The following is a 227,098-nucleotide window of genomic DNA, read 5'->3' as shown; positions in this document are numbered from 1 at the left end:
GCGCACGGCAGGATCTGCACCGGGCAATCCAGGCGCATTGGTCGAAGACATGATCGGCGTGAGCGACAAAACCCTGTCGTCATGATCCGCCGCGACCAGCTGTCCGATCATGCCGCCCATTGACGCTCCGACAATATGCGCTCGATCAATATCAAGCGCATCCAGCACGCCAACCGCATCACGGGCCATGTCGCTGAGATTATAGGGCGCCAGATTTTGGCTGGGAAAAAACCGTTTGGTGAAAATTTGCCGAAGCGGGCCCGGCGCGGATACGCCATCACATTTATAGGACAGCCCAACATCGCGATTATCGAATGCAACGACGCGGAATCCCGAATCAACCAATCCGTTCACGAAATCCATGGGCCAGGCAATGAGTTGCGTGCCATATCCCATGATCAGCAGGATAGCCGGATCGCTGGCTTTGCCATGATCTTCGACTTCAATATTGATACCATTGGCAGTGACTTGCATTTTTTGATCCCGATTCATTAGGAGATGGTCAAACAGCCGGAAAGCTTAGCAGAACCGCCAATACGCACAAGACAGGATCAGGGGTCCGGCAGTCCGCTTGGCGCACCGGTCGGAACACCCCCCAATTTTGCCATCACCGCGTCAGACTGCGCCACAACCGCGCCCAGCTTGGCAACCTGATTATCGTCATCCACCACTGCGCGAATGTTCAGGATTGGTGAAACACCGATGGCTTGCGCCGATAACGCCTGAATTCGAACCTGGTAAGCTCCGTAAGGCACGCCTTCAAACAGGAAGAATCCGTCAAATTCGCTTTTTGTTTCATGCGTAATACGGCCTTCCACATCGAGCAGTTCCAGGCCAACACCAGCAAGAGTACCACCCCCTTTGCGTACCAGCGTACCCTCCACCTCTCCGGCGCTCACCAGCGGCAATTCTACGGTTGCAGCAATGCCAGGACGCGGCGTTACCACCACACCGGGCAGAGCAGGTTGGACATAGGGATCAGACAAGCTGCTCGCATCAATACCAATGAGTATCGGACGGAACGGTTCGAGATTATCAATGACCGACCGACCCTGTGCGTCCGTCGCCATCAATGCGGTCGTCTGCCCAGCGGTCAACTCGACATTTTCGACCAGCTCTTCGTCCGCCTGCCGTTTGCCGTCGCGGTTTTTATCGCGATAGACAATGGCGAGCGCCTGGCCGCTATTGGCCAGCTTGTTGCTGGAAAAGCGGAAACCATCGTTGCGTGGATCGGGGCCAAAGCTGAACGCAAGGTTCAAACCGGCCGCGACAGAGCCATCGGTCGCTGCTTCCGCACTGGCAGTCAGGGCAAATTTGTCAAAACGGCGGATGATTCCAACGGCTGCACGGCCGCGATCAAGACCTACATCATAGCCGAGCTCCGCCCGCCAGTCCGCGCGATCACCAGCACGCCATTCGCCGGTAAAATTAACCCTTTCGAAACGTTTCTCGGGCGCAATCCGGTATGTTGCCTCGCCGCGCAGCCTAACCCCGGCAACACGGCCATTGGCCAGCAGTCGCGCTTCGGCAATATCCGGCGGATTGGGACCGGAATCGTTATATTGCTGCTCCCAGCTCAGCTCACCGGTCAATGAAAAGCGACGCAGGTTCAGAGACGCCCGGCCGGTCAGGTCAAGCGACGACCGCCCGTCGGTGCGCGTTCGATATTGGGCATCGATATGAAACGGAACAATCTTGCTTCCAAGCTTGAAATTATGGTCGAGAGAGAGGCTATGCCTGCCGTTCATGTTTTGTTCGACCTGATCTGACCGGAAATCACCGCGTGCCCATATAGTCTCTGCAGTTATCAAGGTCTTTCCCAGTTCTCCAAGCAGTTGGCCACGAAAAGCTGTGCCCTTTGCAAAGTCTGAGGAGGCTGACAGCTCGACCAATGTCGGTCCAACGGCGCGGCGAACCGATCCTTCTATATAATTGCGCCGCACGTCATCTATTTGCAGACTGAACAACGAAGCAGCGACGGAAGTTTTGGCGTTCAGGCCGCGCTCGACTCCAATGCCGCCGCGCCAGCCCGCTTGTTCGGTTGGCAGAAATGAATTGAAGTTGATCAAATCCTTGCCTGCCTCTTGGGCACCGGCCCAATAATAGGTTTTCCGGGGCGGAATGGAATCCAGCCCGACCGGAACCGACTTGCTGTCCCTGCGGATTTGTCCTTGCGGGCCATAGAGCACCACTTCGAAGCGATTTTGCCCATAGAGAAGGGGTACATCAATAAATTCATACCGGCCATCCAGGCGATTTTCGGCAAAAGCCAACAGCTGCCCATTGCGATAGAGTTCGGCATCCCAGCCTGCCGGCAATTCGCCGCGAAAGCTTGTCCGGTCGAAATTATCCGGCCGATCTACCGGACGGTTTGTTATTACCGCGCCGCGGCCTACTGTGCTCTGGGACACTAACGAGCTCGAGAAGGTCGAAACATCTCCCAAAGCGACGTGCGTCGCCTTTAGCGGGCCCAAAAGACCCGATTTGGGATCGGTCCGATAGGCACGCACCCGTAAACTTTCCGGCACGCCCTTATCATCCGATGACAGCCGGGCGTCAAAAGATGCCTTGCCAACTTCACCCGACGCAAAAAGCTCGTAACGCACGTCAAGCTTCTGCCCGGAACGCTTGTCGCGCAGCCCACCGGCGGAAACAACAGCATCTACCGATGGCGTCCGCCAGAATTTATAAGGCTCACTGGATTGCGGAAGACTGGATAGGTCAAAACTGCGTCTTGGCCGGATTTTCGCCGCCCGCTCCTTCCGCTCCAGGGCCAACTGAAATGGAAGTTTCTTGTCGGATTCAATGGTCAGTAGGGCGTTGGACAAATCTGGAACCAGCGGGAGGTCAAGCCAATTGGACAGGGTTTTAACGTTTACGCACCAGCCCTCTGGCGTATCGTACACATCTCCGGGCGACAGTTTTTTCCTGTCGTTCACCTTTTGTACTGTATTGCTGTCTCGTTCAACAATCAGTGTTTCTCGCTCCGCAAATACCCAGCCAGTTGCGCGGCGCGACTTTTTGTCCAACCTAATAGGTACATCCAATGCCATGATGACATCGCCAAAATCTACACAAACACCATTGTCGGTTTGGTAACCGCGCACGCCATCACCCAGGCGGTATTTACCGGAGCGAAGATCGAAAAGCAGCGCATCATCGTCATTTGCCGTCCATGATGACTGGCTGTTAGACGATCCCACTGGTGCGGCCTGTCCCATAACCGGCGAAGCCGCCAGGATCATGCTGATCCCGGCGGCCATTGCCAGCGATTTGAAACGCTGGCCGATTATGGAAAGGTGGCTTTTCATCATCGATATTCTGGCTGCTTAACGTTTTGAAGTCAGCCTAATATACTGATATAAATCGCTATCTTAGAACCATCTGGCTTTTGGTAATCAAACCACCGCCAGCATTATCAGGTTCATAATATTCGACCGAAATAGCCCCTTTGAGCTTGGCAGCAATGTCTGCCGGTACCGGCAAAGTGACCTTACGCCGCTCGACTTCAGGGTAGATGGCAATACCGCGCGCCACCAGAATCGGTTCGCTCTCGCCTTGTTTGAGTACCCGTATCTCGCCGTAGGTAGAGCGATCACCAGTTCGACTAAGATCAAAGGCAAAGGCCTGTCCATTGTCGCTGGTTTCTACACGCGCGTTGGCAATACCCGCTGTTGCCTGCAAATTTCCCTGACGGATGATAACCGGAATGGTTACGCCATAAATGGGAGTCAGCGCAATAGTGAAGCCACCGCTCGGACTTTCCTGTTCCGTAACTGCTTTCGCTTTGGGGATGGCGCGAAACAGAAGATGGGCACGATACTCGCCATCGGGAAGGTCTTGCGGCGGTCTTATCCCGAGGCGTATGGCCTGGGGCTGGTTGGGCGGTAATGTCACCCGGCGCGGGGCATAACGGATCATCTCTTTGGCCGCCAGTTCAACCTGATTGGCTTCCTCGGCGCTGACATCCTTTAGCTTGCCCTCAGCCGTCATTCGGCGCAGCTCAAGCGAAATGCGATAAGTTGCTGTTTCTGAACCAATATTGTTCAGAATAACCTCAGTACCGCGCTGCCCGTCAAGGACAATACGCGTCGGCGCCACCAGGAGATCCCCTGCTGCGTGCGCTGGCATGTTGGAAAGGAAAAGCGCCGAGCCAATTATGGCAAGGCCGGCATAGAATTTGTTGAATCGTCTGAGACCGCTGGTCTTCATCTCTGTCTCCGGTTTGTAAATATTCCGGACTTGACGGTAAACCGCCAATATCCCCACATCGCTCACTATGGAGAAAGAGGGTTACCAAAGCGCTAACCACAGCAAATATCGCTCTGCTATCACTAATGGGGGAATATGAAAAACCCGCCTGCAACTTGAGTTACAGACGGGTTTTCAATATCATAAACCAGCCGCCTTACGGTCGGCTTTGATTAAGCCTTACTGGTAGTTGACGGTTACGTCAAAGTTACCAAGATAAGCGCCATCAGCTTGGTTTGCACCAACAGCCAGGCTACCGCCAACCGTGAATACGTCGTTTGCAGCAGTACCGGAGATGGTCAGTGTGGTTGCGCTTTCAACCAGCGTTGCAACCATAGCGTTTCCGCCCCCGTTGGTGAGCGTAACAGTGGCATCGGCATCGATGTCAACGGTCTGACCGGTTGTACCTGCAACACTGAAACCAGCAGCCGTGGTTGTGCCTGAGCAAACCAGAGCAGCGGCACAGGTGACTGCGCCAGCAGCGTCTACAACAACGGTACCGGCTGTGGCGCCCGTAACGATGGTTGCGAAATCAAGATCTGAAGTATTGGTTACAGTAACCTGCTCCAGAATGGTGGCGCGTGCGTCTGCAGAAGCCGTCGCAGCATGAGCAGCATTTGCACCCATGACAGAAGCGGCAAGCACGGAAGAAGCCAAAGCGGCTTTGATAAATTTAGACATATTTTCTGGTCCCTATATTTCACTACTAAACGAAAGGGCGCCTACGGTGCGTCTGACCAAACCCACTGGTCAAACGTCGCTATACGCCAACATTCGAGATTGGTTATCGACGACAAAGGATAAATCTTTGCTGCCAGCCATGGTTAAGAGATAGTAAACCAGTTATCGTGTTGTTATATAACGATAATATGCGTATATGTTACAGGATTTTAGAATTTGAATCCGATCAAATATCTATAGAATCACACTGAAATCACACAAAATCAGATATGTTCACCTGTTAAACGCTGGCAAATCAAATCGAGTTGATCGAGATTGCTATATTCAATGGTCATAGCACCGGCGCCCGTCACGCCTTTCGACTGAATTGTCACTTTAAGGCCCAATAGATCACCGAGATGGCTCTCTACCGCACGGATATCCGCATCACTTTCACTAGTGCCAGACACGGAACTCTTGATTTTTCGCCGTGCCCCACCCATCGCCTTGCGGACGAGCTTCTCGGTATCCCGCACCGATAATCCCTGTTTGACAACCTGTACTGCCAGTTCTGCCGAATCCGGTGCATTAATAAGGGCGCGCGCGTGGCCCATAGTCAGCTTTTCTTCCGCCACCAATGCCCGCACCGACTCCGGTAGATCCAGCAAACGCATGAGATTCGCGATATGACTACGGGATTTGCCAACTAGCTCCGCCAGCTTTGCCTGGCTGTGGCCGAAATCGTCTTTCAGCTTCACATAGGCTTCTGCTTCCTCAACAGCGTTTAAGTCGCGGCGCTGAACATTTTCAACAATTGCGATTTCCAGCGTTTCCGCATCATTCAGGCTGCGAACAATGGCGGGCACCCTGTGTAGTCGCGCCCGCTGCGCCGCACGCCAACGGCGTTCACCGGCTACTATTTGAAAATTCTTGCCATGAGGGCGAACAACAATCGGTTGAATCACGCCACGCAGCTTCATGCTGTCGGCCAACTCATCCAAGGCTTCATTGTCAAAAGTCTGGCGTGGCTGATCCGGATTGGGCCGAATGTCGGAAATCGCAATAGACCGCAACCCGTCGGTACGGGCCCCAGGGCTATCACTATCAATTTCCGCTTCTGGTGCCTGGACGAGTGGTTCTTCCCGCTGAATCTCGCCGAATAGCGAATTCAGCCCTCTGCCCAGTCCCGTTGCCTTCTTTATTGCCGCTTTTTTTGGCAATGGGGCTTCCTCTTCTTTAGCCATCACGCCGCCACCTTCCGTTCTGGCAAACGGGAAATCAGTTCCCGCGCCAAGTTGATATAGGCCTCCGATCCACTGCACCGATGATCGTAAATCAGTGCCGGTAAACCATGGCTCGGCGCCTCTGAAAGCCTTACATTTCTGGGGATAACGGTATCAAAGACGACATTGCCGAGACAGGCGCGAACATCATCGGATACTTGCTCCGTCAATTTATTGCGGCGATCATACATGGTGAGCACCACACCCATGACGGACAAGGCCCGATTGAAACGCGCGCGGATTCGCTCGACGGTCTGCAGCAACTGGCTCAAACCTTCGAGCGCAAAAAACTCGCATTGCAGTGGAACCAGGAGTGATTCAACAGCAACCATGGCATTAAGCGTCAACAGACCCAAAGATGGCGGGCAGTCGATCAGACAGATATCCCATTGGCCATCATCGCCCGCGTCCAAGGCCTTTTTCAAACGATGGGTGCGCTCCTCGAATTCAACCAATTCGACTTCGGCGCCGGACAGGTCGACAACCGCGGGCACTATATCGAGACCAGGAACGCGCGTCTTAATCACGCATTCGCTCAGGGAAACGTCGGAAATCAGCAGATCATAGCTGCTATGCGTACGCTCTGCCTGGTTAAGTCCTAAGCCGGTCGATGCGTTGCCCTGCGGATCCAGATCGATCAGCAAAACCTTCCACCCGCTCGCAGCAAGAGCCGTCGCCATATTAATGGCTGTGGTCGTTTTACCGACGCCACCTTTTTGATTTGCTATCGCTATCCGGACCATATTACGCAGAACCCTTCGCTAAGCTGATATAAATAAACGTTTTCAGCCTATTCCCACCAATATTCCCGCTTCCGGGTCGGTCAAACTTTGTTCCACGTGGAACATTTTTTGCCGTTTTGGCGATAGGCCTTTTAACTCCCTTACCGCATTTTTGCCTTTAGGTAAGAGCCAAACCGTTTTTTCTGTGGAAAACCGGTGTGAAAGTGACAACAGTTTTTGCAACGGCGCAAAAGCTCTTGCACTAATGACGTCCACAGGATGGCTTTCAACATTCTCCAAACGGTCGCCCAATACCAAGGCTTTTTCGGTCAGATCCAGCTTTGTTACGACAGATTCCAGAAAGGCTATCCGGCGAGATCGAGACTCCACCATCTGCACTTCATAGTCACTCAATATTGCGATAATGATCCCGGGGAAGCCGGCGCCGGTCCCCAGATCCATCCAGATTTTGCGGCCCTGCCCTTTCGGCGCATGTAGCAATAATTGCGCGCTATCGACAACATGTCGGGCCCAGACATGGTCGGCGCTTGATTTGGAGATCAGATTCTGATGCTGCATTTCTTCAGAAAGAAGGGCGAGAAATTGCTCCAGCCGCTCCCATGTTTCACGTGGAACATCGAATTTTTCGCGCAGCCAGTCCTGCGCCTCTTGTTCTGTCATACCCGAATCATGCCGCCAGAGTCTTGGCTTCGCGGCGACGCGCATGGACTAGAATCGCTGCCAACGCAGCCGGAGTTATACCCCGGACCCGGGAAGCAGCCGCGAGTGTTTCCGGCCGGGCCCCTTTTAGACGCTCGACCATTTCATTCGACAGTCCGGCGATTGCGGCATAGTCAAGATCATCGCCCAAGCGGATCTGCTCATTCGCTCTCAAGTCTTTAAGCTCCGATTCCTGCCGCTGGAGATAAGGCGCGTAGCGTGCGTCCTCCTCGACTTCAGCCAGCAATGCAGAGTCTGTGTCAGCAACAGAAATCCCCAGCCCTTCCAGCGCCGCTATCGAGATATTGGGGAAACGCAGCCAGTCAAACAGAGATTGTTTGGTACCATCGCGGCGAACCTCAATGTCCTGATCGGCAATTGCCTCACAGCTGTGGACGGCCTCCAACTCCTCCATAAGCGCATGGCGCTGGATTTCCCGTGCTTCAAACCAGCGCTGTCGCTCTTCACCCAGGCAACCCAATGAAGCTGCCACCGGACTAAGCCTTGAGGTTGCATTGTCAGCCCTTAGACGCAGGCGATATTCGGCACGCGCGGTGAGCATCCGATAGGGTTCGGTCACGCCCTGCAGCACCAGATCGTCAATCATCACAGCCATATAGCTGGTACCGCGATCAAGCTCCGGTGCAGCCTTGCCCTGTATCGCGCAAGCTGCGCCGATACCGGCGATCAAGCCCTGTGCCGCCGCTTCCTCATATCCCGTGGTGCCATTGATCTGGCCAGCGCAATAAAGCCCGTCCAGATCGCGGACTTTTAGCAACCGGTCCAAAGCCCGCGGATCGATATGGTCATATTCCACCGCATAGCCGGGCACGATGATTTCGGCTTTGGACAGACCATCCATGGTCCGGACAAATGCCTCCTGTACATCGGCGGGCAGAGACGTGCTGATACCATTGGGATAGACCAGATTGGTATCAAGCCCCTCTGGCTCCAGAAACACCTGATGGGAGTCCCGGTCTGCAAAGCGGTGAATCTTGTCTTCTATCGATGGGCAATAGCGCGGGCCCTGCGCATCGATCGCACCGCTGAACAAGGGCGACCGATCGAGATTGTCACGAATAATATCATGGGTCGCTACGCTGGTCCGGCTGACGGCACAGAAAATTTGGGGCACGTCCCGCCGCGTCGAAAGCGGTGACATGGTCCAGTTGTCATCGTCGGAAGGCTGCTCGGGAAGTGCGGCCCAGTCTATTGTACGTCCATCGATGCGCGGCGGCGTTCCGGTTTTCAGGCGCGCGATCGGAAGGTCGGCATCGCGAATCTGCTGGCCAAGCGACACTGCACTGGCCTCTCCGGTCCGTCCGCCATCGACAGTTTCTTCGCCGCGGAACAGCTTCCCGTTTAGAAATGTTCCCGTCGCCAATATAACGGCCGAAGCGTTGATCTGACTTTCGTCGGCCAGGTTAATGCCGCTCACCGTCTGTCCATCAAATATCAGCGATGCGACTTCGCCTTCGATAATGGTCAGATTATCCTGCGCGTCCAGTATGCGATGGATGGCGGCTTTATAAAGCTTACGATCTGCCTGGACTCTCGGGCCTTGCACTGCGGCGCCCTTGGACAGATTGAGCATACGGTAATGGATGGCAGCTGAATCGGCCGCCCGCCCGATCAGTCCATCAAAGGCATCGACCTCGCGCACCAGATGCCCTTTTCCCAGACCGCCAATGGCAGGATTGCAGGACATCGCGCCGATACTGTCTTTGGTAAAACTCACCAGCGCTGTGCGCACGCCCATGCGTGCAGCGACCGCCGCCGCTTCACAGCCCGCATGCCCGCCACCGACGACAATAAGATCAAAATCACGATTCATGCTGCGCCCATAGCGGAAGCTGGGTTTCAGGTCAAAATGATCTCGCCTTGCAAATCCGGAGATGTTGCAACTGTTCCACGTGGAACAGTCTATTTCCCGATACAGAACTTTCCGAACAAGCTGTCCAGCATATCTTCAGTACTCGCCCTGCCCGTCAACGCATCAAGCGCGGCACGGGCCAGCCGCAATTGCTCGGCGATAATCAGATAGTCTTGCACGTCGGCTATCTGATGGAGACTCGTTTGCGCTTCGGTCAGATGATCTGCCTGGCGCTTGTTTACGCTGATCTCGTCTCCGCGCGGAACAATGTTTTTCGCACGATCCACGAGCAGCGCCACCAGCGCATCCATTCCAGCGCCGACCACCGGAGATACGGAAAGAACGCCCGGCGATTTGGGCATATATTCCGGATGATCCTGGCGTGATGCTATTTCAACCAGATTGGCGTTTCGCGGGCCCTCCCCCTCTGGACCGAGCCACAGGATCAGGTCTGCCAGATTAAATTGCTGGCGCGCGCGATCAATTCCGATGCGCTCGATTTCTTCCGCGCCTTCCTCCCGGACTCCCGCCGTGTCTATAAACAGAAATGGGATGCCTTTGATCGCGATGGGCACTTCAATCACATCCCGTGTCGTTCCGGCGATAGCGGATACAATCGCCGCCTCTCGCTCAACCAGCGCATTGAGCAAAGTTGATTTGCCGCTGTTGGGCGGACCACCCAAAACAACCCGAACCCCTTCGCGCAACTTTTCTGCGCGCGGGCGATCCAGCATGTTTTTCATTTCAGTCGCCAGTTTATCGGCCGCCGATTGGACAACCGACAATTGCGCGGGCGTGACATCGTCCTCATCGGAAAAATCGAGCTCTGCCTCGACCATCGCGGACAGGCGCAAGATGGTATTTTGCCAATCTTCCACTTTTCGCGAAAGCGCTCCACCCGCTGCCTTAATCGCCGAACGGCGTTGCAGCTCGGTCTCCGCAAAAAGCAGATCGGATAGGCCTTCTGCTTCCGCCAAATCCATGCGGCCATGGGTGAAAGCCCGGCGGGTGAATTCCCCGGGTTCCGCTCGGCGCAGTCCGTCCATATTTTCAAGTGCGGTTTCCAGCGCACGAACGACAGCCCGGCCGCCGTGGCAATGAATCTCGGCGAGATCTTCACCACTCGCGCTATTTGGTCCCGGGAACCATAATATGAGAGCCGTATCGAGCAGTTCGCCACTGGCCGGGTCGGTCAGTTTCGCCAGACTGGCACGTCTCTCATCCGGCACAGCGCCGCTCAGAACACGCAAAGCATCCGATGCTTTCGGACCGCTGACCCTGATGATACCGATGGCCGCCGGTGGTTGCCCACTGGACAATGCAAAGATAGTGTCAGCCGCGGACATCAATTAACTATTTGATATCTAGTCTTTTTTCTTGGTCGAGGAAGATTTTCCGTTACCGGCACCCATTGCCCCGCTCACGAAGGAAGAGAACATCTTGATACCGGCCTCACCCATGGGGGCGATAATTTTGGTGAAATTCTGCAACTGCTCTACCGAACTGGCGCCCTGAAGGAATTTGGACAATTCTTTCACATAAGTTTCGTTGAGTTTTGCGACATCCGGCAGGCCCATCATGCGGCGCGCTTCTTCCGGTGTGCAATCCAGCTCTACGGTTACTTTCATATTGGCTTCCTCTTATAATGTTGTTGAAGCGAAGTTCCCCCCTCACCGCAACAGATGATGTTCCACCTTGCCACAACAGGATATGGGGATAATGTGCACCAATAATCAAGTCATGATCAAAGGAGCGCAAGAAAATGGGCGAAATGAAACCGATTAAAACGCTGAGCGGAGACGCAGAATTTCCATGCTATGTCGCCAAGCCAGACGGTGAAGCCAAAGCGGCAATCATCGTGATTCAGGAAATTTTTGGCGTGAACAAAGGAATCCAGGCGAAATGCGATCATTGGGCCAAGGCCGGATATCTCGCTGTTGCGCCAGATCTGTTCTGGCGGATCAACGAAGGCACTGATCTTGATGCTGATGTTGAGGAAGAATTTCAGGTCGCGCTCGATCTCATGGGCAAATTTGATCAGGATCAGGGTATCAGGGACATTGAAGCAGCGATTCATTTTGCGCGTGATGCTGTAAACGGCGGCAAAGTCGGCTGCGTCGGTTATTGTCTCGGCGGAAGGCTGGCTTTCATGACAGCGGCCAGAACCGATATTAATGCCTCTGTTGGCTATTATGGTGTGGGTATCGATGGCCTTCTGGGCGAGAAAAATGCGATCGCGCATGAGGTCATGCTGCATATCCCCACGGCCGATGGTTTCGTACCCGCCGATGCCCAGGCCGCGATGCATGAAGGGCTGGACGACCATCCGAAGGTGACGCTGCATGACTATGAGGGTCTGGATCACGGATTTGCCGCTGAATTTGGGGCTCGCCGGGACGAGGCAGCAGCAACATTGGCCGACAGCCGGACAGCTGAATTTTTCAAGGCGCATTTGGGATGAGCGCACGCGATAATCTGAAAGCCTGGCACGCCCGCATGGCTGACAAGAGCGAAGCAGCGCTCAGCGAGCAACTTGCCGATGATGCGGTGTTCCACTCCCCTGTCGTGCACACGCCGCAGGCGGGCAAACCCATTGTCATGGCCTATCTATTGGCGGCGGATAATGTCCTTGGAAATGACAGCTTCAAATATGTCCGTGAACTTGTCGATGATGATGCCAATATGGCGATGCTGGAATTTGAACTGCAACTGGATGATATTCAGGTCAATGGTGTCGATATCATCAGCTGGAATGACGAAGGCAAGATTCAGGATTTCAAGGTCATGGTCCGCCCGTTAAAGGCGATCAACAAAGTCTGGGACGAAATGGGCAAGATGTTGGAGAAGATGAAGAAGTCTGCCTGACTTCCTATCAAAACAGCGTCATCATCCCCAGTTTTGGATCGACAATACCGTCATAGATCATCCGGCCAGCGACCCAGACGATCACCGCGAGACCGATATAGGCAATCCACTTGTAGCGCTCGATATATTTGGCGATGACATTGGCTGCGAGGCCCATCAGGGCGACTGACAACAGCAATCCGACGACCAATATGCCGGGATGTTCACGCGCGGCTCCGGCGACGCCGAGAACATTGTCGAGGCTCATCGAGATATCTGCTGCTGTAACCGCCCAGACGGCTCCCCAGAACGTCTTGGTAGATTTTACACCGCTATGTTCGTCGCCAGCAATTTCTGGCGAACCGGGAGATTCACCTTCGTGAAAAATTTCACGCCAGAAATTCCACGCCACCCATAGAAGCAGCAGGCCGCCTGCGAAAATCAGTCCCACGATCGAGAGCAGCATGCTTACCGCCAGCGCAAAAATGATCCGCATGATCAAGGCAGCACTGATACCGATAATAATCACCTTGCGGCGTTGTTCTGGCGGTAGTCCGCCCGCCAGCGCGCCAACAACAATGGCATTATCAGCTGCAAAAACCAGATCGATCAAAACCACTTGGCCAAAGGCCGCCAGCGCTTCCGGCGAACCGATATTCGAAAAATCATGGACGATCGCGGCCCAAATATCGGCGGGGGAACCCAATCCGTTAGGCAATGCGGCGGTCAGGATGAAGAGAAGGTCAATCATGAAAAAATCGAAGGTCCAAAATAGGTTACGGTTGGCATAGGGTCATAGAATTCATGAAGCAAGGCGCGCCATCGGGGATAATCCGGAGATTTGCGAAACCCGTCGCGATGGGATTCAACGCAATCCCATCCAACGAGCAAAAGATACTGGTCGGAAGCGTCTACAGCAGGGCGAACTTCGATCGACTGAAAACCGGGCTGGGCCGTGATAAGCGGCCGCGCCCTTTGCATCGCTTCGACGAACTGGCCGGACTGACCCGGTTTTACCTGCAACAAGGCCTGTTCAATAATCATCACCGGCCTCTGCTCCCAGACTCGCTCAGCATGAGCGGATCTTTCAACCCTCTTACTGGTTCATGCTGTCAAAGAAATCGTCGTTGGTTTTGCTGTCCTTCATCTTGTCGAGCAGGAATTCCATCGCATCGATCGTGCCCATCTGCATGAGGATACGGCGCAGCACCCACATTTTCTTGAGCTTGTCATCTTCGACCAGCAATTCTTCCTTACGGGTCCCGGATTTGCCAACATCCAGTGCCGGGAAGATCCGCTTGTCGGCGACTTTGCGATCCAGCACGATTTCGGAGTTACCAGTACCTTTAAATTCTTCAAAGATAACCTCGTCCATCCGGCTGCCAGTATCGATCAGCGCGGTTGCGATGATGGAAAGCGAGCCGCCTTCCTCAATATTACGCGCAGCACCGAAAAAGCGTTTTGGACGTTGCAGGGCATTGGCATCCACACCGCCGGTCAGCACCTTGCCGGAGCTTGGCACGACCGTATTATAGGCACGACCCAGACGCGTGATAGAGTCGAGAAGAATGACAACATCATGCTTGTGCTCGACCAGGCGTTTGGCTTTTTCAATAACCATTTCAGCAACTTGCACGTGGCGTGTGGCCGGTTCGTCAAAGGTGGAGCTGATCACTTCGCCCTTTACGGAGCGCTGCATGTCGGTCACCTCTTCCGGCCGTTCATCGATAAGCAGAACGAGCAGATAGACTTCCGGATGGTTGTCGGTAATCGCTTTGGCAATATTTTGCAGCAGCACGGTTTTACCGGTTCGCGGCGGCGCCACGATCAGGGCACGCTGGCCTTTGCCTTGCGGCGAAATAATATCGATGACTCGGGCTGACTTGTCTTTGACCGTCGGGTCGAGACTGTCGAGCGTCAGCTTCTCATCCGGATAAAGCGGGGTGAGATTGTCAAAATTAACCCGGTGACGCACCGCATCGGGTTCGTCAAAGTTAATCGCGGTCAGCTTGGTCAGCGCAAAATAACGCTCGCCATCCCGCGGCGCCCGAATTTCGCCTTCGACCGTATCACCGGTACGCAGGCCGAATTTCCGAACCTGGTTTGGCGAAACATAAATATCATCAGGCCCGGCGAGATAATTGGCTTCGGGCGAGCGCAAAAAGCCGAAACCGTCGGGCAGCACTTCAATCGTGCCGAGGCCCATGATCAGTTCATCCTGATCCGCGAGTTCTTTCAGAATCGCGAACATCAGGTCCTGTTTGCGCAGGGTAGATGCGCTTTCGACGCCCAGTTCTTCCGCCATGGAGACGAGACCAGCGGGCGATTTTTCTTTTAGTTCTTTTAAATGCATGGAGGTTTATCCAAAAATATCAGGAAGTTATATATTGTTTTTGCATGTGTGCAGCGTGTGCGCCGTCAAATTTTCACATGTAAAGATCGCCCGGACGGGCTTTAAGCTTCAATTACGCTTGCTGGGGGATCATGTCAAATGTAGTTTCCTAAGCATCAGCATTTCGGAAAAGATTATGTCAGCAGCTAAAACGGCCCCAGAGAACCAATTTGGATTCGACCATCCTCCAGAACCAGATTTAATAATTTGGTTTGTCTTCGTCACTCTGATGGTTATCTTTATCTCAATGTTGCTGATTTTCGCCAAGAACATGGCGACCAACAACAAGAACATTGAGTTGAAACCCGAACGATACTTTCTTTGGACGAGTTATTTAAAGACTGCGTCAACATGCTCTATCTTGATGGGATTAATTGGCACTTTGATTGGAGTTTACCGTACTCTCATCAACATGGCGCTTTTTGAAGTTTACGACCTTGAAGAATCAGTAGGACCGATTGGCCAAGCGTTGATTTTCCTTATGATTGGAATTGTTATTGCTTTCTTTGGGTATGGTCTTGAATTTATCAGCAGGTGGAAAGGTGTAGCGGCCACCAACAAATAAGTTAAATTCTAAAAGGGCTTTACTATTACCAGAATTACAATGATCGCTGCCGCAATCCCGGGCACTTCATTGACCAACCGCAGCTTTTTATCCGTAATCGTCCGTTCGCCGCGCGCGAGTTTTTTAACATAGCCCATCATCCAGCCATGATAACCTGAGAGCAGCAGCACGACCAATAGCTTGGCGTGAAACCAGCCCTGGCTGAATGCGCCAATATCATACGCAAGTACCAAACCCAAAACCCAGACGATGATCAGCGACGGGTTGAGAATGATCTTGCGCAACTTGGCTTCGCGCTCAATCCATTTGCCATCTTCTTCCGACCCGACAGCCGATTCCTGATGATAGACGAAGAAACGCGGCATCATGAACAGGCCGGCCATCCAGAAGATGACGAAAATGATATGAGCGGATTTTAGCCAGAGATAGAGCATGGAAAGATATTCATTCATTGCCGGACAAGTGTAAGCAGCTTTTCGACATGTTCAATCGGTGTATCGGGCAAAATCCCGTGGCCCAGATTGAAAATATGCGGGCGATCCTCAAAGACTTGCAAAATATGGCGCACCGATTTTTCCAGCGCATCTCCGCCGGCAATCAGGGCCAGCGGATCGAGATTGCCTTGCAACGGGAGGTCCACGGGCAGGTTTTCATGCGCCCAGACCGGATCGACCGTTTCATCCAGACCGATGGCATCCGCGCCCGTTTCTTTGGCATAGGCAATTAATTTCGCGCCAGCGCCTTTGGGAAAACCGATAATCGGCAGATCGGGATGAACCGCCTTTACCCGCGCTATGATTTCCGCATTGGGCGCAATCACCCATTTTTCAAATTGCGCAGGTGACAGGGTTCCTGCCCAGCTGTCAAACAGCTGCACCGCGTCCACGCCAGCATCAATCTGACCGAGAAGATAGGTCACGGTATTGTCGATAATCGCGCTGATCAGCTCTGCAAACGCCGCTTCGTCCCGATAGGCATAGCGCCGCGTCACGGCCTGATCCTTGCTGCCTTGCCCATGGGTCATGTAGGTGGCGATGGTCCAGGGGCTGCCGGCAAAGCCCATGAAGGTCGTTTTGTCATCCAGCTGCGCAGCGACACGGCGCACCGTGGCATAAATAGCCTCAAAATGTTCCGGAGCGGCTTCGAGAGACGATAAATCCGCTTCGACGAGCCTTGGTGACAGGCGGGGTCCTTCTCCCGTCTCAAACCATAGTTTCTGACCCATGGCATGCGGCACGATCAAAATGTCGGAAAACAGGATGGCCCCGTCAAAACCAAAACGTCTAATTGGTTGCAAGGTAACTTCGGCCGCTGCCTCTGCATCATAGCAAAGCTCGAGAAAACCCCCTTTTTGCGCGCGTAACGCGCGATATTCCGGCAAATACCGGCCGGCCTGGCGCATCAGCCAGACGGGAGTCTGTGCCTGTTTCTTGCCAAGCAGCGTGTTGAGTAAAATTTTCGGAGAGGCGGTGCCGTCAGACATGAGATAAGGGTCATCCAATATAATAATATAGTATATTTATAGAATCTTGTTGATGATGATAGAGCGTGGATAGAGGCGGTAACGCGCCTTTGTCGTGATTACAAACAGATTGACAGATGGCTGTTAAGGAAAAATTTACCGATTCCCAAATTTGATCCCCATTATCCACAATCTGTGGATGGAAATATCAAAACTTGATGGCTTGTGGATAGAAATCGGGAAGACGGGCATGAAAATGACCGGTGCAATAATCCCGCATTCATCCCTTGCTTTATCCACAATGAAATCACAGGGTTGCGGGCATGAATCGTTTGCATCTTCATATGTTATCAGACTCCACCGGCGAGACGCTGGAGAATATCGCAAAAGCGGCGCTGGCGCAATTTGACGGGGTCGAAATCATCAAGCATTTCTGGCCGATGGTGCGCTCCGAAACCCATTTGAACCGGATATTGGTTGAAGTTGCCGACAATCCCGGCCTTGTGATTTTCACTCTGGTAAACAGTGACATAAGGGCAAGGTTGGAACGGGAATGCAGGCATTTGGGCTTGCCGGTTGTGCCCGCGCTCGACACCGTGACCGACGCGCTCTCCAACATGTTGGGACAGGAAGCAAAAGCGCGGCCCGGTCGCCAACATATATTGGACGCGGCCTATTTTGAACGGGTAGAGGCGATTCAATTCACCATTGCCCATGATGACGGCATCGGCTGGGAAAACTGGGAGGAAGCGGATATTGTCTTGGCCGGAGTGTCGCGGACATCCAAAACCCCAACCTCCATCTATCTTGCCAATCGCGGTTACAAGACAGCCAATATCCCGATTGTCCCGGAATCTCCGCCGCCCGACGCGCTTTATCATTTAAAAAACCCGCTGGTGGTTGGTCTTGTCGCAGGCGCCAGCCGCTTGGTGCAAGTGCGCCGGAACCGGCTATTATCGCTCAACCAAGCGCCGGAAACCGATTATGTCGATGAAGAAAAGGTCAAGGCCGAAACACAATATGCCCGGCGGATGTTCGCGGATAATGGCTGGCCGATGATCGATGTGACTCGCCGCTCGATCGAGGAATCTGCTGCAGCGATCATCAATTTTTACAATGAACGCCATACCAGTTTGTCTGAAAGTGCCAAGAGTGACCATGGTGGATGACGCTGCACCCGAGCCGATGCTGATCCTTGCCTCAAAGAGCAAGGCGCGGCAGGCGATGCTCGCGGCGGCAGGCGTTGTCATTGAATCGCTCGCCCCCAATGTTGATGAAGAAGCATTGAAAGCCGGTCTGCAGGCCGATGGTGTGACAGCGCGCAATTTGGCTGATGCCTTGGCAGAAGCAAAAGCGGTACGTCTGTCTCGTCGCATTGGCCCAGGGCTGGTGCTGGGCGGCGATCAGGTACTCGCTCTGGAAGACGGTTCGATGCTCGACAAGCCGACTGACCAGGATGATGCAAAAGCACATTTGCGACAATTATCCGGCAAGAAGCACAAGCTATTCAGCGCAGCGGTAATTGCTGATCAGGGTTCACCAGTCTGGCGTCATATTGATATCGCGACTCTAACCATGCGATCCTTGAGCGATGCGTTTATTGATTCCTATGTTGCGGCCGAATGGAACAATATCCGTCACTGTGTCGGTTGCTACGAGATAGAGGGGCGCGGGGCGCAACTATTTTCCGATATCAAGGGGAGTCAGTTCACTATCATGGGTCTGCCGTTGCTGCACTTGCTCGACTATTTACGCGTCAGAGGCGTTATGCCATCATGACCGATATTCTGCCCTATGCCGAGGTTATTGGCGATCCGATTGCCCATAGCAAATCCCCTCTGATCCACAAATTCTGGCTCGAAAAGCTCGGTATCAAGGCAGATTATCGTGTATGTCACGTGAAACCGGACGAATTGAAAGACTATATTGCCAGCCGCCGAAATGATCCCGATTGGCAAGGCTGCAATGTCACAATTCCTCATAAACTGGCGATCATGGATCATGTGTCAGACCCAGGCGAGGTGCGCAGCTCGATTGGTGCCATGAATACGATTGCGCGAACCCGGGATGGCACGCTTTTTGGCACAAATACCGATGCCGGCGGCTTTTTTGCACCGATTGCCGATGTTCCGTTATCCGGACAAGATGTGATAGTTATCGGTGCCGGGGGTGCAGCGCAGGCGGTTTTGTTCGCCTTATCCCGCATCGATGTGGGTTCTGTCACGATCATCAATCGCAATGTCCTCAAGGCGTCCGCCTTGCTTGCTCGCTTTGGCCTTAAAGGACAGGCTTTGGAACATGGATCCTCGCTGCCCTCTGCCCGTTTGCTGGTCAATGCAAGTGCGCTGGGCATGAAAGGCCAGGATCCCCTGCATATAGACCTGTCCGGATTGCCCGATGATGCGATTGTTTATGATCTGGTCTATGTTCCGATCAAGACTCCCCTGCTTGTCGCCGCGCGGAAAAGGGGTCTCGAAACAATTGACGGCCTTGCGATGCTAATCGGACAGGCGGCCGTCGCTTTTGAAATCTTCTTTGGCCAGGCACCGCCAGTAGAACATGATGATGAACTGAGAAAGCTGCTCCTCGCATGACCGCTCGTATCGACAAACCTCTGATGATTGGTTTGACCGGCTCCATCGGAATGGGCAAGTCAACCGTTGCACAGATGTTTGCCGACGAAGGGGTGCCGGTTTTTGATGCCGATGCTGCAGTCCATGTCCTCCAAGGACCTGATGGCGCGCTGGTTGCAGAGATTGAAGCGCTGTTTCCAGGAACTACCGGAGCAAATGGCGTTGATCGCCAGAAATTGGGCGCCGCGGTCCTGGGCAATGCCGAAGCTTTGAAACAGCTGGAAGGCCTGATTCATCCTGCCGTCGGTGCGATGCGAATGGAATTTCTGCATCAGCATGCTGGTGCACCGATGATTCTCTTCGACATACCTCTGTTGTTTGAAAAAACCGGAGCTGGTGGAGTGGATCAGGTAATCGTCGTTTCGGCCAGCGAAGCGGATCAGCGCGATCGGGTTTTGCGCCGCTCGGGAATGACGGCTGAGAAGTTTGAGAAGATCAAGTCTTTGCAAATGCCGGATGACGAAAAGCGCAAACGGGCTGATTTTATCATCAATACATCCCAGCCGTTGGAAAAAACACGGCAGCAGGTTCGAAATACGATAGAAAAATTGAAAGCTTCTCTTGCCTAACGGTAATTTGAGTCCGATATTAGATTCATGCGGGAAATAATTTTCGATACTGAAACCACCGGATTCGACCCCCAAAGCGGCGACCGGATGGTTGAAATAGGCTGTATAGAAATGATCGACCGTGTCGAAACCGGCAACAGCTTCCATTGTTATTATAATCCGCAACGCCCGATGCCCAAGGCAGCCGAAGAAGTGCACGGACTTTCAGATATTTTTCTGTCCGACAAGATGCTTTTTGCCGATGGCGCTGACGAGTTGATCGCTTTTCTGGGTGATGCCAACCTGGTTGCCCATAATGCCCAATTTGACTTTAACTTCCTCAATGCTGAATTGGTTTTATGCGGCAGAGAACCGATTTCACAGTTTCGCATGGTGGACACTTTGGCAATCGCAAAGGTTAAACATCCCGGCGCGAAGCTATCACTTGATGCGCTGTGCAGCCGCTATGGTATCGATCGCAGCCACCGGGTGAAACATGGCGCTTTGCTGGATGCCGAGCTGCTGACACAGCTTTACATTGAACTGACCGGCGGCCGCCAAATTGGCCTGGGTCTGGCCGATGACCGGATTTCCGAATCAGAGGAGCAGCGCCAGCCTTCTGGCAAAGAGGCCGCCTTGCGGCGGCAATTCATTGCGCCCCGCCCTCATAATGCCAGCGCCGAAGAACTGGCCCGTCACGCAGCCTTTATGGAGGGGATAAAGGACCCGCTATGGGCTGACATTTAGCGTTTATAGTTTTACTGCCGCGCAATCATAATGGAGAAATAATATGGAAATTCGTGTTTCAGGACATCAAGTGGATACTGGTGATGCGCTTCAAACCCATGTTGATGATCGAATGAATGCGATTGCGGACAAGTATTTTCCAAAAGCCATTTCAACGCACACCACATTTAGCAAAGCCCCGCATAGCCATTTTCAGTGTGATATCGTGTCGCACATCATGACCGGCCTGATGTTGAAATCGGAAGCACAAGCCGGAGATGCCCATCAGGCATTTGAACAAGCCGCGGACAAGATTGAAAAGCAGCTGCGCCGTTACATGCGGCGACTAAATGATCATCATGTGCAGGCCCAATATGCCGCTAAACAGGAAGAAGCAGCCTATCGGGTTTTTGAATCGAGAGATGAAGATGTTGAAGAGGAAACCCCTTCGCAAGACCCGCCAATTATTGCTGAAACGAGCACCGACATCCCGGAAGCGAGTGTTTCTGATGCCGTGATGATGATGGATTTGCGCAATACCGGCGCGCTATTATTTAAAAATGCTGGAACTGGCTCCCATAATATGGTTTACCGCCGAGCGGATGGCACTATCGGTTGGGTCGAACCCCAAAAATAGCGCCTAGGTTCGCATTTGAATCCCCCCGATTCGTCGAAAACTGCATAGTTTGCGCGAACCTGATTTGTTATCAACAGCATCGCCCGGCGGCAATTATCCCGCCAAGATGCCTTGTGTAGTAAAAGTTCAGGCTTGAGCGCCTGTGAGGAAAAAATGGAATATTTGTCAGTACGGATAGACCCCGCCGCGGTAACCGCCAGCGACACCGCTTTATCCAAGCAAGAAATTTTCGGCGTTTTGGCTAAAAAAGCGTCGCAGTGCTACGGTCTTGACGCCAATGTGGTTATAGATCGCCTGCAAGATCGCGAAACGCTCGGTTCAACCGGTTTTGGTGGCTCGGTTGCCATTCCGCACGCTCGGATTAAAGATTTGGACCAATGTGTTGGCCTGTTTATCCGCCTTGCGGAGCCGATTGACTTTGGCGCCCATGATGGTCAGGCCGTTGATCTGGTCTTTGGCCTTTTATCACCAGATCAAGGCAGCGCTGATCACTTGAAAGCGCTAGCCGAAGTTTCGCGTTTCCTTCGGGATGAATCGACTCTGACCAAGTTGCGTGGTGCGGCGTCCCAGGATGCGCTTTATGTTCTGCTCACGGGACAACAGGACCAGCAAGCGGCTTGAACATGGTTGCGGGGACCGATCCACAGCAGGGCACAGACGGGTCGCACGAACATTTTCGCGCATTGGAACGGCTCTATAAGGCGGCGCCGATCAACTCATTGTTTGAATCAGATCTCGAAATTACCGGACGCGGCCTTGCGCGTATCACTTTCGACGTTGATGAACGGCATTATCATGCAGCCGGTGCGGTGCATGGTACGAGCTATTTCAAAATGCTCGATGATGCTGCCTTTTATGCAGCAAACAGTCTGGTTTCCGACCGGTTTTTGCTCACCACAGCTTTTAATGTGTTGTTCACCCGTCCGCTCAAATCCAGCACGGTAACCGCCGAGGGTCGCTGGGTGAGCGGAAAACGCCGTGTTTTTGTTGCTGATTCGCGTCTTATCGATGAGGAGGGTGAGGAAATAGCGCGCGGTACCGGAACATTCATGCGTTCGCACATTCCGCTGGCATCGTTGCCCGGATATAAGCAGGGAAAATGATAGAACCGCGACTGTCTGCCGAGATGACGGTCCAGTCTCTGCTTCGAAAAGTGAGTCAGGAAGGTGGCTTCGGCGTTGTTCTGCGCAAGGGGGACCGAATCTCTGGTTCCATCCTGATATTATGTCTCGAAAAGGGTAGAGATCCGCGCCTCCTGGAGAGAATGCCGAGTTTGGAAGGGCCATCAACCTGGCATGTAATCTGGCCGCAAGATACTGATAAAAAACAAGATTTAGACAATTATCTGGAACGAAGAACCGGTTTTGATCCTGATATTTGGTTAATTGAACTGGATATCCCGGATGGGGAACGACTCATCGCTGAAATAGCCTGATTTTATTGACTTTGTTGCACTGCACCCTATTTCGCGACCAACTTTTGAGCGAAGGTTGTCCTCAGGGATTGTCAATACTGACAGGGGATAAACACGCAGACGGAGGGAACAGGGATAAGCTGTTGGTTGGTTTTTAGGCTTATTTACGGGCACATTGCTCGGCACTGGACTCACTGCATAATATAACGGTTTTATGAGTAAGGTTTTGAAAACTGCAAGTGCGATGTCGCTTGCATTATTTGCGGTGACCACTTTTGCGGTCACAGACGCGTCTTTCGCTCTCGAGGCGAACGATGATGTTCCGGAAGTTGATATTGTAATCGACCCGGAAATGCTCGAATCTGATGAAAATTCAGCACCAGTAATTTTTGGCGAGCAACAAGAAGTTATCTCTGAAATTCCTGAAGATGTAATCGAAGCCGATCGTCTGGCGAACGAAGAGCAAGCCAACGAGATGTCGGTATCCGCTGATTTTGTTGATAATGGTGCCGGTTCGTTGAAGGAACTTGTCAGCCAGCAATCCGTCGACGGTGCGCTGGATGAACAGATGCAATGCCTTGCCGGAACCGTTTACTTCGAATCCAAGGGTGAATCGCTGGCTGGCCAGCTTGCAGTTGCCCGCGTCGTTATGGCACGCGCCGCTTCACCGCGTTTCCCCAATAGCCTTTGCGGCGTAGTTTATCAGCGCAAGCAGTTCTCTTTCATCCGTAACGGCAAGATGCCGCGGATCGACAAAGGGCATCGTCACTGGCGCAACGCAGTTGCGATTTCAAAAATCGCAGTTAACGATGGATGGAACAGTCCGGTTGAAGGCGCCCTGTTCTTTCATGCGCGTTATGTATCGCCGGGCTGGCGGTTAAAGCGGATGGCGACAATCGATAATCATATTTTCTATCGATAATGCTGATCTCTAATTTACTTTGTAAAGGCTCCCAATCGGGGGCCTTTATTTTTTATGGGCGGGGCGTGATTTGTGTGAACTTTGGTCTGATCCTGGCCGGAAAAGACAAATCTCTTTATTTTGTTCTGTTTATGTTCTAAACTTTTGTAATGATGATTGAAGAAAATGATTCGGCCGTGCCCACAACTCGTTTAACGACCAACACTGGTCAGATGGGAGATGTTGTTGCGCCGTTAATTGGCGCTGCTGCGGTTGCTCGGGGGGTGGCGAGGCTTTTTTCCAGACATGACATCATGCTATTATCGGAAGTCAGCTTGCCGAACCGACGGCGCGCAGACTTGATGGGAGTCGATGCCAAGGGGCAGATTGTTATCGTGGAAATAAAAGTCGCGCGGGGGGATTTACTGGGTGACGACAAATGGACGGAATATCTGGAATTTTGTGATCGTTTTTACTGGGCGGTTCCTGGTGATCTCGACATTGCTCCATTGGGCCGCTCTGATTTTCTGCCGGAGCGAGCGGGTTTGATAATCGCCGATGCGTATGACGCAGAAATGGTCCGACCTGCGGCCACCCATGCCCTGGCACCCGCACGGCGCAAAGCGGAAACCATGCGATTGGCCCGGCGTTCTATGCAGCGATTGTCCGTCCTAAATGGCTGGATTGACCCCGAGGCGCGAGAATTTTACTAAACCACGCGTATCGAGCGACTGTGTCTCTATCCCTCAGGGCCGAAAAACCGGCCTTCGGATTTCGGCTTTTTCTCGGCGTCGGATTTTTCAATTTCATTTAATATATTGGCAGCTCGCCGGTCGCGCGTTGCATAGTCACGCGCAGATAGCCCTGCCAACGTGTCCGGGCGATCGGCGTCCGCCCCATTTTTCAAAAGGAGCCTTGTCATTTCGGAGTCCCGCAGCTGTACAGCACGAATCAAAGCCGTTTCACCTTGGTTATTAGTCTGATTAACATCGGCATTTTGGGCCAATAATATCCTTGCTCCTTCGACAAAGCGCAATTGAGCGGCAAGCATCAGCGGTGACGTTCCCTGTTTATCCCTAAGATTGGGATTAGCCCCTTTTTGCAACAAAAAACCGAGCCAGGTAGCATCCCGCCGCCCAACAACGATGTGCAACGCGGTTTCTCCGGTAGTGATATCGCGCGTATTGACGATTACAGTGCCCGGTTCATTCAAGAATTTGGTAGCTTCAGTACCGTCGCGGTCTTTCACTGCCTTGAGGAAATTATAGCTGCTCGAGAATTGTGCTGTCGCCAGTCCCGGAACCATCAATGACATTATGGCAACCAACCCGACAATAAATTTTTTGGCGCTAGATTTCCGATTGTCCCGGTTTGCCATCCTAGAAATTTTACCACTGCCCCAAGCCATGAATATCACCCTATCTCAATTTGTCGGCCAGATCGTCATCTGCCGATAGAATCCGTCAATTATCGGTTGAATATTGTTTTCTAGCAGACCATGTCTGGCCGCATGATGAACAATTTCCTATCTGCCGTTTCCACGATCCTTGTAATCAGCCTGTTGTCTGCCTGCAACCCGGCTTCTTCGGATAGTGCTACCGAAGAACCACCACTTGCTGGTGCAGCGATTGGTGGGGGTTTTACGCTGACCAATCAGGATGGCGAGAAAATCTCTGATACGGACTTTGCCGGCAAATATCGCATTATATATTTCGGTTTCACCTATTGTCCGGATGTATGCCCGATTGATCTCGCCAATTTGATGAACGGCCTTACCCTTGCGGAGAAAGAAGATCCGGCAATGGCGGAGAAGATCCAGCCCATCTTCATTTCCATTGATCCAGAGCGTGATGGTCCGGAACAGCTGAAGCAATATGTCGATAATTTTCACCCCCGTTTGATAGGTCTGACCGGTAGTGTTGATGAAATTGCCGCGGTTGCGAAGAAATATCTGATCATTTACAACAAACGCGAGGCCGAGGGTTTCAGCGACTATCTGGTCGACCACAGCCGCCAGGGCTATTTATTTGGTCCGGAAGGTGAGCCGATTGCGTTGCTGCCCTATGACGGGACACCCCAGCAAGTCGCGGATGAAATCAAGCGGTGGACGCAATAGCCGATCAGCCGCCTTTCTGGGAGCAACCGCTCGACACGCTGGATCGCGCTCAGTGGGAGGCCTTATGCGATGGTTGTGGCAAATGCTGTTTGCTTAAAGCCGAGGATGAGGATGACGGCAAAATTTACATGACCAACATCGCGTGCAAATTGCTCGATACACAAAGCGCGCAGTGCGGTGACTATCGCCGTCGCCGCTATTATGTTCCGGATTGTGTTCGTTTGACTCGCGGAAAACTTGACCAATTCACCTGGTTGCCGGATAGTTGTGCCTATAAAATGCGCGCTCGTGGTCTACCGCTTCCCGAATGGCATTATCTGATTTCCGGGGACCGCGAGACCATTCACGACACCGGAAATTCGATTCGGGGTAAAGTCATTACGGAGGTAGAAGCTGGACCGATTGAACAGCATATTCTCGACAAGCCGTTCTGATTCCCGATCTGCATCGGTCGATCAGGACGCATTGGAAATTGAGCTTGAAGGGCGCTTTTATCCGCTAAGGGTTCGCAAATTGGCGCAAGCGCGATCAATTGCGGTTTCCGTTGACACGGTAAAATCGGAAGTCCGCCTGACCATGCCGCGCTATGTCAACACGGCTCAGGCGCTTCGCTTCGCTCAGTCGAAATCCGAATGGTTGGCCGAGCGTTTTGCCGAAGCCCTGCCACCAATACCGATTGTCGATGGCGCGCAATTGGCATTTGCCGGTCAGACACATGTCATTTGCTGGTCTGATCAATATAGCCGCAAGCCAGTGAAAATAGACGGTGAAATTCGCGTTGGAGGCCCGCAAGATCGGGTTTCAGCGCGGGTAATCAGCTGGATGAAAGACGAAGCGCGGGATGTTTATGCGGATGATCTGGCGGATTACTGCCTGCGCGCAGGCATGAAAGTACCGACGCTGTCCGTCGGCGATGCGCGCCGGCGATGGGGGAGTTGTTCCGGGCGCAAAGCCATCCGGCTAAGCTGGCGGCTCATCATGGCCCCGCCAATGGTGCGTCGTTCGGTGGTGGCGCATGAAGTGGCCCATTTGCGCCATATGAACCACAGCCCGGCTTTTTATGCCTTACTGGACAGCATATTCGAGGGTGAACGCCGTGTTGCCGACCGCTGGCTCAAACAACATGGTGCGGCCCTGCATCTCATCGGCGCTCCTGCACGCGAGACCTAGCAGGCCGTTGTAACACGCAGCTTATTCGTTTGCTGGCCGTGGCAAGAGGGACACGGGCGCGTTGGGTTGGTCGGGCGATTCAGGTCTGCCCGGCGGTGTCTTCCTGGCCGGCGGTGCGGCTTCTGGTTCATCCGGCTCTCCGCGGCCCAAAACCGAATCAATCCATCCCTGATCCAGTTGCGGTGGTCCATCATCAGCCTCACCGCCTTCCATATCATATTCCAGGCCCTGCCCCGTTTCGATTGGCATGCCATTTTCATCGACATAGATGCCGTCCTCCGGCGCGCCGAACAATTCCTCTTCATCGGGCTCCAGCTGCCAATCAGGCAATAGCAGTTCAGTATCAAATTTTTCGATTTTCCGCTTTGCTACCGCAACTTTCATGAAGGCTGCGAACGCAGCTGCTGGCGCTCGTCCGCCTTGCAGGCCGCGAACCGGTTTTGCGTCATCGCGCCCCATCCAGACGCCGGTTGTTAACCCGCTAGAAAAACCAAGAAACCAGCCATCCTTGTTACTGCTGGTCGTTCCTGTTTTACCGGCTACCGGTCGCCCGATATTCGCTGCTCTACCGGTGCCAACATTTACCGCTGTCTGCATGAGATCGGTAATCCCGGCTGCGACCCAGGGGTCTACCAGAACGCGGCTGCCATCAAATTTGTTCTGATACAGGACGTTACCGTCCATGGTACTGACCTTGGTAATGGCATAGGGCGTGATGGCGATGCCTTTTGCATTGATCGAGGCAAAGGCGCGCGTCATTTCAACCAGTCTGACATCAGAAGTACCAAGCACCATCGACGGATTAACGTCAATCGTGGTGCTGATACCAAATCGCCGGGCCATATTCGCTACCGTGGAAGTGCCGATATCATTGCCGATGGCGGCAGCGACCGTATTTTTGGAATAGGCAAAGGCACTGCGTAACGAGATATCGCCCGCATAGTTTCCGCCGCTGTTGCGCGGCGTCCAATTGCCAATCTTTATGGGCTGGTCGGTGACCATATCATTTGGCGTGTAACCCGCCTCCAAGGCGGCCATATAGACAAATATTTTCCAGGCAGAGCCCGGTTGCCGCACGGCCTGGGTTGCACGGTTATAATTGGACGTCACATAGTCCGTACCGCCCACCATTGCGCGCACCGCGCCGTCCCGGTCAATTGCGACCAATGCCCCTTGTGCACCGGCGGGTACACCGGTCTGGATGGCATTGGTGGCGGCGCGTTGCATGTCCAGATCCAAAGTGGTCCACACTTCAATCGGCTCAATCGTTTCATCGATCAACAGATCGAGTTGCGGGAGCGCCCAATCGGTAAAATAGCGGACGCTGTTCTGCCTGGGTTCTGGTGCCATTTTCACCGCCGTCGGCTCGGTTTCTGCTGCCTGTGCTGCCGTTATTGCACCGGCATCCTGCATAACGCGCAGGACAACGGTTGCGCGGTCAATTGCCGCCTGCGCATCGGCTGTCGGAGAATAGCGCGATGGCGCCTTGACGAGTCCGGCGATAATTGCTGCCTCGGCAAGGCTTAGTTCTTTGGCACCATGGGCAAAAAAGCGGCGGGAAGCGGCATCAATACCATAAGCGCCGCCGCCATAATAAACCTTGTTGAGATAAAGTTCGAGAATTTGCTCTTTGGAGAATTTGCTCTCCATAGCCAGAGCGAGCATGATTTCCCGGCCTTTTCGACCAAAAGTCCGACTGTTATTGAGGAAAATATTACGAGCCAGCTGCTGGGTGATGGTCGAGCCGCCCTGCGCCCAGCGCCCGCGTTCCAACCTGACCTTGATCGATCGTGCGATGCCGATCGGATCGACACCCAGATGACTTTCATACCGGCGGTCTTCCACCGCCACCATGGCGTCAATCATGACTTGCGGAATATCTTCGTAATCCAGCCATTGACCATAGCTGGGGCCCATGGAGAATAGTTCGCGACCATTGACGTCAAGGACGCGGATCATCTGGCCATTGGGAGAGGATTTCAGGTCTTCATAGCCAGGTAACGAGGACCGGATGACGGCAACCGCTACGATGAGTGCAATAAGCCCCATCAATCCGACTACAAATCCCGTCTTCACGATCCGGGAAAACCACTTTCGGACCGGTCCTGACTGTTTACTGCGTTTTTTGCCCCGCGCCATATTGTCCCATTCACGATACGCTTACTCAGCGTGTGTTTAGCGTTTTATCGTCTTACTGCAGGCTGAACGATGTAGGACAGCAAAATCTTCAACTGTCCTTCGGTTCAAATTCAAGCGCGGCGCTGTTCATGCAATAGCGCAGGCCATTGGCGGCTGGACCATCGGGGAAAACATGGCCCAGATGCCCGTCACAGCCGGTGCAGCGCACCTCGATACGGCGCATTCCGTGGCTAAGGTCCTCGATTTCGGTAACGGCATCTGCCTCGGCGGGTTCGGTAAAGCTGGGCCATCCGCAACCGCTGTCGAATTTTTTTGTCGCATCAAATAATTTGGTCCCGCACCCGGCACAAAAAAACTCGCCGTCACGTTTTTCCGCGTTGAGCTTGCCGGTAAAGGCGCGCTCCGTTCCTGCTTCGCGCAGGACATGATATTGTTCCGGGGTGAGTTTGTCGCGCCATTCCTGGGCGCTGAGAGTGATTTTTTCCATGGCGCTAAAATGGGGTGGAAAGACCCTGACGTCAAGCGGAGCATGGCCAAAGTTCACACGGTTCACACCCTGTTCCGGGGCGAACCAGGTGTCGCAATGATTACCACTTCCCGAGGCATAAGGAGGCGACATCTTTTTTTTGATTGTATCGAAGTGTCGCATTGTCCGTTCAAAGTTCACACACATCACAGCCTGTTTGCACTGAATATCTACATTTGACATTTTCGGCCAAGCAGACGGGAATGGCAGATTCCGGCGAATATTGACAAGAGCCAGCCTGTCATCGCCCGGCATGTTACTAACATAAAAATATTTCTGTAGGAAAGCCGGCCAGGCCCTGCTCACAAAATATTAACCATTTTTTCAGGGCTTTGCGGCAAAATACATTGGTTGTGATTTTCTGCTTAAAATATCGGCCGTATTTCCGGGGCCTGCTTGCGTTGCTGATGGCCTGTGCGATCAGCCTGCCGCAAAGCGTCGCAGCGCAATGCCGCCTTTGCGCGACCGATAGCTCCACTTTGTCATCTAACCGTGCGCCGGAGCAAAACGAAATACCGTTAAATATAGAGATCACCGCCAATCTGGATTTTTCGCGCCTGGCGCTGCTCAATCGGGCAGGCGGCGAGGTGGAACTCGATCCGCAATCGGGGCAACGCCGGATTAGCGGCGCTTTGACTGATCTGGGCGGATTATCGCTGCACGGTGAAGGCCGTCTGACTGGCGCGCCGGGCCGGCTGGTGCGTGTGCAATTGCCCGAACGGATCATCCTCAGCGCGCCTAATGGCGCTACTGCCGAGCTGGCCAAGCTGGACACTGATCTTCCGGCGCAGGCGCGGCTGGGCGGCGATGGGCGATTGACCTTTTCCTTTGGCGGCCGATTGCGCGTGACCGGCAATGCCAGCGGTCAGTTTCGCGGCCGGATCGCGATTACCGCAGATTACGAATAGTCAGGGCCAAAGTCAGGGCCATAGTCGGGGTCAGCGCAAACGCGCGGCCTTTCTGGCGATGGTCAGCAATTCCTGTTCGACCAGCACATGTTCCGGCTGACCGCTGCTTTTGAGAGCAATTTCCAGCGCCAATATTCGTTCAATAAGCCGGCCAATATGGGCCGATGACCAGATATTCAGCTGCCGCGCATAATTGTCGCGGTCTTTCCAGAACACGCTGGGATGATTGACCAATTTGCCGATATTCGACCCCTGATCGGCTTTGGTGCGCAGTTCGGCGAGTTTGGTCAGATGGCGCAGCATGAGGCGGATCAGGCCAACTTCGCTAAAGCCGGTGGGGCTCACCGCCGCCAGTTCCTCCGTCAATTTTCGGGTATCACCGCCAATGGCTGCATTGATCAGCAAGCCGAGATCTTCCTCATCATTTTCGGCACCGAGCAGTGCCAGCAATTCCGCCTCGGCGTCCTGCGGACTATCCGGCGTCGCATCGAGGTATAGCGCAATTTTCTCCACTTCCAGTCTGGCCAGGACGAGATCATTGCTGGTCAGCGCGGCGATGGCGGCAGCCATATCGCGCGACATCCTGACCCCTTCGTTGCGCGCCATGCCGGTTATGGCGGCCACGGCGTCGCCCTGCGTGGTTTCATAGCAGGTAGCAATCAGTGCATCGGGCGCAGCGGCAATTTTTTTGGCCAAGGCGGTCTTGTCCGCCATGCCTACGGCGACAATAAAGACGGGATCGCCTTTGGTATCACTTTCCAGCAGCGTTTCTATGGCAGTTGTGGCACGCACCGCTTCACCGCTGTTGAGCCGCACCATGATGAATCTCTTGTCGCCGAACAAAGAGGCTGACGTGGCTTCATCATTCAACCGGGCAGCGCTTTCGGTCAGGTCGGCAATCGTCAGATCAACCCGCTCGGCCGATTGGGCGAACGGGGCAGCCAGTTCATTGGCCAAAGCCTGACACCGGGTGGCATTGGGGCCGCACAACACGGCCAGTCGCACCGCATCGGGGGCGGCGTGAAAGCGTTGTACAATGTCCTTGTCTTTGACTTTCACGAGTTTGCTTTCACCGCTGTGTCTTCATGATGATGTCATCAGTTGTTGCTGGCTTGTTCCCGGGCAAATAGCGAGAGCCGTTTGACAATCTGATCGGCAACGCGCGTAGACAGGTTTTCCAATGCGGTTTCCTCTGCAGCGATCGTCGCATATTCCGACGATACGACATCGATACCGGCATCGGATCCGGCGGTCGCGTCCAATACGACTTTGCTATCAGACAGACGCACCAGTTGATAGCGTGCCCGCAAGGTGCGGCGTTCGCGGGTAATACGGTCGTTGCTGCGCACCCCAAAACCGGCAATTTTATCGTCAAGCTCGACAATCAGGCGATAGCGGGCTTCGCTGCCTTCAAAGGTGGAAAGCTGATCATTCAGCGCATTGCGCATGAGCCAGCCGGCCTTGCCCTTTATCGGTTCAATTTGCACGTCGCCCAGCTGCGTTGCCACCACACCGTTGGAGCCGCCGGAATAGAGCGGCTGTAATCCGCAGGACGCGAGCAACGCGCTTGCGAGGAAAAGCACAGAAATATGGCCTATCCGCATCATATGACGATGTTGACCAGTCGGTCGGGCACCACGATCACCTTCTTTATGTCCGCTCCATCGATGGTACGCTGCACTTTCTCCGAGCCAAGTGCAAGTTCCTCCAGTGCGGATTTGTCGCTACCCTTGGCCACGGTAATCGTGTCGCGCAACTTGCCGCGCACCTGAATCGCGATGGTGACTTCATCTTCCACGAGCAGGTTTTCGTCCACATCCGGCCAAGGTGCATTGGCGACAAGATCGCTTTCGCCGAACAGCGCCCATGCCTCTTCGGCAATATGCGGCACCATAGGCGCAACAATCCGGGCCAGCGTGCGGATGGCGTCATGACGATCGGATGAGGGTTCCGCTTTCTCGATGATATTGATCAGTTCGAAGATTTTTGCGACCGCTTTGTTGAAAGACAGCGCTTCGATATCTTCAGCAACACCGGCGATGGTTTGATGCAATTTTCGTCTCACGGCCTTGTCTTCGCCAGCGGGCATTGGCTGATCCGCTACGGAAACAAAGAGCCGCCAAAGCCGCTGCACGAAGCGCCAACTGCCTTCAATGCCAGCTTCTGACCAGGGTAGGTCGCGTTCCGGCGGACTGTCGGACAGCATGAAGAAACGCACCGCATCCGCGCCATATTGGTCAATAATCGGATCGGGATCGACGACGTTTTTCTTCGACTTCGACATTTTTTCAATGCGGCCGATTTGAATCGGTGCGCCGCCGGATGATTTGAACACGCCGCCTTCGCGGTGATCCACTTCGTCAGGGCTGTAATAGACGATTTGATCGGCCCCGGTTTCGGCGTTCTGCACAGTTTCAAAATAGGTTTCGTGAGTCACCATGCCCTGCGTAAACAGGCTCTCAAATGGTTCGGCAAAATCAAGCTTGCCAATAGAAGCCAGCGCGCGGGTCCAGAAACGGGCGTAGAGCAGGTGCAGAATCGCATGTTCAATGCCGCCAATATATTGCGAGACGGGCATCCATTTTTTGACCGTATCGGCATCAAATGGCTGGTCATCCGGCTGACTGGCAAAGCGCAGGAAATACCAGCTGGAATTGGTGAAAGTATCCAGCGTATCGGTTTCCCGCCGTGCCGCCTTGCCGCATTTGGGGCAGTCGACTTGGCTCCACGTTTCATGGCGTTCCAGCGGATTGCCGGGAATATCAAAGCTGACATCCTCGGGCAGTGTGATCGGCAACTGATCTTTCGGAACCGGCACCGCACCGCAATCATCGCAGTGGATGATCGGGATGGGCGTGCCCCAGTAGCGCTGGCGCGATACGCCCCAGTCGCGCAGGCGCCAGGTCGTCTGGGCCTTGCCCCAGCCTTCGGTTTCAGCCTGATCGATGACAGCTTGCTGGGCGGCCTCTATATCCATGCCGTCCAGCATGCGGCTGTTCACCAGCTTGCCGGGACCCGTATAGGATTCGTCGTGAATCGGCGCGTCTTCTTCGCCTTCCGCAGCGACCACGCGGGTCACCGGCAGGGCATATTTGCGGGCAAAGTCGAGGTCGCGCTGATCATGGGCGGGAACGCCGAAAACAGCGCCGGTGCCATAATCCATCAACACGAAATTGGCGACAAACACCGGCAATTCCCAGGACGGATCCATGGGGTGGACCGCTTTCAGGCCGGTATCAAAGCCCTTTTTCTCCATCGTCTCAAGTTCGGCGGCCGTCGTGCCGGTTTTCTTGCACTCTTCACAGAAAGCGGCGAGCATCTCATCATTTTGCGCCAGTTGCTGGGCGAGCGGATGATCAGCGGACAGGGCAACAAAGCTTGCGCCGAAAATCGTGTCCGGGCGGGTCGAAAAAACCTCAATGGTTTCAATATCGTGCTGCTTTTCGGCCAGTGCGAAATGAAATTGCAGGCCTTGTGATTTGCCGATCCAGTTTTCCTGCATCGTGCGCACTTTTTCCGGCCAGCCCTTCAGATCATCAAGGCCACCGAGCAGTTCTTCCGCAAAATCGGTGATTTTCAGGAACCACTGATTCAATTTGCGCTTTTCGACAGGCGCCCCGGAGCGCCAGCCCTTACCATCAATCACCTGTTCGTTAGCCAGCACCGTCATATCCACCGGATCCCAGTTGACCGCAGACTCCTTACGGTAAACCAGACCACCTTCGAACATATCTATGAACAATGCCTGTTCCTGGCCGTAATAATCGGGCTCGCATGTGGCGAGTTCCCGGCTCCAGTCGAGCGCAAAGCCCAGCCGTTTAATCTGATCCCGCATTCCCGCAATATTGGCGCGGGTCCATTCGCCGGGATGGACTTTCTTTTCTATCGCCGCATTTTCCGCCGGCATGCCAAAAGCATCCCAACCCATCGGATGGAGCACTTCAAAGCCCTGCATGCGCCGGAATCGGGCAAGCACGTCGCCCATGGTATAGTTGCGGACATGGCCCATATGGATGCGGCCAGAGGGATAGGGAAACATTTCCAGCACAAAGCTGCGCGGCTTTGGCGATGCATCGTCGGCTTCAAAAACACCGGATTCAGCCCAACGGGCCTGCCAGCGCTTGTCCGCCGATAAAGGGTTGAAACGCTGATCGGTCATGCAGGTCCTATAAGAATATGGCCTGCTTCAGCAGGCTCGTCATTGGATTGGTTGGTCGCCCGCCCTAATTGGTCAGGGCCCCGCGCCGCAAATCGCGCGCTTTGGTCAGAATAATCTGTTCCAGCTTCTGCGTGGTCGCGGCCTTCACCGGGGCATCAACCCATGTATTACCGCTGCGTACTTGCCGCGAAGCGCCAACGCGCAGGGCATCAGCGCGCAAATCCTGATCAAGGATCGAGATATTCAGTTTCATCCGCTCCGAAGGATTTTGCGGATTCACGTACCAGTCGGTCAGAATCACGCCGCCATTGCTGTCGGTTTGGGTCAGCGGCATGAATGACAGGCTGTCGAGCGTGGCGCGCCACAAATAGCTGTTCACCCCAATGGTGGTGATTTGTGATGCCGCGATATCGGCTTGCGGCCGGTCGCCGCCGGCGCAAGCGGAGAGGCCGGATACCATTGCCACGGCCGAAAGACCCATTGCCAAAGGACGCATTTTAGCGGTGGATAAAGAAAGGCGGGACATGAACAAGCTCCTCATTGGCAATATGGCGCGTTCCTAATATTCGTGGCGCCCTATGCCGGTAAATCTGATTTCAACGCTCTCTATAATTGCTTTGCCGCAAGGGGCAAGCCAAAGCGCAACATTTCGCTCATGCGAAGGACTGGGTGAATGGCAGTTGAATAACCTGCCATCACAAAAGTCGAAACCATGGACCCGGTGATTAGGCCGGGATGAGCGAGTCGATAAGCTTGTGTTCAGCTTGAACTATCTATTTTAACGATGTTCGGACAATAAACCGTAACCGATCTGCAACAGAAAGCGCTTAGATCACAAAAATCGGACAAAATCAGCAAGTTGACTCGTCTAGTGCCAAATTATTTGGTATAGATTTAAGACAGCAAGGGGATCATAACGTCGTCATGAAGAAAAATGGCAATCTTTTGGGTTGGTTAGCCGCGGGACTCGCGGCCTCTGGTCTTGCCATGACTCCTGCTTTGGCGCGTGTCCTTTCTGATCAAGCCAATGCAGTTTCCCTCAGCACGGTGGGTTCCTTTACAACGGCGGGTGCTGATCCTGTGCTGGCAGCAAGTTTCAAACAGAATGCGCTGCGCGGCAATACGAAGTTCAAATTTACACCAGCCGGCGGCAGCACATCAGGCGATCGTGCAGTCACCGTGGTGGTACGCCAGGATGCGTCCAGCAAAGCCATTTCCATCCGCGAAAATGTTTCTGCGGCGACCCCGGGGGCAGGCGTTTTAACACCAACCAAAATCACGCCGACATCCTTTAGCCTTGGCACAGCAAAAGGCCTGAAGAGCTTTGCCCTGCCGGTCAAGAAGCTTGGGGATAATCTTCCCGACCTTTCTGAAATCGGTTCCGGCGTGGGCACCACGCTCGATGCCGATCAAAAGACTTCGGGCAAGAAGAGCCGTTTCAATACGCGTCTGTCAATCGACGCGAAAACACCGCTTGGCGCAGCTCCCGGTGCGTTGGATGCGAGCGAGAAAGATTATTCACTTGATTTAGGCGGCAGCTACTCGGTTACGCGTAATCTGGCTGTGACCGCTGGTGTGCGTCTGAAGAATGAACGCGACCGGATGGCTCCATTGACGGATTCTCGCCAAGATAGCCAAGCCGTTTATGTCGGAACGCAGTTCCGCTTCTAAACGATGATCTGCCGCACGTTTTGGCGGGCTGGCTTTTCCAATATATTCAAACCTAACCACTCAATCCATCAATAGCGGCCCACCCCAGTGCGCCGAGATGTTCTCGTTGCTGAAATCTTTGGGCAGTCATGCCGCCGAGCAGAATGACCGGTAGTGGACATAAGCCAATCAGTTTTTTTGCCTGCATATGGCCAAGCGGTTTTTGGCCGGGATGGGAACGGGTTGCAAAAACTGGTGATAGAAATAGCAGGTCTGCGCCCGCATGCTGGGCGGCCCTGATTTCGCTGATATTGTGGACAGGGGCGCTGTGCAGCAAGCCCGCGGTCTGGTGTCGCTGCCATTGCCGTCCATGAACGCCATCGGCGCCCCATAACCGAGCCAGTCTGGGCGGCCCGGCTAGCATCAGGAGATGATCCTTGCGGCGTGCGCACGCTTGGACCGATTTGAATCTCTGATATCGGGAATCGCCGTCGAGATGATAATGGCGAAAGATTATCCCGCTGCCACGCGGCAGATTTGATATCGATTCTTCCAGCACGGCATCGTTACGGAGATCGGTCATCAGCCAGATTTGCGGATAAACTTGGGAAAAGCAGGGCTGGTGCATGGAGTTCACCTGCCATATAGGCGGCCCAATAGCCATTGAGATTTTATGAAGCAAATGACCAAACCCAACGAATGCCTGAATGCGGTTCAAGACCAAATCGCCAAAGCCGCTAGGCTGGCGAGCCGCAAACCAGAAGCGGTGTGCCTGATCGCGATATCGAAAACCCGTTCAGCGGAAGAGATACAGCCATTGCTGGACAGCGGCCACAGGGTGTTTGGCGAAAACCGTGTGCAAGAGGCGGCGGCCAAATGGCCGGCGCTGCGGGAGGCTTATGACGATGTCGAATTGAATCTAGTCGGCCAATTGCAATCCAACAAGGCGGAAGATGCTGTGCAGCTATTTGATGCGATCCACTCGCTGGATCGCGCTTCTTTGGTCAAGGCGCTCGCCAAGGCGATGGATAAGCTGGATCGCCGGATACCATGCTATGTGCAGGTCAATATCGGTGAAGAATCACAAAAGGGAGGCTGTGCCATAGACGAACTACCGGCCCTTCTTGAGTCAGCGCGGTCTGCCGGGATAGATGTGGCTGGCCTGATGTGTGTTCCCCCTTCTGCGGTAAACCCCGCGCCTTATTTTGCGCTGCTGGCGAAACTGGCCAACGATAACGGGCTTTCGGGTCTCAGTATGGGCATGTCAGGCGATTTTGAAACGGCGATCAAGCTCGGTGCGACGCATATTCGTGTCGGTACCGCCCTATTTGGTCGGCGGGTTTAGCTTTCGCTTTCGTTGTCGACGGTTTTCCCGGCGGCATTTTTTTCCGGCCCGTTTTTCTCTGCCTCTCTGGCAGCACGATCAGCTTTGCGTTCTTCGGGTGTGTCCGGTGCTACAAAGCTGATAACGACATCGCCGTCTTCGATAACCGGCCGCGTATCCGTAGCGAAGAAAAGCAGTCGGCGATCTTCTTTGAGCACGGCCAAAGGCTCCTCACCCGGCTCTAGATTTTTGCGATATTCCTCGGCGGAAAAAATTTCGGTAATGTTGGTTTTGCTGAACCGCCATCCGTCACGTTCCCGGTCCAGCAAGCTGTTAAAGTCGGCGCCCGATTCAAACAGAATCCTGCCATGGCCGACCTTGCTCTTGGATTTGCCGCGGCTGTCGTTGGATAGGCGGCTAATCTGGTCAAAGCCCATTTCTGGGCCGAGATCAGCAGTGATCAGCTGATTGTGACTGTCATTGTCCGTCGCCACAATCATATGTTGAAACTCACCCAGTTCGATATGATCATTATGGGCTTCGTCCAAAATGTCACCTTGATGGACCTTCAGGTCTTCATGTCTGGCACGGCGAAGGGCAAATGGGCTGGTATCCGCCATCAAGACTTCGATATTGAGGGATTTCAGTATTTTTCCAAGCGCAACGGTCCATCGTGTTGCACCGACAATCAGCACACCTTCACCCTTGCCCTCATTGATGCCCAGGCGCTCGGCAACCCAGCCGGCGGAAAATCCATGCGCAAATATGGTTGCAATGACGACCGCAAAGCTGAGCGGAACGAGGGCTTCTGCTCCCGGAAAACCATAGTCGACCAGACGGATGGCAAAAAGACCGGTAATCGCGACCGCAACAATACCGCGCGGTGCAATCCAGGCAATGAACAGACGTTCCCGCCACGGCAGCGAGCTGAACAATAGAGCGACGAGAACCGATATCGGGCGGACGACAAATAGCAACAATATCAGAAAGATCACAAATTGTGGCCGGAATTGCTGAACGGTTTCCCAATCCAGTGTTGCCGAGAGAATGATGAAAACGCCGGAGATCAGCAAAACCGCCAAATCTTCCTTGAACCGGTGCAGCGCTTGGCTGGAATAGATTTGGCGGTTCGCCATCACGACGCCCATGACCGTCACCGTAATCAAGCCGGTTTCGTGCATGATGAGATCCGCAAGGACAAACCCGCCGATAACTGTAATCAGGAGAAATGGTGCCTTGAGATATTCCGGAACATGGCCGCGCGGGAATAGCCACGTAATCGCATATCCCAGCGCTGCTCCGATCAGGCCAGCGAGAAAACTGGCGGCCAGCACGTCCATGCTGATCGAAGCGATATTCGCATTTGGGCCTTCATAGGTGATATAGGCGTAGATCCCGACCGCGAGCAGTGCGCCGATTGGATCGTTGACGATTCCTTCCCATTTCAGCACATTGCGCACGCGCGAAGGTACCCGGAGTGTGCGCAGCATCGGACCGATAACTGTTGGGCCGGTGACGATCATAATGCCGCCGAGCAGCGCGGATATCTCCCACGAAAGGCCCGCGCCATAATGGGCCGCGCCGGTTCCCAGGACCCAGGCTATCGGCCCGGCTATGAACACCATCATGAACACAGCGCCGCCCGCTTGGCGCAGTTCCCGGAAATTGAGGCTTAGCCCGCCTTCAAACAGGATTACGGCAACGGCGAGCTTGATGATCGGTTCCTGCAGCGCACCAAAATCGCGCTCTGGGTCAATAATTCCCAATATTGGTCCCGCGATGATGCCGACAATCAGCATCAGGGCAATTGCCGGCCTGCCGGTGCGCCAGGCAACCCATTGAGCGCCAATGCCCAACAGGCCAATCAACGCAATTTTCACCATCAGCGAATCAACAATAATCATTTGTAATCTATGCCGTTTCTTTTGGGTTTATGCAAAAAGTCATCAGATGCATCGGTTCTACTGGGCGCAATGGTCTATCGGTTCTTTAACGCAGAAGGGCAAGACAAGTTGCTTTGTCGCAATCGAGGTGGCTTCAGAGCAACTGGATTTGAGCGCGAAACCGAGGTCAAAGCGGACCAGTTTTTCCTTAAGGGCGATAATCGCATCCGCCGGACCATGAACGGCTTCTTCAATTGCCGGATGATTTGCCGCCAACCCTCCGGTCAATGCGCCAAAGGCTGGCATGATCAAATGCTTTTCGCCTTTGACGAAACAGCGCCGTGACACATGCCGACCGCGTACCGGCACCCGCAGTTTCGGATGAAAATGGCCGGAAATTTCAGGCAGCTCAGTGTCTGGAGTCGCTTCGTGACGCAATGCAAGGCCGTCGCCGATCCATTCGGCCATGACTTCACCGCCCCAAAGGCCGCTGACATCACGGTCATGATTGCCGCTAATCCATATCCATCGAACGCGCCGGGTCATTTCCGTAAGCAACAATGCAGCATCGCCCTCCAGCCGCGCTTCGCCTTCATCATCGTGATAATTGTCACCGAGACAAAATATTTTCTCCGCCGCTGTTCTTGCGATCAGACCCGCCAGTTCATCGAGGGTTGCACGGCTGTCATAGGGTGGCAGCATCTGCCCTTGCCGTGCGTAAAAGCTGGCTTTTTCGAGATGTAAGTCCGCCACCAGCAAAGCCTTTTGCGCAGGCCAGTAAAGTGCTGCAGGGCCGGCGGCTTCAAACCGGTGATTAGCGAACGAAAGGGGAACCATTTTCCCGCTATGCGACGATCCGGGCGTGTGTGCAAGCGGGAAGGGTTGGAATTTCCTGAGCTGCGCGACTATATGCGCGCCATGACGGAATCAAATTTTTCATACAAGGTAGCGGCGCTCTATCATTTTGCCGTGGTCGATGATCCGGTGGCGCTGAGACTGGAAATCCTCTCGGCCTGTGAAGCCAATGGGCTGAAAGGCACGATCCTGCTCGCACCCGAAGGGATAAATGGAACCATTGCGGGCGACGCGGACGGCATTGATGCTGTCATCGCTTTCCTGAAAAGCCTGCCGCATTTTTCCGGTCTGGAGGTGAAATATTCGGCCGCCACCGCCATGCCGTTCCTGCGCATGAAAGTGCGGCTTAAAAAGGAAATTGTGACCATGGGCGTCGACGGCATCGATGCCGCGCGGGCCAAGGGTGATTATGTTGATCCGCTGGACTGGAATGCCATGATTTCGGATCCAGATACGGTCGTGATCGACACGCGCAACGCCTATGAAGTGGCGATTGGCAGTTTTGAAGGCGCGATCAATCCTGACACAGAGACATTTCGGGATTTTCCGGCCTGGTTTGACGACTTTTCCAAGCAATTGCAGGAAAAATCACAGAAGCAGCCGAAAATCGCGATGTTCTGCACCGGCGGTATACGGTGCGAGAAAGCCACTGCCTATGTGAAAGCCCAGGGCTTTGACGATGTCCATCATCTCAAGGGTGGTATTCTCAAATATCTTGAAAATGTGCCGGAGGAAAGCAGCCAGTGGAACGGCGATTGCTTCCTGTTCGACCAACGCGTGGCGGTTGGCCACGGGCTCAAAGAAAGCGACTATGATCAATGCCATGCGTGCCGGATGCCGCTAAATGCCGAAGAGCGCGCGTCGGAAAAATATGTTCCGGGAGAGGCCTGCCCGCATTGTTATGACAGTCGCACGGAAGAGCAGCGCGAACGCTATCGTGAACGCCAGCGGCAAGTGGAAAAGGCGGCGCAGGAAGGCCGCCGGCATTTGGGAACAATATGACCGGTACGCCAATCCTCTACAGTTTTCGGCGTTGCCCCTATGCCATGCGCGCACGGATGGCGCTGCTGATAAGCGAGACTCCGGTTAGGCTGCGAGAGGTGGTATTGCGCGACAAGCCAGAGGAAATGATTGCATCCTCGCCCAAAGCGACAGTGCCAGTATTGGTGCAGGATGATGCAACCGTCATCGACGAAAGCCTGGCGATCATGCAATGGGCGCTGGATCGGAATGATCCGGCGGAATGGCTTGATGATGCACAAGCCGGCGCGGATTTAATCGCCGAAGCCGACAGCGATTTTAAGGATAATCTCGACCGCTATAAATATCCCACACGTTATGATGACGTCGATCCGATGGCCCATCGTTCCGCCGGGCTTGCGTTTCTCGAGAAGCTCGAAAAACCGTTGGCTGCACAGGGACAGTTGCTGGGAACGCAGCCCCGGCTGGCGGATTTCGCGATTTTTCCGTTCATCCGCCAATTTGCCAATAATGACCGCAACTGGTTTGACGCCCAGCCGTTGCCCGGTCTACAAAAGTGGCTCGCCGCGCATTTGGGCTCGGACCTATTTGCTGCAGCGATGAAGAAATATCCGCAATGGAAAACGGGCGATCCTGAACCCCTATTTGCCGGATAGGTTTACCGTTATTCACATATTGCTGCGACAAAGCGAGAAACAAAGGAGCCGCCATGAAAACCGCTATTGTCATTACTGCCCCCTTATTATGCCTGTTAGCGGCATGTAGCGATGAAGCCCAAGCCCCGGTTCAGGAAGAAGAGCCGGCAATCGAGGCCGAGATGCCGCCGCAGCCTGAAATCAACGAGTCACTGACCGAAGAAGAAGCGGATGCCGCGCTTGAAGAACTGGAAGCGGAACAGCGTGCACTGGAAGGCAGCGCGGAGTCAGAGAATGGCGGCGCGGCGGTAGATACCGATTCTGGCGGCGAATAGCCCTACGACTTGATATGGCTGCTTGTTGGCCGCTCGAAAGTACGTTTCGTATCTTTCGGCAACAGAAAATGGATTTTCCGTTTTTTGAAGTCGATCGCTACCTGGTCAAATTTCCGCAACACGTCCATGCCGAGCAGCAACGCCGGTTTCTTGTCCATGCCCAGCCGTTCGAAAGGCGGGGCATCGGCAAAAGCGACAGGCAAGTTGGCGAATTGGGCGCGGCCAATTCGAAAATCACGGGCTTTGCCGAATTCGACGCCCAATGTCTGGCCGGTTACCGCGATCAGGCTGTTTTCTTCGCCCAGTTCTTTGGCGCGTTTTATCAGGCGCTTTTTCAACACCATGTTGGCAATCGAAACCTGCGCGCCGGTATCAACGATCACATTGACTTTCAGTCCGGCAATTGTTGCTTCGGTGAAGATAAGTTGACCGGATTTGCGCCGCGCAGTGACGACAATTTCCCGGTTCGCGGCCATGGCGCGCGGGGCCGCTGTATCTTCGATAGAGATTTGATTGTTAATGAAGTCGAACAATATCCGTTGGTCTTGCAGGCCATCGAGACCCAATATGCCGTCCGCGCCAATATGGCGCGCCAGCAAGACCGGGGCGATCAGGCTGTCATAGCTTTTCTTGCCCAGTGTCAATTGGGGCACATAGACCATATCGACCATGCTGCTGCCCGCGATGCTGATCAATTCCGCCGGTTCTTCCGCATCCAGCGCCAATCTTGTCGCAATCTTGCGAGACAGTACAGTCCGTTCCGCACCGGTATCAATCACAAAGGAAAACGGTCCGCGGCCTTCGATACTGACGGGAACGGTCATCCGCTGCGCACGGTCTTCATCGATCGCAATGACTTCATTGTCTGGCTTGGTAAGGCTGCCAGGTTCTACCGACTGCCCCATCGGGACAGGATAGGCGAGAGCTAGCGCGGAAGCACCTATGAAGGGGATTAGGCTAGAAGAAAAAAGCGGCATCATGCTCTCCTGCTATTAGATCATTTTGGTCTGCCATGAAGCGGATTTGCAACAAAAACCACTCAAGTTGCGTCTTCCGGCAGCAGAAAATAGATTTTGCGGTTGGCAAAGTCGATCGCCATACGGTCAAATTTGCGCAGCGCATCCATGCCCAGAAACATGGCGGGTTTTTTCTCCAGGTCCAGAGCGGCAAAAGGTGCGATATCGGCAAAGGCAATAGGGATGACCCCAAAGCGGGCGCGGCCGATATGCAGTTCGCTGGCAACGCCATAGTCGGCGGCAACAGAGCGGTCGGTCACATCAAGCAGATTAATCTGTTGCAGCGCCGAGCGCTTCATCCGCAAGCGACGTTGCAAGGCCTTGTTCCCGATCGACAGCTCCCCACCCGTATCAATAATTACGCTGACCTTGATCCCGGAAATTTCGGCATTGGTAAAAATCAGCTGGCCAGACCGCCGCCGTGCGGTAACCACAATTTCGCGGCGAGATTGGGCTTTGCGTTTCTTGGCTGTGTCTTCAACAGAAATCGCGCTGGTAATGAAATCAAAAAGTATGCGCTGACCCTGCAGGCTATCGAGACCCAAGACGCCGTCCGCGCCAATATTACTTGATCGGAAGGTTGGTGCAACAATGCCTCCATAGCTGCGGCTACCCAATGTGAGTTCCGGGACATAGACGGTTTGCACTACCGTGCTGCCTGCCAACGCAATGATATTGACTTCGTCTTCCAGCTCCAGGGTAAGGCTACCCGCCACTTCTTTGGACAATATTGTGCGCTGGGCCGCGGTATCGATGATGAACTTGAATGGGCCGCTTCCTTCGATGCTTACGGGAACAGTCATGCGCGCCATCCGGTCTTTGGCAATTGCGATCTGTTCGGCATCGGGTTTAATGAACTGATCCGGCAACCTGTCGGCCAATATGGCCTCCGGTTCGACAATTTCGGGAATGGCTGCCACTGCCTCCGGCAAGGCTGTGCCGGGTTCGGCGACCTGTAATGAAAACAGCAACGGCAAGGCCGCACTTATGGGGGAAAACATACTCATATTTGTATAGATACCCCATTTTCCCGCTGACGACAAATATCTGTGAGGTAACCGGCTCTATCAATCGCCTCGCATTGCTTCCTCGATTAATCCTTCCGCTTCGATTAACAGCGCGTCGTCTGTTGCACCTTGTGCCACATGTTCGCGGCCGATCATGACCAGCACCGGGACGGCCAGCGGACTGACCCGGTCCAATGCGACATGCACCATCGATCCCGCAGCCCGGTCGAGCAAGTCGCCAAGCCTTGCAACATCCGTCATCCGCGACCGTGCATCGGCCCAGGCGGCCTGCATCAACAGATGATCCGGCTCATATTTGCGCAGCACATCGAAGATCAGGTCGGTGGAGAATGTCACCTGCTTGCCGGTCTTGCGCTTGCCGGGATGCTGGCGGTCGACCAAGCCGCTGATAACGGCCACTTCACGAAAGGCACGTTTGAGCAGATAGGATCCCTCGATCCAGTCGAAAAACTCGTCCTCCAAAATATCGGTACTGAACAGCGGCGCAGGATCGGAGATAGGGTCGACGCTCCAGCAGGCCAATGCATAGTCGTTGGCGACAAAGCCTATCGGTTTCAATCCGCGCGTTTCCATCCGCCGTGTCAGCAGCATGCCGAGCGACTGGTGCGCATTCCAACCCTCGAAACTATAGACCGCCATATAGTGCAGGTCCTTGTGCGGAAAAGTCTCGACAAGCAGTTCGCCGGGTTCCGGCAAACGTGAGCGATGATCCTGCATTTCCAGCCATTCCCGCACATCATCCGGGAAGCGCGCCCACCCCGCCCGGTCGGTTAGAAAACCACGCACCCGGTCGGATAAATGCGTGGTGAGCGGCAGGCGCAGGCCCATATAACTGGGGATCATCGCTGCATTCTTGGTTGCGCGGACGATGACGTCAGACGTGTCGAGTTTGATCAGTTCCAGACTCATACCAGCGAAGAAAAACGTATCGCCCGGGCTCAGGATGGCGGCGAAGCTCTCTTCAACCTTTCCGAGATTACGGCCATTTTTGAACCGTACATTCATCATCGCGGCATCGACGATGATCCCGGCGTTCATCCGGTGCTGGGTTGCGAAACGCGGATGGACAAGATGCCAAACGCCTTTGTCATCGCGCCGCAAGCGTTTGAACTTGTCGTAAGCTTTCAGTGCGTAGCCGCCGTCCCGGGTGAAGCCGAGCACGCGGTCAAACGTTTCCTTGTCGAGCGCACTGTAGGGAAGTGAGGACTGCAGCTCGTCGAGCAAGTCAGCCTCCTGAAAAGGTGCCGCGCACGCACAGGTCATGACATGTTGCGCGAGTACATCAAGACCGCCGGGGCGAAACGGCTCGCCATCGCGCTTGCCTTCATTGACTGCGTCCAGCGCCGCTTGCGCTTCGAGATATTCAAAGCGGTTGCCGGGCACCAATAGGGCCCTGGATGAAACATCCAGCCGGTGATTGGCCCGGCCAATCCTTTGGAGTAATCGCGAGCTGCCTTTCGGTGCGCCCATCTGGATCACACAATCAATATCGCCCCAGTCGACCCCCAGATCAAGCGATGCCGTGCAGACCAAGGCGCGCATCTTGCCTGACGCCATGGCGTTTTCGACTTTGCGGCGGGCCTCTTTTGACAGGCTGCCATGATGCACGCCGATGGGCAGGGTATCTTCGTTGATGTCCCAGAGCTTCTGGAAGATAAACTCGGCGAGGAAGCGCGTGTTGGTGAAAACCAGCGTCATCCTGTTAGCTTTAATCTGTTCCATCACCTGCGGGATCGCATAAACTCCGGCATGGCCTGCCCATGGCACGCGGATCTTGTCCCCTTCCGGTGTTTCCGGAATCATGATCGCGATATCCGCTGGCGCACCTTCGTCCCCCAGCACATGGGTGACGACGTCAATATCGCCATAAGGCGCGAGCCAAGCGCGAAAATCATCGGGCTCCGCGACCGTGGCTGATAAAGCCGACCGCTTCATGTCAGGCGCGATCCGCTGCAGCCTTGCAAGCGAGAGAGACAGCAGATCGCCGCGCTTGCCCGATGCAAAGGCATGCACTTCATCGATGATCACATGCTTCAGTTTCGCAAACAGTGTGAAACTGTCTTCCTGACTGAGCAGCAGGTTCAGTGACTCCGGAGTGGTCAGCAGGATTTGCGGTGGTTTGACACGCTGGCGCGCCTTGCGATTGGCGGGCGTATCACCACTGCGGGTTTCGACCTTGATTGGCAGGCCCATTTCATCAATTGGCGTCAGCAGGTTGCGTTGGACATCGACGGCCAGCGCCTTGAGCGGAGAAATGTAAAGTGTGTGCAGTCCGTCAAATTCAGGCTGGTCGATCAGATCCACCAACGTCGGTAAAAATCCGGCGAGGGTCTTGCCTGCGCCGGTCGGAGCAGTGAGTAAAGCATGGCGCCCTGCCCGCGCCGCTTCCAGCATTTCCAACTGATGCCGCCGCACAGACCAACCGCGTGAAGCGAACCAGTCGGTCAGGATTTTCGGAATGCTATTAATGACAACTGTGCTCCTGCGCAGGCAGGAGCCTATCTCCTACCGCTGCGTTTGTGCGCAAGCTCTGGAGATGGGCACCGGCCTGCGCAGGTACACTAAATGCGCATTGACGGGCAAACTCAAGCTATTGCTTCAATTCCGCCATCAATCCAAATAATTGGGTGACATCGGGCGGTGTGGTATCGCCTGCATATTCCCGATACAGCGTCGATACATTGACCGCTATACGCTCGCTATCGCCCCAGCTGGAAAAGTCTCCCAGATTGATATCATGTGCGGCTTCCCGCACCGACAGGCCGCCATCATAACGTTTCCTCGCCTCACTATCGATAAAGTGCAAATAGTCCTGCACGCGCCGGACTCCGGCTATATCGGTAATGGGCCCGTGTCCCGGAACGATGGTGTCGGGTTGAAGGTCGATAATATGATCGCAAGCGGCGATCCAGTTCGACACCGGCCCTGCCCACATGATTGGCGTGCCTTCGATAAACAGGATATCACCGGTAAAAACCGTTTTGTCACCCGGAACATGGACCAGCACGTCGCCAGCGGTATGTGCAGGACCCACCTCAATCAGATCAACCTGTTTGTCGCCGACCTTCACACTATATTCGCCGCTAAACGTTTTTGTCGGATGTTTCTCCGCGACATCGGTAAAATCAAAGCTGCCAAAAATGTCGATGAGATATTGTCCTGTCGGCCCCATATCCTTTGCCTGCGCCATGATTGCAGCCAGGGCGGGCGCAGGCAACTCGTCCATTTCCCGCGCGCTGGCGTCCGAGGCAATCACTTCGGCATGTTGGCACAGACCATTGCCATGACAATGGTCGCCGTTGGCATGTGTGTTGACGATGGTGCCAATATCATCGGCACCGACACCCGCTGCGTCCGCCATAGTGGCCAGCATGTCTCGGGTCAGGCTGGCATCAAATAACGTGTCGACCAGTAAAGACTCTCCGCCATCGGTTATTAGTCCGGCATTGGACCAGCCCCAGCCGCCATCGGGCTGCAAATAGGCAAATATGCCATTGCCAGTTTCGTACAGGCCTTTCTGAAAGGAGATATGGTCCATGTTGCCTCTCGCTTTACTGCTTTTCTTTCCCTCGTTGTGGCAGCTTTCGAACAATTTGGATAGAGGGCCGAAATGGGTTTGGTTTCCGGTCTTGTTGTGTAAAAACTCAAATTGATCTAGCAAAGTAGACGAAAAATATGGATGAATCAGAGCGCCCCCAATTTGGAATAGAACGGCTGTTCGTACTCGCGCTGCTAGCGATCATCTCACTGGCATTTGCGATGCTGATCGAGCCATTTTTTGGCGCGATTGTCTGGGGCGTTGTGGTCGCGGTATTGTTTCAGCCGGTTTATCAGAAAATATCCGGCTGGCTTTTTCCGAGGATCAATCTGGCGGCTTTCCTGACACTGATTCTGGTCATCCTGCTCGTCATTGTACCGGCGATTCTGCTGGGCATGGCCTTGGTGCAAGAGGCAACCAACGCTTACGCCAGCATACAGGCGGGGGAAATTGATTTTGGCGGCGCTTTTGTTGCTTTTCAGAACAGTCTGCCGGCCTGGTTGCAAAATCAACTTGCCGCTTACGGTTATGGCGATCTGGCAACCGCAAAGCCGCAGATTGAAGAGGCTATTGGCAGCATTCTTGAATTTATGATCGCACAGGCGCTCAGCTTCGGTCAGGGGGCGTTTCGTTTTCTGCTCGCTCTGGGTGTGATGCTCTATCTCACCTTTTTCCTGCTTCGTGACGGTCGCGACCTGGCGGCGCAGATTGAAAATATTGTTCCGCTGTCGGAAAGCAAGAGCGCAATTTTGATCGACAAGTTTTTTGTCGTGATCATCGCAACAATCAAAGGCAGTTTCGTGGTCGCGTTGCTGCAGGGAACAATTGGCGGCCTTATATTCTGGGCACTGGACATACGCGGAGCTTTGCTCTGGGCGGTATCGATGGCAATATTGTCGCTGATTCCGGCGATCGGCACGGGCTTTGTGTGGGTACCGGTTGCAATCTATTTGATTGTGACAGGATCAATCTGGCAAGGCATCGTCCTCATTCTCGCTGGAATTTTCATCATCAGCCTGATCGATAATATTGTCCGACCGATACTGGTTGGCCGCGACACGCGAATGCCGGACTATGTGGTGCTGATCTCGACATTGGGCGGTTTGCAGCTTTTCGGTTTCAATGGCATCGTGATTGGTCCGCTGCTGGCCGCGTTGTTCATCGCAGTCTGGCGGATATTTGCGGAAATGAACAAGTCGGAACGAGAGCGCCTGACCCGTGTCAGGGCCGCAAATGATAAGTCAGCGCCATAGCAATAATATGCTTCACGGCGTCTGTTGGGATTGGTTTGCCGGTTTCAAAAATGACGGCGCGGTTACCTTCGAAATCCAATAGTTCATCATAAAGCTCCCGCCATCGGGATACCAGATCGGTGCCGCAATGGACATATAAGGCACAGTTGCCAGCAGTTTTGGCGCTGGCATCAATGCGAATAGTTGTGCCGGATTTGGTCGTCGACGGAAGATAGGACGGCTGACCCCATTTCAGGGTTTCTTCAATCGGGCCAATCCTGTCATCATCCGCAGCAACTTCGAAAATGAGCGATCTGAGCTGCATCAGCTGATCTTGGGCGGATTCGGAATAAATATCGAATACCGTCTTTACCGGTTCGGCAACTTTCGCCTGCCCCATTTCTCTACCCCGCTTTAATGTCCCACGGTTTCTCCGCGTTCCAACCCCGACAATGCCAGCTGCTCGTCAATTTGAGCCATTAAACGGCCCAGCCCGTCTTCCGACTTTGCCTCGGCACGTGCCACCAGCACGTCCTGCGTATTCGAAGCCCGCAGCAACCACCAGCCATCGTCCGTATTCACACGCGCGCCATCGGTATTGTTCACATCCGCGCCGCTGGCTGCGAGCCGTTCGAGTATTTCCTCGATCACCGCGAATTTACGGCTTTCGTCGACCTGGAAACGCATTTCCGGGGTGTTGATCATCTCGACCATATCGCTGCGCAGCTGGGTCACGCTCTTGCCGATATTGGTTGCAGCCTGAATCAGTCGCACGGCGGCATAAGGGGCATCGTCAAAGCCGTAATAATCATGTTTGAAGAACACATGACCGCTCATTTCGCCGGCCAACGGCGAAGAAACTTCCTTCATTTTGGATTTAATCAGGCTGTGCCCGGTTTTCCACATGAGCGGTTTGCCGCCGAGTGCTGCAATCCGGTCATAAAGGGCCTGAGATGCCTTTACATCCGCAATTATAGTGGCGCCGGGTTCGGATTTGAGAACGTCTTCGGCATAGATTTGCAGCAGCTGATCACCCCAGATTACCCGGCCTTCGCCATCAATCGCGCCAATACGGTCGCCGTCGCCATCAAAAGCTACACCGAAATCGAGATTCTTTTCAGCGACAAGCGCTTTGAGATCGGCCAGATTCTTCTCTTCGGTAGGATCAGGATGATGATTGGGAAAACTGCCATCGACATCTGTGTAGAGGAGATGATGCTCGCCGGGCAGGTTAGCGGTGAGTTTTTCGATCACCGGACCCGCCGCGCCGTTACCGGCATCCCAGCCAATTTTCATTGCATCACCGGTGAAATTCTGGGTCAGGCGTGCAACATATTCGTCGATGATGTCAATGCGTTCGATGCTTCCAACGGCATCGTCGGCTGGCGTATTCCAATCGCCGCTCGCCGCCATTGCACCAAGCTTCTGGATATCCGCTCCGAAAAAGGGACGCCCCTGAAACACCATTTTGAAGCCATTATAATTGGCGGGATTATGGCTGCCGGTTATCTCGATGCCGCCCTGCACCTGTTCTAACACGGTTTCGGCATAGTAAAGCATCGGCGTTGGCCCCATGCCAATCGAAATGGCGTTGACACCGGCATCGTTAAGCCCTTCGATCAGTGCGTCTTCCAGCATCGGAGAACTGGTCCGGCCGTCATAGCCGGTGGCGACGGCTGTACCCCCTGCCCGTGCGATCAGTGTTCCGAAGCCTCGCCCAATCGCATAGGCATCGTCATTGCCCAGCGTTTCACCGATGATCCCGCGAATATCATATTCCCGCAGGCTGGACGGATCAAACTGGTGGGATGTGCGTGCGGTCATGGATGATTTGTCCTTTGGGAAGGTTGATATCTCAGCGGAAACGCTGTGTGATCAATAATATAAAGACCGCGGCAGAAAAGATAGTCCTCCTATAGAATTCGTATCGCACCAGACGGGCGGCTTAGCGGTGATTGTTGGCCTTCAGTTCCTCAAGCAATATGTCCCGGGCCCGGTTGATCTGGCGCGCCATCTGCTCATCACCGCCGCGGTCGGGATGGTGTTCGCTCAGACATGCGCGCCAGGCGCTATTGATTGCTGCATGATCGGCATCGTCAGACACGCCCAACAGGGATCGCGCACGGTCCAGTTCGAAACTGCGGGGTTTTTGTACTTCAGGCTTGCTTTGGCCAAAACCCTTTAACAGCTTTGAACCGCTCCACGCCAATGCCGCGATTACAAGCCCGCTGCCCATCACCCAATTGCCACCGCGGAACAAATTGACGCCCAGCAGGGCAATTGCCACGGCCAGCCAGTCATTGGCCTGCATTGTTTTTGCCCGGCCCGACAAGATCAATGCTGCGATGACAGACGCGCTGAGGACCAGCATGAACGTCATGGCTCAGGCAACCAGTTGGGGTTTGCCAAAGCTGGGTCGCTGACCATCTGGTTGTGGCAGAGCCAGATGCTTGATCAACTCCCGCAATTCCTGGCGCGCGGCGATATGACTGGTGGCAAGTCGTCCAAGATGCTGCTTGTCGAGCATCGTCAAGCCGGCGGGAAAGAGCTCGCGATAGATAACCCGCTCGCTCAGTCCCGGTATAACGCGAAAGCCGACGCGCTGTGACAGCTCGGTCAACGCAGAGATGACCCGCTGCATATTATGCGCCTCGACATGCTGGGTCCGGTTGCGCAGCACCACCCAGTCAATCGAAGTGCCGTCCGCCTTGGCCCGCGCTTTACGGGCTTCCCAGATGAGTTCGGCATAGAAGCTGAGTTTACGGACCTTGAATGTTTCCGGATCCACTTGTCCGATCAGGTCAAAATCGACAAAGCTGTCGTTAATCGGTGTCACCAGCGTATCGGCCCGGGTTGCGACAAAGCGGGCAAATTTGTCATCCCGGCCCGGTGTATCGTAGAGCAGATAATCCGCGCCATGGCTCATCCGCTCGACCAATTGTTCAAGCCGAGCAAGATTGTTATGCTCGAACACTTCAAAATAGGGTTGCGGGATTTCAATATTCAGCCGGTCCATCGTGGCTTTGCGATTTTCGAGATATCGATAGAGTGTGCGCTGGCGCGGATCGAGATCGATGACCGCGACCTTGTGCCCCTGATAGGCGAGGGCCACCGCCACGTGCACGGCCGTGGTAGACTTGCCCGTCCCGCCTTTTTCATTGGCAAAGACTATATGATGCGCTTTGCTATTGGCCACTTGCTCTATTAACCCCTATCTGACGGACGCCCCGGCGCTTGCCATGACTCTTGCAATAACCCTGTTTGCTATTGCGATAGGTGAACCATCGCAGCATAGTTCGCAAGTTGTTAGGCGTAAAATCTATTGATAATTGAGGTCGCATGCAAATTGTAAGACAGCTTGGCCCGCTCCGCACGGCTTTGGACGCCATCCGGCAAACGAAACCGCGATTGGGATTGGTGCCGACAATGGGTGCGCTGCATGCGGGGCATATGCGTTTGGTTGAGACGGCTTTGGCACAATGTGATGCCGTCGTGGTTTCGATCTTCGTCAATCCGACACAATTTGGTGATGGTGAAGATCTGGACGCCTATCCCCGCCAGGAAGCAGCTGATGCGGCGCTCTTGGAGGCAGCAGGCGCTGATCTGATTTGGGTGCCTACGGTCGATCAAGTCTATCCGGACGGTTTTGCCACCAATATTAGTGTTACGGGCGTTAGCGCAGGGCTGTGCGGCGGATCGCGGCCAGGTCATTTTGACGGCGTGGCAACCGTGGTTGCCAAGCTATTCAACCAGACACGGCCGGATGCGGCCTTTTTCGGGGAAAAGGATTATCAGCAGCTGGCAGTCATCAGGCGGATGGCGCGCGATCTTGATTTCTCACATGATATTGTCGGTGTGCCAACGGTTCGTGATGCCGATGGTCTGGCTCTGTCGTCTCGCAACGCCTATTTGACATCAGTGCAGCGCCGCGCCGCGGTTGCCTTGCCGGATAACATGCGCGATGCTGCGGATGCGATCTCCAAAGGCGGCGATGTTATCAATATTTTGGAAGAAGCTAAGGCAAAATTGCTTTCATCGGGTTTTCATCAAGTTGACTATTTTGAGCTGCGAAATGCCGAAACACTTGAAAATATGACCGTTTTTAACAAACCTGCCCGTTTATTGGCCGCTGCGCATATTGGCAGCACAAGATTGATCGACAATATCGCTGTAGCCTAGGATAAGCGCGGGATGCATTAACCTTGCAAAATGATGTAAATTGTCGGTTTTTTGACGTTTTGACACTGTTCCCGGCAAGTTTTTGCCTACCCCGTTAACCATTCTTTTAAGAAATTGCGCTGAAAGTTCACCTGTCGCCAAATGAGGCGCAATAGGAACAGGGACTTGAAGACTATGGGCAACAGCATGAAAAGCGCAGCCTTTTTAATTGAAAGCCGCCTCGCAGAAGCGGCACGAGGCAGCAGCAATGCTTATTTTGATCTCGGTGTGATTTATTCGACCGGTTCGGAAGGTGTGGACGTTGATCTGATCGAAGCACATAAATGGTTTAACCTGGCATCGCTCTCCGGCCATGATGAGAGCAAAGTCTGCCGCGCAGAAATTTCTCTCGAAATGACCGCTCGTGAGATTGCCGAAGCCCAGCGCGAAGCACGTAGCTGGTTGCAGGAAACCTCGCGCCGCGCAGCTTAAAGGTTTAACCGGATTTCTTGAACGGCCCCATTTCGGCCAGAAATTCGATATCGGCGGCAACGGCCCGCCGCTCGCGGTCCAAATAGTCGGCTATCGCCGACCGGAACCCCGGATCGACAATATAATGGGCTGACCAGGTCGGGACAGGTTGATAGCCACGCGCCAATTTGTGGCTGCCTTGCGCACCCGCTTCGACAGATTTCAGGCCACGTGTGATGGCAGCATCAATGGCCTGATAATAGCACAGCTCAAAATGCAGGAACGGGACGTCGCGGGTACAGCCCCAATAGCGGCCGTATAAAGTTTCTTCCCCGATAATGTTCAATGCGCCAGCAACCGGAACCCCGTCCTGCAGCGCCAAAATCAGCAGCAGTTTATCGCCCATTTTCTGATGGAGCAGATCAAAAGCAGCCCGTGTGAGATAAGGAGTCCCCCATTTGCGGGCACCGGTATCCTGATAGAATATCCAAAAATAGTCCCAATATTCGCTCGTAATCTCATCGCCGGAGACGTGGATGATTTCCGCTGCTTCCTGGGCTCTTCGCCGCTCTTTCCTGATAGCTTTGCGCTTGCGGGAAGATAAAGCGGCTAGAAAAGCATCAAAATCTGCATAGCCATCATTGCGCCAATGAAACTGGCTGTCTGAGCGGATCATCCATCCGGCTTCGCGAAAATGGTCAAGCTGGTTTTCAGCAACAAAAGTCGCGTGAACGGAAGATATCCCATTATTGGCCGCAAGCTGTTCTGCGGCCCGCAATAGCGGTACGGCGAGCGCCTCATCGCGCAGCAAAAGGCGTGGTCCCGGAACCGGGGAAAAGGGGGAAGCAATCTGGATTTTCGGATAATATTGCCCGCCAGCATTTTCAAACGCATGTGCCCATTGCTGGTCAAAAATATACTCGCCCTGACTGTGAGATTTCAGATAGCTGGGCAAACACGCAGCAATCTTGCCTGCCGCATCTTCGATCAGGATGGGCAGTGACTTCCAACCGGTGCCTGGACCGACACTCCCCGACTCTTCCATGGCCGATAGAAAAGCATGGGAAACGAAAGGGTTCCCGGTTCCTGCGCAATCATCCCACTCGTCCTTCGGCAAGCTGATAATATCATCCGCTACCCGTGCAACAATCCCGCCGGGTCTGTCAGTTGATGTTGGGGAAGAATCGGACATGAAACGCTATGCTATCAGGTCTGAGGCAACTCATAAACCGGTTCATCCGCATGAATCTTTGCAATTTTTTCCTGACTTGCGGTGCGCACCGTCCAAGTGACGACCGGCAGGCCGCGCGCCCGATTTGATGCGGCGAATGAAGATGGGAAATCCCGGACATCATAGGCGAGAAAATCCGGCTTTGCGGTCCAGAGACTTTGATGCCGCGTGATCCTTCCTTTCAGGTTCTTGCTACCTTCTTCCGTAACAACCAATCCACGCACGATATGCGCCGCATTTTTGCGGAACCATGCGGAAACAAGAGGGTTGAAAGACATGATAGCCGCTTTGCCAGTATAGCCTTCTAACGCCCTGCGCACGGAAAGGCACAGTGGGCCAACCCGCATATCGTTCGACTTGATCTCGATCAGAATCGGCACCTGGCCGGCGACTTGTTCGAGTGTCGCCCGGAGGCGCGGGATTTTCCCCTGGCTGCCATTGAGGTCAATCTGATCGATATCGGACGCGCGCAAATTGGACAGCTTGCCCTTTTGTGCTGTCAGTCGATCGAGTTCAAAATCATGAAAGACAAAGGCGGTGCCATCTTCAGCAGCCTGAACATCACATTCAATACCATGGCCCAATTTTATCGCAGCATCGAAAGCAGCTGGACTATTTTCTAGAACGCCATCTCCGTGCAGTCCGCGATGGGCATAGGGCTGGCCTTTCAGAAATGCTACCCTCGCCGGTTCGGGGGCTGGTGCAAACAGGTCGTCAAGCGGGCTTAATAGCGACAACTGCATCCACCTCGACCGCAACGCCAAGCGGAAGTGCGGCAACACCAACCGCACTGCGGGCATGTTGTCCGGCAGCCCCGAAAATCACTTCCATCATATCGGAGCAACCGTTGGCAACTTTCGGGTGGTCAAAATAGTCGGAGGTGCTGTTGACGAAAACGCCGAGCTTTACGATCCGGTCAACCCGGTCCAGCGAACCTGTCGCTTTCTTAATCTGTGCCGCAATCATCAGAGCACAGGCTTTCGCCGCATCCTGACCCTCTTCAAGGGTCATGTTATCGCCTAGTCGGCCGGTAATCAGTTTGCCCTCGGCCATCGAGACTTGTCCGCTGATATGAAGCATGCCGTTTACTTCGACAGCGGGAACATAGGATGCCACCGGTGCGGCGGCTTCGGGAAGCTCTATGCCTTTGGCGTTCAATGCTTTTTCGATATTGTTTGTCATAGTGCTGAATCAATCATGTCTTGGCAAACTGGTCAAGCACTTCTGGCGGCAAATCAATAGCGGGTGCCGTCTGGCCGGCCTCGAACTTATCGGTGATCCAGCCCAATGCTTCGGACCACAGGTCGATCCGGTCATGAGCAGCGGGATTGGCCTTGATATGTTTGGCGAGGATCGGTTCACCAACCATATGAAGGCGCCAGACGTCCGGGGCATATTTGGCAACGCTGCTATGTTGGTAGCCGAGATCATCGACAAAGACAGTTACACTGGGATTGTGATCAGCCACGATCTGCGCCAGCGGTTCGCCTTTGCCGCCCTGGTTACAATAGACCGGAAAATCGATTCCGACGGCGCGAAGTTGCTCAGCGCGAGCGTCACGGCGATCGTCAAGCAAGTTGGTCAGGATGACGACATCAGCGGTCTCCGCAAGCTTGTTTATCGCCCCTACGGCACCATCAATCGCGCCTTGACGGTGCATTTCTCCATCAAAAAATTCCTTGAGCATCGGCCACACAGCATCCTGTGGGACCAAAGTGCCATCATGTTTATGGCGTAGCGCGTCAACAAAACTACCGGATTCCAGATCGAAATGGATATGCTTGTCTGCATCGAGCCATTCCCTGAACGGCACAACCATATGCAGCAAAACTTCGTCGCAGTCGCTTATCAAAAGCGGCTTCTGGCTCATGTAAAATCTCCGGGATTGTTCAAATAATGTGCAGCTGCCGCCAGTTTTTCAGGTGGAATACCGATTGATTCTGCGCAGGCAATCAAGTCGGGTTCATGATTGGCAAGGAATCCCAGTAGCGACGACAGCATCGCCGGATCTTCCAAACCGGAGCGCAATTCTCGGGGATCAAGACCGGTCAAGGCCAGCAGTCGCTGAGCACGGTCTTCATCTTGCAACACCCAGCCAAGGGCCTGAAGTGCCCAAATTTCAGATTCTGCAGAGATATTGCTGTTTGTTTCCATTTCGGCTTTCGCCTAAAGGGTTAACAGGGCGTTTGGAAGGGGCAAGTCATCTCGTGGCAAAAAGAGTTTTAGTGGTCGAGGATAACGAGCTGAACCTGAAACTGTTCTGCGACCTGCTGCGTGCGCATGGTTTTGTGGTCGAACCGGTCAAGGATGGGCGGGAGGTACTCGAAAAGGCACGCAGTTTTGTACCCAATCTGGTGATCATGGATATTCAATTGCCTCATATCAGCGGGCTGGAACTGATTGAGCAGATCAAGAAAGACGTCCAGCTCAAGATCATCCCGATCATGGCCGTGACGGCCTATGCAGGCAAAGGTGACGAAGACCGGATTCTGAGTGCCGGAGCAGAGGCCTATGTTTCAAAGCCCATATCGGTGGCGAAATTCATCGAATCGGTACAGAGTGTTCTGCAACGCTGAGGCCGATTTCAATTTTCAGTAAAAAGCGGTTTACTTGATCTTCGCTTCTTTGAACTCAACATGCTTGCGCACGACGGGATCATATTTGCGCTGCACCATTTTTTCGGTGAGATTGCGCGGGTTTTTACGGGTTACGTAGAAAAAGCCGGTATCCGCCGTGCTGACGAGTTTGATTTTTACATTGGCTGGTTTCGCCATGGCGCATTCCTTAAAAGCAATTTTCTGAAAAAGCGGCCTGTCCAATGATCCGGCGCAATCCGCTGTAATTGAGCGCGCTAATGCTGAAATTGACGGTGATTGTCAAGAAAAAGCGGAGGCAGCACGTGGCCACAACTGTTCAACCCATATTTACGGCCCTTTAACCATATTTTTGCATGGTGTTCCGGTAACTTGGGACGGAGTCTATGGATCACGATCAAAATATGCTGGTGCAAGCCGAAATGCTGGCTCTTTTGGAAGGCATGCCGCCTTCTCTGGTGGAGAAACACCCGGTGCAGTTTTTAATGCATCTTGATCAGGTGCGGCAGAAGGCTGCGCAACATCATCTTTCGGCGCTTCATGACCTCAGCTGTGCCTGCGAGGCTGCATTGCAACAGGCCTTGCAAAGCGGATCGGGCGTGGTTGTCGCGGAGTCCTATCTTGGCGCGATGCAAGAGGCGCTGACATGCGGACCGATCAGCGGTGCGATGTCCGAAGCCTTAATGGCGAATGTGGCGCTACGGCTTGGCGGACAGCCCTAGCGACCGCTCTTGTGGATGCTTTTTTAACCTCATTATTTGCTCTGTTTTTGGCGGAAATTGGTGATCGGCCGCAAATATTATGCGCGGCTCTCGCCATCCGTTATGGACGGGTCGCGCCGATAATCTGGGGGCTGGGATTGGCGACATCGCTCAATTGCCTGATCTCTTCACTCGGTGGCTCAGCTGTTAATGGCTGGATTAGCGAGGAGCCATTACGGCTCTTTTATGCTCTTTCGCTGCTTTTTGCAGGTATCGGTATGGTAGCATGGCGGCGGCCTGTCGATTTGCTGGACAAATGGACCTTGGGGCCTTTTTGGACATCGTTTCTGGGTCTTTTCATCCTGCAGTTCGGAGACAAGGGTCAATTCATATTGGCGGCAACGGCTGCGCGAACCGACGCCTGGGCATTCGCCGCGACGGGAGGTTGGATAGGGGTGATGCTGGCTTGTGTGCCCGCTTTAATATTGCACGAAAAACTGGCCGAATTGTTGCCGATAACGGTTATTCGGAACACGGGCGGAGTCCTGTTCCTAATGATTGGCGCATTGTTGGCGCTGAGCGCATGGGGCATGTTATAAAGTCGCCCAATCGATTTAATAGCGATACACATATTGATAAAAGCGATTATTCAAACCCGTGTTTTGCGTTGGCTTTGCAGCGGCCGACAGCTTATTTTCTTCTCATAACGCAGAATTAGCGATGGAGATTGATATGACATCAGGTGACAATGCAAGAAAAGCACTGGCGAATTCATTAAATACGGTTTTGGCGGACAGTTTCGCTCTTTATTTCAAAACCAAAAATTTCCACTGGCACGTATCCGGCCCGCATTTTCGCGACTATCATCTCATGTTTGATGAGCAGGCCACGCAGATATTGATGACGACAGACATGATTGCCGAGCGCGTTCGAAAAATTGGTCAACGGACCCTGACATCAATCGGTGATGTATCCAAGCATCAGAATATCGCCGACAACGATGCCGAGAATTTATCCGCCGATCAGATGCTTAGCGAGTTGCGTGAGAATAATCTGATGCTGGTGAACCAATTGCGAGCGGCCAAGGCGCTGGCTGGTGAAGCAGGTGACAATGCGACAGATGGCATGATTGACGATTGGACTGACCAGGCAGAACAACGCGCATGGTTTCTGCTGGAAAGCGCAAAGAACGGCTGATCCAAATTGTGGAATGAACAAAGGGGTCAACGTATATGCTTTCCGTTGGCCCCCTTTTATGCGGTCTGTAGGCAAAAAAATAGCGGACTTTCGCCCGCTAAATTTTATCATGTCAGCTGATATTATTTGGAAACCAAGTTCACTGCTGCGGTTTTTCCACGGCGATCAACTTCCAGTTCAAATTCCAGCTTGTCGCCTTCTTCCAGTCCGCTCATACCAGCGCGTTCCACGGCTGAAATATGAACAAATGCATCAGGCTGACCATCATCACGCTGGATGAAGCCAAAACCTTTCATGCTGTTGAAGAACTTGACCGTACCTGTCGCTTTCTCACCGGTTAGCTCTCGCTGTGGCGGTCCGCCGCGCTCTTCGCGCGCTGCGGGTTCAGCCACTTCGATTAAATCGCCTTCGATCTGAATATCAGAAGCAGAGACTTTGCCGCCACGATCAACCAGAGAGAAACGCAAGCCTTGTCCCTCAGCGAGACCCTTGAGGCCAGCGCGTTCCACCTGGCTGATATGTACGAATACATCTTCGCCGCCTGCATCTTGTACAATGAAGCCAAAGCCCTTCTGGGCGTTGAAAAATTTTACCTTGCCGGTGCTCTCTCCAACAACCTGATCAGGCATTCCGCCGCCGGAGCCACCGCTGCGCTGCCCGCCACCGCTATAGCCTGTATCTGGCCGCGTATATCTTTCTACTGGAGGACCGCTATCACCTTGATATCCGTCAAAATTCTCGTCACCAAAGCTATCACGCTTATCCCGGCCTCTGCCACGCCGGTTTCTATCAAAACCCATTCTTGAATCGTCTTTCACTTCGTCCGATAAATCAAATCCAATGTCGAAGCGGACGATGGCCCGAGCATTGTTTCACGCGAATCCCGATATTGCGCAGTGTAACCATATAGAAAAACCATGGCTTATGCGAATAAAAATCCGCACAAGGTTAATTTCCAATATATTTTGTTTGCCTTCGATAAATCGAACTAGAACAACCAGGTCTTCGGGTCGGCAATAGGTTCCTGTTTTTGCGCTTTCAATAAGGCCATGATCGAACGGACCAGAACCCAAACCGCCAGCGCAATCAACAAAGGTATTCCGATCAGAACAATGGACAGGATAATACCTATTACGCTGCCGATCAGACCGATCACAAAAGTCATGATATGAAACTGCAAATGGCTTTCTTCCCAAGTGCCCGCAACCTCGTCTTTCCAGACAAAGGCCAATATAACGCCGACTATACCGGTTACACCGACAAAAAAGCTGGCGATATATAACAACGATATGATCGTGGCCTTGTTCATGTCGAAACCACTTGATGTCGGCTGCGGTGTTTGATCTGTCATCTTGCTTTTCCCCTCTTTTTCCGATGCAAACTGTCTTTGTACTGCAATCTAATTCTTGCTGTTTAACCCGTGCTGCGGCACATACCATAGTTATGAAAATATTTTTTAGATTATTTGCGAACCCTGTGTCGCGGAGCGAAGCTTAATGGCAGTATTTTTTCACGAAGAAGATCTGCCGGCAGATGCCTTGGCTGATGGCCCGGTTGCGGTCGATACCGAGACAATGGGCCTGCAAACCTTACGAGACAGGTTGTGCTTGCTTCAGATATCGGACGGCAATGGCGATGAGCATCTGGTACGATTTGGTCCAGGAAGCGACTATGCTGCGCCCAATCTCAAGCAGATACTGGCTGATCCGGCGCGGACGAAGCTCTATCATTTCGCGCGGTTCGATCTTGCTGCCATCGAACATTATATGGGCGTGATGGCAGAGCCCGTTTTCTGCACCAAAATCGCTTCCCGACTGATCCGCACTTATACCGACCGCCATGGTTTGAAAGAGCTGGTCAGGGAATTGCTAGGACAGGATATATCCAAACAACAACAATCCAGTGACTGGGGTGGTCCGGAGTTGAGCGAGGCGCAGCGCGACTATGCGGCATCAGATGTACGATTTCTCCACCGGTTGAAAGATGAACTGGAAATCCGGCTGGAAAGGGAAGGGCGCACCGCCATGGCGCAGGCCTGTTTTGACTTTTTACCGCATCGGGCTCGCCTGGATATCGCTGGCTGGCCCGAGACAGATATATTCGCCCACGCCTGAGACGGCATGAGATTAAACCTTCATAGATTCCGGACAATAGCCAAGATATAACCAAACATGACCGCTACAACCGAACATATCAAAACCAAACGCCAGCAATTTGCGTCACCCGGCGGAAGCCATGATCGCAATATCCGGTTTTTGCGCGTTCTGTTGCCTCTAGGTGTCGGTGTCTTGGGCGCCCTATTGGCACTGGCACCCTTTACAATGAGCGGGGAGCTTAGCTTTGTGCTCGACAAGAATAGCGTAGATGTAGCGAAAGAGCGGATGCGCGTGACCGAAGCGCTTTATCGCGGTGAAGACAGTCAGGGCCGCCCTTTTTCAATAAAGGCGGGATCGGCTGTCCAGAAAAGTTCACGTGAACCGGTGGTGCAGCTGAAAGACCTGTCGGCGCGCATCCTGTTAAATGATGGACCTGCGCAGATCCGTGCGGGAGCTGGTCGCTATGATATGGATCGCGAGGACGTCAAAATTCCCGGAACGGTGCAAGTGGAAAGCGCGGGCGGCTATCGTTTGACGACAAATAATGTGACGGTGGATTTGAAAAGCCGCACATTGAAGAGTGATGCCCCGGTGGAAGGGCGAACCAATATCGGAACATTCCGGGCGGACAGCCTGAAGGCCGATATGTCTGAACGCACGGTTACGCTTGATGGTAACGCAAAGTTGCGTATCGTACAAAACGGATTAAGAGGCGGATAGATGATGAAACGATCCCTTTTTGCTGCCTCTGCCGGGGCGCTGATCGCTGTCGCGGCGGCCTTCACGATTGCAGGTCCGGCACCTGCGCAAGTTTTCGGTGGCCATAATAGCAATGCGCCGGTCAATTTCGATGCGGGACGGATTGAAGTGCAGGACCGGGCAGACAGGGTGGTGCTTTCGGGTGCAGTGCGGGTAGAACAAGCGGGACTGGTTCTGAATTCTGCGCGAATGACAGTTGCCTATCGTAACACAGGCGGTATCGAAGTTGACCGGATCGACGCCTCCGGCGGCGTGACTATTCGCAAGGGCGGCGATACTGCGTCGGGGAATGTCGCGATTTACGACTTGAACCGTCGGCTTATCACCCTTGTTGGCAATGTAACGCTGACTCAAGGGACGAACCGGTTGTCGGGCGGCCGAGTGATCATCGATCTCGCATCCGGCAGGTCAACAATAGACGGTCGATCAGCCGGTGGAGCGGTTCCAGGAACGCAAAACTCCAATGGCCGTGTATCGGGCACTTTTACCGTACCACAACGGCCGGACTGAGCTCTCACCATTTTGCAATGATGTTTATTTTGGCATCCATCATGTTGTGGCGTCGCCCGTTGATCGGTGCAGAGCAACCTGGTAATTCCGCGAAAAAGAACCATTTTCGATCAATCATGCATAAAGCTTGCCAATTTCGAGTAAATTGGGCCATGTTGTTAACCATTGCACAATCCTATCGGGTACAAATAGGCCCATAGCAAAAGGATCAAGATGAACGACACGACCACATTTGAGATGGCTTCGGCGGGCGATCAGGGCTCTGCTATGGCCAGTGATGCCATGGAACATGGCCTTGCCGTTGTGTCGATCGCGAAAAGCTATGACAAGCGAGCTGTGCTGTCCGATGTCTCGCTATCGGTGGGGCGAGGGGAAGTGGTTGGACTGCTTGGCCCCAATGGCGCCGGCAAAACGACTTGCTTCTATTCCGTCATGGGTTTGGTCCGCCCGGATGCTGGCCGGATCATGCTGGACGGTGAAGATATCACGCCACTGCCAATGTATCGCCGGGCCATATTGGGTCTGGGCTATTTGCCCCAGGAGACATCGATTTTTCGCGGGATGACAGTGGAACAGAATATCCTAGCGGTACTGGAAATGGTTGAGAATGACAAAGTGGTGCGGGCGGAAACGCTGGACCGGCTGCTCGACGAATTCGGTCTTACAAAATTGCGTAGCTCGCCAGCCATGGCGTTGTCCGGCGGTGAACGGCGCCGCTGCGAAATTGCGCGCGCATTGGCGGCAGACCCTTCGATTATATTGCTGGACGAGCCGTTTGCGGGGATCGACCCCATTTCGATTTCCGATATCCGCGATCTGGTCGTGCAGCTCAAGAACCGCGGTATTGGCGTTTTGATCACCGATCATAATGTTCGCGAAACGCTCGATATTGTTGATCGGGCCTGCATCATTTATGATGGTCAGGTTTTGTTTGCAGGTAGTCCTGAAGCGTTGGTTAAAGATGAGAATGTCCGGCGGCTTTATCTCGGTGAGGGTTTTGCCCTATGACTAGGCGGAATAAAGCATAATGGCATTAGGGCCGCGTCTTGACTTAAGGCAGAGCCAGTCACTGGTGATGACGCCGCAATTGCAGCAGGCGATCAAGTTGCTGGCTTTATCCAATCTGGAGCTTGAAACCTATATTGCCGAAGAGATTGAGAAGAACCCCTTGCTCGAGACCGGTGACCTGAGCGCCGAAGCCAAAAGCAATGATGGCGACAATGGCGCTGATCTTCCGCCTGAACCGGGGTCTCAAGGCAGTGATGAGATTTTGTCCTCAGGTCCAGCGGAAGCGGAATCGAAGCTTGATATGGCGGGCGACGCGGACCAATTTTCGAATAACAGCTTGAGTGAAAGCGATGGCGCCCTGGACGGCGGCCTTGGTCTTAACGGTACCGGCAATTCCGGCAGCGGCGCTCTTGGGGGAGAAGCCCCGGATTTCGAGAATATGCTGGTCGCCGAAACGACGCTGGCGGAACATCTGATGGAGCAGGCGGGCGCGATATTGTCGGGTGCGGATTTGTTTATTGCCCAGCATCTTATCGATCAGATTGATGAATGCGGTTATTTGCAGGCCGATTTGCTCGAATTTGCGCACCGGCTGGGTGTGCAGCTTGATGATGTAAAGCGTATATTGGCCGAGGTGCAGAACCTGGAACCGGTGGGCGTAGGCGCGCGGGATCTGGCCGAATGCTTGGCGCTGCAGGCCAAGGAAGCGGATCGATATGATCCGGCGATGGCGCGGCTGATTGATAATCTCGACCTGCTGGCCAAAGGGGCCTTGCCACAATTGAAGCGCATATGCGGTGTGGATGATGAAGATCTGATGGACATGATATCGGAGATTCGCGCCTATGATCCCAAGCCCGGCTGCAAGATTGGCGGCGGTGATGTGCAGGCCGTTGTGCCGGACATTTTCATTGCCGAGCGCAGCGGAAAATGGCTGATTGAGATCAATAGCGCGACCTTGCCCAAAGTGCTGGTGAACCGCACCTATTTCACCGAGCTGAAAGACGGGGCGCAGGACAAGGCCTCGAAAGAGTGGCTTAATGACTGCATGGCTGACGCAAGCTGGCTGGTTAAAGCACTCGACCAGCGGCAGCGCACCATCATCAAGGTGGCCACCGAAATCGTGAAGCAACAGGAAAATTTCTTCCGCGAAGGGGTGGCGCATTTGCGGCCTTTGACGCTCAAAAATGTCGCAGACAAGATCGAGATGCATGAATCGACGGTTAGCCGGGTGACGTCCAACAAATATCTCTCCTGCTCTCGCGGCACGTTTGAGCTCAAATATTTCTTCACCAGCGGCATCCAGTCTTCAACCGGCGGCGAAGCGGCCTCGGCCGAAGCGGTGAAGAGCCACATCAAGGCGCTGATCGATAACGAGGATCCCAAGAAGATCCTCTCCGACGACAAGCTGGTCGCGCTGCTCAAGGACAAGGGCTTTGACATTGCCCGGCGGACGGTCGCCAAATATCGCGAAGCCCTGGGGCTTGGCAGTTCGGTACAGCGCCGCCGGCAAAAAGCCCTCGAGGGAAAAGCGGCTTAGGCGGTTTCAATCTCCTTCCGTAACACCACAAATTCCAGTTCCTGCGTCTTCGGCAGGCCATAGCGCGGGTCATCGAGCGGGAACGGGCGCCGCTCGCCGGTCAGGCCATATCCCCGCCGTTCATAATAGGCGATCAGATCGGCGCGCTGGCGGATGACGGTCATTTCTATCATCTGCGCCTGCCAGTTTTCGGCAACATAGTGTTCCGACGCATCCAGCAATTTCTTGCCCAGTCCGCCCGCTTGGCGGTCGGGGTCAACCGTCAGCAGGCCGAGATAGGCCACTCCCTCTTTGACGCGCATGAGTTGCACGCAACCGGCCATATCAGCACCGTCCATAGCGAGCAGGATGACCTGATTCTCATCCGCCAATATTTCCCGCAGAGCCGCCAAATCGGTTCTCTGCCCGCCCAGCAAATCGGCTTCGTGCGTCCAGCCGCGCTTGGCGCTGTCTCCGCGATAGGCGCTTTCCACCAGGGCATGCAGCGCCGGGAGGTCTTCAGCGCGCGCGGGCCGCATGGTCTCTTGCAAGCCCATGATCGTCAGCCGCTGTCCGCCAGTCGCACGCCTTCGGCTTCGATCTGGTCATCATGAATGAGCCGTCCGGTGACAATCACGCGTTTTTCCACTTCATCAATCGGCGTGCGGAGCAGCTCGAGCCGATAGCGCCGGCCATCATCGGATTGCAGCACAAACCCGCCATCATCGCGAACGAGCAAGCCGGAATATTCGGCGTCGCCCAGATGCTCATTCATCATGGCCGGGCCTCTCCTTACGCCGCAGCCAGCAATGTTTCGCTGAGCTCCCAGAGCCGTTCAGCATCGTCGTCATCGCACGCATGCGGCGCGACACAGCCAAAGGGCGGCGAATCTTCGTCCATTAACTGGGCAACATCGCAATCCTCGCAATAGAGGCCATGCTTGTCGTTCAGCAGCGGCGATGTTGCGGCCCACAGGCTGGTTGTGCAACCTTGCGTGGTTGATTTGAAACCATTTTTAGCCATTTCCGACGGCTCGCCATTTTCGTCCAGCCAGCCCAACGCGATCTGCTCTTCGACGGGCAAATGGCGTTGCAGCGGCGTGAAAATGCCGCCCGGATGCACGGAAAAGGCGCGTCCACCAAAACCTGCCATCCGCCGGCTGAGCGCATTGGCGAACAGGGCATTGGCACTCTTGGCCTGCGCATAGGAGGTCCATTTATGATATTCACTCTTCTCGAACTGAATATCATCCCACAATATGCCGTTGCGTTTGTGGGCAATCGAGGACAGCGCGACGACGCGCGGGGCTTCGGCTTTTTCGAGCAAGGGCATCAAGCCTTTGGTCAGGGCGAAATGTCCCATATGGTTGACGCCGAACTGGCTTTCCCAACCCGGACCGACGCGCTCCAATGGGCAGGCCATAATCCCCGCATTGTTGATCAGTAGGTCAAGCTGGCTGAGGCTGTTCACCATCGCATCGGCAAATTTCCGCACCGAGGCAATGTCCGACAAATCCATGGTGGCAGAAGAAACATCACCCGCCACGCCGGATAGGTTCTTCGCCGCCTTGGCTTCATCGCGCACCGGTACAATCACTTTCGCACCCTTGGCGGCCAGCGCCCGTGTGGTTTCCAGACCAATGCCGGAATAGCCGCCGGTGACAATTGCGATCTTGCCGGTCAGGTCAATGGCAGCCAGCACGTCTTGCGGTTCACTCTTCGCTGGAAAGCCGGAACCGAGGGGTTTCTGATCTGCTGCTGCCATATGGTGCTCCTTCTCTTGTGCTCCTGCGTAGGCAGGAGCCTATCTCCTGCGCGTCAAGATATTAACGACCTGGAGATGGACCGCGAAGCGAGTCACACGCCTCGCTTCGCCCTTCGCAGGGGAACAGCTCCGTAAAGTCCTTTTATGCCTTCAACCCCACTATCTCTGACACCGGCATATAATCATAGCCCAAATCTTCGGCCACCGCGCGATAGGTGACATGGCCGTTCCATACGTTGAGCCCCTCGGCGAGATGTGCATCATCGCGCAAAGCCGCCTCCCAACCCTTGTTCGCAATGGCAAGTGCATGGGGCAGGGTGACGTTATTGAGCGCATAGGTCGATGTCCGCGATACCGCGCCGGGCATGTTTGCCACGCAATAATGCACGACGTCATCGACCACATAAGTCGGGTCTTCATGGGTCGTCGCCTTGGACGTTTCAAAACAGCCGCCCTGATCAATGGCTACATCGCAGAGCACAGAACCGGGCCGCATGGTCGAGAGCATGTCGCGGGTCACCAGCTTCGGCGCTTCGGCCCCTGGGATCAGCACCGCGCCGATGACCAGATCCGCCTCAGCGACACATTCGGCCAGATTGGCCTTGTTCGAAAAACGCGTTTTGGCCCGCGATTCAAAATGGGTGCCGACCGATTCCAGCACATCCGGGTTGCGGTCCAATATGGTCACGTCCGCACCCAGACCAGCGGCCATTTGCGCGGCGTTAAAGCCAACGACGCCGCCGCCGATAATGGTCACCTTGCCCGGCGATACGCCCGGTACACCGCCCAGCAATATGCCGCGGCCGCCATGGGCTTTTTCCAGTGCGGTCGCGCCAGCCTGTATCGACATGCGTCCCGCGACCTGACTCATCGGTTTCAGCAATGGCAGGCCACCGGTGCCGGTGACGGTTTCATAGGCGATGCAAATGGCTTTGGATTTGACGAGATCGGCGGTCTGCTCCGGATCGGGGGCAAGGTGCAGATAGGTGAACAGAATCTGTCCCTCGCGCAGCATGGCCCGTTCGGCTGGCTGGGGTTCCTTGACCTTCACGACCATGTCGCATTTTTCAAATATCTCGGACGCCTTGGCGGCAATGGTTGCGCCCGCATCGACATATTCGGCATCCTCCGCGCCAATGCCCAGACCGGCGCCGGTTTCGACCAGCACATCATGGCCATGGGCGGATAGTTCCCGCACCGATTCCGGCGTCAACCCGACGCGATATTCATGGTTTTTCACTTCTTTCGGGGTACCGACACGCATGGGGAGGCTCCTGTTTTTTGCCGAGTCTTGCCCTCGTCCAATATCAGCAAAATATGACATGTGCGAGAGGGCTGCGTAATAAAGTTACATCATTCGGCAACTTTTCTTATCGGCACGGGAACGGTGCAGATATTGCCATAGCCGCCATGGGCTTCAATATATTGCAGCAGCGACGGGCTGTAACTGGCGAGATATTCATAGCGCGGCTGCTCGGCCAGAGGCAGTTCGCTCGCCAGACGCACCGAGGTGATCGGAATATGCTGTGACTTGTCGGCATAAAAGCCGCCTGCTGCCGTGCCAAGCGGCAGGTTGGTAACATGCTCCAGGCCATCAATCACTCGCCCGACCATGCCAAAGGTCATATCCAGGCTGCGCGCCGCTTCGCCCGTGATGATCGAGATTTCGGCGCCGGTGCCGGCATCGGGCGGATCATAATGGGCCGGCGATAATGACCCGCGGCAGGTGATCGGAAAGGCCTTGCCATCCTTGGTGCCAATCGGCCAGCCCGCGCCAAAGCCGACTTTCGCGCCATAGCTTTCATAGATCATCTTCATCAGCGGCCGGATTTCCGTGCCCTGATATTCATTGCTATAGGCAACGGCCGCATCCAACGCGGCCTGGTCCGTGGCGCGCTTTGCACCGAGCGCCGCGTTGAAATAGTCGCTCTCCGGCACTGTTTCGAGATTCTTGGGAACCTGCTTATTGTCGGGATTGCCACCAAATTGGGTGACGAAATCCTTGGAAACACGGTATATTTTCGTGCCATCCCACCAGCGCTGGGCGGCAAATTTACGGACATTGCGCACATGCGCGCCCGAAAGCTCGGCCGGGATCAGCTGGATCACCGCCTGCCGTTTGTTACCTTCCGCATCATCGGGCAGGGTGAAGATGATCAGGTCGCGCACCGGAATCGGCAACCAATGGTCGGCGGGCGCAGCGGCCAGCACCTCTTGCGGGGTTGGCGCGGGTTGTTCGATGGCGGGATCATCTTGATCTTGCGCGATGGCTGGGGCGATGGGCAGCAGGAAAGCCAAGAGGGCTGCGATGCTGCTGCGAAAGCAGGCGCCAGGCAATGCAAAATTTTGAAAATTATACATCAGGGTCACACAGGGTCACACCCCCCAAAGCGGAAAAATCTTTGCGCCCGGAAAGGGCTGAAAAAAGCGGGTCAGAGGCGGGCGGAGCAGGAAGGATTGATGAATGCGTCATGGGAGAAAGCTAGCCGATTTGACCCGATGTAGGAAAGGGGAAAATCATTTGGTCTGTGCTCCTGCGCAGGCAGGAGTCCATCTCCCGCCGATGCGGTTAAACGAGAGCGTCCGAGATGGGCCCCTGCCTGCGCAGGGGCACCAGCTTTTAGATTAAATCTTTATTCTCCCGCCTTCACCCGCCGCACCGGCACCGGGATGTTACAGATATCTGCGCCACCTGCCGGTTTGATAAAAAACGGATCGCGGCGATTGGCGCGGGCTTCGGCATATTGCGCAAAGGCTTTGCTGGCGGTGTCGAGATATTCAAACCGGGGTTGGTCCGTGGCGGGCAGGGCGGTGCCCAGCCGGATCGACTGGATCGGCACGCGTTTCTTGGGATCGGCATAGAAGCCCAGCTGCCCCTTGCCGCGCGGCAGGCTGGAGAGATGTTCGATGCCTTCGACTATCCGCCCGACCACAGCAATATTGCGATCCAGATGGCGTGGGGCATGACCGATGACGGTATAGAGTTCGGCGCCGGTGCCTGTATTGGGGGAGAGGTTGCGACCGACGCCAACCGCGCCGTAGCAGTGGACTGGCCAGAATTTTGTATTGCCCGTTTCGTCGTCGCGTTTGCCGGCTACGGGCCAGCCACTTGCGAAGGAGTTAATGTCAGAGTAGCGATCTGCCATTCGAGCCATGACAAAATTATTGACGTCTTGATCCGGGTCTCGGTCTTCTCCGAAGATATCCAAATGGCCGACATGGAGGCGTGCTATAGATATTGCAGTCTTGACAAAAGCGAGTTGTTGCTCGGTTGCATCCTCAAAACTTATTGGGCCTGGGTAATCGGGAAGTGTTGGAGTGGCATACTCACTCTCCGGCACCTCAACCAAACCCTCGGGCAAAGCCTTCTGCTCTACTTCTCCCGATTCCGGATTGTCGTATCCCGCATCGCCCCATTGCACGACATAATTGTCCTGCACCCGGTTGATGCTGGTGCCGTCCCAGAATTTCGCAGCAGCGAGTTTGCGGATATTGCCGATCCAGCCTTGCGAGAAAGGCGGCGGCATCAATTGGATGATCACGCGACGCGCTTCACCCTTCGCATCGGGGGCCAGATCCATGACCAGCAGGTCGCTGGCGGATATGGCTTGCCAGTCGCTCGCCGGGGCTGCGTCCACTATCGCATTGGGGCTGGGATGTTCCTTTTTTTCAGGTTCTTGCGCTGAAACAGATGAAAGCGCGAGCAGCGCGGCGAGGGGTGTGATCAGGATGTTTTTTCTCATCTGGCTACCCTAACCACAAGCAAGCTCTTGCGAAAGAGCGTTTCGCGCACTAGGGGAAGCGTCGCTGTCAGAGTTTCGACCAACCAGATGATTCTGATAAGCATTGCGGAGTCGTGGCAGAGTGGTCGATCGCGCACGCTTGGAAAGCGTGTATAGGGCAACCTATCGAGGGTTCGAATCCCTCCGACTCCGCCATCTATACTATCCCGGAAAGTCCCGTTTTGTCCCGTAAAGCAATGTAATTGCTTGCTTTTTTGGCTTGCGTGAATAGATGGAAGAAGATTGGGGCACTTTCAGATACTAGCCATAAGTAGTTTCTGTTGGAAGGACTTTACTCAGCGGTCCAAAGCCTAATCTTTGGCTTTGGCTAACATTGGCTATGTCGGATACCATTGTCAGACCTCATAGAAGTTTCCAATGTCTGCTTTCTGGATTTGGCTGAAAGCGAAAGAAGGTCTGAAATTGGGGCGCAAAGCGGACATTTGGACTGTTATTCGCAGTCCTTCAGCATCTGAATTTGTTGATTTCGGTGACAACTTATTCCAACGCGCAAGCATGGTAAGCATCTCCCTTATTTTGCTCTCCTTGGGTTTAGCGATGGACGCCTTCGCGGTTGCCGTCGCGCACGGCGCCTCGCATCGCTCAAACCATGTTACCGCTTTGCGGATGAGCTTTGTCTTTGGTGTGGCACAAGCAATAATGCCTTTACTGGGCTGGATTTTAGGAATAGCGTTTGCGGCCTTCGTGCAAGCAGCGGCCCACTGGATCGCGTTTGTCCTCTTGAGCATTCTGGGACTTCGGATGATCAAGGAAGGTTTTGACCGCAACACTGACAAAGCAATGAAAGACCTGTCTCTATGGCCTCTGCTGGTAGCTGGGATTGCAACAAGTATCGACGCTGCGGTTGCTGGCGTTACATTGCCAAGCTTTGGAGTACCGATTGTTATAGCCTGTGTGGTGATCGGTCTAACCACCTTTGTCCTGACCTACCCCGGCGTGTTTTTGGGCGCGCTTATCGGAGCCAGAATTGGCAAATGGGCAGAGGTTCTGGGGGGATTGATTTTGATCGGTCTTGGGATCAAAATATTTATGGCTCATCAAACTTTTGGTGTTTGATCAAATCCAGGCGTTCTTCACTCAATGCCGTGCCGGAAGATAATTATTCTACCCGCTAGTCCGTTACCGCCACAATCACGGTAGCAGAATATCTCGCCGTCACCACAGAGTGTTTGCTGGGAAGCCGTGTCATTTGCCTTCTGTCGTTCCCTGCCAGCGACTGGCGATCAATTTTTGTTCGCTGTCGCCATCAAGGGGTTCGCTCGCCATCATTTGGTCCACGGCTGCGCCAAATATTTCGCCTTCGGATGATGCCGTCGAATAGCCGCCATCATCATTGCCGAATGGTTGGCTTTCCGCAGCGATGCGCATCTGCCATTGATTCTGACCTTCACGGCAAGCAACTGCGCTTGTCGCACTTTTTTCGTTACCTACCAGAAATTCTCGGCAAAATTTGGAATCTGCATCCTGGAATGTAAGCCGGACCTCTGCCTTTTGTTTTTCATCCAAAGCTATCACTTTTCCGCTCGCATTTTTTTCGAGCACGGCAAACAACGGGTTTCCTGGCGTTATCATTGCCATTTCCAGGGGAGCATTGGCGCCGTTGCTGAAAGGCCCCAGCGCAGCGCCGCCGCCAAAACCAATCGCAAGGGCAATCGATGCAGCGAGCGGCAATGCCCACCGATTGGCAGAAGGTGTTCGTTCTTTTGGGGCAAAAGCGACAACATTTTCGTCACCCTCTACCTCTTTCGAGGGCTCCAGCAATTGGGCAATAGCTTCCGGTAACGGCTCATCATCGATCGAAGCCGCAACGGTGTTGATCATCTCGTCGGATCGTCGCAATTGAGCGAAGCGTTTTTTTGCTGCCGTGTCGGTGGTTAGCGCCTGTTCAACGCGCTCAAGATCATCGCCGGATAATTCGCCGTCCAGATAAGCGCTGAGCAGTTCATCTGATATAGTCAATGTACCGTCTCCCTGCCTTGATTTAGACTATCGGCAATTGCTGCCCGTGCGCGCGATAATCTGCTCATAACCGTACCCACCGGAATATTCTCCATCTCCGCCGCTTCCTTGTAGGAAAACCCTTCAACCGCAACGAGTGACAATATGGTGCGCTGTTCATCGGGAAGTTCGGCCATAATCGACTTTACTTCTTCCAGCGCGATATGATCATCGGCAATTTTCTGACCGTCTTGTCTGTTGTCCATTTCACCTATCTTGGATTCGGCCCACTGCCTGCGCACTTTGTTCGCACGCAACTGATCGAGCCAAATATTCTTGCAAACCCGAAAGGCCCATTTTCTTGTGTCGGCATCATCCGGCACATTTTTTTCCAGTAATCGGACAATTGTCTCTTGCAACAGGTCATAGGCGTCCTGCTTCTCCCCGGTGAGGGAAAAGGCAAAGCGGCGCAGGTTGTCCATTATGCCGCTTATTTCCTGTTTCAGTCGTTCTTGGTCCATTTTTACAGATGACGTATAGCCCAGTGTTTTTATTCCACCAGTAATGAGTTTTCATACGGCTTAGTTAATGTCTGGTGTTCACTCAGCCTGTTTTTTCAATGCGATATGCTCGAATATGGCAGAGTGGAGAGGCCTGTTGAAACGGCACCCATATTGATCATCATCTTTCCAGACAAATGTGGCATGAAGCGCTTCAAAGCCTGGAATCTTGAGCATCATTTTTTTCTCGATATTGAACTCAGTGTAACTTTTGAAACTGAAGCCGGTCTTGGATATATCGTGGATCGATACCGTTACGGCTTTGCTGTCGGTTTGCGTAACCTTCGCATTGATTTCTACTGATCGATTCGAGCCTGTTCCAGGGTTCTTTAATGGGAGGTTTTCTAAGCCTTCAGGGTTTTTGTTATTGTTTGTTTTCATTCTACCCTGCTGGAAATTGGGGATATTATCCAAAATTGAAATGGAGTTTATGATCAGATCGCACGATATCATCAACCGCCTTTTCAATCGGTTATGAAACTGACGTTCGGTCGTGCCATTTTATTCCCTCAAGATGGAATTTTTCCATCATTCGAACGTCTATATCAAGAAGAGTTGGCAGAACGGCGAGAAAATGCGAATATTGGGGTCTTACAAAGCGTTGTTCAAGCGAAGGAAGGAAGGCGGATGATCAGGCATAAGCTAATGCGACTGTTTGGTTGTTTGTTGTTGCCCGTAGCGGTGGTCACCGTGTCTTTTGACTATCAGGCTCATGCGCTGTTTCTAAAACCCGGTCCGGAAGATGATGTCGAAGATGATATTGAGGACGACATCGACGACAAGGTGGAAGACAAGATCGAGGACGATATCGAAGATGACATCGAGGATGATATTGAAGACGATATCGAAGACGACATTGAAGATGATATTGAGGATAAGGTTGAAGACGATATCGAGGATGACATTGAGGATAGATCATCTGGTAAGGTTGAAGACCGGATTGATGATCGAATTTCTGACCGCGTAAGCAATAGCGGCAAAGGCGGCAGGTCACGCGATAGCCGCAAAGCGGAAGACAGGGCCGCTAAAAGAGCCGAAGACCAGATTTCAAACAGCGGAAGTGGCAATCGGTTTCGAGACCGTTCAGACAAGAAAGCTGAAGACCGGATTGACGATGATGAACGTCTGGTACGCGTCCCCGGATTAGCCCAGCCGGTTAACGAGGCATTTTTTGATGATGCCGAACGGGCGCTGAAGGATGAGCGTCAGGCAGCGAGGCAGAATGCCAATCTCGAACGCAAGGCCGCACGCGATCTGGCGCGCGCCGAGCGCGACGCCGCCCTCGCTGCTGGCATCAAGGATGAAGATACCATTGAGGCAGAATATCGAGCGGCCATAGAGGCAGCCGATTTGGCGCGTGAAGAAGCCAAGGATCAGGCCGACGAAACATTTGAAATTGCGCGGGAAGAATTGCGCGAACAGGAAGATCAATATGAAGAAATAGCCGAAGGCGGTTCCTATTCAGGGGGGCTGCCGTCCAATTTCGATCCCGATATCGGTGCCAGCGAGGAACTGACCGGTATCGACAAAGATAGTGATGGCTTTGACATCGCTGCGGGAGAATGGCTGGTGCTATCTTCCGGTTCCGAACTCGACGCCATCGAACGGACAGGGTTTTCGGTACGTGCGCGCGAGGAACTGGCGATGCTTGGGCAGGTCATGGCACGGGTGGCTCCACCATCCGGTTGGTCAGTAGCACAGGGTGATGCCGCGCTCCGCCGTCTTGCACCAACGGCAGAAGTTGATTTCAATCATCTTTATGCGCCGCAACTCATTCGGGGCAAAGGACCGCGCGGGGTCAAACCGCTAGCTGCCATGCCGCTCAGCCGGGCACAACGCCGAACAGCAAAAAAAATCGGATTAATCGACACGTCGCTCGCTATGCAAACAACGGGACTGCAAGGCCGGAACATTATCGGCCGTGATTTTGTGCGCAGCCGCAATCGCAGACCAACAGGCCATGGAACGGCGGTCGCTTCGATATTGGCGGGGCAGAGACGCGACTATGCGGGGCTTATTCCCAATAGCAGGCTTTACGCGGCGTCAGCCTTTGAAATTCTACCTAAACGCGGCCAAACGGCAACGACGGCCAGTTTGGTGCGCGCACTCAACTGGATGGCCGCCAATGATGTAGGTATCGTCAATATGAGTCTGACCGGGCCGCGCAACAACATACTGCAAAAAGCAATCCGAAACCTAAGACAACGCGGTGTGGTGATTGTAGCGGCGGTGGGCAATGGTGGACCGTCGGCAAAGCCACTCTACCCAGCAGGCTATAGCGACGTTGTTTCAGTCACCGCCATCGACAAGAACCGACGGATATTTCGTCTTGCCAATCGAGGGCAATATCTCGATTTCGCGGCACCGGGCGTTAATATTTCTCATATCGCAGGCAACGGAAAGCTCGATAGTGCGTCAGGTACTTCAATCGCTGCACCATTTGCCGCAACGGCGCTTTTATTGTCGAGCGATAAAACCGGTCACATCAATGGATCAGCTTTACAAAAATTACGACTCAAAGCAGTTGATTTGGGCGCGCGTGGACACGACCCGATTTATGGCTACGGTTTGATCCGTCCGCTGCCATAAACCCTGCCTGCTGAACGACATTTTTAGAATAATTCAAAAATTTTTGGAATAAACAAGCACGCTGAGCCGTCCCCTTCACATCCAACCATGTGGAGGAAAAAATGCGACCAACATTTCAAACAGATTTATTCAATTCCAAAATTGTGGTGAGCGCTGCCGCTGCGGCATTGGCACTGGGCGTTTCAGCCCAGCCAGCATACGCACAGCCTGATCGTGCGGAAGCCGCTATGCAGGCAGGCAATGGGCCAGAAGCAGAGGCTGCACACAGCATTACGCTGCAAAGCGATCCCAACAATCTCAAAGCCCTTGTGGGACGCGGGACGGCCCGCGCCTGGCAGAAGAATTGGAGCGGCGCGATAAGCGACCTCAATCGGGCGCTCGCCATTGATCCGAGCAATCTCGAGGCTCGTGTAGCTTTGGGCTATGCTAACGCCTGGTCTGGACAATATGCGACTGCGGAAAGCAATTTCCAGCGCGCATTGGCGCTAGCGCCCGATAGTCAGAGCGCAAAAAAAGGTCTCGCCTATAGCGCCTATTGGGCAGGACGAAATGAAGATGCCGCACAGCAGTTTGAGAAGCTGGCTTATGAAATTCCGGATGATCCGGAACCGCTTGTCGGCGTGGGTATGGCCCGTCTTGCCAATGGCAATGCCGGGCGTGCTGCAAAGGCCTACAAATCGGCGCTGGCAATTGATTCTGCACGGGAAGATGCAAAAAAAGGCCTGACAGCCGCCTATGATTATCCAGCACTGGCTGAACTTTCGGTATGGGGCGGTACAACATCAGGCGGCGGCGATGCGGGCCTGCGTCTGGTTGAACTTGCGAGTTGGGTCACGCCCCGTACGCGTATCTGGGCCAAATATGACAATGGCCTCAGTCTCGACAATCCGGTTCTGGCGCGAACCGGAGCAAATGCCGAAACCTTCTATGGCGGTGTCTTGCAGCAGATCGGTGATAATTTTTTGGCTCTTGGCGAAATCGGATTTCGTAATCTGCCTGCCGGGCAAAATCAGGAAATCTACAAGGTCGAAGGTACCTACCTGTCTAAGCTCGGCGCAACCAAGGCGGGCGTACAAATCAGCCCGCACAGCGCCGGATTTACAGATCGACTTCTCTATGCCGGTCAAAATTTACGGCTCAACAAGAATCTCTCATTTGAACCCACAGTTTACCTGGCCCGCACGGGGGCGAGCCGGGATGATGAATGGCGTCTGGTCGGATACGGAGAATATAAGACAGACGACTATTCAATCGGCGTCGGAATTGGTGGAGGCAATGTCTCCAGCATAAATCCGCTCGCCGACGGCGGTGTCTTTGTCGCCTACGCCAATGCCTCCATCAGGGTTGGCGGCTGGCACCGCCTGCATTTCAATGTGACCCGTGAAGAAGCGCCGCTCAACAGCTTCACGCGCTTTCTTGCCGGAGTCACGTTCCGGCTTCCCAGAAATTAATCCCGGTATGCAGGAGAATAACTGATGTTTTTAAGCAAGGTACAGACGCTGGACGACTGTGAAGTGATCGCAGACGACATTGATGACATTCCAGTTGCGACGAATTCCGGAGCGATATGGCCTGCTCATGAACGCAAGCCGTGGATGTTTGCTTTCATCTTTGGTTGCTGGGTAGCCAGCCTTATCTGGTTCGGCCCTCGGCTGGTTGGACTGGTCGGCGCGGCAGAAGGTTTTTGGGCAACAGCGGCGCTCAGCTATTTCGCGGTTTTTACCACAATCGCTTGGCTCTACGGGCTGTATAATATCGGCGTTGTGCTTTTCTCCTGGATATACCGCAATTTCCTTCCCAAGCCGCCAGCACTGATGCTGCACGACACTCCGCCGGTTGCTATCCTGTATACTACCTGCAACGACTTTGTGCGTGAGAGCGTCGAAAGCTGCCTCGACCTGAGCTATCCGAATTACACATTGTACATTTTGGATGACGGAGATGATCCAGCAATTCGCGATAAAATTGACGCTTATGGAGAAGTCAATCCTGACTGGGTGAAGATTATCCGGCGTGAAAACCGCGTTGGCTACAAAGCGGGCAATCTCAACCATGCGCTCGCAAACCACGTATCCGAACCCTATTTCGCGGTCGTTGACGCCGACGAAATCGTACCGGCAAATTTCTTGGACAAACTGGTCCCTTATTTAATCAATGATCCAGATTGCGGCTTCGTACAGGCCAATCATCGCTGCGATGAAAATTCCAGCACGAAATTGCAGGAAGATATGCGCATTGGCATCGACGTGCACTGGAAATGGTATCAGCCTTTGCGCAACAAATTCGGTTTCGTCATGTTTTTGGGTCATGGGGCATTGCTACGCCGATCCTGCTGGGATGAAGTCGGCGGTTTTGACGAAATTGTCAGCGAAGATCTGGCCTATGCAATCTCTATCCGTGAGAAAGGCTATTATGGTATCTTTGCCGAAGATGTGATGTGCATCGAAGCCTTCCCGGAAAGTGTAAAGGCATTCCGTGTGCGTCATGTCAAATGGACGCGCGGGACATGTGAGTTCCTGCATAACTGGGCGGCAAAATTGTGGCGTTCACGTAATATCCCTCTCATTGAAAAACTGGATATTACCTTTCCAACGGCCAATCTTCCGCTGACGTTCTTCTTCTTCCTGTTCATGATCATCGCTGGGCTTGCCTTGCCATTCCTGATGGGTGCGAGCCGTGATTTGACCTGGGTGATCCTGGGCCAGGAAATCACAATGCCGGTGCGGGCAATGCCGGTGGAAATGACGCGCATTTTTACGATAGATTTTTTTGCGATCACCGTCATGACCCTGTTTGCGCCAATCCTGTGTTTTGTGCTCGAACATTGGCGTGAACCGATCCGACTGTTCCGTTTTCTGTCCAAAAGTACGGCGCTTTATGCGGCGCTTAGCCCACTATCTGCGCTCTGCGTTGTAGGCTATGCTCTGACCGGAAAAGCGCGTTTTCTGGTCACTGGTGACAAGTCCGAACAATCTGCCGCGAAAGCGCAAAACGGCAATCGCATCCACCGCTTCCTGTCCGAAACACATCCTGATGCTCGGCCATCATGGGTATTTGAAATGCTTGCAGGCATGATCTTTTTTGGTGCCGCTCTGATCAGTTTCCAGCCCGCCTTTGCAGGCATCGCTCTGGCTTTCTTCTTGCAACCGTTTCTGCACTATTATGGCTGGTCCAGGCCCTGGTTGCGGCGGCTGTCGATGTTGCCCTTCGTCCTGATCATCGGAAGCGTGATGCTGGGCGGGTTCAGCTTCTTTGGGCTGCAACCGGTATTCTTTGGCTTTGGCTTCCATTTTTAAGCTGGTGGAGGAGGCGCAAGAGTGAGGAATAAATACTCTCCTCAAACGTCTTCCAAATATCAGCAACAAGGAAAGAGAAGACAAATGGTACAGCTTATCGAAAGATCAATATTCATTGCCGGAATGGCGCTTGTAGTGGGCGGTGCAATGTATGCAGCGTCGGTCAGCGCAGAAACAAATGGCCTTATGATCGCCAGTCAGTCGTTCGGTTCTAATGATTTTGGTAGCGATGGCCTTAAACGGCGCGGCGACGGTTCGATCGATGACAGTCAACCGGGAACCAGACGCGGCGATGACGATATTGGCTCCGATGGTTTAAAACGCCGCGGAGATGGCAGCATAGATGACAGTCAGCCCGGCATACGCAACGGACGTGAAGATGTCAGGAGCGATGGCCTTAAACGGCGCGGTGATGGATCGATTGACGATAACAGCTTCGACCGTCGTGGTGGGCGTGACTATCGAGATGACATAGCTCGCGAATCCCGCCGTGCGGTGAAAGATGAGCAAAAAGCATCAAGGGAAGCTGCAAAAGAAGCGCGTAAAGCTGCCAAGGAAGCGGTTAAGGATGAACGCAAGGTCGTGCGCGAAGCGGCCAAAGAGGCGAGGAAAGCAGCGAAAGATGCCGCCAAAGACGCCCGCGATGCAGCTAAGGATGCGGCCAAAGACGCCAAAAAAGCTGCGAAAGAGGCGGCACGCGGACGGGGCTAGTCCGCGCACGGTCGCTGCGGGCCTGTCCCTTAGGGGCGGTTGGTGGGAACCTGCCGCCCCGACCAGTTAATGAAATATTTTGCATATTTGTGTATTGATAGTCAGTTACCAATTGGGGGTTTGTAAATGGGAAATTTTTTACCAATGAAGCTCGTTGCACCGGTGGCTATTGCAGCCAGTCTTTCAGTTTGCACCAGCACTGCAATTGCGCAGGATCGTGCGGGCGAAGAAGTCCCTCGTGAAAAACAGGACAAAGATAGTCCTTTTTCAGCCGAATTTTCCGTCGGCCTGGAATATGACAGCAATATCAATGTCGATGAAATCGACAATAATACCGGTTCAAATGATAAAGCCGCTGCTATCAACGCGGACCTGGAATATGACCTCGACCTGAGCAGCGATACGGTGCTCAGCCTGGGCTATAATTTCTCCCAAACCCTGCATGATGACTTCACCAATTTCGATTTGCAAACGCATTTTGTCTCGGCTGATTTGTCTCATGATTTTGGAGATGTGGAACCCGGCATAGCCTATCGCTTCATCCATTCGCGCCTGGGTGGTGACGGCTTTCTCACGATGCATCAAGTTTCGCCCTACGTGAGCGCTTTCCTAAGCGAGAAATTCTTCGCGCGGGCCGACTACACATATAGTGACAAGAATTTTCTGGGCCGTATTGACCGCGATGCCGAAAACCATGCCGGTGGTGTGGATTTCTACTACTTCGTGGATGGTGTCAAAACCTACTTCGTGGCGGGCTACAAATATGCCAACGAAAACGCCGTCGACCCACAATTTGACTATGATGCACATCAATTCAAGCTGCGCTTTTCGCAACGTTTCCCGGTCGGGTCACGCGATGCGGAGCTCAAACTTGGCTGGCGCTATGAAGCCCGTAATTATGACAATATCACGCCAGCAATCGGGGTGGCGCGCGATGATGATCGCCACCGTTTACAAGCGGAACTCGAAGTTCCAATCACCGATGTCTTTTTCGCCCGCGCAGAATATGAATATGGGGATTATTCGTCCAACCTGCCTACAGCAGATTATAGCCAGCACCTGTTGGGTGTACATCTGGGGGCGAAGTTCTAAATCTGCGTGCTTCGAACTCGCAACTTTATCAGCAGATACTGGGTGTGGGAGAAACTGTGGGATAATTTCTCGAACTGGCCGTCAATATCTATATTTACCAGATGGTTAGAAGATCAATCTTGCATCCTCCGACTCCGCCATTTTATTTCCCATCTCTATAAGATCTTTTGCCAATAGTCTTGTCTCCCTGTGCTGTGTAAAACGGGGGAAGGAGATTTCTGTGGAAATTGAGGAAGTCATATCGTTTTTGGGGCGCCATGCGCCGTTTGACCGTCTTTCTGTCAGCGTCATCGCGTCGCTGGCGAGGAAAATCGAGATACGGTATTTTCCCCGTGGCACGATCATCATTGATGCGGGCAAAGAAAATGATCTGCTGAGTATCGTCCGGTCCGGCGCTGTAGAATTGCGCCTGGGCGGAACGGAGCTCAGTCATCGATTGGGCGAAGGCGGTGTCTTTGGCTATCCGTCGCTGCTCCATCACGAACGGACCCGCAATCAGGTCGTCGCGCACGAAGACAGCCTGATCTATCAGCTCCCCAAGGCCGCGTTTCTGAAGCTGTTGGAAAGCCATGACATGCTCAAGGCTTTCTTTGCCAAGGATGAGGCGCAGCGCCTGCGTCTGGCAGTAGCCGGTTTGCGGCAGTCTGAAAAAGGCAATGGCGATGCGGCCATGATCGCGGTCAAACTGGGCAGCCTGCTGCGCCGCAAGGAAGTCATTACGGCCAGCCCGCGCGACAGCATTAGCGATGCCGCGAAACTGATGACCCGTGCCGATGTTTCCACCTTGCCCCTGATCGATCAGGGCAAACTGGTCGGGATAATCACCGACAAGGATTTGCGGCGCCGGGTGCTGGGACAGGATGTCCCGGTGTCCGAGCCCGTATCCCGGGTGATGACCACCGACCTGATTACGATGGCACCTGATGACCACTTGCTTTCCGCCATGCTGCTCATGTCGCAGCACAATATCCATCATATGCCGGTCGTGAACAGCGCGAATGCGATTGTCGGCGTGATCAGCTCCAGCGACCTGCTCAACCGATTCGGCATGAATGCATTGCAAGTGGTCGCGGAGATCAAGGCGGCAACGGACGCAGCGGCAATTGCCAGGGCGGCCCGGCGTGTGGATGCGGTATTGGCGCATCTCACGGAATCGGGCGTTGATGCCGGCAATGTCGCGCGCTTTGTCTCGAATATCGGCGAGACAACCCATAGCCAGCTGCTCAAGCTGGCCGAGGATCAATTGGGACCGCCGCCGGTACCCTATGCGCTGGTGGTATTCGGCTCGCTTGCACGACAGGAACAGGCCGGCGGATCGGATCAGGATAACGGATTCATTCTGGACGACAGCTATGATGCTCGGGCGCATGGCGATTATTTTGAAAAACTTGCAACCCTCTTGTGCGATGGTCTGAACAGCGCCGGTTATGTCTATTGTCCGGGCGATATCATGGCGACCAATGACAAATGGCGGCAGCCCCTTTCTGTCTGGAAAGAGCGTTACCGCAACTGGATTGCCAAGCCCGATCCGGAAAATGTCCTCAACACCACCATTTTCTTCGACATGAGATGCGTCGCGGGCAGGGAAGAGCTGGTTGACAGCTTGCGTGAGCAGATTTTCGCGTGGAGCAGCGCCAACAAAATATTCCTGTCTTTCATTGCAAGGGCCGCAGCCCATACCAGGGTTCCGTTGGGTTTTTTCCGGAATTTCCTGTTGCAGCATGACGAGAGAGAGGGCGATGTGCTTGACCTGAAACATCAGGCGATTGCGCCGGTGGTCGACATTGCCCGGGTCTATGCGCTGGCGCTGGGGTTAAGCGAAGTGAACAGCGAAGAGCGCCTGCGGAAAGCGGCCGAAAAGGGCGCGCTCAGCCAGGACGCGGTTTCGGATATCATCGACTCGTTCGAGTTTATCCGCAGCGTCCGGTTTCGCCATCAATCCGGACAGATCCGGCAAGGCGCGGCACCGACCAATAATCTCTCGCCGGAGCTGTTGTCCCGGTTTGAGCGAGAACATCTCAAGGATGCGTTTCGCGTCATCCGTGATCACATGGATATTGTCAGCCGCAAATATGCCGGCAATATCCAGTGAAACTGGGCTGGCAAAACTGGTTCCAGGAGAAACGCTTTGCCGCGCGCTGGCAGCAGGCGAAAGCAGCGGCGCAGTCGACCCCGATGGCGGGCTATTATGATGCTCTTTTGCCAACTGATAATCTGCTGGAGGATACGCCGCTGATCGCTCTTGATTTTGAAAGCGACGGGTTGGCGGAAGATGCCCAGCTGCTCGAAGCGGGATGGGTTGCCGTTGACGGCGGCGCGGTAAAGCTGGGCAGCGCCCGGAGGCTGCGTATCCGTGCAGGGAACAAGCTTCAGGGCTCGGCAGTGGTTATTCACCGGATTACCGACGATGCCGCTGCGGAAGGACAGTCCGAGCGGGATGTGTTGGAAACGTTGCTTGCTGATCTGAAGGGATCGGCGATCCTCGCCCATGCAGCGATCATCGAACAGGCCTTTCTGAATGCCGCCTGCCTGCGCTGCTTCGGAGCGCCCTTTGTCGGGCGCTTCATCTGCACCATGCAACTGGAAGACAGGTGGTTTCCGAAAGAGCGGACTGCCGATGGTTTGCGGTTAGGCAAATTGCGGGCGCAATATGGTTTGCCCTATTACCGCGCCCATGATGGCCTGACGGATGCCATGGCCTGTGCGGAACTGTTTCTTGCCCAATGCGCGCGCCGCCGGACCGAAAATCTGATGATGGAAGACGTGCTGATGCGGGGCTGAAGTCCTTGCGCGCGCATATTAGACCAAAGTCTCTCTATCAAAATTTTCGATCTCCACTAGCTTTCTCGATAATGGCCAGAAACCGGTCATGATGTGAAACAAGGAAGGGGAGGATGCCATGACTGACAATGATCCATCGGTGCCGGAGCCGAACGACAGCGGACCGGAACCAGACACGGAAACCAATGCAAATGAAAAGGCCTACTGGTCGGAGAATCTCCGTCTGCTCTGGTCGTTAATGGCGATCTGGTTTGTCGTATCCTTTGGCGCGGGCATATTGTTCCGCGATTTTCTCGACCAGTTTTCGCTTGGCGGTTATCCGCTCGGCTTCTGGTTTGCCCAGCAGGGCTCCATCTACGTCTTCGTTCTGCTCATCTTTTACTACACATGGAAGATGAAAAAGATCGAACGCAAATATGATCTTGACGATTGAGGGGGGCTGACATGGATACGCAAACACTCATCTATATTTTCGTCGGCCTGTCCTTCTCGCTCTATATCGGGATTGCGATATGGTCACGGGCAGGATCGACCAAGGAATTTTATGTCGCCGGCGGCGGGGTCAATCCGGTCGTTAACGGCATGGCAACCGCAGCTGACTGGATGTCGGCGGCAAGCTTTATCTCGATGGCGGGTATCATCGCCTTTTCCGGTTATGACGGCTCGGTCTATCTGATGGGCTGGACCGGCGGCTATGTGATGCTGGCCCTTTTGCTTGCGCCCTATCTGCGCAAGTTCGGCCAGTTTACGGTGCCGGACTTTATCGGAACGCGTTACTATTCCAAAACAGCGCGGGTGGTGGCGGTAATCTGTCTGATTTTCATTAGCTTCACCTATATTGCCGGTCAGATGCGCGGGGTGGGTATCGTCTTTTCCCGTTTTCTGGATGTGCCGATTACCATGGGTGTGATTATCGGCATGGGCATTGTTTTCTTCTATGCCGTGCTCGGCGGGATGAAGGGCATTACCTATACGCAGGTCGCACAATATTGCGTGCTGATCTTTGCCTATATGGTTCCCGCCTTCTTCATCAGCTTTCTGGTCACCGGCAACCCGATCCCGCAACTGGGACTGGGATCCACGGTCAATGACGGGTCGGGGCTATATGTGCTGCAGAAACTGGATCTGGTGCTACAGGATATGGGCTTCGGCGCCTATACCGACGGGTCCAAATCGATGATCGACGTGTTCTGCATTACAGCAGCGCTGATGGTTGGGACTGCCGGGTTGCCGCATGTCATCGTGCGCTTCTTCACCGTTCCCAAGGCTTCGGATGCCCGCAAGTCGGCAGGCTGGGCGCTGATCTTCATCGCCTTGCTTTACACCACGGCTCCTGCGGTTGGCGCTTTTGCCCGGATCAACTTTATCGAAACGGTTGACCAGACAGAATATGCCAAGGCGCCGGCCTGGTTCAAAAACTGGGAAAATAATGACCTGATCGCTTTCTATGACAAGAATGGCGACGGCGTTATGCAGCTAAGCAGCGGCGATGCCTTCAAGGGCAGCCCTTCCTATGCCGACACCACCGGTACCGCTGGTCAGCGGATGGTGACCAATCCTCCCAATGAGGACAGCACCAACGAGGTTTATGTGGACCGGGACATCATGGTGCTCGCCAATCCGGAAATTGCCAATCTGCCCGGCTGGGTGATTGCGCTGGTCGCGGCTGGCGGTCTGGCGGCGGCCCTGTCCACGGCGGCGGGCTTGCTGCTGGTGATCTCGTCATCGATCAGCCATGACTTGCTGAAGAGCACCTTCCGGCCGCAAATCACCGAAAAAGGCGAATTGCTGGCGGCGCGTATCGCAGCGACAGCGGCGATTGTGGTGGCGGGCTATCTTGGCATCTATCCGCCGGGATGGGTTGCGCAAGTGGTCGCCTTTGCCTTCGGTCTGGCGGCAGCATCGCTGTTCCCCGCCATCTTCATGGGCATCTTCTCAAAGTCGATGAACAAGGAAGGCGCGATTGCCGGGATGGTCAGCGGACTGGTGTTTACGTTCAGCTATATCGCCTATTTCAAGCTGGTGGCACCGGATGCCAATGTCGCGGCCAACTGGCTGTTCGGCATCTCGCCAGAGGGCATTGGTGTTGTCGGAATGATCCTCAACTTCGCCATCGCCATTGCGGTGTCGAAGATGACAGACTCTCCGCCCGTCGAAGTGCGCAAGCTGATCGACTCGATCCGCGTACCGCGCGGAGCCGGAGATGCCGCAGCGCATTGATACCCTGTCTTCCCGGGGTGAAAGGGCGGCGCTTGGCGTCGCCCTTTATTTTTGCTTTAAGTGGTGGGGGAGAGAAATATGATCTTGTGGATCGCGCTTGCCGTTTCGGTGCTCTATTCCGCCGGCTTGTTCTGGCTGGCGTTAAAGGGCGATGGCGGGCGTCTGGTGCCGGGGCCGCGCGCGCAATCATGGATCTACGGATTGTCGCTGGCGGTCTATTGCACCAGCTGGACATTTTATGGGGCGGTCGGCACGGCGATTTCCAGCGGGTGGCATTTTCTGCCCATCTATCTCGGTCCGATATTATTGTTCACTCTGGGTTATGCTATTGTCGCGCGGACGCTGCAGCTCGGCAAATCGCATCACAGCACGTCCATCGCGGATTTCCTTTCGACGCGCTACGGGAAAAGCGGCGCGGTGGCCGCCCTGATTACGGTCATCGCCACGGTAGGCCTTTTGCCCTATGTCGCGTTGCAGTTAAAATCTGTCGGTCAGACCCTGTTTGCGCTGTCTCCCGATATCGGTGCAGCAGTGAATCCGGATGATGTCGTGCTGGGCGTGGCCGCGATCATGGCGCTATTCTCGATTTTGTTCGGCGCGCGCCAGATAGATCTGACGCAGCATAATCGCGGGATGGTGCTGACCATCGCCGCCGAAGCCATTGTTAAAATGCTGGCCTTGCTGGCGGTCGCCGCCTTCGCGCTTCTTCTCTTCGCCGGGAATGGCGCCATGCAGAGCAATGTGACGGACGGCTTCAATGATATTTTTCACGCGGACCAGTTTGATAGCCGCTTCCTTGTGCTGACGCTGATTTCTGCCTGTGCGGCCCTGTGTTTGCCGCGCCAGTTTCACATGACCATCGTCGAGGCCCAGAAAGACAAGCCCGATCGATTGATGCGCTATGTTTTTCCCGCCTATCTTGTCCTGATCGCTCTGGTGGTGTTCCCGATCACCCTGGCGGGGACGTCGCTGCTGTCCGCCAGCCAGATAAGTCCCGATATGCTGATGCTGGCGCTGCCGCTTAGCATGGGGGCTGACTGGCTTGCCATATTGGTCTTTATCGGCGGTTTTTCAGCGGCTACCGGAATGGTGATCGTTACGACCGTGGCACTATCGGGTATGATTACCAACGACTTGATCGTGCCGCTTTTCTATCGCCGCAAAACCAATCATGCGGCGCTTGGCCAGTCGTTGCTGTGGATAAGGCGGCTGACCATTATCGGGCTGCTGTTTTTCGCCTATCTCTATTATCGCACGATTAGCAGCGCTTCGACACTGGCCGGTTTGGGTACCGTTTCTTTTGCCGCTGTTTCGCAGTTTGCGCCCGGACTGATTGGCGGACTGTTCTGGAAGCAGGGTAACCGGATCGGGATGATCGCCGGGCTCCTGTTGGGCTTTTCGGCATGGCTCGTGCTGCTGATTGTCCCGACCTATATGGATGCCAGCCCGGTCATCCAGATTGCCGAGGACCGTCTGGTCTCGGCGGTCATCATCAGTCTGACCCTCAATATCGCCGCTTACATCCTGTTCTCGCTCAACAGTCAGGCGAATATTATCGACAAGGCCCAGTCAGCAGCGTTTGTTGCGATGGAATATCGGGCCGCAGATGGCAGCCGCGCGCCTGAAAAAATGCGTGTTGCAGATTACCGGTTGCTGCTCCGGCAGTTTGTTGGCGGCGAACGCAGTCGCACGGCGATGCAGCATCTGGGCCAGAAGGTCGGCCGCACCTATTCCGATCTGGATCCCGCCGACGGAGATCTGATTGAAATGGTCGAACGACAGCTTTCCGGCGTGCTCGGCGCCTCTTCCGCCAGGGCAATTATCGGTTCGACAATGGAGGGCGACCCGATTCCGCTGGAACAGGTGGTGGCCATGTTTGACGAAACTTCCCAGCGCCTGCAATTTAGCGGAGAACTGCTGCAGACAGCGATTGAAAATATTGATCAGGGCGTCGCGGTGGTGGACAAGGACATGCAGCTGGTTGCCTGGAACAGCCGCTATGTCGACATGTTCGCGCTGCCAGATGATCTGGTCACCATTGGCCGTCCGATCGCCGATCTGATCAGCTATAATGTGCGCCGCAACGGTGTGGGTGAAGATCATGTGACCGCCGAAGTCGCCAAGCGTCTCGGCCATATGCGTGCGGGCCGCAAACATGGTCAGGAGCGCGAACAGGCCGATGGCCGGATCTTGCGTATATTGGGCAACCCAACATCAACAGGCGGCTATGTTACAAGCTATACCGACATTACCGCAGACAGGCGATCAGAACAGGCGCTGGAGGCCAAGGTCGAGGAGCGCACCAAACAGCTGACCGATGCCAATAGCGCGCTGGAAAAGGCAACCCGTTCCAAAACCCGCTTTCTGGCTGCGGCCAGCCATGACCTTGTGCAGCCTTTAAACGCGGCCAGATTATTCACATCCGCGCTGGATGAAGAGATCGGCACGCAGCAACCCAGAGCCAAGAAACTGGCGCATGATATTGATCGTTCTATCGAAATGGCGGACCGATTGCTGCGCGCCCTGCTCGACATATCAAGGCTGGATAGCGGCGGCCTCCAGCCGAAAATAACCCGTTTCCCATTGGCGCCGCTGTTCGATGATCTGCGGTCGGAATTTAACCGCGCGGCCAGGGAAAAGGGTCTGGAACTGCATGTCGAACAAACCGATCTGTGGGTCGAAACGGATCGCAATTTGCTGCTCAGCATTCTCCAGAATCTTGTATCCAACGCTGTTCGCTATACCGAGAACGGCTCAGTTTCTCTCGCCGCCAAGAGCAAGTCCGATGATGTCGAGATCCGTGTGACCGATACAGGGGTGGGTATCGAAAAAGCGCAACATGAAAAGATTTTTGAAGAATTCCAACAAGTCGGATCGCATATCAAAAAGGAAGGTGCGGGTTTGGGGCTGTCCATATCCCAGCGCATCGCCGGACTGCTAAATAGCGCGATTGCGGTTGAATCGGCACCGGGCAAGGGGAGCATATTTTCTCTGCGCATCAACAAAACCGCAGCGCAGGCCAGCGCCACCAAACCGGTCAGTAGCCGGAAATCAAACGCTTCCGAACTAGCGGGCAAGACCGTGCTCTATGTCGACAATGATCAGGCTGCTCTGGATGCGCTGTCCGCGTTGCTTGAACGCTGGGGCTGCGACATCAAAACCGCCTTGGGACCGGAGCAGGCCTGCGAGGCTTTTGCCGATCCGCCTGACCTGGTGATTTTCGACTATCAACTGGACGACGGCTGGACGGGCGACCGGTTATTCGAAAAGCTGATCGATATATGGCAAAAGCGCCCTCCGGCCATATTGGTAACGGCGGAAGATTCCGATCGCACCAGACAGGTGGCAGAAACACTGGCAGTGGAGCGTTTGATCAAGCCAGCCCCGCCTGCTGCGCTGCGCGCGTTGATCAGCCAATTGCTGCGAAAATCCCGCGGCTAGACCGATTTGACTTCAGGCAATTCCACGTCCAGCTGTTTGGCGACAAGCACGGCCTGCGTTCGATTGACAACGTCCAGCTTGCGGAAAATCGCGGTAATATGCGCTTTCACGGTCGCCTCGCTAATCTCCATTTGATATGCGATTTGCTTGTTCAGCATGCCTTCGCTGACCAGGTTCAAAATGCGTCGTTGCGCCGGGGTCAGGCTGGCCAGCTTCGCGAACAGCATAACATCGTCTTCATTTTCGATGACGTCCGCATCAAACCAGACATCGCCATCGCGAATCTGTGACAGCGCCTCGCGCATGACATCCAGATCGACAGATTTCGGAATAAAACCCGACGCCCCCAGGCTCTGGCAAGCGCGTACGACGCGGCTTTCTTCGCTGGCCGATACAACGACCACGGGAAGCGCCGGAAAATCGTGACGGAAATCCAGCAGAGCGGTCAACCCGTCGCTGTCCTCCATGTGCAAATCAAGCAGCAGCAGGTCCGCCGGTGCGGCATCGGCGGCATCGCGGGCCGCGGCCACGGTTTCCGCCTCCACCAGCTCCGCCTTTGGCCATAGTTTCAGCACCGCCTGACAGAGCGCGCCCCGAAACAGGGGATGGTCATCGGCGATAATGATTCGGGCCATATCCTACCTATTCATTCTTCCTTTGATGAGTGTATCGACGACGTTTGGATCTGCAAGGGTTGAGGTGTCACCGAGTGTTGCATAGTCGTTTTCGGCTATTTTGCGCAGGATGCGCCGCATGATCTTGCCGGAGCGGGTTTTGGGCAGTGCCGGGGTGAAGTGGAGATGGTCGGGCGTGGCAATGGGGCCGATCTCTGTGCGGACATGGTTTCTGAGCTCTGCGGCAAACGCGTCGCTGGCTTCCTCACCGGCATTGAGCGTGACATAGCAGTAAATGCCCTGGCCCTTGATGTCGTGCGGATAGCCCACCACGGCGGCTTCGGCGACCTTGGGGTGGGATACCAGCGCGCTTTCCACCTCGGCGGTGCCCATGCGGTGACCCGAGACATTGATCACATCATCGACCCGGCCGGTAATCCAGTAATAATCGTCCTCGTCTCTTCGGCAGCCATCACCGGTAAAATATTTGCCCTTGTAGGTGGAGAAATAGGTCTGGATGAAGCGTTCATGGTCACCGTAGACTGATCTTGCCTGGCCCGGCCAGCTCGCGGTGATGCACAGGTTGCCATCGGTCGCCCCATCAAGCACCGCGCCGTCATTATCAACCAGCTGCGGCTGGATACCGAAGAAGGGTTTACCGGCACTGCCCGGCTTCATCCCGTGCGCGCCGGGCAAAGTGGTGATCATGATACCGCCGGTCTCTGTCTGCCACCAGGTATCGACTATCGGGGACTGGCCATCGCCGACCACTTCATAATACCAGCGCCAGGCTTCCGGGTTAATCGGTTCACCTACCGTGCCAAGCAGGCGGATGGATGAACGGTCATGCGCTTTGACCGGAGCATCGCCTTCGCGCATCAGCGCGCGGATGGCGGTGGGGGCGGTATAGAAGATGTTGACCTTGTGCCTGGCAACCACTTGCCAGAAGCGGCCATGGTCGGGATAGTTAGGCACGCCCTCGAACATGACCTCGGTCGCGCCGTTGATGAGCGGGCCGTATACAATATAGCTATGGCCTGTGACCCAGCCGATATCGGCTGAACACCAGAAGACCTCGCCCGGCTTATAGTCAAAGACATAGTGGAAGGTGGTTGCCACCCACACGGCATAGCCGCCGGTGGTATGGAGCACGCCCTTGGGCTTGCCGGTCGAGCCGGATGTGTAGAGAATGAACAGAGGGTCTTCCGCATTCATCGGCTCGCACGGGCATGTCGCGGGCACATCGGCCGCCACTTCGTGATACCAGTGGTCGCGGCCCTCGGTCATCGCAATATCGCTGCCCGTGTGATTAATCACCAGCACCGCATCGACATCTGTACCGTCTTTGGCCAGCGCGGCATCGACATTGGCCTTCAGGGGCACGCCCTTGCCGCCGCGCAGGCCGCCATCGGCGCAGACCACAAACCTGCTCTTGCAATCTTCAATCCGCCCGGCCAGCGCTTCGGGAGAAAAGCCGCCAAACACCACCGAGTGGATCGCGCCAATGCGCGCGCAGGCGAGCATCGCCACCGCGCCTTCCACAATCATCGGCATATAGATGGTGACCCGGTCACCCTTGCCCGCGCCCAGCTTCTTCAGCGCGCCGGCCATCTTGACCACTTCGGCCTGCAGCTCGGCATAGGTAAGCGTCCTGCCTTCCCCGTCCGGATCATCCGGCTCGAAGATCAAAGCCGTCACATCCCCCCGGCCGGCTGCCACATGCCGGTCCACCGCATTATGACAGATATTAAGCACACCATCCTCGAACCACTTGATCGATACCGGATCATAAGACCAGTTGGCGATCGTACCCGGCGCCTGCGCCCACTCCAGACGCTCAGCCTGCTTCAACCAAAAACCATCAGGATCAGAAATACTCTCCGCATAAAGAGCTGCATAAGCAGAAGAAGGGCAGTGGGTGTCCGCGCCGGCCTGCGGTGATGGAATGGGTTCAGAGGCATTTGTTTCGGCCACCATTTCCAGACTGTCTGACATTATCTTCCTCCCGCTTTCGATTATCAATGGCATCATATCCGAAATGCCTGCCCGTGTTGAATGCGACATTGGTCGTATAGACCATTGGCTAATTTTCTTCCGGCCTCGTCGCTGACATCATCGCCAAAAATAAAGGTGAGAGAGGATGGTTTCATGACCAAGTCTGGAAGAGGTTTGATCAAAACGCTGCTCATGTCAGCGACGATATTGACTGCCGCGCCTGCATGGGGACAGGATAGCGAGAATAGCGATGTCAACGAGCGACTGGATCGTCTGGAAGCGCTGGTTAACAATCTGATTGAACGATTGGATGCCAAGGAACCGGCCAATCAAGGGACGTCCCTTTCCGGTGATGCCGCCACCGCGCGACAGGCGCAGCAGGCGCTTCAGGCCGCCCGCGCTCTGGCAGAGCGCACTGCCGCTGTGGAACAAAAAGTTGCCGAACAAGCCGTGGCGACACAGCAGGTGGCGGAAAAATCTGACGAAGCCAATGGCTTTAATGTTGGCAAAACGCGGGTCACTTACGGTGGCTATGTCAAACTGGATGTGATCTCCGAACGGACCAGCGGCGGCCAGGTTGCATCCAGCAGTATTGCCCGTGATTTTCTAATCCCCGGGGCCATCCCGGTCGGCGGAGAATCTTCCGGCTTTGATACCGATTTCAGTGCCCGCCAGACCCGCTTCTTCCTGAAGACCGAAACCGATGTTGGCGATGATCACAAGATCGGATCGCATATTGAGCTCGATTTCATGGTGACCGACGGCGGGGATGAACGGATATCCAACAGCTTTGCGCCGCGCGTCCGGCAAGCTTATATAACCTTCGACAACTGGCTCTTCGGTCAGACCTGGTCGACCTTTCAGGATGTCAGTGCCTTGCCCGAAGCCATGGACTTTATCGGTCCGACACCCGGCACTGTTTTCGATCGCCAGCCTATGATCCGTTACACCAGGGGCGGGCTGCAAATTGCGCTTGAGCAGCCCGAAACAACGATCACAACGCCGACGGGTGCCCGGATCATAGCTGGTGATGACAGCCTGCCCGATATAGTTGTTCGCTATAATCACACGGGCGATTTCGGTCATCTGACCGCAGCGGCCATTGGACGGGTGCTGCGCGTGAACGAGGATGATTTCGGGCTGATCGACGACAGTACGATAGGATACGGGCTTAGCCTGTCCGGCAAGCTCAATATCGGTGAGCGCGATGATTTCAAATTCATGGCAACAGCAGGGGAAGGGCTGGGGCGCTATATTGGGCTGAATATCGTCAATGATGCGGCGGTGCGCGATGATGGCAGCCTCACGCCGATCGCCACCTATTCCGGCTTCCTGGCTTATCGGCACTTCTGGTCCGACAAATGGCGCTCAACCATTTCCGGGTCCTATTTCAAGGCTGATAATCCGGTATTACTAACCACTGGGCTCGTCACCGATGAAAGCTGGAACGTGTTCGGCAATATTGTCTATTCGCCCGTCGCGCCGCTCGATATCGGCATTGAATATATGTATGCCAAACGCCAGATCGAAGACGGTGCATCGGGCAATTTACAGAAGGTCCAGATGTCAGCAAAATATAAATTCTAAACCAAGCAGCGGCGGTCCAGCGTAAATATTTGATACAGCAAGCAAGCGATTGAATGCAGACGTCATGAAATCCGTGCTGACTTAAGCCTCTATAGTTGGGCAAGCACTGCGTTAATGACCACTTTCGGGATGAACGGCTCTGTTATGCCGCGTGAACAGGTGACACATTCATGACCGCGCTCCGCTTTTCCTGACGCGTAAATGCAAGCATCCGTCATAGGTTTGCCGATCGGCGCCGGTCTTTCAATTTTGCCAATGCAATTTGACCGGCCCAAGCAATCCCGTTGCAACAAGGCTTTCCGAACGATCTTTGAATTGTGAAAAGCGGATGTCTCCATCGCGCGCCTTGCCGATAAATGCGTTGCGCTGGGCAGGGAACAGCCGGACCGCAATGTCATTTTCACCTTCATTGAGGAATTTCCCGATGTCGACCGAAAAAGGATGATAGGCCAAGCGCGAAACATAGCGATTATTGACGTAAACCTCCGCTGCGCCCTGCACCAAGCCCAAATCAAGCTGCACACATTGTTTGCCGCCCGGGAAATTGAATGTGGTCGTGTAATCTGCCGGTCCATCATGATAGCGCAAAATGTCGACGGTTCGCCAATCCGGTAGGTTGTCGAGCACCAGGTCTTTGGCAATAGTCTCTGATTCTACTGTCCATTGGTTGAGGGCCAGATCTTGCGTTCGATCGGGGCATCTGGCTTGCGCGGCAATATCGGGAGGTTGAAGGTTTTCCACGATGAACCGCGAACCATAAGGCTCCAGCGGCATAACATAGTCACCCTGATCATTCACCGGCACTAACCCTTCCACAGCGCCTGTCATGGGGTTGAAAATCCATCGATCTATCGAGGGATCGCCCTGTAATCGGAGCACAACATCATCAGGAGAGATACTCGCGATAAAATCGATCCGGCCATTGGGACCAACTTGTCGGGTCACGCGTCTTGCGCCGGACGCATCGGAAAAGCGCAGACCCGTTGTCCTTAGCGCGGCAAGACTGGATATATAGCGCCTATCGTCGGGGAAGATCGTCACGTTCTTGTGCGATTTTGCTCGCTGCAAGGCCCGCACAAGCCGGGCGCTTTGCTCCGAAAATTTGTTATATCCCGGCGGCAGGGCAGGCGGTTCGCCCAAAATGTGAATCTGCGCCCCCGCATCGGCCAGACTAAGCAGATGTTCCATATCCGCAGCCGGCATTTTATCGACAAAGGGCACCAGAATCGCCCGATAGGCTGCGCCGGATGCAGGGAGCTTGCCGGATTCCACTAGACCTGACGTCAAGGCGTGACTGTTGAACCAGTTCCAGGTGACACCCTGCGCGTCGATATCATGTGTCAGTTGTCACACCTGATGCAGCCATTGGACATCCGGATTGAGATCGGGGGCCTTTTCTCCGTCAGCGCCATTCTTGCCATCCACCTTTATCGCCTGCATCGATGGTGGGTCGGTATCGGCCAAATGCCCGTGGTACAGATGCTCTTCGGCAAAGCCATTGCCGGACAGCTTGTTGGGAAAACCCAGCAAGGGGTAATAGATCAGCAGGTCATAGTCGGGAACGCCCTGACGCAACAGATAATGGCTGCGTGCGATATATGTGTTCAGCGGCGGAAGATCTTTCCAAAAAATATTGTCCGGCGTAGCATTGAAAGTGAAGGAGAGCGCAGACGACATGTTGCTCAAGCCCGCTGGCATTGACCATGGATACCAGTTCACCTTTCCCATTGCTTCCGTGCCGGTTTGCCAGGGATAGGTGATGCCGTGATAGTGGATCTGATTGATGCCATTGAACAAAACTTTGTCAGCCATCATCTTGAGCCGGCGCGGCGTAAACGAATAGTCCCGGCCTACCGACACAAAAGTCTCGGCCGCCACAATCGGGCGTCCGTATAGTGCGCCCGCTGCAGAAGCCAGCTTCAGGAACAGGTCGGTGCCACCAGCATAGAGTTGCTCCGTCTGCGGAACATCCAAACGTCCCATTGCCCGGATCGTATCGATTTTCAGGCCGAAAACTTCTCCCACAGATTCCATTCCCTGGGCATTCGACCAATCCGTTAATTCGCCGAGATAATTTTCAATATAGAGGTCGGACACCGTCTGATCATAATCATGGCGGATATTGTCATCATGTGCGGTCAATACATAGGATGGCTGGGCATTCAGGCCCAGAACATGGGCGGCAAAATGATGGCGCCCATCTACGGCAATGGCAGGCAGGAAGGGTGTCAGATTATATCCGCGGCGATTTTCAAACTCTGACAAGAAGTCGGATGTCACGTGCGTGTTGACGGCAAATTCGGCGCTATCGACAAATATCCCGCGCACGGCCTTGCCAAAATCTTTCGGTAAACCCGTTTCGGTGCCGAATGAAAATTCCAGATGCCTTCTGACTTCGCCCTTGTCGAAATGATCGAGCACAAAGCCGCCTCGCGGATAGGCCCCTGTGGTGGCGGATCCAAGCGATGCGGACGGACGCTGATAGGCGGCAATGATCAGCCAGTCTCCCTCGGGTGCTTGCCAGCGAACCTTGCCTTGTTCGTCCACTTTATCGGTAATATCGATCACAGATTCGGGATCTAGGTGAAGCTGATCATCCAGATTGAAAAAGAAACGGCTGCGGTCACCGATAATGGGCTTGGCTGCCAAGACGGAAACGATCTTTCCGCCATCATGGGTGAAATTGACGACGTCTTCGTCCGAGAATATTTCCAGCGCCAACAGGAGATAATCCGCATAGGTCGGCTTGGGTTTGGGAAGGGACATATCGATGAGTCTGCCACCTTTTACCGAAATCTCCGCAAAGCTGAGGTCGGCAACCCCGCGTTCCGGCGTGATATGCGGTCCATTGGCGGGCCAGCCGGAGGATTCCCCCAAGTCAATTTGCATCCCGCGTTCTTCCAGCATCTCCAATACGCGGCCCAGCTTTCGGAAATACTCCTGCGTGCCAACCGAAAGCACGCGGCGAGCAAGTTCCGGATCCTCTTTCCAGCCGGTATTGACCGCAAAAGCCTCATGCTCGAACCCGGCAAACCCCATGGCGGCCAGCTCATCAAGTTGCTCTTCTACTTGCACCAGATCAATATCGCCACCGGGCCACCACCATGCCCATGGGCCGAATTTACGCGGCGGGCTGAGCAGCAGAGAGGGATCATACGCAATGGGATCATAGCTCGGAGTAAGGCCTTGCTCTACCGGAGGCCGATCCAATGGTGCGTCTGCAATCGCATTCAGCGCATTGATATCGCGCCAGGACAGCGCCGGATTTGGTCCCGCGTCAGGAACCGCAAAGCCGGAATCGATTGCTGATTTCAGCCACAGCCCGGCGACCATGAAAAAGAGAAAGACCAATAAAACAAGCCAAAGTAACAGGCCTTTGATCGCACCGTTCCGCAACAGGAGAGAATGGAACAGCCGCTGAAAAACACTCTTTTTGACAGCCATCAAGCGGCCATTGCTAAAACGGGCATCCGGCAGTGCTCCACAATTAAATCAATTGATTTACATGCGACACAGATAGACATGATGTCAAGACGCAACAGCGGGCGGGTCGATCAGGCCGCCGCGGGAAGCATTAAGCCATATGGATTTTCGTGAGAAAAACTGGTGCGGTCGAGAAGACTCGAACTTCCACGGGGTATTAACCCCACAGCGACCTCAACGCTGCGCGTCTACCAATTCCGCCACGACCGCACTGTCATCCGAACCGGGCCATGAGCCCCTGGTAGGCGCGTGCCCTTAGCAAAGGGTGGATAGGCCCGCAACAGATATTGTTGCAGCGGGCGACATGCAGTGATGCAATTAACGCGGCGACCAAAAATGTCCCCATCTCATACAGTTTCACTCGGTTCGTCCGTTTTATGGGGTAAGAGAACGGAAAATTGGTCTGTTAACCTTTTATTTACCTTGTCAGGCGGCGGTGTTGCGCGCTTTCTTGTTGCCATGCGCAGCTTAACATTCTTTCTGATGCCCGTGACCATGATGTTGCTATGCACATCTGCAGCTGCGCAAACAGCGCCTTATTCCGGTGCGCGGTCGCAAGCGACAGCGTCCGCCCGCATCATCAGTGCAGAGACGGTCCGTTTTGGCAATCTGCCCCAGCAAAAGGCGGCACGACAGGCATCAGATGGAAAAGGCCGCCATGTCTTTCCGCTGGCCCGTACGCTGGGCGCTGTCTCTCGCGGCGATCAGCCACATGTGATCGTTACCGAATTCCACTGATTTCCGTTCCGGTGTTTCCAGCGCTATTCGCGGCTTACGTCCGCCCAGCCAACTTCAAGCTGGCTCGCCGCACGCGGCACATCCAGCTTGGCTTCGTTGAAATTGATCTTTGCGCCAGGCGCCAGCTCTTTCGCCGGTGCCTTCATTTTCCAACTGTAAACAATCCGGCCGCTGGCATCGCGCAGAATGACGAGCATGGGCGGGATCGACTGGTCGGTGTCGGACGGATTGATGATGGTCCCGCTGGCGGCGAAATATTCCGTGCCATCCTGAAGCGTGCGGCGATCCTGTTTTTTGCTCAGTTCGATTAGCAGCGGGGTATCGTCGACCGATGCCATTTGATATTTTTCGAACCAGTTTGACGGACCAAGGGCATAGAGCAGGCCGCCGCCGATGATGACAAGGCTGGCAAAAGCAACCGCGGCAATCGTCCATAGCTTGGCCGGATTTCGCCGCGGTTTGAACGGAGGTTCATGTGCAAAGCTGCTGGTTTCGGACACAAAAGGCGGCGTGACAGCCGCTGTTGGCGGGGCGATTGGTGCCGCAGGCGCTGCGCTATTGTCGTCGGGCTTTGCGGAAGGCCCCGATGGTGCAGTTCCGGCAGCAGATGCACCGCCCGGCGCAGACGGTGTGGTCGGCGCCGCTGCTTGGGCCGGTTCTGGTGGAGCCGGTTCCTGAAACCAGTTATGACGGCATGACGCGCAGCGCACTGACCGGCCGTTCGGGCCAATCGCGCTGTCGGGCACGAGATAACGTGTTTTACAAGCCGGACAATTCAATATCATGACGTCCCTCTAAACACGCCAATCCAGGAAACTGCAAGTCTGTGGTTGATCCTTTTGAGGCAAGTGCCTTTTTTTCCACGTTTTCATGTCACTATGGCTGCCGGATTGATACGCTGCAGTTGATTTATCAGCCGGTAACGTCCTATTGGAACAACATAATATGATGCGTCTCAACCCGATCAAGCGATATGAAAAATCCCGATGAATGAAATTGTTCAATTTGAAAATGTCGGTCTGCGTTACGGGGCGGGGGTCGAGACGTTATCGGACCTCACTTTTACGCTCTATCCCGGCAGTTTCTATTTCCTGACGGGGGCTTCCGGTGCCGGCAAAACATCGCTTCTGAAACTGCTTTATCTGGCGCAGCGACCGAGCCGCGGCCTGATCCGTCTATTTGGCGAAGATGCCGTGACGATGGCACGGGAGCGCCTGCCCGGATTTCGCCGGCGCATCGGCGTGGTCTTTCAGGATTTTCGGCTGGTGCCGCATCTTTCTGCTTTTGACAATATTGCCCTGCCGCTGCGCGTGGCCGGAGTGAAGGAAAAGGACCTCACAACACCGGTGGCAGAGATGCTCGACTGGGTCGGCCTCGGCGACCGTGCAGAAGCGCGTCCAGCCACATTATCCGGCGGAGAGCAGCAACGCGTTGCAATTGCCCGTGCGGTTATCGGCCGGCCAGAGATATTGGTGGCGGACGAGCCCACCGGCAATGTTGATCCGGAAATGGCGGTGCGCCTGCTGCAATTGTTCGAAGCGCTGAACACATTGGGCACGACCATCGTCGTCGCCACCCATGATATTCACCTGCTCAGCAAAGTTCCGGGGGCACAGATGATGAAGCTCGAAAAAGGCGGGCTTTCGGACCCGACCGGATCCCTGCGCAATCCGCCCTTGCCGCGCGACAGAGCCTAGGTAGCGGCCTGATGCTCAACCTGTTTGTGATTCCCGGCCACGATCGCCGCTTGATACCGGAAGGGCGCTTGTCCGGACCGATGCCCTGGGTCATCGCTATCATGATTTTCCTGATGGTGCTCGCAACCGCAGCGGGCCTTGCCTTTGCCGAAGCCGGGCAAAATGTCTCTGCGCAACTGTCGAGCCGCGCGACGGTCCAGATTATCGAGGCCAATCCCGATCTCAAGGCGCGGCAAACCAGCGATGCGGCGGCACGGCTGCGCGGTATGGAATTGGTCGAGGAAGTGCGCGTCTTGCCGCCGGAAGAGATTGAGGAGCTGATTGCACCCTGGCTGGGCCAGACAAGCGGGGCGCGGAATGGCGGAGATACCGGCGGATTGCTGGAAGACATCCCGATGCCGGCTCTGATCGACCTGAAGCTGGTGCGTCCAGCGCGAGAAAGAGAGCTGGAAGCGTTGCGCGCAGCGATCAGCCCGCTCGCCGAAAGTGCACGGGTTGAACCCAGCAGCGGCCTGATCGCGCCGGTTATGTCTTTGATTCAATCGCTGCAGTGGATTGCATTTGGTCTTGTTATGTTGCTGGCATTGGCCACGGCGGCTGCGGTGATCATCTCCGCACGCGCAGCACTTAACACGCACAAGGAAACCATCGGAGTGATCCATCTGCTCGGCGGTACAGACCGGCAGATCAGCCGGTTGTTTCAGCGGCGCATTGCGCTTGATGCGCTGCTTGGCGGACTATTGGGGCTGGTTTGCGGTGCGGCGATCATCTTGCTGCTCGGCATGCAGCTCTCGGCTCTGGGCTCCGGGCTCATGCAATCGCTGGGACTATCCTGGTATAGCTGGTTGATTATCGGTACCGTTCCGATATTGGGGATGATCCTGGCAATGGTGACTGCGCGGATGACGGTCATGGGCGCGCTGAAAAAGATATTGTAGTCACATCATATGTTAATTCGTTTCTTCTGTTTCTTGCTCCTGATCTGGATGATCGGCTTTGGCTGGTTTGCGGTGGATTTGCCGCGGGCGGCAGATGAAAACGTAGAGACCGATTCTATCGTGGTGCTGACCGGCGGGCCGCAGCGGATCGAGCATGCGCTGCAACTGCTGGAAGCCAATAAAGCCAAAAACCTATTGATTTCAGGGGTAGACCGGGATGTGAAACCGGGTGAACTGGCGGCGGCCTATGATCGCAATCTGACCTTGTTTGACTGTTGCATCGATCTTGGATTTCAAGCGGTAGATACGCGTTCCAACGCGCTGGAAACCGCGCGCTGGGCCGCCCGGCGGAAAGATACATCTATCCGGCTGGTCACATCGGACTGGCATATGCGGCGGGCGCGGCTGGAGCTGGAGCGGGCCGTGCCAGCGGATATCGCCATTATTTCCGATGCGGTGCACAGTGCACCCAGCCTTGGCACCCTGTTCAAGGAATATAATAAATATCTGATGCGCCGTCTGGCGGCATTGGCGGGGGTTTAGCCATGTTGGCAGCAATCCGGTCGATCATCTTCATTCCGCTATTCTATGGCGGATCCACGCCGATTATCATTCTGTCCTTCTTGGTCGCAGTCTTTTCGGTGCGCGGCACCCATTATATGGCGCAGTTATGGAGCCGCTATCATTATCTGTGCGCGCGCCTGATCCTTGGCATAAGGGTCGAGATAAAGGGCGAAATCCGCAACGAGCCACTGCTCTATGTTTTTAAGCATGAAAGCATGTTTGAAACGATCGACCTGCTGCGCATTTTCGACAAACCGGTGGTGATTGCCAAGAAAGAGCTGCTGGTCATCCCGCTCTGGGGCTGGATTGCCAAAAAGCACGGGCTTCTGGGGATCGACCGCAATGGCGGTGGCGCGGCGATGCGGCAGATTATCAAACAGGCCAAGCGCGCTGTGGCCGAGGGGCGCCCGATTGTCATCTTCGCCGAAGGCAGCCGCGCGCATCATGGCGAAAGACCAGAGCTGCAAACCGGTTTTGCCGGTATCTACAAATTAATGGGATTGCCGCTTGTACCAGTGGCGCTGGATAGCGGCATCGTCTCTCCGCGCGATACATTCGTGCAGAAAAGCGGTGTGATCACCTATGCAGTGCAGCCGGAAATCGAACCGGGCCTCGACCGCGACGATATTCGTGACCGCGTGCATGCGGCGATTAATGTTTTGAATGATTGAAGGCTGCGCAGCGGGCGTCCGCTTTGGGCGCAAACACGGACATTGGACTATACGTTCTAAAGCTATATCAACCCATTCAAGTTATGGCACTTAGGGCTGTAGATTTGATTATGAAAAGACGCGTAAACACGGGGAATGGGGGTAACTAAAATGAGACCAAAACCGCTGCGCGGCATATACTGCCGTATGATGGCGGGCAGTTCCACCCTCGCGGCGATAGCCCTCGCCCAAGCAACTCCCGCCCTTGCTACCGAAGCGCCAGACATCTCCATTTGCAACGACCTACCGAGTGATCCGGAAATCACAGTAGACCGCGTAGATCCCATCTCCCTGCCAGCCGACTGGAAGGGAATTGCCACATCTTCGCGCAACTGGATCGCGGTATGGACCGAGCATAGCAGAACCTATTGCGTGGAAACCGCATGGATGTTTGAGGCCACCAATCTCGAGCGATTTGGTGAACGCTTCCTTGGCTTTGACTGGGTCGGTCTTGAGGCCTTCGGCTATGTACTGATCGACCGGGCCCGCCAAGGCCGCGAGATCGATACAGGTTCCAGACCGCTTTTTTCGCCCGACGGTATCAGATTAGCCACGTTGCAAAGGTCCGATGCAAACTATGGCGGTTTTGAAGGTTTCGCGATCTGGCAAACCTATGGAGGCGTGCTTGAGCCCTACATTGTTAATGCCGGGCCGCCACTCTATCCGATGTATGATTGGCGGATAGACCGCTGGGAGGGGAATGACTGCCTTCATATATCAGCGGTCCCTTATGAACGCTTTGAAGGCAACTGGGACATCCTTTCCAGCGTCACACGAGACCGCTACGTGTCCAGCGCTTCCAATGATTGGCAAATCCTTGAAGGAGTGAAATGTGAAATAGGGAATTCACCATGAACGCTTTGCTTACCCGTTGCAGATTATTCACCGCCAGTGTCGCCATGATGCTTTCGGGTTGCGCAGGGACGGCTAGCCAGCCTGTGGCGGTTGACTGGCAAAATGCCATGGCTGCCTTCGCTATCGGAGAGCAACAGTCGCCTATGGTCTTCACCATGAAGGACGCTGCGCGCTGTAGGGGCCGCTGGTTGTTCCACGCCGACGCCTTGAAAGGAGGCGCTTTCCCAGATGCGGCGATGGGCGTCTTCATCGAGGAGTTGCGGTTCACCTCCGCCATGGGTGGGGCTGATTTTTTCCTAATCGAGGACGGCGATCATCCCGCCAATCGGAATGCTACCAAGGATGCCGACCGCCTAATGGCGCTGGCATTGGCAGGTGATGGGGCGGCAGCGCGCACTTATTTCGAGAATCTCGGCCAATGCTACGCCCGGCCCGAAGAGGTGCGAGACGTGCCCGAATTGGCCACAGATGCAGCAGCGACGATCACGCGACAGTCGGAAGCATTGTCGATCGAGCCAGTATCAAGCGATTTCGATGAGCCTGTGAACCAGCAAAGGCTCGCCTTTATCGAACTGTTCGTGCAGCGATTGCGCGCCGGCGCGCCGGTTGCCGATCTGCTTAAGCCACAGATATCCTACGTTTATGCGGTCAAACACGACTGTGCAGCTGCAACGACCGGCTATATTGACCTGCTGCCCGCCAGTGACGTCGACACCGGGTTTCCATTTGTAGCCACTTACACTTGGGAAAGTCCGGATTGCGTAGTGCCACCCGAACTCGATTCAATAGAAGCCTTCAACCTGAAGGCAACCATGTCACAGTGGAACCGGATAGAAGCCGCTGCCGAGGATCACAATTTTGACGTTTTCGTCTTAGCGGACAGAGCGAGAAACGACTACCTGCTCATCAGCATTGAACCTTATCGCAAAGGCTATGCCGTCTCGAAAATCGAGTATCGGCTGGAAAGGCTCTGACAATCACGCGGAGACTGCTTTGCTGATACGAAGCTGCCGTTCCGCTTCCTTCCCGAGATGTGATTAAGATCACATTGACATGACTTCCGGAATCGTAACACGCCCGCGGGGGCTTTGCCAAGCTTCTGTTTAGCGATGATTTATTTGGAAAAACGAAAGAAAATATATGAAAAAATTCTATACCTTTGCGGCGTTGAGCGCTGGTGCCCTTATGATTACTGCGTGTAGCGGCGGAGCGGAAGAATCTGGCACTAGCTCTGAATCGACTGAAGAAGTAGCTTCTGAGCAAACGTCAGACGAATGCACCCAGGAATCTGCAACGGCAAAAGTGCAGGCGCTTTCGGAAAAAATGCAGGGCTTGGCTAATGACCCCGCAGCGATGCAGGAAATGGCCGTCAAGTTGCAAGAGATCCAGGAAAAGGTTCAGGCTGGTGCAGCTGACGGTAGTTTTGACTTGGCAGCAGCATGTGCAGTTTATGACGAGATGCTTGCAGAAGCCGAGTAATCGAAATTAAGAGCCAGCTATGGTGCGGCGCCCCATAGCTGGTTTCTTTTGGATCTCGTTTTTCAATGATATTATATCTTGAACGCAAAATTTTCCAAATGCGAGCTCATGTTCCACTATGCGGCTGCGTGCTCGTGTCGGCTTTCGGAATCAGGCGGGCGTTGCCTTGAGTCGGACAGATAACTTCTATCTTGCCCTTATTCATGACTCCGGCCGAAATCGGGCGCGGCATCGTCCTGGCCTTCCTCGATGATCCGGCGGCGGATGGCGCGGGTTTTGGTGAACAGGTCAAACAGCTCGTCGCCCTTGTCCCAGCGGATCGCGCGTTGCAATGCCGTGAGGTCTTCGGAAAAACGCTGCAGCATTTCCAGCACCGCATCCTTGTTCGACATAAACACATCGCGCCACATGGTCGGGTCGGACGCTGCGATGCGCGTGAAGTCGCGGAAACCGCCGGCGGAATATTTGATCACTTCGCTGCGGGTGACGTCTTCAAGATCGGACGCGGTGCCGACAATCGTATAGGCGATAAGATGCGGCAAATGGCTGGTCACTGCGAGCACCAGATCATGATGTTTCGCATCCATAATCTCGATATTCGCGCCGAGCTTTTCCCAGAAAGCGCGTACGCGTTCAATATCGCCTTCCTGTGCATCTTCGGGCGGGGTCAAAATGCACCAGCGGTCGTGAAACAGGGTCGCGAAGCCCGCGTCCGGACCGCTATGCTCGGTACCGGCGACAGGGTGAGCGGGAATGATCCGCGCATCCGGCAAAGCGGCTTGCAGAGAGGCGATGACATTGCCCTTGGATGATCCAACATCGCTGATAACCGCGTCTTTGGGCAGGTCTTCCGCCATTTCCGAGGCGATTGACGCCATGGCGCCAACCGGCACACAGAGCATTACCAGATCGGCATCGATGACCGCTGCCCCGGCGCTATCGGCCACGTCATCGCAAAAGCCAAGCTCCTGCACGCGTGCACGAACCGCGGGATCGGTATCATATCCGGTAATTCTTACGGTCGGCATGCTGGCTTTCACGCCATGGGCAATGGAGGACCCGATCAGGCCAAGACCAATGATCGTAAGATTGGCAAAGGGCAGCATTAGTCAGCGGTTTCCAATATGGCGCGCAAGGCGTCCATGAAACCGCGATTTTCTTCCTCGGTGCCGATCGTGATGCGCAGCGCATGGCCCAGCCCCTGTGCTGGCAATCTGCGGACCACATAGCCGGTTTCGACCAGTTTCCGGTCCGCCGTTTCCGCGCTCACCGGCCCGTCAAACAGCACCAGAATGAAATTGGCGGCGGACGGAATGGCGCGCAGACCATGATTGGACAAGGCTGCTATCTCGTTCATCATCCATTCGCGCCATTTCGCATTATGCTCCCGGCTATGGACGACAAATTGCTGATCTGCCAAAGCCGCGATTGCAGCCGCCTGTCCGGCGCTGGTCACATTAAACGGTCCGCGGATCCGGTTAAGCGTATCGATAAGATGCGGCTGTCCATAAGCCCAGCCAATGCGCTCGGCAGCGAGACCATAAATTTTTGAAAAAGTCCGTGTTATCAGGACATTGCCATGCTGGCGCGCCAGGTTGAAACTGGCTGTGCCATCATTGTCGAGATATTCGCCATAGGCCTGATCCAGCACCAGCACGACATCCTCCGGCAGGCCGGCATGCAGGCGTTCGATCTCACTGTCAGATGTGATCGTGCCGGTTGGATTATTGGGATTAGCGAGATAGACGACCCGCGTTTTGGGCGTCACCAGCGCGAGCAGCCCGTCCACATCGGTGCCATAATCGTCGTCCGGGGCCATCACAACATCTGCGCCGACCTTGCGTGTGGCAATTTCGTATACCATGAACCCGTAATTGACATGGATAATCTCGTCACCAACACCGGCATAGCCTGCGGCAACCAGATTCAGCAGCTCGTCGGATCCGGTACCGCAGACGATCCGGTCGGCTTCCAGGCCATATGTATCCGCCAGGGCAGCACGCAGGGCATGGCTGGCCGGATCGGGATAGCGGGCGACATGGCCGGCCTGTGCGGCCAGTGCCGTGCTGGCATCGGCGCTACAGCCGAGCGGATTTTCATTGGCGGAGAGTTTGACGAGCACGCGCCCATCATCGGCTTTCGCCTTGCCGGGTGTATAGGCGTGAATCGCCGAGATATAAGATTTAGGCTCTGGATTGTTCATGGTCCGGCCTTACCCGCGCGATCAACATCGATCAACAACAGTGTTCACGGCCGCCGCGTTAAGCGCCTATAAACGCTTGCTAGTCTGCGCCTGCCTGATATTGCTACGCCGATGAATGAGGATGATCGGTTCGGTTTGAACAGGAATGTTCGCCTGCTTGGGCCGCTGCGACTGGACAGCGGGGCAGAGCTTACGCCTGTAGAACTGGCTTACGAGACTTACGGAACGCTTAATGCCGACGCCAGCAATGCAGTGCTGATCTGTCATGCGCTGACCGGGGATCAATATGTCGCCTCAACCCATCCGGTCACCGGCAAAGACGGCTGGTGGGTGCGCATGGTGGGGCCAGGCAAACCGATTGATACCGACCGGCATTTCATCATTTGCGCCAATGTGATTGGCAGCTGCATGGGTTCTTCCGGCCCCGCGACCATCAATCCCGCGACGGAAAAACCATGGGGCATGGATTTTCCGGTGCTGACCATCGCCGATATGGTGCGCGCACAGGCTTTGTTGCTTGACCATCTTGGCATCGCTTGCCTTCATGCCGTCATCGGCGGGTCGATGGGCGGAATGCAGGCGATCAGCTGGACGGCGCTATATCCGGAACGGGTACGATCCGCGGTAATTATCGCTTCCGCCGCACGCCATAGTGCACAGAATATTGCCTTTCATGAAGTCGGGCGCCAGGCGATCATGGCCGACCCGCGCTGGCGCGGCGGGGCTTATTATGCCGATGATGATCCGCCGAGCAGCGGCCTCGCCGTAGCACGCATGGCTGCACATATCACCTATCTCTCCGAAGAAGGCCTGACCGAAAAATTTGGTCGGCGCCTGCAGGACCGGGACAGCAAGACTTTCGGTTTTGACGCTGATTTTCAGGTGGAAAGCTATTTGCGGCATCAGGGGATCAGCTTTGTCGACCGCTTTGACGCGAACAGCTATCTCTATATTACGCGGGCGATGGATTATTTCGATCTGGCCGAGGCCCATGGCGGCACGTTGGCTCACGCGTTCAAAGGATCAAAAACACGTTTCTGTCTGATCAGCTTTGACACCGACTGGCTCTACCCCACCAGTGAATCGCGAACCATAGTCCACGCACTCAATGCAGCCGGTGCAGCGGCCAGCTTTGTCGAATTGTCGAGCGCCTTTGGCCATGACAGTTTCCTGCTGGAAAATCCCGAAATGAACCGGATTGTAGACGGCTTTTTGAAAGCTGGGGAAAGCCTGTGAACAAGCTGCGCCCGGACCTTCAGATTATCGCTGACAATATAGCACCCAAAGCCCGTGTGCTTGATATTGGCTGTGGAGATGGCGCGTTGATGATGGCCTTGCGCGACCAGAAACAGGTTGACGCACGGGGACTGGAAATCAATCCCGGCAATGTTGCCAGTGCGGTGAGCAAAGGCCTGTCCGTGGTGCAGGGTGATGCCGATACGGATCTGTCCGCCTATCCGGACGAAAGTTTCGACTATGCGGTACTCAGCCAGACGCTTCAGACTACGCACCGCCCTGACATGATAATTGATGAATTGCTGCGCATCGGAAAGCAGGCCTTTGTCAGTTTTCCCAATTTCGCCCATTGGCGTGTGCGCATGTCGTTGTTGATGGGTGGCCGGATGCCGGTTACGCGATTGCTTCCGCAAACTTGGTATGACACGCCTAATATCCACCATGTAACGATCGATGATTTCCGTGCCCTGGTGCGCGATGGCAAGCTGACGCAGCAGGGGGAATGGTTCCTGAGTGGTGACAAGCAGACGACGCGCGGGATGGCTAACCTGCTCGCCGAGCATGCAGTGTTTTTGTTGCGGCGGTGATGATATCAGGCGGGATTATGCTCGGTCAGAAATTTTTCGAGCTGATCCAGCCAGTCTTTGCGATTGTCAAAATCTTTCAAGCCATGACCCTCTTCTTCATATGTAACGAAGACAGCTTTTGCGCCGCGATTTTCCAGCTTTTCTTTGTATAAAGTAAACTGGCTGTATGGCACCCTGCTGTCCTTCTTGCCGTGGACTAACAAGACTGGCCGTTTCAATTGGTCTACCATTCTGACCGGCGAAACATCATCCAGATCGAAATCCTCCTCCCCTTTGACGATTTCCCGCCATTTCTTGCTGTATCGGCTCTTAAAAAATTGACGATCAAAGCGCAGTTGCTTTTCAAAATCGGTAACGCCGGCGAATGATGCTGCACAGCGATATCGCTCCGGGTTGCGGGTAACACCCCAAAGGGCAGCATATCCCCCATAAGATGAGCCCACAATACAAACACGTTTGGGATCGACAATTCCCCGTTTGACCAGCCAGTCCATGCCGTCGTCCAAATCATCCTGCATGGCTCGACCCATCTGCCCCTCGCCCAGTTTGTAAAAGCTTTCCCCATAGCTGCCAGACCCGCGGAAATTAGGCTGCAGGACTGCATATCCGCGGTTCGCGAGAAACTGTACTTCCATATTGAAATCCATGGTGTCCCGAACGCCATAGGGGCCTCCATGAGGTAATATTATCAAAGGCAGTTTTTCAGCTTTGAAGCCTTTGGGAAGCGTCACGTAAGCTGGAATATTAGTGCCATCGCGCGCCGAGTATATTTCATATGTGGTTTTCGCCATCAGCGCGGGATCTATTCGGTCATTGACACCCGCAAAGCGATCCATTTTTTTGGCAGCAGGCTCATAGAGGTAATAGCTGCCTGGGTCCTGGGGAGAGGTGGAATATATTATCATCTTGCTCTTGTCGCGGGTTGCAGAAGATATCCAAACCTCTTGCCCGGGCAATGAACGATCCAATATATTTTGCCGCCGCGCAAAATAGTCGTCGAACCAGTGAATACGGTCGCGAGAATCCGTGTAATAGGCAGCCTCTAACTTTGTCCCATCGTTACTAAGCGAAAATCTGGTCACGTCATTCTTGTCATGTCCAAAGACCTTCTCTCCAATCTCGCGCGTCAGGAGGTTGAATTTGTACAAACCAAAGCGGCCGGTATTTTCATTGGAAAGTACATAACCTTCATTGGATCCGGCGATTATGCTGAAAGCATCAAAAAGCGTTTCCTGATCATTGTCGACAATGTCCTTGTCCTTTACTTTGTCTATACGCTTGAATGGCTGGTCAGCGGTTTGTCGGTAAAATACAAGGGTCGAGTTGGCTCGATAACTCAACCCCATTCGCACAACGCCTTCATTATCGGAAAACCAATCCCAAATTTTGCGCTGATCTTGCACAACTTGTTCGGCTTCGTTGGTGGCGAGGTCAATTTTATATACGGAAGGATATTTGTAGATGGACTCTCTAGTCTCAAGCAGAACGAAGCGTCCGTCCCGGTCCAGATGCAGGATATTATCGCCATCCGGAGCGCCTTTTTCCAAACCGATAAACCGAGAACTCTGATTATTGGTGTTGATCAGATACATTTCTATCTGACGGAATTCATTGCCCAAATAGACTCGTTGGCCATGATAATGCTTCAGGCTCGAAACGCTGAACAAGACTTGACCTTTGCCTGCCCAGCGATACCAATTGAGATCGGTATCTTCCGGCATTTGTTTGCGAAAAGATTTGCCGCCGGTCAGCGATCGCACCGTTAGATAGGATTTCCCGTCGGCATTTTGCCGATATACAATCTGCGATCCGTCAGGCGACAATATCGGTCGATAAACATCACCTTCGGCAGCAAATATTTCTGTCGGAATTTTCTCCACGGCTGCAATTGCCGACGGGGTTAAGCCAATATTCAATACAAGAAGAAGTATTGCAGTTAATAATCTCAAATGCATTAATGGTCCCAGAAATGAAGCAACAAACAATAGATTCAGAATTACAACAGGGATAGAATAAATCAATATAATTATTGGCGGACATTTCCTCGCCTTATAATGCGCTTTCAATTTAGTAGCAGAACGCACCGCCTTCCTGTTAAGGCAAGGATCAGGCACCGCAAACTGGGAGCGAAATGTGGACTGGGCCTTTTATTGGGATATTGCAAAACCTTATGTCGGATTGGCGATATTATTTGCCCTGTTTACGGCCTTTGTCGGGGAACGCCGCCCGCCAGCGGTGACAGCGGTTGTCGCTGCGGCGTTGATGATGGTGCTGGGTTTGCTCAGCAGCAATGATATGCTGTCGGTCTTTTCCAATCCCGCGCCGCTGACCATTGGGGCAATGTTTATCCTGTCTGGCGCGCTGGTCCGCACCGGCGTGATCGAGGCTCTCGCCGGTTTTGCTGCGCGCAAGGCAGAGAATAGGCCGTTTATGGCAATTGGCGGGTTCCTCGGCGGCACTTTTGCATCGTCCGCCTTTGTCAACAATACGCCGGTGGTCATCATCCTGATCCCGATCATGCGCAAAATCGCAAAAGTTTCGGGCATCGCGGCGAGCAAGCTGCTTATTCCGCTATCCTATATATCGATATTGGGCGGCAGCCTGACCTTGCTCGGCACATCGACCAACTTGCTGGTGGATGGTGTCGCGCAGGAGAATGGGCAGGCGGCCTTTGGTCTGTTTGAAATCACCCAGGTCGGCCTGATTGCGGCAGTGACAGGGATTGTCATGATCGCGATATTGGGGCCGCTTTTTCTGCCAAAGCGGGATAGCGAAAGCCTTGCCGATCAGACACCGGAATCCCAATATCTGACCGATATCCGGATCGACGAGGATAGTGAATTTGTTGGCAGGAAAGTCTCTGACATCGGGGCCTTTGCCCCTTCCGGGGTGGAGATACTGGGCCGCCGGGTTGGCACAGGGATCGACCGTTTTGAATTTTCGGACCATATCGTGCTGGGCGGAGAGACGCTGGTCGCCTCTGTGACACAGGAAGAGTTGTTATCGCTAGCCGAGACAGATGGGATTCTATTGGGTTATGCTGGCGTCAAGCAACCAACTATCCCGCTCGCGGACGAACATACCAGGCTGGTCGAACTGGTGATCGGGCCTTCTCACCGGTCGGTGGGGAAAACCTTGCCCAACCTGCCCTTTCTGTCCCGCGTTCCTGCACGGGTGCTCGGCCTGTCGCGCCCCCGCCATATTGCCGGACCGACTCTGGCCAACGCGCGGATCAGGCATGGCGACAGCTTGCTGGTGCAAACCGATGATCTGTCGGTCGGCACGTTGCAGGAAAATGTCGATCTGGTGCATCTGGAAGAACCCGAAGCCCGTGCCTATCGTCGTCGCCGCGCCCCAATGGCGATTTTGACGCTGGCGATCATCATCATCGCTGCAGCCTTGGGCGTGATGCCGATAGCCGCGCTGGCGATGCTGGGCGTTGCGGCGGTATTGCTGACCAAATGTATTGACAGCGAAGAGGCATGGAGCTCCATTGATGGCAATGTGCTGGTGCTGATCTTTGCCATGCTGGCGGTGGGCAAGGGACTGGAAAATGCCGGCACGGTGCAGCTGATTATCGACACACTCTTGCCGCTGCTCAAAATGATCTCACCGCTTTGGCTTATTATTGCGGTCTATTCGCTGACCTCCCTGCTCACCGAAACCGCGACCAACAATGCGGTGGCGGTCGTAATGACGCCGCTCGTTATCGGTATTGCCGAACAAACCGGTGTGGATGTGCGCAGCCTGCTGGTGGCCGTGATGTTTGGAGCGTCGGCGAGTTTTGCGACGCCGGTGGGATATCAGACGAATACATTGGTCTATACGGCGGGCAATTATCGCTTTTCCGATTTCGTCCGGATCGGCCTGCCGCTTAATATCGGTGTGGGGCTGGCAGCCTGTTTCGCAATCTATTATATTTTTTGATCGCCAGCCGGTTCGATATGTATTTTCCCTGATTGCGCCTGTGTGCTGCCATGATCATCTTTCTTGCTGAAACCCCAGCCCGCCTTGCACGCGGCAAAGCGAAGGAAATGATCATGTCTCTCCATATTGGCGACATCGCGCCCAATTTTGTTGCCGACAGCACCACAGGCGAAATCGACCTGCATAAATGGGCGGAAGATGATTGGGTGTTTTTCTTCAGCCATCCGGCTGATTTTACGCCTGTTTGCACAACCGAAATGGGGCGAACCGCGCAGCTTGCGGATGAATTTGCGGCCCGCAATGTCAAGCCGCTGGGCCTTTCAACGGATATAGTCGAAGAGCATTGGGACTGGATCCACGATGTGAATGCGACACAGCACACCAATGTCCGCTTCCCGATCCTTGCCGATCCGGATTGCAAAATATCCAGGCTCTACGACATGATCCACCCTGGCGAGAGTCACACAGAAGCGGTGCGTTCGGTATTCATCATCGACCCGGAGAAGAAAATCCGCCTGATCATGACCTATCCGATGACGATCGGGCGCAATTTTGACGAGATTTTGCGGGTGATTGATGCATTGCAGCTATCGGACAAGAAGAATATCGCTACCCCCGCCGACTGGCAGTCCGGTGACAAGGTCATCATTCCCCCATCGATTGAAAAGGAAGAGGCCGAGAAGCTGTTTCCACAAGGCTGGGATGAACAGCGGCCCTATTTGCGGTTGACCGAGGTTTCCTGAAGGAGCCGACCCGGCTTTATCGCTCTCGGGTTGCGCTGAACTTGATCTCCGGATTGCGTTCTTCCTGATAACTCACATCCCAGCCGGACTTGGCGAGGAACACCAGATTGTCGTCGCGGTCCTTGGCGAGGCTGGTCTGGTTGATATTGGCAAAGGCGCTCAGCACCTCATCATCGCCGCTGATCCAGCGCGCGGTTTCAAAGGGAGCGGGTTCGAGGCCGGCCTCAACCTTATATTCTGCGGACAGGCGGCTGACCAAGACTTCGAGCTGCAATTGACCCACGACGCCGATAATCCAGTTCGCGCCGATTTCGGGATAGAAAACCTGTACAACGCCTTCTTCGGACAGGTCATCAAGCGCCTTGCGCAGTTTCTTGGTCTGTGTCGGGTCTTTCAGGATCACCCGGCGCAATATTTCCGGGGCAAAGTTCGGCAAGCCGGTAATCCGCACCTGGTTTTTCTCGGACAATGTATCGCCGACACGCAGCGTCCCGTGGTTGGGGATGCCGATAATGTCGCCGGGCTGCGCGGTGTCGGCAATTTCACGGTCCTGCGCGAAGAATAATATCGGGCTGTGGATGGCAATCGGTTTACCCAGCGCGGAGGGCGTCAGTTTCATGCCGCGCTTAAACTCGCCGGAACAAAGCCGCATGAAGGCGATGCGGTCGCGGTGCTGCGGGTCCATATTCGCCTGAATCTTGAAAATGAAACCGGTGACATCCTTGCTGTCGGGTGCAATCGGGGCAGGCTCGGCTGGCTGTGGCCGCGGGCTCGGCGCATAGTCGGCAATCGCCTCGATCAGCTCTTCTACGCCAAATTGTTTGAGTGCGGACCCGAAATAGACCGGCGTGAGATCGCCGCTTTGATAAGCTTCCAGATCAAAGCTGCTATAGCCGCCTTGCGCCAGCTCGCCTTCGCTGGTGAGTCTTTCCAATGCTTCATCGCTCAGCACATCGGCGAGCTTGGGGTCGTCCAGCCCCTCAAATTGCTGAACCTTGCCATCATAATTTTTGCTGTCGCCATCGGGTTGGTGCAGCTGGTTGCGATAGAGGTCATAGATGCCCTCAAACTGACCGCCCATGCCGGTTGGCCAACTCATCGGGCAAACATCGAGCGCCAGTTTATCGGCGACCTCGTCTAGCAATTCGAACGGATCGCGGCCTTCACGATCCACCTTGTTAACAAAGGTGATAATCGGCACGCTACGCAGGCGGCAGACTTCAAACAGCTTCAATGTCTGTGCCTCGATCCCGCTCGCAGCATCAATCACCATGATCGCGCTGTCGACGGCGGTCAGCGTGCGATAGGTATCTTCGGAAAAATCCTCATGGCCCGGTGTGTCGAGCAGGTTGAAGGTGATGCCGTTGCGTTCGAACGTCATCACTGAGCTGGTCACAGAAATCCCGCGCTGCTGCTCGATCTTCATCCAGTCCGAGCGCGCCCGCCGGTTGTCCCCGCGCGCCTTGACCTCGCCGGCCAGGTGAATAGCACCGCCTTTCAGCAGCAGCTTCTCGGTCAGCGTCGTCTTACCCGCATCGGGGTGAGAGATAATCGCAAATGTGCGGCGAGGGTTGGTTTGGGTCATTGCTTTTCAGGGGCCGATTTTTCTAAAAATTTTTGATGGAGTACATCGTCGATTGGTGCATAGCTTACTTCTTTCACTGAGTTTATGTTCTCTACACGGAGGACCCAATTTTCGGGATTGTTATCCATCTTTGGATATTCATCGAGACTGCCCACCAGCTTCAAAACTGTAATATGTCCAGATGGTTCTTTCGCAACAGTCTCCAGCATCTGAGGCCGCAAAACATCCCAGTCTTGAAAATCTAAATCTATGCGTTCATCGCAATTCTTGCCTACTAAGGATATGCTGTGGTGAAAATCACCGATTAACGCACCTTCAACTTGAATTTCTTGCCCAACTGTCCCGACCTGCTTTTTCGCAAGTTTGCAAAACTCGAATGTGGCCAATTCATTTTCTTTGGAGCAACCCGTTATAGAGAGTGCCAAAGAAATGAGAGCTACAATTGGCAGTTTAGCCACGAAGCTCTGCCCCCAATTTTCCTGCACTCGCCACAACCTTATCCGAAACGGCTTTCAAATCCTCTTCGGTCAGGGTCGTTTCCACTGGCTGCAGGGTAATTTCCACCGCCAGCGATTTTTTGCCTTCGCCCAGGCTATCGCCTTCGAACAGGTCGAAAAGCCGCGCGCCAGTAATCAGTTTCTTGTCCGCGCCCTTGACCGCGCGCACCAGATCGCCGGCGGGCAAATCCGCATCGACGATGAAGGCGAAATCACGGGTCACCGCCTGCAAAGCGGGCGGGGCGAAGGCCTCACGCATATGATCTTTGGCTTTCTTCACCGGGATGGCGTCGAGGAAAATTTCTGCGCCAACGGCTGACCCTTTCAGGCCGAGCGCCTTGGTCACTGAGGGATGCAACGCGCCATAAGCGGCGAGAATCTTCTTGGGCCCAAGCCGCAATGTGCCCGACTGGCCAGGATGATAATGATCCCCCGCTTCCCCGAAATCCATCAATTTATCAACCGGCGCACCGGCGGCTTCCAAGATGGCAAGCACTTCGGCCTTGGCATCAAAAGCGTCATATTTGGTCGCTGATCCCGCTTGCCAGCTGCGTGCTTTGTTCTCGCCAGCCAGCACCAGGCCGATTGTCTGATGCTCGGTGGTTTCGAGATAGCGGCGCCCGACTTCAAACAAGCGCATGGAGGATGCGCCGCGATCGGCATTGCGCTGGGCCGCGGCGATCAGGCCGGGCAATAACGAAGGACGCATGACTTTCAGGTCTTCGCTAATCGGATTGGCCAGCGACCAGGTGCCACCGCCAAAGGGCGCGGCTTCCTTGTCGGAGATAAAGCTCCACGTCACTGTCTCGTTCAGACCGCGGGCCGCCGCAGCACGACGCGCTTTGCGTTCGGCCAGTTGTTCCGGAGAGGCCGTTGGCTTGGCGACACCAGCCTTGCGCGGTAACGGCGTGGACGGGACGTTGTCGAGCCCTTCGATCCGGACCACTTCCTCGACCAGATCCTGCCAACCCTCGACGTCACGACGCCATGTCGGGACAGTGACTTGCCAATTGTTATCGACCGAGAAACCCAGCGCTTCCAATATGGATTTCTGTTTTTCCGGCGCGACATCGATGCCGCCCAACGCGGCACATTGCTTGGGATCATAGCTGATCGTGGGCATGTCCGTCGGTGGTGTTCCGGCACGGGTTATGTCGCTGGCATTGCCGCCACACAGATCGAGCACCAAAGCCGTTGCTATATCAATACCATTATCCAGAAACGCCGGATCCACACCTCGTTCAAAGCGCTGACGGGCATCGCTGGTCAGCATTAGCTTCTGACCGGTTTTTGCGATGGAAGCGGGATCGAAATAGGCGCATTCGATCAACACTTCGGTGGTAGATTCTTCGGAACCTGTTTCCGCGCCGCCCATGATGCCGCCAATATCATGCGCGCCATTGTCATCAGCAATGACGGTCATAGTCTCGTCGAGCGTGTACTCTTTGTCGTTGAGCGCGGTGAGCTTTTCGCCCGCTTTGGCTTTACGTGCAACCAATCCGCCCTTGAGCTTGGCCACATCATAAACGTGCAACGGCCGCCCATGGTCGAGCATCACGTAATTGGTGATATCCACCAGTGCGTTGATGGGTTTCTGGCCAGCCGATTTGAGCCGTGCCTGCATCCAGTCGGGTGATGTGCCGTTGGTCAGGCCGGTCACTGTGCAGCCGTAAAAGGCGGGACAGCCTTCGGGATCATCCGTGCTGACATCCGGGCCAGCGCCACTGCGTTCAACGGAACCGATTTCCAGCGGCTTCAGCGTACCGATACCAGCCGCTGCCAGATCCCGGGCAATGCCGCGCACGCCCATGCAATCCTGACGATTGGGTGTGATCGCAATATCCATGACCGGATCATCGAGCTGCGCGTAATCGGCATAGCTGGTACCAACCGCTGCTGCGGCATCGGCGGGCAGTTCAACGATACCGTCATGATCGTCACCCAGTTCCAGCTCACGCGCGCTGCACATCATGCCGAAACTCTCGACATCACGAATCTTGGCTGGTTTCAGGGTGAAATCACTGCCGGGAATATAGGTGCCGGGAGGGCCAAAGACGCCGACCATATCCTTGCGCGCATTGGGCGCGCCGCATACAACTTGCCAAGGCTGATCCGAACCATCGTCCACCTTCAGCAATTGCAGCTTGTCCGCATTGGGATGCGGACCGGCTTCGATAACCTTGGCCACACGGAAAGGGCGCAGAGCATCGGCGGGGTTCTCCAACCCTTCCAGTTCCAAACCGACGGCGGTTAGCTTTTCGGTAATTTCGGTTAGGCTTGCATCGGTATCGAGATGCGCTTTGAGCCAGCTTAGGGAAAATTTCATGCGCCGACTCCTCCGCTCAATGTGGGTACGTCGAGCGCGTCAAAGCCGTAATGCTCCGTCCAGCGCAAGTCGCCGTCAAAGAACGCCCGCAAATCATCCATGCCATATTTCAGCATTGCCAGCCGGTCGATACCGCAGCCAAAGGCAAAGCCCTGCCAGACATCGGGATCAAGCCCGCAGTTTCTAATCACATTGGGATGGACCATGCCGGAGCCGAGAATTTCCATCCAGCCGCCCTCATTGCCGCGCGAATCACCGCCGATGATCCGCCGGCCTTTTTCAACAGAAAATCCGACATCGACTTCGGCACTCGGCTCGGTGAACGGGAAATAGCTTGGGCGCAGGCGCAGTTCGATATCGTCCCGCTCGAAAAAGGCGCGAACAAAGGTTTCGAGTGTCCATTTGAGATGACCCATATGAATATTTTTGTCGATCACCAGGCCTTCGACCTGATGGAACATCGGCGTATGGGTGGCATCGCTGTCGCTGCGATAAGTGCGGCCCGGTGCGATAATGTAAATGGGTTCGCCAGCGCCATCTGTCTGTTTCGCTACATCCATCATCGTGCGGATTTGCACAGGCGAGGTATGCGTACGCAGCAGTTTCGGCATGCCCTGATCGTCAGTCTGCGGGAAATAGAAAGTGTCATGCATCGCGCGCGCCGGATGAGTTTCCGGAATGTTGAGCGCGGTGAAATTGTGCCAGTCATCTTCGATTTCCGGACCGGTCGCGACCGAGAAGCCCAGATCAGCGAATATCTCGGCCAGTTCGTCCATGACCTGACTGACCGGATGAATGCTGCCTTTGGGTGCGCTGGGCGGCGGCAAAGTCATGTCGAGTTTTTCGGTGGCGAGGCGGGCGTTCAGAACATCGCTCTCCATCGCTTCTTTACGCGCAGCAATCGCGTCGGCCACGGCCTGGCGAGCACCGTTGATTTTCGGTCCCTCCGTCTGGCGTTCTTCGGGCGTCATTTTACCGAGGGTTTTGAGCAGCAGCGAAATCTCGCCTTTCTTGCCCAGCGCAGCGACGCGGATGGTTTCCAGCGCATCGCCATCGGTGGCGGCACTTATCTCACCGAGATATTTGTCTTTTATTACTTCGATGTCACTCATGACTTTACCCTATTTTCCCTGCTGACCGTCTAAAGCAGGCTGCGGTGAAAAACCCAATAAAAAAGCGCCGCGAGATTGCTCCCCGGCGCTTTTTGAAATTTATGGAAATACTTAAGCTTTCGCTAGAGCATCCTGCGCCTGTTTGATGATGCCGCTAAAGAGCGCAGGTTCATTCATCGCCAGGTCGGCCATGACTTTACGATCGAGTTCAATGCCGGCAAGCTTGGTGCCGTGAATGAACGTGCCGTATGTCATGCCTTCTGCGCGAACCGCAGCGTTAATGCGCTGGATCCAGAGTGCGCGGAAAGCCCGCTTTTTGACTTTACGATCGCGATACGCATATTGGCCGGCCTTCTCGACAGCCTGCCGCGCGACGCGGATGGTATTTTTGCGGCGGCCATAATAGCCCTTCGCCTGTACCAATAATCTTTTATGTTTTGTACGAGTGGTCGTACCCCGTTTTACACGTGCCATTTTCTATATCCTTGAATTTTGTGAAGCTATGGGAGCGCGCTATTAAAGCCCGTAAGGTGCCCATTTCTTGATTGTTTTCGCATCTGCGTCAGCACAGTTTTTGGTGCCGCGGTTTTGCCGGATATATTTGCTGTTATGGCTCATCAAACGGTGGCGTTTGCCAGCTACGCCGTGCGTAACCTTGCCAGTTGCGGTGATTTTGAAGCGTTTCTTCACACCACTTTTGGTCTTCAACTTGGGCATTTTGGTCTCCTTTGAAAAGTTACCGTTACGGACACATGTGGCAGCCCAACACTGGCCAGTGCGTCACATCGGAAGGGCGGCAATAGCGAGATTCGCCTGAAATGCAAGAAATAAAGCAGAATCATCGCGGCTTTAAGCGCTATTTGGTCAGGCCGCGTTACAATTATCGTCGGAGTCAGGGTCTTCTGGCCTGTCCATAGCCTGCAAGGGCCGGCCGAGTGCCTTTGTCCGCTCGCTAGCGCCTATACCGAAAATCGGGTGTGGTTGGGCCATATATTGTCTAGGGGTCAGCCCCATGAACCTTTTGAAATCGCGGTTGAAATGCGCCTGATCATAATAGTTGAGATCGACGCATTCGCTCCAGCTTTGTGAGGGATTCATGAGGGCTTCGCCCAGAGTTCGGACAAAACGCTGTCGCCGCAGCAAAAGTTTGGGCAGGAAACCGAATATCCGATTTGAAAAGCGGCTGAGCTGTTTCGTATCCATTTCCAGGCGTTCGCAAAGCGCCGCTACGCTATCAATGGCAGGATCGGTGAGCGCGAGATGTGCGGCCTCAATCAATTCCTCTTCGGGATCAGTTGGCGACAGCGTGTCGAGCAACAGATGATTAAACGTATCAACCATCTCTGCCTCGGATTCCATGTTCCGGATGGCCTTCCAGATATCAGCAAATAGCTCAAACTTGTGGGCCGTTTCAGTATCGACGACCTTATTGGCCCAGCGGGAGGCTGGTTGCCCGACAAATTTGTACCAGCCCAGCGGCAACAGGCCAAATGCGGCGATACGCGCAGATTTGCTGGCAATGGGTGCGGCCTGACTGGTCGGCCCGGTCATGGCCGCCCGGGGAGAATCCTGAAACTTCTGGTCCGGACCCATCATTTTGACATTTCCGCGATAGATATAGCGGATACTGGCCCATTGCGGGAGCAACATGTCCGATATCTCTGAGCCGTCCGGGCTTTCTATCTCGGAAAAATAATAGGTGGTAACATAGCGCTGTAGCGGCGGCGGAGGAAGCACGAACCGGGTTTTGCTGGCAGGCTCTAATGGTTGCATGCAATCGCCTCCAGCACATCATCGACGCGGGACTGGTCACCGATGGCCAGCACATGACCGTCGGATTCGGCATGAAGCGGTTCGCCATTCCAATCGCACATCATTCCGCCCGCACCATCGACAATCGGAGCCAGAGCCGCATAATCATGCAGCATCAGCCCCGCTTCGCAAACCACGTCAACATGACCGCTGGCAACAAGGCCGTAATTATAGCAATCGCCGCCATAGATAATCTTGCGCGGCGCAACTTTGCTGGCGAGGCCCATGAAATGCTCTGCATCATGCTCGTCAAATTGATGTGGGGTGGTGGTGGCGAGCACCGCGTCCTTCAATTCCCGGCACCGTGCAGATTTGGCGGCTGTTCCATTGAAGGTGGTTGGTCTTCCGACCACACCGACCCAGCGTTCGCGCGCAATGGGCTGGTCAATAATCCCGATAACCGGCCAGCCATCTTGCAATAGCGCGATCAGCGTGCCGAAAATTGGCCGTCCGGCGATGAAACTGGTGGTGCCGTCAATAGGATCAAGCACCCATTGGCGCGATGCGCCTTCGTTGATCGTGCCATATTCCTCACCGATAATGCCGTCTTCCGGACATTCGGTTTCAATAATCTTGCGCATCGCGGCTTCGGCGGCGCGGTCGGCTTCGGTGACCGGCGTGGAATCACTTTTCGATTCCTGGTCAAATTTGGCACGAAAAAGCGGACGGATCGCTTCACCGGCAGCCTCGGCTAGCTTTTCGGCAAGAGTGATGTCTTTGGGGGTCATTAAAGCTCCGATTCATTTTCCGCATTTAATGCGGAGCCTAGCGTATATATTGCGCTACCGTAACTCTGACCTCCGTATCAAGTGTTCAATACGACAGGACTAGTCCCACAGGCTAGAAACAGAGCTTTCGTCGGCAATCCGTTTAATCGCTTCGCCCAATAGAGGTGCAATCGTCAAATGACGGACGCGATCCGAGTCTTTGACGGCTTGGGTTGCGCCAATGGAATCGGTGATCACCAGCTCCTTGAGCGCGCTGTCATTAACACGTGCGACTGCGCCGCCGGACAATACGCCATGGGTACAATAAGCGACAACCTCGGTCGCACCTTTGTCTTTCAGCGCCTGGGCCGCGTTACAAAGCGTCCCGCCGGAATCGACAATATCATCGATCAATATACAAAAACGCCCGGATACATCGCCGATGATATTCATGACTTCGGATTCACCGGCACGTTCGCGGCGTTTATCGACAATCGCCAGCGGTGCGTTGTCGAGCCGTTTGGCGAGCGCACGGGCGCGGACCACGCCGCCAACATCGGGTGACACGACCATCAGCTCATGGCCGGCAAAACGCGCCTGAATGTCCGCTGACATCACAGGTGCGCCGTAAAGATTGTCGGTCGGAATGTCGAAAAAGCCCTGAATCTGGCCGGCATGCAGATCAATCGACAGCACCCGGTCGGCACCGGCTTCGGTGATCAGATTGGCAACCAGTTTGGCAGAAATGGGTGTTCTCGGACCCGGTTTCCGGTCTTGCCGCGCATAGCCAAAATAGGGGATGACGGCGGTGATGCGCTTGGCAGACGCGCGGCGCAGCGCATCAATGCCGATCAGCAATTCCATCAGATTGTCATTGGCCGGAAAACTGGTCGATTGCATGATGAAGACGTCCTCACCGCGCACATTTTCGTGGATTTCGACAAATATCTCATCATCCGCAAAGCGCTTCACACTGGCATCGGTCAGAGGGATATCCAGATAGTCGGCTACGGATTGAGCGAGCGACAAATTGCTGTTGCCGGACATGAGTTTCATTTATTGGCTTCCCCTCGAGCAGGCCAGCCACTGCATCAGAATCGCGGACCCTATGTGAATGTTTCGAGCCCCGTTTAACAGGTGCGCCGCAAATCGAAAGTGCCTTTCGGTCAAATCCAGCCAGATTGTTTCAGTTTGGTGACATAGGCGCGTGAAACCGGAACTTCGAGGCCGCCCGATAGCGACAGGCGCAGGTTCCGTCCTTCCCGCTTTGATGTTTCAACGGCATCGCGGGCCACCCACCAGCTGCGATGGACTTGCATACCCTCCATTGGTTCCGTTTCCTTAATGGCGTCGCTTAACCGCATCAACAGCATTTCCGTGCGTTCAGGCCCATGAACGCGGACATAATGATCTTCTACGCCCAGAGCGATGATCCTGTCAGGGAAGGCCGACAGGCGGTCATGCAATTTTGTCTGTACCGGCACAATTTTCGCGGGCTCAGGCTCTGTTTCAGCCGGTTTCGTTTCCCGAACCGCAACGCTTTCGCCTTCACTTTCTGGACTATCCGGCCCGAACAGCAAACGCATGAACAGGAAGATACCAAATCCGATCAAGGCGCATTGCAGGTAGAGCAACAAGAAGCGGTCACCCCATAAGGAGGGATCAAACCGCATGCCTGACATGGCGAAGCCGATCAGGAAGGTCAGCGGCAAGGCCGCGATTGCGGTTGCCAGCAGTTCGGCGGTCCAGAACGGCATGGCGATACTTTCCCGAAGCCAACCCGCGCTGATCGAAACCGGGCGGAAGATCGCATAGCCGATGATGATGAAGCCGACCCAATAGGCAAGGCGCAGAGCAACCGGCATGGCATAGGTGCCAAACGGGCCGAGGAAACCGAAAACCAGTCCGATAAGCGCCATAACCAGCAACTCGACGGCAATCCATTTCACGGACCATCTTCTGATATTGCCGCTCATACAACCCCCAAATCACCATCCCGCCTGCCCATTGACGCTTCGTGAACGGGCAAACTGCCTGTTTTAGGCGCCTTTTACGAATAAGCGACAACCACACGCGTAAGCAAGCTGGAATTGCGTTTCTGGTTGGTCAATCCGGTTCGCAACAATCAAAATATCGGGAAAAATGATGACGAAGCGAAAAGATATGGTGCAACCGGCAATCCCCAAGAACAGCGGATATAATATCCAGAATGTCATTCTGATGGGCGGCGCAACGATATTGGCAACCTTGGTGCTGATGGCACTGTCTTCCCTATATGGCGGCTTTGCCTACAGTGCAGATGTAGAGATTGCGCAAAAGCGGCCGATCAGCCTGCCGGTCATCATTCACCTTGCGACTGTAATCCCGGCCATCCCGCTCGGAGCTTACGTCCTGTGGCGTAAAAAAGGCGACCGGCTCCATAAGCATCTGGGGCGCATCTGGGGGATGTTGATGGTGACCACCGCTATTGTGAGCTTCTGGATCGGTCGTCCCGGACAGGGCATTGGTGGAACCGGGCTCAGCTTCATTCATATCTTTTCCGTGGTGACGCTGGTGTCGATTCCATATGGCGTCTGGCAAATCCGGCGGGGTAATGTCGTTGAACATTATCGTGCGATGCAGGGCCCCTATATTGGCTTGCTCATCGCTGGCCTGTTTGCGTTCATTCCTGGCCGGGCCATGGGGTCGCTAGTTTTCGGATAAATCATTTGCCCCGCGCTGCGCGGGTTTCTATCAGGGCGAGATGACAGCACAGCTCACCATAACTCTTGCCCAGATGACTCAATCGGTCGGCGATTTGCGCGGCAATGCCGATGCGATGATCGCGGTCTATCAGTCGAAGCCGGATAGCGACCTGGTGGTGTTTCCGGAACTGCAGCTCATCGGATATCCGCCCGAAGACCTGGTTCTCAAACCGGCAGTGGTGGAGCGTTCGGAAACGGAATTGCAACGGTTGGCCGACGCGACGAAAGATAGTGGGGCGGCCATGTTGGTCGGGTCAATTTTCCGTGAGAACGGCAACCTGTATAATGGCATTGCGCTGCTCGAAAGCGGTCAGATAAAAGAAGTCCGCTACAAGGTAGAGCTGCCCAATTACGGCACTTTTGACGAAAAGCGTTTGTTCACTTCCGGCCCGTTGCCCGCGCCTATCGACTTTCGTGGCTGCAAGATCGGTTTGCCAATCTGCGAGGATGTCTGGTTCCCGACTGTCTGCGAGCATCTGAAGGCGCAGGGCGCCGAAATGCTGATTTCTGTGCATGGCAGTCCCTATGAAATCGAGAAAGATGATCGCCGTCTGGGCCAAGTGGCGACTCAGCGGGTACGGGAAACCGGCCTGCCGCTGCTGTTCCTCAACCGCATTGGCGGCCAGGACGAAGTGGTGTTTGATGGCGCGAGTTTCGTCTTGAATGGCGACACCAGCGTGATGCATCAGCTTCCGGACTGGGATGAAGCGATTGTCGATACCCACTGGTCGAACGAGGATCAGGGTTGGACCTGCCAGCAAGGCGAGATCCACAAGCTCGATGATCATCCCGCCGATATATATAACGCGATGATAGTTGGCTTACGCGACTATGTGAATGCCAACCGCTTTCCTGGCGTCATCCTTGGCTTGTCCGGCGGTATCGATAGTGCGCTGTCTGCGGCCGTGGCGGTTGATGCTCTGGGGGCTGATCGGGTCTGGTGTGTGATGATGCCATCGCGCTTCACCTCACAAGAGAGTTTGGACGATGCGGCCGGCTGCGCAGCAATGCTCGGCACGCGGCTCGACACCATTTCAATTGTTCCGGCGGTCGAAGGTTTTGACGCGATGCTCGAAGACAGTTTTGCCGATGAAGAGGTCGACATTACCGAAGAGAATATCCAGTCCCGTATCCGCGGTGTGACCCTGATGGCGATGAGCAACAAATTTGGTCATATGCTGCTGACTACCGGCAACAAGAGCGAGATGAGCGTTGGCTATGCGACCATCTATGGCGATATGGCGGGCGGCTATTCCGTGCTCAAAGACGCCTATAAGCTGACCTGTTTCAAACTGTCGGAATGGCGCAATCGCAACAAGCCGTCGCTCGGCATGGGCCCGGATGGGCCGGTGATGCCGGAAACCGTCATCACCAAACCGCCAACGGCCGAGCTGCGGGAAGACCAGAAAGACAGCGACAGCCTGCCTGAATATGACATTCTCGACCCCTTGCTTCACGGCCTGATAGAAGAAGAGCTATCGGTATCCGATCTGGTCGCACGCGGCTTTGATCGCGAAACCGTGATACGGATCGAGAAATTGCTCTATATAGCCGAATATAAAAGGCGTCAGGCGCCTCCCGGCGTGAAACTGGGCACCAGAAATTTTGGCCGTGACCGGCGCTATCCCATCACCAATGCATTTAGGACTATATGACCATAAAAACCCGCTTCGCGCCCTCTCCAACGGGCCATCTTCATGTCGGCAATATCCGCACCGCGCTCCATAACTGGATGTTCGCCAAGAAACAGGGCGGCGAATTTCTGTTGCGGCTGGATGATACCGACAAGGAGCGTTCCAAGGAGGAATATGTCACCGCGATTCGCGCTGATCTGGCGTGGCTCGGCATCCATCCCGATAGCGAAGAACGGCAATCGGCGCGCTTTGATCGTTATGAAGAGCGATTTGAGGAATTGCGCGCGGCGGGCCGGGTTTACCCCGCTTATGAAACGGCGCAGGAACTGGATCTGAAACGCAAGGTGCAGCTTGGGCGCGGAAAGCCGCCAACCTATGACCGGGGCGCACTCGATCTGACCGAAGCGCAGATAGCCGTGTTTGAAGCGGAGGGCCGCAAGGCGCATTGGCGCTTCAAACTGGATCATGACACGCCGATAGAATGGACCGACCTGATCCGCGGAGACCAGCATTTTGATCCGGCCCTGCTCTCTGATCCGGTGATCCGGCGCGAGGACGGCAGCTGGCTCTATATGTTGCCCTCCACCATCGATGACATGGATATGGGCATCACCCATGTCGTGCGCGGAGAGGATCATGTCGCCAATACCGCTGTCCAGATCCAGATGTTTCACGCCTTTGGCGCGAACACACCCGAATTTGCGCATGAAGCGTTGCTGGTCGGGACCGAAGGCAAGCTTTCCAAGCGTTTGGGGTCGCTGGGCGTTGGCGGTTTCCGGGAACGCAATATCGAACCGCAATCCATCGTTGCGCTGCTTGCGCGCATCGGAACCAGCGATCCGGTGGAGCCCATTGCCGACGTTATGACGTTAGTGGAAGGTTTTGATTTCACACGCTTTGGACGCGCACCGGCGCGCTTTGATGATGATGAGCTGGCGCAACTCAACCAGAAGATTGTTCATCTGCTGGAATATGCCGATGTGCAGGATCGCTTGCCCGGCGGGATGTCTGCAGAGGCGTGGGACGTTATCCGGCCCAATCTGCACGACATGGGTGAAGTAGGCCGCTGGTGGCAGGTGGTAACGGGGCCAGTGGCTGCTCCTGATCTGTCAGCGGAAGATCAGGATTTCCTGAATCAAGCCCGTACGACCCTTGAGGGCTTGTCCTGGTCGGACACCATCTGGAAAGACTGGACCGGCGTGTTGAAAGACAGCACTGGCCGCAAGGGCAAGCCGCTGTTCATGCCGCTGCGTCAGGCGCTTACCGGATTGGATCATGGACCGGACATGAGCGCGTTGCTGCCATTAATCGGCCGTGAATCCGCCCTTGCACGGTTGCAGAACATCTCTTCATAGCCGCCTATTTCCGGGCCTATGCCGTTCTGGCGAGCCATGTCCTTGATTTATTACATGTTATAGTATATCATCACATATGACGGTGCGGATCTATAAGCGCCACATAAGGGGCAACTGCACTGTCATCCGAGGAGATGGATGAAAGGACAGACTTATGAGCTTCACATCAACTTACGCGCATAAACCACCCAATTATAAAGGCATCGGCTTGGCCGTGGGGGTTCACGCCTTGCTTTTTGCCGGCGCTATGGCCCTGCCTGCGATAACTGCGGAGATACCCTTTGAGGGCGTGATTACGGCCTATCCCATCGAAATTGATAAAGATCCACCGCCACCGGTTACCAAGATTGACGATCCGATTGTCGCGACCAATCCACCACCAAAGTCGGTCACGGCGGTAACGCCGATAGTGAATCCGCCGGTTTTCAACGATCCGCCTGCGATAACCTCCAACAGTATCGAAGACGGTATAGATTTGAGAGGTTTAGGGGACCGGATTACGACTCCAATTGCTCCAATCGAGACGATTCCGGAGCCGGTCATTGCCGACGCCAAGCTCAACAAACGCTACAGCAAGCAGTTTCAGCCGCCCTATCCCTCCGGACTGTTGCGCATGGGCGAAGAAGGCATGATCACTGTCCGCGTTCTGGTCGGAACAGATGGTCGGGCAAAACAGATTGAACTGATTGATAGCCCGCATGATGGCTTTTGGGCTGCAACCAAACGGCATGCCCTGAAAAACTGGCGCTTCGAACCGGCAACCAAAGATGGTGCGCCTTTTGAAAGCTGGATGACCCTGAAAGTCCGGTTCCAAATTAACGGCTGACCCTGAAATCGCGAAGTCCAGCCCCGCTGATGCAGAATATGCCGCAACGGGGCTGGTCATCCGCGTTTTTGCTCCCTATTTAGCAATAATGAAAATGCTAAAAGATGTTTCCGTTGGCGGCGGATTAAAGGACCTGTTCACCCTTTTGCGCCGTCATCCGAAAGAGCAGGCGGTTCCGGCTCTGCTGGCTTTGGGCTGTTCCGGCTTCATCTTCTTCCTCTTTATCATCGACCCGAAGGTCAATACGGACGTCTATGTTCCGCAAGAAGTCGTTTATGTGGAAAACTGGTCGATGGACCGCACCGACCAGGAGATTTTGGAAGATCGCTGGGCCGTGCAATGCCTGAAAGACAAACGGGAAACCAAACGGCGCGAAGCGATGAAGTCGCTGGGCCGAATGTCCGGCATGGATGTCGAGGCGATCGAACGTGAAGCAAAAGCCGATCGACTGGCGCGCGGCTTGGAAGAAGTGGAGCGGCCCGCCGGCCTCTCATGCTGAAGACCAATCAAGATGCCCGCTATATGGGATTGGCCATCGCGCTATCCGAACGCGGGCGCGGTCGCACGGGCGATAATCCCAATGTCGGCTGCATCATTGTCAAAGACGATATCATTGTCGGGCGCGGCTGGACGCAGCCGGGCGGACGCCCTCATGCGGAGGCCATGGCTCTGGCACAGGCAGGCAGGGCCGCCAAAGGCGCCGATATCTATGTGACGATGGAGCCATGCGCGCATGAAAGCAAGCGCGGCCCCACTTGTGCGAATCTCGTCATAGAAGCAGCCCCTGCTCGGGTTGTTGTTGCCACGCTGGATATTGACGAGCGAACCAGGCGTCACGGCATTGACCGGCTCGGTGATGCGGGAATTTCCGTATCTGTCGGCCTGTTGGAGCAGCAAGCCCATCGCGCGATGGCGGGATTTTTTGCCCGAATGGAAAAAGGCCGCCCACATGTCACATTAAAGCTCGCGCTGTCGCTGGACGGTTGTATCGCGATGGCAGACGGGACGAGTCAATGGATTACCGGCGACCGGGCACGCGCTCATGCTCATCTTGAACGGGCGCGCAGTGACGCCATTCTGGTTGGGGCAGGCACGGTTGCCGCCGATCAGCCAAGCCTGAATGTGCGATTGCATGGGCTCGAAGATCGCTCACCGCAGCCGGTTGTTTTGGGGAAGGCTGACATTAGCGACCGTTGGATCGAAATTGCTGAACCTGAGGCTATAGCCGGACTGGACAAGATAAACTGGCTGCTGGTGGAAGGCGGGGCAGCTACAGCTGCGTCCTTCCTTAAGGCGGATCTGGTCGACCGGTTGCTCCTCTATCGCGCACCGATCATAATTGGTGGCGGTTTAACCGGTGTTGCAGACATAGGCCTTGGCAGTCTTGACGTCGCTCATGGCCAATGGAACCGGCTGGATCGCCGTGATCTTGGGCAGGATGTGCTTGAGATATATGAGCGTGCCGCCTAAGTTCTCAACTCAAGCTTTATAAAGGTCTTTCATGTTTACAGGCATTGTTTCGGATATCGGCACGATCTCAAAGGTCGAAGTGCGGGGTGACCTGCGGTTGGTCATATCCTGCCATTATGACATGAGCAGCGTTGATATCGGGGCGTCTATCGCCTGCTCCGGAGCCTGTCTGACAGTGGTTGACAAGGGGGCCGACTGGTTTGCCGTTGATGTTTCTGCCGAGAGCTTATCCAAGACCGCAAAATCCATGTGGGCGGAAGGGCGAAAGCTTAACCTCGAACGTGCCCTGAAAGTGGGCGATGAATTGGGCGGCCATATCGTGACCGGCCATGTAGATGCCGTCGGGGATGTCGTTTCCATCGAAACAGAGGGTGATTCGCATCCCGTTCGCATTCATGCGCCCAAGGAAATCGCGCCCTATCTGGCTCCCAAAGGGTCTATCACTGTCGATGGCATATCGCTGACCGTCAACACCGTTGATGATCAGCCGGATGGCAGTACGATTTTTGGGCTGAATATCATACCGCATACGGCCAGCGTTACGACGTTCGCCGACCTTAAGGCGGGCGATCAAGTCAATCTGGAAATTGATATTTTGGCGCGCTATCTCTCGCGAATGGAAAAATTGCGCGCCGCGACTGCTTAGGCTCCGCTTAAAATGGCAGCCATTTCTGCTTTTTGCTGAACTTCATATAGCCAACATTCGCACCCAGTCGCAGGCCTGCACCCAATCGCACCGGGATCAACACCTTGTCGCCGCTGCGCAAATAGCTGACGTGAAAGCCGCCAACAAAATAGGCCGCGCCCTCCCCCGCAGGAAAGCGCTGATAAAGATCTTCGGTATCATAGAGGTTGTAGACCAGCACGAAGCTGTTTGCGGCGTTACCGCCGACGTCGAAGCCAATGGATGGCCCCGTCCAGTAAACCGGACGTTCACCCTCAATCTTATGATGCAGCTTTCCAGACCCGTAGCGCAGACCGACAACGAAGGCGCCGGATGCTTCCCGTCCGGCTATATAGGCATTAGGGCGGCCTTGTTTTTTCAAAATATCCTCAATCACTCCAGCCAGGCCTTTCGCTCCTTTGCCAAAAACGCCTTCTGCTGCGCCGATGAGGTCATCGTCCTGGTAGGTGGTCGTATCGTCCACATTCGCGATCTGGTTTCCGTTTTGATCGATACCGCTTTGATCAACGCCGTTTTGGTCATCGCCATTCTGGTCAGCTGCGGGATCATAGGTCGTGCCGTTATCGACTTCAGCAGGCTGGTCCAGATCACTGTCTATGTCGCTGCTCACAGATGTATTTTGTTCTGGAACGGGCGTTTCAAAATTTCCGTCATAGTCGGGCGTATCCAGGTCAGCATCAATCGCATCATTGGGATCAATAGTCTGAACCTGCGCCAAGGCAGGTGACAAAGTTGGCGAACAGGCCAACGCAGCGACAGCGAACAGGCCGAGTAGTTTCCGACCGAGAGACTCGCGGATATTGTTTTTCACAGCTATTTCCTTTGGGCACGACTTAGACATGGGTAAACTCCTTCCCATACCAGCCGCAGATGACTTTGGCGTTTCGCGATGACTCTGCAATGAACGGACGACGACCTGAGTCGATTTTGCGACCTGTTGAGTGTCAGGGGCCGCTTTTGGCATGGAACATGATCAGATTGCGCCAGTTGGGCCGGTTTCGATGTCGTTTTTGTCCGGCAAGGCGAGTTGAGTGCTTTGGCAGGCACTTTATCCATTGCAGCTACCGCAATGCCCCGTTATAGCGCATGGCCTTGGCCAAGCCAGTCATGCGGACACGTGGGTGAGCGGCTGAAACCACCTCCCTGCTAAGGAGGCAAGGGCCTCACGGTCCTTCGAGGGTTCGAATCCCTCCGTGTCCGCCATTTATTTATCCCGGAAAACTCGACATTGTCTTTAAGATAAAGATCCGGCTTGTTTATTTTGGTTTTGCGGCATTCACTCGTTTTTACAGAGCTCCATAGAAGCCCGTCATAAGTATGAGGTAAATCGCGATGATGGAAAATGACAGAGCTTGCCGCAACCAAAGTTCGGCACTTCAAAGAGCCGGATAGCTACGGTGACGGCTATGGCCCGACATTGATACTTACGGTCCTCCAAAGAAACCGATATCTGATATGACCGTGCTCAAGGTGATGAGGTTGGCGGAACTGCTCTAATTTGACCTCCTGCGATCTAAGTCCATTTTCCTATCCAAATGCGCCTGCCCCGAGCGGTGTTCGAGGGCAACGGATCATCAATTTTGCCACCGACGGCATTGCCAACCGCCAATGTTGTCAGATGACGCTCTCCATTGTCCATTTCTATCATTATCAAATCACCATCAGATGCTGTTGGACAATGACGAGCGAAGGCAATGGCTATGCTGGAGGCCGCCATAGCATTCTTAACAGCAGTTTCCTCAAACTTAATTGAAACGGATATGTTATCGCCATTGTGTGCCAGTGTGCCAATTGGTGCAGGGGATCTGGGCGTTGCTGACAATATTGAGGGACTATCGGTACCCTGCACCAGATCAGCTTCACGGGTTCCTGCGTCTCGGCCTGTCCACCATAGCGCTGCCGAACGGACTATCGCAGAGTTTGCCGCAAAGACGCGCAAGACCATGCGGACATAATATTCGCCATTCGCCCCGGTATACATGAAAGCATCAAAGCCCTTTTGTGCTTTGATAAGAAAATAGCTTCCCGCCGCTGCCCCTGCCTTGGTATAGCCGGAATAAGCCCACATATTGGAGGGGGCCGGAAATTTGTTAAAAGCGTGCTGGACCACATTGGGATCGGTAGTTGGTGTCGATCCATTGTCGACTCTCATGAGCTCCAGACAGGGCCGACACCATGGCCCATCAGCATCAGCATTCGAGCTAAAAATATCCCCCTTTTTCGCCTTGATCCAAGGGGTCGCAATTACATAGTCGTTGGCATTCGAAAAGGTCACGCCATCACCTGTGAAATTCATTGCCGCTCCCAGCCATCCCCTGCCAGCACAACTTTGGTCGGTGCCGTCCGAGACAACGGAATTCGCGTCAAATCGTGCCATCACACGATGATCCAAACCGATATGAGCTTCGTGGATTGCGCGGTTGTTTAGACCGTCATCTCGACCGATCCAATTCGTGCGCCAATCTTTATACCAAGGCTGTATTTTGCCATTGCTGTTGGTGTTGATGATAAGAATATTGGCACTATTCTGGCGAAGTTTAATAAATCCGGCGGGCGCGCTCTCAAATCGGCCTCTAATCTTGACGTCCGCAATGTGGTCGAGGTCAATTTCGGCATTGGCCAGTTCGAATAGGCCCTCGACTGTCCAGCCATTCGTTTTGTAACGTCCATCGCTCCGATAAGAGAGAAACTTCACCAGGCGCTGGGAATGTACATGAACATGGTTGAACCAGCCACCGTTTTTGCTGATAATTTCCAAGGTATATATATCCGCGTTGATCTTTCCGTAGCCGCCGCTTTCTGCGCCAAGCTCATTGCCGTCAGAGAAACAAACCACTTTACTGATACGGCCTTGAAGGTCGAAATGCTTAATGCCTTGAAGCCTCAGCAATTCCGGCTTTTTGCGATCGATGGCAAACTGATCACTGATGTCATAAGCTGAGATAGTTATGCGGGAATGTCTGGTTGCGTGCTGATTACCACCCACTGTAAAATATGCTGTTGAATCTTTCGCGCGGATAAATTCAGCTGCGCTGTCGATATAGTCAATGCCCGTCCAGTCAATGGTCCTACCGCCAGAAAATTTTACAATACCCTTTCCGCAGCTAATCCCGCAACGATTCAATCGCGCGGCTTGACCTGCCATAGCCAATTTGGCCGTCTCATCGGCGACGCCAGTCATATCGATGTTTAAGGCTTCTAGCGGAATCGATCCGTTTGCCGGTAGAACATAGAGCTTGGCACCGCTTTCGGTTTTCAGGTGATAGTCTGATGCTGCCGACGGGGCAACTTTGTAGCGATGCCCCCCCGCATTGACAATCAGGCCTTCGATGAAAACCATGCTATGGTCGTTCACCATATCAGACACGTTCTCAAACTTTATGATTCTGTCAAATACGGATTGTGCGTTCTGACCAAAGCTAGTCGCAATAGCGCCAGCCCTTTGGCGAACAGCGGCGCCGATTTTCAAATCAACCTGATCCAATTTAATGACATCGATATCATCCGCGATGTAAGGTGCATCGGCTGTTTCATAGATAAACGTACCATCTATCGATGTCCCAGTGACCAGATTGTAAGACAACAGATGTGGATTGGCCGACTTGAGCGCGGCCAAGGAAGAAAAGACGTTTTCCGATGCAATTGTCTGCTTACTTTGCCCCAGAAGCTCTCGTGCGCTCATGGCCGAAGTGGCCACGGGGTGGCGCGGCTCTTTTAACAATGCGGTAGTAGATGATACGGAAACGACAGTCTTTAAAAACCCACGCCGTTGATTTATGTCCTTACTCATTGTTAGCAATATGATGAAATTTTCGATGAATGCGAGTCAAACCGTCAAAATGCATTCTCAGAATGAAGGTCCGGTAATAGAGAGCCTTTCCGATTGTCGGATTGCTATCTTGTTATTTGTCCGCGGCAATCGTGGGATCACTGATATATGAAGTTTTTCGAGACACTGATGTCATGCGAGACACAGCACTCTCGGTGCGCATTTCCCGGAGCAACACTTGGTTCACCGGCTTTGATTCCAATCACTGATGACACCGTCAATTCGTTATTTTAGACCAGTCAAGATTGTCGAATAAGCTTGTAAGGCAAACAGGCAGGAGCTAACCAAACTGTTATTTCTTCATCACAAGACGCAAGGTCCAGCGGCTGTATATGCTCTCCAGTGATTTTTCTTCCCAGGCCAGTTTACATTCATCATCGAATCTCCCTTTGGGTTCGAATCGCGGTCTTTCGATTCGAGTGAATGACTGTCAGCAAGGCATGTATCTTCGTACGAATCAGAAGTGGTCGAGCTATGAAGTTTTCTAAACGAACGCTGAAAACCATCCAGAAAAGACTTTCGGAACCGGATTTCCGTTTTTATGCTTTTGTGGCCTTCATGGTGATTGTGTTTTTCACCGGCGGTGGTTCTCGGGACGATGTTCAATCCTTAATATTATTGAGACCAGTTGCATTCTTGTTCTGCGCATATGCACTGACAGTAGTCGCTCCCGGTCAGTGGCAAGGCCGCCGTTTTCCGTTGTATATTGTCGGAGCGCTGATGGCATTGATGATCCTGCAATTGATACCGCTTCCGCCATCGCTTTGGACGGAGCTTCCAGGAAGGCAGATTTTTGCCGACATCGCCACGATTGCTGGGATCGACCAGCCCTGGAGGCCGCTGACAATGTCTCCGTCAAAAACCCTCAACAGTCTGTTCTCGATGGTGGTCCCGGCCGCTGCGATGATGCTGTATCTCAATCTCGATCGAGAATATCGAAGATATGCCTTGCCCGTGCTTCTTGTCCTTTGTTCAATAAGTGCCCTATGGGCAGTATTCCAATTGGTTGGGCCTGCGCGCGGACCGCTCTATCTATATCGGATAACCAATTTTGGCAGTGGGGTCGGGTTGTTTGCCAATCGCAACCATCAGGTGGTCTTGCTGGCATCGGCTATTGCGATGTTCGGTTGGTATGCAGCCTCTTTGAAACCTTCCGCTAAATTCTCGGTCTTGAAATATTACGGCAGTATCGCGGCTATCTTTGTCCTCGTTCCTCTGATTTTCATCACGGGATCACGGGCCGGTCTTTTGCTGATGGTGCCGGGTTTGGTTTTTGCTTTGTTTTTCCTTTATTTTGGCCGGTTTAACTCGGAGGCAATATCTTCCGGCAAGTCTTCCGGTCGCTCAAAAATCGGCCCGTTTACCCGACGTCAGGTTATTTTGGTCGTCGGCATTGGGGCTACGCTGGGTCTTTCAATTTTGTCGGTGCTGCTCTCGCGTTCTTTGGCCTATGACCGGCTGTTTGGAGGCGGTGAATTGGTAGAGCTGCGTCTGCAACTTTTGCCGACACTGTTCAAAATGACAGAGGATTTTTTCCTTTGGGGCATTGGCTTCGGTTCGTTTGAACATGTCTACAAAATATATGAGCCGCTAGAATTGCTTCGTCCCAACTATTTGAATCAAGCCCATAATGATTGGCTTCAATATCCCATGGAAGGCGGACTGCCGGCCGTGCTCATCTTTTTGTGTGCTCTGGGCTGGGTGTCAACCCGGCTGATCAGCTTGGCAAGAAATTGGCGAGAATCCGGTTTTACAAAATATCGCGCCGTCATGAGTTTTGCCGTCATTCTGTTTTGTCTGGCGGCGAGTATTGGCGACTATCCTTTGCGCGTTCCCTCTATCATGGCGATATTCGCTCTTTTGATCTGTGTCTTCAGTGATAGTGTCGATTCTGTTCAGCGGCACGACATAAAACAGCGTTAAGAGTTGAGGGTAATGGGACAAATAGGCGTTAAAATGAGGGCGGCGTGATATCACTGGTTTACGCGCGAAATCTGTTCGTCTAACGGGACCTAATTATGATGGAATTTGTAATAAGATGAAAATGCGTCTCTCATTGCTGTTAATATCCTTGTGTTTGTCAGCCTGTGGGCAAACTGTTTTGGGTGAAAGCCCTGAAGTCACGGTGGTCTCGAGCGAAGGCTTGCCCGAACCCACGCGACTTGACTTGCTTAGTTCCAACCGTCCGTATTTGATCGGTCCATTCGACAAGTTGAAAATCGATGTGTTTGGCATCGAGGATCTGAGCAAGGAAGTTCAGATTGATGCCAGCGGCCGCTTGTCCTTTCCGCTGATCGGTGTTGTCAAAGCGTCAGGTCTAACGCCGGGGGAGCTCGCGGACGAACTGGAAGGGCGGTTACAAGGACGCTACGTCCGCAATCCCGAAGTCACGGTCAATCTCGAAGAGACAGTCAGTCAGGTTATCACAGTTGATGGGCAAGTTGACAAGCCCGGACTATATCCGGTCATCGGGCGAATGACGCTAATGAGGGCAGTCGCTACGGCTGGCGGCGCGGCGGAATTTGCCAAGCTGAATGATGTGGTGATTTTTCGGACGGTCAATGGCCAGCAGCTTGCGGGGCTCTATAATCTGAAAGCCATCCGACGCGGTAATTACGGCGATCCGGAAGTTTTCGCCAATGATGTGATCGTTGTCGGAGATTCACAAGCAAGACGCCTGTTCCGCGATCTCATCCAAGCTTCACCGCTTCTTACCACGCCCCTGATCATATTGTTCAGAAATTGAGAAAGAAACAATATGTTCTCGCAAATCAGATGGATAATATGACTGAAAAAAACGAGCAGGATTCTTTGGGCTATGACCCCTATGATGACGCGGCACATGAAACTCCGATATTGGAGCAATATTGGCAAACGATATTGCGGCACAAGATCGCCATTGCTGCTATTCTTGTCGTCTGCCTTGCATTAGGCATCATAATTACGTTGTTGATGACGCCTTATTATACGTCCACTTCCCGGATTGAGATTAGTCGGGAGCAGGACAAGGTAACAAATGTTGAAGGTGTAACATCCTCTGACAATGCGGGACAAAATCTAGAATTTTATCAAACGCAATATGCGCTGCTTGAGTCACGATCCTTGGCAGAGCGGGTCGTGCGGGCGCGCAATCTGGCGACCAAAGACAGCTTTTTCAGAACTTTTGGCGTAGATCCCGATGACACAGGCATTCTTTCTGCTGGCAGCAATGCGAATACTTCGGTGGAGCGCAACCAGCGCCTGAAGCTGGCGACGGAATTGCTCCAGGAGCATATTGCAATTTCACCGATTCAGGCTTCGAGTCTTGTGGATGTCAATTTCCGTAGTCCTGATCCTAAATTATCCGCTGAAATTGCCAATAGCTGGGTAAATCAATTTGTCGCTTCTAATCTCGACCGAAGATTTAACTCGACATCGGAAGCACGCAAGTTTCTGGAAGAGCAGCTCGCTGAATTGAAGCAAAGACTGGAGGATTCTGAACGAAATCTCTCAGCCTATGCCGACAATAAAGAGATTATCACTCTGTCATCCGAACAGAATGCCGATGGTAGAACTGTTTCGCAAAAAACACTGGCGTCAGCCAATCTTGAAACGCTCAACGCCGCCCTTGCGCAGGCGACGGCGGACCGCATTTTGGCAGAGAGTGAAGCCCGGCAAGGCTCTGGAAACAAGAATGCGTTGACCAATTTTGCACTCAATAATCTGCGTGAGGAGCGCGCAAAAGTCAGAGCTCAATATGCCAAGCTTTTGGTGCAATTCGAGCCTGAATATCCAGCGGCGCTGGCGCTCGTATCCCAGATCGATGCGCTGGATGACAGCATTGCTGCGGAAGAGGCGCGTTCCCGCGCAGGTACTTCTGCACGTTATCAGGAAGCTCTCGAAACCGAAAGGAAGCTGAGGAACCAGGTCAACCGGTTAAAAGGTCAGTTCAGCGGTGAGCGGCGTGATTCCATTCAATATAATATCTTCCAGCGTGAGGTGGATACAAACCGGCAACTTTATGATGGTCTATTGCAGCGATACAAAGAAATCGGCGTGGCGGGTGTTGGCACAAACAATATTTCGGTTGTAGACCTCGCTCAACCGCCAGAAAAACCATCAAGTCCAAACTTGTTGGTAAACATCATACTTTCTTTGCTTGCTGGCACAGGACTCGCTGCTGCCTATGTGTTCGTGCTCGAACAGATTGATCAATCTGTAAAAGATCCATCTGACCTGAAGTCAAAACTTGGCATCGCTCCGCTGGGCTCGATACCGGATTTCGAGAAGGAAGATATATTGCTAAGCCTGACCGATAAAAAATCGGTGGCTTGGGAAGCTTATCTTTCCATAAGAACCAGCTTGGCATTTCTCACTGACCATGGCGTGCCGAGTTCGTTTCTTTTAACCAGTACCCGACCTAATGAAGGTAAAAGTACATCGGCATTGGCGTTGGCCGCAGTATTGTCGAGCACGGGAAAGCGCATCTTGCTCATCGATGGCGATATGCGAAACCCTTCGCTCCATAAAATGCTGGCTAAAGAAAATCTTGGAGGCTTGAGCAATTATTTGTCCGGTTCGGATGACTTGAGGCAGCTCATCGTTGAATCAGATGCTTATGAATTTGATATCATGTCCGCGGGTCCAATACCTCCGAATGCAGCGGAATTGCTTAGTAGTCCACGCATGGGTGAAATGATTGAAAAATTGCGAGAAACTTACGATACGGTCATCATTGATGCGCCGCCGGTGCTGGGCCTTGCCGATATTCCACTATTAGCAGATGCGGTTGAGGGCGTGATTTACACGATTGAAGCCGGGGGTGTTAAGATGCGCGGCATTCAAGCGGCGATACAGCGGGTGCGCAGTTCGCACGCTCACATATTTGGCGGTATCGTCACCAAAGTACCACAGCAGAGCTCAGGCTATGGCTACGGCTATTCCTATCAATATAGCTATGGGAACAAGGCGGAGGCGTAAGGCGGGTCATGCCAGAAGGATGCTGAAAAACTTTTCTATTTGGGCGATCGCAATTGCGTTGGCTGTAGTGTCTGGCACGACAGCGTTGGGCGCCATTGCAAAAAAGATCACGCCGGAGCTTGCAGTTTCGATTAAACCGGTAAACGGATTTGCTACCGAAGCAATGGCTTTGAGGATGGTCCGTTCCTCGATTCAGAAAGACCAAGGAACATTCCCGACCCGCATAAATCCGGCTTTTTATAATTTGGCTCTGCTAGCGTTTAAATCCGAACCGACCGGATCGGGGGCGGTTGCGACGATCGCCCTGTTCCAGTCAGGAAACAAGCGTCGCCAAATGATGGAAAAGGCATTTGATCTGTCGCGCCGCCAACTGTTGGTGACGGGATGGTTGATAGCGGACAGCGGTGCAAAAGGAGACATGGGTTCCATCTTGAATTATTATGATGCCATGTTGCGAACCAGCTCTTCGGCTTCGGAGGTCGTCATTCCGGTAATGGCGGGTGCGTTAGCGGATGATGCAGCTGTTGAGCCATTTGCAACCATTTTGTCTTCCAATCCGCCTTGGGCCGACACGTTCTGGGGACAGGTAGTAAGGCGTCCGGATCTCGTTGCTAACGCTCTGAAGTTGCGACAGCGCTTGTACAAGCCGAATGAACGGGAGGGTGCCTTCAGAGACGGCGCTTTGATCGATGAGCTGGTTCAGAACTACTATTTTAAAAGTGCCGAACGACATTATGAACTGTTGACGAAATCAGCAAATACCGGTGATATTGTCCGCAATAGCGACTTCGGGGTGCAGAGCAGATATCCACCGTTTGACTGGCGATTATATTCCACCGGCGAATATGGTGCGTCCATCCAACGTGACAGCTTAAGTTTAAGTGCTATTCAAAATTCGGGCGGCTTGTTTGCGCGGCAGCTGGTAAAATTACCGGATCGCGTTTTGAAGTTGAACGCGGAATTCAACCAAACTATCCCAAGTAATGCAGTGCTTTATCTGGAACTTTCCTGCGCCGAAAAAATTCCCAATAGGCCGAAAGGGATAAAAATTCCGGTTACCGAAAAATCGATCGAAAGAACAATCAGCAACAAAGGGAGTTCGTGTGAATATTACTGGTTCGATATTGGAGGCCGGTCGACAGACAACGGAACCGGGTTCGATGTCGGGCTTAATCGACTATCACTGACAGCCTCCTAGTTCCGAAACTCTGAAATTATACTGTCCCCTGGATTAACGGACTGCGATCATTTGGAATGAGGTAGCTTTCCATGCGACCCTTGTTCTTGTGTGAGTGCAATATTATCCACCCTTCAATTATCGGAATGCAAAGTTACAAAGGCAGTGTGATATATCCTGTTTCTAATCGATTGATATTCGCTGCAATCGAAACTAACCCTTATTCTTCGTCAGTCAAAAGGTTCTTCCATGAAAATATTGAGCGTTTTTGGCACACGACCGGAGGCCATCAAAATGGCGCCCGTGGTAAAAGCTCTGGAAGCCGATGAACGGTTCGAGGCCAAAGTATGTGTGACCGGACAGCATGCGGAAATGTTGCAGCAAGTAAACAGCTTGTTCGACATTTCTCCGGATATCGATCTGAAGATCATGAAAGCCGGTCAAGGCTTGACCCATATCACCACGGCAGTTTTGCAAGGTCTTGAAGCTGTCTTGGAGGATATCCGGCCCGATCACGTCCTAGTGCACGGAGATACGACGACATCAACAGCGGCCGCACTCGCAGCCTTTTATGCTGGCATCCCGGTTTCTCATGTTGAAGCAGGTTTGCGCACCCACAACATGCATTCGCCTTGGCCAGAAGAAGCGAACCGACAGATAACCGGGAGGCTCGCGACCCATCACTTCGCGCCGACCGAATTATCCCGCAACAATTTGCTGAAAGAAAATGTTGCAGCGGCCAACATTCATGTCACCGGCAACACTGTGATTGACGCCTTGCTAATGACCAAGGCGCGACTGAATGATGACATCAGCTTGAACAACCAGAGTCAGGCGCAATTTCCATTTCTCGACAAGACCAAACGACTGATATTGGTTACCGGCCATCGCCGAGAGAACCATCAAGGCGGAATTGAACGTGTGTGTCAGGCATTGGCGCGGCTCAGTCAACGCGGTGACGTACAGATTGTCTACCCGGTACACCTTAATCCCAAAGTGCGGAAGGTTGCTGATAAAGTTCTTCGAGATGTTGATAATGTGTTTCTTATAGATCCTGTGTCCTACTTGCCATTTGTATGGTTACTTGACGCATGCGATCTTGTCGTAACGGATTCTGGCGGTTTGCAGGAAGAGGCACCGAGCTTTGGGAAGCCGGTTTTGGTGACCCGCGATACCACCGAACGGCCCGAAGCGATTGATGCCGGTACGGTGCGATTGATTGGCACCGATACGGAGGGTTTAATCGCACACGCATCCGAACTGCTCGATGATCAGGTAATGTACTCTGCCATGTCGATGGCGCATAATCCCTATGGGGATGGTAAGGCTGCGGCTCGAATTGTTGAAGTTCTGGCAAAGACGCCCTGAGCGCTCATGGGCGCCCACTTCGAACTCCAAAGGAATATTTATGACACAGATTTCGGTTCTCGGTCTTGGCTATGTCGGCCTTCCCAGTGCAGCGGTATTTGCTAATTCCGGACTGACCGTTATTGGTGTCGATGTGGATGAAATGGTAGTTGAAACCATCAATAGCGGTAGGGCGCACATAGTCGAGCCGGGTTTGGACGCCCTGCTGCAGAAAGTAGTCGGCAATCGCAGCCTGCGCGCGTCAACGCAGGTTGAAGCGAGCGACGTTTTTGTCATTGCAGTTCCGACGCCATTCAAGGAAGGCAAGGCGCCTGATCTGAAATATGTCAAATCGGCCGCCGATATGATCGCTCCACTGCTTGCAAGCGGCAATCTGGTAATATTGGAATCCACATCTCCGGTAGGAGCGACCGAGCAATTGGCCGGATGGTTGCAAGACGCGCGGCCGGATCTCGACATCCCCGAAATGGGGAGCGTCGAAGGGGATATTGGGCTGGCTTATTGTCCGGAACGCATCCTGCCCGGCAATGTGATTCAGGAGGTGGTTGAGAATGATCGGGTGATCGGTGGCATCACCCCGAACAGCAGCGCGATGGCGGTCCAATTTTATCAGCATGCCGTGAAAGGTGAATGCCATGTGACAAATTCGCGCACTGCGGAATTGTGCAAGCTTTCCGAAAATTCCTTTCGGGATGTGAATATCGCTTTCGCGAACGAACTCTCTGTCATTTCTGCGAAACTTGGAGTTGATGTCTACGAACTGATCGCGCTGACTAATCGACATCCACGGGTTAACATATTGCAGCCGGGCACCGGCGTGGGCGGGCATTGTATTGCTGTTGACCCCTGGTTCATTGTTGACACCGCGCCTGAGGAAGCCCGATTGATCCGTACTGCCCGCGAAGTCAATGATGCCAAACCCCACTGGGTTGTCGATCAAGTTGTCCGTCTGGCCCGGGATTTTGACAATCCGGTGATCGCGTGTATGGGTCTGGCTTACAAACCCAATGTTGATGATCTTCGAGAGAGCCCTTCTGTGGAGGTGGTCCAGATCCTGCATGATCTGAATTTCGGTCAGATCAAGCTAAGCGAACCCTATGTAACCGCTTTGCCGCAAAGCCTTATTGATCGGGGGTTACAAAATCATGATATCGACAGCGCGATTGCCGATGCAGACATTATTGTTTTCCTAACGGCTCATGATCATTTTCTGCGAATTGGTGAGGAAGCCAAGACCAACGCACAGATATTTGATGCCTGCGGACTTACCCGATAACCTTGCAGTGTTATCCGTTCGCAAAGCCGAGTCAGTCGAACAGTTTGTCGGCTAGAGCGCTTCTATAGGTCGACGCCACGCCGTCTTTCAACGATCGGGCATTGTCCCAACCCAATTGGCGCAAACGTGTTGTATCGGAAAATTTCCGCGGTGTCCCGTCCGGTTTCGAACTATCCAGAACCAGCTTTCCTTCAAAGCCCACTATTTCACAGACCAGGCCAGCAAGATCCGCTATGGTGATCTCTTCCCCTGAACCGACATTAACCGGATCGGCGGCGGAATAATATTTGGTCAAATGCACGATGGCATCTGCCAGATCATCGACATGCAAAAACTCACGCAAAGGCGTTCCTGAACCCCAGACAACCATCTCATCTGCCTGATCCAATTTCGCGTTATGCGCTTTGCGCAATAGGGCTGGCAGGACATGGCTATTGTTCAGGTCATAATTGTCACCGGGCCCATAGAGATTGGTCGGTTGAGCCGAAATAAAATCGCTGCCATATTGTTTTCTGTAGGCTTGGCACAATTTGATGCCAGCGATCTTAGCAATTGCGTACCATTCATTTGTCGGTTCCAATGGTCCGGTCAGGAGATATTCTTCCTTGATCGGTTGATCAGCCAGTTTCGGATAGATGCACGTTGATCCAAGAAATACAAGCTTCTGTACTCCGACTTGTTGTGCCGCATGGATTACGTTGGATTCGATCATCAGATTTTCATATAGAAATTGGGCGGGATAGTTGGCGTTCGCCAAAATCCCACCGACCTTAGCCGCCGCCAGAATCACGACATCCGGTCGGTTTTGCGACATCCATTGCTCCACCGGGGCTTGTTGGACCAGATCGACTTCGCTACGATTCACGGTGAGGATATTTGTGTTTTCGTTTTCCAATCGACGGGCGATGGCTGAACCAACCATACCGCGATGGCCCGCGATGAAAACCCGCTTTCCATCCAGGCTGAAGAGAGCATCGTTGGTCAAGAGTTCACCCTTTCCCGCGCTCTTCATCAAGTCGGCGATATTTTGCTTCGCGCTTCACCAATTCCAGATCGGCTTCCATCATTTGATGCACAAGCTGCGAAAACGATATGGTCGCTTCCCAGCCAAGCTTTTCTTTGGCTTTGGTTGGATCACCGATCAGAAGATCAACTTCGGTTGGACGGAAGTAACGAGGATCAACTTCAACCAGAACGCGCCCGGTTGCTTCATCTGTTCCTTTTTCGTCAACGCCGCTTCCGGTCCAGACTATGGTGATATCGACTTCCGCGAAAGATAGTTCTACAAATTCACGGACTGCGTGGGTTTCCCCGGTGGCCAGAACGTAATCGTCTGGCGTGTCCTGCTGAAGCATGCGCCACATGCCTTCGACATAGTCACGCGCATGGCCCCAATCTCGCTTGGAATCGAGATTACCCAAATGCAACTTATCTTGCAGTCCCAAACTGATGGCTGCAACGGCGCGGGTAATCTTGCGGGTGACGAAAGTTTCTCCGCGAATGGGACTTTCGTGATTGAACAGGATACCATTGGACGCATGGATGCCATAAGCCTCACGGTAGTTCACGATGATCCAGTAGGCGTAAAGTTTGGCCGCCGCATAAGGGGAGCGGGGATAAAAGGGTGTGGTTTCGCTCTGCGGGACTTCCTGAACCTTGCCATATAGTTCGGAGGTAGATGCTTGGTAGAAGCGTGTTTTTTCAACCAGGCCGAGCAAACGTATCGCTTCCAGCAAGCGGAGCGTTCCAAGCGCATCCGAATTGGCCGTATATTCTGCCGTTTCAAAACTTACCTGGACATGGGATTGGGCCGCAAGATTATAGATTTCATCAGGTTGGGTTTCCTGGACGAGCCGGATCAGGTTGGTTGCATCAGTCATGTCCCCATAGTGGAGCGTCATGCGGACGTTGCTCTCATGCGGATCCTGATACAAATGATCGATTCGGCTGGTATTGAAGCTGGAAGACCGGCGCTTGATGCCATGCACTTCATAGCCCTTGGCGAGAAGAAGTTCGGCCAGATAGGCTCCATCCTGACCTGTAATCCCGGTAATCAAAGCGGTTTTCGCCATCATGTTTTCCTGCACTTAGTCATTAAATAGGGGTGGCATAGAGAGTGTGATTTGGGTGATTTCTTTAGCTCGAAGCGAGCAGCGTTGTGCGCATACGCCAAATATTTCGAGAGTGAAAGTGCCATTTTCTGGAGCCCCCCCCCTTTTGACCGCAAAAGCGAAGTAAGGTCGAGGCAGAAGCCAATCATGGCTGCTATCTTTGGCCAAGTACCCGTTTTAAAACGGCGCGATTGGCCACTATGGTCGCTGCCCCCAATGCGGTCAGCAAACCTGCAATGATGACTAGCCTCGCTGGCAGACCGGTATCGCGAAGTAACTGATCATCAAGTGCTTGGATGGCGCCACCGAGCGCGGCAATGACAAAGGCCGACAGACCGGCTTTGATGAGGCCCATAGGTGATAGCGAAAACCGAACGAAGTAGCGGACTCGCACCACGAGATATATTTCGCCAACGAGCAGGCTCAGTCCTGTACCGAGCGGCACCAACCATATAGAATTCAAAAGAACTGCGACAACCGAGAAAGCGGCAGAGCCGAAAGATATAATTATCGCGCTTTCAAGGTTTGGGCGATTATTACCGATCCCGATGCAGTAAAAATATGGCCCTACCGCGCAAATGGAGAGGGCCCAGCCGATCCCAAGGCACAGCGAAGCCAACATGTAGAAATCCACTGGGCCATTCAGCATTATGTCACCGCTGAGCGGCAGAAAGGCAAGTACAAATGCGAAAGAAAGCGCCGCCATCGGGATCGAAATCAGTGCTAGATCGTGCAGCAACGCGGCGGTTGTCTTAACGTTTGCCTTCCCTTTGTTTCGAGAAAATATCCCACCGAGGAAAGCCATCGGACGGATGAACAGCTCTTTGGTGAAGCCAGTAATACGAGCGGCGACTTCATATTGGCCGACAATAACTAGCGAGCCAGACATACTCAAAGCCACTTTCGCTAGAGGCTCAAACAATATCAGGATAATCGAGGAGGTCTGAAAGCTCAGCGATACGCCCAGCATTTCCTTCAATTCGCTCTTGCCGAACCAGCGTGGCAACAAGTGCAGCCCAGGAAGAGTATTCCAAACCAGTACATGCGAGGCAGCGGTCAGGATGATTTCGACGAGCAAACGAGCAAGAATGACGCCATAGAGGCCGAGTTCGATAACGCCGATATAAGCCAGCGGAGGCAGCAACAAGTAAGAACCCGCTCGCAACGTTTGCATCGGTGCAAAATGATCCAGTCCGTTCAATGCATTGATCGGCACTTTGCCGATTGCGATAACCGCGGCGGTCAACAGTGTAGCCGGCAAGCATCGATGCAATTCGAGAATCAAATCCGGTCGCGTCATTTGAGAGACTAGAAACAGGTCCACTGGCCAGTAGACGAGCGCGATACATGTCAAGGCAACGGCGGAAGAGGTCCACAAGGCGGTGCTGTAATAGTGACTGAAACCCTTTCGCCGTTCGTTCTCGGGGCGTTGAGAGAAAGACACCATGCTGGTGCCAATGCCAAATTCGGTTAGCGATAATATCGTCAGACTACCGATTAGCAGGGAATAAAGACCCAATTCTTCCAGACCCAGTCGATCGCTGATCAACCAGAGCACGAAAAATACTGACGCGCTTTGCGCTATCAGGGCAGCCAGCCCGGCTGGGACGTTCAGCCCCGCCCACCGACCCGGTGTTAATGCCACTTCAATCGGCGCCTTTCCGCAGGCACAGAATATCGCATTGATAGGGGCGGAACGGTGAGTCGAAGACCGAGGGCTCCACATCCCGGACTTCGAACCCGAGGGAGTCCAGGAAGCTCAGCATCTCGAACAAGCGCGGCTCGTTTTTATATACCGGGCGCAGGGACACCTCAAGAAACAGCATCTGAATCTGATCCAGAAACTTACCACTGCCTTTCAGAACTTGCTGTTCAAATCCTTGGGTGTCGATCTTCAGCAGGCATTTTTCGGGCGCGAGTTTCATTTTTTCTGCGACATCGTCCAAGCGTCGGATTTCGACCTTCTCTTTTGCAGTCGTGGTAATCGAAAAGGATTTTTCGAGCAGCGGATCAAATTCCAGAAGACTGCTTGACGCTCCATGGTTCGAGGCGACATTCATAACCGGCTCGGTATTCTCCTCACCCAAACCAAAGCGAAAAGCCTGATGTGAAGGATCTTTCTCGGCCATGCGTTGCAGCGATTCAAAGGGTTCCGCAAGCGGTTCGAAAGATAAGACCACACTGTTCCAGCCAAGAGCGCGAATGCGAGAGGCGAACTGACCGTGATTGGCACCGACATCAATGACGGTGTCCAGCCCCATTTTTTCTGCGCGCCGGATACACCGGCTTTCAAGCGGCGGATGATGCATCAACAGCGTATGGAGCTTGGCTTTGATGGCGGCGCGGCGCCCTGCACCGATGGCCCGGCGGATCATCAATTGGCATCCCTGTTGCGCACATACCAGGCATCGAAGGCTGAATGTTCAATAAGAACACGTTGATATCCCCATGGTTCCAGCAAGGCGTCGAGAGCATCAATCTTCTCTTGAATATAGTTATGCTCGACAGCGATAAGCCGGAATTTTGGACCTGTTTCAAACGGATATGCAGCCAATATATCGACTTCACTGCCCTCGGTGTCGATACTCAGCAAATCGATTTCGGCGGGTGCATCATGGCGTTTCAGAAGATCGATCAAAGAGATTGTCTGCACCGATATAGTTCGCATGATATTACGATTATGACGATCTGTTTGTGCGCTACTAACCACTCCAGCCAACTCGGCATTGTCTGCAATTTGAAAGTGCAGGGTTTGTCCAGTTTCTTTCCAGACACACTCTTCGACGATCGTCGACCCTGGGCGATTGGCCCGCAAAGACTGGTGCCAGTCGGGATTGGGTTCAGCGAGAATCCCGCCCCAGCCATATTTTTTTTCTAGGAGGTAGCTGTTGCTTTTCTCCAGTCCATCGGTCGCACCGAATTCGACAAAGAAGCCATCGCGTTTGCCATCCAGCTCAGACAAGGCCCAGATGTCCTGAAACAGCTGTGCGCGGCTATCAGGCCAGTCTTTTACCATTTGGAAAAAAAACGGTGGCCAGGCCTTTTCATTGCTGCGATTCTGCCAAACTCTTGCGGCGCGGGATAAGAGGAACATCATTGCCCGATCAGCTATGTAACCCTTCAGCGGTGGAGATAGTAAATGCGTTCGTCCGAGCGCCGGGCTGGCAGACGGTTTTGATGCAATCGAGCGCTCGATCAACCTCTCCCGACTGTGTCCACGAAACAGGAACGAGAGATTGTAGAATAACAAGGAGAGAAAGTTTTTCATTTTTTCTATAATTCCAGATGAATTTTGATCTTGGAAAATTCTCTGGCCGGCAGTTTCGAGAATTTTTTCCAATAGAGAAGCGGATATAGATGCCAGCCGAGCATTTTGAATCCAAGAAAACGGAAAACATAAAGTGGAGCCTTATACCACGGCTTATCGTTCAAGATTGCACGCAGGGCCCGCACCGACTGGCCCGCCGAAACACCATCCAGCGCAAAAATGGAATGGGGCGCGTCGATAAATGTCAGCGGTTCGTCACCGATGACTCTTATCATCCAGCGACTATCGGCATCGACCATACGATCTGTCTCGAACGGGTGGCGCTTGCCTTTCGGTACATCGAAGACGAATGCGCCGTGTAATGGCAAATTGGGCTGCCCCATCCTGACCGATATCGGTGTCCGCGAAAAAGCATAGGGGCCAGCAAGGATGACTGCATTAAATCCATAAGATTTTCCCGGTTCGAGATTCCCGAGATAATTTACCGCTTCCCAATGCTGACAATCTCCGCTGTTGAGAAAAACTGCATGGCTTTCGTTTTCCAGTGCTTCAAGGCCGCAATTCATCGCGCGATAAATGCCGCGCTGGGTTTCCACCACCAAAGTGTCCCCAGGGCTCATATGCCGTTCCAACAAAGCTTGATGTGCAGGGTCGGAACCACCATCAACAATTATCCATCGAAACTTGAGACCGGCTGCCCGCGACGAGGCCAAACTCCGTGCAGTCCTCTCAAAATCCGAAGAATTATTGTAGGTCAAAGTTATTATGGCAAGTTGCCTCATTGGGATTTTCTGAAGCCAGTTTTCTGTTTTGATGAATAGGCGCGTCTTCTTTTCGGTCGAGCCTGGGAGGTGCTCTGATCGCGCTTAGCCCGTCGATCCCGAAAAGCCATAAAAGCAAAATAGAAGGCAGCGATCAGAATCGGGAAATTGTCGCGCATATCGCCTGAAAATAAGGGGCCGGCGACAATTCCAAGAAGATAGAGATATTTAGGTTGACCGATGATCTTGGCCAATAAGTAGATCATCACGATCGTCATAAACACTCCAAAACCAGGGCCATGATAAGCAAAGGCTTCAACAAGTATCGAGTGCGGGTAACTACCATAAATTGTGTACAGATCGGAAATCGTATAATTTTCGCTGAATATGATACGGGGACTCATCAACTCTTGTATCATTAACAGCCGGAACGCTTCCGAAGCGTTGTAAATACTGAGGTTGATTCCCAATTCGCCAAGCAACGTAAATACTTGTTGTAAGTTGATAATCGATAGGAGTGCGATGATGATCGAGACGGGCACAACAAACGATCTGAGTTTTGGCACGAAAATATTGAGCAGGAAAATGCCCAACATCCCAGCATAAAGCAACTGGCCGGCGCGTGAGTCAATAATGATGACCAGCCAAAAGGTGATTGCGCTGATCAGAATGAATCCGCTCCAGTAACGCTTCTCTATGCAGCCCCAAGCAATCAGGCCAAACCACAATAATGCGATGCGATAGAGGATATTCGCTCCAAACAAGGCTGTGATCTGGTTCTCATTTTGAAAAAAAGGCGCGAGACCTGCGAATATCAGTCCGCCGGATATAACATGGTTTCCGAGAGGCAGATTCTCAGCTTCACGCATGAAGAAAAGCAGCGGCCAAGATACAAACATCAAAATCGGCCAGATATAATAATCATCATAGGATGCAACAAAAGTTGATCTGTCCAACAGCAGAATTACTAACCCAAAGGCTAGAAGCGCCAATAGCGGGGCTCCGGATTTTGCACGAAATTCTCCAGCTGAAGCGAGAATTATATGACAAGCCAATGAAATCGGAAAAACGACATAGAGGCCGGCAACAATGGAGTTGGTTGCAAAAAACAACAACATGAAGGGCAACATCAGTACCGCCCAATAGTCCGCGAACCCCATCAAAGGTAGGCGGGAATTTTTCTGTCGCTGTGGAGCCATCGAAACTGGTTTGGCCATGCTAGAATAGTTTTCCTCGAACGACCTAAGTTATGGACTCAAAAGAGTTGCTTGAATTAGAAAATCCAATAACGAATTGGCGTACCAGACAATCAAACTTTCGATTTATCGAATTGGATCGCTTAGTAGCAAAATCGATCAGAATGTGTAAAGTTTTTGTTTCGGTACGCCAGTTACAGCGTTCAGACCGGGCTCGCTTTGACCGAAGCATCCAATCTAGAGTTCCCAGATCGATATGATGCGTGGACTGGTCGGCGGGATGTGGCATTACGCTTGACAACCATCCTATTGTTCTGGATTGCGATTGCGTTTCGTTCGAAACTACCTGGTCCGGACCCTGGAACATGCACATATTATTTCTCACCGATAACTTCCCACCGGAAACCAACGCGCCCGCGAGCCGAACCTTTGAACATGCAAAAGCCTGGGTTGACGCGGGTCATGACGTAACAGTCGTAACGTGCGCTCCAAACTTTCCAAAAGGAAAGGTTCACGAGGGTTATCGCAACCGGCTTTGGCAATCTGAAAATATGGCGGGCATCAAAGTTATCAGAGTTTGGACCATTATCGCGAAAAATGAGGGTTTTGGTCTGCGTATACTAGACTATTTAAGCTATATGGTTTGTGGATTTCTCGGTTCGCTCTTTGTTAGGAAACCGGACGTTGTTGTCGGTACGTCGCCGCAATTTTTCACCGTATGCGCAGCCTGGGCGGTTGCCGCACTCAAGCGCCGTCCCTTTGTTTTTGAACTTCGGGATATTTGGCCGGAATCGATCCGCGCGGTTGGCGCGATGGAAAGCAGTAAACTACTGGATTTTTTTGAAAAAATAGAATTATTCCTCTATCGAAAAGCTCATTCTATCGTAGCGGTTACTCATCGCTTCAAAGAGAATCTAATCTCCCGAGGCGTGGACGGACAAAAAATCAATATAGTAACCAATGGTGTGGATCGCACCAATTTTAACCCGCTGGCAAAGGATGAAAAGTTGCAGGCCGAATTGGCTTTAGAAGGGAAGTTTGTTGCGGGCTATGTCGGAACGCATGGTATGGCCCATGCACTTGATACCGTAATTGATGCCGCGAAAATTCTGGAAAAATCGGGTTTGCACGATGAAATACGCATCATCATGCTGGGTGATGGCGCTAGTCGCGCGCATCTCCAGGATAGAGCGCAACAAGAGGGCGTGACGATCATATCTTTCATCGATAGTGTATCAAAGGACGAGGTGAAGAATTATTGGTCTTTGCTCGATGTTTCGATAATACATTTGAGTAAAAATGATTTGTTCAAACAGGTTATACCATCAAAGCTGTTTGAGTGCATGGGCATGGGCATACCTGTACTTCACGGTGTTCAAGGAGAATCTGCGGAAATCGTAACGAACAACCAAGTCGGGCTTGTTTTCGAACCTGAAAATGCTGAATCTTTGGCACAGGGGATCGTACGTTTGCGCGATGACGACAAATTGAGATTAAAACTTGCCGCCAATGGTATCAAAACTTCGGCCAAATATGATCGGCTTTTACTTGCGGAACAAATGTTAAGAATTCTCAAAAGTTGTACGGATATTCAAGCTCCGCCAGAGAGCTTGAAACCTAGAAATTGAGCAATGTGAAACGAGTTAGGAAAGAAGTTTCCTTTTAACTTAGCGCGACAGACAGATTATTGCGATCTCAGCTGGTTACTGTAGTCGCGGGATAATAGCCGAAATTTTCAGTGCAACAAAACTTCTTTAGCTTTGCTTTGTTTGCAAAAAAGAAACACAGTAAAATAAGTAGCGATTGAAAGAAGAATTAATATCCAACTGGACCAAGGTAAGATTATGGCAATGATTGCTGGTACAAAAATCATACACCAATATACCAATAATCCCTTTCGCCAGCCGATCCAGTCTTGCAACAAGTGATGTAAGTGGTTTCGATCTGGCTCGAACGGTGATTTTCTTTCGCGAATCCGAGTAATCATTAATCGGCCCATGTCGCCAACCGGTACCATAAACATCAGGCCGATTTGATCCGCAGAAACTAATAGGTCTGATCGCTGATATACATAAATTGAGAAGAGACCGATGAACGCCGCTAGCCCATAGCTTCCGCCATCACCTAAAAAAATCTGCCCCCTCAGATTGAAGATGAACAATGCGAGTGTCGCTCCAGTGAGAATCGCGATAATTGGCCCTAAATTGGCTCGGGCGCTCACCAACAAAATGAGTGAAAAACCGAAGCAGAGGCCGGTAACGAGCCCGTTTTTTCCGTCAGCCATATTAATTGCGTTTATAAATGCAACTAGCGACAGGACAGTTAGAATTATCGTGAAGCGCCCCAACGACAAGTATTCGGTACCGCCACTCCATGAGACTGTTCCAATCTGTAGACCTGGTATAAACCACATTGCTACGCCAAAAAAAAGAGCGGAAATTATTAGCCTAATAAATGCCGGAATATGGACGCGATCATCGAAGATGGCGAGGCCCGCGATTAGGGTTCCTACGGAGGCGATTGCTATGATCGCATTCTGAAAATAATATGGGTAAATTAATGTGTAGGCGATCATCAAGGGCGCAATTATGAACAAAATGGTCAGCCCCCCCATTAATGGAGTGGGATGCAAGTGCTTTTTACGGCCACCTGGTAGATCAATCAGCCCCAGTTTATTGGCAAGTCTGCCACCTTTTGAAACCAAGGCTACAGTCAAAAAAAAGGAAAGCATCCCTACAACAATAATATGCAACGTCATGAAGGTTCTGCCCAATCCATCAACTTAAATCTGCCTTCGACGCTCGTCAAAAATCATATCACGACGGTTGCCATATACGGCCTACAGGCAATATTAGCCTTAGCAAAAGCCTACATAGCGTTTTAGATATTTCAAAGGGCATTACTGTGGCATACCAAACTTTCTGCCTCTCGCTGATTTGTATAGCAAGATATCTTTTTTGTCTACAGGTGTCGGATAACTTTTCTTGCCCTCTAAATGCCATCATTCATTTCCTGTTGGCGCAGTTGGTAAATTGGATCCGCCGAGCATGCCCCGACCTTTGCACGCTCTGCAGATTTTCTCTTCCCCAGGGCAATCTGGTCTAGTTGTACCAATTGGGCAACATTCTTTGTCAGAAGAGATCCATATCGTACAAAGGTATACTTTTCCAAGCCCACTGCACATTTTGCACTCTTCGAACAAATATAATGCTACCACAATTTAACGCCTCATTTTTGAGCAGATTGATCCAGGAATCCCTTTGGAGGGCGAGCTATATAATATTCCAATTGCCACCTTACAATGCGGTCAGCGAAATATGAATGTTAAGTTTTGAGTGGCGATTTCCGGATGTATTTTTGTAGACTGAGCTTCGCGCAGGAAGCTGGCATAAAAAATCATCCACATGGCCGCTGTATTTATTTGAATGACACTGTAATTTCAGTAACATGATTCACTAAGATTCTTAAATTACAACAGGATCGGATTTGATCGTTTCTTCGTCCATCGTACAATTGTAACAAATAAGGGCGAGGTTTATACATAAATACAAAAAACTACACCCCAAACCCGGACAAAAACCTTGCTCCCCGTGATCTAATAGATTCTGAGAATCTATTCTCTGGCTCAATTAGTGCAGCAGGATTCCTATATATCAACAGAGTAGGTGACAGGAGGGGATGACACAATCCGAAATCAGATCTCTCTGGCAAGGGGACAAATTTTTGGTGATTACTCGTTTGTCACGCCAAAAAATCCAACTATTACAAACCCTTACCAAAACCCCGTGCAACCTCCATACCCGCCTCTCGTACCTAAATCTCGTCAACCAGTTCCGTCAATGTCGCCAAACACTCGCGAGCCAGTAGCTTGCAGCGTTCCGGCGACCAGCCCTGTTCCACGTCCGGCAGGTCGCGGTTATCCTTGAACGGCATTTCCAATGTCATTGCGATGGCGCTGAAGCGTTCAGCGACCTGATTGGTGGACATGGAAAGATTGGCCTTGCCCTTGGCGGCAGTCGGGTAGCCCAGCTCTGTCTGAAAATCGGGGGTGCGGGCTGCCAGTCGGTCGCGATAGGCGTTATATTTGCGCCCCATTTCATCCGTCCAGCTTGGGATTCCTTCAAACCCGGCAATAAACACCGCCGGTATCGCTTCATCGCCATGGACGTCCATCGCAAAATCAACGCCGGTTTCATCCATGGCGTTTCGGACACAGAGGACTTCCGGGCTTTTGTCGGCGCTTGGTTCATGCCATTCGCGGTTTAGGTTGGTGCCAACGTGATTGGTTCGAAGGTGCCCTCTAAACGAACCATCCGGGTTCATATTAGGGACGATATGGAATTGGCATTTCTGCAGCAATGCCCGCGCATGGGGATCAGTGGGATCGGCGAGCATTTCCAACGCGCCTTCCATCCACCATTCGGCCATGCTTTCACCAGGGTGCTGCCGGGCATAGAGCCAGACCTGCTTGTCGCCTTCGCCCATGGACAGGCAATCAATAGGCTGCCCTTCCAACGAATGCCCTAGTGTACGGCAAGTCACGCCTTCCACCGATGCCAGTTCGGCAATCAGGTCATGATGCCGGTCCATGCTGTAAGGCGCGAAATAAGCGAACCAGACGATATTGCTGGTCGCGGTATAGTTGATGGAGAGCGTGCCCTTAGCTTCATCATAGCTGCTGTCCGCACGGCCCCAATATTCCCGGTCTTCGGTGACGCAAGCATTATAACCGGGCCATCCTTGCGGATAAGCGGAGTCTTTCAAGCCGTTGATATTGAGTTCGAGCGTATCCCCGATTTCGCAGGTCACACGAAAGTGGAACCATTGAAAAAACTCGCTGTCCTTGTCCTTTCGGATCGACAACTCGGCTTTGGTACCGGAAATTTCATGGACGTTTATGTTTCCGCTATCGAAAGCGGCGGTGATCTGGATATTTTTGGTGCTCATGGCACCCTGATAGTGGTTCCTGACTCTCCGGGGAAGTCCCTGAATAACGCTTCAGCCAATTTTGATGCGGCAAGGCCTGGCTGTGATGCTGGCGAGCCATCTTTTGCTTCCACCGAAGACCGGCCTTCCCAAATCGTTTGGCCATCGGCGCGGCGGGTAATGCGGACGGATAATTCGGTCGCGATCTTGTCCTTGGGCTTGCCGCTCAAGTTGATGCCAATGCCCAAACCAACGCCGGAGCCATAGCTGCCGGTGCTGCCACCGACGCCCACCGATACCGGTGATCGTCCACCGCCAGCGGTTAACCGGCTTTGTTCAACAGAGACGCGAGCGACATATTCGCCATTAGCAGCATCCGTGCCGGGATCGGAAAAGCCGACCCGCTGCAACTCTCTGCGCACGGCGGCTTCATAGGTGCCTTGTTCCAGCACTCGGCCTTCGCTTGTGTCAGAGGTTGAGACGATAGCAATCGTACCGGTTGCTATCTGCGCGTTCTGTGCATTGTGAAAACGAGTAACATTTACCGGTGGCGTGGATGCGACACAGGCTGTCATTGTTAGTGACAATAATGCAATCCCGAAAAGCTTCTTGCGTGCCATGATTTTCAAACTCCCGACCAACTGTGCGCTATCTTAGCCCAAATTTTGCTATGCAGGCGTAAATAATTGCATCTGCATGGCCCTATGGTTAACCGGATGACGACTTTTCCCGGATATAGCGCCTGAACGATCAGGTTTTGAGGAGACAATATGTCGGATCGCTTCACAATATTGGTTACTGGCGGGGCGGGCTATATCGGCAGCCACGCAGTGCTGGCTTTGCAAGATGCCGGCTGGCCAGTGGCGGTGATCGACAATCTGGTCACCGGGTTTCGCTGGGCGGTGCCAGACAATGTCCCTTTTTATGAAGGCAATGTTGCCGATGATGCGTTGATTGCAAAAATTGTCGAAGAACAGAATATCGGTGCGATCATGCATTTTGCCGGATCGGTCGTCGTGCCGGAATCGGTAGAAAATCCGCTCAAATATTACGATAATAACAGCGCCAAGAGTCGCAGCCTGATCGCAGCAGCGGTCGCCAATGGCGTGAAGCATTTCATTTTTTCATCCACCGCGGCAACCTACGGAATTCCCGAAGAGAGCCCGGTGAAGGAAGATGCGCCACAAGTGCCGATCAATCCCTATGGCATGTCCAAATTGATGACCGAACATATGCTGCGCGATGTGTCTGCGGCGCATGACATGAATTTCTGCGCTTTGCGCTATTTCAACGTGGCGGGTGCCGATCCGGCAGCGCGAACCGGACAATCCACTGCTGGCGCTACCCATCTGATCAAGGTCGCGGTGGAAGCGGCCTTGGGCAAGCGGGATAGCGTAGCGGTTTTCGGCACGGATTATGATACGCCCGATGGCACGGGCGTGCGCGATTATATCCATGTTTCCGATCTGGCAGCGGCGCATGTGCTCGCGCTGGAGGCGCTTATCGCTGATCCGGACCAGAATCATTTGCTCAACTGCGGTTATGGCCGGGGGTTTTCGGTACTCGAAGTGCTCGATGCCGTGGACCGTGTCACGAATCTCAAAATTTCCCGCAAGCTGGAAGGCCGTCGCGCTGGCGATCCCGATTCGCTGATTTCGGACAATCGCGCGATCATGAAACGCTTCCCGTGGCAGCCGCAATATGCCGATTTGGACAAAATTGTGACCCATGCACTGGCTTGGGAGCGCAAATTGGGCGAAATTCGCAGGGAATAGGCCATCTGTGTGCTTGACTTTGGCGGGCCGTAACCCTAACTGCACCGTCTGCATACGGCTCCGGCTGTTTCAAGAAATTTAAAAATATTAAGGCGTGGTACCAAAATGAAGATCCGCAACTCTTTGAAGTCGCTCAAAAACCGTCATCGGGACTGCCGCGTGATCCGTCGTCGTGGCCGCACCTATGTGATCAACAAAACGAATCGCCGGTTCAAAGCGCGCCAGGGCTAAATTTGTTTCATGGCAGATGCGACTGCCATTTCTAAAATCGATACCGTTATATTCGATGTAGGCAATGTCCTCTATCGCTGGGATTTGCGCTGCCTGTTTGAGAAACTGATTGACGATCCGCAGGAACTGGATTGGTTTCTACTGAATGTCGTCACGCCTGAATGGCATTTTCAGCATGACGCAGGCCGTCCACTGGCTGATATGCTGCCCGAACGGATCTCACAATTTCCCCAGTATGAATCACATATCAAAGCTTATGCTGCGCGGTTCAATGAAACTATTCCCGGGCCCGTATCTGGATCATTACCACTAGTGGAGGAGCTCGCCTCTAACGATGTTCCGATTTTCGGGATCACGAATTTCGGCTCGGAATTCTGGCAAGTCTTCCGCCCGACGGCTGCAATATTCGATCTCTTCTCCGACATTATTGTGTCCGGTGACGAAAATCTGATGAAGCCCGACGCCGCAATTTACGAACTGGCGCTCGACCGCTTCGGTGTTGCAGCGGAGCAATGCCTGTTCATCGATGACCGGCTCGACAATATCGAAGGTGCCGAGGCACTGGGGATAAAGGGTCATCACTTTCAGGATGCGGCTTTGCTAGAGGCAGAACTCAAGGCACTGTCCCTATTATAACCGCGCCTGCTCTGAATCAGGGCGTGTAATAGGTCGGCGATCCTGGGCCGACGGGCAATCCCAGCGCAAAAACCCAGATAAAGAAGAAGACCGACCAGCAGAGAATGAAGAAGATCGTATATGGCAACATCATCGCGATCAAAGTGCCGACACCGAGATTCTTGTCATAACGGGTTGCCCAGGCTAGAATCAGGCCGAAATAGCTCATCATCGGAGTGATGATATTGGTCGTCGAATCGCCGATCCGATAGGCGGCCTGAATGACCTCCGGCGCGTAGCCGATCAGCATCAGCATCGGTACGAAAATAGGGGCAGTAACCGCCCATTGCGCCGATGCCGAGCCAAGCGACAAATTGATTACCGCACAGATCAGGATGAAGAAAAAGAACACCGCCGGCCCCGTCATACCCGTGTCGAGCAGGAACTGCGATCCGGTCACCGCGGTGATCGCGCCCAAATTGGTCCACCCGAAAAAGGCGACAAACTGGGCTGCAAAGAACACCAGCACGATATAGAGACCGAGCGACGCGAGTGCATCGGCCATTGCGTCAATCACATCACGGTCGGTTTTCATCGAGCCGACCACCCGGCCATAGGCATAGCCCGTGACCACAAAGAAAATCAGGATCCAGACCACAAAGCCTTTAAAAAAGGGCGAATTGATCCGGTCGCCGGTTTCCGGATTGCGCAATATGCCCCAGTCAGGGAGCAAGGTCAGCGCCATCAAGCCCAATACCCCCAATAGCGCGATCCCGGCCCAACGCAGGCCCTTGCGCTCTTTGCTGCTGATTTCCTCCATCATCCGGTCATCAAGGATGGTGGCGTCAGCGCCGGATGGATTATACTTCCCCAGCTTGGGTTCCACGATGAAGATTGTTACCAGCGAACCAACGGCTGTAATCAGGAAGGTCGATGCGACCATGAAATACCAGTTGGCCGTCGCGACAACCGTATAATCCGGGGCGATCAGACGCGCTGCTTCTTGGGTGATACGGCCAGCAAAGGGTCGACCGTGCCTATCAGCAAATTGGCGCTATAGCCTCCCGAGACGCCAGCAAAAGCTGCCGCCATACCGGCTAGCGGATGGCGTCCGAGCGCATAGAAAATCGCGCCCGCCAGCGGAATTAAAACGACATAGCCCACTTCTGATGCGGTATTGGATACGATCCCGGCAAAGACAATCGCCACCGTCACCATATGCGGCGGTGCGGAAAGAACCATGGAGCGCACAGCTGCCGATAAAAGCCCCGATTTTTCTGCCACGCCGACGCCGAGCATAGCGACCAGCACCACGCCAAGCGGTGCAAAACCGGTGAAGTTGGTCACGAGGTTGGTGAAAATGCGCCGCACGCCATCGCCATCCAACAAGCTGACCGCCCGGATCATGCCATCCTCTGCAACGCCTGCCGCGCCGGCGGGACGCGGATCGACAACCGCCAGACCCATCCAGCCTAACAGGCCGGATAGAAAGACAATGCCAATCGCGAGCAAGGCAAATAGCGTCACCGGATGCGGCAGCAAGTTGCCGAGCCACTCCACACCGTCAAGAAAGCGGGTAAAGCCGTTGCGACGGGGTAGGACCGCTTGCTGCTGGCCATCGGCCATATCTGTTCTCCAATTTATCGCGTAACCAGAACTGCCGCGACTGGAGCATGACCAGCGCGAGAAACAGGGTGAGACTACAAGAGACTATTGAATGATTTCAAGGTAGAAGATCATTCCGGTTGGGCATCGCCAAAGCGCTAGCGAATTGGCCATATGTTTTCTGGATAGGATCCCGCCGACGCTGACGCTTGAGCAAGGCCAACTCCTGTAGATTTTGGCCATGCTGTTATGGGATCAAAACATCCCACTGCAAGGATCAGGAGACTATTCGGTCACGGCCAGCGTATAGGTGATCTTGTACTGGCTGCTATCTCCCGTGAGCATTTCTGAAAATGTCCCTGCTTCTGTACCCAATGTGACAGTTCCGATCACGTCATGGCCACCAATTTGGTCATGTTCCATCACCCGAAAGCCGATGGGTTGCTCAAATGCAAATTTCTCCTCGACAGTCCAGCTTTCGCCTTTTTTGATGTTAAAGGGCTTGGTGCCGCGTTGCGGAAATCTGTCGCCCCCTTCAAAACTCAGGAAAAGTTGATCTGGCCGCCCCAGAAAACCGGTAAGTTTTATGCATTCGATCGTGATGTTGCTCAGGATGAATTTGCCAGTCAGGCCCGCAGCGGGTGCTGAATCCGCATCAACAATAGCGGCGCTCAGTCCCAGCGATTGCGAAATTTTCCGGCTGGCCGCCACCGCATATTTTCCGCTGGGAAATTGCGATAGATAGGCGCTAAAGGCGCTGACTTCGTTGGCGGCGATGGCACCTTGCCAGGTCAGGTCCTCAATAGCTTCGAGATTTCGCGCTTGGCTGGCAGTTTCCGGAGGTGCGGCCTTTGCCTGTGTTCTCGGCACCAAGTAGATCGGTGTCCCGGTGATGCTGGCACTTACGAACGGTCTTTGATTTCCTCCTGTTGCAGCCAGGACATCATCTCGAACGGTGCCACCGAGCAACTGGACGGGAAGATCCGGTTGGGGCAGTCTCCTGGCCAGCGAGGTTGCGAATGGAGAGTTCTTCCCTACTCCATCGGTTGCCGTTTGCCCGGGAGCAGCAGCATAAATTACCAGGAAATTGTCAACATCGATTCCGGCCAATCCATTTGTTACCGACCGGGTGCTGGATTTCCATGTGCGTGCGAATGGATTATTCCGGCAGGCGTCCAGGACGACGATGCGCATCTTTGCGCCGGCGATCGTTTCCATCACCCGGTCCAACTCAATCGCTTCATATGGCAAGTCGCGTGCGCTTCCCAGTTCGGCATCGACGGGGATCAACCAATTCTTGCCCTGCCCTTCAATGCCGTGACCGGCATAATAGACCATCGCCACATCCGCGCCGTCGGCACTATTGCGAAAATTTCTGAGCACTTTTTGAAAATCGCCGATGCCAAGGTCTAGCGCCAGCGTTGTGACTTCAAATCCAGCCTGTCTGGCCGATGCAAGTATCAATTTTGCATCTCCGTTAGGATTCTCGAGCGGACTGGTGAGCTGATAGTCTGAATTGCCAATGATCAATGCTACTTTTCGTGCATCGGCAGGCGATGTGCCTAAAAACATAGTGACAGCCACTATGATGGATAAGATACGAATCATATAATCCCCCAAAGCCCTCGGCAAAACCAAAGGCTCATTTCCCCTGACCCGAGCGAGTTGGCTGATAAGCAGGTCATACCGGTCCGAGCTGCTTCAGAGGCTAGCCCCTTTTATACTGGACCGCAAATACTCGCTTAGATACAGGCTCGGCTCCGGTCGCGCATTGTCGGATAACGACCTGCCTAATTCCGATTCAATTCATTTCCGCTTAAGCGCACCACATGCAGCAAGTTGGTCGATCCGGGTGTTCCGAAAGGTACGCCGGCACAAACGATCAGGCGCGAACCGGCCTCACCCAGCTTGTGGCGTAGAGCCATGCGCTTGGCTTTGGCGATCATTTCTTCAAAGTCGCTGACATCACGGGTGACAACAGCATGAGCACCCCATAACAGGCCGACGCGCCGCGCGGTATGGCGATCAGGAGTAAGGACCAAGAGCGGAACTGAGGGACGTTCCCGCGCCATGCGCCGCGCCGTCGAACCCGATTTGGTGAAGCACACTATTGCAGATGTCTTGATCGTCCGGGCAATATTATAGCTCGCTGCGGCCAGCGCATCGGCAGTCGTTTCATCCGGCACCGTTTCGGTAAAATGCACACGCTCTGCATAGGATGGGTCACTTTCCACCTGCATGGCAATCCGGTCCATCATGGTGGCGGCTTCGATGGGCCAGTCGCCAACCGCAGATTCCGCTGAGAGCATGATTGCATCGGCGCCGTCATAAATGGCGGTCGCGACGTCAGAGACTTCCGCTCGGGTGGGCGTGGGTGATTTGATCATCGATTCCAGCATCTGTGTCGCCACAACAACCGGGCGGCCCAGTTTGCGTGCAGCGGCGACAATCTGTTTTTGCAGTGGCGGGACCTGTTCCGGCAGCAATTCCACGCCAAGATCGCCACGGGCCACCATGACCGCGTCGGAAAGCTCTAGAATCTCGTCGAGTCTGTCGATCGCTGCGGGTTTTTCTATCTTTGCCAGCAAAGCCGCCTTGCCGCCAATCAATCGCCGTGCTTCGGCGACATCTTCAGGGCGCTGGACAAAGCTCAGCGCAATCCAGTCGACATCCTGGTCCAGCGCAAAGGTCAGGTCCCTGCGGTCCTTGTCGGTGAGGGAACTGACCGGCAGTACTACTTCAGGAACATTTACGCCCTTGCGGTCCGATATGGGGCCGCCGACAAGCACTTTTGTCTCGACGCTCTTGCCATCGGTTTTGGTGACTTCCAGACGTATCTTTCCGTCATCCAAAAGCAGTGTGTGACCGGGCTCCAGCGTCTCGATAATTTCCCGGTGGGGAAGGTTGACGCGCTTGGCATCGCCTTTGGTCTTTTGCAGATCCAGGGTGAACTTCGCGCCCGTTTTCAGCTCGACAGGAGCTTTGGCAAAAGTACCGATGCGCAATTTGGGGCCTTGCAGATCCGCGAGAATGGTTATCGGCCGCCCGACTTTCTTTTCCAATGCGCGAATGGACTTCACATTTTTTGCATGCGCTGCATGTTCGCCATGGCTCATGTTCATGCGAAAGGCATCAACCCCGGCCTTGTACATTTTTTCGATCATTTCCGGACTGCCGCTGGCCGGACCGAGGGTCGCGAGCACCTTTACTTTGCGGTCGCGGGAGAACATATGCGTTGCCATTAAAAAATTCCTGTTCATGGGCGCTGCTATTTTGTGTGCCTGAGTGCGAATCATGACAGGATAAAAACAACAAAGCAACGGAAGCATGAACTATGACGGACCAAATTTCTGATGCAGCAGCGGCGGCCGCCTTTCGCCGTCTGGTAACCCATTTGCAGCATCGCCATGACGCAGAAAATATCGACCTGATGGGCCTGGCCGGTTTCTGTCGCAATTGTTTGGCTGACTGGGTGCTCGAAGCGACCAATGACGCTGGTGGCAATATGACGAAGGAAGAAGCGCGCCAGGCGATCCACGGCATGCCCTCATCGGAATGGAAGAAAAAATTCCAGACCGAAGCAACGCCAGAAAGGCTACAGCGGATGAAGGAAAGCGTAGCCAAAAACGCAGCGGCCGATTAAAGACGGCGTCCGAATCCAAAAACACTATTTCTAGGGAATTGAAGAATGAGCGAAGGCAATGTCGCCGCAGACCAACTGCGTCTGTTTATTGAGCGTATCGAACGGTTGGAAGAAGAGAAAAAAGGCATCGCCGACGATATTCGCGACGTCTATTCCGAAGCGAAATCGACCGGTTTTGACGCCAAGATCATGCGTCAGATCGTCCGTTTGCGGAAGATGGAAACCCATGACCGTCAGGAAATGGAAGCGATACTCGACACCTACAAGTCAGCGCTTGGTTTGGCCTGACCTATAGGCTAATAGCCGTGCATTAACCGCGGGAGAGCAAGCATGATTGTCACCACCACTCCGAGTATCGAAGGAAAAGCGATCCGCGATTATCGCGGTATCGTGATCGGCGAGGTGATTGTCGGTGCGAACCTGTTCCGCGACTTGTTTGCCAGCATCACCGATATAGTCGGTGGCCGGTCCGGCAAATATGAAAATGTCCTGAAACGGGCCCGCGACGAAGCTTTGCTGGAAATGCAGGCTGAGGCCGCGAAGCTCGGCGCCAATGCGGTGGTCGGCGTCGATCTCGATTATGAGGTGGTGGGCGACAAGGGATCAATGCTGATGGTATCGGCTTCGGGAACCGCGGTCGTTACCGACTAGAGGACGTCCGGTCGCGTCAGCAGGATGTAAACCAGTCCGCTGGTCGCGATCAGGTTGTAGGCCATGTGCATCGCAATATTGGCCCACCAGCCATAACGGATCCGGGCATAGCCCCAGATCAGACCACCCACCGTTTGCGGCAGAACAAAAGGCAGCAGGGCGGCAGGATTGTCACCGGCATAGTTAAACACGTGCATGGAACCAAAGAGCAGCGCCTGAATCCAGAAGACCACGGGGAAAATCCGGACATACCAGCCCGGTACCGGCCGTTTCCACAATGCGATCACACCGATCAGAACGGCACCGGCGATCAGGGCCAACAGAATCGCTGTACCCATGGAAGCGGGCCCGTCCCAACCCAATTGCTCATAGCTATATGTCAACGCCATCCATAGAATGAGGCCGGATAACGGGATCAGTAGTCGCGGCGAACCGGTGAGCCACGACCGGAACATTAGCTCTTCCACAATCGGGCCAACGATCACGACAATCAGCAGAAGCTGCCAGACAGGACGCCCGAACAGGTCTGACATGCTGTTTGACATAGAGATATCGAAGACCAGCATGACCGGAATTAACAGGATCGCGATGGCCGCCACGATCATGCAGTTGATCGCAAAAAGCCAAATGACATCACCCGGCTTGCCCGTTTTTTGCAAGCCGTTATCCGTCAGTTTCGGCGAGCGCAGAAATGTCAGCAGATCGCGTGTGGTCGCTATTAGACGGTCGGAGGCCCATCCAATGGTTGAGTTGGGTTCGAACATGCGGCAAAGAGCCTCGATAACAATAATTCAGGTACGGACGAATCATATGGCAGGCCATAGTAAATTTGCAAATATCAAGCACCGCAAGGGCGCACAGGACAAGAAGCGCTCGGCGATGTTCTCGAAACTCAGCCGCGAGATTACCGTGGCGGCAAAATCGGGCATGCCCGACCCTGACATGAACCCCCGCCTGCGGCTGGCCGTGAATAATGCCAAGGGCCAGTCCATGCCCAAGGATAATATCCAACGCGCCATCGACAAGGCATCAGCCAATGAAGGCGATGACTATAAAGAAGTTCGATATGAAGGCTTTGGCCCGGGCGGCGTGTCGTTGATCGTCGAGGCGCTGACTGACAATACGAATCGCACGGTGACCAATGTGCGCACCATATTCTCGCGCAATGGCGGAAATATGGGAGAAACGGGTTCGGTGTCCCATGGCTTTGAACGGGTTGGCTATATTGTCTATCCCGCCAGCGCTGGTGATGAGGATACCGTTATGGAAGCGGTGATGGAAGCCGGTGGTGATGACATTCAGTCTTCCGAAGACGGCCATGAAATCTGGACCGCGATGGAAGATTTGCACGAAGTGGCCGGCGCACTGGAAAAATCCCTCGGCGAGGCGGAAAGCGTCAAGCTGGCGTGGAAGCCTTCGGTAGAGGTTGAAGTGGATGCCGCGCAGGCGGAAACCTTGCTCAACCTGATCGATGCGCTGGAAGAAGATGACGATGTCCAGACCGTCCACGGCAACTACACTGTTTCCGACGAAATCATGGAAAAACTGAACGCCGGGTGATCATGAAGCCATGATTATCCTGGGCCTCGACCCCGGCCTTGGCACCACTGGCTGGGGCGTGATCAGTGCCGAGGGCAATCGGCTGTCGCATATTGCCAATGGGCAGATAAAGACTGATCCGAAAATGCCGCTGGCGAGCCGGTTGCTGAAGCTCGATCTCGAACTGACCGACCTGCTGCTGGAATATAAGCCGGATGCGGCGGCGGTTGAGGAAGTGTTCGTCAACAGCAATCCGCAAAGCACGTTGAAACTGGGACAGGCGCGCGGCGTTGTGCTGCTCGGCGCATCGCGCTCGGGGCTTGCGGTCGGCGAATATGCCGCGCGGGCGGTCAAGAAATCGGTGGTTGGTGTCGGCAAAGCGGACAAGGAGCAGGTGCAGGCAATGCTCAAAATCCTGTTGCCGGGCGTGAAGCTGGCTGGCCATGATGCGGCCGACGCGCTGGCCGTGGCGATCACCCATGCGCATCATCGCGGGCGTTGAGAGCAAAAAGAACAAAACAAAAACTCGACAGATTCGCCAGTCGCGCTAAAACACTATCATGATTGCAAAACTCACCGGCATTATCGACGAAATCGGCACGGACAATATTGTGCTGGATGTGAACGGCGTCGGCTATCTGGTCTTTGCCTCGTCGCGCACGATCACCGCGATTGGCGGGGTTGGCGATGGCGCGACCATCTATACCGAAATGCAGGTTAGCGAGACCGACATGCGCCTGATGGGCTTTGCCTCGGGGTCGGAGCGCGACTGGTTCCGGCTGCTAATCTCCGTACAGGGCGTCGGCGGCAAGGTCGCGCTTGCGATCCTTTCCGCGCTGGAAACGGCAGAAATTTCGCGCGCTGTCGCCACTGGCGACAAAGCGATGGTCGCGCGGGCCAATGGCGTGGGTCCAAAACTGGCGCTGCGCATTGTCAACGAGCTGAAAGACAAGGTCGGCGGCATTGCGACCGACCCGATTGCGGGCAGCGGCGGCGCGATCCATGCGCCGTCAAGCAATAGCGCCGATGCGGTCAGCGCGCTGCAAAATCTGGGCTTCAAACCGGCGGAGGCGAGTGCGGCGGTCGCGGCTGCCGATGCCGAGGCGGGTGAGGGCGTGACACTGGACGCGCTGGTGCGGCTGGCGTTGAAGAAGGCGGCGAAGTGAGGTGAGAATCACCCTTCTCATCTTGCTCGTTTGCATGGCTCCATCGGCAGCAAACGCATGCATGGCTGAGCCAGTTCCGCAGGCGATGATATACAAATCCAAGCCGTCAGATGCTTCTGGCAATACCACGATGATAAGGGGGAAAATAACGGAATACTTGCCCAAATCTTGGACTGTCAGAGTTCGGGTTCTGGAAGGGCCAGCAGAACTAAAAGGTAATACAATTTCAGTCAGTCCGGATGATTTTTCATCTTGCACTACCTTTGGCCGTGAAGTCGGCTATTTGGCTGTGAGAAGGGACCTGCGTTCAAAGGATCCGAAAAAGTTCGTGGCTGATGTGTTTGAACGAAGTTGGCTTGACTGGATCGTTGATCTATTTGGTGGCGATCCATATTACCTTGCTAGTGATAGAGTTGTACCATTGCATTTGAGTTTTCCGGAATGAACGAAGACCGCCTCTCCGATCCCGAACGCAAAGTCGAAGATATCGATGCTGCGCTGCGCCCGAAATCGCTCGACGAATTTATCGGGCAGGAAGCGGCGCGATCCAACTTGCGTGTGTTTATCGAGGCGGCGAAAAGCCGCAGCGAGGCACTGGACCATACGCTGTTTTTTGGCCCGCCGGGTCTGGGCAAGACCACGCTGGCGCAGATTATCGCGCGGGAACTGGGCGTGGGTTTTCGCGCGACATCCGGGCCGGTCATTGCCAAATCCGGCGATCTCGCTGCTCTGCTGACGAATCTTGAGGAAGGCGATGTTCTTTTCATCGACGAAATTCACCGGCTCAATCCGGTGGTCGAGGAAGTGCTTTATCCGGCGATGGAAGACCGGGCGCTCGACCTGATCATCGGCGAGGGGCCGTCGGCGCGCAGCGTGCGGATTGATCTACCGCAATTCACGCTCATAGGTGCGACCACGCGGCAGGGGCTTTTGACCACGCCGCTGCGCGATCGTTTTGGGATTCCGGTGCGGCTCAATTTCTACAGCGTCGAGGAGCTGGAAAAGGTCGTCCACCGCGCCGCCAAATTGCTGGATCTGGGTATCGCGCCTGATGGCGCCACCGAAGTCGCGCGCCGTGCGCGCGGAACCCCGCGTATCGCTGGTCGCCTGCTCCGCCGGGTGCGGGACTTTGCCAATGTGGCGGGCACGGCCATGGTGGACCAGAAAACCGCCGACGCCTCGCTCACCCGGCTGGAGGTCGACAGCATCGGTCTTGACGCCATGGATCGCCGCTATCTTCATATGATTGCGGATATATACAAAGGCGGGCCTGTCGGTGTCGAAACGCTGGCCGCCGGTCTGTCCGAACCCCGCGATACGATTGAAGAAGTGATCGAGCCTTATCTCATCCAACTCGGCCTCGTCGCGCGAACGGCAAGAGGCCGCGCGCTCAACGATCGTGGCTGGCAGCATCTGGGGCTGAAGCCACCTGCCGGCAAAGAAGTGGACGGGCAGCTATTTGATTAACCCGTACCTCTCCCCTTGAGGGAGAGGACAGATTTGCTTGCAAACTTGTATGCTAGAAAATCTTGGTGAGGGGTAGAGAGGAAGCGCCAAGCCAGACCCCTCTCCAACTCGACTAGGCAGGCAAGCTGCCAAGTCTCCGTTTCCTCTCCCTCAAGGGGAGAGGAGTCAGACCGCACCAATCTGCCCCGCATCTGCCCAGGTCGCGTGCGTTCCGCTGCTGATCCGATGCGGCAGGATGATTGTGCAGACCGGTCCGGCTGAAATGTCTTTTGCATCGACAATGATGCACTCGCTGCGGTCCTGCGCCATGTCGGTGATAAAGCTGATCAGATAGCCGTCATCCTCTTCGGCCGCCCCCGCACGCGGAATAAACGGGGCTTCCGAACCAAAGCGGTCATCGCCGAAATAGAGACGTTCCGCCGTGCCGGTTTCCAGATCATGTTTGACCAGACCGTTGAACAGGAACCAGCCGGGATGGCCCGTGACGCTGTAAACATAGCGATAGGGCCCGCCCGCCGCTTGCTGGTTGATCATGCCGAATTCGACCGGATAGTCGTCGAATAAAGTCTCTTCCCGCGTCTCGCCGGTATTCAGATTGAACCGCCAGCGATGCAGTTCGGGCTGAAAACTGTGCAGATCGATACTCGCGCCCATGCTTTCATAGCCCGCCGGGAAATCGGTCAGCGGCTTAGGCACTGGCTGGTTCTGGAAATAGCCGTCGAGCACCAGCTCATCACCCTCTTCAAAGGCATTGGCCCAGTGGAGAACATAGGTTGGTTTGGCTTCAAACCACTTAATGTCTTCCGGCTGCCCCATGCGCGGGATGATCCCGAAGCGCGTCGGTTCGTCGGGATGGTAAGAAGGGACATAGAGATTCTGTTCGATCAGCTCCGGTTTCCAATAGAGCGGGCAGTCGTTGAAAATTGCATAGTTTTCGCTGAACGCCATGTCATGCGGCAGACGCGCGCCGGGCAGTTCTACCGGAATGGAATGTCTGAGTCGATCATCCGGACCGACCACGCCATAATGAAGAAAGGGCGCTTCGGTGCTGTAATTAAAGAACAGCAGCTCGCCGGTTTTCTCATCCACTTTGGGATGGGCCGAAATACCGTCTTCCGGAACCCAGTCCGCCGTGCCCAAAGTTTCCAGTGTTTCCGGGTCGAGCTGATAGCCTTCGCCGCATTGGTAAAAGGTGGAGAGGATTTTTCCGGCATGGACGACAACATCAGTGGAGCTGCTGTCCTTGACGCTGCCATGGGCGCCCCAGCCGGGCCGCTTGGAATCGGACGGTCTGCCCATGATTCCGACCCATAGGGGGCCACCTTCGGCCTGCTCTGCCTCAAAGCCTTTGGTGCGGACAAAGCGGTTGCGATAGCTGGCCTTGCCGTCCTTGATGCGAAGCGCGTGGATCATCCCGTCGCCGTCAAAAGGATGATAGCGGCCGATACTGTCATGCACCGGATTTTCGGTGTTGCGGACATATACGCCGTCTATATCCGCCGGGATCGTACCGATGACTTCGAGGCTGTCCGCTTCCAGCTCTTCAAAAACCGGTGTCCAGGCGCCATTGCGATAGGGATGGTCATTCGCCCCCAGCGTCGTCTTAATCTGGTTCACCGGTATGTTCATCAGTCCCTCAGCAGTTCGTTTATGCCTGTTTTCGAGCGCGTTTGCGCGTCGACGGTTTTGACGATCACCGCGCAATAAAGTGACGGGCCGGGCACGCCGTCAATATTGGCTTTAGGCGGTGTCGCGCCCGGCACAACGACAGCATAAGGCGGAACTTCTCCGATGTGAACCTTGCCGGTTACCCGGTCGATTATCTTGGTAGATGCGCCGAGATAAACACCCATGGAAAGCACTGCGCCTTCGCCGACACGCACACCTTCGGCGACTTCGCTGCGCGCGCCAATAAACGCGCCGTCTTCGATGATCACGGGGCCAGCCTGCAGGGGTTCGAGAACGCCGCCAATGCCGGCGCCACCGGAAATATGGACATTCTTGCCGATCTGCGCGCAGCTGCCAACGGTGGCCCATGTGTCAATCATCGCGCCGTCATCGACGAAAGCGCCGATATTCACGAAACTCGGCATCAGCACAACATTACGTCCGATATGCGAACCATGGCGCACGACCGCACCGGGAACTGCCCGAAACCCGGCTTCGCGGAAACGGTTCTCGCCCCAGTCGGTAAATTTGCTCGGCACCTTGTCCCAATAGTTTGCGCCGCCGGGCCCTTCGATGACCTGATTGTCGTTCAGCCGGAAAGAGAGCAGCACGGCCTTTTTCAGCCATTGGTTGACGACCCATTTGTCGCCCTGCTTTTCCGCGACACGCGCCGACCCATTGTCGAGGCTGGCGAGGGCGGCATTGACGGCTTCGCGCTCCGGCCCCTGGCTGGTGATGCTCAGCGAGTCGCGTTTGTCCCAGGCGGTTTCAATGGCTTTTTGCAATTCTGTCGTCATAGCGATGTTTCTTCCCTGTTCGATGAGAGGCCAGCTACCCAGCTTTCCAAGTCGGTAATTTCATGATCGATATAGTCCGGAGCATGATCGCGCGCGCCCCATTCCGAACCGGTATTGACCCAGATGGTGGTCATGCCCAAATCTTTCGCCGGACGCAAATTGCGCGCCATGTCTTCGACAAATAATGAGCGTTTTGGATCAATCCCGGTGGTCTTGATAAGGCTGTCATAAGCCGCTTTTTCCGGTTTGGGGATAAGGTCGGTGGCCAGCACATCATGTATCTGGTCAAACAACCCGCCGAGACCGCGATTTTCCAAGACCCGCTCTGCATAGGGCCGGTCGCCGTTGGTGAAGACCAGTTTTTCACCGGGCAGCGCGGCAATCGCGCTGTGCAGTGCCGGTGCTCGGGACAGGCGGCTCATGTCGATATCATGGACATAGTCCAGAAAATCCTGTGGGTTCGTATCGTGATGATGCATCAGTCCCGCCAAAGTGGTGCCGTGATCATGAAAATAGGTTTTCTGCACCTTGCGCGCTTCTATGTGGTCAACATCCAACGTGCGTTGGATATATTCACCCATTTTGATATCGATCAACGAAAATAGATCGCACTCGGCCGGGTAAAGTACGTTGTCCAGATCAAATATCCAGTGATCGACATGAGAAAAATCCGGTGGCATGGTCGAAGCGACTAATCACTCCGCCGCGTTCGGGCAAGCATTGATCGCTGTTAAGCTGTAGGTAAGAGCGGTTGCTTATACACTATCGTGTAATCGGGGAAGTGCGTAAATATGAAAACATATCGGTTGGGTCGCGGCTATTTTCTGGGAACAGCGCTGTTGCCGCTGATTCTGCTTTCTGCCTGTGGCGGCGGTGGCTCTCGCCCTGCTCCTGCCCCAGCACCGACCCCGCCGGCCGCACCGCCGGTTCCCACTCCCAATCCTACCCCCACGCCTGCACCGACTCCAACCCCGACATCTTTTGATACAGCTGAATTTCGGCGCTCTGACGGGCCAACGCAGCATGGCGCTATTGATGCCTATAATTCGGGCGCGACGGGCGACGGGATTATCATTGGCGTGATTGATAGCGGAATTAATCCCAACAGTGTTGAATTTGCCGGCCGTATCCATCCCGACAGTCAGGATTTTGCCGGCAGTCGCGGCATTGGCGATGAGGGCGGCCATGGCTCAGCCGTGGCCTCGGTAGCCGCGGCAGGCAAGAATGACATAGACATCCATGGCATCGCCTTTGACAGCGACCTATTGGTTCTGCGCACGGATAGTCCGGGCACGTGCGCTATGGACGATCCCGATGATCCCGACGATGACGGCTGCAGTCATAATAGCGGTGCAATTGCATCGGCGATCAATCAGGCGCGGGTTACCGGCGCCCGGGTCGTTAATATTTCGCTTGGCGGTCCCGATATTTCCAGCACGGTCCGCAACGCCATTTCCAATGCCGCTGCCGCAGGCGTCGTGGTGGTCGTTTCCGCTGGCAATGATGGCGCTGCAACACCCGATGGTTTCGCTGCCGGGATTGCGGATAGCGGGAATGGTCACGTCATCATCGCCGGTTCGGTTGGTACCAGTGAAAATATTTCCTCATTCAGCAACCGCGCCGGCGCGCAGTCCGCCAATTTCCTGACCGCCTTGGGCGAGCGGGTGCAGGCGGATGATAATGCCGGAACCGCTTTCTTATGGAGCGGCACGTCCTTTTCCGCACCACAAATTTCCGGTGCCGTCGCGTTGCTCGCGCAGGCCTTTCCGAATCTGACCGGCGCGCAGATTGTCGATCTGCTGCTGACCAGCGCGCGCGATGCCGGCGTTGCCGGCACCGATGCGATCTATGGCCGCGGCGTGCTTGATATAGCCGCCGCTTTTCAGCCGCAGGGCCAGGCCTCATTGGCGGGGAGTAAAGTTGCGGTTGATCTGACCGCGTCCGGTGGCCAAACCTCGGCAGCGATGGGCGACGCCGCGCTGCAAGGGCAGAATGTTGGCGCTGTTATTCTGGATGGCTTTGACCGCGCGTTTGCGCTCAACTTGGCGCATGATCTGACAGTCGCGGTGCCGGAATATAAGTTAACCGGCGCGCTGAGCGGCGATCGTCGCAATATGACCGCCTCCAGCTCTGGCGTACAAATCGCCGTGAATATCGGACGTACGCCGGTGGGACTGATCGACCGCGATAATCTCACTCTGTCGAACAGCAATGCCCGCAAGGCGCGGATGTTGGCGGCTTCGGTGATGACGCAAGTCTCGCCGGAAATGAAAGTGGCGTTCGGTTTCCGGCAAAGTTCGAGCGGATTGGTCGCGCAGATGCAGGGTGCTCGTTCGCCAGCCTTTCTGGTCGCGCCAACGCCGACCAGCGAGCGCGGCTTTACCGGACACGTGAAAAGCGCGCTGGCGGTGCGCCAGGAAATTGCTGGCTTCGGGCTGACTGCAAGCGCGGAAAGTGGAACAGCGCGCCTGGATTCAGGCGAAAGCAGACTGGATGATCTGACCGGATTAGATCGTGAGCGCTATCGGTTCAGCGGCCTCGGCCTTGCCCTAGATCGCGAAATCGGCGCGGCGTCCTTCAGCATCGCCGCGAATTGGCTCAGCGAAGGCGACAGCATATTGGGCTCGCGTTTTGTCGATACCATCGGTGCACGCGGCGCGCAAAGCTGGTTTGTTGATGGTCGCGCGGGATATGACATCGGCAATGGCTGGCGCGCCGGGGCAAGCTGGCGACAGGGCTGGACGCAGGTCGATAGCGCCAGTCTGGTCACCGGCGGGACGCTCAAAACATCCAGTTTCGCAGCTGATATCAGTAAGGCGGGATTATTCGATAGCTCTGACCAGATCGCTTTGCGTTTCGCGCAACCGCTGCGGGTATCGTCGGGTGGGCTCAATCTCAATCTGCCGGTCGGTTACAGCTATGACACCCTGCAGACGGAATTTGGTCAGCGGACGCTCAATCTCGCGCCGGAAGGCCGCGAGCTGGTCAGCGAACTGGCTTATGCGACGCCGCTTTGGGGCGGGTATCTCAATACCAACCTGTTCTGGCGGCAAGAGCCCGGGCATTTTGAAGCGCTCAATGATGATTTTGGCGGAGCAGTGCGGTTTCAGCTGAAATTTTGAGGGGATTCTTTTTGGACCTCAGGCGCCGGGCGCGGGCTTAATTTATTTGACCTCAGGCGCCGGGCGGCGACATCCGTCGCCTTGGCTACGCGCCATAAGGCGCGGCGGCCGGTCGGCCTTGCCTCCGCTTTGCGTCGGTTCGGCGTCAACCTTGTGTCAGATAACCGAGCGCAGCGAGGCAAGCGCGACCGCGCGCCCGAGCTTATGCGAGGAAAGCCAAGCGGGCGGATGCCCGCGCCCGGCGCCTGAGGTCAAATAGATTAAGCCCGCGCGCCCGTTTCTTCTGCCACACTCGCGCTGTTGTGACGCAGCGCCTTCAGCACGGTTTCGACAATGCCGTCGGCATCCAGACCCGCTTCAGCATATTGCACATCCGGTTTGTTATGTTCCTGGAACACATCCGGCAAGCGCATGGTGCGGATTTTGAGACCTGCATCGGTGAGGCCCGTATCGGACGCCAGCGTCAATACATGCGCCCCAAGACCGCCAACGGCGGCTTCCTCGACCGTCACTGCCACTTCATGCGTGGTTAGCAATTTGCGGATCAGTTCTTCGTCCAGCGGTTTGGCAAAGCGCAGATCAGCAACCGTGGTGCTCAGCCCCTTGGCATCGAGGCGGTCGGCGGCTTTCAGCGCCTCGCCGAGACGCGCGCCGAGTGACAGGATGGCAACCTTGCTGCCTTCGCGCACAATCCGGCCCTTGCCGATTTCCAGTTTTTTAAGCTTTTCCGGTATTTCAACGCCCGTACCATTGCCGCGCGGATAGCGGAAGGCGATCGGGCCGTCGTCATATTGCGCGGCGGTATAGGTCATGTGGGCTAGCTCTGCCTCATCAGCAGCGGCCATTACCACCATATTGGGCAAAGTTGCGAGATAGGTGATGTCGAACGATCCGGCATGGGTGCTGCCATCCGCGCCAACAAGGCCCGCCCGGTCAATCGCGAAGCGCACCGGCAGATTCTGGATCGCGACATCATGCACGACCTGGTCATAAGCGCGCTGCAGGAAGGTGGAATAGATCGCGGCAAAGGGACGCATCCCTTGCGCGGCCAGACCAGCGGCGAAGGTTACGCCATGCTGCTCGGCAATGCCGACATCAAAGGCGCGATCGGGATGGGCCTGCGCAAACTTGTCGACGCCGGTGCCGGATGGCATGGCTGCGGTAATGGCGCAGATAAGCGGGTCGGTATCAGCGAGCTTTGCCAAGGTCTCGCCAAAGACATTCTGATAAGCGGGCGGTCCGCCACCCGGACCCTTGTCCTGCTTGCCGGAGACGACATCAAATTTGGCGACGCCATGATATTTGTCCGCAGCTTCTTCGGCAAATTTATAGCCTTTGCCTTTTTCGGTAACGCAGTGGATCAACACCGGTCCTTCGGCATTGTCGCGGACATTTTCGAGCACCGGGATCAGCTGGTCCATATTATGGCCGTCAATCGGACCGACATAGTAAAAGCCGAGTTCTTCAAACAAAGTGCCACCCATCGCCATGCCGCGGGCATATTCCTCGGCTTTGGCGGTGGCCTTGTGGACGCGGCGGGACAGCTTGGCGGTCATCTTGCTCGCAAATTTGCGGATGCCGAGATATTCGCTGGAGGATACCAGCCGCGCCAGATAGCCGGACAGACCGCCAACTGGTGGCGCAATCGACATATCATTGTCATTGAGAATAACGACCAGACGATTACCAGCGGCCTGCGCGTTGTTCATCGCTTCATAGGCCATGCCGGCACTCATCGCGCCATCGCCAATCACGGCAATGCCGCGACCCGGTTTGCCAGCCATTTTATTGGCGACGGCAAAGCCCAGGGCTGCGCTGATCGATGTCGAGCTATGGGCAGCGCCGAACGGATCATATTCGCTTTCGCTGCGCTTGGTGAAGCCGGATAGTCCGCCGCCCTGACGCAAGGTGCGGATACGGTCGCGGCGGCCGGTGATGATCTTGTGCGGATAGCATTGATGGCCGACATCCCAGATCAGGCGATCCTCGGGCGTGTTGAATACATAATGGATCGCGGTGGTCAGCTCGACCACGCCCAGTCCCGCGCCCAGATGGCCGCCGGTTACCGAAACAGTGTCGATAACTTCGCTGCGCAATTCGTCGGCAAATTGCCGCAATTGCTCGGGCTTTAACTTTCGCAGATCCGCAGGAAGCGATACTGTATCCAGAAGCGGTGTTTTTGGGCCTGACATGTATACTCCCTGTTTCGTCCCAGCTTTAGCGATATTGGCCGCTAATGTCGAACATTCAGCAGAAAGGCCATGAATATTTGCTGACAGCCTTATCTGATCTGCAAAAAAGTGCCTTTAGCTACATTTCTGGCAGACACCGCGCACTTCAATGACCGGGCGTATCGAACTAAACCCTTGTTCTTGCGCTACATCCCGCACTTTTGATGACAAGGCATCATCGTCAATATGGGTCGCTTCCCCGCATGTGTCGCACACCAGAAAGATGCAATCATGCTCACAACCGGGATGGCTGTTGGCGAGATAGGCATTGGCGCTTTCCACCCGCATGGCGAGGTTTTTGGCAACGAACAGGTCGAGAATCCGGTAAACGCTATTGGGCGCCACGCGCTTTCCGCGAGCAGTCGATACCAGCTCGGCTATATCATAGGCCGAGGCTGGCCGCGAAAAACCCGACAGCGCTTCAAAAATCGCAGCGCGCGTTTCGGTCCATTTTTCGCCGGATGCTTCCAGATTATGGCGTGCCGCATCCGCGAGAGATGCACCGTGATGCTCGTGATGATCATGTTTTCCCATAGGGGTGATTTAGGGATTTTTGAGGGTGAGGGCAAGAGTAGGGAGTCTTTGCTTACTCCCTCAGGCGCCGGGCGCGGAGTTGTTTATTGAACCTCAGGCGCCGGGCGGGCCCATCCGGGCCCTTGGCTACGCGCCATAAGGCGCGGCGGCCGGTCGGCCTTGCCTCGCTATGCTCGGACGATGCTCTTGAAGTTGGAACTAAAGCCGTAACCTCTAAAGGTCGCGTTGAACCGACGCGAAGCGGAGGCAAGCGCGCCCGCGCGCCCGAGCTATGCGAGGAAAGCCAGGCGGGCGGATGCCCGCGCCCGGCGCCTGAGGTTAAATAAACTAATGCGTTGCGCGGTAATTCAGGTCGTGGCCCAGCGCGAGTATCCCGACACCAACCATCGTGAACAATATTTCCGTTCCGCCATGATCGCCTTGGTGGCCGATGGTGATAGCGCCAGCCATGATACCAAGCCCAAGCCCGCCAATCGCCGCTGGCATGATATAGCCATGATCCAGCACACCGCGGCCCAGCGTGAACAGGCCCAGCGCGATGGCGACACCAATACCGATTTCATGAACAATAGGATCAAGCAAAGCGCCTGCCGCCGATGACAGGACAGCGACAAACAGCATCGTCGAGATGCAATGGACCAGGCAAAGGCCCGAGACGAGCACCGCGATACGGTCCCACAATCCATCCTTGCCCAAAAGGCCGTCTTTGTTCCAAAGGTTCGACGTCGTAAACACGACTCAGCTATCCATTACGTTTGAGTGTTTCACCAGATATAGGCTGCGCAGTGTTAAGATACAACATATCATTTCCGGATTTACGCGGATTTTTGACCCGTTTCTCTTGTCAGGCCATGATTTTGTCATCACATAGCTCGCCATGAGCACTATTGTCGAACCTCTCCCCACCAAAGGCGCGCTGAACCGGGCTCGTCCGGTTGCGGTCGCCAACTGGCTGTTATCCGTCGCTTTTCTGGTGTTCATCATGGTTATTGTCGGCGGCATTACCCGTTTGACCGAATCGGGCCTATCGATCACCGAGTGGAAACCGATAATGGGCGCGATTCCGCCACTAAGTGATGCGGATTGGTTGTCAGAATTTGAAAAATATAAGCAAATACCGGAATATATCGAAATTACCGGCCCGGCAGGCATGACACTGGCGGACTTTAAGTTCATCTATTTCTGGGAATGGATTCATCGGCTTTTGGGCCGGGTAATCGGCTTGGCCTTTGCGCTTCCGTTTCTCTATTTTGCCATAAAGCGCGCCATTCCCGAAGGCTATGGCTGGCGCCTCACCGGTCTGCTGTGTCTCGGCGGTCTGCAGGGCTTTATCGGATGGTGGATGGTCAGTTCCGGCCTGTCGGAACTGACCGATGTCAGCCATTTCCGGCTCGCAACCCATTTGTTGCTGGCGCTATTCATTCTGTCCTGTCTGGTCTGGACGGCACTTGATCTGAGACGGCTTGCAGGCGGGGCGACCAAACCGGCCCGAATGACCAGCTTTGGCCTCGTTGTCGCTCTGGTACTCTTCCTGCAGCTCTTGTTTGGCGCCTATGTCGCTGGCCTTAACGCCGGCTATGTCTCCAACACATGGCCGCTAATGAACGACAATTTCATACCCGAAGGCATTGATTTTACCCTTGGCGCATGGGCGGCAGTAAACAATGATCCCTATTTGACCCATTTCATCCATCGCTGGTGGGCGTGGGTTACGGTCGGCTTTCTAATTGTGCTGGCCCGCAAAGTCCGCAGTCGGTCGCGCATGGCTTCGATTGCCATTCACAGCGCGTTCGGCACTCAGATACTCCTTGGTATTGCTACCGTTATGACGGGTATGGATATTACATTGGCGGTGCTGCATCAGGCGGTTGGCGCGCTGGTGGTGGCCGCAACGGCATGGGGTATCCATATATTGGGATGTCAAAACCCCGATCCGGTCGTGGCATGACCGGCAAGCCCAGCCTGATCTACACCGTGTTCGGGTCCAGCACAGAGGCTAATCAGGTCGCCAGAACCCTGATCGAGGAAAAGCTGGTAGCCTGCGCCAATCATTTTGCGCCCGCGGTCTCGCAATATGTCTGGGAGGGGGAATTTTGCGAGGAACAGGAATATCCCGTGCTTCTCAAAACGCTGGAAACACAGGCAGAAGCGGCGATGCAGCGCCTGAAAACGCTCCATAGTTATGATACGCCCGCTATCTTGAGCTGGCCCGCTGATCAAAGCGATCCCGCTTATGCAAAATGGCTCTCCGAACAGATCGCTTTATAGAAGAGGGTATTATTATACCCGTCAGCAAAACCGCAGTTTCGCTTGACTTGAAGCGAAAACGGCGCCAATAGCCCCTCACCAAGGCCGGGCACCAGCTCGGCTTTTATCATTTTGATTCGTCGCCCTCCCTTGTGGAGGGCTCCAAAGGAGCCAAGCCCATGAAGGCTATCACCAAACAGACGCAGTCGGTCAAACCCGCAGACGTTGAAAAGAAATGGCATATTATTGATGCCGAAGATCTGGTTGTAGGCCGCGTTGCCACGATCATCGCCAACATCCTGCGCGGCAAGCACAAGCCCAGCTACACCCCGCATGTCGATTGCGGCGATCACGTCATCGTGATCAATGCGGGCAAGGTGAAGTTCACCGGCAACAAGACCAAACAGAAAGTCTATTACAAGCACACCGGTTATCCCGGCGGCCTGAAAGAGCGCACAGCGGAAAAAGTCCTTGAAGGTCAATTTCCCGAGCGTGTTTTGGAAAAAGCGGTTGAGCGCATGATTCCAAAAGGTCCACTTGGCTTTGCGCAGATGCGTAACCTGCACCTCTTCAATGGCACCGAGCATCCTTATGCCGGCCAAGATCCTCAGCCACTCGACGTGGCTTCCATGAACCGCAAGAACAAGGTGAGCGCATAATGTCTGATGTAAAAACCGATCTCGCTGATCTTAAAGAAATTGCTGGCGATGTTGTAACCGCTGCACCAGCTGAAGCCGGCGCAACAGAAACTGTTGAGCCACCCGTATCGACCATGCCACTGCGCGAGCAGGAGCTTGATCAATATGGCCGCGCTTATGCAACCGGTCGCCGTAAAGACGCGGTCGCCCGTGTCTGGCTGAAGCCCGGCAAAGGCAAGATCACCGTTAATGGCCGTGATCAGGAAACCTATTTCGCGCGCCCAACCCTGCGTCTGGTTCTTAACCAGGTTTTCGCCATTACCGAGCGCGAAGGCCAGTATGATGTCGACGTGACGGTTAAAGGCGGCGGACTGTCCGGCCAGGCTGGCGCTGTGAAACATGGTATTTCACAAGCTCTGACCAAATATGAACCAGCGCTTCGTGCCACGGTCAAAGCGGCAGGCTTCCTGACCCGCGACAGCCGTAAGGTCGAGCGTAAGAAATATGGTAAGGCGAAGGCGCGTAAGAGCTTCCAGTTCTCGAAACGCTAAACCTTATATTATATCCAAGTTTCGAAAGAGGCGGCCTGCGGGTCGCCTTTTTTATTGGTGATTCTGGTAGCGTTTCTGATGGAGAGAACAGCGCGAAATCGAACTATGATACCCATGATGACTATTTTGTACAATGCAGCGGTCGTGATTATCGCTAAACAGAATTCCGGAACAATAATGCGACCCGTTGTTTCACCGCCCCGTCTGGCTCCTCAAGCCGGCGGGGCCTTTTTTTGGATAATGGCAGTGTTTTCGTTTGAACTCCTGGTGCCATCATATGACCAGCAGCTTAGCCGGCCTTGATCCCAAAAAATCGAAGGGTGCATTGCAAAAATCCACGGCTACGATAGCAAGGCGGCAGTTCAATTCACGGGAGTGTAACTGAAATGATTTTCAACCGTCGCCAGTTTGGAGCAACCATGCTGGGAGCCGCCTTTGCGGGCCTGGCCACTCGGGCCTATGCCAACCTTCCATTTACAGGTAAAAATGAGGTGGCGGGCTATGGCGATTTGCTGTCCGATCCGGGCCGGCTTCTCGACCTGCCAGAGGGGTTTTCCTACAAAGTTATCTCGCGGCTTGGCAACCTGATGACTGACGGAATGGTTGTACCGAATTCCGCAGATGGCATGGGCTGTATCGATATTGGTGACGGCAAGGTTGCCTTGATCCGCAACCATGAGTTGGATCACCGCCAACTGGCCGAAGGGCCATTCCGCAGCATGGTGGGGCCTGAATTCAAGGCTTATGACCGACTCAGTGATAAATCCAAAATGCCCGTACCCGGCGGCACAACGACGCTGATCTACGACATGAATAAAGGTCGGGTGATGGAGGAATATCTGAGCCTTGTCGGCACCGTGCGCAACTGTTCGGGCGGCATCACCCCCTGGGGCAGCTGGCTGACCTGTGAAGAAAGCGCGCTCGAAGCTGGCGAAGGCGTGGACAAGAACCACGGTTATATTTTTGAAGTGCCCGCGGACCATAAGGGGCTTGTGGACCCTGTACCGTTGAAAGCCATGGGCTGCTTCGTCCATGAAGCGGTCTGCATTGATCCGCGCACGGGCATTGCCTATATGACGGAAGATCGCGGTAACAGTCTGTTCTATCGGTTCATTCCCAAGGTGAAAGGCAAACTGTCCGAGGGTGGTACGTTACAGGCATTGGCGCTGAAAGAAATATCCGATACGCGCAACTGGGACAGCGTGCAGATTACCCGCGGCAGCGCTCACCGTGCCGAATGGATCACATTGGATAATCCTGAACGAAGCGCGGGTGAAACGCGCGAACGCGGCGCAAAGCTGGGCGCGACATTATTTGCGCGCGGCGAGGGCATTTTCTGGGATGAGAAAGAGCAACAGCTTTTCTTTACCGCGACCAGCGGAGGCCCGAAAAAATTCGGACAGATTTTCCGCTACAAGCCGAGCAGGAAAGAAGGCGGTAGTGGCAAGCAGGGCAAGCTGGAACTGTTTCTCGAAAGCCAGGATCCGGCCATCTATAATCTTGGCGATAATATCTGTGTTATGCCCAACGGGCATCTGATGGTGTCGGAAGACCAATATACCGACATTACCAACAACCATCTGCGCGGCGTCACTCCGGACGGCAAAACATATATATTTGGCCGAACGCGCATCCAGACAGAATTTGCAGGTGCCTGTTTCTCACCAGATGGATCAACTATGTTTGTGAATCTCTATGCACCTACAACAACATTCGCAATTACCGGTCCCTGGGACAAGGTTGTCGGCTCATAATATTGCCAGAGGAAGTCCAAATCACCATCACCGCCCCATGTCTCGCTGAATGGTTCGGCTGGCCATATAGAAATGGAAAACTGACCAGATATACAGGCATTTGAAGATGATCATGGACCATTGCAGGCCTTTTGCATTGGCAGTATCGCAAGCGGCCTGGGCTGTGGAAACCAGATTTGTCGCCTTGCAGGCTTCCAATGATAAAGCGGGATCCATGCCTGACAGGAATGTTGAGTTTAATATGGTCGAAAGCCCGCCAATAAGCGGTGGTCCAAGACCATAGCCTAGCAAGTTGACGATGAACAATGTGATCGCGACGGCAGTCGCCCGCATCCGGCTATCAACAACGCCGCTTGGCACAGCATATAGCGGGCAAAGATAGGTATATAGGAGCATCTGTCCAACCATCATCAACGGGACGGCCAGCCATAGAGATTCGGCCAGATAGCCGGTCACATGCATGGGTATGACGCCGATCAGAGCAAGCATCGGTATCCACGCCAATGCTTTCGGGAACCGCTTTGCATATTTGTCAGCCAGAAAGCCCGACATATAGGTTCCGATGGATGCCATGACCGCCAGCGCCATTGCGATTTTCACAGAAGCGTCAAAAATTGATAATTCATGTGTGCGGATCAGGAACGATACCAGAAACTGGCCGACACCATAATTGACAAATGATGCGACGGTGACGCCCATGGTAACATGCCAATAAGATGGTTTCTCTGACAGGATTTTGAGCACCTCGCCAAAACCAACTTGTTCCTTGTTTTGCATTTCGAGCGGATCGGTATAGCCGCGCGGCGGTTCCTTTACCGTCATTTTCACAATTATTGCGACGATGATACCGGGAACGCCGACCACCACAAACGCAACGCGCCAACCTTCGATATTCTGCCAATCAAGCATGTTGACAGCCCACATCCAATTCCAGCTGGTCAGCAACGCGCCAATAGTGGCACCATCAAGACTGCCGACGATAAAGCCGCCAAAAACATAGGCCACCATCCCGCCAAGAGGAATACCCAACGCATAGACCGAAACTGCTGTGGAACGTTCGGCGGGGATGAAATAATCTGCGATGATGGAATTGGCTGGTGGCGAGCATCCTGCTTCCCCAATGCTTACCCCAATACGAAAGATGAAAAGCGCGATAAAACTGGTCGCAAACCCGCATAAAACGGTCATGAGGCTCCACAGCGCTACCGATGCTGCAATGATCCAGACGCGGTGATTTTTTTCCGAGAAACGCGCAATGGGAATGCCAACAAACGTGTAAAGAATCGCAAAGGCGGGACCGCCCAGCAGCCCCATTTGCCAATCCTCGACCCCGAATGACTCCTTGATAGGCTCGGTAAGTATGTTGATGATAGTGCGGTCGATGAAATTGAAGATATAAACCGTCAACAACGTACCCAGAATATATTTCCGGTAATTGCGGCTGCCATATCCCGTTTCGGGAGATCCATGACTGTCGGTTTGTGGGATGCTGCTCGCAGTGGCTTCGGCCAAATTCAAACTCCTGTCATGTTTCCCAATTGATGGTTACGCATGGATGTTATTGACGATACCCGATTTCAAAGTGAAGCAGCCGTCCGCAATTGAGAATGGCAGACCAATTCTTGTCGAAGCCCGGGCAGGCATCGCCTATTCTTTCGGCTTGGTTCCCGGCAGAGTGGTGGCCCTGCTATCTGACGGCGGGTGTGTTACCGGTGGCAAGGCACCGATGACGCCGTCGGGCGTCGCAATTGCCCGCATGCGAATATAGGCGGGGCGCGCCTGAATACGTTTCTGCCATGCCTGAATGTTCGGGAACTGCGTTTGATCAACCAAGTTCAGCTTAAACGCGACGTTGAGCGGCCAATCCATCATGATATCGGCGGCGGAAAATTCGGGGCCGCCAAACCACGGATTTTCTTTCAGATAATCTTCCGAATATTGCACAACATTTTCACTGTCGACCAGCATCGACCGCTGCTTCGGTGGATTGACGCGCCATGCCCGATAGTCGCTGAACAAACGTGCGGCCAAAGAGCCTTCAGCATAGTGCATCCATTTGATGTGGTGGGGATAGGCTTTGCTATCGATGGGCGGAACGAGTTTTCCGGGAGCGTGCCGGGAAAGAATCGTGTCGATTATGGCACCGGATTCTACGATAATGTCATCGCCATAGACAACTGTGGGTGCCATTGGCATGCCATGACCAAGCGCGCGAATTTGCATCATCGATGCCATCAGGTTTCCGCGAACATATTTCAGTTCGTAAGGCATGCCCAATTCTTCCATCAACCAGATAATCCGTTCGGATCGGCGGCCTTCAAGATGGTAGATTGTGATATCGGGAGCTGGCGTAGCGGCGGTCATTTTCTCCTCTTTTTCCGCTTGCATTGCTGCCTCTGTGGCAGGTTGGCTGGCCGCTAGGCCAAATGCCAGGAGACTGGCGCTCAATGAACTAAGCATGTCTCTTTTCCAATCCAACCATCTCCATCCTCCCTATTATTTTTTTGCATTTAAGCTTCTATTGAAAATATAGTCAATAATCTTGTTGGAGCGGTCGGACCAACTTGCTTGCCATCGCGGTCAGGGTTCCAGCTTCAAAGGTTGAATCCGGTTATTATAGTCATTCTGCACGGCGTTCATTGATCCCAAAATCATAGTGACAGTGATTTTCTCAATCTCTTCCCTGCTCATGTCGCTGTGGAGACAAAAGGCTCCCGCGGTTGCGGGGAGGCCGAAGGAAATATCTGTTACGGCTATGGCCAGGTCGATGGGAATATCAAAATTGGTCGCGACGATATCGGCAACATAATGAACGGCATCATTGCGGCTATAGTCCGTGGGGTCATGCCCGGCGGACAGGCTCGGCTCGGCTTGCAACCGTTCGACAATCAGCCCGCGTTCCTCGATATATTTGAGATATTGATGGGTGACGCCGCGTACAAGCTCTTCAAATGTCCGGGCTGCCTGTGCCTCCTGCGCCTGCAATTGTCGCAAGCATTTCAATTCGCGTTTCAAAAGGGCGCGAAGCAAATCTGTCAGGCTATCAAAATATGTATAGACAAGTGACTTGCTAATTCCGGCCTTTCTGCCGATCAGTTCCATGCTCAGCACGGCCACACCATCGCTCGCAACAATATCTGCCGTATGATCGAGGATCAACGACTTGCGTTTCTCTGGACTAAGGCGGCGCCTTTTGATGGAAGTTTCTTTATTCATTGTTTCAACTGTTACCATATTATGATTTGCTGATGAAGCACGAAGGCTGCCGGAATGGGAGCGATGTTCAAAAGCTTGTCGGATCGATCCACATCATGTCGTCAATCGATTCTGATTTCGGTGCAGAGACATTTTCCTGAATGGAAATCACATTTCCGTCGGGATCATGGGCATAATATATTTTCCAGCCCCTGCTGATCTTGGCCGGGCCGACCAGTTTAATTCCCAGTTTGGCCAGCCGATCGCGCTCTGCGTCAGCATCAGTGACTTCAAAGGCTGTCATATTATAGCCGATCTGATCGATTTTTGCAGGTTCATTGCGGGCTGGCGTTGCCGGTTTGACAAATTCCCAAAATTCAAGCTCGAGATTGCGGACGGCAAACCACGCGCTGCGCAGGGCCACGCCATCAATTGCGACGATATTATCCATATTCGGGAAGTTGGAATATTCACCGCGCCGTCTTGCGCCGTAACCGATAAACTTGGTGTAGAAATCAGCGATCCGGTCCGCATCCGACGTTGCTCCGCCAATGTGGGTTATCCAGGCGCTGTCCTGTCGGCGGGGTCTATCGACAGTCTCATTCTCGATGATGGTGCCGTCAGGATCTCGGCCATAGGCATAGGTGACACCATAGCCGCCCAAATCGACCGGAGCATTTCTGGAAACCATCTCCAGGCCGTTTTTTTGAAATTTTGGCAGGGCCGGATCGGTGGCCGGAGATTGAAAACACATATGGGTATATCCGGGGCCAATAACCGGTTTGACATAAGGCGGCGTGGGGGCGTCTGGATCAAAGTCGACCAGTGTTACAAAAACCGTCGGGGTTTTAATTAGCGCAATTTCGATATTTCCATATTGCCTGGCAGTCATTTCGGGATGATAGACTTGGCTGGCGGCGACCTTGTATCGACTGACCAGTTCAAACGGCACTGCATTTTGATAAAAGGCGATGCTCTGATCAATGTCCGACACTGTCTTGCCTATGAATCGCACGCCCTTGATCCTGGTGTTGCCCAGACTGGCCGGACGGAAAAAAGGCGTTTGCACGATGCGCGGCGGACTGGTTGCCGTGGCGACCGGGTCAGTGGCTGCGGTCTGCACACATGATGTCAGGGTCAGGCCGAGAGCAAAGCTCATGGAAAGAGTGACGATATTTAATTTGACCATGATTCCCTTCCTTAGTCGGCGCTGTAAACCAGCAGGACATTGCCGGGTATCTGTCCGAATTTGTCATAGCCGCTGTTGACGATAAGCAACCCGCCAGCGACGATGGGCCCAGCAGAATCTATTGAGCCACCCCGTGCGCTAACGCCATTCAGTGTTTCATATTCCCGCCGGGTATCGGTGCTCCACAATATCTCTCCACCGTCAGCTTTGTAGGCGCGCAATATGCCGTTCAGCGCACCAGCGAACACGACGCCCGGCATATGGGTTGGCGGGGCGGACAGAGCGGTCATGCATTTATGGGCCTTTTCCTCACAGACATTCGGCTCAAATTTGCTCCACAACGCTTTGCCTGTCGCGGGATCATATCCATGCAATCCCTGACGCGATGGTCCGATGGCGAACCGGTTGCCCGGCGTGTCGGCTATCCCGACAAACAGCGTGTTGCCGTCGGTTGCCATTCCCCAGTGCACACCGCTATTAAAGCCGCCCATGCCAGCCCGCGCTTCCCAGAGGATTTTGCCCCCGGCATCGGGATCCATGCCATAGAGCATCCCCGATTTCTGTCCCGCAAGAATGATATCCTTGCCATTGGCCATGGTCGTCAAAATCGGCGGCGCGCCAAAATCAAAGTCCGGGCCATCTTCCTTGGGACAATTGACCTGCGAGCCATTTTTCCCGCAAGCTGCGTTCCAGGCATCACCCGAAATCGTCTGCTGGACCCATTCAACCGCGCCGCTGTCAAGCTGCAATGCAATGATGGCATCGCTCTTGTCATTGGCGGGCGAGGAATAATTCTCACCAGTCCCGACATAGAGCAACCCGCGTTTGGCATCGACAGTCGGCGTTGACCAGATCGGTGCGCCCGAAGGCCCGTAATTCTGCGCACCTGCAGTATTTATGCTGGTCTTTTTCGGTTCCGGAACCGTGTAGAAACGCCATACCGGATCACCCGATTTCGCTTCCAATGCCAGCACCCCGCCGCGGAAGGTGCAACATTCATAGTCCGGAAGGTAGGCGTTGATAATCTCAAGCGAAGACATCGGAACATAGAGCCGCCCGTTATGCAGGGTTATGGAACCCGTTATGGTTCCAACCGGATGGTCCCGGACAGAACGTGTCCAGATCAGTTCTCCGTTTTTGGCATCCACTGCATACACGTTGGCATCCACATCGCCGAAATACAGGGTCTTTGCATTGCCGTTTCTATCGGTTGATATGGTTGGTGCGTTGCGGACTTCTGCCTTGGCTTCAAATGTCCACCAGACACAGCCGGTCTGGGTATCCAGAGCATAGAACAGACCGCTCTGGCTCCCGGTAAAGATGGCTTCTCCAGTTACTGCTGGTTGGGAGCGGGCGCGTGCGGAGCCGGGAAAACCAAAAGCCCATTTCAATTTCAGATTAGGCACGTCCTTGGCGGTGATACCGGCATTTGCCGTGGATTGAAAACGGACATTACCTTTGCTGTTCCCCCATCGGTTCCACAGCGGTTTGGAGAGGCTTAGCTGGCCTTTGCACCGATATTCTTTGGCGTTTGCAAATGCGCTTTCGCTGCTTGGACTTGCCAGATAGTCGGCAATGATCCGTATCTCGATCGGCGTCATCATCGACGCCTGGGTTTTCATACTGCCGGTCGAAAGCGACGCCCGGATCGCTTCCACGCCATTTAGCTGAAGGGCTGCTTTGGTTGGCGCTTCCGCGTTGCCGCCATCGTGACATGCCGCGCAATGTTTTTGGTAAAGCTCCTCGCCCGGATTACCCCGCGCCTCTGTTTGTTCGGGCGCGACGATTTGCGATTCAGCATCCGGTTGATTACAGGCTGACAAGCCAAGAGGTGCCAATGTCAGCGGCGCAATTAGTAGCAAAAATCGGCGCATTACCTGTCCAGCATTCCCAGTTCTGCTGCGTCCTGCAAGAAGGGTTTGACAGGCGCAATCTATTGTTGTTGACTATTAGTACAATAAAGCGCCTGTGTTATAAAGCAATGGCAAACAGATTGGTGGAGGAGAGAGAATGGCCTTTCCGAAGAGCATGGCCGCGCTGATAGCCTTGCTTGTTCTCACAAGCTGCATGGAGATCGGTCCTGCTGTAAAAAGCCCGGCTCCGCTGGATTCTGTTCAACCCATCGACGCCCCTGATCCGGCGGTTATCTTCGCCAATGCCAATGGCTCAGGCGATGTGAAATACAAAGAAGGCTATTTCGGTTCCGGCGACACCCGGCTGCATTATGTCGAAGCTGGCAAGGGGCCGCTGATCATTTTCTATCACGGGTTTCCCTCCTTCTGGTACAGCTGGTTTGATCAGATGGAAGCTTTGAAAGGCCGGTATCGGGTTGTTGCTGTGGATGCTTTGGGTTCTGGTCTGTCCGCCAAGCCGCATCATCTGGAATCCTATGATATTGCAAATCTGGCGTCCCAATTGGATGCGCTTTCCCGCCATCTCGGCGGTGACGAGAAATACATATTAATTGGCCATGATTGGGGTTCGGTCCTGGCACTGTCCTACGCGCAAGCCTATCCTGATCGTCTGCACAAAGTGGTAGGCATGAGCGCGCCGCCGCTCAATCTGTTCCTCAAACATGCGGCAACAGACAAGGAACAACAGCGCCGAAATCAATATATGCAGCGTTTCCGGGCCACGACGTTGGAGATGCTTGGCTCTAGTAATGCAATCGAGACCGTTCGGGTTTCATCATATGGCAAGCTCGTCGAGCGAGGTGATCTCTCGCTTGGAGAATTTGAACTGTTCAACAATGCCTTGTCGAGCAACGAAATGCTCTATGCAGCGATGAACTGGTACCGGGCCAATATTCCGCCGTTTGAGGAAGTAACGGATGCCGACCTGTGGCCCGGTCCTGACGCCAAAATCACCATGCCCGGCCTGTTTGTCTGGGGCGAGGAGGATCAGGTTTTTGTGCCTGCGCTTATTGACCAGGTCGAGAATGCCGGGCCGGACATGCGAACAATCCGGCTAAACGGAATTAATCATTGGACGTCCATGCAGCAGCCTGAACGCGCGACCAAAGCGATTATCGAATTTCTGGAGAAATAGACCAATGCAAAATCTGTCCGGCAAATGCGCAAGCCAATCACAACCCACGCGACGCGGCGTCATGGCTCTCTTGTCGGCCATGTTATTGTCGGCCATGTTATTGTCGGCATGTGCAGCCACGCAAACAGGGTCCATCGCAGCAGCTGCCGCGCCAGAAACACAGGCAGCCCTCGTCGAACGTGCACAGGAAATCCATCGGCAAAGTCTGGTGCTTGATGCCCATGCGGATATCGTGCTGCCCTCAACATCAAAAACCTATCTGGGGGCAGATGGTCTATCAAAAGTTGACCCGGCAAAGCTGCGAGCAGGGGGTTTCAACGCCGTGGTGATGGCGGTCGCCGTTGGCCCTGGCCCTCGAACAACGGAAGGCCGCATGCTGGCGCGAGCGGAAGCGGATGCGAAGCTGGATGCGGTTTCACAAATGATCGCGCAAGATAAGAATCTGGCGCTCGCCCTGTCGCCGACTGATGTCGAAAAATTGCATGCTGATGCAAAGACTTCCATTATACTGGGCTTTCAGAATGCCCGGTCACTGAATGGCCAAGTTGATACACTGGATCAATATTATGCTGCCGGCGTTCGTCTGTTTGGCCTGAACCATTTGGGCCATAATGATTTTTCTGACAGTTCGCGCCCTTTATATATTGCCGAAACGCGGTCTTACGAAGCAGCCGAAGAGCATGGTGGCTTGTCGCCTCTGGGCATCGCAGCGGTAAAGCGTATCAATGCGTTGGGTGGCATGATCGATGTTTCACAAATGTCGAAAGCCGCGACATTGCAAACGATAAAGCTTTCGCGATCCCCGGTTGTCGCCAGCCATTCCAATGTGCGCAACCTATCCAATGTGTCCCGTAATCTTTCGGACGAAGAAATAGATCTTATTGCCGAAAAGGGTGGCGTGATTCATCTGGCCGCCTTTGGCGCCTATCTGGTTGATCTTTCCGATCCCGAATTATTGGCTTCTATCCTGAAAGTCCGGCGAGATGCCGGATTGCCTGACGTCTATTCCTACCCCTACGAACTTTATTGGGAAATAGCAGACCCCAAAAAGCGCCAGTCGTTTCTGCGTGCGATGCGGGCTGTGATTGGTCCGGGTTCCGTCGATCGTTTGGTTGACCATATAGATTATGTTGTGAACCGCGTGGGGATCGATCATGTCGGGATTGGCAGCGATTTCAATCATGGCGGCGGGGTTTCTGGATTCGCGGATGCCAGTGACGCGCTGAATGTAACGATCGCCTTGGTCAAACGCGGATATTCGGCTGAACAGGTTGAGAAAATCTGGGGTAAAAATTTTCTCAGAGTGTTTCGCGCGGCCCAGAATCTGGCAGATCCAGTCAATTAAGTCCCATTGCCTTTTGCAGTGATATATCCGAAATCTTGAACGAGATTTTCAATGTGATGCTTCGTCAATCAATATTGACTAATGTTCTAATTGCATTAACCCTTGCTCTTGGAGAAAAAATTATATCGCCACAAAGAGGGCGCTGGGATCGAATTTACATAGTTTGATTTACAGAATTTTAGGGAGGGAACCATCATGAATAAATCACTATTGCGTTGCACAAGTGCGCTTAGCGCTGTCGTATTTTCGGCCACGGTAGCTCCGAATATGGCTCATGCTCAGGACGCGCAAGAAGCGGACAATGACGAAAATATCATTGTTGTAACCGGTAGCTTCATTCGCGGCACACCAGAAGATGCAGCCCAACCTGTGGATGTTTTCTCTTCGGCGGATCTCGATAGCGCGGGTGTTTCCTCCCCACTTGAATTTATCAAGGATCTGCCTCAGGTCGGTAGTGTATTGGGCGATTCCAATCAATTTTCCACAAATGCGCAAGGCAATCAGGGCCTCGGTTCCATCAACCTGCGCGGTTTGGGGCCGCAGCGTACTCTGGTGCTGTTTAACGGCAGAAGGACTTTAACGGCACCGGGCGCGGTCGGTGGTGGCTTTGGTGATACAAACTCGGTTCCGCTTTTCGCGCTCGAACGCATTGAAATTCTGAAAGACGGTGCGGCGGCAACCTATGGTTCGGATGCTATTGCCGGCGTGGCCAACTTCATCACCAAAAAGGGTTTTGAAGGCGTCGAGATCAAAAGCGATTATGAATTCGTCAATGGTTCCGATGACAATTACACTGCATCAATATTGGTCGGGAAGACCTTTGGCAACGTGAACATCATGGCGGGTTTCGGCTGGCAGCATCGTTCCGAATTGCCGACAACTGAACGTGACTATGCATCGCAACCCTATGATGTAAATCCTGCGGCATGGTCCGCTCTGTCGACGCCGGGCACATTTACCGTGGTTGGTGCTGGCGGCGCTGTTCCGATTGCGCCGGGTGTTGCCTTGCAACCCGATAGAGGTTGTAACGACCTTGGCGGCGTTGCTGACGGCGTGGTTTGCCGGTTCAGCTTCATCCCGTTTGATAATCTTGTCGAAGAGACGGACCGTTATCAGGGCTACATTCAAGCAGATGTGGACCTGTCTGATACTTTCCGTTTTCGTGGTGAATTCACCTATGCGCAGACCGATCTGGACTCTATTGGCACATCTCCCGGCTATCCGCCTTTACAGGGTCCTGGCGGAGCGCGGCTGGGCGGTGGTTTCACTGTCTCACCCGATAATCCAGGTGTCGCTCCTTTTGTGGCGCAAAATGGTTTGACTGGAACCCCGGCAGCGATAGGTATTTTCCTTTGGCGACCATTTGGTTGGCTGGGTAATCCAACCGATCCACGCGGATCGGGGCGTCAATTTGCGAATAACAAGGCCTATAGATTTTCCGGTACTTTTGAAAAAGACTTTTCAGAATCATTCCGGGGCCAATTCTCGCTCACGATGATGAACTATGATCGTCGCAGCGGTTCGCCCGGTATCGTGGGCTCCAGGTTGCAAGCGGCCTTAAATGGTCTTGGCGGTCCGGATTGTACCGGCACTACACCAGGAGCCCCTGGATGCTTGTGGTTCAATCCATTCTCCAATGCGGGACCAGGCAATCCCACATTAGGTCTCGATAACCCCTTCTATGTTCCGGGCAATGAAAATTCCCCAGCCCTTGTCGAATGGCTTACGGAACCAAATGGCAATGACCAGAGCGAGGATACAGTTGTCGCTGATCTGATTTTCTCTGGTGAAATGGGTCTGGATCTGGGCGGCGGAGCCGTGGGTTGGGCCGCCGGCATGCAATATCGCAAGACCCGTTTCCGCAACAAGCCGCTAAACGAGTTTGGTAATCTGGATCTCAATCCATGTCCGATATTGGGCGATCAATCCTGTGTGGGCGGTGCACTAGACGGTGCAGGCTCTTTCATCTTCCTTGGGGGTCAACGCAATGCCCGATTGACGCAAGACGTCAAAGCGGTTTTTGCCGAAGTTCTTGTTCCGATTACGGACACGTTCGAGATAACTGCAGCGGCCCGTTTCGAAGATTATGGGGGATCGATTGGTTCGACCTTTAATCCCAAAGGCTCGGTGCGTTGGGAGCCGATGGATTGGCTGGTGCTCCGCGGTTCGGTCGGGACGACCTTCCGTGCACCTCTGGCTTCCCAGGTGTCCCCCAACGCCATCACTTCGCTGGCTGGTTTGGCGGCAGCGGCCGGTAACTTTAAGGCTGTCGACATCGCCGGCAACCCGACGGATCTGGGACCTGAAACCGCATTTACCTATAATGTCGGCGCCATTGTCAATTTCAGCGGCTTCAACTTCTCGGTAGACTATTGGAGTTTCGATTTCGAAGATGAAATCACAACAACTGATGGTCAGGCAATTGCTACCTCTGTTATTTCGGCTGTTGATGCTCAAGGCGCCCCGCTTTTGGATGCTGGCGGAAACCGACTGGCTGACTGTTCCAATCCGTTTGTCGGGTTGATTACCTTCGATGGTGGAGCCTGTGTGCAAGGCACAACCAACGGACTGAATATCTCTCGTGTGTTCACCCAATGGGTCAATGGTCCAAAAACCAAGACGACAGGACTGGACTTTGCGGCAAGCTACACGACCGACATCGGCAACGGCGTTCTGACAATCGGGGCAAATGCGAGCCATATCCTGACTTACAAAGTCGGTGATTTTAACCTGAACGGGGCCTTGTTACGCGAAGGCTTTAGTGCAGTCGGGAAGGCCAATCTGGATCGCTTGCCGGGTACGATCGCGCCATGGCGGGGTAATGCTTATGTTAACTTCAATATCAGTGGGTTCAATGCGCGTTATGGTGTGAAATATGTGGACGGTGTCGTTGATGAACGCTGCCCGGCTCTGCCTGATCCGTGCGCGACCACCAGTTTTGGTCCCACAGATTTTGGCCGGAATATTTCCAGCTTTACGCAACATGACATCCATTTGGCCTATGATCTGCCGATCTCGGCTTTTGATGCTCAGCTACAATTCTCCGTAGAGAATTTCACCGATGCGGATGCACCTTCCGCAAGGGTGCCGCTAGGATATAACCCGTTCACCGGCAATCCGTTGGGCCGGATTTGGAGACTTGGCGCCAAAGTTGGATTCTAGTCTGTGGGGACAGACTGGAAAACCCGCTAGTCAGGTTTATTCTCTCAATTCTGGCTGGAAAAATGGGGGTAGGCAGCAATGCTTACCCCTTTTTCGTGGCGAGGCTTTTTGCTGGCCGCGCATGGGGATTCGCCTGTCCCTGTATTGCATTCGCGTCAGTGCATTCGCTTCGCCATTCGATCCGTATCAATGACGACCATCCTGTCCGATCAACTATTCCATAGTCCGAAACGACACGGGAATTTGTAAGCGGGATATTGATGCTGCTATCTCCTGTTTGGCCCAACCGCCATTTAGCCAGTGACGGATATCGTGATGTTATGGTAACTGACGATACAGCGTGCAAATATTCGACGGTCCAATTCAAAGCGACCATGCCAATGACCCGACTGGGAGATTATCAATGTTTCTGCATGATATTGGGATTATTCCCGGTGGAGATAAAAAACCGGTTTCCAATCCGGATGCCATCAAAATCACCAATCTAACCCGGCGCGGATTTGTCGTCGGTTCGGGCCTGTTTGTTGTTGGTGTCACGCTTGCCGGTTGTTCCCGATATGAAGAACCGAAGATTGATCCCGATAGTCTTGATTTGCCAGCGGCCGGACCCAGCCCACTGACCGAGGTGAAGGGCGGCGATGCAACGCCCGCCCTGTGGATAGCGATTGAAGAGGATGGCACCGTCAAGATTACCTGCCATCGCTCCGAAATGGGTCAGCAGGTCTGGACCTCCATGGCCCAGATTGTTGCCGACGAACTGGATGCGGACTGGGAGAAAGTAGAGATTGTGCAGGCGGTCGGCCACGAACGCTATGGCGACCAGAATACCGATGGTTCACGATCCGTACGCTATAATTTCCATCGCCTGCGCTTGGCCGGAGCAGCGATGAAGCAAATGCTCGAGGAAGCCGCCGCCATATATTGGAAGATGGATCCTTCCGAATGCGAAGCGTCGCTCGGCAAAGTGGGCAACAGCCAGAATGGCGACACATTGTCCTATGGTAATCTGGCGAAGGTCGCGGCGAAACTGCAAGTGCCCGAAGAAGCCGATATTACGGTCAAGGATCCCAAGGACTGGCGCTATATCAACAAGGAAATCGCCTCCCTTACAATTCCCAAGATCACCCGCGGCGAAGGCACGTTCGGCATTGATGTTGATATTCCGGACATGGTCCATGCGGTCATTGCGAGGCCGCCCCAGTTGTTCGGCAGAACAGGAGCTGTACGCAATGAAAAAGCGCTGGCTGTTCCCGGTGTGATGCAAACCGTGAAAATGCCGGATGTCACCCCGCCGGCACTTTACAAGGCTCTCGGCGGCGTGGCGGTCGTCGGGTCGGATACCTGGGCTGCCATTCAGGGCCGCAATGCTTTGGATATCGATTGGATTGATGGTCCCAATGCCGGTTATGATTCAGAGACTTTTGCCGAACAGATGATCCAGACGGCCAAGCGGTCCGGAACGGTAAGACGCAAACGCGGAGATGTGGCGGCTGGCTTGTCCAGTGCCGAAACACGGGTGGAGGCGGAATATTATGCTCCGCACCTGTCGCAATCACCGATGGAGCCTCCCGCGGCCACGGCGCGCTGGGACGGGGACAAGCTTGAATGCTGGGCCTGTGTCCAGGATCCTCAGACAACCCGCCAAACCCTGTCGGACGTGCTGGCGATCGACAAGGAAAATATCACCGTCAATGCCACCTGGCTGGGCGGTGCTTTTGGCCGCAAGTCAAAGCCTGATTTCGTGGTCGAAGCGGCGATCATCGCCAAGGAAGTGGGCCGTCCGGTCAAGGTCACATGGACCCGGGAGGATGAAGTCCGCCACGGCTATTATCACTCGGTCAGTGCGCAGCGGATGGAGGCAGGACTCGACGCCGATGGCAAATGCACATCCTATCTTCATCGTACCGTTTTTCCGCCGATAGCTTCGACATTCTCGCCGGGTCTGGATGTTCCGACCGACGGCGAAATGGGACTGGGCGCCACCGATGTGCCCTTTGCCATGCCGAACCTGCAGGTGGAATCGGGCAATGCCAAGGGCCATTTGCGGATCGGCTGGCTGCGCTCGGTATCGAATATCTATCACGCCTTTGCGGTGCAGAGCTTTGCTGCCGAATTGGCGCATGCCGCTGGCCGGGACCAGAAGGATTATCTGCTTGAGCTGATCGGCGACGCGCGGACCATCGACCCCGCCGATGAAGGAGCAACCTATCCCAATTATGACGCGTCCATCGAGGAATATCCGATTGAAACAGCGCGGCTTTCCAATGTCGTCAATATCGCATCGGAAATGGCCAAATGGGGCCGATCCCTGCCTTCCGGTCATGGATTGGGTATCGCCGTCCATCGCTCCTTCCTTTCCTATATCGCGACGGTCGTGGAAGTGGCCGTCAGTCCCGAAGGCGCGCTAACCATCCCCGGTATCTGGCTCGCCGTTGATGCGGGGACCGTGATCAATCCCCGCCACACGCGGGCACAGATGGAGGGCGGGACGATCTACGGCCTTTCCAATGCGCTATTTGGTGAAATCACCGCAAAAAACGGCGCGGTTGTGCAGGACAATTTCCCGTCCTGGCGGGTCATGCGCATGGGCGAAGCCCCGCGCGCTTTTGAAGTGCAAATCGTCCCGTCTAACAGCGCTCCGGCGGGTGTCGGCGAACCTGCCACACCGCCCGCTGCACCGGCGCTCACCAACGCGATATTCAATGCAACCGGTCACCGGATCCGGAAGCTGCCGATAATCGGTGCATCGGGAAGCCGCTTGTCTTTACCCGCTAAAGAAACCGCTTAAGTCAGGAACAGGTCATGGCCATAACGCTTAATATCAACGGAAAAGACGAAACCGTAGACGCAGCCGCCGGCACGCCGCTGCTATGGGTTCTGCGCGACCATCTGAAAATGACCGGGACCAAATTTGGTTGCGGGATTGCACAATGCGGTGCGTGCACCGTGCATGTGGATGACGCCCCCACCCGCGCCTGTATTACCCCGCACGACACGCTGGAAGGCGCGAAGATCACCACGATCGAAGGTGTGACAGGCGGGGCGGCAGACGCCATCCGCTCGGCCTGGATCAAAAATGACGTGCCGCAATGCGGCTATTGCCAATCCGGCCAGATCATGGCGGCAACAGCATTGCTGGAAGAAAATGCCAGCCCGAGCGATGCGGATATCGATGCGGCAATGAGCGGCAATATCTGCCGCTGCGCAACCTATATGAGCATACGCCGCGCGATCAAGGAAGCGGCCGGGGAGCTGTAATTCGGGTGTGAGCCCATAATGCATAACGATGCTTATCATCTCGACGAGAATTTAGTCCGCAAGTTGGTTGAGGTTCAGTTTGGGCACTGGTCACATTTGCCGCTGAGACGCGTCGATTCAACTGGTACCGACAATGTAATCTTTCGGCTTGGCGATGAAATGTGTGTCCGGTTGCCTCTGATTCCCTCTGCCTCAGAAAAACTTCGCAAAGAGCTCGCTTGTCTTTCGGTTCTACCTGCTCTGCCGCTACAAATCCCGAGGCCGATAGCATCCGGCGAAGCCACTAAAGACTATCAAAGCCCGTGGGCGGTCTACAGATGGATCGAGGGCGAAGACGTGCAAGTGGAAGGCCTCAACGATATGCATGAAGTCGCAGAATCGTTGGCACAGTTTGTTCGCATCCTGCATGGCAGCGATGCCGCTAGGATTCCGTCATGCGGGCAACAAAACAACTTTCGAGGTTGTCCTTTGACCGAGAGAGATGAGCCAACTCGGCATGCGATTTCTAGCGTGTCTGACATCTATGACGCTGCCACATTGCTGGCTTTTTGGGAAAATTCATTAGCCATCCCCGCTTGGACACGTGATCCTGTTCCTATTCATGGCGATATACATGCTGGCAACTTGTTGATGAAGAATGGGAATATCACTGCTGTCCTAAATTTTGGACTGATGGGCGTTGGAGATCCTGCCGTTGATCTGATTGTAAATTGGTCGTTGCTTCCCAAAAGCGCTCGTGAACGTTTTCGCTATACCCTGGAAGCGGATAACAACACCTGGTTTCGTGGACGAAGTTGGGCGTTTTCAACGGCTTTGATTGCTCTATCCTATTATCGTCTTTCGAATAGTTTTATGACCGAGATGTCAAAGCGGGTGATTTCAGAAGTGCTTAGGGACTTCCGATCAACCGGGTAGTGTTTGGTAAATGACGATAATGTCCGCTTTCGAAATGCAGCGGATACCTAGCCAAATCTAACCCCGCCCCGGCATCGGGTGCAGCATCGTCAGGAATTTGAGTTCCGTCCCTGCTCGCCGATGTTCCGACAAAGCTTGATAGTCGGGGTCATTATACCAGGCTGTTGCGGCCTCTGCGCTCGGGAATTTGAACAGGACCACGCGGCCCTCGGGCGGCGTGCTGCCTTCAAAGGTGGTGCTGGTGTCATCCAGGGTGATGAACGTGCCGCCATGCCTTTTCAGGATCGGGAAAAAGCCTTTTTCATAGACGCGATATTTTTCTGCATCATGGACGGTGAAATTGGCCATGACGTGAACCGGTGCTGTGTCACTGTCGCTCATGATGCGTCCTCCGCTTTCGGCAATCCGACCGCATTTCGGATCTCGTCATTATCCGCGCCCAGTGTTGGTGGGTCGGCATAGATATTGGCGGGGCTTGCGGAATAGTGGACGGGGTGCTTTATCGAGCGATATTTGCCGATCTTCTCGCCTTCGCGCTCGGTCCAGAAACCGACTTGCTTAAGATGCGGATCCTCGAGCACATCGGTCATCTGGTTATAGCGCATGGCCGGAATATTATTCTCGTCGAGCAGCTCCAGCCACTCGTCTGTCGTCTTGGTCGAGGCAATTTCCTCGATCAGGGCATAGAGCGCGGTGATATTCTTGGTACGCTCCGAATAGGTTGCAAAACGCGGCTCGTCAAAGACACCGGGCTTGCCGCCCAGTTCAAAGAAGGTTTCCCATTGCCCGTCGCTATAGGGGACCAGGCCGATATAGCCGTCCTTGGTCGGATACGGCTTGCGATTGGGATTGATCGAGCGCGTGTAGGCGAGCTTGCCATTGCCGGGAATGAAGGTTTCGCCCCACAGATTCTCGACCATGTTGAACCAGGTAAAGGCTTCGAACATCGGCACCTGGACAAACTGGCCCTCGCCGGTTTTTTCCTTGTGATACATGGCCGCGAGCGTCGCGTTGACGGCGAACAGACCGATGGTTTTGTCCGCGACCAGCGACGGCATGTAAAGCGGCCGTCCGCTGTCGCCGCGCATTTCAAATAGCGATGCAAAGCCGGAGGAGCATTGGATCAGGTCATCATAAGCCTGCCGGTGCGAATAGTCGCCGCCCTGACCAAAACCGGCACAATGGACATAGACAATGCCCGGGTTGATCGCCTTCACCGCTTCATAGTCGAGACCGAGCCGCTCCATCCCGGCGAGCCGGACATTGTGAAAAAACACATCGGCATGTTTGAGCAGTTCGACAATCACCGCCTTGTCGGCTTCTTCCTTGGCATTGAGCGTGATCGATTTCTTGTTGCGGTTGAGCGAGGTGAAAATTGGTCCCAGATCACCGGTTGGGCTATCTCCGGCATGGCGCATCATGTCGCCGGGAAATTTGCCGCTGTCATTTTCAACCTTGATAACCTCTGCGCCCATGTCGGCAAAATTGAGTGTTGCAAAAGGCCCCAGAACGACGGTGGACATGTCCAGTATTTTCAGGCCCTTTAGCGGCCCGGTTGGTTCGACATCCCATTTCAGTTCCGGCCATCCGCTCATCAACTTATCCTCAAATTATTAGGTGCATGAATATGCGTGTCTGTTATCAGTTTTAATCGATCGATGAACTGTTTATTTTGAGGGACTTTCACGCATGACAATTTCGGACCGCCAGGCACCTGTTTTAATTGGTGTGGGGGAAGCCAGCGGGCAATCCCTGAAGCAGGGATGGGGCATCGAATGGCCATCGCCGGTGGACCTCGCTTCGGCTGCCGCAAAAGCCGCGCTGGCCGATAGCGGCGTTGCGGACAAGCTCGGCGCGTCAATCGACTGCCTGCTCGCCATCCGCCTGTTTCACGACAGCGGCGTGCAGCATGCCTATGGCTCTCCGGAAAATTTTCCCGACGCGATTGCGCAGGCGGCTGGCCTCAATCCGGCGCAGTTGATCTACGGCGATGTTGGTGGCCAAAGCCCGCAAAAACATTTGAACGAGCTCGCGGTCCAGCTGCATGAAGGCAAAATCAAAGCCGCCCTTCTCTGTGGTTCAGAATCTATTGGCACGGTCAAGCGCGCCAAGAAAGCCGGGCACGAGATGGACTGGAACCAGCCCTCGGATCGGGAATTTATCGACAAACGCACGGAATTTCCGGTCCTCACCATGTATGAATTCCGCCACGGGATTATTTCCATGCCGATGGCTTATGGCCTGCTGGAAAATGCGCGCCGCAGTCGCTTGGAAATGGATCGGGCCAGTTATGCGCAAGATATGGCAGAGCTGTGGTCAGCATTCTCCTCGGTCGCGTCCACGCGCGAGCATGCGCAATTTGCGAAAGACTGGAGCGCGGAAGAATTGCTGCAAGACGGCGGTGGTAACTATCAGTTGAACGACCCCTATCGCCGCTGGATGGTGGCGCAGGATGCTGTGGCTTTGGGCGCCGCCGTGATCATGACGACCGCAGGCCATGCCGCTGATCTCGGCATCGCGGAAGACAGGATGATCTATCTGCACAGTGGCGCGGATGCGAGCGTCCCGATCATCAGCCAGCAAATGGACCTGTCGCGTTCTCCCGCCGTCGAATGGGCTGTGGGCAAGGCGCTGGAGCTTGCCGAGCAGCAAGCGAGCGATATTGGTCCGATTGATATTTACAGCTGCTTCCCGGTCGCGGTGTCTCTGGTGATGGAGGCGCTAAACCAGCCGGATCGGCCGCTATCAAGCTATACCCTGACCGGCGGGCTGAGTTTCTTTGGCGGCCCCGGCAACAGTTACAGCACCCATGCGATTGTCGCGCTGGTGCAGGCGCTGCGCAAAGATGGCAGCAAGCCCGGCATGATCTCCGCCAATGGCGGTGCGATCAATAAGGAATCGGTCGGCATTTATTCCGCGCAGCCACTGGCAGGCGGCTGGTCACCCGACCGGATCGCTGCGCCCAATGCCCTGCCGCCAGATGAAGGCACGAAACCCGACCATTTCGCCGCGGGTAAGGGCGTGATCAAAAGCTATGCCTTGCCCTATGTGAAAGGTGTCGCCGGAGCGGCTACGCTATGGCTCGCAGACGAGAATGATGTGCCATGCATCGGCCTGCTCGAAAATCCGCCAGAAGACACCGATCTGATTGGCAAGGCGGTCACGATCACCTCTGATGGCAAACGCAATCATGCGGTGCTGGGGTAGGATTGGCGGAATCATATGACGCATCGGATGTGGGCCGACGCGACCGTAGCGAACCACCATCGTTTTGCTCAGGATGAAGCGGCGCTAACTGCCTTTTCAGTGTGATTCGCCATCAGACCATTTGCAACCGATGTCCGCTTGTTCCCGAAAGCGAACGCTAGAGAGAACTATGCGGCAAATGACGGCGTTTTGGTTCGACGCAGTGCGCTATTATTGTCCGTATCGGATAGGCTATTGCAGCCATTATCATCGACTACATCGGCTTGTCTCAAAGGTTGCACCATTATCAAGCTGAAAAAATACCCTATAATCGCGCTTGCGCCATATCCAACTACAGGCGTGGGATATGCACCCATTGCCGCAGCCGCAATCAGGGCAAGCCAGCAAGCCGCGAACGTATAATGGATCACAGTTCGCTCATTTTTTGGAATGAATAATATGGGGCAAACCAATGCGATGCAGCCAATCCAGAGCGATAGTCCGGTCATGATATTGATATCAAAGGCTGTCCAAAGAATGTGATCCACAAATGGTACCGCTGGCAAACGGTCGGGTAGAAACAATGTTGTTGCGAACCCGGTTGCACAGAGGAGAGACGCGCTGAAAGTCCATCTGCTTGGTCGCATCCAGCAGACAACAGCAACTGCCAAAAACAGCATGGCTGCCATCGCGCGATCCGGTTGAATGGCCATAGCGGAACCAGCGACAAAGATCGCCAATGTGGTCCAGAAATTTTGAATTCTCGCAAAACTAAGGGCGATGAGTGGCAGAAGAATGAGACTGGTTTGAATGAAAAAAGGCCCAACCAATAACCATCGTTTGGCATCCTCGATGGCGTAGCCAAAAATAGCGGTGCCAAATAGTCCCAAGGACCCGATGACCGCAATCACGGTGACAAAATTGTTTGTAATGCGTACAGAAAGTTTCACCGCAATTGCCAATAAAATGCCAATGAGCATCGCCGCGCCGTTGACGATTATCATTGTCAGCGGAGCGCCGGAGACAAAAAGATAAGTCAACCCTATCAAGCACGCCATCGAGCCTGCGATGAAAGTCGAAAAAGTGAACCTGTCTTTCATAATATCACTCCATCCTCTTTCCGGTGAGATTTGCAATTCCAGTTGAAAGCGACAGCAGGCAACCAAACATCCCAACGCAAAGATTATGGCTTCCCGATCATTGCCAAAGCTCGAAATTTCAGCGCGCATGGCCTGGGCCCATTTTTTACGATGATCGGGCGTCAGATGATCGATCAGACGCATGATGCGGTGGCGCATCATTGGGCTTTCGGTTTCAGTTGGGCGGCGAATGTTGGATGGTTTTCATCACTCAGACTCTTCGCCAAGATACAGCCCGCCGCCGACAAACAATAGATATGACGCGGCGGTCGGCCCTGAACGCCTGATTCCTGCCAATGAGAAACAAGGATACCCTGGTCTTCCAGCCTGGCCAGCATAGGATATAGCGTACCGGGTCTTATTCCGGCCATTTGCATAATCTCATAGCCATAAAGGCCCTGAGGGGCATCAAGTAACGACATTAAAGCCAATCTGGCAGCCTTTGAAGGTTTCCTCGTTTTCCGCATAATTGCTTATATCGATATATATCGAGTTAATGTCAATACATAGCGATTGGGTTGAAGAAAAAACCCGATCCAAAGCGTTTGCTCCAATATAACTATATCCCCTTCAATTGACGCGGAGCATCTCTCTCTGCTGCACGAAGCGGCAGGAAGCGCTTTCCTACAATGGCTGCGCTATGATATTGTAACGCTGGCTCTTTCTCAGTTTTGAATAGTGATCCCCAATGGAAAGCCTGATCATCAGCAAGGGGTGTGAATTGTGTGAACTTTGGGCTCAGACAATAAGCATATGGGCGGTTAGTGCTCCGCACTTGATAGTGTGTACAGGTGTGATGTGTGTGAACTTTGAAGCGTTCCAGGTTTCACGGCACTCGCAAAAACACTCTGTGATATGTGTGAACTTTGAAACAGATAACACGCCTCTAAAACACCCAAAGGGACTGTGTACACTTTGTAAACTTCGTATGCGCGTTCTAGCGGATGGTGTGCATATCCAATAGTTCGACCTGCGGCGTCAGATAGCAATCTCGGCTGGGTTCTTCCTTCGCCAGATCGGTCGACAGATATTTGGCATTGCTGTCGCAAAATACGGTGGCAATGGCCTTGCGCACACCATCGGCATCCGGCTCCTGCGTCAATGCCAACCGGATGGCAGCGACCAGATTGCCGCCACTGGAAATGCCGACACCCAGACCGAAGATCCGGCTCAGTTTCTGTGCCATTAAAATCGCATCGCCGTCATTGACATCGATGATATCATCAATCTGGTCGAGTTTGACAATCTCGGGAATAAACTCGTCCGACACGCCCTGAATGCGGTGATGACCGACTTTATAGCCCGTGGAGAGCGTGGGCGATTCGACCGGTTCCACCGGGTGGCAAGAAATATTCGCATCCATCTGTTTCAAGTATCGCGAGACGCCCATGATCGTTCCGCCCGTCCCGACGCCGGCAACAAAGCCGCCGAGATCTGCGCCATCGCTTTGCACCTGCCGCCAGATTTCCGGAGCGGTGCCCGCGCAATGGGCATTGCAATTATCTTCGTTGGAAAATTGTCGCGGCAAAAATGCGCCTTCGGTTTCGCCCATTTTTTCGGCCAGCGCGATCGAGCCGAGAAAGCCACCTTCCGCTTTCGACACCAGCCGTACGTCTGCGCCATGGCTGGCGAGAATGGCGCGGCGCTCCATGCTCATCCAATCCGGCATGAAAATGGTCACCGGGTGGCCCAAAGCGGTGCCAAGAGCCGCCATCGCAATCCCGGCGTTACCGCTGGTTGCTTCGGCAATCCGCTGCCCTGGTTTCAACGCGCCGCTGCGGGTCGCGTTTTGCAGGATGGACAGCGCCATGCGGTCCTTGATGCTGCCGGAGAAATTATACATTTCGGCCTTGGCATAGACGGTAACATCCTGCCCGTCGCAGCGCGCATTGATCCGCAGCATTGGCGTATTGCCAATGAGCCCGGATAGCGCCCGGAATTTGTCTTCACAGCTTCTGCCAACTTGATCGAGCATGGATGTTCCCCCTGATTGAAGCATTGGAATATCAACAAGTTCGTCAAATATCTTTGCCATTATTCTCTTGGAATGGCGATAAAATGTGATAATATTCTATTTATGAACGAAAATATGAAAAATATTGATGATAACGACCGAAATGTCCTGAAGGCTTTGCAACGGGACGCCAGCCTGTCGCTCGAAAATCTGGCCGCGCAGCTCAGCCTGTCGACCAATGCCTGCTGGCGGCGAATCAAGCGGATGGAGGCCGACGGGATTATCGCGCGCCGGGTGGCGATTGTGGATCCCGAAGCGGTCGGGCTGCGCATGACCGTCTTTGTCGCGGTGCGGACCAGCGACCATAGCGACAAATGGCTGGAGAAATTCGCGGCGGCGGCTTCGTCGGTGGAAGAGGTGGTGGAGTTTTATCGGATGGCCGGAGAGGTGGATTATCTGCTGAAGCTGCTGGTGCGTGATGTTGCCGATTATGACCGGGTGTACAAAAAGCTGATCAAGGCAGTGCCATTGTCTGATGTGTCCGCAAGCTTTGCGATGGAGCGGATTAAGTACGAGACGGCGGTGCCGGTCTAAAACGGCTAGGCAGTTCGTTTGTCGGGGTCATTTCGCCACTCCCGATAAGAGATGACCAGACAGGCTGTCACGCTCAGCAGCAGGGATATGATAAAGACCGGAAAGGCGAGTATCGGTAGCGCAAGCGCGGTGATCAGGCTGACCACCCCGGTGGCCACAAACAGACGCGCGCCGATTCGGTGGGTCTTCTCCCAAGAGAGTTCCGAGGAGAGTGTCCAAGGGGTGCGAATGCCAAACATAAAATTCTGACGCACTTTCCCCAGGACATTGCCGACACCTATGAAGAATAGCGACAAGGCGGTGACTACCAGGCGGGGCGAGCTTCCGATCTTGCCGCCCTGTTCGGTAGCATAGGACAACGCGATCATGGTCGCGACAAAAAGGATCAACGCCATGCACAGCATCCATACCAAGCCATAAGGTTTCTTGCTTTCTTCGAGATTGCCGCGCAACGGCTCGACCCGTGGTAAGAGAGCAAAGAGCAATGTCATGCCGAGGGCCACAAACGGGAAGATCGAAAGAAGGATCAATACATCCTCCCGGCTGCCGAACTGATTGGCTTCTCCCGCAGCATTCCAGCGCAACGGATAGCTCTCCAAAACCGGCAGGTTGAACCAGGCATAGGCGCTGACGGCGATGGTCAATATCGTACAGAACAGGCTGAACAGCAGGGGTTTATGGGTCATGTCGGGAACCTTCCTCAATACCGAAAAGATCCATCACCGTGCTCAATATCTCGTCGGCTACGGTGAGGTTGAGATTGTAAAAGATGAAATTGCCTTGGCGGCGCGTGAACACCAGATCCGCGTCCTTCAGCACGGCAAAATGTGCCGACAGGCTAGGCTTGGACATGGCATAATGCTGGGCAAGATCGCCCGCTGTCTGTGGCCCCGCACGCAGGCGTTTAAGAATATCCCGCCGAACCGGATGTGCGATCGCCTTGAAGACAGAGCTATTTAGCATATACCCTAATTAGGTTGTTAGCTAAATAGAGTCAAGTCACACCATTGCTGGCGCTGGGACGCTGCCCAGCTGCGGTGACTTTATGTCAGGGGTCAGACGTCGACGACTTCCTGCCGGATCGCGCCAAAGATCGAATGGCCATCTTCATCCAGCATCTGGATTTTGACCGTATCGCCAGCGCTCATAAACGGCGTCTTCGCTTCGCCATCGGCGATGGTCTCGATCATCCGGATTTCGGCGATACAGCTATAGCCAAGGCCGCCATCGGCAACAGGTTTGCCCGGCCCACCGTCTGCATCCTGATTGGACACGGTGCCCGATCCGATAATCGTGCCCGCGCGTAAGGGGCGGGTTTTCGCGGCATGGGCGACCAGTTGGGCCAGACTGAAGGTTGCATCAACCCCTGCATTGGCGCGTCCAAACGGCTCGCGGTTATAGTCAACATGCAGTGGCAAATGGATGACAGATCCTTTCCATGCCTCGCCGAGTTCATCGGGTGTGACGCAGACGGGTGAAAAGGCGCTGGGCGGCTTGGACTGGAAGAAGCCGAAGCCTTTGGCCAGCTCTCCAGGGATCAAACCGCGCAAGCTGACGTCGTTGCAAAGCATGATCAGCTTGATGTGATCGGCCGCGCCTTCTGGGCTGACGCCCATTGGTACGTCATCGGTAATGACGGCGACTTCGCCTTCCATGTCGCAGCCCCATTTCTGGTCACCGAGCGGGATATCATCGCGCGGGCCGAGAAATGCGTCGGAGCCGCCCTGGTACATCAGCGGGTCGCTGTAAAAGCTCTCCGGCACTTCGGCGCCGCGTGCTTTGCGGACGAGCTCGACATGGTTGATATAGGCGCTGCCATCGGCCCATTGATAGGCGCGAGGAAGGGGGGAGTGGGCTTCACGCTCATGAAATCGCTCGCAAGGCACGACTTGATGTTCGACGTCCCTGTACAAGGCTTCGAGTTTCGGCGCGCAATCGTCCCAATGGTCGAGAGCGGCTTGAAGAGTGGGGGCTATATTATTCGCTTCGCAGCAACGGGTCAGATCTTTCGAGACAACGACCAGCCGGCCATCGCGTGTGTCATTTTTCAGCGTCGCGAGTTTCATAGGATTCCCATCTTTTGTTGAAAACGGATAGTGCGCCGGAACGCTTCAACAATCAACACGCGCGTTTAATGTTCGTCGCGCGCTTTTTCGTGCAGCCATGCGGCGTGTTGTGGCGCCTTTTTGGTGCGGCTCCATTCTTCGAGCATCTCAGGTGCAACCCGGCGCAGTTCCTTCATCTCTTCGTCCGTCCCGATATCACAGGCAATTTCCAGCCGGTGTCCGTTGGGATCGAAAAAGTAGATGGATTTGAAAATACCATGATGGGTGGGGCCCAGGACTTCGAGCCCCTCGGCCTCTGCATTGGCCTTGGCGGCGAGCAATTCGTCCAGCGTATTCACCTTGAACGCAATATGTTGCACCCATGTCGGCGTGTTGGGGTCCTTGCCCATTTCCGGTTGCTCGGGCAGTTCGAAAAAGGCGAGTATATTGCCGCCACCGGCATCGAGGAAGATATGCATATAAGGGTCATATTCGCCCGTCGACGGCACTTCGTTTTCTGCAAAGGCGAGGTCAAATTCCATGCCCATGACGCGCTTGTAAAACTCGGCCGTTTCCTTCGCATCCTTGCAGCGATAGGCGACATGATGAATGCCGGAAAGATTAGGGGCTGAGGTCATTCTGCGGGTTCTTTCACATCAAGTACTCCGCGTGCGACCTGATCGCGTTCAATGCTTTCAAACAGCGCCTTGAAATTGCCTTCGCCAAAACCGTCATCGCCTTTGCGCTGGATAAATTCGAAGAATACCGGGCCGACTTGCGGTTCCGCGAATATCTGCAGCAACAGGTGTGGCTCACCGCCTTCGGTTGTACCGTCGAGCAGAATACCGCGGGACTGCAGGGCCGAGACGTCTTCGCCGTGGCCGGGCAATCGTCCGTCGAGCATTTCATAATAGGTATTGGGTGGAGCCGTCATGAACGGGACGCCCAGTTTCTTGAGCCGATCCCAGCAGGCAACCAGATCGTCGCAGATGAGCGCGATATGCTGAATGCCCTCGCCGTTAAACTCGCGCAGGAATTCTTCAATCTGACCTTTGCCGCCTTCGCCTTCTTCATTGAGCGGTATCTTGATCTTGCCGTCAGGGGCTGTCAGCGCCTTGGATGTCAGACCGGTATATTCGCCCTTGATATCAAAGAAGCGGATCTCGCGGAAATTAAAGAGCGTCTCGTAATAGTCCGCCCAATATTTCATCCGGCCACCATAAACATTGTGGGTCAGGTGATCGATGATCTTGAAACCTGCACCAACCGGATTGCGGTCAACACCCGGTAGATATTCAAAGTCTATGTCGTAAATCGAGAGGGACTCACCGCGCTCGCCGCCATCATAACGGTCGACCAGATAGAGGATAGCGCCGCCAATGCCACGGATTGCCGGGATGTGCAGTTCCATCGGCCCAGTTTCAACGTGCACAGGTTCTGCGCCATTTTCGAGCAAATACGCATAGGCCTTGCGCGCATCCTTGACCCGGAATGCCATGCCGCAGGCCGATGGTCCATGCTCTCTGGCAAAATACCAGGCGGCTGATTTTGGTTCATAATTGATGATGAGGTTGATCCCGCCCTGGCGCCACAAATGGACGTCCTTGCTGCGATGCTGGGCAATTTCGGTAAATCCCATCACGGCAAATACAGGCTCGAGTATGCCCCGCTCCGGCGCACAGAATTCCACAAATTCAAAGCCATCAAGGCCGACGGGGTTTTCGAAAAGATCAGTCATGCGTCCATTCCTAACAATCGGGAGCAATATAGTTTCAAATGTAACTATAAGCGCCATAAGCGTAAAAAGCAAGAGGCTGCGACCTGCAATCGCTTCTTGATCCGGCGAGTGTAAAACGCCAAATGGCGATCATCATAGAAAAAAGGTACGAATAGTGTTCCACAAGATCAGGACAATGATCGAATCGGCCCTGTTTCAAAATGTGATCATGGCTGTCATTGTAGTGAATGCAGTTGTCATCGGATTGGAAACGTCCGCTGCAGCGATGACATCTTTTGGTCCGATTCTGATCATGCTGGATCGGCTTGCAATCACCATTTTTGTTGTTGAAATTCTCCTCAAGCTGGTCGTTTACAGATTGCAGTTTTTCCGCAGCGGTTGGAATATTTTTGACTTTGTCATCGTATCGGTCGCATTGCTTCCGCTGGGTGGCAATCTTGCTATCCTGCGGGCATTGCGCATAATTCGTGCCTTTCGTCTCATCTCTGCCATGCCCAAAATGCGGCAGGTGGTACAGGGCCTGCTCTCCGCCATCCCATCCATGGGTTCGGTCATTCTGCTCCTCGGTTTGATATTCTATGTAGCATCGGTCATGGCAACGAAGCTGTTCGGCGGCGCATTTCCACAATGGTTTGGTTCGGTCGGTTCTTCGCTTTATTCACTTTTCCAGATCATGACCCTGGAAAGCTGGTCCATGGGGATCGTTCGTCCAATCATGGAAGTCTATCCTTGGGCATGGGCATTTTTCGTGCCGTTCGTGCTGGTAACCTCCTTTGTTGTGCTCAACCTTTTCATCGCGATTATCGTCAATGCAATGCACGAAGAAGCGGACGAAGAACAAAGCGCTCAGCGAGATATCATATTGGATGAAATACGCGGATTGCGGCAAGAAGTCGCGGCGATACGAGCCGAGAAAACTAGCTAAATCGCTGCCCCAGCTCATACATGGCAACAGCCGCTTTGGCCGCTTCTCCGCCTTTGTCTTTTTGACCCTTGTCGGCCCGTGCCAACGCCTGTGCTTCATTTTCAACCGTAATGATGCCGTTGCCAACCGCCGCGCCGTCGAGCGTCAGCGCCATGATGCCGCGCGCGCTTTCGTTGGAGACAATTTCGAAATGATAGGTTTCACCGCGCAGGACAACGCCCAATGCAACAAAGCCGTCAAACTGGCCGCTGTCTATTGCCAAGGATATCGCACCGGGTATTTCCAACGCACCAGGAACGGTTAGCGATTCATACGCATGACCTGCAGCTTCCAGCGCTGCCTTGGCACCCTCGAGCAGCATATCGTTGAGATGGTCGTAAAAACGCGCTTCGACTATCAAAAATTTGGCCATCATGCGGTCTCCAATTTTTTGGCTGGTTCACCTGCGGGTATCGCTCGCTGGCCGACAATGCGCAGGCCATAGGCGTCAAGCCCCACCAGATCATGCTTGGTATTCGACAACAGCTCCATATCGCTTACGCCAAGTTCCGTGAGAATCTGAGCGCCAACACCATAGTCGCGCAATTGATCCATATCCGCAGGCTTCTCGCCTTTCAGGCGCGCCACCTGGCGGGAATAGAAATCCGGTATGCGCGGGCTGATAAACACGATGATGCCGGAGCCAGCTTCACCAATAATCTTCATTGATTCTGCCAAGGTGCCGGAATGGGCGCCTGTCTTGCCGAAGACATCGCTGAAGATGGCAGTGGCATGCATGCGGACCAATGTTGGGCTGTCGGGATCAATATGGCCTTTCTGCAGGACAATTTGTTCCGATTCCGTAGCTGTGTTGAAAAAGGTAATCGCCTTCCACTCTCCGCCCCAGCGGCTTTCGAATGTGGCCTCGGCCCGTTTCTGTGCGAGATGGTCATGGCGCAGGCGATAGGCGATCAGATCCCGGATCGTGCCGATTTTCATGCCGTGATGCTGGGCAAATTCGATGAGATCATCAAGCCGCGCCATCTCGCCATCATCTTTCATGATCTCGCAGATCACACCCGATGGATTGAGCCCGGCGAGACGCGACACATCCACAGCGGCCTCGGTATGGCCAGCACGCACCAGCACGCCGCCGTTGCGCGCTTGTAACGGGAAGACATGGCCGGGGGTCACAATCTCGCTCTTGCCCTTGGTGCCATCAATCGCAACTGCGACGGTGCGCGCGCGGTCGGCGGCGGAGATACCGGTCGTCACGCCTTCGCGGGCTTCAATTGAAATGGTGAATGCGGTTTCATGGGCCGTGCGGTTATTCTGGCTCATCATGTCGAGGCCGAGTTCCTCGACCCGGTCTTTCGCCATCGCCAGACAGATTAGACCACGACCATATTTGGCCATGAAGTTGATCGCATCTGGCGTCGCCATTTGTGCCGGGATGATGAGGTCGCCTTCATTTTCGCGATCCTCGTCATCGACCAGGATATACATGCGCCCGTTGCGCGCCTCATTGATAATCTCTTCTGCCGTTGCCATCACACCGCTGCCGCCACGCGCCAGATAGGTTTCAAGCTTGCCGAGCGTTTCAGCCGTCGGGTTCCAGTCAGGCTGACCCAGCGCGCGTAAGCTGTTCGCGTGAAGACCGGCGGCACGGGCCAAGCCAGCGCGTGTTTCCTTTCCTGAATCGATCAGTTCGATCAGTTGCTCTATCAAAATCTTGCTCATGGACGGGACCTTATTGCTATCTTTGGTGCCGCACTATCACATCACAATGTGATCCGTCTAGAGCTATATCACATCAAATGTGATAGGATTGAGTCCGATATCCTGAGATTATACAGTTTCGACACAGAATCGACCAAAAAATTGTGCGCGCCCCTTAACGGCGAATGGAAAGCAATGTGATGATACTTCTGCACGAACATAATAGTTTATCCGACCATATCATACGCGACATGATGTAGGAAAGCCGCTTGTAACGAAGCGGTCCGTGCCTATTCCGCCGGTTCCAGTGTCAGCGCATATTTCGGGCAATCACTGCGGCATACGCCATCATGGGACCATTCTGGCGGCTTCCACAGATAGAGCAATTTGTCTTGCCAACGGGTCGCCGTATTCATCCGATCTTTGAGCTGTTTGATCCCGGCAAATTGCGCGGTTAGCGGATTATTGTCATGGACCGGATTGACCAGACCGACGACCGGCGTCTCTTCATAGCGCGCAAATGTGCCGAACAGCCGATCCCACAGGATCAACACCTGCGAATAGTTTTTATCAATATATTGCGGCTGGTTGGCATGATGAATCATGTGATTGCGCGGCGTCGCCAGCAACTCTTCGGCCAGGCCGAGATGGCCGACATAGCTCGCATGGTTCCAGATACCCCAGATATTCTTGAGCGCCGAGACACCCAGAAAGACGATCGGCGGCACACCCAATAGAGCCGCCATCGCATCCAGCGGTCCGCGCGGAAAATTGTCCAGCACAAATCCCCGCGCCGCTGTGCTGTGGTTGAATTCATTGGAACTGTGGTGGATCGAATGAAAAGCCCATAACAGCCCGACACGGTGGCCCAACCGGTGATCCCAGTAATAGGCCAGCTCGTTGATGACAAAGGCGGCAATGATGGCGAGTGTGAGATTATCGATGGTGAAAAGCCGGAAATTTTCGAAGACCACTATATAGAGCGCGAATGGCAGTATCAGGCCAAAGATCAGCTTGATCGTGCTGCCCAGCAGATTGAGCCCAATGCTGCAAAGCGCGTCGGCATCGTCATAGCGGCCGCCTTTCAGCAGGTGATAGAGCCGCTCTGCGAAAATCATTCCGAAATAGGCACCAGCCAGCCAGTATATACCGCTGGCGCTGCCGAGCGTCTCGATGGCGGCTTCGATCATGATGGCCACTCCCTTGTCAGCCAGTTTCTTACAGGAAATCCCTCAATTCGCCAACAAACTGGTCAAACTGGTCATGATGCAGCCAGTGACCGGCATCGGCAAATTCCTTCACTGTGACATTGTCCCCGAAATACTGGATGCGCCCGTCTTTCTCGGGATTGCTGGCCCAGCTGTCTGCGCCATAGTGTAGTTGTGTGGGGCAGCTGATATTGCCCCAAAGCTCGTGGATATTGTCCTGTGACAGATCAACCGAGTCCCAGTGCTGAACATAGGGATCGAATTTCCAACTATAGCTGCCATCCTCGTTGCGGATGACCGCATGGGTGGTCAGGTGCCGGGCCTGTTCGTCGGACAGATGGCCATTGGCGTCCTGCATCCGTTTGAGCGCATCTTCGAACGTCGGATAGCGCTTCACTTGCCGCCCGGCGGCCTTGCGTTTTTCCTCGATACTGTTTCGGACCCGTTGCAGCTGACCGATTTTCTCCCGCTCGGCGAGCATTTCGGGCCCGGGTCCGAGTCCTTCAATCGCAACCAGTTTCCGCACCGTATCGGGATAAAGGCCAGTGTAGCGCAGCGCGATATTCCCGCCCATGCTGTGTGCGACAATCGTTACCGGGGAAAGGTCAAGCTGATGGACCAGCTGCGCCAGATCAGTGACCATCGCCATGGTGGTATAATTGCCATCGGTGCTCCACTGGCTGTCGCCATGGCCGCGCACATCGGGGCAGATGATATGCCAGTCATCGCGCAGCGCCTGCGCCACCCAGTCCCAGTTGCGGCAATGATCCTTGCCGCCGTGGAGCAGGATTAGCGGCGGCTTTTCCGCATTGCCCCAGTCGGCATAATGCAGCCGCAGCCGCTGGGAGAAATAACTATGTGCAGCGGGTCCGACTAAGTCCATCTTTGTTCCTCGAAATGCGAAATGTTTGGCGGTTCTATAGCCTGCACACTGCGCATTTGTCGAAAGGTGATTGCGGAGAACGGGTTTCTATCGGCAATAACCGGGCGGTTAGGAGAAACCGCCCGGCGATGATTTTTGCATTGGACTTAGAAAGTTTTCTTAACTCTCACGCCGATTTGACGCGGCGGCGCGACAAATGTGCCGAAGGTCCGCGCGTAGACCGGATCACCGTTGATATCCGAGACGGATTGATCAAACAGCGGCGTTCCCCGCACGCCTGTTTCGCCAAATTCGTTAAACAGGTTGTTGGCATATACAGTCGCTGTCCAGCCCTTGCCTTTCACACTGACCGAAACATTATGGGTATCAAAGCCCGGAAGCACCAAACCGCCGGCCCGGCTGCCGGTGCGGGTCAGGACATTGCTATGTGCGGTGACGCCATAGCTGAACTTCATATCCCATTCGTCGGCAATGGGCAGTTCATAGTCGACAAAGAAGCTGCCCTGATGCTTTGGCGAACCCGGCAAGCGATCTCCGTCCTGACCATCCACCGGCGTTGTTCCAAAACCTGGAGGTGTCAGTTCATTCAGCAGCGCACTGGAGACATCCGTAAGCTGCGCATCCGTGTAGCTATAGGCGCCGCGGAAGCTGAGGCGGTCGGTTGCCTGTAAGGAACCGAATATTTCAAGGCCTTTGGACTCCGCTCCAGCGCCGTTGATCGTGATCGGCGAAGAACCGTTAATCGTAGCAGAGGCCACCTGTGGTCCCTGCCAGTCGATATAGTAGACGGCTCCGTTCAGGGTCAGACGCCGATCAAGCCATTGCGTCTTGAAACCGATTTCATAGTTTGTGGTTTCATCCGCCGTAAATTCCAGTTCATTCGGCAGGCCGCAAATATTCTGCTGCTGCCCGGCATTGGGATCACAAGGTTCGAGACCGTTGGAGTTGCCGATCCGGAAACCCTGACTGATCGTGCCGTAAAGCAGGACGTCCGGGGTAACTTCATAAGAGGTGTTAATCTTGTAGAGGAAGCCGTTATCCTTTTGATTGGCGGGCGTAAAATCAAACACAATTGAATCGGGGTCGCGGCCGTTAAACACGGTTTCCAGAAGCGGCAAGTCGACAGCTGATTCCGTTTCCAGATCATAATCATAATAGCGGCCGCCGACCGTGACTTGCCATGCGTCGGTAATTTGATAGCTCAGTTCACCGAATACCGCGACTTCGCGCAAGTCGGAGTTGAACGGTGCGATATACTCGATGGAGTCTGGACGCAGCTGGACCCCGCCAAATTCATCCACTGCAAATTGATCGAAGCCCGGAGCAAATTCCGTGCTCAGAGCGCGAATCTTCTCGTCATTGTAAAAACCGCCGATGATAAAGCTGAATGGGCCATCCAGATTCGAAACCAGGCGTAATTCCTGCGTGAAAATTTCTGTCTCGTCGCGTTCTTCGGTAAACGCGGTGAACGAGGGGAATTGCTCATAACTATATTCCAGCGTGATCAAAAGATCGGTCTGGTCACGATTGCCGCGTTCGCGATGTTCGCTATAGCCGGTTGCCGATACGAGTTTGGCGAAGCCAAGATCCAGTTCCGCTTCGAGCGAAATCAGCTGGGTTTCACGCCGGTTCGGTTCTCTTACCCGCAGCGCATTTTCATATTTCCCAATTTCGACCGGGAAATTGGTTAGGCGTCGCTGGGAAAATTGCCGTCCGTCGGTGCGCGCATCCTGATAATGATAGGTCAATGTCGCATCAAATGTATCGGACGGGTTGAACCGTAATGCAGCGCGTGCCGATAATGTTTCGTCGGTGTTCAAATCCTTTTGCGGATTGAAATTGGAAGGATCAGCAATGCCGTCGGGATTGGAAACGCCAACCGTCTGAACCGCGAACGGGTAATCAATAAAGCCGCGATCGTTGGCAAAGTCTATCGAGCCGCGGAAAGCAAAACTGTCACCCAGAGGAATGTTGATGGTTACCCCGGTATCTGTGCTGATGCCATTTCCTGAAGCATAAGTGTAGGCATCGCCGCGTACTTCTCCGCCAATCTCGCCCAGCTTTGGTTTCACGGGAATATAGCGGATCGCGCCGCCAAGGGTACCAGCACCGTAGAGCGTGCCCTGCGGGCCAAGCAGAAATTCCACGCGTTCGATATCATTGAGCCGCAGATCAACAAAAAGCGGAATGTCACCTACATAGGTTGATACAGCGCCGCCGCCATCATTATTGCCGTCAAAAGACCCAAGGCCAGTTGCATTCAATCCGCGGAAAACGACCGGCGTGCTCGAACGGTTACCCTGATCAAGGATGTAAACGCCCGGTACAGTAGCAGCGACTTCACGCAAATTGTCGAGGCCACGTGCTTCCAGTTCCTCGGATCCAACTGCAGAGATATTAATCGGAACGTCCTGTACAGTACCTTCGCGGCGGGTGGCTGTCACGATGATGACATTGTCATCCTCTTCGGCAGCGGCTTCGCTGCTGGCTTGCGCCTGTGCGACAAAGGGCATACTGCTCGCGGCCAGAAACAGCATGGTGCGAACGGAATTTCTGTACATGGTCATAATAAAATATCCTCGATATACACTACTGAGAAACAAACTGTGACGATCTGCGCGCAAAAACAATTGGAAAATTGCTGCAATGCAAAAAAACTGGCTGAGTGAGACAAAAAGGCAACTACACGCTGGACAGTTGCAGGCAGCTTATCAGTCGGCGCTGGAACGTTTGGCCGATAATCGCTCTGATGCAGACGCATGGGGCATCATGTCGCTGGTCGCTCTGGAAGGCGAAAATTTTTCAAAGTCACTTGAATTGTCTGATAAGGCCTTGGAATTAGGCTTAAAAGATATCGGAATATTGGCAGGGCGAGGGAGGGCATTGCTCGCCACAGGACGGCAGAACGAGGCGCGCGATCTTGCCCGGTCTATTATCCTTTCGGACTGCAAGAATGCGTTGGACGCGGATACGATAGGGGTCATTCTGGCCCGAACAGGGCTGCATGAAGAAGCGGTTTCCTACTTCAGTTTTGCAACTGCGAACGACCACACACATGTGCAGTTTCAATATAATCTCGCCACCTCGCTGCAATTTATCGGAAAGCTGGAGAAGGCAAAACAGGCCTATAAAAAGGTGCTGGATATCGACCCGAACTTCCATCGGGCCCGTCTGGCGCTGGTTCAGCTGGAACCGCAAACGGACGAAGGTTTGAAGCAGATAGAACGGCTGTTCGAGCAGAACCGGAGCGATCCGGACAGCGCCTTGCAACTCGGTCACGCCGCAGCGAAGATATTCGAAGAGCGCGGGGATTACACAAAATCGCTCGAATGGCTGCTTAAAGCGAAAGCCGGGAAACATGAACAAGTCAATCATCAGCAAGATTGGGTGACGTCTCTCTTTGGTGCGGTGAAGACGCGAGGCCCGATGCCCGCTAATCAGGCAGCAGATGACCATCAGACACCTGTTTTCATCGTCGGCATGCCGCGCAGCGGTACGACGCTGATCGAGCGGATCTTGTCGAGCCATAGCGCTGTTGCATCCGCCGGCGAACTGCCCGATCTCGCTCTTCTGGTAAAGCGCAGCGGCAAAACTGCCGGAGCGCATACATTGTCTCCGGAAAGCCTGGCCGCTGCATATGATCCGCATGAGGTTGGCCAATCCTATTTGGAGCGGACGCACGAACTGTCGGGCGGTAGCCAATATCTTATCGACAAGATGCCGTTCAATTTTTTCTTTGCCGGCCATATTCTCGAAAGCCTGCCCACGGCAAAAGTCATCATGGTAAGGCGTGATCCTCGTGACACGGTTTTCGCCAATTTCCGGCAGCTATTTGCAACCGATTTTGGCTATTATAACTATGCTTATGATCTGGAGGACACGGTTCAATTTGTCCGACACTTCTGCCAGCTTGCGGATCACTGGAGCGACGTCCTTGCGTCTGATAGATATTGCGAAGTCCGCTATGAGGAGATGATCACGGATCAAGAGGCCGAAAGCCGGCGCTTGATCGAGTTTCTAAACCTCGATTGGGAAGAGCAATGCCTGCAGTTTCATAAAAACCAAAGTCCGGTGGCAACCGCAAGCTCCGTTCAGGTGCGATCTCCGATCCATTCCCGGTCAGTGGATCAATGGAAGCGCTTTGGCGAAGCCGGTGACATAGTGGACGCTGCGTTTCGCGACCACTAAGAAATCGGCACCCTAATTTGCCACCCAAACACTATCTGGATAACTTCAATGCAGCGGTACGCCCGCTACAGTAATCCGGTTCAGATACCGCCGGTGGCCCTGATAATCATTCAGTGCATAGTGCCAGGTGGAGCGGTTATCCCACATCGCCAGCATGCCCTCTTCCCATTGCAGGCGGTATTGAAATTGGGGTTGGGAAATGTGAGCGTATAGTTCGGCGAGGAGCGTCTTGCTTTCTTCCTCGCTCATATCGACAATGTTCAGTGTGAAGCCCGGATTGACGTACAGGCCATTTGCACCGGTCTCGGGATGGCGGAGCACGACCGGGTGGATCGCTTCCTGCACCGCGGACTCCGTATTGCCGAAACGGCCGCCAAATTTCTTTTGATAGGCGCTGTCTTTGCCGAAAATATGGGCGTTGCCATGGCGGGCCTTCAGGCGGTCGAGCCGTTCCTTCATAGTGTCGTCCAGCGCTTCATAAGCTGCGTGCATGCCGGCGAATAACGTGTCTCCTCCGCTGGGCGGGATTTCCAATGCGTAGAGGATGGAGCCCATGGCGGGAACCTCATCATAGCTGTGATCGGTATGCCAGCCGCCGCCAATATTCACTTCCTGATCGGGTTCCTTGAGGACTTTGGCAATTTGCGGATAGCCCTCGACAGGTGTGAAAAAGCGGTTGATGTCGATATCGTTCCAGCGCTCGGCAAAGGCGATATGGTCTTCCGGGGTCAGTTGCTGATCCCTAAAAAACAGGGCGCCATGACCGAAAAACGCCGTGCGGATTTCGGCAAACTGATCATCGCTGAGCCTGGTCAGATCAACATTCTCGACAATCGCGCCGACCGCTTCGCTTGCTTTCGATATCTGCATGATCCTCCCCTCATTTTCATTATGCGATAGCTGTATAGCCTGTTTTTATGATATTGGCATAATCGATTCAGATAAGGAGCCGTCCTCATGACCGACACGAAAATCAATCGCCGTCAAATGCTTGCCGCTGGAGCGGCAACCGGTATCGCGCTCACCGCCTGCCAGTCGGTCGCGGCCCAGGGAGATGCGGACCTGACTGGCAAGTCGGTATTGATCACTGGCTGTTCCTCGGGTTTTGGCTATCTGGGTGCGCTGCATTATGCGGAGCAGGGCGCGAAGGTTTTTGCCACCATGCGCAACATGCCGCGTGCGGAAGCAGACCAGCTGAAAGCCGCAGCGAAAGACGGCGCTGATCTTACCGTGCTGGAGCTCGACGTGCTGTCGGATGAGTCCGTTGCCAAAGCGGTGGCAGAGGCCGAGCGGCTGAACGGCGGTGCGCTGGATGTCATCGTCAACAATGCCGGTATCGGCACTGGCGCGCCGGTCGAGTTGCAGGATATCGAGGCGACGCAGCTGTTGTTCGAGACCAACACTGTCGGCCCGCACCGGGTGGCACGCGCTGCATTGCCAATGATGCGCGCCAAAAAAGCCGGACTGATCGTCAATATTTCGTCGCAGCTGGGGCGGGTGATGGTGCCGGGCATGGGCCTCTATTCGTCAACCAAATTTGCTCTGGAATCGATGAGCGAGCAAATGGCTTATGAACTGGTGCCGCACGGCGTGGATGTGACTGTCGTACAGCCGGGCGGTTATCCCACAAAGATCTGGGATAATGGCAACAAGCTGACCGCACCAATGCTCGAACGGGCAAGCGAAGAACGCAAAGCCGCCTATCCCGAGCTGGTCGCCGGCGCGCTGCGCGATGGCGGTGGTTCAGCCGATCCGATGGATGTTCCGCGCGCGATTGCCGGTCTGATCGCCATGAGTCCGGGAAAGCGGCCGCTGCGTGTTCCTGTCCATCCCGGCCGGAAACCGCAGATGGCGATTAACGAGGTCAGCGCCCAGACCCAGGTTGCCATGCTGGGCAATTCGCCCTTTGGCCCCTGGATCAAGGATGTGCACCAGCGCAGCTGATCAGACGCTGGCGGTTGCTGCTTCTGTCTGTTTAACGAGCAACAACGGTGCCAGATAAACGACCAGAAAGACCAGATTGGGAATAACGTTCGCGGCGTTGCCCGACGCGATTGATGCCCCGCTGTCGATGACAAACCAGGTCAGAAAGACATAGATGCTGCCCTTGCGGATCAGCGAACTGCCCTGTTCAATCCCCGGCGCAGAGATAAACAGATACATCGCGCCCAATCCGCCGAACACACCGCCGGCAATTGCCATGGCAAGTTTTGACTCGGGCGTGGTCAGTCCGGCAACACCTTCTGTGCCGGAGGATGCCAGATTGAAAAAGATATCATTGGCGCCAGTAAAATCATTCACGCCGGCCAGCGCAAATAGAACCGCCGTGATGATGGAAATTACGCCTATGATCCGCATGGAAAAGGCTGTTGCTGTGGGTGACATGATCTATCTCCTGTTTAATCGTCATCATAAAAGCCCATTCCAATAACGAAAACAATTACCTGACAGGTAAGTGCGCGGCTTGTGCTGTGCTGGCATGATGCGATAATCCAATGAAAGGGAGCAGGTGATGGCATCGGAAATGGAACGCTCGGAATTTGGCAGCATATTGAAGGAATGGCGCAAGGTTCGCCGGTTCAGCCAGTTGGACCTCTCGCTAGAGGCTGACATGTCTGCCCGGCATCTCAGCTTTCTTGAATCCGGTCGGTCCAGGCCCAGCCGTGCCATGGTGCTGCGCCTGTCCGATGCTTTGCAGCTCCCGCGACCGATGGCCAATCAGGCACTGCACGCCGCCGGTTTTGCTGCGGTCTATCCCAGCCTGCCGGACGACGCGCCGGAACTCGCGCCCGTGCATCAGGCAATTGCAACGATGCTGGACCATCACGACCCCTATCCCGGCATTGCAGTCGACCGGCACTGGAACGTGGTTCGCTCCAACCAGGGCGCCCAAATGCTGTTGGCGCTCGCCAATCCGGGTGGCGCGGTCAACATGATGGACATATTGATCAACAGCGCTGGCTTGGGCTTGATCGAAAATTGGGATGAAGTGGCGATGTTGTCCCTGACCCGGTTGCGCACAGAGATACTGGAGCTGGGCGGCGATGAAAAACTGTCCGCGTTGATGCAACGCCTGTCTGATCTGGAGCAGGTCAAGAATGCCGATCTCGCGGCGATCAATCTCAATCAGGCGGTGATTCCGACGATCTTGCGGGTGGGGGAAAACCGCTTGTCTTTATTCTCGACCATCGCGCAATTCGGATCGGTACAGGATACCCAGGCAGGCGAAACGCGAATTGAATTGATGTTCCCGATGGATGATGAAACGGTTCAGTTTTTTGAAAGCTAGCGTCTGTCATCAGGCCGTGCAGGGTTTGTGGGGGAGTGGAGCTTTTTGAACATGTTGACCAAGCGTTTTTTGGCCCTGCCGCTATTATCACTCGCCGCCTGTGCGCCCAGCCCCAATATCGCAAAAACAGCGACAGAAGACCCTCGCAATGCTCCGTCCGAAACCATCGCGACCAATAAGGTCAGCGCCGAAAATCTTGCCAAATGGCGCAGGGATAATCCGAGCTGGTATGCTGCGGTCGAACCCTTTCGGATCATTGGCGAAAAGGGTGCAGGCGTTTATTATGTCGGTACCGAGGGCCTGGGTATGTTCTTCATTCCGACCAAAGATGGCCATATCGTAATCGATGGCGGGATGCCGGATCAGGGGCCGATGGTGGCCGATGCAATCGCCCGACTAGGCTATGATCCCAAGGAAATAAAAGTTCTGCTTAACAGCCATGCCCATCTCGATCATTCCGGTGGGCTTGCTGATCTGAAAGCTTTAAGCGGCGCGCAGATGATCGCCAGCGCAGGCGACCGATCAGCACTGGAAGGCGGTTTCTATCTGGGTTCGGAAGACGAGGATTTTCTCAACGCTCCGCCAGTAAAAGTAGACCGGATCATCGCTGATGGCGAGACGGTCAGCCATGGCGGCGTGACGCTAACCGCCCATATCACGCCGGGCCACACGCGCGGCTGTACCTCCTGGACCATGAATAGCCGGCAGGATGGAAAGACATATGAGGTGCTATTTTTCTGTTCGGCCACCGTTGCCGCGAACCGGCTGGTCAATCCGCCGCAATATGAGGGCATTGTTGAGGATTACCACAAGACGTTTGACAAAACCCGTGACTGGAAACCGGATGTGTTCCTGGCCAACCACCCCGGGTTTTTTGGCTTGGCGAGAAAACGCGAAAAGCAGAAAGCGGGCGATGCGCTGGCCTTTGTCGATGATCAGGCTTTTGGCAAGTTCATCACGACCATAGAAGGCTGGTTCAAGGATGGCCTTCGGAAACAGACCGAGGCTGCAGCGCCCTGATGCTAGTCAAAACGCGACTTGCAGAAAGCCCCAGCCCGCTCTTAACTTAAGGGCATCAGAGGATGGAGTGAAAGAATATGGCAAGTGCAAAACAGGTTATCGAGAAATTCTGGGAAATTCAGAATGGCCATGACTATACCAAATTGAGTCCCCTATTTGCCGACAACGCCGTGTTCGAGGACCCCGCCATCGGGCGGGTAGAGGGCAAGCCGGCTATCGACAAACTGCTCGCCGGACTGACCAAGGAACTGGCGGACAAAAAAATGCATTTCGAGGTGCTGGAAATAGCCGGTGACGAGCATGTCGCCTGGTCTCGCTGGCTATGGAAACGGCCCGAAGGCGATATTGAAGGGGTTGGATTATATAAGGTCGCGGATGGCCAGCTGATATCCTATCGCGACTTTTATGCGGTACCGGAGGGGTAAGCCGCCGCAGCGCGTTTCAATCCTTGGGCTGAATATCTTCCGGATAGGGATTGCGCGAAATCAGGCCCCAAGAGCTGTTGTTCGACAGGCTCTGGCGGGCATCAATCTCGATCAGCAATTCCTTTGTCTTGATAATATCCGCGCCGACCGCCGACGATAATGTCTCGATGTTGCGCCACTTATATTTGTCGCCGCGCAGCAGCAGGATCAGCCGCTCCTTGCGCTTGTCATCCAGCCGATATTCGCGCCGTTTTGCCAGCCAATGGGTCAGAAACACCGTTGCAAGCGAAGCAACCGCGCCGACCACGGCACCGATAAGGACGGCGATTTCTGCACTGACGGTCATTTCTGCCTCTCCTCGTGCCGAGTCCTAAAAATCTATCGCCAGACCCTTATGCTCCCAATCGCCATAGCGGGTGGGACCATCCTTTTCCAGAATCTCATCGGCCTTGTCCAGGGGATCGGGCTCTGGCAACGGCGGGCTTTTGGACAGATAGGCAGGCGGTTTGACATCAGCGGGTCGCTCGCCGGGTTTTCTGGCTGCCTGCTGTTCAAGGGATTTTCTATCATTTCCGGCCATATTTTCTATTTCCTGCCTATTTGAAAAAGCCCGCCTCAAACCCTATATCGAGGGAGAAAGTCTTATAATCAAGCGAGTAGACAGATGAATTTTCTAAAGACGACTATGTTGCTGGCGGCGCTGACCGCCCTGTTCATGGTCATGGGCTTCTCGCTCGGCGGGCCACGCGGGGCGATTTTGGCGTTATTGGTGGCGGCAGGTATGAACCTGTTTACCTACTGGAATGCCGATAAAATCGTGCTCAAAATGCACAAGGCGGTTGAGGTAGACGCCAGCAGCCACCCGGAATTTTATACCATGGTGCAGCGACTGGCACAGCGCGCCCAACTGCCGATGCCGAAAGTCTATATCGTCGACCAGGCACAGCCCAATGCCTTTGCCACCGGCCGTGATCCTGAACATTCGGCGGTCGCGGCAACAACCGGCCTGCTCAACATGCTGAGCTATGACGAGATTGAAGGCGTGATGGCGCATGAGCTGGGCCATGTGAAAAACCGCGACACGCTTATCATGACAATGGTTGCAACGATTGCCGGTGCGGTGTCGATGCTTGCCAATTTCGGCCTGTTCTTTCGCGATAATCGCGGACTGGCTGGCATATTGGCGGTTTTTATCGCGCCCTTTGCGGCAATGATTGTCCAGATGGCGATAAGCCGGACCCGCGAATTTGGTGCGGATCGCTCGGCAGCCGAAATTAGCGGCAAGCCGCTCGCACTCGCGTCCGCCCTACACAAGATTTCAGGGCAGGCAGAGCGCATTCCCAATCCGGTGGCGCAGCGCAATCCGGCAGCGGCACAGCTTTACATAGTGCCGTCCGGCGTCAAGCAGATGTTCTCCACCCATCCCGCAACCGAAGACCGGATCGCGGCACTGCACGATATGGCGCAGGGCGGGGGATCGGACGGCTGGTCGAACAATGCCGATGAAGTTGGCGATATGGGTCGACTTAAAAACAGGCGTAGTGCGCTTGATCCGACACGATAGCATTGATTCATTCGCGTAAATAGCGCAAGTGCTCCCGCGAAGGCGGGAGCCCATCTCCCGTACCATGATCTTGATACGGCCGGAGATGGGTTCCTGCCTGCGCAGGAACACAACCATCTCTAACGACAATAAAATTCCCGGCCTCCCTGCGAGAACCGCCGCCTTGCGATTGCTTGATGCCGTTTGCCGGCGCGGTGAAACACTGGATCAGGCGTTACCTGTGGCCACCGCAAAGCTAAACAATCCATCTGATCGTTCGCTTGCTCATAATATCGCGGCCAATGCGCTGCGCTGGATGAGCGCGCTCGATGCGATGATCGATAGCGCGACGAAGAAACGTCTTCCCGATGATGCCAAGGCGCGGATGGCTCTGCGTATTGCCCTGGTGCAGGTTCTGGTGCTGGAAACGCCCCAGCATGCGGCGATAGCGACCGCCTTGCCGCTGGTCCATGGCGGGCCGCGGCGGCTCGTGCATGGCGTCTTCTCCACCGTGATGCGCGGACTCGAATCCGGTAAACTGGCCTTGCCGGAGGTTCCCGAAATTCCCGGCGAAACGCTGGACCGCTGGACCCATCATTGGGGCGAAGATGTAGCTATTTCTGCAGGACAGGCATGGGCCGGCGCGCCTCCCCTTGATCTCAGTTTCAAAGCGGATGACACCAGCGCGCTGGAGGGCGAGAGGCTCGCACCCAAACATTTGCGTATGCCGTCAGGATCACCTGTCACCGAGCTGGCGGGTTTTGACGATGGCGCCTTTTGGGTGCAGGATCTGGCAGCATCCTTGCCCGCCCGACTGCTAGGCGAAGGCGACGGCAAAACGTTGCTCGACCTTTGCGCTGCGCCGGGTGGCAAGACGATGCAGCTAGCATCCGCGGGCTGGAAAACCGTTTCCGTCGACAATAGCGAAAAACGGATGGAGCGGTTCAAGGACAATCTTGGGCGCACCGGGCTGGACGCGGACATTGTCATTGCTGATCTGATGAAATGGCAGCCATCAGAGCCGGTCGATGCAGTTTTGCTGGACGCACCGTGCAGCGCAACCGGTATTTTTCGCCGCCATCCCGATGTGCTGCATTGCATCGGATCCCGCCAGATTACCGAGCGTGCAGAGGTGCAAAAGGCGCTGCTCGACCGGATTGCTCCATGGGTCAAACCGGGCGGCGTGCTGGTCTATACCGTCTGCTCGCTGGAACCGGAAGAGGGCGAAGATCAGATCGAGCAATTTCTCGAAAGCCATGAAGATTTCACACTGGCTGCGGTCAAACCCGATGAACTTCCCGCGGGCATCAGCTCGACCGAAAATGGTTGCGTGCGGACGCTGCCCAACATGCTTTCCGAAAAAGGGCATCTTGACGGATTTTTCATCGCGCGATTGCAGCGCAAAGCCTGACCGGGCGTTAAAATTCAGCCTGTCCCCAAATTGTCCACAGGCCTTTGGGTTTTGCGCCGATTCGCGCCTTGCAGGCGCTATATAAAAATCCTAGACGCAGCATTGTAAAGGAACCGCCATGACCAGCCCGATCCGTATCGCTCCCTCCATCCTTTCCGCCGATTTTGCGCGTTTGGGTGAAGAAGTTCGTGCGATTGATGAAGCGGGCTGCGACTGGGTGCATGTTGACGTCATGGACGGCCATTTTGTTCCGAATATCACCATCGGCCCGGCTGTCGTCAAAGCGCTGCGTCCGCATAGTGAAAAGCCGTTTGACGTGCATTTGATGATTTCGCCGGTGGATCAATATCTTGAGGCTTTTGCTGACGCCGGTGCAGACATCATCTCTTTTCATCCTGAAGCCGGTGCCCACCCGCATCGCACCGTGCAAACGATCCATACGCTCGGCAAACAGGCCGGGCTTGTACTCAATCCCGCGACATCGCTGGAAGTGCTCGATTTCCTAATCGACGATCTCGACCTGATTTTGGTGATGAGCGTCAATCCGGGTTTCGGCGGACAGAGTTTTATCGATACGCAGCTGCGCAAGATCGAGGCGATCCGCAAACGCATTGATGCGACCGGCAAGGATATCCGGCTGGAAGTGGATGGCGGTATTGATTTGAATACGGCGCCCAAGGCGATTGCGGCAGGAGCCGATACATTGGTGGCGGGCACTGCGACCTTTCGGGGCGGTCCCGACCAATATGCCGCCAACATAAGCGGCCTGAGGGGTGAATGAGCGCAAAAAGCCCCGAAACTGATGGCATGGCCGATGATCCGGGCAGTGGCTTAGAGCGCTATAGCGGTGAAGAAAGCGAGGCGCCGGAAGGCCGCAGCCTGACGTTGCGCGCAGGCGGGGATCGCGGGCAATCACTGGCCGAACAAACCGCGCTACTCTACTATCGCATGACCTGGAGGATGCCGCTGCATCGGTTGCGCCTGTCGGGCAAATTGCCGCTGCGCTTGCTGGCTGTGCCGGTCGATCCGGTCGAAGGCAACCGGGTGCAGGGCATGGCTGTCCGTGCCGGGCATTTTCTGTTTCGCGGGCTTAAGAAAAAGCTCGATGGGATCGATTTTGCCGACCTGAAGCTGCCACCGGCTTTTGAAGATTATGTCCACCGGTTCGTTTGGCTGCGCGATCTTGATACGGCAGCATCTCGGGATCAGGCGCTACCGGTAGCCGAAAAGCTGATGGAAGAATGGCTGGACGCGAATGGCAAGAAAATCCGGCAACCGGCCTGGCGGCCTGATAATTGCGGCTGGCGCCTGTTGATCTGGGCAAGTCATGCGCCGTTGATCCTGTCATCCGGCGATCTGATCTACCGTTCCAAAGTCCTCAACAATATCGCGCGCACCGCCCGGCATCTTGATCGGACCGCGGACAAAGCAACATCGAGTCTGGGTCGGCTGGTTGCGTGGAGCGGTGTCGTGGCGGCCTCGTTATTGATCCCCGAAGGCCGGGTGCGCCGCATTGTCGGCGAGGCGGGTCTGGAAAAGGCGATGGGCGAATTTTTCTATCCTGATGGCGGCTCCGTGTCACGTTCGCCGCTCAATCAGATGGATGCTGTAGTGCTGCTTTCTATGCTCAAACAGGTCTATCTCGCACGCGAGGAAGATGCGCCCGAATTTCTGGAAAATGCACTGGCACAAGCGGTCCCGCCGCTTACCGGCCTGACCCATTTTGATGGCAGCATGGGCAACTGGCAGGGTGGTGGTGCAACCTCGTCGGAACAGGTCGAACAAGTCATAGAAGCCAGCGGCATCCGCGCACGACCACTGCGCCAGGCACGCGACTGGGGCTATCAGCGGGTATCATCGGGGCGTTCCGTTCTGATACTCGATGCCGCGCCGCCGCCAATTGCACGGATGGCCGTGGCGGGATGCGCATCGACACTGGCGTTTGAATTTTCCAATGGCGACAATCGTATTATCGGCAATTGTGGTGGGGCCGGGCTGGTCGGCGCGACCATTCCGGCTTCCCTCGCCCGGGGCTTGCGCACCACGGCTGCGCACAGCACTTTGTGTATCGACAATAGCAACAGCACCTCTATCCTTCCCGACGGGAAGCTCGGCCGCGGCGTAAGCGAGGTTGAGCTGTTCCGCCGCGATGTCGAAAATGCGACCCGGCTGGAAGCCAGCCATAATGGCTATGCAAAGCGGTTCGGGCTGGTTCACAAACGCTTGCTGCTTATGCGGTCTGACGGCTTGGAGTTGCGCGGCGAAGACATGTTGATCCCTGATGGCAAGAAACGGCGGCGAAAGAAGAAAGACGTGGAATATGCGCTGCGTTTCCACCTCGGGCCGGATATTGAGAGCGACTTGATATCCGAAGGCAAAGGTGTGCTGTTGCGCCTGAAAGACGGTAATTTATGGCAATTCCGCTCGACCGGCGGTGAAATAGTTCTGGAAGACAGTGTCTGGGTCGACGGCATGGGCATTCCCCACAGCGTGATGCAGATGGTAATAACGGATACAGTGGGCAGCGGCGGCGGAGCGACCGGCTGGCTGCTCAAACATATGGGATAAAGGCGATCATGACCGATAATATTACAATCAAACGGGCTCTGCTTTCGGTGTCCGACAAAAACGGTTTGGCGGATTTGGGCAAGGAACTGGCCGCCATGGGCGTGGCGTTAATCTCAACCGGTGGCACGGCAAAGGCCTTGCGCGATGCGGGGCTGGAAGTCGCCGATATTTCGGACGTCACCAACTTTCCCGAAATGATGGATGGCCGCGTCAAAACATTGCACCCCAAGGTCCATGGCGGCTTGCTCGCGCGGCGTGATGATGCGGGCCATGTCGCTTCGATGGAAGAACATGATATTGCCGGGATCGATCTGGTGATCGTCAATCTCTATCCCTTTGCCCAGACCGTCGCCAAGGGTGCGGCACGCGACGAGATTATCGAGAATATCGATA

The 227,098-nt window shown here is 54.2% G+C and carries 223 protein-coding genes, 3 tRNA genes and 1 pseudogene (2 of these 227 only partly in view); 112 read left to right on the top strand and 115 right to left on the bottom strand.

What is annotated here, in order from left to right; genetic code table 11:
- The 10 genes from ACO6S1_RS05300 to ACO6S1_RS05255 all read right to left on the bottom strand — a co-directional run.
- Positions 1 to 474, bottom strand: partial view of an alpha/beta fold hydrolase gene (locus tag ACO6S1_RS05300; protein ID WP_422345277.1) — the 5' portion only. 417 nt of this gene lie to the left of the window's left edge; the window shows 474 of its 891 coding nt (coding positions 1-474); its start codon is at positions 472 to 474; its stop codon lies off the left edge, out of view.
- Positions 475 to 551: 77 nt separating this feature from the next.
- Positions 552 to 3,314, bottom strand: a complete 2,763-nt coding sequence (locus tag ACO6S1_RS05295; RefSeq protein ID WP_422345276.1) for an MSCRAMM family protein — start codon at positions 3,312 to 3,314, stop codon at positions 552 to 554.
- A 55-nt stretch (positions 3,315 to 3,369) separates the two neighbouring features.
- Positions 3,370 to 4,212 (bottom strand): molecular chaperone, encoded by an 843-nt coding sequence (locus tag ACO6S1_RS05290; protein ID WP_422345275.1) that lies wholly within the window; start codon positions 4,210 to 4,212, stop codon positions 3,370 to 3,372.
- Between the two features lie 219 nt (positions 4,213 to 4,431).
- Positions 4,432 to 4,932, bottom strand: a complete 501-nt coding sequence (locus ACO6S1_RS05285; RefSeq protein WP_422345274.1) for a DUF4402 domain-containing protein — start codon at positions 4,930 to 4,932, stop codon at positions 4,432 to 4,434.
- 263 nt (positions 4,933 to 5,195) lie between these two features.
- A complete protein-coding gene (locus ACO6S1_RS05280; RefSeq protein ID WP_422345273.1) occupies positions 5,196 to 6,155 on the bottom strand; it encodes a ParB/RepB/Spo0J family partition protein in 960 nt (319 codons plus the stop codon).
- Complete coding sequence (locus ACO6S1_RS05275; RefSeq protein WP_422345272.1) at positions 6,155 to 6,937, bottom strand: ParA family protein; 783 nt, start codon at positions 6,935 to 6,937, stop codon at positions 6,155 to 6,157. Before ACO6S1_RS05275 ends, ACO6S1_RS05280 begins: the two co-directional genes overlap by 1 nt.
- A gap of 42 nt (positions 6,938 to 6,979) precedes the next feature.
- Complete coding sequence (gene rsmG / locus ACO6S1_RS05270) at positions 6,980 to 7,597, bottom strand: 16S rRNA (guanine(527)-N(7))-methyltransferase RsmG (RefSeq protein ID WP_422345271.1); 618 nt, start codon at positions 7,595 to 7,597, stop codon at positions 6,980 to 6,982.
- Positions 7,598 to 7,604: 7 nt separating this feature from the next.
- Positions 7,605 to 9,470 (bottom strand): tRNA uridine-5-carboxymethylaminomethyl(34) synthesis enzyme MnmG, encoded by a 1,866-nt coding sequence (gene mnmG, locus ACO6S1_RS05265; RefSeq protein ID WP_422345270.1) that lies wholly within the window; start codon positions 9,468 to 9,470, stop codon positions 7,605 to 7,607.
- Between the two features lie 89 nt (positions 9,471 to 9,559).
- Positions 9,560 to 10,855 carry a tRNA uridine-5-carboxymethylaminomethyl(34) synthesis GTPase MnmE gene (gene mnmE, locus ACO6S1_RS05260; protein ID WP_422345269.1) on the bottom strand — a complete coding sequence of 432 codons (1,296 nt, stop codon included), beginning with the start codon at positions 10,853 to 10,855 and terminating at the stop codon, positions 9,560 to 9,562.
- 18 nt (positions 10,856 to 10,873) lie between these two features.
- Positions 10,874 to 11,137, bottom strand: coding sequence for a DUF6489 family protein (locus ACO6S1_RS05255; protein WP_207986566.1), 264 nt, complete (start codon positions 11,135 to 11,137; stop codon positions 10,874 to 10,876).
- Positions 11,138 to 11,271: 134 nt separating this feature from the next.
- On the opposite strand from ACO6S1_RS05255, the gene ACO6S1_RS05250 reads away from it, so the two are divergent.
- Positions 11,272 to 11,970, top strand: coding sequence for a dienelactone hydrolase family protein (locus ACO6S1_RS05250; protein ID WP_422345268.1), 699 nt, complete (start codon positions 11,272 to 11,274; stop codon positions 11,968 to 11,970).
- Positions 11,967 to 12,374, top strand: a complete 408-nt coding sequence (locus tag ACO6S1_RS05245; RefSeq protein ID WP_422345267.1) for a nuclear transport factor 2 family protein — start codon at positions 11,967 to 11,969, stop codon at positions 12,372 to 12,374. The genes ACO6S1_RS05250 and ACO6S1_RS05245 overlap by 4 nt, the downstream gene beginning before the upstream one ends.
- A gap of 7 nt (positions 12,375 to 12,381) precedes the next feature.
- Here the strand turns inward: ACO6S1_RS05245 and ACO6S1_RS05240 are convergent, their stop codons facing one another.
- From ACO6S1_RS05240 to rho, 3 genes are read right to left on the bottom strand one after another with little or no spacing between them, the layout of a single operon-like run.
- Entirely contained in the window at positions 12,382 to 13,104 is a 723-nt protein-coding gene (locus ACO6S1_RS05240; RefSeq protein ID WP_422345266.1) for a TerC family protein, read from the bottom strand.
- Positions 13,101 to 13,397 (bottom strand): antibiotic biosynthesis monooxygenase family protein, encoded by a 297-nt coding sequence (locus tag ACO6S1_RS05235; RefSeq protein WP_422345265.1) that lies wholly within the window; start codon positions 13,395 to 13,397, stop codon positions 13,101 to 13,103. Before ACO6S1_RS05235 ends, ACO6S1_RS05240 begins: the two co-directional genes overlap by 4 nt.
- Positions 13,398 to 13,449: 52 nt before the next feature.
- On the bottom strand, positions 13,450 to 14,706 hold the full coding sequence (gene rho, locus ACO6S1_RS05230; RefSeq protein ID WP_422345264.1) for a transcription termination factor Rho: 1,257 nt from the start codon (positions 14,704 to 14,706) through the stop codon (positions 13,450 to 13,452).
- Between the two features lie 175 nt (positions 14,707 to 14,881).
- Between rho and ACO6S1_RS05225 the strand changes: the two genes are divergently transcribed.
- Entirely contained in the window at positions 14,882 to 15,310 is a 429-nt protein-coding gene (locus ACO6S1_RS05225; protein ID WP_422345263.1) for a MotA/TolQ/ExbB proton channel family protein, read from the top strand.
- 8 nt (positions 15,311 to 15,318) lie between these two features.
- Here the strand turns inward: ACO6S1_RS05225 and ACO6S1_RS05220 are convergent, their stop codons facing one another.
- Both ACO6S1_RS05220 and hemE read right to left on the bottom strand, forming a co-directional pair.
- Entirely contained in the window at positions 15,319 to 15,762 is a 444-nt protein-coding gene (locus tag ACO6S1_RS05220; RefSeq protein ID WP_422345262.1) for a CopD family protein, read from the bottom strand.
- Positions 15,759 to 16,793, bottom strand: coding sequence for a uroporphyrinogen decarboxylase (gene hemE, locus ACO6S1_RS05215; protein ID WP_422345261.1), 1,035 nt, complete (start codon positions 16,791 to 16,793; stop codon positions 15,759 to 15,761). Before hemE ends, ACO6S1_RS05220 begins: the two co-directional genes overlap by 4 nt.
- A 302-nt stretch (positions 16,794 to 17,095) precedes the next feature.
- Between hemE and ACO6S1_RS05210 the strand changes: the two genes are divergently transcribed.
- The 11 genes from ACO6S1_RS05210 (at position 17,096) to ACO6S1_RS05160 (ending at position 24,344) form a co-directional block, all read left to right on the top strand.
- Positions 17,096 to 17,941 carry a pyruvate, water dikinase regulatory protein gene (locus ACO6S1_RS05210; RefSeq protein ID WP_422345260.1) on the top strand — a complete coding sequence of 282 codons (846 nt, stop codon included), beginning with the start codon at positions 17,096 to 17,098 and terminating at the stop codon, positions 17,939 to 17,941.
- 16 nt (positions 17,942 to 17,957) lie between these two features.
- Positions 17,958 to 18,551, top strand: coding sequence for a Maf family protein (locus tag ACO6S1_RS05205; protein ID WP_422346144.1), 594 nt, complete (start codon positions 17,958 to 17,960; stop codon positions 18,549 to 18,551).
- Positions 18,548 to 19,366, top strand: a complete 819-nt coding sequence (aroE, locus tag ACO6S1_RS05200) for a shikimate dehydrogenase (protein ID WP_422345259.1) — start codon at positions 18,548 to 18,550, stop codon at positions 19,364 to 19,366. The genes ACO6S1_RS05205 and aroE overlap by 4 nt, the downstream gene beginning before the upstream one ends.
- Positions 19,363 to 19,974 (top strand): dephospho-CoA kinase, encoded by a 612-nt coding sequence (gene coaE, locus ACO6S1_RS05195; protein ID WP_422345258.1) that lies wholly within the window; start codon positions 19,363 to 19,365, stop codon positions 19,972 to 19,974. The genes aroE and coaE overlap by 4 nt, the downstream gene beginning before the upstream one ends.
- 27 nt (positions 19,975 to 20,001) lie before the next feature.
- Positions 20,002 to 20,700, top strand: a complete 699-nt coding sequence (dnaQ, locus tag ACO6S1_RS05190) for a DNA polymerase III subunit epsilon (protein ID WP_422345257.1) — start codon at positions 20,002 to 20,004, stop codon at positions 20,698 to 20,700.
- A gap of 43 nt (positions 20,701 to 20,743) precedes the next feature.
- Positions 20,744 to 21,316 carry a ribosome hibernation-promoting factor, HPF/YfiA family gene (hpf, locus tag ACO6S1_RS05185; protein ID WP_422345256.1) on the top strand — a complete coding sequence of 191 codons (573 nt, stop codon included), beginning with the start codon at positions 20,744 to 20,746 and terminating at the stop codon, positions 21,314 to 21,316.
- Positions 21,317 to 21,469: 153 nt separating this feature from the next.
- Positions 21,470 to 21,937: a PTS sugar transporter subunit IIA gene (locus ACO6S1_RS05180; RefSeq protein WP_422345255.1), complete on the top strand. Its 468-nt coding sequence runs from the start codon at positions 21,470 to 21,472 to the stop codon at positions 21,935 to 21,937.
- Between the two features lie 2 nt (positions 21,938 to 21,939).
- Complete coding sequence (locus tag ACO6S1_RS05175) at positions 21,940 to 22,419, top strand: PaaI family thioesterase (RefSeq protein WP_422346143.1); 480 nt, start codon at positions 21,940 to 21,942, stop codon at positions 22,417 to 22,419.
- Entirely contained in the window at positions 22,416 to 22,751 is a 336-nt protein-coding gene (locus ACO6S1_RS05170) for a DUF1491 family protein (protein WP_422345254.1), read from the top strand. The genes ACO6S1_RS05175 and ACO6S1_RS05170 overlap by 4 nt, the downstream gene beginning before the upstream one ends.
- Positions 22,752 to 22,956: 205 nt before the next feature.
- The gene (locus ACO6S1_RS05165; RefSeq protein WP_422345253.1) at positions 22,957 to 23,652 is read left to right on the top strand and encodes a cell wall hydrolase; all 696 of its coding nucleotides are present in this window, start codon (positions 22,957 to 22,959) and stop codon (positions 23,650 to 23,652) included.
- Positions 23,653 to 23,864: 212 nt separating this feature from the next.
- A complete protein-coding gene (locus ACO6S1_RS05160) occupies positions 23,865 to 24,344 on the top strand; it encodes an MmcB family DNA repair protein (protein WP_422346142.1) in 480 nt (159 codons plus the stop codon).
- Between the two features lie 26 nt (positions 24,345 to 24,370).
- Here ACO6S1_RS05160 and ACO6S1_RS05155 read toward each other — a convergent pair whose 3' ends face one another.
- Entirely contained in the window at positions 24,371 to 24,946 is a 576-nt protein-coding gene (locus ACO6S1_RS05155) for an ankyrin repeat domain-containing protein (protein WP_422345252.1), read from the bottom strand.
- Between the two features lie 195 nt (positions 24,947 to 25,141).
- Between ACO6S1_RS05155 and ACO6S1_RS05150 the strand changes: the two genes are divergently transcribed.
- The 3 genes from ACO6S1_RS05150 to ACO6S1_RS05140 are packed head-to-tail and all read left to right on the top strand — an operon-like array spanning position 25,142 to position 26,917.
- Positions 25,142 to 25,747: an SCO family protein gene (locus tag ACO6S1_RS05150; RefSeq protein WP_422345251.1), complete on the top strand. Its 606-nt coding sequence runs from the start codon at positions 25,142 to 25,144 to the stop codon at positions 25,745 to 25,747.
- Complete coding sequence (locus ACO6S1_RS05145) at positions 25,744 to 26,181, top strand: YcgN family cysteine cluster protein (RefSeq protein WP_422346141.1); 438 nt, start codon at positions 25,744 to 25,746, stop codon at positions 26,179 to 26,181. The genes ACO6S1_RS05150 and ACO6S1_RS05145 overlap by 4 nt, the downstream gene beginning before the upstream one ends.
- Positions 26,150 to 26,917, top strand: coding sequence for a M48 family metallopeptidase (locus ACO6S1_RS05140; protein ID WP_422345250.1), 768 nt, complete (start codon positions 26,150 to 26,152; stop codon positions 26,915 to 26,917). Before ACO6S1_RS05145 ends, ACO6S1_RS05140 begins: the two co-directional genes overlap by 32 nt.
- A 21-nt stretch (positions 26,918 to 26,938) precedes the next feature.
- Here the strand turns inward: ACO6S1_RS05140 and ACO6S1_RS05135 are convergent, their stop codons facing one another.
- Positions 26,939 to 29,056 carry a transglycosylase domain-containing protein gene (locus ACO6S1_RS05135; protein WP_422345249.1) on the bottom strand — a complete coding sequence of 706 codons (2,118 nt, stop codon included), beginning with the start codon at positions 29,054 to 29,056 and terminating at the stop codon, positions 26,939 to 26,941.
- Between the two features lie 88 nt (positions 29,057 to 29,144).
- The gene (msrB, locus tag ACO6S1_RS05130; protein ID WP_422346140.1) at positions 29,145 to 29,543 is read right to left on the bottom strand and encodes a peptide-methionine (R)-S-oxide reductase MsrB; all 399 of its coding nucleotides are present in this window, start codon (positions 29,541 to 29,543) and stop codon (positions 29,145 to 29,147) included.
- A 446-nt stretch (positions 29,544 to 29,989) separates the two neighbouring features.
- On the opposite strand from msrB, the gene ACO6S1_RS05125 reads away from it, so the two are divergent.
- Complete coding sequence (locus tag ACO6S1_RS05125; protein ID WP_422345248.1) at positions 29,990 to 30,490, top strand: DUF4402 domain-containing protein; 501 nt, start codon at positions 29,990 to 29,992, stop codon at positions 30,488 to 30,490.
- Positions 30,491 to 30,520: 30 nt separating this feature from the next.
- Here the strand turns inward: ACO6S1_RS05125 and holA are convergent, their stop codons facing one another.
- From holA to ACO6S1_RS05105, 4 genes are all read right to left on the bottom strand, one after another.
- Positions 30,521 to 31,549: a DNA polymerase III subunit delta gene (gene holA, locus ACO6S1_RS05120; RefSeq protein WP_422345247.1), complete on the bottom strand. Its 1,029-nt coding sequence runs from the start codon at positions 31,547 to 31,549 to the stop codon at positions 30,521 to 30,523.
- Positions 31,550 to 31,587: 38 nt separating this feature from the next.
- Positions 31,588 to 32,097 carry an LPS assembly lipoprotein LptE gene (lptE, locus tag ACO6S1_RS05115; RefSeq protein WP_422345246.1) on the bottom strand — a complete coding sequence of 170 codons (510 nt, stop codon included), beginning with the start codon at positions 32,095 to 32,097 and terminating at the stop codon, positions 31,588 to 31,590.
- Positions 32,094 to 34,649: a leucine--tRNA ligase gene (gene leuS / locus ACO6S1_RS05110; RefSeq protein ID WP_422345245.1), complete on the bottom strand. Its 2,556-nt coding sequence runs from the start codon at positions 34,647 to 34,649 to the stop codon at positions 32,094 to 32,096. Before leuS ends, lptE begins: the two co-directional genes overlap by 4 nt.
- 64 nt (positions 34,650 to 34,713) lie before the next feature.
- Positions 34,714 to 35,145, bottom strand: coding sequence for a DUF3576 domain-containing protein (locus tag ACO6S1_RS05105; RefSeq protein ID WP_422346139.1), 432 nt, complete (start codon positions 35,143 to 35,145; stop codon positions 34,714 to 34,716).
- Positions 35,146 to 35,573: 428 nt separating this feature from the next.
- Here ACO6S1_RS05105 and ACO6S1_RS05100 point away from each other — a divergent pair, with 428 nt between their 5' ends.
- Positions 35,574 to 36,320, top strand: a complete 747-nt coding sequence (locus ACO6S1_RS05100; RefSeq protein ID WP_422345244.1) for a hypothetical protein — start codon at positions 35,574 to 35,576, stop codon at positions 36,318 to 36,320.
- A 52-nt stretch (positions 36,321 to 36,372) separates the two neighbouring features.
- Here the strand turns inward: ACO6S1_RS05100 and ACO6S1_RS05095 are convergent, their stop codons facing one another.
- On the bottom strand, positions 36,373 to 36,927 hold the full coding sequence (locus ACO6S1_RS05095) for a thiamine phosphate synthase (RefSeq protein ID WP_422345243.1): 555 nt from the start codon (positions 36,925 to 36,927) through the stop codon (positions 36,373 to 36,375).
- 54 nt (positions 36,928 to 36,981) lie between these two features.
- On the opposite strand from ACO6S1_RS05095, the gene ACO6S1_RS05090 reads away from it, so the two are divergent.
- Complete coding sequence (locus tag ACO6S1_RS05090; protein WP_422345242.1) at positions 36,982 to 37,644, top strand: YggS family pyridoxal phosphate-dependent enzyme; 663 nt, start codon at positions 36,982 to 36,984, stop codon at positions 37,642 to 37,644.
- Here ACO6S1_RS05090 and ACO6S1_RS05085 read toward each other — a convergent pair.
- Positions 37,641 to 39,527 carry a cation:proton antiporter gene (locus ACO6S1_RS05085; RefSeq protein ID WP_422345241.1) on the bottom strand — a complete coding sequence of 629 codons (1,887 nt, stop codon included), beginning with the start codon at positions 39,525 to 39,527 and terminating at the stop codon, positions 37,641 to 37,643. The two genes, ACO6S1_RS05090 and ACO6S1_RS05085, sit on opposite strands and share 4 nt — an antisense overlap.
- A 57-nt stretch (positions 39,528 to 39,584) precedes the next feature.
- Positions 39,585 to 40,343 carry a ligase-associated DNA damage response endonuclease PdeM gene (pdeM, locus tag ACO6S1_RS05080; protein WP_422345240.1) on the bottom strand — a complete coding sequence of 253 codons (759 nt, stop codon included), beginning with the start codon at positions 40,341 to 40,343 and terminating at the stop codon, positions 39,585 to 39,587.
- 9 nt (positions 40,344 to 40,352) lie between these two features.
- Here pdeM and ACO6S1_RS05075 point away from each other — a divergent pair, with 9 nt between their 5' ends.
- From ACO6S1_RS05075 to ACO6S1_RS05065, 3 genes are read left to right on the top strand one after another with little or no spacing between them, the layout of a single operon-like run.
- Positions 40,353 to 41,363, top strand: coding sequence for a rhodanese-related sulfurtransferase (locus ACO6S1_RS05075; RefSeq protein WP_422345239.1), 1,011 nt, complete (start codon positions 40,353 to 40,355; stop codon positions 41,361 to 41,363).
- A complete protein-coding gene (locus ACO6S1_RS05070) occupies positions 41,360 to 41,998 on the top strand; it encodes a glutathione S-transferase (RefSeq protein WP_422345238.1) in 639 nt (212 codons plus the stop codon). Before ACO6S1_RS05075 ends, ACO6S1_RS05070 begins: the two co-directional genes overlap by 4 nt.
- Before the next feature lie 53 nt (positions 41,999 to 42,051).
- On the top strand, positions 42,052 to 42,312 hold the full coding sequence (locus ACO6S1_RS05065) for a hypothetical protein (protein ID WP_422345237.1): 261 nt from the start codon (positions 42,052 to 42,054) through the stop codon (positions 42,310 to 42,312).
- 2 nt (positions 42,313 to 42,314) lie between these two features.
- On the opposite strand, the gene ACO6S1_RS05060 is transcribed toward ACO6S1_RS05065, so the two are convergent.
- The 4 genes from ACO6S1_RS05060 to ACO6S1_RS05045 all read right to left on the bottom strand — a co-directional run bounded on the left by ACO6S1_RS05060 (position 42,315) and on the right by ACO6S1_RS05045 (position 47,894).
- The gene (locus ACO6S1_RS05060) at positions 42,315 to 43,292 is read right to left on the bottom strand and encodes an aspartyl protease family protein (protein WP_422345236.1); all 978 of its coding nucleotides are present in this window, start codon (positions 43,290 to 43,292) and stop codon (positions 42,315 to 42,317) included.
- Positions 43,293 to 43,351: 59 nt separating this feature from the next.
- A complete protein-coding gene (locus ACO6S1_RS05055) occupies positions 43,352 to 44,335 on the bottom strand; it encodes an aspartyl protease family protein (protein ID WP_422345235.1) in 984 nt (327 codons plus the stop codon).
- A gap of 60 nt (positions 44,336 to 44,395) precedes the next feature.
- Positions 44,396 to 46,825 carry a ligase-associated DNA damage response DEXH box helicase gene (locus ACO6S1_RS05050; RefSeq protein WP_422346138.1) on the bottom strand — a complete coding sequence of 810 codons (2,430 nt, stop codon included), beginning with the start codon at positions 46,823 to 46,825 and terminating at the stop codon, positions 44,396 to 44,398.
- A gap of 121 nt (positions 46,826 to 46,946) precedes the next feature.
- Positions 46,947 to 47,894 (bottom strand): MBL fold metallo-hydrolase, encoded by a 948-nt coding sequence (locus ACO6S1_RS05045; RefSeq protein WP_422345234.1) that lies wholly within the window; start codon positions 47,892 to 47,894, stop codon positions 46,947 to 46,949.
- A gap of 137 nt (positions 47,895 to 48,031) precedes the next feature.
- On the opposite strand from ACO6S1_RS05045, the gene ACO6S1_RS05040 reads away from it, so the two are divergent.
- A complete protein-coding gene (locus ACO6S1_RS05040; RefSeq protein ID WP_422345233.1) occupies positions 48,032 to 49,147 on the top strand; it encodes an AI-2E family transporter in 1,116 nt (371 codons plus the stop codon).
- Here the strand turns inward: ACO6S1_RS05040 and ACO6S1_RS05035 are convergent.
- The 4 genes from ACO6S1_RS05035 to ACO6S1_RS05020 all read right to left on the bottom strand — a co-directional run bounded on the left by ACO6S1_RS05035 (position 49,116) and on the right by ACO6S1_RS05020 (position 52,322).
- Positions 49,116 to 49,526 (bottom strand): DUF1801 domain-containing protein, encoded by a 411-nt coding sequence (locus ACO6S1_RS05035; protein ID WP_422345232.1) that lies wholly within the window; start codon positions 49,524 to 49,526, stop codon positions 49,116 to 49,118. The genes ACO6S1_RS05040 and ACO6S1_RS05035 overlap by 32 nt on opposite strands.
- 14 nt (positions 49,527 to 49,540) lie before the next feature.
- Positions 49,541 to 50,950, bottom strand: a complete 1,410-nt coding sequence (gene pgmG, locus ACO6S1_RS05030) for a phosphoglucomutase/phosphomannomutase PgmG (protein ID WP_422345231.1) — start codon at positions 50,948 to 50,950, stop codon at positions 49,541 to 49,543.
- Positions 50,951 to 51,071: 121 nt separating this feature from the next.
- On the bottom strand, positions 51,072 to 51,506 hold the full coding sequence (locus ACO6S1_RS05025; protein WP_422345230.1) for a J domain-containing protein: 435 nt from the start codon (positions 51,504 to 51,506) through the stop codon (positions 51,072 to 51,074).
- Positions 51,507 to 51,509: 3 nt separating this feature from the next.
- Positions 51,510 to 52,322, bottom strand: a complete 813-nt coding sequence (locus tag ACO6S1_RS05020; RefSeq protein ID WP_422345229.1) for a division plane positioning ATPase MipZ — start codon at positions 52,320 to 52,322, stop codon at positions 51,510 to 51,512.
- 143 nt (positions 52,323 to 52,465) lie between these two features.
- Between ACO6S1_RS05020 and panC the strand changes: the two genes are divergently transcribed.
- Together panC and ACO6S1_RS05010 are read left to right on the top strand one after the other, a co-directional pair.
- On the top strand, positions 52,466 to 53,305 hold the full coding sequence (panC, locus tag ACO6S1_RS05015) for a pantoate--beta-alanine ligase (protein WP_422345228.1): 840 nt from the start codon (positions 52,466 to 52,468) through the stop codon (positions 53,303 to 53,305).
- A 174-nt stretch (positions 53,306 to 53,479) separates the two neighbouring features.
- Positions 53,480 to 53,776: an SEL1-like repeat protein gene (locus tag ACO6S1_RS05010; RefSeq protein ID WP_109354674.1), complete on the top strand. Its 297-nt coding sequence runs from the start codon at positions 53,480 to 53,482 to the stop codon at positions 53,774 to 53,776.
- A gap of 4 nt (positions 53,777 to 53,780) precedes the next feature.
- Here the strand turns inward: ACO6S1_RS05010 and ACO6S1_RS05005 are convergent, their stop codons facing one another.
- Genes ACO6S1_RS05005 through ACO6S1_RS04985 form a run of 5 tightly spaced genes read right to left on the bottom strand, consistent with a single transcriptional unit; the run spans position 53,781 to position 57,140 of the window.
- A complete protein-coding gene (locus ACO6S1_RS05005; RefSeq protein ID WP_422345227.1) occupies positions 53,781 to 54,947 on the bottom strand; it encodes a GNAT family N-acetyltransferase in 1,167 nt (388 codons plus the stop codon).
- Between the two features lie 14 nt (positions 54,948 to 54,961).
- Positions 54,962 to 55,729, bottom strand: a complete 768-nt coding sequence (locus ACO6S1_RS05000) for a glycerophosphodiester phosphodiesterase family protein (RefSeq protein ID WP_422345226.1) — start codon at positions 55,727 to 55,729, stop codon at positions 54,962 to 54,964.
- Entirely contained in the window at positions 55,701 to 56,168 is a 468-nt protein-coding gene (locus ACO6S1_RS04995) for a RidA family protein (RefSeq protein ID WP_422345225.1), read from the bottom strand. The genes ACO6S1_RS05000 and ACO6S1_RS04995 overlap by 29 nt, the downstream gene beginning before the upstream one ends.
- A 13-nt stretch (positions 56,169 to 56,181) precedes the next feature.
- Positions 56,182 to 56,856 carry an HAD family hydrolase gene (locus tag ACO6S1_RS04990; protein WP_422345224.1) on the bottom strand — a complete coding sequence of 225 codons (675 nt, stop codon included), beginning with the start codon at positions 56,854 to 56,856 and terminating at the stop codon, positions 56,182 to 56,184.
- Positions 56,853 to 57,140, bottom strand: coding sequence for a DUF3572 domain-containing protein (locus ACO6S1_RS04985; RefSeq protein WP_422345223.1), 288 nt, complete (start codon positions 57,138 to 57,140; stop codon positions 56,853 to 56,855). The genes ACO6S1_RS04990 and ACO6S1_RS04985 overlap by 4 nt, the downstream gene beginning before the upstream one ends.
- A gap of 53 nt (positions 57,141 to 57,193) precedes the next feature.
- Here ACO6S1_RS04985 and ACO6S1_RS04980 point away from each other — a divergent pair, with 53 nt between their 5' ends.
- Complete coding sequence (locus tag ACO6S1_RS04980) at positions 57,194 to 57,562, top strand: response regulator (protein ID WP_422345222.1); 369 nt, start codon at positions 57,194 to 57,196, stop codon at positions 57,560 to 57,562.
- Between the two features lie 30 nt (positions 57,563 to 57,592).
- Here ACO6S1_RS04980 and rpmG read toward each other — a convergent pair whose 3' ends face one another.
- Positions 57,593 to 57,760 carry a 50S ribosomal protein L33 gene (gene rpmG, locus ACO6S1_RS04975; protein WP_066741431.1) on the bottom strand — a complete coding sequence of 56 codons (168 nt, stop codon included), beginning with the start codon at positions 57,758 to 57,760 and terminating at the stop codon, positions 57,593 to 57,595.
- A gap of 206 nt (positions 57,761 to 57,966) precedes the next feature.
- On the opposite strand from rpmG, the gene ACO6S1_RS04970 reads away from it, so the two are divergent.
- From ACO6S1_RS04970 to ACO6S1_RS04960, 3 genes are all read left to right on the top strand, one after another.
- Entirely contained in the window at positions 57,967 to 58,302 is a 336-nt protein-coding gene (locus tag ACO6S1_RS04970) for a hypothetical protein (RefSeq protein WP_422345221.1), read from the top strand.
- A gap of 11 nt (positions 58,303 to 58,313) precedes the next feature.
- Positions 58,314 to 58,880: a TMEM165/GDT1 family protein gene (locus ACO6S1_RS04965; RefSeq protein WP_422345220.1), complete on the top strand. Its 567-nt coding sequence runs from the start codon at positions 58,314 to 58,316 to the stop codon at positions 58,878 to 58,880.
- 133 nt (positions 58,881 to 59,013) lie between these two features.
- Positions 59,014 to 59,478 (top strand): Dps family protein, encoded by a 465-nt coding sequence (locus ACO6S1_RS04960; RefSeq protein WP_422345219.1) that lies wholly within the window; start codon positions 59,014 to 59,016, stop codon positions 59,476 to 59,478.
- Between the two features lie 122 nt (positions 59,479 to 59,600).
- On the opposite strand, the gene ACO6S1_RS04955 is transcribed toward ACO6S1_RS04960, so the two are convergent.
- Positions 59,601 to 60,278 (bottom strand): cold-shock protein, encoded by a 678-nt coding sequence (locus ACO6S1_RS04955; protein WP_422345218.1) that lies wholly within the window; start codon positions 60,276 to 60,278, stop codon positions 59,601 to 59,603.
- A gap of 188 nt (positions 60,279 to 60,466) precedes the next feature.
- On the bottom strand, positions 60,467 to 60,829 hold the full coding sequence (locus ACO6S1_RS04950; protein ID WP_422345217.1) for a DUF4870 family protein: 363 nt from the start codon (positions 60,827 to 60,829) through the stop codon (positions 60,467 to 60,469).
- 145 nt (positions 60,830 to 60,974) lie between these two features.
- Here ACO6S1_RS04950 and ACO6S1_RS04945 point away from each other — a divergent pair, with 145 nt between their 5' ends.
- From ACO6S1_RS04945 to rpoN, 5 genes are all read left to right on the top strand, one after another.
- Positions 60,975 to 61,592, top strand: coding sequence for a ribonuclease D (locus tag ACO6S1_RS04945; protein WP_422345216.1), 618 nt, complete (start codon positions 60,975 to 60,977; stop codon positions 61,590 to 61,592).
- A 57-nt stretch (positions 61,593 to 61,649) separates the two neighbouring features.
- On the top strand, positions 61,650 to 62,294 hold the full coding sequence (gene lptC / locus ACO6S1_RS04940) for an LPS export ABC transporter periplasmic protein LptC (RefSeq protein ID WP_422345215.1): 645 nt from the start codon (positions 61,650 to 61,652) through the stop codon (positions 62,292 to 62,294).
- 3 nt (positions 62,295 to 62,297) lie between these two features.
- A complete protein-coding gene (locus ACO6S1_RS04935) occupies positions 62,298 to 62,843 on the top strand; it encodes an LptA/OstA family protein (RefSeq protein ID WP_422346137.1) in 546 nt (181 codons plus the stop codon).
- A gap of 237 nt (positions 62,844 to 63,080) precedes the next feature.
- On the top strand, positions 63,081 to 63,851 hold the full coding sequence (gene lptB, locus ACO6S1_RS04930) for an LPS export ABC transporter ATP-binding protein (RefSeq protein WP_422346136.1): 771 nt from the start codon (positions 63,081 to 63,083) through the stop codon (positions 63,849 to 63,851).
- A gap of 19 nt (positions 63,852 to 63,870) precedes the next feature.
- Positions 63,871 to 65,391, top strand: a complete 1,521-nt coding sequence (gene rpoN / locus ACO6S1_RS04925) for an RNA polymerase factor sigma-54 (protein ID WP_422345214.1) — start codon at positions 63,871 to 63,873, stop codon at positions 65,389 to 65,391.
- Here rpoN and ACO6S1_RS04920 read toward each other — a convergent pair.
- The 6 genes from ACO6S1_RS04920 to ACO6S1_RS04895 form a co-directional block, all read right to left on the bottom strand.
- Complete coding sequence (locus tag ACO6S1_RS04920) at positions 65,388 to 65,927, bottom strand: GNAT family N-acetyltransferase (protein WP_422345213.1); 540 nt, start codon at positions 65,925 to 65,927, stop codon at positions 65,388 to 65,390. The two genes, rpoN and ACO6S1_RS04920, sit on opposite strands and share 4 nt — an antisense overlap.
- Positions 65,928 to 65,932: 5 nt before the next feature.
- Complete coding sequence (locus ACO6S1_RS04915; protein WP_422345212.1) at positions 65,933 to 66,148, bottom strand: DUF5818 domain-containing protein; 216 nt, start codon at positions 66,146 to 66,148, stop codon at positions 65,933 to 65,935.
- 14 nt (positions 66,149 to 66,162) lie between these two features.
- A complete protein-coding gene (locus ACO6S1_RS04910) occupies positions 66,163 to 67,134 on the bottom strand; it encodes an oxidoreductase (RefSeq protein WP_422345211.1) in 972 nt (323 codons plus the stop codon).
- Positions 67,135 to 67,276: 142 nt separating this feature from the next.
- Positions 67,277 to 68,398: an alanine dehydrogenase gene (gene ald / locus ACO6S1_RS04905; RefSeq protein ID WP_422345210.1), complete on the bottom strand. Its 1,122-nt coding sequence runs from the start codon at positions 68,396 to 68,398 to the stop codon at positions 67,277 to 67,279.
- A gap of 89 nt (positions 68,399 to 68,487) precedes the next feature.
- Positions 68,488 to 69,495 (bottom strand): peptidylprolyl isomerase, encoded by a 1,008-nt coding sequence (locus ACO6S1_RS04900; protein ID WP_422345209.1) that lies wholly within the window; start codon positions 69,493 to 69,495, stop codon positions 68,488 to 68,490.
- Positions 69,496 to 69,767: 272 nt separating this feature from the next.
- The gene (locus ACO6S1_RS04895; protein ID WP_422345208.1) at positions 69,768 to 70,877 is read right to left on the bottom strand and encodes a peptidylprolyl isomerase; all 1,110 of its coding nucleotides are present in this window, start codon (positions 70,875 to 70,877) and stop codon (positions 69,768 to 69,770) included.
- A 107-nt stretch (positions 70,878 to 70,984) separates the two neighbouring features.
- Between ACO6S1_RS04895 and ACO6S1_RS04890 the strand changes: the two genes are divergently transcribed.
- A tRNA-Ser gene (locus tag ACO6S1_RS04890) sits at positions 70,985 to 71,072 on the top strand.
- 267 nt (positions 71,073 to 71,339) lie between these two features.
- The gene (locus ACO6S1_RS04885) at positions 71,340 to 71,993 is read left to right on the top strand and encodes a manganese efflux pump MntP family protein (protein ID WP_422345207.1); all 654 of its coding nucleotides are present in this window, start codon (positions 71,340 to 71,342) and stop codon (positions 71,991 to 71,993) included.
- Positions 71,994 to 72,122: 129 nt separating this feature from the next.
- Here the strand turns inward: ACO6S1_RS04885 and ACO6S1_RS04880 are convergent, their stop codons facing one another.
- The 3 genes from ACO6S1_RS04880 to ACO6S1_RS04870 form a co-directional block, all read right to left on the bottom strand.
- Positions 72,123 to 72,896 carry an anti-sigma factor family protein gene (locus ACO6S1_RS04880; RefSeq protein WP_422345206.1) on the bottom strand — a complete coding sequence of 258 codons (774 nt, stop codon included), beginning with the start codon at positions 72,894 to 72,896 and terminating at the stop codon, positions 72,123 to 72,125.
- Positions 72,893 to 73,396, bottom strand: coding sequence for an RNA polymerase sigma factor (locus ACO6S1_RS04875; protein ID WP_422345205.1), 504 nt, complete (start codon positions 73,394 to 73,396; stop codon positions 72,893 to 72,895). Before ACO6S1_RS04875 ends, ACO6S1_RS04880 begins: the two co-directional genes overlap by 4 nt.
- A gap of 78 nt (positions 73,397 to 73,474) precedes the next feature.
- Positions 73,475 to 73,816: a PilZ domain-containing protein gene (locus ACO6S1_RS04870; RefSeq protein ID WP_422345204.1), complete on the bottom strand. Its 342-nt coding sequence runs from the start codon at positions 73,814 to 73,816 to the stop codon at positions 73,475 to 73,477.
- A gap of 246 nt (positions 73,817 to 74,062) precedes the next feature.
- Here ACO6S1_RS04870 and ACO6S1_RS04865 point away from each other — a divergent pair, with 246 nt between their 5' ends.
- The 10 genes from ACO6S1_RS04865 (at position 74,063) to ACO6S1_RS04820 (ending at position 89,565) form a co-directional block, all read left to right on the top strand.
- On the top strand, positions 74,063 to 76,024 hold the full coding sequence (locus ACO6S1_RS04865) for a S8 family serine peptidase (protein WP_422345203.1): 1,962 nt from the start codon (positions 74,063 to 74,065) through the stop codon (positions 76,022 to 76,024).
- A 101-nt stretch (positions 76,025 to 76,125) separates the two neighbouring features.
- Positions 76,126 to 77,475 (top strand): tetratricopeptide repeat protein, encoded by a 1,350-nt coding sequence (locus ACO6S1_RS04860; protein WP_422345202.1) that lies wholly within the window; start codon positions 76,126 to 76,128, stop codon positions 77,473 to 77,475.
- A 24-nt stretch (positions 77,476 to 77,499) separates the two neighbouring features.
- The gene (locus ACO6S1_RS04855) at positions 77,500 to 79,320 is read left to right on the top strand and encodes a glycosyltransferase (protein WP_422345201.1); all 1,821 of its coding nucleotides are present in this window, start codon (positions 77,500 to 77,502) and stop codon (positions 79,318 to 79,320) included.
- Positions 79,321 to 79,404: 84 nt separating this feature from the next.
- Complete coding sequence (locus ACO6S1_RS04850; protein WP_422345200.1) at positions 79,405 to 80,031, top strand: hypothetical protein; 627 nt, start codon at positions 79,405 to 79,407, stop codon at positions 80,029 to 80,031.
- Positions 80,032 to 80,157: 126 nt separating this feature from the next.
- On the top strand, positions 80,158 to 81,123 hold the full coding sequence (locus ACO6S1_RS04845) for a surface lipoprotein assembly modifier (RefSeq protein WP_422345199.1): 966 nt from the start codon (positions 80,158 to 80,160) through the stop codon (positions 81,121 to 81,123).
- 220 nt (positions 81,124 to 81,343) lie between these two features.
- Positions 81,344 to 83,215, top strand: coding sequence for a DUF294 nucleotidyltransferase-like domain-containing protein (locus ACO6S1_RS04840; protein WP_422345198.1), 1,872 nt, complete (start codon positions 81,344 to 81,346; stop codon positions 83,213 to 83,215).
- On the top strand, positions 83,212 to 83,904 hold the full coding sequence (locus ACO6S1_RS04835) for an exonuclease domain-containing protein (RefSeq protein ID WP_422345197.1): 693 nt from the start codon (positions 83,212 to 83,214) through the stop codon (positions 83,902 to 83,904). Before ACO6S1_RS04840 ends, ACO6S1_RS04835 begins: the two co-directional genes overlap by 4 nt.
- 118 nt (positions 83,905 to 84,022) lie before the next feature.
- Positions 84,023 to 84,337: a DUF4212 domain-containing protein gene (locus ACO6S1_RS04830; protein WP_422345196.1), complete on the top strand. Its 315-nt coding sequence runs from the start codon at positions 84,023 to 84,025 to the stop codon at positions 84,335 to 84,337.
- Between the two features lie 11 nt (positions 84,338 to 84,348).
- A complete protein-coding gene (locus ACO6S1_RS04825) occupies positions 84,349 to 86,124 on the top strand; it encodes a sodium:solute symporter family protein (protein ID WP_422345195.1) in 1,776 nt (591 codons plus the stop codon).
- Between the two features lie 78 nt (positions 86,125 to 86,202).
- A complete protein-coding gene (locus tag ACO6S1_RS04820) occupies positions 86,203 to 89,565 on the top strand; it encodes a PAS-domain containing protein (RefSeq protein ID WP_422345194.1) in 3,363 nt (1,120 codons plus the stop codon).
- Here ACO6S1_RS04820 and ACO6S1_RS04815 read toward each other — a convergent pair.
- Together ACO6S1_RS04815 and acs are read right to left on the bottom strand one after the other, a co-directional pair.
- A complete protein-coding gene (locus tag ACO6S1_RS04815) occupies positions 89,562 to 90,200 on the bottom strand; it encodes a LuxR C-terminal-related transcriptional regulator (protein WP_422345193.1) in 639 nt (212 codons plus the stop codon). The two genes, ACO6S1_RS04820 and ACO6S1_RS04815, sit on opposite strands and share 4 nt — an antisense overlap.
- Positions 90,201 to 90,203: 3 nt before the next feature.
- The gene (gene acs, locus ACO6S1_RS04810) at positions 90,204 to 92,174 is read right to left on the bottom strand and encodes an acetate--CoA ligase (RefSeq protein WP_422345192.1); all 1,971 of its coding nucleotides are present in this window, start codon (positions 92,172 to 92,174) and stop codon (positions 90,204 to 90,206) included.
- Positions 92,175 to 92,327: 153 nt separating this feature from the next.
- Here acs and ACO6S1_RS04805 point away from each other — a divergent pair, with 153 nt between their 5' ends.
- Positions 92,328 to 93,761: a DcaP family trimeric outer membrane transporter gene (locus ACO6S1_RS04805; RefSeq protein ID WP_422345191.1), complete on the top strand. Its 1,434-nt coding sequence runs from the start codon at positions 92,328 to 92,330 to the stop codon at positions 93,759 to 93,761.
- A 243-nt stretch (positions 93,762 to 94,004) separates the two neighbouring features.
- On the opposite strand, the gene ACO6S1_RS04800 is transcribed toward ACO6S1_RS04805, so the two are convergent.
- Both ACO6S1_RS04800 and ACO6S1_RS04795 read right to left on the bottom strand, forming a co-directional pair.
- Positions 94,005 to 95,048 (bottom strand): sugar-binding domain-containing protein, encoded by a 1,044-nt coding sequence (locus ACO6S1_RS04800; protein WP_422345190.1) that lies wholly within the window; start codon positions 95,046 to 95,048, stop codon positions 94,005 to 94,007.
- 60 nt (positions 95,049 to 95,108) lie between these two features.
- On the bottom strand, positions 95,109 to 97,112 hold the full coding sequence (locus tag ACO6S1_RS04795) for a glycosyl hydrolase (RefSeq protein ID WP_422345189.1): 2,004 nt from the start codon (positions 97,110 to 97,112) through the stop codon (positions 95,109 to 95,111).
- A 54-nt stretch (positions 97,113 to 97,166) separates the two neighbouring features.
- On the opposite strand from ACO6S1_RS04795, the gene ACO6S1_RS04790 reads away from it, so the two are divergent.
- The gene (locus tag ACO6S1_RS04790) at positions 97,167 to 97,358 is read left to right on the top strand and encodes a hypothetical protein (RefSeq protein WP_422345188.1); all 192 of its coding nucleotides are present in this window, start codon (positions 97,167 to 97,169) and stop codon (positions 97,356 to 97,358) included.
- Between the two features lie 7 nt (positions 97,359 to 97,365).
- Here ACO6S1_RS04790 and ACO6S1_RS04785 read toward each other — a convergent pair.
- Positions 97,366 to 97,454: transfer RNA gene (locus ACO6S1_RS04785), tRNA-Leu, on the bottom strand.
- 126 nt (positions 97,455 to 97,580) lie between these two features.
- Between ACO6S1_RS04785 and ACO6S1_RS04780 the strand changes: the two genes are divergently transcribed.
- On the top strand, positions 97,581 to 97,982 hold the full coding sequence (locus ACO6S1_RS04780; RefSeq protein WP_422345187.1) for a hypothetical protein: 402 nt from the start codon (positions 97,581 to 97,583) through the stop codon (positions 97,980 to 97,982).
- A gap of 23 nt (positions 97,983 to 98,005) precedes the next feature.
- Here the strand turns inward: ACO6S1_RS04780 and ACO6S1_RS04775 are convergent, their stop codons facing one another.
- Entirely contained in the window at positions 98,006 to 98,767 is a 762-nt protein-coding gene (locus ACO6S1_RS04775; protein WP_422345186.1) for a zinc-ribbon domain-containing protein, read from the bottom strand.
- 201 nt (positions 98,768 to 98,968) lie between these two features.
- On the opposite strand from ACO6S1_RS04775, the gene ftsE reads away from it, so the two are divergent.
- From ftsE to ACO6S1_RS04740, 7 genes are all read left to right on the top strand, one after another.
- Positions 98,969 to 99,679: a cell division ATP-binding protein FtsE gene (ftsE, locus tag ACO6S1_RS04770; protein ID WP_422345185.1), complete on the top strand. Its 711-nt coding sequence runs from the start codon at positions 98,969 to 98,971 to the stop codon at positions 99,677 to 99,679.
- A gap of 11 nt (positions 99,680 to 99,690) precedes the next feature.
- Positions 99,691 to 100,617, top strand: coding sequence for a cell division protein FtsX (locus ACO6S1_RS04765; RefSeq protein ID WP_422345184.1), 927 nt, complete (start codon positions 99,691 to 99,693; stop codon positions 100,615 to 100,617).
- Positions 100,618 to 100,626: 9 nt separating this feature from the next.
- Complete coding sequence (locus ACO6S1_RS04760; RefSeq protein ID WP_422345183.1) at positions 100,627 to 101,160, top strand: YdcF family protein; 534 nt, start codon at positions 100,627 to 100,629, stop codon at positions 101,158 to 101,160.
- 2 nt (positions 101,161 to 101,162) lie between these two features.
- Positions 101,163 to 101,852: a lysophospholipid acyltransferase family protein gene (locus tag ACO6S1_RS04755; protein WP_422345182.1), complete on the top strand. Its 690-nt coding sequence runs from the start codon at positions 101,163 to 101,165 to the stop codon at positions 101,850 to 101,852.
- Between the two features lie 150 nt (positions 101,853 to 102,002).
- Positions 102,003 to 102,746 (top strand): hypothetical protein, encoded by a 744-nt coding sequence (locus ACO6S1_RS04750; protein ID WP_422345181.1) that lies wholly within the window; start codon positions 102,003 to 102,005, stop codon positions 102,744 to 102,746.
- On the top strand, positions 102,743 to 103,720 hold the full coding sequence (locus ACO6S1_RS04745; protein ID WP_422345180.1) for a hypothetical protein: 978 nt from the start codon (positions 102,743 to 102,745) through the stop codon (positions 103,718 to 103,720). The genes ACO6S1_RS04750 and ACO6S1_RS04745 overlap by 4 nt, the downstream gene beginning before the upstream one ends.
- A gap of 166 nt (positions 103,721 to 103,886) precedes the next feature.
- Positions 103,887 to 104,225 carry a hypothetical protein gene (locus ACO6S1_RS04740; RefSeq protein ID WP_422345179.1) on the top strand — a complete coding sequence of 113 codons (339 nt, stop codon included), beginning with the start codon at positions 103,887 to 103,889 and terminating at the stop codon, positions 104,223 to 104,225.
- Between the two features lie 197 nt (positions 104,226 to 104,422).
- On the opposite strand, the gene ACO6S1_RS04735 is transcribed toward ACO6S1_RS04740, so the two are convergent.
- Together ACO6S1_RS04735 and hisC are read right to left on the bottom strand one after the other, a co-directional pair.
- Positions 104,423 to 105,331, bottom strand: coding sequence for a prephenate/arogenate dehydrogenase family protein (locus ACO6S1_RS04735; RefSeq protein WP_422345178.1), 909 nt, complete (start codon positions 105,329 to 105,331; stop codon positions 104,423 to 104,425).
- A complete protein-coding gene (gene hisC / locus ACO6S1_RS04730; RefSeq protein ID WP_422345177.1) occupies positions 105,331 to 106,428 on the bottom strand; it encodes a histidinol-phosphate transaminase in 1,098 nt (365 codons plus the stop codon). The genes ACO6S1_RS04735 and hisC overlap by 1 nt, the downstream gene beginning before the upstream one ends.
- A gap of 111 nt (positions 106,429 to 106,539) precedes the next feature.
- Here hisC and metX point away from each other — a divergent pair, with 111 nt between their 5' ends.
- Together metX and metW are read left to right on the top strand one after the other, a co-directional pair.
- Positions 106,540 to 107,664: a homoserine O-acetyltransferase MetX gene (metX, locus tag ACO6S1_RS04725; RefSeq protein WP_422345176.1), complete on the top strand. Its 1,125-nt coding sequence runs from the start codon at positions 106,540 to 106,542 to the stop codon at positions 107,662 to 107,664.
- Positions 107,661 to 108,251, top strand: a complete 591-nt coding sequence (gene metW, locus ACO6S1_RS04720; protein ID WP_422345175.1) for a methionine biosynthesis protein MetW — start codon at positions 107,661 to 107,663, stop codon at positions 108,249 to 108,251. The genes metX and metW overlap by 4 nt, the downstream gene beginning before the upstream one ends.
- Positions 108,252 to 108,256: 5 nt before the next feature.
- Here the strand turns inward: metW and ACO6S1_RS04715 are convergent, their stop codons facing one another.
- Complete coding sequence (locus ACO6S1_RS04715) at positions 108,257 to 110,131, bottom strand: prolyl oligopeptidase family serine peptidase (protein ID WP_422345174.1); 1,875 nt, start codon at positions 110,129 to 110,131, stop codon at positions 108,257 to 108,259.
- A gap of 253 nt (positions 110,132 to 110,384) precedes the next feature.
- Between ACO6S1_RS04715 and ACO6S1_RS04710 the strand changes: the two genes are divergently transcribed.
- Positions 110,385 to 112,178: an SLC13 family permease gene (locus tag ACO6S1_RS04710; protein ID WP_422345173.1), complete on the top strand. Its 1,794-nt coding sequence runs from the start codon at positions 110,385 to 110,387 to the stop codon at positions 112,176 to 112,178.
- A gap of 113 nt (positions 112,179 to 112,291) precedes the next feature.
- A complete protein-coding gene (locus ACO6S1_RS04705) occupies positions 112,292 to 112,921 on the top strand; it encodes a peroxiredoxin (RefSeq protein WP_422345172.1) in 630 nt (209 codons plus the stop codon).
- Positions 112,922 to 112,937: 16 nt separating this feature from the next.
- Here ACO6S1_RS04705 and ACO6S1_RS04700 read toward each other — a convergent pair whose 3' ends face one another.
- The 10 genes from ACO6S1_RS04700 to ACO6S1_RS04655 form a co-directional block, all read right to left on the bottom strand.
- Positions 112,938 to 114,506: a peptide chain release factor 3 gene (locus tag ACO6S1_RS04700; RefSeq protein ID WP_422345171.1), complete on the bottom strand. Its 1,569-nt coding sequence runs from the start codon at positions 114,504 to 114,506 to the stop codon at positions 112,938 to 112,940.
- On the bottom strand, positions 114,503 to 114,964 hold the full coding sequence (locus ACO6S1_RS04695; RefSeq protein ID WP_422345170.1) for a hypothetical protein: 462 nt from the start codon (positions 114,962 to 114,964) through the stop codon (positions 114,503 to 114,505). Before ACO6S1_RS04695 ends, ACO6S1_RS04700 begins: the two co-directional genes overlap by 4 nt.
- A complete protein-coding gene (gene pheT / locus ACO6S1_RS04690) occupies positions 114,957 to 117,329 on the bottom strand; it encodes a phenylalanine--tRNA ligase subunit beta (RefSeq protein ID WP_422345169.1) in 2,373 nt (790 codons plus the stop codon). Before pheT ends, ACO6S1_RS04695 begins: the two co-directional genes overlap by 8 nt.
- The gene (pheS, locus tag ACO6S1_RS04685) at positions 117,326 to 118,441 is read right to left on the bottom strand and encodes a phenylalanine--tRNA ligase subunit alpha (protein ID WP_422345168.1); all 1,116 of its coding nucleotides are present in this window, start codon (positions 118,439 to 118,441) and stop codon (positions 117,326 to 117,328) included. Before pheS ends, pheT begins: the two co-directional genes overlap by 4 nt.
- A gap of 111 nt (positions 118,442 to 118,552) precedes the next feature.
- A complete protein-coding gene (rplT, locus tag ACO6S1_RS04680; protein ID WP_422345167.1) occupies positions 118,553 to 118,915 on the bottom strand; it encodes a 50S ribosomal protein L20 in 363 nt (120 codons plus the stop codon).
- Between the two features lie 42 nt (positions 118,916 to 118,957).
- Positions 118,958 to 119,158 carry a 50S ribosomal protein L35 gene (gene rpmI, locus ACO6S1_RS04675; protein ID WP_348300296.1) on the bottom strand — a complete coding sequence of 67 codons (201 nt, stop codon included), beginning with the start codon at positions 119,156 to 119,158 and terminating at the stop codon, positions 118,958 to 118,960.
- A gap of 147 nt (positions 119,159 to 119,305) precedes the next feature.
- Positions 119,306 to 120,214 (bottom strand): helix-turn-helix domain-containing protein, encoded by a 909-nt coding sequence (locus ACO6S1_RS04670; protein WP_422345166.1) that lies wholly within the window; start codon positions 120,212 to 120,214, stop codon positions 119,306 to 119,308.
- Positions 120,202 to 120,981, bottom strand: a complete 780-nt coding sequence (gene hisN / locus ACO6S1_RS04665; RefSeq protein WP_422345165.1) for a histidinol-phosphatase — start codon at positions 120,979 to 120,981, stop codon at positions 120,202 to 120,204. The genes ACO6S1_RS04670 and hisN overlap by 13 nt, the downstream gene beginning before the upstream one ends.
- Before the next feature lie 99 nt (positions 120,982 to 121,080).
- On the bottom strand, positions 121,081 to 122,016 hold the full coding sequence (locus ACO6S1_RS04660; RefSeq protein WP_422345164.1) for a ribose-phosphate pyrophosphokinase: 936 nt from the start codon (positions 122,014 to 122,016) through the stop codon (positions 121,081 to 121,083).
- A 110-nt stretch (positions 122,017 to 122,126) separates the two neighbouring features.
- A complete protein-coding gene (locus ACO6S1_RS04655; protein WP_422345163.1) occupies positions 122,127 to 122,909 on the bottom strand; it encodes a LytTR family DNA-binding domain-containing protein in 783 nt (260 codons plus the stop codon).
- 193 nt (positions 122,910 to 123,102) lie between these two features.
- Between ACO6S1_RS04655 and ACO6S1_RS04650 the strand changes: the two genes are divergently transcribed.
- The 7 genes from ACO6S1_RS04650 (at position 123,103) to ACO6S1_RS04620 (ending at position 129,635) form a co-directional block, all read left to right on the top strand.
- Positions 123,103 to 123,663, top strand: coding sequence for a DUF2306 domain-containing protein (locus ACO6S1_RS04650; protein WP_422345162.1), 561 nt, complete (start codon positions 123,103 to 123,105; stop codon positions 123,661 to 123,663).
- A gap of 40 nt (positions 123,664 to 123,703) precedes the next feature.
- Positions 123,704 to 125,359 (top strand): NAD+ synthase, encoded by a 1,656-nt coding sequence (locus ACO6S1_RS04645; protein ID WP_422345161.1) that lies wholly within the window; start codon positions 123,704 to 123,706, stop codon positions 125,357 to 125,359.
- Positions 125,356 to 126,693, top strand: a complete 1,338-nt coding sequence (gene gltX / locus ACO6S1_RS04640; protein ID WP_422345160.1) for a glutamate--tRNA ligase — start codon at positions 125,356 to 125,358, stop codon at positions 126,691 to 126,693. The genes ACO6S1_RS04645 and gltX overlap by 4 nt, the downstream gene beginning before the upstream one ends.
- Before the next feature lie 154 nt (positions 126,694 to 126,847).
- Positions 126,848 to 127,519, top strand: a complete 672-nt coding sequence (locus ACO6S1_RS04635; protein ID WP_422345159.1) for a TonB family protein — start codon at positions 126,848 to 126,850, stop codon at positions 127,517 to 127,519.
- Positions 127,520 to 127,607: 88 nt separating this feature from the next.
- Positions 127,608 to 128,018, top strand: a complete 411-nt coding sequence (locus ACO6S1_RS04630) for a hypothetical protein (RefSeq protein WP_422345158.1) — start codon at positions 127,608 to 127,610, stop codon at positions 128,016 to 128,018.
- Positions 128,012 to 128,989: a bifunctional diaminohydroxyphosphoribosylaminopyrimidine deaminase/5-amino-6-(5-phosphoribosylamino)uracil reductase RibD gene (gene ribD, locus ACO6S1_RS04625; protein ID WP_422345157.1), complete on the top strand. Its 978-nt coding sequence runs from the start codon at positions 128,012 to 128,014 to the stop codon at positions 128,987 to 128,989. The genes ACO6S1_RS04630 and ribD overlap by 7 nt, the downstream gene beginning before the upstream one ends.
- A 31-nt stretch (positions 128,990 to 129,020) precedes the next feature.
- A complete protein-coding gene (locus ACO6S1_RS04620) occupies positions 129,021 to 129,635 on the top strand; it encodes a riboflavin synthase (protein ID WP_422345156.1) in 615 nt (204 codons plus the stop codon).
- Between the two features lie 7 nt (positions 129,636 to 129,642).
- On the opposite strand, the gene ACO6S1_RS04615 is transcribed toward ACO6S1_RS04620, so the two are convergent.
- Positions 129,643 to 130,533, bottom strand: coding sequence for a DUF1134 domain-containing protein (locus tag ACO6S1_RS04615; protein WP_422346135.1), 891 nt, complete (start codon positions 130,531 to 130,533; stop codon positions 129,643 to 129,645).
- 252 nt (positions 130,534 to 130,785) lie between these two features.
- On the opposite strand from ACO6S1_RS04615, the gene ACO6S1_RS04610 reads away from it, so the two are divergent.
- A tRNA-Ser gene (locus tag ACO6S1_RS04610) sits at positions 130,786 to 130,877 on the top strand.
- Positions 130,878 to 131,187: 310 nt separating this feature from the next.
- On the opposite strand, the gene ACO6S1_RS04605 is transcribed toward ACO6S1_RS04610, so the two are convergent.
- On the bottom strand, positions 131,188 to 133,356 hold the full coding sequence (locus ACO6S1_RS04605) for a hypothetical protein (protein ID WP_422345155.1): 2,169 nt from the start codon (positions 133,354 to 133,356) through the stop codon (positions 131,188 to 131,190).
- A 621-nt stretch (positions 133,357 to 133,977) separates the two neighbouring features.
- Here ACO6S1_RS04605 and ACO6S1_RS04600 point away from each other — a divergent pair.
- The 6 genes from ACO6S1_RS04600 (at position 133,978) to wecC (ending at position 142,283) form a co-directional block, all read left to right on the top strand.
- The gene (locus ACO6S1_RS04600) at positions 133,978 to 135,426 is read left to right on the top strand and encodes an O-antigen ligase family protein (protein ID WP_422345154.1); all 1,449 of its coding nucleotides are present in this window, start codon (positions 133,978 to 133,980) and stop codon (positions 135,424 to 135,426) included.
- Positions 135,427 to 135,604: 178 nt separating this feature from the next.
- A complete protein-coding gene (locus tag ACO6S1_RS04595) occupies positions 135,605 to 136,249 on the top strand; it encodes a polysaccharide biosynthesis/export family protein (protein ID WP_422345153.1) in 645 nt (214 codons plus the stop codon).
- 38 nt (positions 136,250 to 136,287) lie between these two features.
- Positions 136,288 to 138,462, top strand: coding sequence for a GumC family protein (locus tag ACO6S1_RS04590; RefSeq protein WP_422345152.1), 2,175 nt, complete (start codon positions 136,288 to 136,290; stop codon positions 138,460 to 138,462).
- 19 nt (positions 138,463 to 138,481) lie between these two features.
- Positions 138,482 to 139,660 carry a hypothetical protein gene (locus ACO6S1_RS04585; protein ID WP_422345151.1) on the top strand — a complete coding sequence of 393 codons (1,179 nt, stop codon included), beginning with the start codon at positions 138,482 to 138,484 and terminating at the stop codon, positions 139,658 to 139,660.
- Positions 139,661 to 139,888: 228 nt separating this feature from the next.
- On the top strand, positions 139,889 to 141,007 hold the full coding sequence (gene wecB, locus ACO6S1_RS04580; RefSeq protein ID WP_422345150.1) for a non-hydrolyzing UDP-N-acetylglucosamine 2-epimerase: 1,119 nt from the start codon (positions 139,889 to 139,891) through the stop codon (positions 141,005 to 141,007).
- A gap of 40 nt (positions 141,008 to 141,047) precedes the next feature.
- Entirely contained in the window at positions 141,048 to 142,283 is a 1,236-nt protein-coding gene (gene wecC, locus ACO6S1_RS04575) for a UDP-N-acetyl-D-mannosamine dehydrogenase (RefSeq protein WP_422345149.1), read from the top strand.
- A gap of 31 nt (positions 142,284 to 142,314) precedes the next feature.
- On the opposite strand, the gene fcl is transcribed toward wecC, so the two are convergent.
- The 7 genes from fcl to ACO6S1_RS04540 form a co-directional block, all read right to left on the bottom strand.
- Positions 142,315 to 143,268, bottom strand: a complete 954-nt coding sequence (gene fcl / locus ACO6S1_RS04570) for a GDP-L-fucose synthase (RefSeq protein WP_422345148.1) — start codon at positions 143,266 to 143,268, stop codon at positions 142,315 to 142,317.
- A 4-nt stretch (positions 143,269 to 143,272) separates the two neighbouring features.
- On the bottom strand, positions 143,273 to 144,358 hold the full coding sequence (gene gmd / locus ACO6S1_RS04565; RefSeq protein WP_422345147.1) for a GDP-mannose 4,6-dehydratase: 1,086 nt from the start codon (positions 144,356 to 144,358) through the stop codon (positions 143,273 to 143,275).
- A gap of 190 nt (positions 144,359 to 144,548) precedes the next feature.
- The gene (locus ACO6S1_RS04560) at positions 144,549 to 146,039 is read right to left on the bottom strand and encodes a hypothetical protein (RefSeq protein WP_422345146.1); all 1,491 of its coding nucleotides are present in this window, start codon (positions 146,037 to 146,039) and stop codon (positions 144,549 to 144,551) included.
- 1 nt (position 146,040) lies between these two features.
- Complete coding sequence (locus tag ACO6S1_RS04555; RefSeq protein WP_422345145.1) at positions 146,041 to 146,769, bottom strand: FkbM family methyltransferase; 729 nt, start codon at positions 146,767 to 146,769, stop codon at positions 146,041 to 146,043.
- Positions 146,769 to 147,662 (bottom strand): FkbM family methyltransferase, encoded by an 894-nt coding sequence (locus ACO6S1_RS04550; RefSeq protein ID WP_422345144.1) that lies wholly within the window; start codon positions 147,660 to 147,662, stop codon positions 146,769 to 146,771. The genes ACO6S1_RS04555 and ACO6S1_RS04550 overlap by 1 nt, the downstream gene beginning before the upstream one ends.
- 5 nt (positions 147,663 to 147,667) lie before the next feature.
- Positions 147,668 to 148,444 carry a glycosyltransferase gene (locus ACO6S1_RS04545; RefSeq protein WP_422345143.1) on the bottom strand — a complete coding sequence of 259 codons (777 nt, stop codon included), beginning with the start codon at positions 148,442 to 148,444 and terminating at the stop codon, positions 147,668 to 147,670.
- Positions 148,441 to 149,640, bottom strand: a complete 1,200-nt coding sequence (locus ACO6S1_RS04540; RefSeq protein ID WP_422345142.1) for a hypothetical protein — start codon at positions 149,638 to 149,640, stop codon at positions 148,441 to 148,443. The genes ACO6S1_RS04545 and ACO6S1_RS04540 overlap by 4 nt, the downstream gene beginning before the upstream one ends.
- A gap of 344 nt (positions 149,641 to 149,984) precedes the next feature.
- Between ACO6S1_RS04540 and ACO6S1_RS04535 the strand changes: the two genes are divergently transcribed.
- Entirely contained in the window at positions 149,985 to 151,247 is a 1,263-nt protein-coding gene (locus tag ACO6S1_RS04535; protein WP_422345141.1) for a glycosyltransferase family 4 protein, read from the top strand.
- Between the two features lie 107 nt (positions 151,248 to 151,354).
- On the opposite strand, the gene ACO6S1_RS04530 is transcribed toward ACO6S1_RS04535, so the two are convergent.
- The 3 genes from ACO6S1_RS04530 to ACO6S1_RS04520 form a co-directional block, all read right to left on the bottom strand.
- On the bottom strand, positions 151,355 to 152,377 hold the full coding sequence (locus ACO6S1_RS04530) for a glycosyltransferase family 4 protein (RefSeq protein WP_422345140.1): 1,023 nt from the start codon (positions 152,375 to 152,377) through the stop codon (positions 151,355 to 151,357).
- 1,055 nt (positions 152,378 to 153,432) lie between these two features.
- The gene (locus ACO6S1_RS04525) at positions 153,433 to 154,566 is read right to left on the bottom strand and encodes a M14 family metallopeptidase (RefSeq protein ID WP_422345139.1); all 1,134 of its coding nucleotides are present in this window, start codon (positions 154,564 to 154,566) and stop codon (positions 153,433 to 153,435) included.
- Positions 154,563 to 155,165, bottom strand: coding sequence for a DUF4136 domain-containing protein (locus tag ACO6S1_RS04520; RefSeq protein WP_422345138.1), 603 nt, complete (start codon positions 155,163 to 155,165; stop codon positions 154,563 to 154,565). Before ACO6S1_RS04520 ends, ACO6S1_RS04525 begins: the two co-directional genes overlap by 4 nt.
- Before the next feature lie 150 nt (positions 155,166 to 155,315).
- On the opposite strand from ACO6S1_RS04520, the gene galE reads away from it, so the two are divergent.
- The 3 genes from galE (at position 155,316) to ACO6S1_RS04505 (ending at position 157,187) form a co-directional block, all read left to right on the top strand.
- Positions 155,316 to 156,320, top strand: coding sequence for a UDP-glucose 4-epimerase GalE (galE, locus tag ACO6S1_RS04515; RefSeq protein WP_422345137.1), 1,005 nt, complete (start codon positions 155,316 to 155,318; stop codon positions 156,318 to 156,320).
- Between the two features lie 105 nt (positions 156,321 to 156,425).
- Positions 156,426 to 156,551: a type B 50S ribosomal protein L36 gene (ykgO, locus tag ACO6S1_RS04510; protein WP_007165381.1), complete on the top strand. Its 126-nt coding sequence runs from the start codon at positions 156,426 to 156,428 to the stop codon at positions 156,549 to 156,551.
- Between the two features lie 9 nt (positions 156,552 to 156,560).
- Positions 156,561 to 157,187 (top strand): HAD family hydrolase, encoded by a 627-nt coding sequence (locus tag ACO6S1_RS04505; protein ID WP_422345136.1) that lies wholly within the window; start codon positions 156,561 to 156,563, stop codon positions 157,185 to 157,187.
- A gap of 16 nt (positions 157,188 to 157,203) precedes the next feature.
- On the opposite strand, the pseudogene ACO6S1_RS04500 reads toward ACO6S1_RS04505, so the two are convergent.
- The 3 genes and pseudogenes from ACO6S1_RS04500 to pyk form a co-directional block, all read right to left on the bottom strand.
- Positions 157,204 to 158,792, bottom strand: a pseudogene (locus ACO6S1_RS04500) (AbgT family transporter).
- Between the two features lie 264 nt (positions 158,793 to 159,056).
- Entirely contained in the window at positions 159,057 to 160,379 is a 1,323-nt protein-coding gene (locus tag ACO6S1_RS04495; RefSeq protein WP_422345135.1) for a caspase family protein, read from the bottom strand.
- Between the two features lie 182 nt (positions 160,380 to 160,561).
- Positions 160,562 to 162,013: a pyruvate kinase gene (gene pyk, locus ACO6S1_RS04490; RefSeq protein ID WP_422345134.1), complete on the bottom strand. Its 1,452-nt coding sequence runs from the start codon at positions 162,011 to 162,013 to the stop codon at positions 160,562 to 160,564.
- Positions 162,014 to 162,105: 92 nt separating this feature from the next.
- Here pyk and ACO6S1_RS04485 point away from each other — a divergent pair, with 92 nt between their 5' ends.
- From ACO6S1_RS04485 to ACO6S1_RS04475, 3 genes are read left to right on the top strand one after another with little or no spacing between them, the layout of a single operon-like run.
- Positions 162,106 to 162,414: a DUF1244 domain-containing protein gene (locus ACO6S1_RS04485; protein ID WP_422345133.1), complete on the top strand. Its 309-nt coding sequence runs from the start codon at positions 162,106 to 162,108 to the stop codon at positions 162,412 to 162,414.
- A 45-nt stretch (positions 162,415 to 162,459) separates the two neighbouring features.
- Positions 162,460 to 162,702, top strand: a complete 243-nt coding sequence (locus tag ACO6S1_RS04480; protein WP_422345132.1) for a DUF2312 domain-containing protein — start codon at positions 162,460 to 162,462, stop codon at positions 162,700 to 162,702.
- Positions 162,703 to 162,744: 42 nt separating this feature from the next.
- The gene (locus ACO6S1_RS04475) at positions 162,745 to 163,065 is read left to right on the top strand and encodes a heavy metal-binding domain-containing protein (RefSeq protein ID WP_422345131.1); all 321 of its coding nucleotides are present in this window, start codon (positions 162,745 to 162,747) and stop codon (positions 163,063 to 163,065) included.
- Here the strand turns inward: ACO6S1_RS04475 and ACO6S1_RS04470 are convergent.
- Positions 163,062 to 163,829, bottom strand: a complete 768-nt coding sequence (locus ACO6S1_RS04470) for a type II CAAX prenyl endopeptidase Rce1 family protein (RefSeq protein ID WP_422345130.1) — start codon at positions 163,827 to 163,829, stop codon at positions 163,062 to 163,064. The two genes, ACO6S1_RS04475 and ACO6S1_RS04470, sit on opposite strands and share 4 nt — an antisense overlap.
- Positions 163,830 to 163,875: 46 nt before the next feature.
- Here ACO6S1_RS04470 and ACO6S1_RS04465 point away from each other — a divergent pair, with 46 nt between their 5' ends.
- The 5 genes from ACO6S1_RS04465 to ruvB all read left to right on the top strand — a co-directional run bounded on the left by ACO6S1_RS04465 (position 163,876) and on the right by ruvB (position 167,237).
- A complete protein-coding gene (locus ACO6S1_RS04465; RefSeq protein WP_422345129.1) occupies positions 163,876 to 164,625 on the top strand; it encodes a YebC/PmpR family DNA-binding transcriptional regulator in 750 nt (249 codons plus the stop codon).
- Positions 164,626 to 164,635: 10 nt separating this feature from the next.
- Positions 164,636 to 165,106, top strand: coding sequence for a crossover junction endodeoxyribonuclease RuvC (gene ruvC, locus ACO6S1_RS04460; protein ID WP_422345128.1), 471 nt, complete (start codon positions 164,636 to 164,638; stop codon positions 165,104 to 165,106).
- A 58-nt stretch (positions 165,107 to 165,164) separates the two neighbouring features.
- Complete coding sequence (gene ruvA, locus ACO6S1_RS04455) at positions 165,165 to 165,770, top strand: Holliday junction branch migration protein RuvA (protein WP_422345127.1); 606 nt, start codon at positions 165,165 to 165,167, stop codon at positions 165,768 to 165,770.
- Between the two features lie 61 nt (positions 165,771 to 165,831).
- Positions 165,832 to 166,215 (top strand): hypothetical protein, encoded by a 384-nt coding sequence (locus tag ACO6S1_RS04450; protein ID WP_348300355.1) that lies wholly within the window; start codon positions 165,832 to 165,834, stop codon positions 166,213 to 166,215.
- Positions 166,212 to 167,237: a Holliday junction branch migration DNA helicase RuvB gene (ruvB, locus tag ACO6S1_RS04445; RefSeq protein WP_422345126.1), complete on the top strand. Its 1,026-nt coding sequence runs from the start codon at positions 166,212 to 166,214 to the stop codon at positions 167,235 to 167,237. Before ACO6S1_RS04450 ends, ruvB begins: the two co-directional genes overlap by 4 nt.
- 165 nt (positions 167,238 to 167,402) lie before the next feature.
- Here ruvB and ACO6S1_RS04440 read toward each other — a convergent pair whose 3' ends face one another.
- The 3 genes from ACO6S1_RS04440 to ACO6S1_RS04430 are packed head-to-tail and all read right to left on the bottom strand — an operon-like array spanning position 167,403 to position 170,382.
- A complete protein-coding gene (locus tag ACO6S1_RS04440; protein WP_422345125.1) occupies positions 167,403 to 168,854 on the bottom strand; it encodes a carotenoid oxygenase family protein in 1,452 nt (483 codons plus the stop codon).
- Between the two features lie 11 nt (positions 168,855 to 168,865).
- Positions 168,866 to 169,702, bottom strand: coding sequence for a 2,3,4,5-tetrahydropyridine-2,6-dicarboxylate N-succinyltransferase (gene dapD, locus ACO6S1_RS04435; RefSeq protein WP_422345124.1), 837 nt, complete (start codon positions 169,700 to 169,702; stop codon positions 168,866 to 168,868).
- On the bottom strand, positions 169,699 to 170,382 hold the full coding sequence (locus tag ACO6S1_RS04430) for a pyrimidine 5'-nucleotidase (RefSeq protein WP_422345123.1): 684 nt from the start codon (positions 170,380 to 170,382) through the stop codon (positions 169,699 to 169,701). Before ACO6S1_RS04430 ends, dapD begins: the two co-directional genes overlap by 4 nt.
- Before the next feature lie 111 nt (positions 170,383 to 170,493).
- Here ACO6S1_RS04430 and ACO6S1_RS04425 point away from each other — a divergent pair, with 111 nt between their 5' ends.
- Positions 170,494 to 172,824, top strand: a complete 2,331-nt coding sequence (locus ACO6S1_RS04425; protein WP_422345122.1) for a S8 family peptidase — start codon at positions 170,494 to 170,496, stop codon at positions 172,822 to 172,824.
- Positions 172,825 to 173,084: 260 nt separating this feature from the next.
- On the opposite strand, the gene dxs is transcribed toward ACO6S1_RS04425, so the two are convergent.
- From dxs to ACO6S1_RS04410, 3 genes are all read right to left on the bottom strand, one after another.
- On the bottom strand, positions 173,085 to 175,016 hold the full coding sequence (gene dxs, locus ACO6S1_RS04420; RefSeq protein ID WP_422345121.1) for a 1-deoxy-D-xylulose-5-phosphate synthase: 1,932 nt from the start codon (positions 175,014 to 175,016) through the stop codon (positions 173,085 to 173,087).
- A 114-nt stretch (positions 175,017 to 175,130) separates the two neighbouring features.
- Positions 175,131 to 175,589 (bottom strand): Fur family transcriptional regulator, encoded by a 459-nt coding sequence (locus ACO6S1_RS04415; protein WP_422345120.1) that lies wholly within the window; start codon positions 175,587 to 175,589, stop codon positions 175,131 to 175,133.
- 327 nt (positions 175,590 to 175,916) lie between these two features.
- Entirely contained in the window at positions 175,917 to 176,324 is a 408-nt protein-coding gene (locus tag ACO6S1_RS04410) for a MerC domain-containing protein (protein ID WP_422345119.1), read from the bottom strand.
- A 142-nt stretch (positions 176,325 to 176,466) separates the two neighbouring features.
- Here ACO6S1_RS04410 and ACO6S1_RS04405 point away from each other — a divergent pair, with 142 nt between their 5' ends.
- The 5 genes from ACO6S1_RS04405 (at position 176,467) to ACO6S1_RS04385 (ending at position 180,779) form a co-directional block, all read left to right on the top strand.
- Entirely contained in the window at positions 176,467 to 177,537 is a 1,071-nt protein-coding gene (locus ACO6S1_RS04405; RefSeq protein ID WP_422345118.1) for a COX15/CtaA family protein, read from the top strand.
- Positions 177,507 to 177,857, top strand: coding sequence for a divalent-cation tolerance protein CutA (cutA, locus tag ACO6S1_RS04400; protein ID WP_422345117.1), 351 nt, complete (start codon positions 177,507 to 177,509; stop codon positions 177,855 to 177,857). The genes ACO6S1_RS04405 and cutA overlap by 31 nt, the downstream gene beginning before the upstream one ends.
- Before the next feature lie 158 nt (positions 177,858 to 178,015).
- Entirely contained in the window at positions 178,016 to 178,495 is a 480-nt protein-coding gene (gene rplM, locus ACO6S1_RS04395; protein WP_422345116.1) for a 50S ribosomal protein L13, read from the top strand.
- Complete coding sequence (rpsI, locus tag ACO6S1_RS04390; RefSeq protein ID WP_422345115.1) at positions 178,495 to 179,025, top strand: 30S ribosomal protein S9; 531 nt, start codon at positions 178,495 to 178,497, stop codon at positions 179,023 to 179,025. The genes rplM and rpsI overlap by 1 nt, the downstream gene beginning before the upstream one ends.
- Positions 179,026 to 179,411: 386 nt before the next feature.
- Entirely contained in the window at positions 179,412 to 180,779 is a 1,368-nt protein-coding gene (locus ACO6S1_RS04385) for an alkaline phosphatase PhoX (protein WP_422345114.1), read from the top strand.
- 27 nt (positions 180,780 to 180,806) lie between these two features.
- Here the strand turns inward: ACO6S1_RS04385 and ACO6S1_RS04380 are convergent, their stop codons facing one another.
- The 5 genes from ACO6S1_RS04380 to ACO6S1_RS04360 form a co-directional block, all read right to left on the bottom strand.
- Positions 180,807 to 182,291, bottom strand: a complete 1,485-nt coding sequence (locus ACO6S1_RS04380) for a spinster family MFS transporter (RefSeq protein WP_422345113.1) — start codon at positions 182,289 to 182,291, stop codon at positions 180,807 to 180,809.
- Positions 182,292 to 182,426: 135 nt separating this feature from the next.
- Positions 182,427 to 183,239, bottom strand: a complete 813-nt coding sequence (locus ACO6S1_RS04375) for a glutathione S-transferase family protein (RefSeq protein WP_422345112.1) — start codon at positions 183,237 to 183,239, stop codon at positions 182,427 to 182,429.
- Between the two features lie 120 nt (positions 183,240 to 183,359).
- Complete coding sequence (locus ACO6S1_RS04370; protein ID WP_422345111.1) at positions 183,360 to 183,995, bottom strand: TetR/AcrR family transcriptional regulator; 636 nt, start codon at positions 183,993 to 183,995, stop codon at positions 183,360 to 183,362.
- 67 nt (positions 183,996 to 184,062) lie between these two features.
- Positions 184,063 to 185,163: a VOC family protein gene (locus ACO6S1_RS04365; RefSeq protein WP_422345110.1), complete on the bottom strand. Its 1,101-nt coding sequence runs from the start codon at positions 185,161 to 185,163 to the stop codon at positions 184,063 to 184,065.
- 11 nt (positions 185,164 to 185,174) lie between these two features.
- On the bottom strand, positions 185,175 to 187,037 hold the full coding sequence (locus tag ACO6S1_RS04360; RefSeq protein ID WP_422345109.1) for a PQQ-binding-like beta-propeller repeat protein: 1,863 nt from the start codon (positions 187,035 to 187,037) through the stop codon (positions 185,175 to 185,177).
- 136 nt (positions 187,038 to 187,173) lie between these two features.
- On the opposite strand from ACO6S1_RS04360, the gene ACO6S1_RS04355 reads away from it, so the two are divergent.
- The 6 genes from ACO6S1_RS04355 (at position 187,174) to ACO6S1_RS04330 (ending at position 196,891) form a co-directional block, all read left to right on the top strand.
- Positions 187,174 to 188,211 (top strand): alpha/beta fold hydrolase, encoded by a 1,038-nt coding sequence (locus ACO6S1_RS04355; protein WP_422345108.1) that lies wholly within the window; start codon positions 187,174 to 187,176, stop codon positions 188,209 to 188,211.
- Between the two features lie 4 nt (positions 188,212 to 188,215).
- Positions 188,216 to 189,556 carry a dipeptidase gene (locus ACO6S1_RS04350; protein WP_422345107.1) on the top strand — a complete coding sequence of 447 codons (1,341 nt, stop codon included), beginning with the start codon at positions 188,216 to 188,218 and terminating at the stop codon, positions 189,554 to 189,556.
- A 195-nt stretch (positions 189,557 to 189,751) separates the two neighbouring features.
- Positions 189,752 to 192,718: a TonB-dependent receptor domain-containing protein gene (locus ACO6S1_RS04345; protein WP_422345106.1), complete on the top strand. Its 2,967-nt coding sequence runs from the start codon at positions 189,752 to 189,754 to the stop codon at positions 192,716 to 192,718.
- A gap of 403 nt (positions 192,719 to 193,121) precedes the next feature.
- The gene (locus ACO6S1_RS04340) at positions 193,122 to 195,506 is read left to right on the top strand and encodes a molybdopterin cofactor-binding domain-containing protein (protein ID WP_422345105.1); all 2,385 of its coding nucleotides are present in this window, start codon (positions 193,122 to 193,124) and stop codon (positions 195,504 to 195,506) included.
- Positions 195,507 to 195,520: 14 nt separating this feature from the next.
- Positions 195,521 to 195,976, top strand: coding sequence for a (2Fe-2S)-binding protein (locus ACO6S1_RS04335; protein ID WP_422345104.1), 456 nt, complete (start codon positions 195,521 to 195,523; stop codon positions 195,974 to 195,976).
- 18 nt (positions 195,977 to 195,994) lie between these two features.
- Positions 195,995 to 196,891 (top strand): aminoglycoside phosphotransferase family protein, encoded by an 897-nt coding sequence (locus ACO6S1_RS04330; RefSeq protein WP_422345103.1) that lies wholly within the window; start codon positions 195,995 to 195,997, stop codon positions 196,889 to 196,891.
- A gap of 57 nt (positions 196,892 to 196,948) precedes the next feature.
- Here ACO6S1_RS04330 and ACO6S1_RS04325 read toward each other — a convergent pair whose 3' ends face one another.
- Positions 196,949 to 197,272: a DUF1330 domain-containing protein gene (locus ACO6S1_RS04325; RefSeq protein ID WP_422345102.1), complete on the bottom strand. Its 324-nt coding sequence runs from the start codon at positions 197,270 to 197,272 to the stop codon at positions 196,949 to 196,951.
- Entirely contained in the window at positions 197,269 to 198,486 is a 1,218-nt protein-coding gene (locus ACO6S1_RS04320; RefSeq protein WP_422345101.1) for a CaiB/BaiF CoA transferase family protein, read from the bottom strand. The genes ACO6S1_RS04325 and ACO6S1_RS04320 overlap by 4 nt, the downstream gene beginning before the upstream one ends.
- Positions 198,487 to 198,580: 94 nt before the next feature.
- Between ACO6S1_RS04320 and ACO6S1_RS04315 the strand changes: the two genes are divergently transcribed.
- Entirely contained in the window at positions 198,581 to 200,098 is a 1,518-nt protein-coding gene (locus tag ACO6S1_RS04315; protein WP_422345100.1) for a hypothetical protein, read from the top strand.
- Between the two features lie 167 nt (positions 200,099 to 200,265).
- Here the strand turns inward: ACO6S1_RS04315 and ACO6S1_RS04310 are convergent, their stop codons facing one another.
- The 3 genes from ACO6S1_RS04310 to ACO6S1_RS04300 all read right to left on the bottom strand — a co-directional run bounded on the left by ACO6S1_RS04310 (position 200,266) and on the right by ACO6S1_RS04300 (position 203,251).
- Positions 200,266 to 201,378 (bottom strand): hypothetical protein, encoded by a 1,113-nt coding sequence (locus ACO6S1_RS04310; RefSeq protein ID WP_422345099.1) that lies wholly within the window; start codon positions 201,376 to 201,378, stop codon positions 200,266 to 200,268.
- Positions 201,375 to 201,638, bottom strand: coding sequence for a PadR family transcriptional regulator (locus tag ACO6S1_RS04305; protein ID WP_422345098.1), 264 nt, complete (start codon positions 201,636 to 201,638; stop codon positions 201,375 to 201,377). Before ACO6S1_RS04305 ends, ACO6S1_RS04310 begins: the two co-directional genes overlap by 4 nt.
- Positions 201,639 to 202,153: 515 nt before the next feature.
- A complete protein-coding gene (locus ACO6S1_RS04300; protein ID WP_422345097.1) occupies positions 202,154 to 203,251 on the bottom strand; it encodes a PLP-dependent cysteine synthase family protein in 1,098 nt (365 codons plus the stop codon).
- A gap of 54 nt (positions 203,252 to 203,305) precedes the next feature.
- On the opposite strand from ACO6S1_RS04300, the gene ACO6S1_RS04295 reads away from it, so the two are divergent.
- The gene (locus tag ACO6S1_RS04295; RefSeq protein ID WP_422345096.1) at positions 203,306 to 203,764 is read left to right on the top strand and encodes an Lrp/AsnC family transcriptional regulator; all 459 of its coding nucleotides are present in this window, start codon (positions 203,306 to 203,308) and stop codon (positions 203,762 to 203,764) included.
- A gap of 5 nt (positions 203,765 to 203,769) precedes the next feature.
- On the opposite strand, the gene ACO6S1_RS04290 is transcribed toward ACO6S1_RS04295, so the two are convergent.
- The 5 genes from ACO6S1_RS04290 to hppD form a co-directional block, all read right to left on the bottom strand.
- The gene (locus ACO6S1_RS04290; RefSeq protein ID WP_422345095.1) at positions 203,770 to 204,450 is read right to left on the bottom strand and encodes an SdpI family protein; all 681 of its coding nucleotides are present in this window, start codon (positions 204,448 to 204,450) and stop codon (positions 203,770 to 203,772) included.
- Positions 204,440 to 204,727 carry an autorepressor SdpR family transcription factor gene (locus tag ACO6S1_RS04285; RefSeq protein WP_422345094.1) on the bottom strand — a complete coding sequence of 96 codons (288 nt, stop codon included), beginning with the start codon at positions 204,725 to 204,727 and terminating at the stop codon, positions 204,440 to 204,442. The genes ACO6S1_RS04290 and ACO6S1_RS04285 overlap by 11 nt, the downstream gene beginning before the upstream one ends.
- A gap of 92 nt (positions 204,728 to 204,819) precedes the next feature.
- Positions 204,820 to 205,830 (bottom strand): fumarylacetoacetate hydrolase family protein, encoded by a 1,011-nt coding sequence (locus tag ACO6S1_RS04280; RefSeq protein WP_422345093.1) that lies wholly within the window; start codon positions 205,828 to 205,830, stop codon positions 204,820 to 204,822.
- 65 nt (positions 205,831 to 205,895) lie between these two features.
- Complete coding sequence (locus ACO6S1_RS04275; protein ID WP_422345092.1) at positions 205,896 to 206,447, bottom strand: VOC family protein; 552 nt, start codon at positions 206,445 to 206,447, stop codon at positions 205,896 to 205,898.
- Positions 206,444 to 207,547, bottom strand: a complete 1,104-nt coding sequence (gene hppD, locus ACO6S1_RS04270; RefSeq protein WP_422345091.1) for a 4-hydroxyphenylpyruvate dioxygenase — start codon at positions 207,545 to 207,547, stop codon at positions 206,444 to 206,446. The genes ACO6S1_RS04275 and hppD overlap by 4 nt, the downstream gene beginning before the upstream one ends.
- A 175-nt stretch (positions 207,548 to 207,722) precedes the next feature.
- On the opposite strand from hppD, the gene ACO6S1_RS04265 reads away from it, so the two are divergent.
- A complete protein-coding gene (locus tag ACO6S1_RS04265; protein ID WP_422345090.1) occupies positions 207,723 to 208,472 on the top strand; it encodes an ion transporter in 750 nt (249 codons plus the stop codon).
- Here ACO6S1_RS04265 and ribH read toward each other — a convergent pair.
- The 5 genes from ribH to ACO6S1_RS04240 form a co-directional block, all read right to left on the bottom strand.
- Entirely contained in the window at positions 208,465 to 208,884 is a 420-nt protein-coding gene (gene ribH, locus ACO6S1_RS04260) for a 6,7-dimethyl-8-ribityllumazine synthase (RefSeq protein WP_422346134.1), read from the bottom strand. The two genes, ACO6S1_RS04265 and ribH, sit on opposite strands and share 8 nt — an antisense overlap.
- Positions 208,884 to 210,191, bottom strand: a complete 1,308-nt coding sequence (gene ribB, locus ACO6S1_RS04255; RefSeq protein WP_422345089.1) for a 3,4-dihydroxy-2-butanone-4-phosphate synthase — start codon at positions 210,189 to 210,191, stop codon at positions 208,884 to 208,886. The genes ribH and ribB overlap by 1 nt, the downstream gene beginning before the upstream one ends.
- A gap of 269 nt (positions 210,192 to 210,460) precedes the next feature.
- Positions 210,461 to 211,360, bottom strand: coding sequence for a sterol desaturase family protein (locus ACO6S1_RS04250; RefSeq protein WP_422345088.1), 900 nt, complete (start codon positions 211,358 to 211,360; stop codon positions 210,461 to 210,463).
- Between the two features lie 28 nt (positions 211,361 to 211,388).
- Positions 211,389 to 212,261, bottom strand: coding sequence for an alpha/beta fold hydrolase (locus ACO6S1_RS04245; RefSeq protein ID WP_422345087.1), 873 nt, complete (start codon positions 212,259 to 212,261; stop codon positions 211,389 to 211,391).
- Positions 212,262 to 212,407: 146 nt separating this feature from the next.
- The gene (locus ACO6S1_RS04240; protein WP_422345086.1) at positions 212,408 to 214,828 is read right to left on the bottom strand and encodes a TonB-dependent receptor; all 2,421 of its coding nucleotides are present in this window, start codon (positions 214,826 to 214,828) and stop codon (positions 212,408 to 212,410) included.
- Between the two features lie 79 nt (positions 214,829 to 214,907).
- On the opposite strand from ACO6S1_RS04240, the gene ACO6S1_RS04235 reads away from it, so the two are divergent.
- Positions 214,908 to 216,449 carry a tetratricopeptide repeat-containing sulfotransferase family protein gene (locus ACO6S1_RS04235; RefSeq protein WP_422345085.1) on the top strand — a complete coding sequence of 514 codons (1,542 nt, stop codon included), beginning with the start codon at positions 214,908 to 214,910 and terminating at the stop codon, positions 216,447 to 216,449.
- Positions 216,450 to 216,494: 45 nt separating this feature from the next.
- Here ACO6S1_RS04235 and ACO6S1_RS04230 read toward each other — a convergent pair whose 3' ends face one another.
- On the bottom strand, positions 216,495 to 217,319 hold the full coding sequence (locus tag ACO6S1_RS04230; protein ID WP_422345084.1) for a TauD/TfdA dioxygenase family protein: 825 nt from the start codon (positions 217,317 to 217,319) through the stop codon (positions 216,495 to 216,497).
- Positions 217,320 to 217,406: 87 nt separating this feature from the next.
- Between ACO6S1_RS04230 and ACO6S1_RS04225 the strand changes: the two genes are divergently transcribed.
- Positions 217,407 to 218,393, top strand: coding sequence for an SDR family oxidoreductase (locus tag ACO6S1_RS04225; RefSeq protein WP_422345083.1), 987 nt, complete (start codon positions 217,407 to 217,409; stop codon positions 218,391 to 218,393).
- On the opposite strand, the gene ACO6S1_RS04220 is transcribed toward ACO6S1_RS04225, so the two are convergent.
- Positions 218,394 to 218,834 (bottom strand): hypothetical protein, encoded by a 441-nt coding sequence (locus ACO6S1_RS04220; RefSeq protein WP_422345082.1) that lies wholly within the window; start codon positions 218,832 to 218,834, stop codon positions 218,394 to 218,396. It lies immediately after the preceding gene.
- Between the two features lie 127 nt (positions 218,835 to 218,961).
- On the opposite strand from ACO6S1_RS04220, the gene ACO6S1_RS04215 reads away from it, so the two are divergent.
- The 3 genes from ACO6S1_RS04215 (at position 218,962) to ACO6S1_RS04205 (ending at position 221,183) form a co-directional block, all read left to right on the top strand.
- Positions 218,962 to 219,738: a helix-turn-helix domain-containing protein gene (locus ACO6S1_RS04215; protein ID WP_422345081.1), complete on the top strand. Its 777-nt coding sequence runs from the start codon at positions 218,962 to 218,964 to the stop codon at positions 219,736 to 219,738.
- 51 nt (positions 219,739 to 219,789) lie between these two features.
- Complete coding sequence (gene bla, locus ACO6S1_RS04210; RefSeq protein ID WP_422345080.1) at positions 219,790 to 220,758, top strand: subclass B3 metallo-beta-lactamase; 969 nt, start codon at positions 219,790 to 219,792, stop codon at positions 220,756 to 220,758.
- A 77-nt stretch (positions 220,759 to 220,835) separates the two neighbouring features.
- Positions 220,836 to 221,183: a nuclear transport factor 2 family protein gene (locus ACO6S1_RS04205; protein WP_422345079.1), complete on the top strand. Its 348-nt coding sequence runs from the start codon at positions 220,836 to 220,838 to the stop codon at positions 221,181 to 221,183.
- 16 nt (positions 221,184 to 221,199) lie between these two features.
- Here the strand turns inward: ACO6S1_RS04205 and ACO6S1_RS04200 are convergent, their stop codons facing one another.
- Entirely contained in the window at positions 221,200 to 221,529 is a 330-nt protein-coding gene (locus ACO6S1_RS04200) for a hypothetical protein (RefSeq protein ID WP_422345078.1), read from the bottom strand.
- A gap of 24 nt (positions 221,530 to 221,553) precedes the next feature.
- Positions 221,554 to 221,763, bottom strand: a complete 210-nt coding sequence (locus ACO6S1_RS04195) for a DUF1674 domain-containing protein (RefSeq protein ID WP_422345077.1) — start codon at positions 221,761 to 221,763, stop codon at positions 221,554 to 221,556.
- An 84-nt stretch (positions 221,764 to 221,847) separates the two neighbouring features.
- Here ACO6S1_RS04195 and ACO6S1_RS04190 point away from each other — a divergent pair, with 84 nt between their 5' ends.
- From ACO6S1_RS04190 to purH, 5 genes are all read left to right on the top strand, one after another.
- Positions 221,848 to 222,747 carry a M48 family metalloprotease gene (locus tag ACO6S1_RS04190; protein WP_422345076.1) on the top strand — a complete coding sequence of 300 codons (900 nt, stop codon included), beginning with the start codon at positions 221,848 to 221,850 and terminating at the stop codon, positions 222,745 to 222,747.
- A gap of 85 nt (positions 222,748 to 222,832) precedes the next feature.
- The gene (locus ACO6S1_RS04185) at positions 222,833 to 224,137 is read left to right on the top strand and encodes an RsmB/NOP family class I SAM-dependent RNA methyltransferase (RefSeq protein WP_422346133.1); all 1,305 of its coding nucleotides are present in this window, start codon (positions 222,833 to 222,835) and stop codon (positions 224,135 to 224,137) included.
- Between the two features lie 118 nt (positions 224,138 to 224,255).
- Positions 224,256 to 224,918 (top strand): ribulose-phosphate 3-epimerase, encoded by a 663-nt coding sequence (gene rpe / locus ACO6S1_RS04180; protein WP_422345075.1) that lies wholly within the window; start codon positions 224,256 to 224,258, stop codon positions 224,916 to 224,918.
- On the top strand, positions 224,915 to 226,705 hold the full coding sequence (locus ACO6S1_RS04175) for a heparinase II/III family protein (RefSeq protein ID WP_422345074.1): 1,791 nt from the start codon (positions 224,915 to 224,917) through the stop codon (positions 226,703 to 226,705). The genes rpe and ACO6S1_RS04175 overlap by 4 nt, the downstream gene beginning before the upstream one ends.
- A gap of 8 nt (positions 226,706 to 226,713) precedes the next feature.
- Positions 226,714 to 227,098, top strand: the 5' portion of a protein-coding gene (gene purH / locus ACO6S1_RS04170; RefSeq protein ID WP_422345073.1) for a bifunctional phosphoribosylaminoimidazolecarboxamide formyltransferase/IMP cyclohydrolase. It continues 1,208 nt past the right edge of the window; 385 of the gene's 1,593 nt are visible here — the first part of the coding sequence; the start codon lies at positions 226,714 to 226,716; its stop codon lies off the right edge, out of view.

It is taken from the genome of Parasphingorhabdus sp. (assembly GCF_965233695.1).
In the GTDB taxonomy this organism is placed as follows: Bacteria; Pseudomonadota; Alphaproteobacteria; order Sphingomonadales; family Sphingomonadaceae; genus Parasphingorhabdus.
Note: the sequence above shows the minus strand (reverse complement) of the source record. Positions and strands in the feature narration are given on the sequence as shown.

Coding starts and splice junctions, on each gene's coding strand:
- ACO6S1_RS05295 (WP_422345276.1), bottom strand. CDS start 3,314: ATGATGAAAAGCCACCTTTCCATAATCGGCCAGCGTTTCAAATCGCTG.
- ACO6S1_RS05290 (WP_422345275.1), bottom strand. CDS start 4,212: ATGAAGACCAGCGGTCTCAGACGATTCAACAAATTCTATGCCGGCCTT.
- ACO6S1_RS05285 (WP_422345274.1), bottom strand. CDS start 4,932: ATGTCTAAATTTATCAAAGCCGCTTTGGCTTCTTCCGTGCTTGCCGCT.
- ACO6S1_RS05280 (WP_422345273.1), bottom strand. CDS start 6,155: ATGGCTAAAGAAGAGGAAGCCCCATTGCCAAAAAAAGCGGCAATAAAG.
- ACO6S1_RS05275 (WP_422345272.1), bottom strand. CDS start 6,937: ATGGTCCGGATAGCGATAGCAAATCAAAAAGGTGGCGTCGGTAAAACG.
- rsmG (WP_422345271.1), bottom strand. CDS start 7,597: ATGACAGAACAAGAGGCGCAGGACTGGCTGCGCGAAAAATTCGATGTT.
- mnmG (WP_422345270.1), bottom strand. CDS start 9,470: ATGAATCGTGATTTTGATCTTATTGTCGTCGGTGGCGGGCATGCGGGC.
- mnmE (WP_422345269.1), bottom strand. CDS start 10,855: ATGTCCGCGGCTGACACTATCTTTGCATTGTCCAGTGGGCAACCACCG.
- ACO6S1_RS05255 (WP_207986566.1), bottom strand. CDS start 11,137: ATGAAAGTAACCGTAGAGCTGGATTGCACACCGGAAGAAGCGCGCCGC.
- ACO6S1_RS05250 (WP_422345268.1), top strand. CDS start 11,272: ATGGGCGAAATGAAACCGATTAAAACGCTGAGCGGAGACGCAGAATTT.
- ACO6S1_RS05245 (WP_422345267.1), top strand. CDS start 11,967: ATGAGCGCACGCGATAATCTGAAAGCCTGGCACGCCCGCATGGCTGAC.
- ACO6S1_RS05240 (WP_422345266.1), bottom strand. CDS start 13,104: ATGATTGACCTTCTCTTCATCCTGACCGCCGCATTGCCTAACGGATTG.
- ACO6S1_RS05235 (WP_422345265.1), bottom strand. CDS start 13,397: ATGATTATTGAACAGGCCTTGTTGCAGGTAAAACCGGGTCAGTCCGGC.
- rho (WP_422345264.1), bottom strand. CDS start 14,706: ATGCATTTAAAAGAACTAAAAGAAAAATCGCCCGCTGGTCTCGTCTCC.
- ACO6S1_RS05225 (WP_422345263.1), top strand. CDS start 14,882: ATGTCAGCAGCTAAAACGGCCCCAGAGAACCAATTTGGATTCGACCAT.
- ACO6S1_RS05220 (WP_422345262.1), bottom strand. CDS start 15,762: ATGAATGAATATCTTTCCATGCTCTATCTCTGGCTAAAATCCGCTCAT.
- hemE (WP_422345261.1), bottom strand. CDS start 16,793: ATGTCTGACGGCACCGCCTCTCCGAAAATTTTACTCAACACGCTGCTT.
- ACO6S1_RS05210 (WP_422345260.1), top strand. CDS start 17,096: ATGAATCGTTTGCATCTTCATATGTTATCAGACTCCACCGGCGAGACG.
- ACO6S1_RS05205 (WP_422346144.1), top strand. CDS start 17,958: ATGCTGATCCTTGCCTCAAAGAGCAAGGCGCGGCAGGCGATGCTCGCG.
- aroE (WP_422345259.1), top strand. CDS start 18,548: ATGACCGATATTCTGCCCTATGCCGAGGTTATTGGCGATCCGATTGCC.
- coaE (WP_422345258.1), top strand. CDS start 19,363: ATGACCGCTCGTATCGACAAACCTCTGATGATTGGTTTGACCGGCTCC.
- dnaQ (WP_422345257.1), top strand. CDS start 20,002: ATGCGGGAAATAATTTTCGATACTGAAACCACCGGATTCGACCCCCAA.
- hpf (WP_422345256.1), top strand. CDS start 20,744: ATGGAAATTCGTGTTTCAGGACATCAAGTGGATACTGGTGATGCGCTT.
- ACO6S1_RS05180 (WP_422345255.1), top strand. CDS start 21,470: ATGGAATATTTGTCAGTACGGATAGACCCCGCCGCGGTAACCGCCAGC.
- ACO6S1_RS05175 (WP_422346143.1), top strand. CDS start 21,940: ATGGTTGCGGGGACCGATCCACAGCAGGGCACAGACGGGTCGCACGAA.
- ACO6S1_RS05170 (WP_422345254.1), top strand. CDS start 22,416: ATGATAGAACCGCGACTGTCTGCCGAGATGACGGTCCAGTCTCTGCTT.
- ACO6S1_RS05160 (WP_422346142.1), top strand. CDS start 23,865: ATGGGAGATGTTGTTGCGCCGTTAATTGGCGCTGCTGCGGTTGCTCGG.
- ACO6S1_RS05155 (WP_422345252.1), bottom strand. CDS start 24,946: ATGTCATTGATGGTTCCGGGACTGGCGACAGCACAATTCTCGAGCAGC.
- ACO6S1_RS05150 (WP_422345251.1), top strand. CDS start 25,142: ATGATGAACAATTTCCTATCTGCCGTTTCCACGATCCTTGTAATCAGC.
- ACO6S1_RS05135 (WP_422345249.1), bottom strand. CDS start 29,056: ATGGCGCGGGGCAAAAAACGCAGTAAACAGTCAGGACCGGTCCGAAAG.
- msrB (WP_422346140.1), bottom strand. CDS start 29,543: ATGGAAAAAATCACTCTCAGCGCCCAGGAATGGCGCGACAAACTCACC.
- ACO6S1_RS05125 (WP_422345248.1), top strand. CDS start 29,990: ATGGCCTGTGCGATCAGCCTGCCGCAAAGCGTCGCAGCGCAATGCCGC.
- lptE (WP_422345246.1), bottom strand. CDS start 32,097: ATGATGCGGATAGGCCATATTTCTGTGCTTTTCCTCGCAAGCGCGTTG.
- leuS (WP_422345245.1), bottom strand. CDS start 34,649: ATGACCGATCAGCGTTTCAACCCTTTATCGGCGGACAAGCGCTGGCAG.
- ACO6S1_RS05105 (WP_422346139.1), bottom strand. CDS start 35,145: ATGCGTCCTTTGGCAATGGGTCTTTCGGCCGTGGCAATGGTATCCGGC.
- ACO6S1_RS05100 (WP_422345244.1), top strand. CDS start 35,574: ATGAAGAAAAATGGCAATCTTTTGGGTTGGTTAGCCGCGGGACTCGCG.
- ACO6S1_RS05095 (WP_422345243.1), bottom strand. CDS start 36,927: ATGCACCAGCCCTGCTTTTCCCAAGTTTATCCGCAAATCTGGCTGATG.
- ACO6S1_RS05090 (WP_422345242.1), top strand. CDS start 36,982: ATGACCAAACCCAACGAATGCCTGAATGCGGTTCAAGACCAAATCGCC.
- ACO6S1_RS05085 (WP_422345241.1), bottom strand. CDS start 39,527: ATGATTATTGTTGATTCGCTGATGGTGAAAATTGCGTTGATTGGCCTG.
- pdeM (WP_422345240.1), bottom strand. CDS start 40,343: ATGGTTCCCCTTTCGTTCGCTAATCACCGGTTTGAAGCCGCCGGCCCT.
- ACO6S1_RS05075 (WP_422345239.1), top strand. CDS start 40,353: ATGCGACGATCCGGGCGTGTGTGCAAGCGGGAAGGGTTGGAATTTCCT.
- ACO6S1_RS05070 (WP_422345238.1), top strand. CDS start 41,360: ATGACCGGTACGCCAATCCTCTACAGTTTTCGGCGTTGCCCCTATGCC.
- ACO6S1_RS05065 (WP_422345237.1), top strand. CDS start 42,052: ATGAAAACCGCTATTGTCATTACTGCCCCCTTATTATGCCTGTTAGCG.
- ACO6S1_RS05060 (WP_422345236.1), bottom strand. CDS start 43,292: ATGATGCCGCTTTTTTCTTCTAGCCTAATCCCCTTCATAGGTGCTTCC.
- ACO6S1_RS05055 (WP_422345235.1), bottom strand. CDS start 44,335: ATGAGTATGTTTTCCCCCATAAGTGCGGCCTTGCCGTTGCTGTTTTCA.
- ACO6S1_RS05045 (WP_422345234.1), bottom strand. CDS start 47,894: ATGGACCATATCTCCTTTCAGAAAGGCCTGTACGAAACTGGCAATGGC.
- ACO6S1_RS05040 (WP_422345233.1), top strand. CDS start 48,032: ATGGATGAATCAGAGCGCCCCCAATTTGGAATAGAACGGCTGTTCGTA.
- ACO6S1_RS05035 (WP_422345232.1), bottom strand. CDS start 49,526: ATGGGGCAGGCGAAAGTTGCCGAACCGGTAAAGACGGTATTCGATATT.
- pgmG (WP_422345231.1), bottom strand. CDS start 50,950: ATGACCGCACGCACATCCCACCAGTTTGATCCGTCCAGCCTGCGGGAA.
- ACO6S1_RS05025 (WP_422345230.1), bottom strand. CDS start 51,506: ATGACGTTCATGCTGGTCCTCAGCGCGTCTGTCATCGCAGCATTGATC.
- panC (WP_422345228.1), top strand. CDS start 52,466: ATGCAAATTGTAAGACAGCTTGGCCCGCTCCGCACGGCTTTGGACGCC.
- ACO6S1_RS05010 (WP_109354674.1), top strand. CDS start 53,480: ATGGGCAACAGCATGAAAAGCGCAGCCTTTTTAATTGAAAGCCGCCTC.
- ACO6S1_RS05005 (WP_422345227.1), bottom strand. CDS start 54,947: ATGTCCGATTCTTCCCCAACATCAACTGACAGACCCGGCGGGATTGTT.
- ACO6S1_RS05000 (WP_422345226.1), bottom strand. CDS start 55,729: ATGCAGTTGTCGCTATTAAGCCCGCTTGACGACCTGTTTGCACCAGCC.
- ACO6S1_RS04995 (WP_422345225.1), bottom strand. CDS start 56,168: ATGACAAACAATATCGAAAAAGCATTGAACGCCAAAGGCATAGAGCTT.
- ACO6S1_RS04990 (WP_422345224.1), bottom strand. CDS start 56,856: ATGAGCCAGAAGCCGCTTTTGATAAGCGACTGCGACGAAGTTTTGCTG.
- ACO6S1_RS04985 (WP_422345223.1), bottom strand. CDS start 57,140: ATGGAAACAAACAGCAATATCTCTGCAGAATCTGAAATTTGGGCACTT.
- rpmG (WP_066741431.1), bottom strand. CDS start 57,760: ATGGCGAAACCAGCCAATGTAAAAATCAAACTCGTCAGCACGGCGGAT.
- ACO6S1_RS04970 (WP_422345221.1), top strand. CDS start 57,967: ATGGATCACGATCAAAATATGCTGGTGCAAGCCGAAATGCTGGCTCTT.
- ACO6S1_RS04960 (WP_422345219.1), top strand. CDS start 59,014: ATGACATCAGGTGACAATGCAAGAAAAGCACTGGCGAATTCATTAAAT.
- ACO6S1_RS04955 (WP_422345218.1), bottom strand. CDS start 60,278: ATGGGTTTTGATAGAAACCGGCGTGGCAGAGGCCGGGATAAGCGTGAT.
- ACO6S1_RS04950 (WP_422345217.1), bottom strand. CDS start 60,829: ATGACAGATCAAACACCGCAGCCGACATCAAGTGGTTTCGACATGAAC.
- ACO6S1_RS04945 (WP_422345216.1), top strand. CDS start 60,975: ATGGCAGTATTTTTTCACGAAGAAGATCTGCCGGCAGATGCCTTGGCT.
- lptC (WP_422345215.1), top strand. CDS start 61,650: ATGACCGCTACAACCGAACATATCAAAACCAAACGCCAGCAATTTGCG.
- ACO6S1_RS04935 (WP_422346137.1), top strand. CDS start 62,298: ATGAAACGATCCCTTTTTGCTGCCTCTGCCGGGGCGCTGATCGCTGTC.
- lptB (WP_422346136.1), top strand. CDS start 63,081: ATGGCTTCGGCGGGCGATCAGGGCTCTGCTATGGCCAGTGATGCCATG.
- rpoN (WP_422345214.1), top strand. CDS start 63,871: ATGGCATTAGGGCCGCGTCTTGACTTAAGGCAGAGCCAGTCACTGGTG.
- ACO6S1_RS04920 (WP_422345213.1), bottom strand. CDS start 65,927: ATGGGCTTGCAAGAGACCATGCGGCCCGCGCGCGCTGAAGACCTCCCG.
- ACO6S1_RS04915 (WP_422345212.1), bottom strand. CDS start 66,148: ATGATGAATGAGCATCTGGGCGACGCCGAATATTCCGGCTTGCTCGTT.
- ACO6S1_RS04910 (WP_422345211.1), bottom strand. CDS start 67,134: ATGGCAGCAGCAGATCAGAAACCCCTCGGTTCCGGCTTTCCAGCGAAG.
- ald (WP_422345210.1), bottom strand. CDS start 68,398: ATGCGTGTCGGTACCCCGAAAGAAGTGAAAAACCATGAATATCGCGTC.
- ACO6S1_RS04900 (WP_422345209.1), bottom strand. CDS start 69,495: ATGTATAATTTTCAAAATTTTGCATTGCCTGGCGCCTGCTTTCGCAGC.
- ACO6S1_RS04895 (WP_422345208.1), bottom strand. CDS start 70,877: ATGAGAAAAAACATCCTGATCACACCCCTCGCCGCGCTGCTCGCGCTT.
- ACO6S1_RS04875 (WP_422345205.1), bottom strand. CDS start 73,396: ATGGACCAAGAACGACTGAAACAGGAAATAAGCGGCATAATGGACAAC.
- ACO6S1_RS04870 (WP_422345204.1), bottom strand. CDS start 73,816: ATGAAAACAAACAATAACAAAAACCCTGAAGGCTTAGAAAACCTCCCA.
- ACO6S1_RS04865 (WP_422345203.1), top strand. CDS start 74,063: ATGATCAGGCATAAGCTAATGCGACTGTTTGGTTGTTTGTTGTTGCCC.
- ACO6S1_RS04860 (WP_422345202.1), top strand. CDS start 76,126: ATGCGACCAACATTTCAAACAGATTTATTCAATTCCAAAATTGTGGTG.
- ACO6S1_RS04855 (WP_422345201.1), top strand. CDS start 77,500: ATGTTTTTAAGCAAGGTACAGACGCTGGACGACTGTGAAGTGATCGCA.
- ACO6S1_RS04850 (WP_422345200.1), top strand. CDS start 79,405: ATGGTACAGCTTATCGAAAGATCAATATTCATTGCCGGAATGGCGCTT.
- ACO6S1_RS04845 (WP_422345199.1), top strand. CDS start 80,158: ATGGGAAATTTTTTACCAATGAAGCTCGTTGCACCGGTGGCTATTGCA.
- ACO6S1_RS04830 (WP_422345196.1), top strand. CDS start 84,023: ATGACTGACAATGATCCATCGGTGCCGGAGCCGAACGACAGCGGACCG.
- ACO6S1_RS04825 (WP_422345195.1), top strand. CDS start 84,349: ATGGATACGCAAACACTCATCTATATTTTCGTCGGCCTGTCCTTCTCG.
- ACO6S1_RS04820 (WP_422345194.1), top strand. CDS start 86,203: ATGATCTTGTGGATCGCGCTTGCCGTTTCGGTGCTCTATTCCGCCGGC.
- ACO6S1_RS04815 (WP_422345193.1), bottom strand. CDS start 90,200: ATGGCCCGAATCATTATCGCCGATGACCATCCCCTGTTTCGGGGCGCG.
- acs (WP_422345192.1), bottom strand. CDS start 92,174: ATGTCAGACAGTCTGGAAATGGTGGCCGAAACAAATGCCTCTGAACCC.
- ACO6S1_RS04805 (WP_422345191.1), top strand. CDS start 92,328: ATGACCAAGTCTGGAAGAGGTTTGATCAAAACGCTGCTCATGTCAGCG.
- ACO6S1_RS04790 (WP_422345188.1), top strand. CDS start 97,167: ATGGAACAGCCGCTGAAAAACACTCTTTTTGACAGCCATCAAGCGGCC.
- ACO6S1_RS04780 (WP_422345187.1), top strand. CDS start 97,581: ATGTCCCCATCTCATACAGTTTCACTCGGTTCGTCCGTTTTATGGGGT.
- ACO6S1_RS04775 (WP_422345186.1), bottom strand. CDS start 98,767: ATGATATTGAATTGTCCGGCTTGTAAAACACGTTATCTCGTGCCCGAC.
- ftsE (WP_422345185.1), top strand. CDS start 98,969: ATGAATGAAATTGTTCAATTTGAAAATGTCGGTCTGCGTTACGGGGCG.
- ACO6S1_RS04765 (WP_422345184.1), top strand. CDS start 99,691: ATGCTCAACCTGTTTGTGATTCCCGGCCACGATCGCCGCTTGATACCG.
- ACO6S1_RS04760 (WP_422345183.1), top strand. CDS start 100,627: ATGTTAATTCGTTTCTTCTGTTTCTTGCTCCTGATCTGGATGATCGGC.
- ACO6S1_RS04755 (WP_422345182.1), top strand. CDS start 101,163: ATGTTGGCAGCAATCCGGTCGATCATCTTCATTCCGCTATTCTATGGC.
- ACO6S1_RS04750 (WP_422345181.1), top strand. CDS start 102,003: ATGAGACCAAAACCGCTGCGCGGCATATACTGCCGTATGATGGCGGGC.
- ACO6S1_RS04745 (WP_422345180.1), top strand. CDS start 102,743: ATGAACGCTTTGCTTACCCGTTGCAGATTATTCACCGCCAGTGTCGCC.
- ACO6S1_RS04740 (WP_422345179.1), top strand. CDS start 103,887: ATGAAAAAATTCTATACCTTTGCGGCGTTGAGCGCTGGTGCCCTTATG.
- ACO6S1_RS04735 (WP_422345178.1), bottom strand. CDS start 105,331: ATGCTGCCCTTTGCCAATCTTACGATCATTGGTCTTGGCCTGATCGGG.
- hisC (WP_422345177.1), bottom strand. CDS start 106,428: ATGAACAATCCAGAGCCTAAATCTTATATCTCGGCGATTCACGCCTAT.
- metX (WP_422345176.1), top strand. CDS start 106,540: ATGAATGAGGATGATCGGTTCGGTTTGAACAGGAATGTTCGCCTGCTT.
- ACO6S1_RS04705 (WP_422345172.1), top strand. CDS start 112,292: ATGTCTCTCCATATTGGCGACATCGCGCCCAATTTTGTTGCCGACAGC.
- ACO6S1_RS04700 (WP_422345171.1), bottom strand. CDS start 114,506: ATGACCCAAACCAACCCTCGCCGCACATTTGCGATTATCTCTCACCCC.
- pheT (WP_422345169.1), bottom strand. CDS start 117,329: ATGAAATTTTCCCTAAGCTGGCTCAAAGCGCATCTCGATACCGATGCA.
- pheS (WP_422345168.1), bottom strand. CDS start 118,441: ATGAGTGACATCGAAGTAATAAAAGACAAATATCTCGGTGAGATAAGT.
- rplT (WP_422345167.1), bottom strand. CDS start 118,915: ATGGCACGTGTAAAACGGGGTACGACCACTCGTACAAAACATAAAAGA.
- rpmI (WP_348300296.1), bottom strand. CDS start 119,158: ATGCCCAAGTTGAAGACCAAAAGTGGTGTGAAGAAACGCTTCAAAATC.
- ACO6S1_RS04670 (WP_422345166.1), bottom strand. CDS start 120,214: ATGCAACCATTAGAGCCTGCCAGCAAAACCCGGTTCGTGCTTCCTCCG.
- hisN (WP_422345165.1), bottom strand. CDS start 120,981: ATGACCCCCAAAGACATCACTCTTGCCGAAAAGCTAGCCGAGGCTGCC.
- ACO6S1_RS04660 (WP_422345164.1), bottom strand. CDS start 122,016: ATGAAACTCATGTCCGGCAACAGCAATTTGTCGCTCGCTCAATCCGTA.
- ACO6S1_RS04650 (WP_422345162.1), top strand. CDS start 123,103: ATGATGACGAAGCGAAAAGATATGGTGCAACCGGCAATCCCCAAGAAC.
- ACO6S1_RS04645 (WP_422345161.1), top strand. CDS start 123,704: ATGACAGCACAGCTCACCATAACTCTTGCCCAGATGACTCAATCGGTC.
- gltX (WP_422345160.1), top strand. CDS start 125,356: ATGACCATAAAAACCCGCTTCGCGCCCTCTCCAACGGGCCATCTTCAT.
- ACO6S1_RS04635 (WP_422345159.1), top strand. CDS start 126,848: ATGAGCTTCACATCAACTTACGCGCATAAACCACCCAATTATAAAGGC.
- ACO6S1_RS04630 (WP_422345158.1), top strand. CDS start 127,608: ATGAAAATGCTAAAAGATGTTTCCGTTGGCGGCGGATTAAAGGACCTG.
- ribD (WP_422345157.1), top strand. CDS start 128,012: ATGCTGAAGACCAATCAAGATGCCCGCTATATGGGATTGGCCATCGCG.
- ACO6S1_RS04620 (WP_422345156.1), top strand. CDS start 129,021: ATGTTTACAGGCATTGTTTCGGATATCGGCACGATCTCAAAGGTCGAA.
- ACO6S1_RS04615 (WP_422346135.1), bottom strand. CDS start 130,533: ATGGGAAGGAGTTTACCCATGTCTAAGTCGTGCCCAAAGGAAATAGCT.
- ACO6S1_RS04605 (WP_422345155.1), bottom strand. CDS start 133,356: ATGAGCGCACGAGAGCTTCTGGGGCAAAGTAAGCAGACAATTGCATCG.
- ACO6S1_RS04600 (WP_422345154.1), top strand. CDS start 133,978: ATGAAGTTTTCTAAACGAACGCTGAAAACCATCCAGAAAAGACTTTCG.
- ACO6S1_RS04590 (WP_422345152.1), top strand. CDS start 136,288: ATGACTGAAAAAAACGAGCAGGATTCTTTGGGCTATGACCCCTATGAT.
- ACO6S1_RS04585 (WP_422345151.1), top strand. CDS start 138,482: ATGCTGAAAAACTTTTCTATTTGGGCGATCGCAATTGCGTTGGCTGTA.
- wecB (WP_422345150.1), top strand. CDS start 139,889: ATGAAAATATTGAGCGTTTTTGGCACACGACCGGAGGCCATCAAAATG.
- wecC (WP_422345149.1), top strand. CDS start 141,048: ATGACACAGATTTCGGTTCTCGGTCTTGGCTATGTCGGCCTTCCCAGT.
- gmd (WP_422345147.1), bottom strand. CDS start 144,358: ATGATGGCGAAAACCGCTTTGATTACCGGGATTACAGGTCAGGATGGA.
- ACO6S1_RS04555 (WP_422345145.1), bottom strand. CDS start 146,769: ATGATCCGCCGGGCCATCGGTGCAGGGCGCCGCGCCGCCATCAAAGCC.
- ACO6S1_RS04550 (WP_422345144.1), bottom strand. CDS start 147,662: ATGAAAAACTTTCTCTCCTTGTTATTCTACAATCTCTCGTTCCTGTTT.
- ACO6S1_RS04545 (WP_422345143.1), bottom strand. CDS start 148,444: ATGAGGCAACTTGCCATAATAACTTTGACCTACAATAATTCTTCGGAT.
- ACO6S1_RS04540 (WP_422345142.1), bottom strand. CDS start 149,640: ATGGCCAAACCAGTTTCGATGGCTCCACAGCGACAGAAAAATTCCCGC.
- ACO6S1_RS04535 (WP_422345141.1), top strand. CDS start 149,985: ATGCACATATTATTTCTCACCGATAACTTCCCACCGGAAACCAACGCG.
- ACO6S1_RS04530 (WP_422345140.1), bottom strand. CDS start 152,377: ATGACGTTGCATATTATTGTTGTAGGGATGCTTTCCTTTTTTTTGACT.
- ACO6S1_RS04525 (WP_422345139.1), bottom strand. CDS start 154,566: ATGAGCACCAAAAATATCCAGATCACCGCCGCTTTCGATAGCGGAAAC.
- ACO6S1_RS04520 (WP_422345138.1), bottom strand. CDS start 155,165: ATGGCACGCAAGAAGCTTTTCGGGATTGCATTATTGTCACTAACAATG.
- galE (WP_422345137.1), top strand. CDS start 155,316: ATGTCGGATCGCTTCACAATATTGGTTACTGGCGGGGCGGGCTATATC.
- ykgO (WP_007165381.1), top strand. CDS start 156,426: ATGAAGATCCGCAACTCTTTGAAGTCGCTCAAAAACCGTCATCGGGAC.
- ACO6S1_RS04505 (WP_422345136.1), top strand. CDS start 156,561: ATGGCAGATGCGACTGCCATTTCTAAAATCGATACCGTTATATTCGAT.
- ACO6S1_RS04495 (WP_422345135.1), bottom strand. CDS start 160,379: ATGATTCGTATCTTATCCATCATAGTGGCTGTCACTATGTTTTTAGGC.
- pyk (WP_422345134.1), bottom strand. CDS start 162,013: ATGGCAACGCATATGTTCTCCCGCGACCGCAAAGTAAAGGTGCTCGCG.
- ACO6S1_RS04485 (WP_422345133.1), top strand. CDS start 162,106: ATGACGGACCAAATTTCTGATGCAGCAGCGGCGGCCGCCTTTCGCCGT.
- ACO6S1_RS04480 (WP_422345132.1), top strand. CDS start 162,460: ATGAGCGAAGGCAATGTCGCCGCAGACCAACTGCGTCTGTTTATTGAG.
- ACO6S1_RS04475 (WP_422345131.1), top strand. CDS start 162,745: ATGATTGTCACCACCACTCCGAGTATCGAAGGAAAAGCGATCCGCGAT.
- ACO6S1_RS04470 (WP_422345130.1), bottom strand. CDS start 163,829: ATGTTCGAACCCAACTCAACCATTGGATGGGCCTCCGACCGTCTAATA.
- ACO6S1_RS04465 (WP_422345129.1), top strand. CDS start 163,876: ATGGCAGGCCATAGTAAATTTGCAAATATCAAGCACCGCAAGGGCGCA.
- ruvC (WP_422345128.1), top strand. CDS start 164,636: ATGATTATCCTGGGCCTCGACCCCGGCCTTGGCACCACTGGCTGGGGC.
- ruvA (WP_422345127.1), top strand. CDS start 165,165: ATGATTGCAAAACTCACCGGCATTATCGACGAAATCGGCACGGACAAT.
- ACO6S1_RS04450 (WP_348300355.1), top strand. CDS start 165,832: ATGGCTGAGCCAGTTCCGCAGGCGATGATATACAAATCCAAGCCGTCA.
- ruvB (WP_422345126.1), top strand. CDS start 166,212: ATGAACGAAGACCGCCTCTCCGATCCCGAACGCAAAGTCGAAGATATC.
- dapD (WP_422345124.1), bottom strand. CDS start 169,702: ATGACGACAGAATTGCAAAAAGCCATTGAAACCGCCTGGGACAAACGC.
- ACO6S1_RS04430 (WP_422345123.1), bottom strand. CDS start 170,382: ATGCCACCGGATTTTTCTCATGTCGATCACTGGATATTTGATCTGGAC.
- ACO6S1_RS04425 (WP_422345122.1), top strand. CDS start 170,494: ATGAAAACATATCGGTTGGGTCGCGGCTATTTTCTGGGAACAGCGCTG.
- dxs (WP_422345121.1), bottom strand. CDS start 175,016: ATGTCAGGCCCAAAAACACCGCTTCTGGATACAGTATCGCTTCCTGCG.
- ACO6S1_RS04415 (WP_422345120.1), bottom strand. CDS start 175,589: ATGGGAAAACATGATCATCACGAGCATCACGGTGCATCTCTCGCGGAT.
- ACO6S1_RS04405 (WP_422345118.1), top strand. CDS start 176,467: ATGAGCACTATTGTCGAACCTCTCCCCACCAAAGGCGCGCTGAACCGG.
- cutA (WP_422345117.1), top strand. CDS start 177,507: ATGTCAAAACCCCGATCCGGTCGTGGCATGACCGGCAAGCCCAGCCTG.
- rplM (WP_422345116.1), top strand. CDS start 178,016: ATGAAGGCTATCACCAAACAGACGCAGTCGGTCAAACCCGCAGACGTT.
- rpsI (WP_422345115.1), top strand. CDS start 178,495: ATGTCTGATGTAAAAACCGATCTCGCTGATCTTAAAGAAATTGCTGGC.
- ACO6S1_RS04385 (WP_422345114.1), top strand. CDS start 179,412: ATGATTTTCAACCGTCGCCAGTTTGGAGCAACCATGCTGGGAGCCGCC.
- ACO6S1_RS04375 (WP_422345112.1), bottom strand. CDS start 183,239: ATGCTTAGTTCATTGAGCGCCAGTCTCCTGGCATTTGGCCTAGCGGCC.
- ACO6S1_RS04370 (WP_422345111.1), bottom strand. CDS start 183,995: ATGAATAAAGAAACTTCCATCAAAAGGCGCCGCCTTAGTCCAGAGAAA.
- ACO6S1_RS04365 (WP_422345110.1), bottom strand. CDS start 185,163: ATGGTCAAATTAAATATCGTCACTCTTTCCATGAGCTTTGCTCTCGGC.
- ACO6S1_RS04360 (WP_422345109.1), bottom strand. CDS start 187,037: ATGCGCCGATTTTTGCTACTAATTGCGCCGCTGACATTGGCACCTCTT.
- ACO6S1_RS04355 (WP_422345108.1), top strand. CDS start 187,174: ATGGCCTTTCCGAAGAGCATGGCCGCGCTGATAGCCTTGCTTGTTCTC.
- ACO6S1_RS04350 (WP_422345107.1), top strand. CDS start 188,216: ATGCAAAATCTGTCCGGCAAATGCGCAAGCCAATCACAACCCACGCGA.
- ACO6S1_RS04345 (WP_422345106.1), top strand. CDS start 189,752: ATGAATAAATCACTATTGCGTTGCACAAGTGCGCTTAGCGCTGTCGTA.
- ACO6S1_RS04340 (WP_422345105.1), top strand. CDS start 193,122: ATGTTTCTGCATGATATTGGGATTATTCCCGGTGGAGATAAAAAACCG.
- ACO6S1_RS04335 (WP_422345104.1), top strand. CDS start 195,521: ATGGCCATAACGCTTAATATCAACGGAAAAGACGAAACCGTAGACGCA.
- ACO6S1_RS04330 (WP_422345103.1), top strand. CDS start 195,995: ATGCATAACGATGCTTATCATCTCGACGAGAATTTAGTCCGCAAGTTG.
- ACO6S1_RS04325 (WP_422345102.1), bottom strand. CDS start 197,272: ATGAGCGACAGTGACACAGCACCGGTTCACGTCATGGCCAATTTCACC.
- ACO6S1_RS04320 (WP_422345101.1), bottom strand. CDS start 198,486: ATGAGCGGATGGCCGGAACTGAAATGGGATGTCGAACCAACCGGGCCG.
- ACO6S1_RS04315 (WP_422345100.1), top strand. CDS start 198,581: ATGACAATTTCGGACCGCCAGGCACCTGTTTTAATTGGTGTGGGGGAA.
- ACO6S1_RS04310 (WP_422345099.1), bottom strand. CDS start 201,378: ATGATGCGCCACCGCATCATGCGTCTGATCGATCATCTGACGCCCGAT.
- ACO6S1_RS04305 (WP_422345098.1), bottom strand. CDS start 201,638: ATGTCGTTACTTGATGCCCCTCAGGGCCTTTATGGCTATGAGATTATG.
- ACO6S1_RS04300 (WP_422345097.1), bottom strand. CDS start 203,251: ATGGCAAAGATATTTGACGAACTTGTTGATATTCCAATGCTTCAATCA.
- ACO6S1_RS04295 (WP_422345096.1), top strand. CDS start 203,306: ATGAAAAATATTGATGATAACGACCGAAATGTCCTGAAGGCTTTGCAA.
- ACO6S1_RS04290 (WP_422345095.1), bottom strand. CDS start 204,450: ATGACCCATAAACCCCTGCTGTTCAGCCTGTTCTGTACGATATTGACC.
- ACO6S1_RS04285 (WP_422345094.1), bottom strand. CDS start 204,727: ATGCTAAATAGCTCTGTCTTCAAGGCGATCGCACATCCGGTTCGGCGG.
- ACO6S1_RS04280 (WP_422345093.1), bottom strand. CDS start 205,830: ATGAAACTCGCGACGCTGAAAAATGACACACGCGATGGCCGGCTGGTC.
- ACO6S1_RS04275 (WP_422345092.1), bottom strand. CDS start 206,447: ATGACCTCAGCCCCTAATCTTTCCGGCATTCATCATGTCGCCTATCGC.
- hppD (WP_422345091.1), bottom strand. CDS start 207,547: ATGACTGATCTTTTCGAAAACCCCGTCGGCCTTGATGGCTTTGAATTT.
- ACO6S1_RS04265 (WP_422345090.1), top strand. CDS start 207,723: ATGATCGAATCGGCCCTGTTTCAAAATGTGATCATGGCTGTCATTGTA.
- ribH (WP_422346134.1), bottom strand. CDS start 208,884: ATGGCCAAATTTTTGATAGTCGAAGCGCGTTTTTACGACCATCTCAAC.
- ribB (WP_422345089.1), bottom strand. CDS start 210,191: ATGAGCAAGATTTTGATAGAGCAACTGATCGAACTGATCGATTCAGGA.
- ACO6S1_RS04250 (WP_422345088.1), bottom strand. CDS start 211,360: ATGATCGAAGCCGCCATCGAGACGCTCGGCAGCGCCAGCGGTATATAC.
- ACO6S1_RS04245 (WP_422345087.1), bottom strand. CDS start 212,261: ATGGACTTAGTCGGACCCGCTGCACATAGTTATTTCTCCCAGCGGCTG.
- ACO6S1_RS04240 (WP_422345086.1), bottom strand. CDS start 214,828: ATGACCATGTACAGAAATTCCGTTCGCACCATGCTGTTTCTGGCCGCG.
- ACO6S1_RS04235 (WP_422345085.1), top strand. CDS start 214,908: ATGCAAAAAAACTGGCTGAGTGAGACAAAAAGGCAACTACACGCTGGA.
- ACO6S1_RS04230 (WP_422345084.1), bottom strand. CDS start 217,319: ATGCAGATATCGAAAGCAAGCGAAGCGGTCGGCGCGATTGTCGAGAAT.
- ACO6S1_RS04225 (WP_422345083.1), top strand. CDS start 217,407: ATGACCGACACGAAAATCAATCGCCGTCAAATGCTTGCCGCTGGAGCG.
- ACO6S1_RS04220 (WP_422345082.1), bottom strand. CDS start 218,834: ATGTCACCCACAGCAACAGCCTTTTCCATGCGGATCATAGGCGTAATT.
- ACO6S1_RS04215 (WP_422345081.1), top strand. CDS start 218,962: ATGGCATCGGAAATGGAACGCTCGGAATTTGGCAGCATATTGAAGGAA.
- bla (WP_422345080.1), top strand. CDS start 219,790: ATGTTGACCAAGCGTTTTTTGGCCCTGCCGCTATTATCACTCGCCGCC.
- ACO6S1_RS04205 (WP_422345079.1), top strand. CDS start 220,836: ATGGCAAGTGCAAAACAGGTTATCGAGAAATTCTGGGAAATTCAGAAT.
- ACO6S1_RS04200 (WP_422345078.1), bottom strand. CDS start 221,529: ATGACCGTCAGTGCAGAAATCGCCGTCCTTATCGGTGCCGTGGTCGGC.
- ACO6S1_RS04195 (WP_422345077.1), bottom strand. CDS start 221,763: ATGGCCGGAAATGATAGAAAATCCCTTGAACAGCAGGCAGCCAGAAAA.
- ACO6S1_RS04190 (WP_422345076.1), top strand. CDS start 221,848: ATGAATTTTCTAAAGACGACTATGTTGCTGGCGGCGCTGACCGCCCTG.
- ACO6S1_RS04185 (WP_422346133.1), top strand. CDS start 222,833: ATGGGTTCCTGCCTGCGCAGGAACACAACCATCTCTAACGACAATAAA.
- rpe (WP_422345075.1), top strand. CDS start 224,256: ATGACCAGCCCGATCCGTATCGCTCCCTCCATCCTTTCCGCCGATTTT.
- ACO6S1_RS04175 (WP_422345074.1), top strand. CDS start 224,915: ATGAGCGCAAAAAGCCCCGAAACTGATGGCATGGCCGATGATCCGGGC.